169 protein-coding genes, 1 tRNA gene and 1 pseudogene are annotated in these 230,686 nt (G+C 43.1%); 94 read left to right on the top strand and 77 right to left on the bottom strand.

From position 1 onward, the window contains the following. Positions 1-406: 406 nt before the first annotated feature. Positions 407-736, top strand: a complete 330-nt coding sequence (locus tag BMX56_RS13125; RefSeq protein WP_090648089.1) for a hypothetical protein — start codon at positions 407-409, stop codon at positions 734-736. 106 nt (positions 737-842) lie between these two features. Here the strand turns inward: BMX56_RS13125 and BMX56_RS30160 are convergent, their stop codons facing one another. From BMX56_RS30160 to BMX56_RS13145, 5 genes are all read right to left on the bottom strand, one after another. Then, on the bottom strand, positions 843-992 hold the full coding sequence (locus tag BMX56_RS30160) for a hypothetical protein (protein WP_177183799.1): 150 nt from the start codon (positions 990-992) through the stop codon (positions 843-845). Between the two features lie 68 nt (positions 993-1,060). Continuing rightward, a complete protein-coding gene (locus tag BMX56_RS13130) occupies positions 1,061-1,474 on the bottom strand; it encodes a DUF983 domain-containing protein (RefSeq protein WP_090648094.1) in 414 nt (137 codons plus the stop codon). 13 nt (positions 1,475-1,487) lie between these two features. Continuing rightward, positions 1,488-2,363 carry an AraC family transcriptional regulator gene (locus tag BMX56_RS13135; RefSeq protein WP_090648101.1) on the bottom strand — a complete coding sequence of 292 codons (876 nt, stop codon included), beginning with the start codon at positions 2,361-2,363 and terminating at the stop codon, positions 1,488-1,490. Between the two features lie 88 nt (positions 2,364-2,451). After that, positions 2,452-4,215 carry an ATP-binding protein gene (locus BMX56_RS13140; RefSeq protein WP_090648104.1) on the bottom strand — a complete coding sequence of 588 codons (1,764 nt, stop codon included), beginning with the start codon at positions 4,213-4,215 and terminating at the stop codon, positions 2,452-2,454. Positions 4,216-4,600: 385 nt separating this feature from the next. Further along, complete coding sequence (locus BMX56_RS13145; RefSeq protein ID WP_090648108.1) at positions 4,601-6,745, bottom strand: FUSC family membrane protein; 2,145 nt, start codon at positions 6,743-6,745, stop codon at positions 4,601-4,603. Positions 6,746-7,028: 283 nt separating this feature from the next. Here BMX56_RS13145 and BMX56_RS13150 point away from each other — a divergent pair, with 283 nt between their 5' ends. After that, positions 7,029-9,602: a phosphoenolpyruvate carboxylase gene (locus tag BMX56_RS13150; RefSeq protein ID WP_090648111.1), complete on the top strand. Its 2,574-nt coding sequence runs from the start codon at positions 7,029-7,031 to the stop codon at positions 9,600-9,602. Positions 9,603-9,735: 133 nt separating this feature from the next. On the opposite strand, the gene BMX56_RS13155 is transcribed toward BMX56_RS13150, so the two are convergent. The 4 genes from BMX56_RS13155 to BMX56_RS13170 form a co-directional block, all read right to left on the bottom strand. Beyond that, positions 9,736-10,176: a carboxymuconolactone decarboxylase family protein gene (locus BMX56_RS13155; RefSeq protein ID WP_090648116.1), complete on the bottom strand. Its 441-nt coding sequence runs from the start codon at positions 10,174-10,176 to the stop codon at positions 9,736-9,738. A gap of 85 nt (positions 10,177-10,261) precedes the next feature. Next, on the bottom strand, positions 10,262-10,834 hold the full coding sequence (locus BMX56_RS13160) for a Crp/Fnr family transcriptional regulator (protein ID WP_090649461.1): 573 nt from the start codon (positions 10,832-10,834) through the stop codon (positions 10,262-10,264). 306 nt (positions 10,835-11,140) lie between these two features. After that, on the bottom strand, positions 11,141-11,563 hold the full coding sequence (locus tag BMX56_RS13165) for an SRPBCC family protein (RefSeq protein ID WP_090648121.1): 423 nt from the start codon (positions 11,561-11,563) through the stop codon (positions 11,141-11,143). An 18-nt stretch (positions 11,564-11,581) separates the two neighbouring features. Next, complete coding sequence (locus tag BMX56_RS13170; protein ID WP_090648125.1) at positions 11,582-11,905, bottom strand: ArsR/SmtB family transcription factor; 324 nt, start codon at positions 11,903-11,905, stop codon at positions 11,582-11,584. Between the two features lie 1,005 nt (positions 11,906-12,910). Here BMX56_RS13170 and BMX56_RS13175 point away from each other — a divergent pair. The 4 genes from BMX56_RS13175 to BMX56_RS13190 all read left to right on the top strand — a co-directional run bounded on the left by BMX56_RS13175 (position 12,911) and on the right by BMX56_RS13190 (position 29,148). Continuing rightward, positions 12,911-19,846: a cellulose binding domain-containing protein gene (locus tag BMX56_RS13175; RefSeq protein ID WP_090648129.1), complete on the top strand. Its 6,936-nt coding sequence runs from the start codon at positions 12,911-12,913 to the stop codon at positions 19,844-19,846. 248 nt (positions 19,847-20,094) lie between these two features. After that, positions 20,095-24,222: a two-component regulator propeller domain-containing protein gene (locus BMX56_RS13180; protein ID WP_090648133.1), complete on the top strand. Its 4,128-nt coding sequence runs from the start codon at positions 20,095-20,097 to the stop codon at positions 24,220-24,222. A 310-nt stretch (positions 24,223-24,532) separates the two neighbouring features. After that, positions 24,533-27,577, top strand: a complete 3,045-nt coding sequence (locus BMX56_RS13185; RefSeq protein WP_090648137.1) for a SusC/RagA family TonB-linked outer membrane protein — start codon at positions 24,533-24,535, stop codon at positions 27,575-27,577. Between the two features lie 20 nt (positions 27,578-27,597). Next, entirely contained in the window at positions 27,598-29,148 is a 1,551-nt protein-coding gene (locus BMX56_RS13190) for a RagB/SusD family nutrient uptake outer membrane protein (protein WP_090648141.1), read from the top strand. Between the two features lie 357 nt (positions 29,149-29,505). Here the strand turns inward: BMX56_RS13190 and BMX56_RS13195 are convergent, their stop codons facing one another. Continuing rightward, a complete protein-coding gene (locus tag BMX56_RS13195) occupies positions 29,506-29,931 on the bottom strand; it encodes a hypothetical protein (protein ID WP_090648145.1) in 426 nt (141 codons plus the stop codon). Between the two features lie 792 nt (positions 29,932-30,723). Between BMX56_RS13195 and BMX56_RS13200 the strand changes: the two genes are divergently transcribed. The 9 genes from BMX56_RS13200 (at position 30,724) to BMX56_RS13230 (ending at position 42,512) form a co-directional block, all read left to right on the top strand. Next, positions 30,724-34,044, top strand: coding sequence for a SusC/RagA family TonB-linked outer membrane protein (locus tag BMX56_RS13200; RefSeq protein ID WP_090648149.1), 3,321 nt, complete (start codon positions 30,724-30,726; stop codon positions 34,042-34,044). 18 nt (positions 34,045-34,062) lie between these two features. Beyond that, entirely contained in the window at positions 34,063-35,895 is a 1,833-nt protein-coding gene (locus tag BMX56_RS13205) for a RagB/SusD family nutrient uptake outer membrane protein (protein WP_090648153.1), read from the top strand. 235 nt (positions 35,896-36,130) lie between these two features. Beyond that, positions 36,131-36,280 (top strand): hypothetical protein, encoded by a 150-nt coding sequence (locus tag BMX56_RS30165; protein WP_177183800.1) that lies wholly within the window; start codon positions 36,131-36,133, stop codon positions 36,278-36,280. Positions 36,281-36,656: 376 nt separating this feature from the next. Then, complete coding sequence (locus tag BMX56_RS13210; RefSeq protein ID WP_090648160.1) at positions 36,657-37,238, top strand: RNA polymerase sigma factor; 582 nt, start codon at positions 36,657-36,659, stop codon at positions 37,236-37,238. Positions 37,239-37,738: 500 nt separating this feature from the next. Continuing rightward, on the top strand, positions 37,739-39,412 hold the full coding sequence (locus BMX56_RS13215; protein WP_177183801.1) for an RICIN domain-containing protein: 1,674 nt from the start codon (positions 37,739-37,741) through the stop codon (positions 39,410-39,412). A gap of 256 nt (positions 39,413-39,668) precedes the next feature. Further along, positions 39,669-40,700, top strand: coding sequence for a LacI family DNA-binding transcriptional regulator (locus tag BMX56_RS13220; RefSeq protein WP_255369841.1), 1,032 nt, complete (start codon positions 39,669-39,671; stop codon positions 40,698-40,700). A gap of 94 nt (positions 40,701-40,794) precedes the next feature. Next, positions 40,795-40,929 (top strand): hypothetical protein, encoded by a 135-nt coding sequence (locus BMX56_RS30515; protein WP_255369842.1) that lies wholly within the window; start codon positions 40,795-40,797, stop codon positions 40,927-40,929. A 152-nt stretch (positions 40,930-41,081) separates the two neighbouring features. Beyond that, positions 41,082-41,525, top strand: a complete 444-nt coding sequence (locus BMX56_RS13225; RefSeq protein ID WP_090648169.1) for a hypothetical protein — start codon at positions 41,082-41,084, stop codon at positions 41,523-41,525. A 201-nt stretch (positions 41,526-41,726) separates the two neighbouring features. Next, complete coding sequence (locus BMX56_RS13230; RefSeq protein ID WP_090648180.1) at positions 41,727-42,512, top strand: M15 family metallopeptidase; 786 nt, start codon at positions 41,727-41,729, stop codon at positions 42,510-42,512. A gap of 159 nt (positions 42,513-42,671) precedes the next feature. On the opposite strand, the gene BMX56_RS13235 is transcribed toward BMX56_RS13230, so the two are convergent. After that, positions 42,672-43,493 (bottom strand): alpha/beta fold hydrolase, encoded by an 822-nt coding sequence (locus BMX56_RS13235; protein WP_090648185.1) that lies wholly within the window; start codon positions 43,491-43,493, stop codon positions 42,672-42,674. Positions 43,494-43,748: 255 nt separating this feature from the next. Between BMX56_RS13235 and BMX56_RS13240 the strand changes: the two genes are divergently transcribed. Further along, the gene (locus BMX56_RS13240; RefSeq protein ID WP_090648188.1) at positions 43,749-45,092 is read left to right on the top strand and encodes an IPT/TIG domain-containing protein; all 1,344 of its coding nucleotides are present in this window, start codon (positions 43,749-43,751) and stop codon (positions 45,090-45,092) included. A gap of 293 nt (positions 45,093-45,385) precedes the next feature. Here the strand turns inward: BMX56_RS13240 and BMX56_RS13245 are convergent, their stop codons facing one another. The 5 genes from BMX56_RS13245 to BMX56_RS13265 all read right to left on the bottom strand — a co-directional run bounded on the left by BMX56_RS13245 (position 45,386) and on the right by BMX56_RS13265 (position 53,634). After that, positions 45,386-46,915, bottom strand: a complete 1,530-nt coding sequence (locus tag BMX56_RS13245) for a RagB/SusD family nutrient uptake outer membrane protein (protein ID WP_090648199.1) — start codon at positions 46,913-46,915, stop codon at positions 45,386-45,388. 23 nt (positions 46,916-46,938) lie between these two features. After that, positions 46,939-50,217 (bottom strand): SusC/RagA family TonB-linked outer membrane protein, encoded by a 3,279-nt coding sequence (locus BMX56_RS13250; RefSeq protein ID WP_090648209.1) that lies wholly within the window; start codon positions 50,215-50,217, stop codon positions 46,939-46,941. Positions 50,218-50,595: 378 nt separating this feature from the next. Beyond that, positions 50,596-51,471 carry a hypothetical protein gene (locus tag BMX56_RS13255; RefSeq protein ID WP_090648212.1) on the bottom strand — a complete coding sequence of 292 codons (876 nt, stop codon included), beginning with the start codon at positions 51,469-51,471 and terminating at the stop codon, positions 50,596-50,598. An 11-nt stretch (positions 51,472-51,482) separates the two neighbouring features. After that, positions 51,483-52,730, bottom strand: a complete 1,248-nt coding sequence (locus BMX56_RS13260) for a YdcF family protein (protein ID WP_090648218.1) — start codon at positions 52,728-52,730, stop codon at positions 51,483-51,485. A gap of 169 nt (positions 52,731-52,899) precedes the next feature. Then, positions 52,900-53,634, bottom strand: coding sequence for a hypothetical protein (locus BMX56_RS13265; protein ID WP_090648223.1), 735 nt, complete (start codon positions 53,632-53,634; stop codon positions 52,900-52,902). A gap of 306 nt (positions 53,635-53,940) precedes the next feature. On the opposite strand from BMX56_RS13265, the gene BMX56_RS13270 reads away from it, so the two are divergent. Continuing rightward, positions 53,941-54,177 carry an exodeoxyribonuclease X C-terminal domain-containing protein gene (locus BMX56_RS13270; RefSeq protein WP_090648227.1) on the top strand — a complete coding sequence of 79 codons (237 nt, stop codon included), beginning with the start codon at positions 53,941-53,943 and terminating at the stop codon, positions 54,175-54,177. A 138-nt stretch (positions 54,178-54,315) separates the two neighbouring features. Here the strand turns inward: BMX56_RS13270 and BMX56_RS13275 are convergent, their stop codons facing one another. The 5 genes from BMX56_RS13275 to BMX56_RS13295 form a co-directional block, all read right to left on the bottom strand. Then, positions 54,316-56,658 (bottom strand): toll/interleukin-1 receptor domain-containing protein, encoded by a 2,343-nt coding sequence (locus tag BMX56_RS13275; RefSeq protein WP_090648231.1) that lies wholly within the window; start codon positions 56,656-56,658, stop codon positions 54,316-54,318. A 321-nt stretch (positions 56,659-56,979) separates the two neighbouring features. After that, positions 56,980-57,534, bottom strand: a complete 555-nt coding sequence (locus BMX56_RS13280) for a hypothetical protein (protein WP_090648236.1) — start codon at positions 57,532-57,534, stop codon at positions 56,980-56,982. A gap of 880 nt (positions 57,535-58,414) precedes the next feature. Next, on the bottom strand, positions 58,415-58,975 hold the full coding sequence (efp, locus tag BMX56_RS13285; protein ID WP_090648241.1) for an elongation factor P: 561 nt from the start codon (positions 58,973-58,975) through the stop codon (positions 58,415-58,417). 347 nt (positions 58,976-59,322) lie between these two features. Then, the gene (locus tag BMX56_RS13290) at positions 59,323-60,030 is read right to left on the bottom strand and encodes a LytR/AlgR family response regulator transcription factor (RefSeq protein ID WP_090648247.1); all 708 of its coding nucleotides are present in this window, start codon (positions 60,028-60,030) and stop codon (positions 59,323-59,325) included. Next, entirely contained in the window at positions 60,027-61,091 is a 1,065-nt protein-coding gene (locus tag BMX56_RS13295) for a sensor histidine kinase (protein ID WP_090648253.1), read from the bottom strand. Before BMX56_RS13295 ends, BMX56_RS13290 begins: the two co-directional genes overlap by 4 nt. 785 nt (positions 61,092-61,876) lie before the next feature. Between BMX56_RS13295 and BMX56_RS13300 the strand changes: the two genes are divergently transcribed. From BMX56_RS13300 to BMX56_RS13310, 3 genes are all read left to right on the top strand, one after another. After that, positions 61,877-65,137, top strand: a complete 3,261-nt coding sequence (locus BMX56_RS13300; protein WP_090648257.1) for a SusC/RagA family TonB-linked outer membrane protein — start codon at positions 61,877-61,879, stop codon at positions 65,135-65,137. An 11-nt stretch (positions 65,138-65,148) separates the two neighbouring features. Further along, on the top strand, positions 65,149-66,924 hold the full coding sequence (locus tag BMX56_RS13305; RefSeq protein WP_090648261.1) for a RagB/SusD family nutrient uptake outer membrane protein: 1,776 nt from the start codon (positions 65,149-65,151) through the stop codon (positions 66,922-66,924). A gap of 100 nt (positions 66,925-67,024) precedes the next feature. Continuing rightward, the gene (locus BMX56_RS13310; protein WP_090648265.1) at positions 67,025-68,569 is read left to right on the top strand and encodes an FG-GAP repeat domain-containing protein; all 1,545 of its coding nucleotides are present in this window, start codon (positions 67,025-67,027) and stop codon (positions 68,567-68,569) included. 39 nt (positions 68,570-68,608) lie between these two features. On the opposite strand, the gene rpiA is transcribed toward BMX56_RS13310, so the two are convergent. Further along, on the bottom strand, positions 68,609-69,295 hold the full coding sequence (rpiA, locus tag BMX56_RS13315; protein WP_090648268.1) for a ribose 5-phosphate isomerase A: 687 nt from the start codon (positions 69,293-69,295) through the stop codon (positions 68,609-68,611). A gap of 125 nt (positions 69,296-69,420) precedes the next feature. Between rpiA and BMX56_RS13320 the strand changes: the two genes are divergently transcribed. The 5 genes from BMX56_RS13320 to BMX56_RS13340 all read left to right on the top strand — a co-directional run bounded on the left by BMX56_RS13320 (position 69,421) and on the right by BMX56_RS13340 (position 77,927). Further along, positions 69,421-70,029: an RNA polymerase sigma factor gene (locus BMX56_RS13320; RefSeq protein WP_090648271.1), complete on the top strand. Its 609-nt coding sequence runs from the start codon at positions 69,421-69,423 to the stop codon at positions 70,027-70,029. Between the two features lie 46 nt (positions 70,030-70,075). Continuing rightward, entirely contained in the window at positions 70,076-71,020 is a 945-nt protein-coding gene (locus BMX56_RS13325) for a FecR family protein (RefSeq protein ID WP_090648276.1), read from the top strand. Positions 71,021-71,209: 189 nt separating this feature from the next. Further along, positions 71,210-74,488 carry a SusC/RagA family TonB-linked outer membrane protein gene (locus tag BMX56_RS13330; protein WP_177183802.1) on the top strand — a complete coding sequence of 1,093 codons (3,279 nt, stop codon included), beginning with the start codon at positions 71,210-71,212 and terminating at the stop codon, positions 74,486-74,488. A 35-nt stretch (positions 74,489-74,523) separates the two neighbouring features. After that, positions 74,524-76,035, top strand: a complete 1,512-nt coding sequence (locus BMX56_RS13335) for a RagB/SusD family nutrient uptake outer membrane protein (RefSeq protein ID WP_090648285.1) — start codon at positions 74,524-74,526, stop codon at positions 76,033-76,035. Positions 76,036-76,091: 56 nt separating this feature from the next. Continuing rightward, positions 76,092-77,927 carry an alkaline phosphatase gene (locus BMX56_RS13340; RefSeq protein ID WP_090648290.1) on the top strand — a complete coding sequence of 612 codons (1,836 nt, stop codon included), beginning with the start codon at positions 76,092-76,094 and terminating at the stop codon, positions 77,925-77,927. An 81-nt stretch (positions 77,928-78,008) separates the two neighbouring features. Here the strand turns inward: BMX56_RS13340 and BMX56_RS13345 are convergent, their stop codons facing one another. Continuing rightward, positions 78,009-79,502, bottom strand: a complete 1,494-nt coding sequence (locus tag BMX56_RS13345) for a nicotinate-nucleotide adenylyltransferase (RefSeq protein WP_090648293.1) — start codon at positions 79,500-79,502, stop codon at positions 78,009-78,011. Positions 79,503-80,226: 724 nt separating this feature from the next. Here BMX56_RS13345 and BMX56_RS13350 point away from each other — a divergent pair. From BMX56_RS13350 to BMX56_RS13360, 3 genes are read left to right on the top strand one after another with little or no spacing between them, the layout of a single operon-like run. Next, complete coding sequence (locus tag BMX56_RS13350; RefSeq protein ID WP_090648297.1) at positions 80,227-82,758, top strand: T9SS type B sorting domain-containing protein; 2,532 nt, start codon at positions 80,227-80,229, stop codon at positions 82,756-82,758. After that, a complete protein-coding gene (locus tag BMX56_RS13355) occupies positions 82,755-83,741 on the top strand; it encodes a PorP/SprF family type IX secretion system membrane protein (protein WP_255369843.1) in 987 nt (328 codons plus the stop codon). Before BMX56_RS13350 ends, BMX56_RS13355 begins: the two co-directional genes overlap by 4 nt. A gap of 4 nt (positions 83,742-83,745) precedes the next feature. Continuing rightward, positions 83,746-85,509 carry an OmpA family protein gene (locus BMX56_RS13360; protein WP_090648301.1) on the top strand — a complete coding sequence of 588 codons (1,764 nt, stop codon included), beginning with the start codon at positions 83,746-83,748 and terminating at the stop codon, positions 85,507-85,509. A gap of 48 nt (positions 85,510-85,557) precedes the next feature. On the opposite strand, the gene BMX56_RS13365 is transcribed toward BMX56_RS13360, so the two are convergent. Continuing rightward, positions 85,558-86,991 (bottom strand): AAA family ATPase, encoded by a 1,434-nt coding sequence (locus BMX56_RS13365; protein WP_090648305.1) that lies wholly within the window; start codon positions 86,989-86,991, stop codon positions 85,558-85,560. A gap of 618 nt (positions 86,992-87,609) precedes the next feature. Between BMX56_RS13365 and BMX56_RS13370 the strand changes: the two genes are divergently transcribed. From BMX56_RS13370 to BMX56_RS13400, 7 genes are all read left to right on the top strand, one after another. After that, positions 87,610-87,792: a hypothetical protein gene (locus tag BMX56_RS13370; RefSeq protein WP_090648309.1), complete on the top strand. Its 183-nt coding sequence runs from the start codon at positions 87,610-87,612 to the stop codon at positions 87,790-87,792. A gap of 172 nt (positions 87,793-87,964) precedes the next feature. Further along, on the top strand, positions 87,965-89,308 hold the full coding sequence (locus BMX56_RS13375; RefSeq protein WP_218152424.1) for a deoxyguanosinetriphosphate triphosphohydrolase: 1,344 nt from the start codon (positions 87,965-87,967) through the stop codon (positions 89,306-89,308). A gap of 293 nt (positions 89,309-89,601) precedes the next feature. Next, positions 89,602-90,624: a LacI family DNA-binding transcriptional regulator gene (locus BMX56_RS13380; RefSeq protein WP_090648313.1), complete on the top strand. Its 1,023-nt coding sequence runs from the start codon at positions 89,602-89,604 to the stop codon at positions 90,622-90,624. A gap of 61 nt (positions 90,625-90,685) precedes the next feature. Beyond that, entirely contained in the window at positions 90,686-91,198 is a 513-nt protein-coding gene (locus tag BMX56_RS13385; RefSeq protein ID WP_090648322.1) for a hypothetical protein, read from the top strand. 278 nt (positions 91,199-91,476) lie between these two features. After that, positions 91,477-91,887: a cytochrome c maturation protein CcmE domain-containing protein gene (locus BMX56_RS13390; RefSeq protein WP_090648327.1), complete on the top strand. Its 411-nt coding sequence runs from the start codon at positions 91,477-91,479 to the stop codon at positions 91,885-91,887. A gap of 10 nt (positions 91,888-91,897) precedes the next feature. Further along, complete coding sequence (gene ccsA / locus BMX56_RS13395; RefSeq protein ID WP_090648331.1) at positions 91,898-94,360, top strand: cytochrome c biogenesis protein CcsA; 2,463 nt, start codon at positions 91,898-91,900, stop codon at positions 94,358-94,360. A 12-nt stretch (positions 94,361-94,372) separates the two neighbouring features. Next, positions 94,373-95,086, top strand: coding sequence for a phytanoyl-CoA dioxygenase family protein (locus BMX56_RS13400; protein WP_090648337.1), 714 nt, complete (start codon positions 94,373-94,375; stop codon positions 95,084-95,086). On the opposite strand, the gene BMX56_RS29865 is transcribed toward BMX56_RS13400, so the two are convergent. Together BMX56_RS29865 and BMX56_RS13410 are read right to left on the bottom strand one after the other, a co-directional pair. After that, entirely contained in the window at positions 95,031-95,810 is a 780-nt protein-coding gene (locus BMX56_RS29865) for a hypothetical protein (RefSeq protein WP_143065438.1), read from the bottom strand. The two genes, BMX56_RS13400 and BMX56_RS29865, sit on opposite strands and share 56 nt — an antisense overlap. Before the next feature lie 21 nt (positions 95,811-95,831). Beyond that, positions 95,832-96,551, bottom strand: a complete 720-nt coding sequence (locus BMX56_RS13410) for a hypothetical protein (protein ID WP_090648346.1) — start codon at positions 96,549-96,551, stop codon at positions 95,832-95,834. A gap of 349 nt (positions 96,552-96,900) precedes the next feature. On the opposite strand from BMX56_RS13410, the gene BMX56_RS13415 reads away from it, so the two are divergent. Then, positions 96,901-98,427: a family 43 glycosylhydrolase gene (locus tag BMX56_RS13415; protein ID WP_090648350.1), complete on the top strand. Its 1,527-nt coding sequence runs from the start codon at positions 96,901-96,903 to the stop codon at positions 98,425-98,427. A gap of 115 nt (positions 98,428-98,542) precedes the next feature. Here the strand turns inward: BMX56_RS13415 and BMX56_RS13420 are convergent, their stop codons facing one another. Next, positions 98,543-99,469, bottom strand: a complete 927-nt coding sequence (locus BMX56_RS13420) for an alpha/beta fold hydrolase (RefSeq protein WP_090648354.1) — start codon at positions 99,467-99,469, stop codon at positions 98,543-98,545. A gap of 82 nt (positions 99,470-99,551) precedes the next feature. On the opposite strand from BMX56_RS13420, the gene BMX56_RS13425 reads away from it, so the two are divergent. The 6 genes from BMX56_RS13425 to BMX56_RS13450 all read left to right on the top strand — a co-directional run bounded on the left by BMX56_RS13425 (position 99,552) and on the right by BMX56_RS13450 (position 103,148). After that, positions 99,552-100,334, top strand: coding sequence for a Rossmann-like and DUF2520 domain-containing protein (locus BMX56_RS13425; protein WP_090648358.1), 783 nt, complete (start codon positions 99,552-99,554; stop codon positions 100,332-100,334). 19 nt (positions 100,335-100,353) lie between these two features. Beyond that, on the top strand, positions 100,354-100,686 hold the full coding sequence (locus BMX56_RS13430; protein ID WP_090648362.1) for a 2Fe-2S iron-sulfur cluster-binding protein: 333 nt from the start codon (positions 100,354-100,356) through the stop codon (positions 100,684-100,686). 127 nt (positions 100,687-100,813) lie between these two features. Beyond that, positions 100,814-101,056 (top strand): Fe-S cluster assembly protein IscX, encoded by a 243-nt coding sequence (gene iscX / locus BMX56_RS13435; protein WP_090648366.1) that lies wholly within the window; start codon positions 100,814-100,816, stop codon positions 101,054-101,056. Between the two features lie 118 nt (positions 101,057-101,174). Continuing rightward, positions 101,175-101,696, top strand: a complete 522-nt coding sequence (locus BMX56_RS13440; protein WP_090648371.1) for a KdsC family phosphatase — start codon at positions 101,175-101,177, stop codon at positions 101,694-101,696. A 149-nt stretch (positions 101,697-101,845) separates the two neighbouring features. Then, positions 101,846-102,424, top strand: a complete 579-nt coding sequence (locus BMX56_RS13445) for a Maf family protein (protein ID WP_090648375.1) — start codon at positions 101,846-101,848, stop codon at positions 102,422-102,424. A 64-nt stretch (positions 102,425-102,488) separates the two neighbouring features. Beyond that, entirely contained in the window at positions 102,489-103,148 is a 660-nt protein-coding gene (locus tag BMX56_RS13450) for a DUF4136 domain-containing protein (protein ID WP_090648379.1), read from the top strand. A gap of 53 nt (positions 103,149-103,201) precedes the next feature. On the opposite strand, the gene BMX56_RS29870 is transcribed toward BMX56_RS13450, so the two are convergent. From BMX56_RS29870 to lpdA, 10 genes are all read right to left on the bottom strand, one after another. Beyond that, on the bottom strand, positions 103,202-103,414 hold the full coding sequence (locus BMX56_RS29870) for a hypothetical protein (protein ID WP_177183803.1): 213 nt from the start codon (positions 103,412-103,414) through the stop codon (positions 103,202-103,204). Between the two features lie 26 nt (positions 103,415-103,440). Further along, positions 103,441-107,025, bottom strand: coding sequence for a T9SS type A sorting domain-containing protein (locus BMX56_RS13455; RefSeq protein WP_143065440.1), 3,585 nt, complete (start codon positions 107,023-107,025; stop codon positions 103,441-103,443). Positions 107,026-107,382: 357 nt separating this feature from the next. Next, positions 107,383-108,174 (bottom strand): PhzF family phenazine biosynthesis protein, encoded by a 792-nt coding sequence (locus tag BMX56_RS13460; RefSeq protein ID WP_090648390.1) that lies wholly within the window; start codon positions 108,172-108,174, stop codon positions 107,383-107,385. A 209-nt stretch (positions 108,175-108,383) separates the two neighbouring features. Beyond that, entirely contained in the window at positions 108,384-109,829 is a 1,446-nt protein-coding gene (locus tag BMX56_RS13465) for an early set domain-containing protein (RefSeq protein ID WP_090648395.1), read from the bottom strand. Between the two features lies 1 nt (position 109,830). After that, on the bottom strand, positions 109,831-110,811 hold the full coding sequence (locus BMX56_RS13470) for an aspartyl protease family protein (protein WP_090648399.1): 981 nt from the start codon (positions 110,809-110,811) through the stop codon (positions 109,831-109,833). A 57-nt stretch (positions 110,812-110,868) separates the two neighbouring features. Then, on the bottom strand, positions 110,869-111,534 hold the full coding sequence (locus tag BMX56_RS13475) for an ATP-binding cassette domain-containing protein (RefSeq protein ID WP_177183804.1): 666 nt from the start codon (positions 111,532-111,534) through the stop codon (positions 110,869-110,871). A 2-nt stretch (positions 111,535-111,536) separates the two neighbouring features. Next, on the bottom strand, positions 111,537-111,839 hold the full coding sequence (locus BMX56_RS13480; protein ID WP_090648408.1) for a hypothetical protein: 303 nt from the start codon (positions 111,837-111,839) through the stop codon (positions 111,537-111,539). Between the two features lie 206 nt (positions 111,840-112,045). Further along, complete coding sequence (locus tag BMX56_RS13485; RefSeq protein ID WP_090466905.1) at positions 112,046-112,906, bottom strand: sigma-70 family RNA polymerase sigma factor; 861 nt, start codon at positions 112,904-112,906, stop codon at positions 112,046-112,048. 455 nt (positions 112,907-113,361) lie between these two features. Then, positions 113,362-114,207, bottom strand: coding sequence for an MBL fold metallo-hydrolase (locus BMX56_RS13490; RefSeq protein WP_090648411.1), 846 nt, complete (start codon positions 114,205-114,207; stop codon positions 113,362-113,364). Positions 114,208-114,328: 121 nt separating this feature from the next. Next, positions 114,329-115,720 carry a dihydrolipoyl dehydrogenase gene (gene lpdA, locus BMX56_RS13495; RefSeq protein ID WP_090648416.1) on the bottom strand — a complete coding sequence of 464 codons (1,392 nt, stop codon included), beginning with the start codon at positions 115,718-115,720 and terminating at the stop codon, positions 114,329-114,331. Positions 115,721-116,089: 369 nt separating this feature from the next. Here lpdA and BMX56_RS13505 point away from each other — a divergent pair, with 369 nt between their 5' ends. Next, on the top strand, positions 116,090-119,401 hold the full coding sequence (locus tag BMX56_RS13505) for a TonB-dependent receptor (RefSeq protein WP_090648425.1): 3,312 nt from the start codon (positions 116,090-116,092) through the stop codon (positions 119,399-119,401). A gap of 75 nt (positions 119,402-119,476) precedes the next feature. Here the strand turns inward: BMX56_RS13505 and BMX56_RS13510 are convergent, their stop codons facing one another. After that, the gene (locus BMX56_RS13510) at positions 119,477-120,166 is read right to left on the bottom strand and encodes a sterol desaturase family protein (protein WP_090648428.1); all 690 of its coding nucleotides are present in this window, start codon (positions 120,164-120,166) and stop codon (positions 119,477-119,479) included. A gap of 137 nt (positions 120,167-120,303) precedes the next feature. Beyond that, positions 120,304-121,485, bottom strand: coding sequence for an AIR synthase related protein (locus tag BMX56_RS13515; RefSeq protein ID WP_177183805.1), 1,182 nt, complete (start codon positions 121,483-121,485; stop codon positions 120,304-120,306). A 264-nt stretch (positions 121,486-121,749) separates the two neighbouring features. Between BMX56_RS13515 and BMX56_RS13520 the strand changes: the two genes are divergently transcribed. Further along, positions 121,750-123,444: a chloride channel protein gene (locus BMX56_RS13520; RefSeq protein ID WP_177183806.1), complete on the top strand. Its 1,695-nt coding sequence runs from the start codon at positions 121,750-121,752 to the stop codon at positions 123,442-123,444. A gap of 86 nt (positions 123,445-123,530) precedes the next feature. Here the strand turns inward: BMX56_RS13520 and BMX56_RS13525 are convergent, their stop codons facing one another. The 3 genes from BMX56_RS13525 to BMX56_RS13535 form a co-directional block, all read right to left on the bottom strand. Next, positions 123,531-124,688, bottom strand: coding sequence for a M28 family metallopeptidase (locus BMX56_RS13525; protein WP_090648437.1), 1,158 nt, complete (start codon positions 124,686-124,688; stop codon positions 123,531-123,533). A gap of 49 nt (positions 124,689-124,737) precedes the next feature. Beyond that, the gene (locus BMX56_RS13530) at positions 124,738-125,679 is read right to left on the bottom strand and encodes a hydroxypyruvate isomerase family protein (RefSeq protein WP_090648444.1); all 942 of its coding nucleotides are present in this window, start codon (positions 125,677-125,679) and stop codon (positions 124,738-124,740) included. 227 nt (positions 125,680-125,906) lie between these two features. Next, a complete protein-coding gene (locus BMX56_RS13535; protein ID WP_090648449.1) occupies positions 125,907-126,401 on the bottom strand; it encodes a hypothetical protein in 495 nt (164 codons plus the stop codon). Positions 126,402-126,776: 375 nt separating this feature from the next. On the opposite strand from BMX56_RS13535, the gene BMX56_RS13540 reads away from it, so the two are divergent. The 8 genes from BMX56_RS13540 to BMX56_RS13575 all read left to right on the top strand — a co-directional run bounded on the left by BMX56_RS13540 (position 126,777) and on the right by BMX56_RS13575 (position 135,461). Further along, entirely contained in the window at positions 126,777-127,379 is a 603-nt protein-coding gene (locus BMX56_RS13540) for a GIN domain-containing protein (RefSeq protein ID WP_090648454.1), read from the top strand. Between the two features lie 375 nt (positions 127,380-127,754). After that, complete coding sequence (locus BMX56_RS13545; protein WP_090648459.1) at positions 127,755-128,360, top strand: GIN domain-containing protein; 606 nt, start codon at positions 127,755-127,757, stop codon at positions 128,358-128,360. 132 nt (positions 128,361-128,492) lie between these two features. Then, entirely contained in the window at positions 128,493-129,215 is a 723-nt protein-coding gene (locus BMX56_RS13550) for a head GIN domain-containing protein (protein ID WP_090648463.1), read from the top strand. 38 nt (positions 129,216-129,253) lie between these two features. Continuing rightward, positions 129,254-130,231 (top strand): c-type cytochrome, encoded by a 978-nt coding sequence (locus tag BMX56_RS13555; RefSeq protein WP_090648468.1) that lies wholly within the window; start codon positions 129,254-129,256, stop codon positions 130,229-130,231. 266 nt (positions 130,232-130,497) lie between these two features. Then, positions 130,498-131,853: a trigger factor gene (gene tig, locus BMX56_RS13560; RefSeq protein WP_090648472.1), complete on the top strand. Its 1,356-nt coding sequence runs from the start codon at positions 130,498-130,500 to the stop codon at positions 131,851-131,853. A gap of 333 nt (positions 131,854-132,186) precedes the next feature. Further along, entirely contained in the window at positions 132,187-132,915 is a 729-nt protein-coding gene (locus tag BMX56_RS13565; protein WP_090649479.1) for an ATP-dependent Clp protease proteolytic subunit, read from the top strand. Positions 132,916-133,088: 173 nt separating this feature from the next. Next, positions 133,089-134,327, top strand: coding sequence for an ATP-dependent Clp protease ATP-binding subunit ClpX (gene clpX, locus BMX56_RS13570; protein WP_090648477.1), 1,239 nt, complete (start codon positions 133,089-133,091; stop codon positions 134,325-134,327). A gap of 279 nt (positions 134,328-134,606) precedes the next feature. Then, positions 134,607-135,461, top strand: coding sequence for an AMP nucleosidase (locus tag BMX56_RS13575; RefSeq protein WP_090648484.1), 855 nt, complete (start codon positions 134,607-134,609; stop codon positions 135,459-135,461). A gap of 144 nt (positions 135,462-135,605) precedes the next feature. Here BMX56_RS13575 and BMX56_RS30680 read toward each other — a convergent pair whose 3' ends face one another. Next, positions 135,606-137,486: an alpha-2-macroglobulin family protein gene (locus BMX56_RS30680; protein ID WP_369829641.1), complete on the bottom strand. Its 1,881-nt coding sequence runs from the start codon at positions 137,484-137,486 to the stop codon at positions 135,606-135,608. A gap of 132 nt (positions 137,487-137,618) precedes the next feature. After that, positions 137,619-141,464 (bottom strand): annotated as a pseudogene (locus BMX56_RS13580) (carboxypeptidase-like regulatory domain-containing protein); the annotation flags it as partial. A 239-nt stretch (positions 141,465-141,703) separates the two neighbouring features. Between BMX56_RS13580 and BMX56_RS13585 the strand changes: the two are divergent. Beyond that, positions 141,704-143,065 carry a pyridoxal-phosphate dependent enzyme gene (locus BMX56_RS13585; RefSeq protein ID WP_090648493.1) on the top strand — a complete coding sequence of 454 codons (1,362 nt, stop codon included), beginning with the start codon at positions 141,704-141,706 and terminating at the stop codon, positions 143,063-143,065. Between the two features lie 118 nt (positions 143,066-143,183). On the opposite strand, the gene BMX56_RS13590 is transcribed toward BMX56_RS13585, so the two are convergent. Continuing rightward, a complete protein-coding gene (locus BMX56_RS13590; protein WP_090649482.1) occupies positions 143,184-143,849 on the bottom strand; it encodes a peptidylprolyl isomerase in 666 nt (221 codons plus the stop codon). A gap of 274 nt (positions 143,850-144,123) precedes the next feature. Here BMX56_RS13590 and BMX56_RS13595 point away from each other — a divergent pair, with 274 nt between their 5' ends. The 3 genes from BMX56_RS13595 (at position 144,124) to BMX56_RS13605 (ending at position 146,326) form a co-directional block, all read left to right on the top strand. Further along, positions 144,124-144,993 (top strand): alpha/beta hydrolase, encoded by an 870-nt coding sequence (locus tag BMX56_RS13595; RefSeq protein ID WP_090648497.1) that lies wholly within the window; start codon positions 144,124-144,126, stop codon positions 144,991-144,993. 330 nt (positions 144,994-145,323) lie between these two features. After that, positions 145,324-145,872: a flavodoxin domain-containing protein gene (locus BMX56_RS13600; RefSeq protein ID WP_090648501.1), complete on the top strand. Its 549-nt coding sequence runs from the start codon at positions 145,324-145,326 to the stop codon at positions 145,870-145,872. 1 nt (position 145,873) lies between these two features. Further along, positions 145,874-146,326 carry a pyridoxamine 5'-phosphate oxidase family protein gene (locus BMX56_RS13605; protein ID WP_090648506.1) on the top strand — a complete coding sequence of 151 codons (453 nt, stop codon included), beginning with the start codon at positions 145,874-145,876 and terminating at the stop codon, positions 146,324-146,326. A gap of 223 nt (positions 146,327-146,549) precedes the next feature. On the opposite strand, the gene xth is transcribed toward BMX56_RS13605, so the two are convergent. Both xth and BMX56_RS30170 read right to left on the bottom strand, forming a co-directional pair. Then, positions 146,550-147,326, bottom strand: a complete 777-nt coding sequence (gene xth / locus BMX56_RS13610; protein WP_090648511.1) for an exodeoxyribonuclease III — start codon at positions 147,324-147,326, stop codon at positions 146,550-146,552. A gap of 89 nt (positions 147,327-147,415) precedes the next feature. Beyond that, positions 147,416-147,592, bottom strand: a complete 177-nt coding sequence (locus BMX56_RS30170) for a hypothetical protein (protein ID WP_177183807.1) — start codon at positions 147,590-147,592, stop codon at positions 147,416-147,418. Positions 147,593-147,788: 196 nt separating this feature from the next. On the opposite strand from BMX56_RS30170, the gene truA reads away from it, so the two are divergent. After that, positions 147,789-148,592, top strand: a complete 804-nt coding sequence (gene truA / locus BMX56_RS13615) for a tRNA pseudouridine(38-40) synthase TruA (protein WP_090648516.1) — start codon at positions 147,789-147,791, stop codon at positions 148,590-148,592. 83 nt (positions 148,593-148,675) lie between these two features. Here the strand turns inward: truA and BMX56_RS13620 are convergent, their stop codons facing one another. Together BMX56_RS13620 and frr are read right to left on the bottom strand one after the other, a co-directional pair. Continuing rightward, entirely contained in the window at positions 148,676-150,433 is a 1,758-nt protein-coding gene (locus tag BMX56_RS13620) for an ABC transporter ATP-binding protein (RefSeq protein ID WP_090649484.1), read from the bottom strand. A 73-nt stretch (positions 150,434-150,506) separates the two neighbouring features. Further along, positions 150,507-151,070, bottom strand: a complete 564-nt coding sequence (frr, locus tag BMX56_RS13625) for a ribosome recycling factor (protein ID WP_090649487.1) — start codon at positions 151,068-151,070, stop codon at positions 150,507-150,509. Between the two features lie 195 nt (positions 151,071-151,265). Here frr and BMX56_RS13630 point away from each other — a divergent pair, with 195 nt between their 5' ends. Beyond that, complete coding sequence (locus tag BMX56_RS13630) at positions 151,266-151,625, top strand: hypothetical protein (protein WP_090648520.1); 360 nt, start codon at positions 151,266-151,268, stop codon at positions 151,623-151,625. A 289-nt stretch (positions 151,626-151,914) separates the two neighbouring features. Here the strand turns inward: BMX56_RS13630 and BMX56_RS13635 are convergent, their stop codons facing one another. The 4 genes from BMX56_RS13635 to BMX56_RS13650 all read right to left on the bottom strand — a co-directional run bounded on the left by BMX56_RS13635 (position 151,915) and on the right by BMX56_RS13650 (position 155,325). Continuing rightward, a complete protein-coding gene (locus tag BMX56_RS13635; protein WP_090648525.1) occupies positions 151,915-152,748 on the bottom strand; it encodes a sterol desaturase family protein in 834 nt (277 codons plus the stop codon). Positions 152,749-152,785: 37 nt separating this feature from the next. Continuing rightward, a complete protein-coding gene (cdaA, locus tag BMX56_RS13640) occupies positions 152,786-153,574 on the bottom strand; it encodes a diadenylate cyclase CdaA (RefSeq protein WP_090648530.1) in 789 nt (262 codons plus the stop codon). Between the two features lie 216 nt (positions 153,575-153,790). After that, entirely contained in the window at positions 153,791-154,279 is a 489-nt protein-coding gene (locus BMX56_RS13645; protein ID WP_090648536.1) for a group II truncated hemoglobin, read from the bottom strand. A 74-nt stretch (positions 154,280-154,353) separates the two neighbouring features. After that, on the bottom strand, positions 154,354-155,325 hold the full coding sequence (locus tag BMX56_RS13650) for a polyprenyl synthetase family protein (protein WP_090648540.1): 972 nt from the start codon (positions 155,323-155,325) through the stop codon (positions 154,354-154,356). Between the two features lie 266 nt (positions 155,326-155,591). Here BMX56_RS13650 and BMX56_RS13655 point away from each other — a divergent pair. Beyond that, positions 155,592-155,679, top strand: a tRNA-Ser gene (locus BMX56_RS13655). An 839-nt stretch (positions 155,680-156,518) separates the two neighbouring features. Here BMX56_RS13655 and BMX56_RS13660 read toward each other — a convergent pair. The 7 genes from BMX56_RS13660 to BMX56_RS13690 form a co-directional block, all read right to left on the bottom strand. Next, positions 156,519-157,409, bottom strand: coding sequence for a helix-turn-helix domain-containing protein (locus BMX56_RS13660; protein WP_090648545.1), 891 nt, complete (start codon positions 157,407-157,409; stop codon positions 156,519-156,521). A 20-nt stretch (positions 157,410-157,429) separates the two neighbouring features. Continuing rightward, positions 157,430-157,972 carry a DUF1569 domain-containing protein gene (locus tag BMX56_RS13665; protein ID WP_090648548.1) on the bottom strand — a complete coding sequence of 181 codons (543 nt, stop codon included), beginning with the start codon at positions 157,970-157,972 and terminating at the stop codon, positions 157,430-157,432. A 4-nt stretch (positions 157,973-157,976) separates the two neighbouring features. Further along, positions 157,977-158,813: an oxidoreductase gene (locus tag BMX56_RS13670; RefSeq protein ID WP_090648551.1), complete on the bottom strand. Its 837-nt coding sequence runs from the start codon at positions 158,811-158,813 to the stop codon at positions 157,977-157,979. Positions 158,814-158,834: 21 nt separating this feature from the next. Continuing rightward, positions 158,835-159,713, bottom strand: coding sequence for an NmrA family NAD(P)-binding protein (locus BMX56_RS13675; RefSeq protein ID WP_090648554.1), 879 nt, complete (start codon positions 159,711-159,713; stop codon positions 158,835-158,837). Positions 159,714-159,788: 75 nt separating this feature from the next. Beyond that, the gene (locus BMX56_RS13680) at positions 159,789-160,310 is read right to left on the bottom strand and encodes a DUF420 domain-containing protein (RefSeq protein ID WP_090648559.1); all 522 of its coding nucleotides are present in this window, start codon (positions 160,308-160,310) and stop codon (positions 159,789-159,791) included. Further along, the gene (locus BMX56_RS13685; protein WP_090648563.1) at positions 160,310-160,939 is read right to left on the bottom strand and encodes an HD domain-containing protein; all 630 of its coding nucleotides are present in this window, start codon (positions 160,937-160,939) and stop codon (positions 160,310-160,312) included. The genes BMX56_RS13680 and BMX56_RS13685 overlap by 1 nt, the downstream gene beginning before the upstream one ends. Next, positions 160,936-161,532 (bottom strand): carbonic anhydrase, encoded by a 597-nt coding sequence (locus BMX56_RS13690; protein WP_090648568.1) that lies wholly within the window; start codon positions 161,530-161,532, stop codon positions 160,936-160,938. The genes BMX56_RS13685 and BMX56_RS13690 overlap by 4 nt, the downstream gene beginning before the upstream one ends. A 123-nt stretch (positions 161,533-161,655) precedes the next feature. Here BMX56_RS13690 and BMX56_RS13695 point away from each other — a divergent pair, with 123 nt between their 5' ends. From BMX56_RS13695 to BMX56_RS13750, 12 genes are all read left to right on the top strand, one after another. Then, positions 161,656-162,264: a TetR/AcrR family transcriptional regulator gene (locus tag BMX56_RS13695; protein WP_090648573.1), complete on the top strand. Its 609-nt coding sequence runs from the start codon at positions 161,656-161,658 to the stop codon at positions 162,262-162,264. 592 nt (positions 162,265-162,856) lie between these two features. Next, entirely contained in the window at positions 162,857-163,294 is a 438-nt protein-coding gene (locus BMX56_RS13700; RefSeq protein ID WP_090649491.1) for an Arm DNA-binding domain-containing protein, read from the top strand. Positions 163,295-163,305: 11 nt separating this feature from the next. Beyond that, the gene (locus BMX56_RS13705) at positions 163,306-163,689 is read left to right on the top strand and encodes a hypothetical protein (RefSeq protein ID WP_090648577.1); all 384 of its coding nucleotides are present in this window, start codon (positions 163,306-163,308) and stop codon (positions 163,687-163,689) included. Further along, complete coding sequence (locus BMX56_RS13710) at positions 163,689-164,135, top strand: AAA family ATPase (RefSeq protein ID WP_090648581.1); 447 nt, start codon at positions 163,689-163,691, stop codon at positions 164,133-164,135. Before BMX56_RS13705 ends, BMX56_RS13710 begins: the two co-directional genes overlap by 1 nt. A gap of 24 nt (positions 164,136-164,159) precedes the next feature. Further along, complete coding sequence (locus BMX56_RS13715) at positions 164,160-164,423, top strand: hypothetical protein (protein ID WP_090648585.1); 264 nt, start codon at positions 164,160-164,162, stop codon at positions 164,421-164,423. 583 nt (positions 164,424-165,006) lie between these two features. Beyond that, a complete protein-coding gene (locus BMX56_RS13720) occupies positions 165,007-165,588 on the top strand; it encodes an RNA polymerase sigma-70 factor (RefSeq protein ID WP_090648590.1) in 582 nt (193 codons plus the stop codon). A gap of 75 nt (positions 165,589-165,663) precedes the next feature. Continuing rightward, positions 165,664-166,683 (top strand): FecR family protein, encoded by a 1,020-nt coding sequence (locus BMX56_RS13725; RefSeq protein ID WP_090648595.1) that lies wholly within the window; start codon positions 165,664-165,666, stop codon positions 166,681-166,683. Between the two features lie 267 nt (positions 166,684-166,950). Next, positions 166,951-170,379, top strand: coding sequence for a TonB-dependent receptor (locus BMX56_RS13730; protein WP_090648600.1), 3,429 nt, complete (start codon positions 166,951-166,953; stop codon positions 170,377-170,379). 11 nt (positions 170,380-170,390) lie between these two features. Beyond that, positions 170,391-171,938, top strand: a complete 1,548-nt coding sequence (locus BMX56_RS13735) for a RagB/SusD family nutrient uptake outer membrane protein (protein ID WP_090648605.1) — start codon at positions 170,391-170,393, stop codon at positions 171,936-171,938. Positions 171,939-171,957: 19 nt separating this feature from the next. After that, positions 171,958-172,800, top strand: coding sequence for a PKD domain-containing protein (locus BMX56_RS13740; RefSeq protein ID WP_090648608.1), 843 nt, complete (start codon positions 171,958-171,960; stop codon positions 172,798-172,800). A gap of 58 nt (positions 172,801-172,858) precedes the next feature. Beyond that, positions 172,859-173,707, top strand: a complete 849-nt coding sequence (locus tag BMX56_RS13745) for a glycoside hydrolase family 16 protein (RefSeq protein ID WP_090648611.1) — start codon at positions 172,859-172,861, stop codon at positions 173,705-173,707. A 131-nt stretch (positions 173,708-173,838) separates the two neighbouring features. Continuing rightward, positions 173,839-175,299: a glycoside hydrolase family 30 protein gene (locus BMX56_RS13750; RefSeq protein WP_090648615.1), complete on the top strand. Its 1,461-nt coding sequence runs from the start codon at positions 173,839-173,841 to the stop codon at positions 175,297-175,299. 432 nt (positions 175,300-175,731) lie between these two features. Here the strand turns inward: BMX56_RS13750 and BMX56_RS13755 are convergent, their stop codons facing one another. Beyond that, positions 175,732-179,313, bottom strand: a complete 3,582-nt coding sequence (locus BMX56_RS13755; protein ID WP_090648619.1) for a VCBS repeat-containing protein — start codon at positions 179,311-179,313, stop codon at positions 175,732-175,734. Between the two features lie 667 nt (positions 179,314-179,980). On the opposite strand from BMX56_RS13755, the gene BMX56_RS13760 reads away from it, so the two are divergent. Both BMX56_RS13760 and BMX56_RS13765 read left to right on the top strand, forming a co-directional pair. Then, the gene (locus BMX56_RS13760; RefSeq protein WP_090648624.1) at positions 179,981-183,145 is read left to right on the top strand and encodes a SusC/RagA family TonB-linked outer membrane protein; all 3,165 of its coding nucleotides are present in this window, start codon (positions 179,981-179,983) and stop codon (positions 183,143-183,145) included. Between the two features lie 11 nt (positions 183,146-183,156). Next, positions 183,157-184,998, top strand: a complete 1,842-nt coding sequence (locus BMX56_RS13765; RefSeq protein ID WP_090648629.1) for a RagB/SusD family nutrient uptake outer membrane protein — start codon at positions 183,157-183,159, stop codon at positions 184,996-184,998. 553 nt (positions 184,999-185,551) lie between these two features. Here BMX56_RS13765 and BMX56_RS13770 read toward each other — a convergent pair. Then, positions 185,552-186,334: an NUDIX hydrolase gene (locus BMX56_RS13770; RefSeq protein ID WP_090648634.1), complete on the bottom strand. Its 783-nt coding sequence runs from the start codon at positions 186,332-186,334 to the stop codon at positions 185,552-185,554. Between the two features lie 99 nt (positions 186,335-186,433). Here BMX56_RS13770 and BMX56_RS13775 point away from each other — a divergent pair, with 99 nt between their 5' ends. The 4 genes from BMX56_RS13775 (at position 186,434) to BMX56_RS30175 (ending at position 190,120) form a co-directional block, all read left to right on the top strand. Next, positions 186,434-187,429 carry a sugar phosphate isomerase/epimerase family protein gene (locus BMX56_RS13775; RefSeq protein ID WP_090648637.1) on the top strand — a complete coding sequence of 332 codons (996 nt, stop codon included), beginning with the start codon at positions 186,434-186,436 and terminating at the stop codon, positions 187,427-187,429. Positions 187,430-187,542: 113 nt separating this feature from the next. After that, complete coding sequence (locus BMX56_RS13780) at positions 187,543-189,300, top strand: GMC family oxidoreductase (protein WP_090648642.1); 1,758 nt, start codon at positions 187,543-187,545, stop codon at positions 189,298-189,300. 2 nt (positions 189,301-189,302) lie between these two features. After that, on the top strand, positions 189,303-189,914 hold the full coding sequence (locus BMX56_RS13785) for a gluconate 2-dehydrogenase subunit 3 family protein (protein ID WP_090648647.1): 612 nt from the start codon (positions 189,303-189,305) through the stop codon (positions 189,912-189,914). A 65-nt stretch (positions 189,915-189,979) separates the two neighbouring features. Continuing rightward, positions 189,980-190,120 carry a hypothetical protein gene (locus BMX56_RS30175; RefSeq protein WP_177183808.1) on the top strand — a complete coding sequence of 47 codons (141 nt, stop codon included), beginning with the start codon at positions 189,980-189,982 and terminating at the stop codon, positions 190,118-190,120. 54 nt (positions 190,121-190,174) lie between these two features. Here the strand turns inward: BMX56_RS30175 and BMX56_RS13790 are convergent, their stop codons facing one another. After that, positions 190,175-191,071, bottom strand: coding sequence for a helix-turn-helix domain-containing protein (locus BMX56_RS13790; protein WP_090648651.1), 897 nt, complete (start codon positions 191,069-191,071; stop codon positions 190,175-190,177). A gap of 168 nt (positions 191,072-191,239) precedes the next feature. Between BMX56_RS13790 and BMX56_RS13795 the strand changes: the two genes are divergently transcribed. The 6 genes from BMX56_RS13795 (at position 191,240) to BMX56_RS13820 (ending at position 194,526) form a co-directional block, all read left to right on the top strand. Beyond that, on the top strand, positions 191,240-191,989 hold the full coding sequence (locus tag BMX56_RS13795) for a glucose 1-dehydrogenase (RefSeq protein ID WP_218152415.1): 750 nt from the start codon (positions 191,240-191,242) through the stop codon (positions 191,987-191,989). Between the two features lie 23 nt (positions 191,990-192,012). Continuing rightward, positions 192,013-192,489, top strand: a complete 477-nt coding sequence (locus tag BMX56_RS13800; protein WP_090648660.1) for a (R)-mandelonitrile lyase — start codon at positions 192,013-192,015, stop codon at positions 192,487-192,489. 10 nt (positions 192,490-192,499) lie between these two features. Continuing rightward, the gene (locus BMX56_RS13805) at positions 192,500-193,225 is read left to right on the top strand and encodes a carboxymuconolactone decarboxylase family protein (RefSeq protein WP_090649494.1); all 726 of its coding nucleotides are present in this window, start codon (positions 192,500-192,502) and stop codon (positions 193,223-193,225) included. 11 nt (positions 193,226-193,236) lie between these two features. Further along, a complete protein-coding gene (locus BMX56_RS13810; RefSeq protein WP_177183809.1) occupies positions 193,237-193,650 on the top strand; it encodes a putative quinol monooxygenase in 414 nt (137 codons plus the stop codon). Between the two features lie 6 nt (positions 193,651-193,656). Beyond that, the gene (locus tag BMX56_RS13815; RefSeq protein WP_090648669.1) at positions 193,657-194,049 is read left to right on the top strand and encodes a DUF2255 family protein; all 393 of its coding nucleotides are present in this window, start codon (positions 193,657-193,659) and stop codon (positions 194,047-194,049) included. Between the two features lie 72 nt (positions 194,050-194,121). Further along, positions 194,122-194,526: a cupin domain-containing protein gene (locus tag BMX56_RS13820; RefSeq protein ID WP_090648672.1), complete on the top strand. Its 405-nt coding sequence runs from the start codon at positions 194,122-194,124 to the stop codon at positions 194,524-194,526. A gap of 775 nt (positions 194,527-195,301) precedes the next feature. On the opposite strand, the gene BMX56_RS13830 is transcribed toward BMX56_RS13820, so the two are convergent. From BMX56_RS13830 to BMX56_RS13855, 6 genes are all read right to left on the bottom strand, one after another. After that, positions 195,302-197,254 carry a PI-PLC domain-containing protein gene (locus BMX56_RS13830; RefSeq protein WP_143065441.1) on the bottom strand — a complete coding sequence of 651 codons (1,953 nt, stop codon included), beginning with the start codon at positions 197,252-197,254 and terminating at the stop codon, positions 195,302-195,304. 139 nt (positions 197,255-197,393) lie between these two features. Next, on the bottom strand, positions 197,394-198,863 hold the full coding sequence (locus tag BMX56_RS13835; RefSeq protein WP_143065442.1) for a hypothetical protein: 1,470 nt from the start codon (positions 198,861-198,863) through the stop codon (positions 197,394-197,396). Between the two features lie 622 nt (positions 198,864-199,485). Next, on the bottom strand, positions 199,486-200,607 hold the full coding sequence (locus BMX56_RS13840; protein WP_090649499.1) for a glycoside hydrolase family 76 protein: 1,122 nt from the start codon (positions 200,605-200,607) through the stop codon (positions 199,486-199,488). A gap of 99 nt (positions 200,608-200,706) precedes the next feature. After that, a complete protein-coding gene (locus tag BMX56_RS13845; RefSeq protein ID WP_177183810.1) occupies positions 200,707-202,509 on the bottom strand; it encodes a RagB/SusD family nutrient uptake outer membrane protein in 1,803 nt (600 codons plus the stop codon). A 19-nt stretch (positions 202,510-202,528) separates the two neighbouring features. Then, a complete protein-coding gene (locus tag BMX56_RS13850; protein ID WP_218152416.1) occupies positions 202,529-205,867 on the bottom strand; it encodes a TonB-dependent receptor in 3,339 nt (1,112 codons plus the stop codon). A gap of 237 nt (positions 205,868-206,104) precedes the next feature. Further along, on the bottom strand, positions 206,105-207,283 hold the full coding sequence (locus BMX56_RS13855; RefSeq protein ID WP_090648691.1) for a FecR family protein: 1,179 nt from the start codon (positions 207,281-207,283) through the stop codon (positions 206,105-206,107). A 222-nt stretch (positions 207,284-207,505) separates the two neighbouring features. Here BMX56_RS13855 and BMX56_RS13860 point away from each other — a divergent pair, with 222 nt between their 5' ends. Next, on the top strand, positions 207,506-207,724 hold the full coding sequence (locus BMX56_RS13860; protein ID WP_090648696.1) for a hypothetical protein: 219 nt from the start codon (positions 207,506-207,508) through the stop codon (positions 207,722-207,724). Between the two features lie 24 nt (positions 207,725-207,748). On the opposite strand, the gene BMX56_RS13865 is transcribed toward BMX56_RS13860, so the two are convergent. Together BMX56_RS13865 and BMX56_RS13870 are read right to left on the bottom strand one after the other, a co-directional pair. Continuing rightward, entirely contained in the window at positions 207,749-208,333 is a 585-nt protein-coding gene (locus BMX56_RS13865; protein ID WP_090648701.1) for an RNA polymerase sigma factor, read from the bottom strand. Between the two features lie 386 nt (positions 208,334-208,719). Further along, entirely contained in the window at positions 208,720-210,894 is a 2,175-nt protein-coding gene (locus tag BMX56_RS13870; RefSeq protein ID WP_090648705.1) for a glutamine synthetase III family protein, read from the bottom strand. A 623-nt stretch (positions 210,895-211,517) separates the two neighbouring features. On the opposite strand from BMX56_RS13870, the gene BMX56_RS13875 reads away from it, so the two are divergent. From BMX56_RS13875 to BMX56_RS13885, 3 genes are all read left to right on the top strand, one after another. Next, entirely contained in the window at positions 211,518-213,140 is a 1,623-nt protein-coding gene (locus BMX56_RS13875; protein WP_090648709.1) for an ammonium transporter, read from the top strand. Between the two features lie 190 nt (positions 213,141-213,330). Then, the gene (locus BMX56_RS13880) at positions 213,331-214,398 is read left to right on the top strand and encodes a porin (RefSeq protein ID WP_090648712.1); all 1,068 of its coding nucleotides are present in this window, start codon (positions 213,331-213,333) and stop codon (positions 214,396-214,398) included. Between the two features lie 222 nt (positions 214,399-214,620). Beyond that, entirely contained in the window at positions 214,621-215,214 is a 594-nt protein-coding gene (locus tag BMX56_RS13885; RefSeq protein ID WP_090648716.1) for a DUF4468 domain-containing protein, read from the top strand. 517 nt (positions 215,215-215,731) lie between these two features. On the opposite strand, the gene BMX56_RS13890 is transcribed toward BMX56_RS13885, so the two are convergent. After that, positions 215,732-217,039, bottom strand: a complete 1,308-nt coding sequence (locus BMX56_RS13890; RefSeq protein WP_090648721.1) for an ammonium transporter — start codon at positions 217,037-217,039, stop codon at positions 215,732-215,734. A gap of 372 nt (positions 217,040-217,411) precedes the next feature. Beyond that, on the bottom strand, positions 217,412-217,768 hold the full coding sequence (locus tag BMX56_RS13895) for a hypothetical protein (RefSeq protein WP_090648727.1): 357 nt from the start codon (positions 217,766-217,768) through the stop codon (positions 217,412-217,414). A gap of 296 nt (positions 217,769-218,064) precedes the next feature. Here BMX56_RS13895 and BMX56_RS13900 point away from each other — a divergent pair, with 296 nt between their 5' ends. From BMX56_RS13900 to BMX56_RS13910, 3 genes are all read left to right on the top strand, one after another. Continuing rightward, positions 218,065-218,931 (top strand): energy transducer TonB, encoded by an 867-nt coding sequence (locus tag BMX56_RS13900; RefSeq protein WP_090648732.1) that lies wholly within the window; start codon positions 218,065-218,067, stop codon positions 218,929-218,931. A gap of 205 nt (positions 218,932-219,136) precedes the next feature. Continuing rightward, positions 219,137-219,967 (top strand): energy transducer TonB, encoded by an 831-nt coding sequence (locus BMX56_RS13905; RefSeq protein WP_090648735.1) that lies wholly within the window; start codon positions 219,137-219,139, stop codon positions 219,965-219,967. Between the two features lie 284 nt (positions 219,968-220,251). Then, a complete protein-coding gene (locus BMX56_RS13910; RefSeq protein WP_090648739.1) occupies positions 220,252-221,076 on the top strand; it encodes an energy transducer TonB in 825 nt (274 codons plus the stop codon). A 151-nt stretch (positions 221,077-221,227) separates the two neighbouring features. Here BMX56_RS13910 and BMX56_RS13915 read toward each other — a convergent pair whose 3' ends face one another. After that, on the bottom strand, positions 221,228-222,028 hold the full coding sequence (locus BMX56_RS13915) for a GNAT family N-acetyltransferase (RefSeq protein WP_090648744.1): 801 nt from the start codon (positions 222,026-222,028) through the stop codon (positions 221,228-221,230). Between the two features lie 21 nt (positions 222,029-222,049). Next, positions 222,050-222,505 (bottom strand): GNAT family N-acetyltransferase, encoded by a 456-nt coding sequence (locus BMX56_RS13920; RefSeq protein WP_090648749.1) that lies wholly within the window; start codon positions 222,503-222,505, stop codon positions 222,050-222,052. Between the two features lie 170 nt (positions 222,506-222,675). On the opposite strand from BMX56_RS13920, the gene BMX56_RS13925 reads away from it, so the two are divergent. The 4 genes from BMX56_RS13925 (at position 222,676) to BMX56_RS13940 (ending at position 228,302) form a co-directional block, all read left to right on the top strand. After that, positions 222,676-223,203, top strand: coding sequence for a hypothetical protein (locus tag BMX56_RS13925; RefSeq protein WP_090648753.1), 528 nt, complete (start codon positions 222,676-222,678; stop codon positions 223,201-223,203). Between the two features lie 110 nt (positions 223,204-223,313). Then, positions 223,314-223,505 carry a cold-shock protein gene (locus BMX56_RS13930; RefSeq protein WP_090648758.1) on the top strand — a complete coding sequence of 64 codons (192 nt, stop codon included), beginning with the start codon at positions 223,314-223,316 and terminating at the stop codon, positions 223,503-223,505. Between the two features lie 212 nt (positions 223,506-223,717). After that, positions 223,718-225,532, top strand: coding sequence for an AsmA family protein (locus BMX56_RS13935; RefSeq protein WP_090648763.1), 1,815 nt, complete (start codon positions 223,718-223,720; stop codon positions 225,530-225,532). Positions 225,533-225,587: 55 nt separating this feature from the next. After that, positions 225,588-228,302 (top strand): DUF5686 and carboxypeptidase-like regulatory domain-containing protein, encoded by a 2,715-nt coding sequence (locus tag BMX56_RS13940; RefSeq protein WP_090648768.1) that lies wholly within the window; start codon positions 225,588-225,590, stop codon positions 228,300-228,302. A 357-nt stretch (positions 228,303-228,659) separates the two neighbouring features. On the opposite strand, the gene BMX56_RS13945 is transcribed toward BMX56_RS13940, so the two are convergent. Beyond that, positions 228,660-229,214, bottom strand: a complete 555-nt coding sequence (locus BMX56_RS13945) for a hypothetical protein (protein WP_090648773.1) — start codon at positions 229,212-229,214, stop codon at positions 228,660-228,662. Positions 229,215-229,287: 73 nt separating this feature from the next. Further along, a complete protein-coding gene (locus tag BMX56_RS13950; RefSeq protein WP_255369844.1) occupies positions 229,288-230,352 on the bottom strand; it encodes an alpha/beta hydrolase in 1,065 nt (354 codons plus the stop codon). Between the last annotated feature and the right edge of the window lie 334 nt (positions 230,353-230,686).

The following is a 230,686-nucleotide window of genomic DNA, read 5'->3' on the forward strand; positions in this document are numbered from 1 at the left end:
GTTGTGAGTTGTGAGTTGTGAGTTGTGAGTTGTGAGTTGTGAGTTGTGAGTTGTGAGTTGTGAGTTGTGAGTTGTGAGTTGTGAGTTGTGAGTTGGATTATGTTAAATAGTTAAAACAATCTTCGTCAAAGCAGCTTTCCATAATGACTAATGACTAATGACTAATGACTAATGACTAATGACTAATAACTAATGACTAATGATTGTAATATGTATGTTACAAAGAATTCAAAATTTGCTGGGTTTAGCTATAAAAAATATTGATAAATCCCATTTATCTTGAAAATTGCGTAAAACTACGTATGCATTTTCAGTGAAAACACCGTGTGTTTTTTAAATGTCAAGCCGTATCTTTGATGTAACATTTATTTAATACCTAAGTCCCGAATTTAATCTGCCTATCGCTATGAAACTTTTTTACCATTTTTTATTCTTCGTGATAGCATCACTCGTACTATTGGCATGTGCCAGTGTTTTTGCATCCGATCCTCAGGTTCAATCGCAAACAGATGAATTTACATCGCCGGAGCCCGACGATGACAGCCCTGTGCATGATTCAACAATAGCTGCCGACCAAACCGGCCTGTTTGTGCTTACAGGCTTAAAGGATAACACACAGTCATATCTTTTTTACGCGGTTAATGGCAAACAAAAACAGGTCTATAAAAAGTACTCATACCTGGACAATTTTCAAGTAGTATTCAATCAATTTAGCCTGCCCCAAAAATTCAAATAGTTCGATTCAGTTAATTTTTTAGTTTAATTTAGTTAGGGAAACAGTTGCAAGCAGCCGGTATAGCAATGTACCGGCTGTCTTGTTTTTGCAAGTTGCCGGGCAGCTCTTAGTATTTAAAATGCCCAAATGTAAAAAATATGCTTAACACGGGAATGGCGAGTAAAAAGTAGGCTTTGGCTAATTGCACATTATCGGCATTGCCAGTTATAAATACTTTGTACATGTCGGTTTTTATGGTTTCTATTCTTGCTTTCATAACTCAAAAAATTAAAGTCGCGGTAAATGTGGACTGTTGTAATTTTGACAGAAAGCGCTACGCAGGGTTTAATGATGTACAAAATTATCCTTGCTCATTTCGGGATGGTAATGTAACCCCGGAGTAAGCCAGTGGAGCAGTATCACCCTTGAATACCTGAAATTAAACGGCGATAATACTACAGCCACACTTAATATAATGGCACAATACAGCCAGGGGTTACTGCTGCCGGTTAAAACACTAATGGCCACGGCAAGGGTAACCATTTCGGCAACGTTTAGGGCATAGCTCACAAACATAGCCACATAAAAATACCCGGGTTCCCGTTCATAAACAAGGCCGCAGTGCGTGCAGGTTTTGTTCATCACCTGACCCTTAAAGCCATACATACCGTTGGCAAACAAGTCGCCACGGCGGCAACGGGGGCATTTTGCATGTACTATGGCGGGCCAGGCTGCTAATTTATATTGGGTAGTTTCCATAATGTTATCCAGTTTAAGATGTTAATATTTGTTTGCGAAATTCTTCGGGGGTAACGCCTTCTGTTTTTTTGAAAAATTTAGTAAAGTAGGAATTGTCGCTAAAATTCAACCTGAATGAAATGTCGCTTATGCTCAACTGCGGATTGGTAAGCAAGCGCTTAGCCTCCAGCAAAGTGCGGTTGCGGATCAGTTCGCCGGCCGATAAACCCAATAAGTCCTTACAAACGGCATTAAGGTGGTTTGGGGTGATGTACAGCAGTTCGGCATAATCTTTTGGCAGCTTAATATCGGCGTAATGCTGTTCAATTAATTTTTGATAATTTTTAAGCAATGTTTGGTTGTAGGTTAGTTTACCGGCAGTAACCGGGTTATTATTAAGCCTGTTTACAAGGATAAAAATTTGTAACATCAGCAAACGCACCATATCGCTGCCAGATGGTGCAGGGCTGCTTATTTCATTGATGATGCGCTCAAACAGTTCTTTTACAGTGGCAAAGCTATTGGCGGGTAAATTAACAACGGCATCGTTTAAATTGCCGTTAAAAAACGAAAAACCATCCAGGTATCCCGGTTGTAATAAAAACGACTGGATAAAAGCTTCCGAAAAATTAATGATATAACCATCTGTAAACCCCTCAAAATGCCAGGAGTGCACCTGCCCCGGAACCATGAAATATATTTGGCCTGGCTTTACGTCAAAGCGTTCAAAATCGATGCTGTGCGTACCTGCACCATGGGTAAATAGTACCAGGTGATAAAACGAGTGCCTATGCGGAAAAAACAGACTTTTATGACTATCAAGATACGGCGCAAACCGGCTTACCAGCAGATCGTCCTGCCGAACGTCGGACAGGGAACAAATATCATAAATAGGAATGCTTTGTATCATAATTCAAAGCTACACACAATACCACCGCTTTAATGGTACTGTACATAGTTTGAATGGTACTATTTACTGATTTTTTTATTTTGATCTATTAAGCTTTAGTCCATTTCTGAATCACATTCTCCAACCGCTCAAAGGTAAAAGGCTTGCTTACAAAATCTTTCATGCCAGCCATGGTACATTCATTTTCATCCTCGCTTAAAACATTGGCCGTCATGGCAATGATAGGCGGCGCATGTTTGCCCTGCTTTTTTATAATGGTACGTGTAGCCTGTAACCCGTCCATTTCAGGCATCTGTACATCCATAAATATGAGATCGTAATGCTGCTTGTCGCTCATCAGGATTGCTTCCCGGCCATTTTCGGCAATATCTATACTATAACCAACCTTTTTGAAAATTTTGCTTGCAATCAGCTGGTTCATTTTATTGTCTTCGGCCAGGAGAATTTTTAGCGGGCGGTATTGGAATACTTCTTTGTTATCTGTTTTTACGTCGGCCGGTAATTCGCCATTGGCAACCCTTAAAGGCAAATTAAAAATAAATAACGACCCTTCGGCCTCCTTGCTGATGGCCCATATTTTGCCACCCATCAGTTCGACCAGTTTTTTACAGATGGACAGACCAAGGCCGGTGCCGCCATATTTGCGCAACGCCGTTGTATTTACCTGGGTAAATGGCTTAAATAATTGCGTTAATGATTCCTGGCTGATGCCAATGCCATCATCCTTTACGCGGAAGCTGAGGTCTTGTACCCCATCTTTTATTTGGGATCCTTTTACGGTTACCGTAACGGCGCCTTCATCGGTAAATTTAATGGCATTGCCTATCAGGTTTACCAAAATTTGTTGCAGGCGGCCTTCGTCAACCTTAACAAATTGCGATACATTATCATCTACATGGTAGCTCAGGTTGATGGGTTTGCGCAGGTTGGTAATGCCGGGCTGGCTGATATCGATAATAGTTTTAACGCAATGCCTGATGTTGGTAGTAACCGGGGTAATGGTTAGCTTATCGGCCTCTATTTTGGAGATATCTAAAATATCGCTGATGATATTGATGAGGATGTGACCGCTTGATTGCAGGGTTTGCAATAGCTCATGCTGCTCTGGTGTAAGCGCCGATCGTGATAGTAATTGCGAAGCACCGATTATGCCGTTTAATGGCGTCCGTATTTCATGGCTCATATTGGCCAAAAAGTTTGATTTGGCAAAGGTGGCGGCTTCGGCTTCTTCTTTTGACAACCTGAGTTCAATTTGCGATTGTTGCAGTTGCTCGCTTTTTTTAATTAAATCCCGTTTATCGCTTTCGTGGCTTTTTTTAATAAAGCCTATTAATAGACCAACTACTATTATATTAATAACGGCAGATGCTATCAAGTCAAATTCGGCAGATGCTTTGTTGGCGGCACCTGTTACCCATTCGGGATGTATTTTTTCTAACTGATAACAGGTAACAAATACAACACACAACAAAGCGATGAAGATATAGTGGTAACGTTGTTTTATTAATAACGTTATCAATACAATTAAAAAGATGCCTATCTGGGTGGTTGATCCGCTGATACCCCCGTTGTAAAACCAACCGGGGAATATAGCGACAATACCAAAGCCAATAAAAATATAGACTTTTTTTTCACTATAGTGTACAAAACGGCTTTGATAATATGCAAATGCAGAAAAGATTAGTAAAAAAAGATTAGCCAATATCAGCCCCCAGCTAAATCCCAAAAAAACATTAATAATAATGGATATGACGTTATCAAGACAAATGAATAAGGCTATGGCATTAAAAAGTTTATTCTCGAGCGATAAAGCTGGATCGCCATAACCAATAATTTGTTTCAGCTTTTCCATTTAAAATAAATAATTAATTATAAGGAATTTATACGTGATAAAGTGTCAAAAAGATAGGTTAAATAAGCGATTTTTTTTGAATAAAAAATAATTAGTAGTGAGTAGTGAGTAGTGAGTAGTGAGGTAAATTTGACCAACAAGGTAGGCAATTCTGGAAATTCTTTAATTCGGTTAATTCAGATTCAGACAAATTTGCGTTAGGATCGGCGCGGATACCGGCCAATGGCGTAACGTAGGATTAGTATCAAGTAATGAGTATCAAGTATCAAGGCTGGAGTTGTGAGTTTACGCTGTTAAATTGGACATTACGGGTAGCTGCTTGTGAGGACACAAGCAGTGGAAAAAAGCAAAAAAAATCTTGATACCTGATACTAACTACTTGATACTATTTTAAAATGCTATCCGTCACCTTCGCAATATCGTAGCTTATTTTATTGATAAAACCCAGTTGCTCTTTTAGTAGGTTTTCGTCGGCAGTAAGTTCGGGTTTGTCAATTTCGGTGGTCGGCGCGGTTTTACCTATGTTAAAATCGATGCTTTGGCCATGCAGTTTTTTGTTGCTTTCGTTAAGTACTGATATGTTTTTTTTGAGCAACCGCAGTGCCTCGGGGTGCGGTCGTTGCGCATTTTTTACCAGGCCCGCTTGTATAACGGCTATGTACGATGATAAAATATGGTTAAGTACCACAAATTTGTGCACCTCTTTTACGTTACGCTGCTTGCTTTTGGGCTCGGATGTCATGCGCTCAAAAGTAGCCGATAAGTTGGCCGATTTTACATAGATATCCTTACGGGCCAGCTTGAAAGCGGTAGTTCCTATGGTTTTGCCCGATAAACTTTCGGCAATGGTAATCAGGTATTTAATATTGGCCGCTACCACATCCCGCAGGGTTTCTTCAATTACCTCAAATTCCCAGGTTGGAAAAATGAGGTAACTGGCAATAAATGCGATAGATGAGCCTATCACGGTATCCAGGATTCGTTCCTGGGCAACATTTAAAAGGCCTACGCCTAAAAACTTAAACAAAATAAGCACATAAGGCGTCATGAAAATAACGCTGACTACATAGTTTAGCCGCTGAAAGCTGTATGCGCCTATCATGAATATGGTAAGCAATATAAACTGAACGGTGCTATCGGGTATAAAGTTCAAGATGAGTATGCCAATTGCGCCGCCGCCGATAGTGCCTATCAGCCTTTGGTAATTGCGCTGTTTGGATAGGCTGAAACCCGGTTTTAATATTACAATGATAGTTAGTAATACCCAATAACTATGGTGGCCCTGTGCTATGGTTTTGGCTGTTATAAAGCCAACCAAACAAACCAGCGATACCCGCAACGCGTGTTTAAAAACGCCCGACCCGAATGTGAAATTATCAAAGAAAATATGTGGTGCATAATCCTGGTGGGTTACAAACTGGGAGTACTCTACTTCACCCTTTATTTCTGTGGATTTTAATAAGGTTTTTGAATTATAGTAGTTGTAAATGTTGTTAATACTTTCGGTAAGGTTACGCAGGTTGATGAGCACCTTTTTTAACACCAATGTGCTTGTTTCCTGCTGATCTTTACCTATGGCGTCTATTTTTAATTTTAGCTTTTCAAGCTCCAGGTTAAAATCCATCACATGGCGGTGGCGGGTGTTTGATAATACAATATAGGCCACATCGTCAAGTTCGTCGGCCATGTGGTGAATAATGCGTGCTATCTCGTTCAATACGCCGGTATCCTTAAACTTTTCGCGCATCTGGTAATAGTCATAGTGCGTGGCCATAATCTGCTCAAACATATCTACCAGGTCAACAAATGTTAAAACCAGGATCCGGCTTGATGGGGTCGATTCCCTTACCACCAGGCGGCTTTTAAATAACAATTCGCGCACGGCATCCTGGTGCTGGCTTACCTGTATCTGTTGGCTTACCAACTTGCGGTAATTTTCGTCAATATCGCTTTCAGGATTGTAAAATTCGGCTTTAATGCGCAGGAATTTGGCAATATCGGCCACATTTTCGCCAAGGGTTTGCTGTGCAGCCCGGTAAGGCCGGATGCCGAAGAAGATGAGGCTAAATAACATGTACCATACTCCCCCTGCCAGTATTTGCAGGCAGTACAGCAATACATCTGACGGGGCCAGGGCCTTATCCATCATAAATATCATGATGAGCAAGCTGCATGTACCAACAGACGCAGCCCTGTTGCCATAAACCGTAAACATGCTGAACAGGAAAGAGAATAAAGTAATTTCGAGCCCCAGGGTGTAAATATTAAGGCGTGCAAAACCCGTGGTAACTGCTACAATGAGCAGGCACAAATTGCCAATTGCCATGGCATTGCGCTTGTGGGTTGCCGGGCCGGGGGTATCAATAACACAAATGCATAACGCCCCTAATGATAGGGTAAGCCCAAGATCAAATTTGTCAAACTCCAATAACAAAAGCGAGGGCAGCAGGATGCCAGCCGAGATCCGTAAACCATCAGAAAAATACTGACTGTAAAAGAAACTGTTGATTTCGCGGGTGTTAAATTTCATTATTTTTTGTCCGTTTTTACCGGCAATAAAGCTACGATGAATACTTTTATGATTGGTTTTTTGTTGAAACTGATATTATGTTTTCATTTACGCTTTTTTTGCACCCAAAATGCACTGTAAATTTACAATAATTAAATATTTTGACATGGTTTTAGTAAATATGGCATTAATATTAGTTTTTTGTTAGTAATTATCTATTTTTTGCCAAAAATGAATTAAATTCACCGCCGGTATTGTGGCTCGCCCTTTACCCATCAATTTTAACCTTCAATTTATTTGTGCTATGTCGTTAAATTCAAAACTCAGTCAAAGGGAAACAACTTTTAACAGCGAAGTTGTAACCCGTTTTGAGTTGTATAACAGTTTGTTCCAAACCCTGCCGTTTTACCAGGTAAAGGATACCGGAATTTTACTGCCCTTTTTTAGCTCGCATTGCGAAAAGGGCGCCGCCATGAACGCATCGCCTACAGAAATTATCGAAAGTTTTTTTAAAAAATATGTACCGGATATTGACCATCGCGAGCAAATTAACCGCATGTTCCGTTTTATACAATATATCGAACGGCAGGTGGTTTTGTTTGACGCCATTGAAGATTCATCATTTAATAAAATAGGCAAATTTGATGATACCGGTACACTGCAAAGCCTTTTACAACAAGCGGCCATAAGCGATGAAACGCGCAAAAGCATAAGCGAGAAACTTAAAGATTTTTCGTTAAGGCTGGTACTTACCGCCCACCCAACCCAATTTTATCCGGGTACTGTACTGGGTATTATGACAGACCTTATTGAGGCCGTAAAAGTTAACGATATCCCCACTATTGATGTGTTGCTGCAGCAGTTGGGCAAAACACCATTCTTTAATAAAACATCGCCAACGCCGGTTGATGAAGCCATAAGCCTTACCTGGTTTTTAGAAAACATATTTTATTATGCCGTATCGGGCATCCAATCAAAACTGGAAGAAGAATTTGAGATTGACCCAACCAACCAATTGCTGGAGATGGGCTTTTGGCCGGGCGGCGACAGGGATGGCAACCCCAACGTAACTACCGAAAGCACAAAAGAAGTAGCCAGGTATTTAAGGCAGCGCCTGTTCAGGTGTTACTACCGCGATTACCGGGTGCTTAAACGCCGCATAACTTTCCGTGGGGTTGAAAAACCGATGGCCAAGCTGGAAAAACTGATTTACAGGAATGCCAATGAACACCAGGCCGACCCAAAAGACCTGCAGGGCGAGCTGTTAGATTTGCTGCAAACCATTAAGCACACCCTGGTAACCGACCACGGCGGGCTGTTTTTAGATGTTGTAGAAAACCTGATTCAAAAGATACGCTTGTTTGGCTGCTATTTTGCTACCATCGATATCAGGCAGGATAGCCGTGTGCTGCGCAATGTATTTGATTTTGTAACCTCGCAAGCCGATACCGGCGTTGTTGAAGGCTACACCGATTTGGACGAAAAAGAAAAGCTGAAAAAGCTGCCCTTTAAGGAGGTTGACTATCACCGTGCCGAAGATGCCGATGCCATGACCTGCGATACGCTGGACACCATCAGGCTCATAAAACAAATTCAGCATAGCAACGGGGAGAAGGCCTGCCAGCGTTTTATTATCAGTAACTGCCAGCGTGCATCTGATATTTTGCAGCTGATTGATTTGTTTTTATGGAGTGGATGGAAAAAAGATAGCCTGAAAGTTGACTTTATGCCGCTGTTTGAAACCGTGAACGATCTTGCTAATGCAGGCGAGATCATGGAGCAACTGTACACCCACCCATATTACGCTGAACATTTAAAATTACGGGGCAACAGGCAAACCATTATGCTCGGCTTCTCTGACGGGACTAAAGACGGCGGTTATTTAATGGCCAACTGGAGTATATATAAAGCGAAGGTTGAAATGACGGCCATTGCCCGTAAATATGGCATCAGCCTGGCATTTTTTGATGGCAGGGGAGGCCCGCCTGCACGTGGCGGCGGTAAAACACATCGTTTTTATGCCTCAATGGGCAACGACATTGCAAATGAGCACATTCAGCTTACCATACAGGGCCAAACAGTAAGCTCGCAATACGGCTCTGTTGAAACGGCAAGGTTTAATATGGAGCAACTGCTTAACGCCGGTATTATTTCTGCCTTGCATCCCGATCGTAAAGATTTGTTGGGTACCAGGCACAAAACATTGATATCGGAAATGGCCGACGAAAGCTACTCGCTTTTTATGGCGCTACGCGCACACCCGTTATTTTTAGAGTACCTTGAAAAATTCAGTCCGCTTAAATTACTGTCAAAAATCAATATCAGCAGCAGGCCAACCAAACGCGGCGGCGGCGGGCCTATGAAATTGGAAGATTTACGCGCCATTAGCTTTGTAACCTCCTGGAGCCAGCTTAAACAAAGTATCCCCGGTTTTTATGGGGTAGGTACTTCATTAAAAAAGATGAAAGATGATGGCAACTGGCACGAGGTGCAGGAGTTGTACAAAACATCGGGTTTCTTTAAAACCATGCTTGATAACTGTATGATGTCGATGTCGAAATCCGATTTCAGGGTTACGGCTTACCTGGAAAAAGACAAAAAATTTGGCGAATTCTGGAAAATGCTGAAGGAAGAGTTTGTGCTTACCCGCACCATGTTACTGGAGCTAACCGGCAGCACCGTACTAATGGAAGAATACCCGGTTGAACGTAAATCAATTGCCATCCGCGAAAAAATTGTATTGCCGTTGGTTATTATGCAGCATTACGCCTTGCAGTGCTTAAACAACTGCAAGGATGAAGAGCTGATAGAAATTTATCGCAAGCTGGTGATTAGGACGGTTTACGGTATAGTGAACGCGGGGAGGAATTTGGCGTAAGCCCCGGCCCCCTCTAAATCTCCCCCGGTAGGGGAGACTTGAAAACAAAACGGCGAGACTTCTTAAGGAAGTCCCGCCGTTTTGTTTTGTCTTAAGCCGCCTGCTAATAAAAGTCTCCCCTACCGGGGGAGATTTAGAGGGGGCTCGGCTCCATCCCTGTTGAAATAGCAAACCTGTTCCATGCGTTAATGGCGATGATAGCCAGGATTACCTGTGCTATATACGCTTCATCCAAAACCTTTGCGGCAGCTTCATAAGTGGCATCAGATACGTGGTGCTGTATCAGGGTTACCTCTTCGGTTAAGGCAAGGATGGCCCGCTCTTCTTCGGTAAAAAATGGTGTTTCGCGCCAGGCGTTCAGGGCGTAAATACGTTGCTCGGTTTCGCCGGCTTTGCGCGCGTCTTTGGTGTGCATATCTATACAAAACGCACAGCCATTGATTTGCGACGACCGGATCTTAATCAGTTCGCGGTGGGTTTTGCTTACAACGCCTTTGGCAACATATTGATCAAGGTTTAATAATATTTTGTAGGCTTCCGGGTCGGTTTTACCGATACTTACTCTTGTTTTCATTTTGTGTTGTATTGTTTTAATACCCCAAAGGTGGCGACAAATCAGGCCTCAAAAAATGAATCAAGATTAAGAAAATGAGGGATAGCTAAACTTTTTTCGCCCTTATTTTACTCATAAACTGTGGGGTAAAGCCCAGGTACGATGCCAGCATATATTGAGGCACGCGCTGCATAAATGCCGGGAAAAGGCTGCTGAAATGGCGGTAACGTTCTTCGTCGCTCATGCCATAAATATATTTAATGCGGGTTTGGGTTGCGCTAAAGGCGCGTTGGTATACTATCCTGAAATAGCGTTCCAGTTTGGGCACTGCCTCAAAAAGCTCCTCCTGTTTATTTTTGCTGATGCTGATGACTTCGGTATGCTCAACCGCCTGGATGTAGCAGGAAGATGCACGGCCGCTTTCCAGGCTGTCAAAATCAGTCATCCACCAGTTTTCAATGGCAAACAGTGTGGTTTGCTCATTTAGTTTTTTGTTGATGAAATACAGGCGAAGACAACCCTTACTTACAAAAAAAAGTTCTTTGCAAACAAGCTCCGGTTGCAGCAGGAATATTTTTTTCTTAACCGTTTTTACAGTTACTGCCGCATTGATCAACTGTTCCTCGTCCGCGGTAAGTTGAACGAACTTTTTAATATGGCTTGTAAGAGTAGATTGCACATACAATAATACAAGTATTGAGTGGGCTGTGCAAAAAGGGTTATTCCCCTTGGACGTGTCACGTTGTAAAATTCCGTAGGCCGCAAAGGGGGGGATGTCATTCGAAAAAAGACTGTCATTCTGAGGCACGAAGGATCTACTTACGAACTTTTCTATCGGTCATGCACGGCTGACAGATCCTTCGTTCCTCAGGATGGCAGTGGAGCGAGGCAGTACCTTTCCAAATATCCCTTTAGCGCCTTATCAAACATGTTACCCCAATCCTACAAAAGTCTTTCTTTTCAAGATTCTTCAATCCGGTTTTAATTATTTTTCCAGGTACTCTTTCAACGATGTGCCAGTAATATGTGTCCATCCGGCCACAAAGTTTTCGCGTTTGAATGACGGCAAACCCGGGAAAGTTTCCAGGCCTCCATGCGTAAGTTTAAGGCGGGTTCCGTCGCCATCGGGGAACAACTCCCATGTTACTTCCGAATAGCCCTCATAGCCGTCATACGTCCAGCTGTGGGTAAGCCTGCTGCCGTCAACCACCTCGGTAACTTTGCACTTGTGTAAAAACTCTGTGGTGCCGTCGCTGCCGGTAAATTCAAATTCAAAGCCTACTACGGGTTTAAAATCGGCCAGCTTAAAATACCATTCCGCCATTTTATTAACATCGGTAATAGCCGCCCAAACTTTGCTGATGGGAGCTTTGTAAATGCGCTCAATTACAAAAGGTTCTGTGTTCATAGCTTTTCAATTTTTTGTTTATATAGATGGTGTGTTTTGTTCGTTGGTTAAAAACGCGTCAAGGGCATCCAGTTTATTGGTCCAAAAACGGCGGTACTGTTCGGCCCAGTCGGTAACTTCTTTCAATTGCTTCAGGTCGGCCCTGCAATAGCGTTCGCGGCCTTGCTGCTTAATCACCAGTAAGCCGCATTCGGTCAATATTTTAATGTGTTTGGATACCGCGGGGCGACTCATGTCAAAGTTATCGGCCACGGCATTCAGGTTCATGCTTTGGTGGGCAATCAGGTTGATGATCTCGCGGCGGGTAGGATCGGCAATGGCTTTAAAAACGTCTCGGTGCATATGTTTAAAAATGACTATATGAAACCATTTGGTTACAAATATATATGAAACCAAATGGTTACGCAAAATTTGTTTTCATTTTTAGTTTGGGGTGGAAGTCTTTTGTCTTGGCAACGCTCGGAGCATTTGTTGAGGTTTTGTTTGAGTTTTTTAAGCCTTATAAACCCTAAATATGTTTATAATGTTTTGATATTTCTAATCAAGCAACTATCCATGTGTCATCGCACGGTGGCTACGACTCACCCCGGCTACGCTGCGCTGGCCGACCCTCTCTCCGGCTGCGCCGCAAAGAGGGTTTGGGAAATGTAAATTTAGGTAAATAGCACATTATTAAATAGTTAACTTTAAAACCCTCTTTCCGGCGAAGCCGAAGAGAGGGTGGTCGGGCGTAGCCTCGACCGGGTGAGTCGTAGCCAGCGTTCAGCGAATGTTTATGTAAATTTCAATACATGATGGTGGGTATCAAGCAATGAGGTTTTTTTTTTAAGAAGATTCGTGGTAAGCCGTGTTTTATCGCTTCGCGAACCACCGTTCGATAACCAAGGCATCTACGTTGTCATTAAAATCCGCATTACATTTATAACCTGGTTTGTAAATAATTTATATCCGGGGTGAGTATATATATCTTTTACGGTTGTCTGTACTTACAGCTGCCGATAGGGGAGATACTTCAGGGTGAATAACATTTTATTGCAATTGCTTTAAATACATTTTGCCACCTGTATCTGGCCATTATGCAGCTGTTAAAAGATTTGTAAAACACTGACATTTGCTTTGTTGATGCCTGTTGATTTGATGTAGGGCAGCCAATGTCTGTACGATATAATAACCAATTAATTAATTTTTTAAGCGGGTTTTAATTTCCGGTATGCTTATCTGAACCATAGGCCCCTGTTTTATTTCAGCGGTAACCTACCTGGCAGACGGCCGATTATACTGCTAATTGAAGTTTGCTGCCCATGCCTGTTATGCCTTTTTTACTGAAGCCTATTTAAAACCTATATTATGAAAGTACAACTACCAAAACTGTTTAAGCTAATTTTTTTGTGGGTGCTGCCGGTTATCATTGCCGCGCCAAAGCAGGCATGCGGGCAAACCTTTGTCCATCCCGGCATCCCCTTTACCAATTACGATTTGGCACAACTAAAAGCAAATATTGCTGTGGAGCCCTGGAAAACTGCTTATACTGCGTTTGCCGCGGATGCCAAATCGCAGTTAACATATGGCATGCAGGGGCCATTCGCCATTGTAGGCAGGGCGCCTGATATTAATAATACACCGTTCAAGAACGACATGCAGGCTGTTTTTAACCTGACATTTATGTATGTATTTACTGGCAACACGGCCTACGCGCAAAAAGCCACCGATATACTGAATGCCTGGGCGGTAACAAACACCAAGTGGACGGGCGACGAAACTTTCCTTGACCTGGGTGATTACGCCGAACGGTATGTTACTGCCGCGGATATCCTTAAATCTACCTACCCTGGATGGACGGCTGCAAACACCACAAATGTTAATAATTACTTTAACAACGTGCTTTGGCCGCAGGTGGATGTACCAAACCCGGTAAGGGGCGCAAACCAGGGCGCTATTCAGCTTAAGGCGGCGCTGGCCATAGCTGTTTTTTTGGACGATGCCACAAAATGGAACCAGGCTATAGCCGACCTGCGTAAAGATGCAGCCGGGGGATTATCCAACAGCCTGAGTAATGGCGAGGTAGGAGACAGCGGAAGGGACGAAGGGCACTGGGCAGGCCAGCTACAAGCCCTTGCGTGGAATGCGGAAGTAGCCTGGAAGCAGGGGATAGATTTATTTGGCGAATTGGATAACCGTTTGCTTACTGCAAGCGAACTATATTCGCAATACCAGGCAGAAACTACCGACATTCCTTACATTAAGTTTGGGGGCGCATACGCGTTTTGGGGAGGTGGCTTTGGTGGCCCCAGGGGTGCCAGGCGCAAAATGAATTTTTATAATATTATCCGGGGTGCCTATACTTTACGCAAAGGCCTGCCGGCACCCTATACCCTGAAACTCGATAGCCTGATAGGAGAAGGGGTTGAATCATTTTTGTTTCTTAAAACGGCCGATAATTCTACAGCAACAATACCCGCTCCAATTACCCACCCTACTTTTGCGGGCGTTGCAGGCCTTGCTGATATTGATGTAGGCAACGTGGGGTTGGCCGGAAGCGCAGGCAATAGCAACGGCACATGGACCATAAAAGGCGCCGGGGCCGATATACCGGTGCCACCGCTTACGGCTCCGGATGCTTTCCATTTTGCATTTAAACAAATAACCGGCGATGCAGCTATCATTACGCGGGTAACTGCCATAGATAATACCAGCCCCGATGCAAAGGCTGGGGTCATGTTCCGCGAGTCGCTTGCCGAAAATGCCAAATATGTGGGGTTGTTCATCAAAAAATCGGGCGAGGCGGATGCCTCCTGGCGTGGTGCCACGGCCTGGAATAAAACCAATGTATCATGGAATAATCCGCCGGCCGGCTACCAGAACCATGGCATTGCAGGTGCGCCTTACTGGCTGAAATTGGAACGGTTGGGCACCAGAATTTATGCATACCATGCAGAAGACGGTATAAACTGGACCTGTATCTCCACTGTAGAAACACCAATATCGGCCACAGCCTACGTTGGGTTATGTGTTACTTCGCACAACGCGTCAGCGTTAAACTCGTCCACCTTTACGGATGTTGGCATTACCAATACCATTCCTGCCGGGGCGCCGGTGATAACCAGTGCAAACGCAGATACAGCTACTGTAAATTTGCCCTATTCATTTACCATACTTACATCGCCTTCATCAACCTCATTCCAGGCCGATGGATTGCCGCCCGGGGTGTCAGTCAATCCGACAACAGGGGTTATTTCCGGTTCGCCAACTACGCCTGGTAAATATGTGGTAACGATGAAAGCAGCTAACGCTAACGGCACCGGATCCGATTTGCTGATAATTACCGTCAGGAACAACGTTGCACCCGCGGCGCCGGCATCGCTTGCACTTATTAAACAAAATGACAACAGCGTTAGCCTTTCATGGGTTGCATCGCCAAATACTACCAGCTATACCGTTAAGCGTTCGCTAACTTCGGGCGGGCCGTATTCTGTAATCGTATCAAATGTAGTATCAACTGCTTATACAGATGCCAATCCCTACCCGGGGCCTAACTATTATGTGGTTACTGCCAGCGCAGGTGCGTTGGAAAGTTCAAATTCTAACGAGGCGGGTATCCTGTTGCCTCCTTCCCTGGTTACGTCGTTAAGTGCCGCCAATCTTGATTCAAAAGTCAGCCTTAGCTGGCATACGGCCACCGGCGCGGCTACTTACACCATAAAACGTGCGGCAATCAGTGGCGGGCCGTATACAATAATAGCAAGCGGAGTGACAGATACTACTTATACAGATCAAAATTTAAGCAACGGCGGATACTATTATTATGTGGTTGCCTCGAAGGGATCGAGCCTCGAAAGTGGCAACTCGGCCGAGGTGCTTGGTGTGCCGGGAGCATCATCAAACAACTGGAGCGCAACAGCAGCCGACGCCAACTGGACAAACCCTGCCAACTGGGAAAGCACTACGGCGCCTGTTTCTCCAGCGCTTTTAACTTTTAATAATTCTTCAGTAACTGCGTTAAACAACGATATTAACGGCCTGGAAATACCCAGGCTGATATTTAACAGCAATGCGGCGGCATATACCTTTACCGGTAACGGTGTAACTGTGGGGAACGATATTTATAACTATTCGGCCAATGGGCAGGTTATTAATTTACCGGTGGTTATAACAAGGCCGGTTTCTGTTACCACTAATGCAGGAGCTTTAACCCTGGGCGGGGTGATAAGCGGCAGCGGCGGAATTGTAAAAAGCGGATCGGGCACGGTTGTGCTCAAAGGGCTAAACACCTATTCGGGAAATACCATTGTAAATGGCGGGGGATCCGGCGGGTGGCCGCCAAACTTTGCATTGCAGCTTGGAGGTACAGGAACTGGTACAATAGGAGCTCCGCTATCGGGAGCCGCCGGAACGGGTAAGATTATCCTGAACGGTGGGGCACTGATGAATAATGGCTTCGGCACTATCTTCAACGATGTAATTGTTAAAGATTCGGTAAAAAGTTATATGTATATTGATGGGGGAGGCCTTGCGCTTGCGGGCAGGCTGCTGGGTAAGGGAACCCTTGAACACGATGGTAATAACACTCAGGGTTTGCAATTAAACGGAGATAACACCGGTTTTGAAGGAACTTTCATTTCGATAAACAGAAGCTCCAACTCACGCATCCGTTTCAATACGCCTACATCCGGCAGCGCGAAAGCCAGCTGGGTGTTAAACAGCGGTTTTACCGACGCCCATGGGTTTACCTTTACCGGTGTACTGCAGTTTGGTGCATTATCAGGAAACGGGCAAATGAGGAGGGACAACGGCAGCCCTGTTATCAGTATTGGCGCATTAAACAAAAACACAACCTTCGGCGGCATTATATCCGGCGCAATTGCCATTATTAAAGAGGGAACGGGCACTTTGCGCTTTACCGGCACTAATAATTATACCGGTGGTACAACTGTAAATGCGGGCGCCTTTCTTATCGATAGCGTTGGGCAGGTAACCAGCCCGGTATTGGTAAATGCCGGTACCATTGGTGGTATAGGCACTTGCGCCGCGGCGCTCACCGTAGGTTCGGGCAGCGGTGCAGGATCGTTTTTGTCGCCGGGTAGTAACGCCATTGGCACAATGACGGTGACAGGACTATTAACCATGAATGCTGATGCTACCCTGAAAGCCGAAATTAAAGTAGCAAAAGATAGTGCCGACCAGGTAAAAGCGGGCTCTGTTACGCTGAACGCTCCTTTATTATCCATTCAAAGCCTGTCGGCTGATTCAGTTCCCAGGGGGGCTATTTTTACTATTATAAACAATACCGGTACTGCTGCGGTATCCGGAACTTTTAAAAATCTGCCTGAATTGTCGATGGTCAACATTAATGGTACCAATTTTCGCATCAGTTACAAGGGCGGTACCGGCAATGATGTAATTTTAAGGGATAACCGAACAACACCACCGCTACTAACCAGCGCCGATTCGGCTAAGGCCATTGTAGGGTCTGCCTTCAGTTACCAGGTTACAGCAATAAATTCGCCCAAAAGCTTTAATGCAACCGGCTTGCCTCCCGGTTTAGCTATAAATACCGCTACAGGAATTATTTCAGGAACGCCGGTACAGGTTGGCACTTTCCCGGTATCGGTAAGTGCCTCTAATGATACTTTAACCGCTACCGCTATTATCACTTTTGTTATTAAAAGCAATGTTGTCGACGGGCTTAATGTGGCAAGCGGCGATAAAAAAACAATCCTTGAATGGGATGCCCTGAATGGTGCGGCTTATAATGTAAAACGTTCGGCCAGCCAGGCAGGACCATTTACGATATTAGCTAATGTAGCAACAAACAGGTTTGCAGATACTACTGTGGTTAACGGTACCACTTATTATTACGTAGTTTCGGCCGTTATCAATAATGCCGATAACCCTAACAGCGCCGTAGCCGTTGCTACCCCAAATATTGGCCAGGTACATTATTACAGGTTTAATGAAGCCGGCGGAACCCAAATACTCGATTCCTGGAGCGCTGTGCATGGCAGTATGGCAACTGCGGCAGTAAGACAGGCCGGTTATATTGATCAGTCGCTTTATTTAAATGGCACGTCAACCGCCTACGCTACACTGCCTGCAGGGTTTGTAAACACCCTGAACAACTTTACTATAGCGGCATGGGTAAAAATGGATGCCCTTTCAAACTGGATGCGGGTATTTGACTTTGGCTCAAGCACCACTAATTATATGTTTTTAACCGTGCAAACAGGCGTTACCGGTGGCAAATCAATTGTAGGGTACGGTATAAAAAACGGCACGCCGGCCGAATTGAACCTGAGGTATAACTATACTTTCCCGTTAAATACCTGGACACACCTTGCCATTACGCAATCCGGCAACACGCTTAACATGTTCATTAACGGCGCGCTTGTGGCAACCAGTACCACCATCACCATCAAACCCGCCGACCTGGGCAATACTACCCAGAACTATCTGGGCAAATCGCAGTTTAACGACCCGATGTTTAAAGGGGCCATTGACGATTTCAGGATTTACGGCCGCGCATTAAGCACAGCCGAAATAGCCGGTTTAACCGGAAAAGACCAGGCTATTACCTTTGCCGCAATACCTGCCAAATTTGTTGGCGATGCGGATTTTGACCCTGCCGCCACGGCTTCTTCCGGTCTGCCGGTTTCGTATGCCAGTTCTGATACTTCGGTAGTTTCGGTAGTTAACGGAAAGTTACATATCATTAAGGCCGATACAGTCAGCATAACGGCTTCGCAGGCTGGTTTTGATCTTTTTCGTCCGGCGGTACCGGTTTCCCAAACGTTAATCGTCAGTAAAAAAACGCAGCAAATCACTTTTAATCCAATCAGTGTTAAGCGCCTTGGCGATGCTGATTTTACCATAACAGCATCCTCCACCTCTTCGCTTCCGGTTACTTTTATCAGCTCAAATCCTGGGGTGGCTGCTGTTAACAATGGGCTTGTACACCTTGTGGGGCCTGGTACTGTTACCATTACCGCCGTGCAGCAGGGCAATTTTCAGTATGATTCGGCCGCGGTAAGTCAGCAGTTTAGGATATTGCCTGTTCAATTAAAAGTATTGTATAAAGATGGCGACAACGGGCAACTAACAAATAACACTATCAAGCCTTATTTGATGATAGCCAGCACAGATAGCATTGGGGTAGCTTACAGCGAGCTGACCGCCCGCTACTGGATAACCGCCGAAAATTACGCGGGAATAAATTTCTACGTGGATTACGCGCAAATGGGCAACAGCAAAATTAAAGGCAGGTACGTTCCGCTTACCCAGCCAAGGAATAACGCTTTTGGGTATATTGAATATTCGTTTGATAACGGTACGGCTATGCTTGCACCGCAAACCAATACCGGGGAAATCCAAACGCGGGTGGCCAATTCAGATTGGTCGTTATTTGATGAAAGTAATGATTATTCATATCAGCCGGGCACAGCTTATGCCGAGAATAGCAAGTTTACCCTGTACCGAAACAATGTTTTAATTTGGGGTACCGAACCTTCGCTTATTCAGCCTTCAACAGCCGTTACCGCTTTTACACAAAGCATAGCAGCAGGCAGCAGCACCATAAGTACTTACCTGAGGATTGATAATACCGGCAATACGGCCTTAAGCTACAAGGATATAAAGGTCCGCTATTTCTTTACAAAGGATTCTAACGCCGGCCTTAACTATTTTATAGATTATGCTAAACTGGGCACCACAAAGATCAGCGGACAGTTTTATGGCCTCAGCCCGTCCTATAGCACCGCCGATTCGGAATTGGAACTGAAGATAGACTCGACGGCGGGGCAGTTGTACCCGCTCACCAGTTCGGGAAATATCCAGTACCGGATAGCAAAGGCAGATTGGTCGGCGCTTAACCAGGCTAATGATTACTCGTACCAAACAGGCGCAATGAGCGCCAACAACCACGTTTGCGTTTACTATAAAGGCAGCCTGATATATGGAACCGAGCCGGGCAGTTACCAGCCGACATCATTTGCCCTGAGTTTGGGCGGGAATAATGCTATGGAATTCCAAAAGCCGGTTACGGAGAATCCCGGTTTTGTGACGTATCCAAATCCGGTAGTAAACGGACATTTCACCGTACGTACAACGCCAATTATTCCGGATGGTGATGTGCAGCTTACCATCACCGATTTTTATGGTAAGGTGGTATACAGAAAATCTGCAACAAAATCCGGGAACCTATTGCCGGTACAATTGAATACAAACATACCTTCAGGTAATTATATCTTGCAACTAAATAACCAGTATGCCGTAAAAATCATTATCAACTGATTTTGATAATGACTACTGGCGATTTATGCGGTGTTACATGAAAATAAGGTATTAACCCGGATGGGGTGCATGTTTGCGCCCCATTTTTGCTTTAAGACAGATAACGGGCAGGTAAAATAAGTGTTAAAAAAACAATCATTTATTAGAGGTAAAAATTTTAATAATTGCTAAATTAGTACACCATTAATAAATCGCCTTAAACAGGTAAATTCTGTCGCTAAAAATAGCACCATAGCCTGCAGCATTTTATGAAGAAATTGCTTTTTATAACCGCGTTTTTACTGTTAAAGTATAATGCAGATTCGGCCCCGCTTCCCATGTCGTACCTGGGGATTGAGCAGGGCCTGTCAAACAATACCGTAACCACCATTTTTAAAGATAAATTTGGGTTTATGTGGTTTGGTACCCTCGACGGCCTTAACAGGTTTGACGGCTATACCTTTAAAAAATTCAGGAACAAAATAAATGACCCGGCAAGTTTGCCGGAAAACACCATCACCGCCCTGGAGCAGGACCAGCTGGACCAGATTTGGGTTGGCACCCGCCTGGGTATCGGTATCCTGGATAGTAAAACGCTTCGTTTTTCGCGGATAACCTACAAATCCGGCCCGGCGGGCACTTTGGCACCCATGCCGGTTGATAAAGTGATTAACGTGTTGAAAAAGGATTTGTCGGGCAATATGATGATCGGGGCCACAGATGCCGGTTTAATGATCTATTATGAAAATGCGGCTTTTGCTGTTGAGGTACCCTTGTTAAATGCCGAAAAAAAACAGCAATGGAAATACACTGTAACCGCGCTTGCAATCCTTAACGACCACAGTATTTGGCTGGTTGTTGATAATATTGGTTTATGCAGGTTTTTACCCGGCAAAAATATCGTGGCGCCGGTTAGCGGCCCGCTTCCGCTGGCTAACCGCATGAAGCAAGGCCCTGATGGTAACCTTTGGATAAGCACAAACGGGGGTATGTTTTCTTTTAATACTGCAACCAGCCAGCTTAAGCACCAGGTTTTTGGTAACAAGGCGCTTGATAATATCAAAGTATTTGATTTTTACTTTGATAAATCTAAAAGCCTATGGCTGGCAACTGATGGTTTGGGTGTGGGCACTGTAAACGTATTTGGCGGGGGCCAGTGCACCCTTATCCAGCAGCAGGATGCCGGCACGCTTTCAAGTAACTCGGTTTATTCCCTTTACGAGGATAACCAAAGCCGTAAATGGATTGGCACGTTAAGGGGAGGGATTAGTGTTATCGACCCAAAGAAAAACCAGTTCATAACCGTTGTTCATCAGCCTTATAATAAAAACAGCCTGGTATCTAATTTTACATTTTCGTTTGGTGAGGATGCAGGCCATAACATCTGGATTGGCACAGATGGTTCGGGTATTAGTGTATGGAACAGGGGTAAAAATACATTCACTACCTTCCAGCACGATGATAATAATCCGAGATCGCTAAGCAGTAACCGGGTTTCATCAATTATTAAAGATAAACAAAACCAGGTATGGGTAGCCACATTTGGGGGCGGGGTTGATATTTATGATCCGGGCGCTCATTTGTTTAAAAACGTACCGTTTCAAAAAAGTGCGAACAGCAGGAAATCCGTTTGGAAAATTTACCAGGATGCCGGCGACAAAATTTGGGCTACGCTTTTAAGGGGCGAAAAAGGAGGGGTTGAGCGCGAAAGGCTTTTTTATTTTGATAAGGCAGCCGGAGAATTTGTTTCGGCAGGTTTTGATGTTAAAGACGACGTGCTGTCGATGACCGATGACGGTGAGGGCAATTTGTGGCTGGGCAGTTTTAAAAACCTGGTGCGGGTTAATAAACAAACCGGACAGTCGGTGGTAATACAGTCAAATATTGCAGTACGCAGTTTGCTTGTTGCCCATGGCACCTTATTTATTGGTACCCACGGCAAAGGTTTAATGACATATGAACTGGCTACCGGGAAAATAGCCTTTTATAATGAAAACAACGGGCTGCCCAACAACACGATATTAAACATCGAAAACGATGCAAAGGGAAATATATGGATGAGCACCTTCAACGGCTTATCAAAATTAAAGCTCGCGACAAAAAAATTCGAAAATTACTTTGGGTCAGACGGGCTGCAATCCAGCCAGTTTTATTTTAATGCATCCGGAAAATTGGCGTCGGGCGAGTTGCTTTTTGGCGGGATAAAAGGGTTTAATATTTTTCACCCGGATAGCATCAGGCGTTTTTACAACTTTCCGGATTTGCTGATAACGCAGGTTAATATTGAAAATGAAAACGTTAACGCCAATAATGCCTATATAAAAAACGCGGTTAATATTTACGATATCGATAAAATACAGTTACCGTATGATAAAGCCGTACTTTCTATGGAGTATGTGGCCCTGGAGTATTCGCTTCCCGAAAAAATACAGTATGCCTATTACCTGCAAGGCTGGGATAAAAGTTGGAACTACGTTAATAACGCGCGGGTTTTAAATTATTCAAGATTAAGCGAAGGCAATTACACCCTGCATATTAAAGCCACCAACGGCTATGGGGTATGGAATACAAAAGAAAAAATAGTATCCATTACCGTACTGCCGCCATGGTTCAGGAGCTGGTGGGCTTATTTGCTTTATATGGGTATGATATCTGCATCGGTTTACGGGTACATTTATTACCACAAAAAGGAAAACCAGCTGCACTATGAAGTTAAACTGGCCAACCTGAAGGTAGAACAGGAAAAGGAGCTTAATGAAAAGAAGATAGCTTTTTTTACCAATATTTCGCACGAATTCCGCACCCCGCTCACACTTATTGCCAACCCGATAAAGGAATTACTACAAAATAACGGCAAAAACATCGACCTGATAGACCTGAGTTCGGTATACCGGAATGCCAGGAGACTACTGGGCCTTGTGGACAGGTTGCTGCTTTTCCGGTCGACAGATAATGAACTAACCGAATTGAAAAAAGAATGGGTAAGCCTGTCGGACATTGCCCGCGAAGTATTCTCTTGCTTTAATAACCAGGCTAAGGCAAAACATATTGATTATCAATTGCATATAGACCAGGAGATACTGGCCTGCATTGACAGGGAAAAAATTGAGATTGTGTTATTTAACTTACTTTCCAACGCCCTGAAATTCACGCCCGATCATGGTAACGTGGCCATGTATATCCGGGAGGTAAATGATAAGGTTGAAATAGAGGTACGTGACAGCGGGCACGGAATTTCTGCAGAAACAGGCGACCGCCTTTTTGAAAAGTTTTACCGCGAGGAAGCAACGGACAGGGCCAACCAAAGCGGATTTGGTATCGGTTTATTCCTTGCCAAAAAATATGTTGATATTCATAACGGCCATTTATCATACACCAGCACGCCGGGGGATGGAACAGTTTTCAAAATTGAGTTGCCAGGGGCAGATGCGATAACAAAACCCCTCGAGGTGACTAAACCGGTTTTTCATTCATCGGCGTTTGAGATCCTGAACGAAGCCATCATAGATCATGAACCCGGACTGCTAAAAGAGCCGGAAAAACCCGATCATGTAAGCGAATTGATGGAAAGCATTGTAAAGGACAAGCCATCGGTACTGATTATTGATGATGACGGCGATATCCGCCAGTACCTTCGCAAGCTGCTTAAAGATTCCTACAACGTTTATGAAGCAAAAGATACTGTTGAGGGACTTGAGATTGTAATGCAGGCAGATCCTGACATCATTGTTTGTGATGTGGTAATCAAGGAATTCAGCGGGATTGAGTTTTGTTCAAAATTAAAAGATTCACCCTCGTTTAGCCATATCCCTGTAATCCTTTTAACCGGCAGCTCTTCGCCCGAAATAAAGTTAAAGGGGGTTGAATGCGGTGCTGATGATTATATCACCAAGCCCTTTGAAAACGACCTGCTGATAGCCCGTATTAAAAGTATTTTAAAAGGCAGGAATACACTTAAGCAGTTTTTCCTGAACGAAGTGACGCTGAAGAGTAACAACCTGAAAATTCCGGAGGAATACAGCTATTTTTTAACAAAGTGTATTTCTTTGATCGAAAAGCATTTGGATGATGAAAACTTTTCGGTGTCTGTGTTCACCAGGGAAATGGGAATGAGCAGGTCTAATTTGTTCCGGAAGGTAAAGGCGATATCTGGTTTAAATATTTCCGAATTTATCAGGCATATTAAGCTCAGGAAAGCTGCCGAACTGATGATCCAAAGCGATTTGCAGATTAAAGAGGTGGCCTACAAAATTGGTTTCCAGGATGTAAGGTATTTCAGGGAACAATTTTGCAAGCTTTTTGAAATGAATCCGTCAGATTTTATCCGCAAATACCGGAAAACCTTTGTTAAAAGTTACAACCTGGGCGCCGGAATGGCGCCCGAAAACACCAGGTAGGCTGGCAGGCGGCCCAATGTACAAAGCGCCTGTATTTCAATCTAACCCGGTTTAGGAACTGCTTCCTGGCCGGGTTTTTATTTAAAATGTTTTTTGCCGCGCCCGGTAAAACGGCGACAATCCCGCCAATTGCTTTAATTGGCGTTTTATAGCCCTTTTTGAGCTTAAATATGCAAATCTACCGCCGTTGTTTGGCCGTTTAGCCGCCTCCAAAAGAGCGGTTTTCAATCGAGATTAGCACTCGAAATCCTGTCAGCACCCAATTTGGCCGGACCGAAATCCAATTATTTAAACTTTTAAATCCAAAATTATGAGAGATTTTACTTTCCGTATCCGATGGCTGCTAACCATCATTTTTTTGTGTTTTTTTACCGCGCTTGCCAGCGCCCAGGACAAGCCGGTTTCTGGTAAAGTTGTCGACGCCGGGAACGGGACCCCACTGGTTGGCGTATCGGTAATGGTTACAGGCACAGCAAACGGTGTTGCTACCGATGCCGATGGCAAATTTACTATCAGCGTACCCCAAAAGGCAATTTTAAGGTTCCAGAGCATGGGTTATGCCGCCGTTAATATGGCGGCTGATTTTAGCGGCCCTATGGTGGTTAAAATGGCATCGGCCGGTAAAACCCTTGATGAAGTGGTTGTGGTAGGGTACGGCGTTCAGCGTAAATCAGACCTTACAGGCTCGGTAACCAGCATTAAGGCGGCTGATATTACCAAAATTGGCGGTAGCAATGCTGCCGAAGCTTTACAAGGCAAGGCGCCGGGCGTACAAATACTAAACCAGGGCGGCCCGGGCACGGCCCCATCTGTATTTATCAGGGGCTTAGGTACCAACGGCGATGCAAGCCCGCTTTATGTTGTTGATGGTATGATGGTGGCCAACATTACTTTCCTGGCCCCGGGCGATATAGAATCAATGGAAATATTAAAGGACGCCTCGTCTACCGCCATCTACGGCTCGCGCGGCGCAAACGGTGTTATCCTGGTTACTACCAAAAAAGGCAAAACAGGTAAACCGGTCATTAACTTTACTACCTCTCATGGCTTCCAGTTTCTGACACGTAAATACGATGTTGCCAACGGTAAAGAGTACGCGCAACTGGTAAACCTGTTTAAAACCAATGCCGGCGCATCCCCGGTTTATAATAACCTGGATACCATTGGTGCCGGTACCGATTGGATTAAAGAGGTAACCCAAAAAGGAATGGTGAGCGATTATGGCCTTTCGGTAGGCGGCGGTAACGAAAATGTAAATTATAATATCAGCGCCAGCTACCACAAAGAAGAAGGTGTTTTAAAATACACCGATTATAACCGCCTTACCCTGCGGGCCGATAACGGGTATAAATTAAGCAACAGGTTATCTATAGGGCACAACCTTTCACTGGCCAGCAGCAACTATAATGGCGATGGTGTTTCAAACACCGGTCGCGGAATAAACTCTATTTCCCGCATCTCGCCGTTGTTACCGGTTTATAACCCCGATGGGTCTTTTTCAAAAGGCCAGGATATTGATATTGTAAACCCCTTTGCCGAGTTGTATTATCATAAAGATAACAAAGTACATCCCCTGCAATTTGTAGGCAACGGTTATCTGAACTACAATTTGCTTGATGGCCTGGTATTTCGCAGCAGTTACGGGGTAGATTATACACAAAACAAAATAAACAAGTATACGCCATCTTACAATTTGGGGGCAAATCAAGCAAACCAAACCACTATCGAAAACGGGTATACTACCGTGTCATCGTGGTTATGGGAAAATACCCTTACTTATAACAAACAAATTGGCAAACACCATATTAATTTATTGGGTGGCTACACAGCGCAAAATACCAACTACGGCGGTGTTGACGTAACCGCCAGCGGACCGCTGACCACAACCGACCCCAATTACCGCTACATACAGGTGTATCCAACCACCAGCATCAATTCATTAGGCGCATTGCCTTCAAGCGAATCAATCCTGTCCTATCTTTTCAGGGCAAATTATAGCTACATGGACCGTTACCTGCTAACGGCTTCATTCAGGAGTGATGGTTCTTCAAAATTTGCTGATGGCAACAGGTGGGGATATTTCCCTTCGGTAGCATTGGGCTGGCGGGTATCCCAGGAAAAATTCATGGAAAACGTAACCTGGATCAGCAATCTTAAACTCCGCGGCAGTTGGGGGCAAACAGGAAGCAATAAAATTGCCAACTATCAAACCTATAGCACACTTAACCAGGAAACAACCTACGATGGCGTTTTTAACGGGGTATTTTATCCAATGGCAACCATAATTGCCGCTGCCAACCGCGATATTACCTGGGAAGTTTCACAACAATCCGATCTTGGTTTGGAGTTTACCACGCTTAACGACCGCCTGCGGATTGAAGCCGATTACTACAGGCGCGATACCAAAAACCTGCTCCTGGTGTTACCCATCCCCGGCGGCTCTACAGGAACAAGCGCTGCTTACTCAAATGCCGGAACAGTACGCAACAGCGGCTTTGAGTTCCAGGCAAGCTGGAACGACAGGGTTGGCCAGTTTAAATATGGTGTAACAGTTACCGGAAGCGCCAACAAAAATAAAATTCTTGATTTTAAAGGGTTAACATCCTACGCTTCAGATTTTATGGTGCCATCTACCCACATATCTAAACAGGGCTTTCCAATTGGCGATTTTTACGGATATAAATCGGCAGGGATAGTTCAAAGCCAGGCGCAAATTGATCAGTTAAATGCCGATGCGACTACCAAAAGTGGTGTCGCCGGCAAACAATACTGGTCGGGCCTTAAACCGGGCGACTTGCTATTTAAAGATATCAATGGCGATGGCTTTATTGATGGCAACGACAAAACAGATATCGGCTCGCCCTATGCAAAATTTGTTGGCGGTATTTCAATAACAGCTGCCTACAAAGGGTTTGATATCGCCATAGATATGATGGGTAGCTTTGGCGGGAAGATTTATAACGATTCGCGTAACCAGTTTGTAAGCTCGGGCCTTTCTAACCTTAATGTAGAGTGGCTTGACTCCTGGACCCCGACACATACCAATACCAGCATTCCCCGTTATGCCGTAAATACTTCAACAACACAATCGTCTGATTTCAACATTTTCGATGGTACTTACATTAAAGCGCGGTACATGGAATTAGGGTATACGTTTGGTAAAGCGGTAGTAAGCAAGCTGGGCATTTCAAGCCTGCGGATATACGTTAATGCAACCAATCCTTTTTATATCACAAAATACAAAGGGTTTTCGCCCGAGGTATCCAACGCTTACGGAGTATCAACCATCGGCGACGACTTCCGCACGTATCCTGTTTCGGGAACTGCAAGGCTGGGTATAAACTTAAATTTTTAAAAGCTTTCAGAATTTGAATTATGAAAAATATAGTAAAGATATTAATGCTGCTCAACCTGCTGGCTTTATGGTCGTGCAAAAAAAGCTTTCTTGATAAGCAGCCTTTAGGAGTGCTTTCCAGCGCTACCTTCTCTTCAGATACAACTACGCTTGGGTTGGCTGTTAACCGGCTGTACGGCTCAATTGCCTGGCGCGAATTCAGGATAGGCCAGCACCAGTATTCAACCAAAGAGATGTGCGGTGATGATTTTATAGTAGGCACCAACGCCGATTTTAGCGTATTCCAGAATTATAGTTTTTTAGCCGATAACTATATGATTGAAAGGTATTGGGGCAGGGCGTATGAAAATATTCACTATTGTAATGTGGTTATTGACCGTACGCCTACATTTGCCGCCCGCTATTCGGCCGAGTTGTATGAGGCGCAGGCTAAATATTTCCGCGCGTATTACAATTTTGATTTAACCAATGTTTTTGGCGATGCCCCTTTACGTGATCACGACCCGGTAACCCCTGCGGAGTACAACATTCCAAAAAGCTCGCATGCCGATATTATTAAACTGGTGATATCCGATTTAAAATATGCCATAGCTCATTTGCCCACCCGTTCACAATGGGGAACTGCCAACCTGGGCCGTGTTACCAAAGGTACGGCGCAAGGTTTATTGGCCAAAGTGTACCTGTATGATCAGGACTACGCCAATGCCAAAACTTATGCAGAGATGGTTATAAACGGCGGCGAATACAGCCTGTATAACGATTACCGGAATTTATTCAGCCCCGACCACTTGTACTCATCTGAAAACATGATGCCGGGCGGCCTGATTTATAACGCGTCGTTGCCTGCGGGCCGTCAGTATGCACCTTACCTGCAATACCAGGGTTTGCCTTCGTTGGGTGCAAATGGTGCTATATATCCATCGCCAAACCTGGCCAGCAATTACGAAAGCGGCGATCCGCGTTTTGCCGCCACGTTTTTTACCCGGACGGATATTATCCCCGGCTACAATAACAACCAGCCTGTGGTTTTCCCGTCAAATACCGATTACGCTAATAAAAAAGTAATATGGCCTTTTGCCTATTGGAATGCCGGAAACTTTAATTTTCAAAGTGTTAATCCGATGTACCTGCGCTATGCCGATATTATTTTAATAGATGCAGAAGCAAGCAACGAATTGGGTAACACTGCCGATGCGCTGAAATATTTAGAAATGATAAGGTACCGGGCCCGCGGTAATAAAACCTTTGCCGCATCGATAGCTGCCGGCGATAACGGCGGCGCCGGGATACTGCCTCAAATTATAACAACCGATAAAACAGCCCTGCGTTTAGCAATCTGGCATGAACGGCGTATTGAGCTGGCGCTGGAATTTAACAGGTGGTATGATTTGGTACGTTACAATAAAGTAGCCGCCGCAAACGGAAGCAGCGGAACGGGTTACACCGAAAACCTGCTGAAGAACGTTTATGGAAGAACAAACTTTAACTACACCAAGTTTAGCCATTTCCCAATACCGCAAACTTTTATAACCTCATCAAACGGTGTGCTTACCCAGAATAGCGCATGGTAAAAGTTAGGATGTAAAACATTAATATCCAATAAAAAAGCGGGGCCGCCAATAAAGGTAACCCCGCTTTTTTTATTACTGGGTGTATTAACTCAGCATGACGTGTTTCGGTATTATCCAAACATTGGCTTTGAACGCTGACTAAGACTCACCCGGCCGACGCTGCGCTGGGCCACCCTCTCTCCGGTTGAAGCCGCAAAGAGGGTTGAAGCTCTATTCTTTTGCCCCTCTATGCGGCTTCAGCCGGAGAGAGGGGCGACGGGCGAAGCCTCGTCGGGGTGAGTCGTCTCCGCCATACGATAAACGCCATTTTGCCGGGAAATTACATCTAAAGAATTGCTTTAAAACAATTCCCCGGTATTAACTATGGCCGGTAATAATGCACTGGCCAGATCCGCTGCTGGGCAAATGAAAATAATAATTTACCCCGCCGATATTCATCGTGTAGGTTTGATTAGGTAGCAATGTATATGCGCTGCCAATCCATAAAATATATGAACTTGTATGAGGGTCGACACTTTGTGTGTTGCCTTTAAATGTAAACGGTACAGGCCCAAGAAATGGGTTGTCAACCAGCGACCAGTTGAGTGAAACCCAGGGGTTGCTGGAATCATAACCGATAGTCCAGGTATAGCCTGTCGGAAAAGTTGCGTAGGGTTTTTTAAAGGCAACTTTCGCTTTGTGCGGTTTATGTGCTTTAGGCACAACGGTACTGGCATGCAACGATGTTGCAAGCGATAAACAAAATACTGCTGCAACAGCAGTAAGGCTGAAGAATTTTTTCATATGGTTATTTTTTTAAATTTTAGCTAAAATAAATGATGCTGCTGTTGTTGCACCTCTTAGCCAAAAATGGCGCAAACGATTGTTTTATAGAAAGTTATTAACAATTTGTCTGTCAGCGGTAGTCTACCGCCGACGCGCCGGATTTTAATTGTGCGCCTGTCGGTCTGAACCTGTAGAAGATGTGCGCGGAGAGGCCTTTGCCCGCTATGGTTCCGCTACCCATTACATGTTGTGTTTTCGAAGTGCGCGGCCTGTCACCCTGACTTGGGAAATTTTGCGGATTCTGAAGGTGGGAATGATATTCAAAAATAAAAGACTGTCATGCTGAGGTACGAAGCAGCTATTCGCGAACTTTTCCATCGGTCATGCATAGCTGATAGATCCTTCGTGCCTCAGGATGACAGGGGAATTGAACATGTGATGGGTAGCCTGTTGAAGACCCGCGGGTGAGGCCTCTGCCTGCTATGTTCAACAAGCTCACGATGACAGCCATTTTATGTCGTCAATCCCCGTTTCAGAACTTCCCCAATTTTCCTTTGCCCACGTGATGTGCCCGGATCCAAATGATACTGTTAGCTTTTTTTACTCGTGGCCACCCCATCCTTAACGCTCCCCGGCATTGCGATAAAATTTATACTATAATCAAAAAAATGGCGGCAAAATGAGTATCCAACCGGTATTTCAATGTCTTTACTATACTAATTAATAGCCGGGCAATAAAAATAAACCAATGGATTAAATGGCCTAAAGCCAGCATTAAATCAAAATTATGAACAATAAAACCAACACTTTATGAATGTTTTTTACCAAACAAAACACCATGTACTACGGCTGTTTGCTGTACTCGTGTTAATTGCCTGCTGGGCGACAGCATCGGCCCAAAACAAGGCCGTTACCGGTAAAATTATCGACGCCGGCACCGGCGAAGCCGTCATAGGCGCAACCGTACTGGCCGTAGGTACATCAAATGGGGTAGCCGCCGATTTGAACGGAACTTTTAAAATTGTAGTGCCCGCTAATGCATCGCTGCAGTTCAAGAGCATTGGCTATACATCAGTTACCGTGGCAGCCGATTTTGATAAGCCAATGATCATTAAACTGGAGCCATCAAACAAAGGCCTGGAAGAGGTGGTTGTGGTAGGGTACGGCCAACAAAAACGTGCTACCGTTTCCGGAGCCGTTGCAACCGTATCCTCAAAGGTTTTCCAGGACAGGGGGCCTATAAACAACCCGCTTGAATCATTGCAGGGCCAGGTTCCGGGTGTTGTGGTTACCCGCACGTCTGCCCAGCCGGGCCGGGAAAACTGGAACTTCCAGATCCGCGGGGCCACATCAACCAACACGCAGGATCCGCTTATTGTGCTGGATGGTGTAGCGCTGGTTAACAATGCCGAACTGAACTCCATCAACCCGAATGATATTGATAATATATCTTTCCTGAAAGATGCCGCCGCATCTATTTACGGTGCACGCGCGGCTTTTGGCGTAGTGCTTATCACCACCAAAAAAGCAAAGGCCGGCAAAATGGATGTTCAATATCTTTCTACCATATCGCAAAAGCGACTTGGCCTTCAGCCTATTTTGATCAATAACCGGCAGTGGGGCCAAAGTTTAAAAGAGGCCTTAACTAACGATAACTATGGCGTGGCCCCTACCAACTATCTTTGGTACCAACTGGCCGACCTGGCCACCCATCCGCCTGATTCCCTGTACATCGATATTACCAAATTACCAGGCTACGCCGGATCAGCCAATGGTGTTTTATATAACGGCACGCCGCTGCCATCGTTTGGCGATGTTAAGGACTTTACCTTTTTTGATACCAACATGCAAAAAATGTTATGGGGAAATGCCACATCAACCCAGCAGGACCTGAGCTTTTCGGGTTCAGGCGATCGTGGCGGCTACCGCGTATCTTTGGGCTACCTTAACGATGGAAGCCAGTTAAAATGGGGATTAAACGGAAACCAGCGTTATAACCTGCGTTTAAACCATAGCTATAAGTTTAGCGACAGGGTAAACCTGGAAACCAACATATCCCTTGAAAGGAATAATATACAGCAGCCCACACTATATAGCTACGGGGGCTACAGCGCACTAAGCAACTACGGCCAGCCTGGCTTGCCTGCGTTTACTTCAAAAGGGCAGCCCTATGCCTGGGGAACGGTTTACAGCGCCCCTGCATTGCTTAAATATGGTGGCGATAACAAAGAGTCGAACAGCAGGGCCCTGTTAAATTCAACTTTTACTTACAATTTTGCAAAACACCTTACATTTACCGCGGTAACCGGCTATCATGTATGGTACCAGGACAGCAGGATACAGCAAAAGCAGGTACAGTTTTACAACTATGCCGGTAACCTGTTGATACAAACCAACCCTATAGCAGGCGGCAGCGGCGGCAACAGTACATTTTATAACCGCAGCAATATCACCGAGCCTTATTATAACCTTGCAGGCAGGGTATCGTACGATAACGTGTTTAACAAGGTTCATGCAGTAGGGGTAATGCTCGGAAGCTCCTATGAGCGCGATGAGTATAATTATTTTACCACGCGTACTTACAACCTGGGCAGCGATGATATCCCGTCGTTAGGAACCGGTGTTACCAGCGGTACTGCCGGCTTTGTAACCAATGGCGAAACCCAGAATCATTATGCCCTGGGATCGTATTTTGGCCGTGCAACATATACCTACAACAGCAAATATAACCTGGAGGTACAGGGCCGTTATGACGGCTCATCAAAATTTATCGCTGATAAAAGGTGGAAGATATTTGGTTCGGTACTGGGTTCATGGCTTATATCCGAAGAGTCGTTTGTTAAAAACCTGAACATCTTCACTACCCTTAAACTGCGGGTAAGTTACGGAACCACCGGCAGCCAGAGCGGCATAGGTTTGTATGATTACTTACAGTCGCTTAATGTAAACAGTGGCGGCGCATTACTCGGCAATAACCTGGCTACCTCTGTAACCACCACAGGAAACCTGGTTTCCCTTAACAGGACCTGGGAAACCGTTGTTAAAAAGAACCTGGCATTGGATTTCGGCATTTTAAACGACCACCTTTCGGGCTCTTTTGACATCTACAGAAATGAAAACAATAATATGCTGCTTGGCCAGCTATACCCGGGTGTACTTGGAGCCGGCGCACCGGCGCAAAACATAGGAACCTTACATACCTGGGGTTATGAGGGCAGCCTTACCTGGCGGTCAAACATTGGTAAATTAACCTACTCGGTTAGCGGTACAATTACTGATAATCAAAATAAGCTGGTGCATTATGGCGGGGCAAATGTTATTGGCCCGGGATATAACTACACAGTAGAAGGGTATCCCCTTGGATCGTACTTCGGCCTAAAATATGGAGGCAAGCTTCAAACCCAGGCCGAAGTTGATGCTTATAACGCCCAATACGCGCCTGCCGGAAGCACTAATAACGTTGGCCTTCCCATACCATCGGCGCTTGCCAATCCGGCCGGCCAGATGAGTGGCCTGCGCCCCGGCGATAATAAGTTTGTAGATGTTAACGGCGATGGTAAATTGAGTATAGGCGGCACTACAGCCGATAAGGGCGACCTTGTTTACCTGGGATCGGATAACCCGAGGTACAGTTACGGGCTTAACCTTGGCTTGCAGTGGAATGGTTTTGATTTTTACTCCATTTTCCAGGGAGTTGGCAAACGGGCTGTATTGCGTACCGGGTCAACAGCAAATTTCAGCGTGCCTTTCCTGTCTATTTTCCAGGGTCAAACAACGTCATATTTGGGCAATGTATGGTCTCCCGAAAATCCGGACGCTTATTATCCAAACCTGCATTCGGCACAAAACAACGGTATCAACAACTATAATTATCAGCCATCAACCTGGCGTGTGCAAAACGGCGCTTATGTACGGCTTAAAAACGTGGTGCTTGGCTACACCATACCTAAAAGCCTGCTTGCACACACACATGCCATAAAAGGGCTCCGGATTTATTTTTCGGGCAGCGACCTGTGGGAAAAAACCTATATACATGACGGCTGGGACCCTGAAGTTACCCGGACAGTGGCCGGTAACGAAAGGTACCCCTTTTACCGTTACATCACCCTTGGCGTAAACGTGACTTTTTAATTTAAAAAACGATATCAAATGAAGACGAAATATATCAAGTTCATGTCGGTTATAGGGGTTGCCTTTGGCTTTACTATAATGTCATGTAATAAAACGCTCAACTTAAAGCCGCTTGACCAATTATCAGATGCGGCCTACTTTAAATCACCAACAGATTATAAAACTTTTGCCAACCAGTATTACGGTTATCTTAAAAACTTTACCACCATTAATGGCTTGTCTGACAACCCACATTCCGACGGACGATCGGACCTGTTTGGCGGCGGTGGCGTGTACGGCTCGGGAACCAACATTGTACCGGTTACCGAAGCAAATTTTGGAAATGCCGGAAACTGGAACGTAGACTATGGCCGGATAAGGGCTACCAATTACCTGCTGGATAAGGCCGCATCATACCCAAGGCCAGCCGAAATAGCCCAATATGTGGCTGAAGCAAAATTCTTCCGCGCCTATATCTATTTTGATCTTTTGCAGCAATATGGTGGTGTGCCACTGATTACCAAACCGCTTGACCTTACCTCGCCAGAGTTGTTTGGCGCCAGGGCCACCCGCGATCAGATAGCCGATTTGATTATAGCCGACCTGCAGGCCGCCATACCCGACCTACCGGTTTCGCTACCGGCCAACTCGGCAAATTTTGGCCGTGTAACCCAGATGGCAGCCCAGGCATTTTTAAGTCGCGTTGCACTTTATGAAGGTACTTGGCAAAAATTCAGGTCGGGCGATGCGGCACGGTATAATGCCTTGCTTGATAAATCTATAGCAGCAAGCACCGCCGTTATGGCCAGTAACCAGTATGCATTGTTTGGCACTGCAGCTTCAAACGCGCTTGGCGGCAACAGCACCATACTGGGCGACTCCTGCCTGAAATATTTATTTATACTTGAAAACATCAAATCAAACCCGGCCGGTATAACCAAAACCGCTAACCATGAATACATACTTTCGACCAGGTACGATGACGTGCTGAAGCCGATTAACGTATTTGTGAGCCGTAGCAGTACGGCAACCGGTGTGGGGCAAAAATTTGTAAATATGTTTTTGTGTAACGATGGCCTGCCGGTTGAAAAATCGCCGCAATTTGGCGGCTTTCAAACCTATTTATCAGAATTCCAGAACCGCGATAACCGTTTAAAATACACCATTAAAATTACTTACCAGTACTACTGGTACAGCATAAATGGTCGCGTTAACTGGACCGGAGATGCGGCCGACAGGGCAAATTCGCTGGGGCCGGCAAAACCTTACGGCTATGGCAATCAAAAATGGATATCAGAAAGACAATTGGTAGATGGTCAGGAATCGGAAGATTACCCGGTAATCCGCTACGCCGAAGTATTGCTTAACTATGCCGAAGCGGTATATGAGCGAAACGGAATGATTTCTGATGCTGACCTCAACAAATCTGTAAACCTTGTCCGCCTGCGCTGCAACTCCACCAACGGCATGCCGGGGCTTAGCAACGCCCTGGTAAATGCCAATAACCTGGATATGCGTACCGAAATAAGAAGAGAGCGTACGATAGAACTTTATGACGAAGATTTTAGGTTTGACGATATTAAGCGCTGGCACAGCGGCACAACGGACCTGGTAACCAACATAGGCGGTACCGCTTATGACAATGCTGCAGGTTTTGTAAGCCCATGGCCGGTATCATATAAATACACAGGCACCCAGGCACAATTAGGCCCTGATGCTGTAAAACCAGTACCCACAAACGCCAAAGACGCCAATGGCAACCTGATCATCGATCAAACGGCCAGGTTATTTGCCGAAAAAAATTATTTATACCCCCTTCCATCCCAACAAATTACGTTAAACCCCCAACTAACCCAAAATCCGGGTTGGTAACTGAGTTGCGGGGGCCCTGCCCCCGCAATTTTTTTTTAATGACAGGTGATGCAGGTTTACTGTGATTATATAAAACCGGTTAATTAATTTAATGGATGATACTATTTATTAAACAGAATATCAGGATATTAGCGTAAGTTTTGTACAGGCCGATATTAAAAACAAACACCATAGAATAATAAAGGTTAAACCCGGTTTCCGGGTAAGCTATTTAGGGGCCTAAAAATATTTTAAGATGGAGAAAAAGAAATCTGACGAATTTGAACCAGCTTTCCATATCAGGAAACCCGAGGTTAGCCAGCTCCGGATTAAGCGGCACTGGGAGTCAATTTTACCCTTGCTTAAACAAAAAAAAGATCCGCCTGCACCAAAAGGGAAGCCCTGAGCTGCTCCTGATTTTATATGCCATCCGCTGCCCCATAGTCTGCGCCTCTCCATGCCCTTCCCCAATAGTTTGATGCTTTGCCAATTATCATAACAAGGCCGCTGATTGCCTTGTGCGCTAAGTTAAGGCTGAATTGTACCCCTGATATCAAAAAAATGCTTCTAAACCGGTTTTTTAGGCTTTTTTGGCTGGTTTACGTATGTCGATTGGTTATTTTATAGCCTTTCTATCGCCCAAAATCCACTCATATTAGCTACTGTAAACCAATTATCCGACAATCGAAAAATGCCCGGGCCTATTTTTTTTTCAGCCTGATTTTATATGGCCGTTTTCCGGGAGTTGCAGGAACTAATATCAATTATAACCAAGCATTTTTATGAACAAGAATGACCAGTTAGCAATACGTTGGGAAAAAACCCGGCAAGGGGATGTCAGTGAATTCGGGGCTATTCACCATGAGTTGTACCCGCTGCTTTATCATTACCTGCTGAAAATTACCCGCGACGAAATTGTATCAGAAGACCTGCTGCAGGAACTGTTTATAAAAATGTGGGAACGTAAGGAAAGGCTTGGCCCCATACATAATGTGAAGGTGTACTTTTTTAAGGCGGCGCGATCTCTCGCACTCAATTATTTTAAGCGTCAAAAGAACCATTTACCAATAACCGACGATCAGCGCGAAATTGATCTTGCTTTTTCCCAGGAAGAAATTTGGGTGAACAGCGAAAATGACCTTGAATTTAACAGGCTGCTCGCCCTTGCCCTGAATGCTTTGCCCAAAAGGCAAAAAGAAATGGTGTTTTTAAAATATTTTGACGGCTGGACCTACGAACAGATAGCCGAAGTAACCGGTATAAATTACCAATCGGTAGTAAACCACATACACCGGGCTATGCAGCAGCTGCGCAATAACCTGGTGTATGATAAGCGGGTACAATCCTGTCGTGTAGCAGTTTAAACGCTGCCGTTAGGTGCGATAACTGCAAGTTCCTGTCCCCACGGGGTCTCTTTGAAAAAGGACCTAGCGGTTGTACAAAGCCGGTCATAATCCTGAAGCCACGTTGATGTAAGATGATCGGGTACCTCAGGGCCCTCTACCGAGAAATCCTGAGGGGACGGTGAAGGCGAGGGGAACGCTTATTCTTTTGCTTTTTCGTTTCCGCAGGATACCATACATGTACCAGGAACTCATTTATCCGCAGCGCTGCGATTTTCATTTTATCCCCCTTTAAACTTAACTATTGATTAATCTGCAACCTCTTTTTGGTTAATCATCCCCCTTCCGCAGAAGTTTATATAACAGAGATTTGTAATCAGTTACTAACCATCTGCCATTATAAACCGAAGCCTGCCCTGTTTGCAGGAAGTATTTAATTGTGCAACAACACAGTTAAGCTGTGCTATGGCAGCTGGTGCTTACATGCAATTAATTAAACCAATAATACTTAACCATTTATTATGAGATCAAAATTGCTATTACTGTTTTGTTTTTTTTGCCTGCTTCCTTTCTGGAGCTGCAGGAAATCAGCAAATCCTGCCGCAACTATTGCAGACAGTGTTAAAACCGGGAAATCGTCAAAATTAAAGGTAGCTGCCATCAGCCCTTTTGTTCATCCGGGCCTGCTGCACACCGAGGCCGATTTTATCCGCATGCAAACCATGGTGTCGGCGGGTACCGAACCCTGGCTTTCGGGCTGGAACAAGCTTACCGCAAACTCGCACTCCTCATCAACTTATGTGATGAAAGGGCCGGTAGATACAGTATACAGGGGGTCCGGCTCGCCCGAAAATTATTCTAAACTATACAATGATGTAGCGGCAGCGTATCAAAATGCCCTGCGTTGGAAAATTAACGGCGATGTGGCCTGCGGCAATAATGCCGTGGCTATTATGAATGCCTGGTCATCTACGCTCAAGGCCATATCGGGCAGTGCCGATAGGTGGCTGGCCGCGGGTATTTATGGCTATGAGTTTGCCAACGCCGCTGAAATTATGCGCTCATACAGCGGGTGGGCGGCGGCCGATTTTACCCGGTTTCAAACCATGATGCTTACGGTGTTTTACCCCATGAACCACGATTTCCTGGTGAGGCATAACGGTGCATGCATTACCAATTACTGGGCAAACTGGGACCTTTGCAGCATGGCCTCCATCTTGTCTATCGGCATCCTGTGCGATGATGCCGCCAAGTACAATGAGGCCGTTACTTATTTTAAAACCGGTGCAGGCAATGGCGCTATTGATCATGCAGTACCTTTCTTATACACAGGCGGCCTTGGCCAGGGCCAGGAAAGTGGCCGCGACCAGGGCCACCAGTGCCTTGATATTGCCCTGCTTGGCCCGTTTTGCCAAATGGCCTTTAACCAGGGCGATGACCTGTTTGGTTACGAAAGCAACAAGACACTGGCGGTAAGCGAATATACAGCCAGCTATAACCTGGGCAATACCGTGCCGTTTACAACCTACAACTGGGGCAGTGGCACTACCTGCGCGGCAAATTCGCAAACGGTAATTTCCGAGTCGGGGAGGGGCAATATCCGGCCGTCGTGGGAGTTGATTTATAACCATTTTGCCAATGTAGCCGGGGTTACGGCCACCTATAGTGCCCAGTATGCCACCAACATGAGGCCCGAAGGCGGGGGCGGCGATTATGGCAGCACAAGCGGCGGCTACGATCAGCTGGGGTTTGGCACCCTTACTTTTACAACAACCACACAGCCCATCGCCAATGGTACCTATCACCTCCTGAACCGGGCAAGCGGCAAATACCTGGATAACCTGGGCGCCACCACCAATGCTGCAAATGTAGGGCAGTGGGCCAGCAGCACTTCCGGTAATCAAAAATGGGCGCTATCCTATAGCGGCGGATATTACAAGCTTACCTGCGTATCCAGCAGTAAATGTTTGGATAGCAATGCCAATACTGCCGATGGCTCAAATGTTACCCAATGGTCAAGCGGTACGTCGCCAAACCAGCAATGGGTAATTGTACCGGTAGGGTCATACTACAAAGTTGTAAACCGTACCAACGGCAAATGCCTTGATACCGGCGGCGGTACCGCCAATGGCTCCATTATGCAGTTTTGGGGCAGCAACAGCAGTCTTAACCAGCAGTGGTCTATTGTGCCGTGAGTGGTGAGTGGTGAGTAGTGAGTGGTGAGAAGTGAGTGGATGAGTGGTGAGTGGTGGGTGAATGAGTGTCTGAAGTTCTGAGTCTCAAGTTCTAAGTCTGAAGCAGGGTTTGCCCTTTTTTTAACTTAGGGCTTCTGGCTTAGGACTTCAGACTTTAAGCATTATTTATTGAGTATTAAAACCGTGGTTGGTTGTCATTGCATCAGGTAGTTTAACTTTTAAACCGATTAACCATTGTAACCTGCTATTAAACCTGATGAAAAAATTAGTTATAAAAGATATTGCCGAACAATTGCAGGTGTCAAAATCAACCATTTCATTTGTTTTGAACGGTAAAGCCCGGCAGCACGGCATTAGTATTAAGCTGGAAAATAAAATATTAAAGTATGTTGAAAAGGTAGGCTACCAGCCAAGCCGCATTGCCGTGGGGCTTAGTACCGGCAAAAGCAAAACAATCGGGATGCTTGTTGAGGATATTTCGGACCCGTTTTTTTCTTCAATCGCCCGCGTTGTTGAACGGTCGGCCCTCTCGTCGGGTTACCGGGTTATTTATGGCAGTACCGAAAACGATACCGTACAGGCTATCGACCTGTTGCAGGCTTTTCGTAACCATAACGTAGATGGCTATATTATTGCGCCGCCGCCCGGGATAGAAAATTACATCCAGGAACTGATAACCGATGGCTTTCCCGTTGTTGTATTTGACCGCGACCTGCCCGGCCTTAACTGCGATAAGGTGCTGATTGATAATTTCGACGGCGCTTTGCAGGCTGTAGAACACCTGGTGGCCCGGCAGTTTAAAAATATTGCCATGGTTACCCTGTTATCAAGGCAAAACCAGATGGAAGAGCGCACCAACGGCTATTTAAAGGCGATAGATGATGCGGGACTGGCTAAAAAGATTAAACAAATTCCCTACGACCTGGAAAAGCCAAAATGTGTCGAGGTTATCAGGAAGTTTTTAGCGGGCCAAAAAACTATCGATGCGGTTTTTTTTTCCACCAACTACCTTGCCCTGAGTGGCATAGAAGCCATCAGGCAGCTTGGGCTGCGGGTTGCCGAAGATATAGGCATTGTTGTTTTTGATGATAACACCAATTTCGAATTATTCAGCCCGTCCATTTCGGCTGTTGCCCAGCCTGTGAAACAAATAGGGGAGCAGGTAACCCAAATAATGCTTAACCGCCTGCAAGCAAACACCCCGGCCGGTTTTGAGCGGGTGGTTTTAAAAACCACATTAATAGCCAGGGAATCGACGGTGAATGAGGTGCCGGCACTCGTTAAATAGCATTGGCAGGAGAAAATGCCCGTCGTTACCAAATCCCTTACCGCGTTAACAGGCATTTTTTTTGACTTTTGACTTTTGAATTTTAACTTAAACCATGGCGTACGCCGCCGATAGAAGCGGCGCCAGGCTTTTTGTTCATACTGCACAGGCCTTATTCACATTGACCGGTATCCACGCCAATCCTTTACGCGAACTGCCGGGTATACAAAAAACTCCCGGATGCAATTAAACATCCGGGAGTTTTGTCCTCCCGATAGGCAGCGGCAAAAAAGTAGTTATAAACTGCAGGCATAGCCGCCGGGGATTTGCTTTTTTTCCTGATTTCTGTTAGCTTTAACCTAAGCTTAAACCTACTGCCTGAACTATCGTAAAAAAAGTATCATGAAAAAAATTTTAATGAGCGCGGTTGCCTTAACGGTTTTCTCGCTGTCGATCATCTTATTTCAAATAAGTTGTAAAAAAGATGTCCTTGCCGATGTAACGCCAGGTTCGTCGTCTATCAAGGGACTGTGGATTGGCACTTATACCACTGATACACATCCCGACCTTGGCGAGCAATATTTCAGCTTGATTATTAAGCCTGACGGCACCATGATTGCCGATACCAAGGGCGAGGCACAGCAACATTTAGCCCCCGGTACCTGGACATTAAAAGGCGACACCCTGACCTGTACGTTTACATGTGTTTATGGAATTGCCTCCAATATCGGGATAACCGAAACTGCCATTGCCGTTTGGGATAAAACCACCAAATTACACGGCATATGGAAAAATTCTCCTACCCCTATCGGATCAGGAATTATTACCTTGACTAAGGTTGACTAAGGGTAGATGCGAGATTCTTTGATCCTGGCTAAAAATGGCGTAGGCCCGCAACGAAGTTAATTCTTTGTCCGGTAGTCCGTCTTAAACTACGTAAAACTACCTACGTAAATACCGTATTTTAACGGGCATAACCGGTGAAAATATTATTGATATTTATTAAAACATTTAATACATATCATCATAACCTTAAACCAGATTAACATGCCCGCATTACCTCTTATCAAACTGAACAGCAAAGGCCAGGCTGTAGAAAACTGGCAGGATTTTTTAATTGGCCAGGATTTATTAGATGAACCTTCTGACGGGGATTTCGGCCCTTTAACTTTAGCTGCTACCATCGCGTTTCAAAAAATGGCAGGCCTGCAGCCTGATGGCGTGGTTGGTAATAAAACCTACGGCGCAGCCATGCAGATGGGTTTTAACGGCGTACAGGACGATAGGACAGGCAAGGAAGGCGCCAACTGGCCGCCAAAACCCGATTTTAAGCCATTAGTAAGCAATGCCGAGCGCCAGGCTGTTTTTGGTGAGTTTAAATTTGTGGCCGATCCGCAACCGGGCGACAAAGAACATATCAGGGTAACGGATAACTGGGCAAAGGATAATATTATTATGGTGCCGGTGCCGCAATTAAAAAACATTAGCGGCGGTTCGCATATCCAGTTTCATCAACTGGGGGCCAAACAGCTCATGAAACTCTGGGCAGATTGGGAACGGGCAGGTTTGCTCCACCTGATCCTTATTTGGGACGGATCATATAACCCAAGGTTCGTTAGGGGTAGCACCAAAACTTTAAGTAACCATGCATTTGGGTCGGCGTTTGATATCAATGCAAAATGGAACGCCTTCGGTTCGCAACCTGCATTAGTGGGCCAAAAAGGATGCGTGAGGGAGTTGGTAACCATAGCCAATGACAACGGTTTTTATTGGGGAGGACATTTTACCAGACCAGACGGAATGCATTTTGAAGTGGCCCGTATCCTGCCGTAATTGCTCTTTAGCCTTTTTAAGGCAGTATTTAACCTAAACCACTGCCTTTAGTACATGCCTTGTGCCGGCTCATTTTTGCTGCACAAACCCTGGCTCAAGGGAAGGCATAAAAAAGCTGTCGCTTACCGGCGACAGCTTTTTTGCTTAGCAAAAATGTACTTAAGCTTCAATAAAAGCCAAAAGGTCTTTATTAATGGTGTCGGCTTCTGTGGCCGGCATACCGTGAGGGAAACCCGGATATGAAATCAACGTGCCGTTTTTTAATAGTTTAGCTGCCTTTGCACCCGAAATAGGGAAGGGGACAATCTGGTCGTCTTCGCCATGCAACACCAAAACAGGGATGTCTACGCTTTTAAGGTCTTCGGTAAAATCTGTTTCTGAGAAAGCTTTGATGCCGTCGTGCTGTGCTTTTACGCCGCCCATCATGCCCTGGCGCCACCAGTTGTCTTGTATGCCCGGTTTTATATTGGCGCCTTCGCGGTTATAGCCATAAAATGGTACGGTAAAATCTTTAAAGTATTGGGCGCGGTTAAAAGCTGTGCCCTGGCGTATCTCATCAAATATTGCCATCGGAACACCGTCGGGGTTGCTGTCAGTTTGAACCATCAGTGGCGTAACCGCGCTGATGAGTACTACTTTGGCCACACGGCCTTTGCCCAGGTTGGCTGCATAATGGATAGCTTCGCCGCCACCTGTTGAATGGCCTATGTGTACGGCATCTTTTAAATCAAGGGCCTCGGTAAGTGCGGCCACATCGGCTGCATAGGTGTCCATATCGTGTCCGCCGGCAACCTGGGTAGATCTGCCGTGACCGCGGCGGTCGTGGGCAATCACCCGGTAGCCTTTTTTAAGGAAAAACATCATCTGCGCATCCCAGTCATCGCCAGATAGTGGCCAGCCATGATGAAATACCAGTGGTTTTCCTGTACCCCAGTCTTTGTAATAAATTTCGGTTCCGTCTTTTGTGGTGATAGTGCTCATGTTTTCAATTTTTAAGTGATGTATTTGTTTTGTGATACAAATGTGCAGCTTTTTGGGTTTAGCTGCACTTGATATAGATTAAGAAATGAAAATTTGTGTGCGAAATTCATCCTGTATTTAGCGTAAGGCTTGAGTGCCGGAAATGTGCGATGGCAGACTTATGAGGGGAAATTTGTATCTGAGTATCTAAGGTTCGTTTCATTTCTATGACATTGTGATTAAATAAGCTAAATTTATTGCTTTAAATATATAATTATGGCCTTATCCAAAAGTCGGTGTTATTGGTTGAAAGGAACATGTGTTTTAAACCTATTCGTTTTTTTACTCGGCATATGTTGTTTATTCGGCTATTTATCCTGCAAAAAAAACACTGCCGATTCCTCTTCTCCAGATAAAAAACCAGTAATACCATCAATACTTGCTATAACCAGCCTAAGTAATAGTTCAGGGCCGTTCAACGCCGTTGTGACCATAAGAGGCACCGGATTCGGCAAAGACACAACGCAGAATAAGGTTACTTTTAACGGTAAGCCCGGAAAAATATTAAAAGTAACCGACACAGCCATTACCGTAAAAGTACCCAAGGGCGCAGGCACAGGAGTGGTGGCTGTAGTGTTAAAAAATTCAAAGGCAACAGGGCCGGTATTTACTTATCAATATACAATAACTAATGTATACACTTTTGTAGGGAATAGCAGCGACGTATCGGTTGACGGGACAGGAACAAATGCTTCATTCCATGGCTTTAGAAGTATCACAGCCGACAAGCTCGGGAATATTTACATAAGCGATCCATCAGACCATATCATCCGCAAAATCACCGCAAATGCGGTGGTAACTACTTTAGCAGGCAGTGGTAAAGCTGGATTTGCTAATGGAAAAGGACGACTGGCTTCGTTTAGTACGCCCTCTGGTATCGTAGCCGACAGTATAGGCAATGTGTTTGTTAATGACTTGGGTAATCGCCTGATCAGGAAAATCGCCCCGGACGGCACCGTAACAACCCTTGCTGGCAGCATTACTAATCCTGTTGTCGATGGAAAGGGGCCGGCGGCCGGGTTTTCAGGACAATTAAATGCAATCACCATTGATCAATACAATAACTTGTATGTGCTGGACGACAATAACTTCCGTAAAATAACCTCGGAGGGCGTGGTTACCACCTTACCGCCAAAGTTTCCGGGAAACGCAGTAACCGGTCTTGCTATTGATAAAAACGGAGTGTTTTACATGAGCGCTGGCCATACTATCATTAAAATTTTGCCTTCGGGCCCGGTAAGCCTTTTTGCAGGTACCGACCTGCAAGGTGCGCGAAACGGCCCGGGCCTGCAGGCTGCATTTTATTTTCCAACAGGTATCGCCTTTGACAAAGCAGGCAATCTCATGGTAGCAGATACAGACAACTGGATGATCCGGATGATAAGCCCTTCGGCCTATGTGACCACTTTAACCGGCAGACCGAACAGTGGCTACCCAACCGTAGACGGCCCGGCAGATGTTGCAACCTTTTATGCACCGTTTACAATAGCTTTCGATGCATCTGGTAACCTCTTTATTGCTGACCAGGATCACAGAATAAAGAAGGCTGTGTTTGAATAACTAAAACAAAGTATACAGGGTATCTGAATCGCAAGGAACATATTACAGAGCTGGTAAAAAAGGCATAGCTTTACCGAAAGGTTTTAGGCTTAATGACACTCATCATGTTTTTCTGAAGAACGTCACAAGTCCGCCGTCACTCACCTCTACTACGCAGGGCGTGCGCCGAGGGTGATTAGCCTGTCATCTTATTCATTTCCATTTTGCTACATGTTAAAGAGCCATGGTATTAAATTAAGAAGAACAGAAAAACAAAAAAGGAGAGGCTTACCTACCCCTCCTTTTCATTTTTATTAATAACCCGGATTTTGGTACATCTTAACGGGGTTAAGTTTGTACTCATCAAACGGAATAGGATAATAACGGTCTTTTGTACTAAAGTTGGCTACCTGGGCCAAACCAAAGTCGGTTTGTTTTTTGGCTTTAAAGTAAGCCACCAACTCATCTGTAGTAAATGTACGCAGCAAATCAAACCAGCGGTGGTGCTCAAAGGCCAGCTCAACACGGCGCTCATGTAAAATAGCCAGCTTAAGTGTTGGGTATCTTGAAGCATAATCGCTATTGGTCATTGATACAGCATAGGTTGGCATGCCTGCGCGGGTACGTACCTGGTCTAAGAATCCGGTTGCAGTTGCTGCATCACCAAGATAGTTGTTTACTTCGGCAAGCGACAGGATTACATCGGCATAGCGCATCAAAATCCAGTCGTTACCACCATAGCCATTAACACCGGCAGCGTTACTAACATCCCTGAATTTGGTAACAAACCAATCTTTAACAATAGGGTCGTTAGCGTATTTAACAGAAAAGGTCATTCGTGGATCGTTAGTTTCGTACTCATTTATCAAATCGTGGGTGACATTATAGCCCGCGCCAGATGATGGTTTTTGCGAGTTGATAGTTTCGCCTTTCGCCTGGAAATTGGCAGCTATTGCTGAACTGTAGTTAAGATCACCCTGGATGTTCACAATCTGGAAGATCAGCTCCGGGCAGGTTGTTTTCTTGCTTACATCAAAAACATCGGTGTAAGGAATGCTGTTTAGCGCGCCAAAATTACGCATGTTGTAAGCAGCCATTAAGGCTGTTTTGGCGTTGTTTAAATTAGTGGTTCGGTTAGCCTGATCTAAAGTAGTAGCCATGGTAAGGTATGCCTGGCCCATCAGGAAATTAGCCGCTGCTTTTGATGCCCTGCCGGTTGATGCCTGCAAATTTGGAAGCGGGCTGTTAACAACGTCTGTTAAATCGGCTATTATTTGCTGGTAAACCGCATCCTGCTTTACCCTGAAAGTTGAGGCGGCCACATCGGCGGCAGATGATAGTTGTTTGGTTACCAAAGGTACATCACCCCAAAGGCGCACCAGTTCAAAATAAGTAAATGCACGCAAGAATTTGGCCTCGGCAGCATACTTCAACTTTAAGTTATTATCCGGAAAGCTAACCTGGTCGATGTGCGATAACACCACATTGGCACGGCTAACAGTGGTATACAGTGATACCCAGTGGGCTTTTAAATAAGTATTGCTTGGCAATATAGAAAAGTTATTGAACTGGAACGGCTCGCCCGCGTTTGACTGGTTATCGTTAGTGCCGGTATCATCCGAACGCTGATCTGTCCACAAATCACTTCCCTCGCCAACATTGTTACCGCTGCGCATTGATTGATAAATGCCGTTTACAGCCAGCAACACGTCGTTTGGTGTTTTGTAGCTTGCGTCAACGGTTACCGCGTTGGGGTCGCTTTCATTTAAAAAGTCTTTTTTACAAGACGGGCTTATGGCCACAACCGCAGCAAGGCAGGCGATGGCTAAAAATTTCTTATTCATTTTTATATCTCTTAAAAAATTTATCAAAAAGTAACGTTTACACCTAAGTTGTATGACCTAACCAGCGGATAGGTACCATAATCGATACCAGGCGCAAGGTTGGCAGGCTGCGTGTTGTTTGATGCGGCACCAGAGTAGTTATAATCTACATCGGGGTTATAGCCTTTATATTTGGTTATAGTAAACGCGTTAACTACGCTTGCAAAAACACGTGCCTTGGTAAGGCCCAAAGTGTTTTGCAAAAAGCTCGGCAGGGTATAACCTAATGTTAAGTTGGTACAACGCAGGTACGAGCCGCTTTGCAGGTAAAAGGTTGATAAACGGGTACTGTTACTTTGCGTACCGGCACGCGAAGCGCGGTAAAAAGAGCCATCGCCCGGGTTTTGTGCATTCCTGTACCTGTCGGCTACGTTGGCGTATTGATTGCCCGATCCCTCGCCGTTATACAGGTAATAGTCCTGTCCATCCAGGATCTGGTTTCCGTATGATCCGTTGAAGGCAGCGCTTAAATCAAAATGTTTATAAGTACTGTTTAAGGCAAAACCGTAAGTAAATTTGGCATATGGCGAACCGATAATACCTTTATCGGCATCGTTTACAATCCCATCATGATTGGTATCAACAAACCAGAGGTCGCCTATTTTAGCAGGGTTGGTTTGTGAGGCAGACGGTGCGGTTTTACCTAAATTATCGGCAGTAATTATACCACCAACTTTAAAGCCATAAAACATCCCAATTGGCTGCCCTTGTGTAGTGATGCTGGTAAGGTATGATCGCTCGGCACCGTTTATGATCAGGGTGTTGTTTGATGGTAGTTTAACAACTTTATTCCGGTTTAATGAAATATTACCGCTTGCACCAAAAGTGAAATCCTTATTGTTAATGATCTTTCCGTCTACCTGGAAATCAAAACCGCTGTTACGGATTTTGGAATCGCGCAGGTTGGTTAGTATCGTTGTACTGCCCGATATTGCCGAAATTGGCTGGTTATACAACAGGTTGTATGAATAACTCAGGTAATAGTTGGCAATAATTGAAAGGCGACCTTTGAACAGGGAGATATCGGTACCAAAGTTATATTGCGAGGTAGTTTCCCAACTTAAGGTATTATCTTTAATCCCACCCGGATAGGTTGCTGTTACAGCGCTGTTACCATCAAGCACGGTGCCAGTGGGTGTTGCCAATGTTTGTTGTATGGCGTAGTTAGGGATATTGAAGTTACCGCTTTTGCCCCAGCTTGCGCGGATTTTAACAGTTGATTGATCGCCAAGGAAGTTATGGTAAAAATCTTCGTCGGACAAATTCCAGCCGGCAGCAACCGATGGGAAGTAGCCATACTTATTGGCCGGCCCAAAACGTGATGAACCATCGGCACGGAACGATGCGGTTAAAAAGTATTTACCCGCGTAGTTATAGTTAGCGCGCCCAAGGTATGACAACAGCGTATATTCACTCTTATAAGCAGAGTTTAAAGCAAAGTTAGCTGCCAGGGCACCCCTGTTTGATATTTCGGGAATTGCATCATTTTGGAAGCCGTTTGCTTTTACGCTGATATAATCGGCAGAGGTAATTTGCGCGGTGTAACCAGCCAGGGCGTCAAAATGGTGCTTGCCAATTTGCTTGTTGTAATTTAAGGTAAACTCGGCAAGCCTGTCAACAGTTACCAGGTTTGAAGCCTGCGCATTAGCGGCCAAAATTGATTGTTGTGATCCCGGAGGGAAAGCACCACTGCTTAACGTGGTTGGATAATAATAATCATACTTCTCGGTATAGGTTTCGGTACCCAGGTTTGTTTTAAAATCAAGATCTTTCGTTATATGGTACGTAGCGGCCGCGTTGTAATGGCCACGGTAGCCTTTCCTGTTAATTTTAATACGCTCGGCGAGTGCCACCGGGTTTTCAATGCCCTGGTAACCATACTGGGTTGAACCGGCGGCTTCGGCATTGGTGGCTAATGAACCATCGGCATTATAGGCGGGCAGGTAAGGCATGTAAATAAGCGCGCCAAGAATTGGGCTGTGGTCAAAACGACCTTCCTGTGTTTCCTGGTTGGTATTTTGGGTGTAAGCTACATTGGCCGCAATGTGGATGCGCTTGCTTACATCGCCATCAATATTTGCGCGGAAGTTATAGCGCTGCTGGCCGGTACTTTGAATAATACCCGGCTGGTTTTGGTATGAACCACTCACATAGTAACGGATATCACTTGATGCGCCCGAAAACGACAGCGTATGCTTTTGCATAAAAGTATTGCGGTACAACTCATCCTGCCAATCGGTATTTACGGTTTGCTTAATAGGGGTTTGCGTAGCGAAATTATATAAGCCATCGGGGATACTTACGCTGCCGGTGTTACCTACATTGGTTACACGGGTTGCGTTCGGGTCAGAATACATGGCATCATTCCAGGTATGGCCGGTGTTTACCCAAAGATCATGGTAGGCGTTGTTACGGCCATCTATTACCAGAAGTGCAGCCTGGTCGGCATTCAGCAGTTTTACTTTGTGGGCCAGCTGGTCAATCCCGGTTTGCACATCGTATTCAAAACGGCCTTTGCCCTGTTTACCTTTTTTTGTAGTGATTAATACCACGCCGCCAGATGCGCGCGAACCGTAAATAGCGGCCGATGCAGCATCTTTTAATACGTCGATACTTTCCACGTCTTCCGGGTTAATGTAGATGTCATTTGATGGGTAACCGTCGATAACGTACAAAGGATCAGAACTGGCATTGAACGAGCCGATACCCCTAACCCTGATTTTTGGGCTGGTATATGGCGCACCGCCTGTTTGCGATACCTGCACCCCCGATACCTTGCCAACAAGCGCCTGCCCCAGTGAAGGAGAAGAAAGATTTAAATCGCTTGATTTTACGCTGGCAACCGAACCGGTAACATCGCTTTTACGGATAGTTTGGTAACCAATGGCTACAACCTCGTTAAGCATGTTGGCCTGTGGCACCAGTTTAATATTTATATTGGCCTGGTCGCCAACGGTTATTTCCTTTGGCAGGTACCCAATAAATTTAAAAACAAGCACAGCACCTGGTTCTGCTGATATACTATATTTTCCGCTCACATCTGTTGATGTACCTTTATTGGTGTTTTTGATCATTACTGATACGCCAGGCAGGGGTTGGTTGGTTTCGTCGGTTACGGTACCAGATACTTGAATAGCCTGGTTAGCGGCAATTTTAATAAGGGTTGCAGCGTTTGAGTTAAACGCGGTTGCCATGATCATGAGGCAGGTAAAAGGTTTTAGCAAAAACCTTCCAAAAAGATCACGGATAATCTTTTTATTCATATTTTTAAAAGTTGATTGTTAGGAAATGACAGTAAAGCTTTCGACCGCTTTTTTAGTTTTTTGACAATTATTCCGGGAGCCGTGTGAATGTTAGCGCATTCACCGGTTTCTATGTTTTATCGCCGGCTATCGATGTTAAGTTTAAATTAATGTTACATAGGCATTTAAATTAAAATACATGGCAGATTTTAATATTATCACAATAATCATTGCCTTGTGATAATATAATATTAATTATAGATTATTAATATTGCAGTAATGGCAACAAAATTAAACCAGCTATCTTAACACCGGGCTACTTAAACGTTAAGTTTGTATTAATAAAAAAGGCAACCGGGTGTACGCCGGCGCCTGTAAGCTGGTACATTTCGCCGGTTTTTACCAGGTTGTTTTAGTGAAATTTACATTGCCTTTTCGTGATGATGTTACCGCAATTCCCCTTTCATCGTTGCCAATAAATGAAAATCCTTCCAGCTCATCGGCCCGGTTAATATAATCAACCTGGCTAAGTACTACCTGCTTACCGGCTTCTATAGATTTTTTGAGGTCGACGTAGGTAAAACGCCATTGCCGTCCCTCAATTTTATTTTGGATAAGCACTAGCACGCCTTTATCGGCTATCCAGTGCAGGTTTTGCACCCAGGGCTTGCACGTAAATTTTTTGTAAAGCACACCCGCCTCTTTTGTGTTTGTTGCTTTTGCCAACTTCTGCGGATCATATAATCTTACCTCGTTTCCATGGTCGCCATAATCGGCGGTGGCCACATACCACTTATTATTATATTTAACATACTCGGGGCGGGTGCCTTGTATACAGGCGTCATCATCAATGGTATTGAGCAGGCTGGCATCAAGCGTACCGGTGCTCAACAGTGCTTTCCAATCAACACAATAAATAACGGCTCGCCATTTGGTGCCTTCGGCGTTAAGGCGGATGGAGTTACCAATAAAAGTAGGGCCGGTAGCATTATAGGCTATCCCGGTAGGGTGGTTAATTACATCCTGTCCGTTTTTGGTAAGCTTTACTTCTTTATGCTGATAAACCAGGCTATCGCCCTCCATTGTAAACTCGCGGATCATGCCTATCTCGCGGTCACCGTATAAAAATATGCGGCCGTTTTGGTACGATATCCCCTGACAAGCGCCCAAAGAATCGATAGTGATTGAGCGTTGGAGCTGATGATCAATATTGCCGGTTGTCAGGCTCCCGATACCTAATATTACAGCGACTATGGTTAAAGTAATTTTTTGCATATGTTGAATGTTTATCGTGGGTCAAGTGGCTCGTCGGGATCGATTTGTTTGGCATCTTCAACCGGGTAGTATTCAACCTCGGTTTCCGAGTTACGTTTGGCCAGTTTGTAAGGCACGTAGTTCAGTTCCTTTTGACAGCGGGCATCCATCGTCATAATAAAATCGGTTTGCGATTTATCTGTTACCACAATACCGGGCTTATTGGCCGGGATGCCGTATTTATAGATAAGCCTGGCGCTGTTACGCATGTTGGTAGTAGTATGGCGCGCATGCGGCTCAATGATGATGGCATTTTCGGGGATGCGCAAGGTTTTCACCAGGTAAACCTTCATCTCCTGGGCTTCGTTGTATTTGGTTTTGTAGGGATGCACTTTGCCGCCGGATACGATGATGAACGGCGCTTTACCCAATTTATATTGCTGAACAGCCAACCTACACCGCAGCATGCCTTCGCCGCTTAAAGGCGATGTTAAATTGTCGGGCCCTGCACCGGGTACCAGGATGTTTGAGTACGGATAAGCAGACCATTTAATACTTTTTATCCTGTTGACTGCAGCCTTATTCGCCCCAAATTCCATAGGCTCGTAGTTGGCAGGATCCTGCCGCTCATTTATCTGCAGATAAAGCAGCGCAGCCTGCATCGATGGCTCAAAAAACAAACGCGTATTTTTAACATCGCCAATTAAGGTAGCAGTAACATCATACATCAACGTATGATAAGCCTTTGCATGAACATTGTAACTGATAGAATCTATTTGCGGATAGTTAGGTTTTTTGCCTTCGGCGTATACCGCGATGGTATAATTAACACTGCCGGCATCCTGTTCCCAGGCCTTCTGCAAGAGCTCGACATTGGGCAGTTTTTTATATAAATTATACGCGCCGGATGGAATCAGCTTTGTTTTTACCAACTTGTCCAAAGCGTTGCCTGGTTTATAAAGCGCGGTAAGGCGCCCGGTAACTAACCGAATCTCATCGTCTGTAAGTTTCACAGCAGCGGTTAAGCACGATGCATCGCCGCAATCGGTAAGAGAGGTATTAAGCCTGCTCAGTTTTTGTTGCGCCAGCTGCGCCAGTTGGGCATCGTTTTTAAGTAATAAACTTACCTGGTTATCCTGCTCAAAAAGGGAAAGCAAGTAGTAGTTTTTAACCTCCACGTAGTCGGTTGATGCTCTTTTAATACCGGCTGTCAAAGGTGCCTGGGCATAATTGCTTAACCAGCTAAGGCACAACAGCGATAATACTATAATTTTTTTCATAGGCGCTTTTTTTACAAAGCGTAAAGAAAACCCTCCTAATTAAACTTAAGATTAACTCCAGGTAACAATCTCATAGATAGTTTGGGTGCTGGGAGCAAGTAAAGTATTACGAATGTAAATAGTTGGCCAGGTTTGGAGTGGTCGCGTTGTGATTTGCTTTCAGTGTCTGCTACACCCTCACAAACCACTTCCCGTTAAACTTATAAACAACCCGCTTGCTGCCAACCTTCCCATCACCTGATACCACAGGCATCGAAATGGTGCCCGAGGCTTTATCATAATCTATGCTGAATTTCTGCTCGCCGTTCAACTCGTCGACCTTACCGCATATCAACACGTTTTCAAGCGTTTTGCCTGTTTGTACCAGTTTGATGTTATCGTTAACCCCGCCGTTCTCTATTGTCATAAACCGGAGGCTGTACTCGGTAAGCAGGCCGCCAAATGCTACGCGTTGGGCTATGTAGTAGGTTTTGTCGCCTGCAGCCAGGGTGTTAATTTTGTAAATGGTATAATCGGGTACTAAATCGTGCGGAGGCTTCACGTGCCTGGCCAGCACCTTGCCGTTAACCCTGTACTGGTACACATTGTTAAACCAGGGCATCGACCGCCTCCTGTTCCTGTCGTACGAGTAAATGCGCAGGTTGCCATCGTCCGAGGTTGAGATATATACCGCGCTCGTTTCGCTCAAATTTTTAAACGGGTAACCGATAGTTTTGGGCAGCTGCCGGGTATATTTCATCAACAGCCTTTCAAAAAGTTCCATCCTGGCTTCCTTTTGATCATCGGTGTACCGCTCCGGAACATTTTCGTAAACATCGGCCAGTTGCTTATCTATGGCCGTCAAACTCTGGCCAAAACAACGTGTTAATGTGAGCAGGAGCAGTAAGGTTAGGGGTAGTTTCATGGGTTTATTGGTGATTTATAAACGTATTTGTTGAGGAAATATTTTGGGGTAGTAATTGGCGAGGGGGGGGAGTAAAAAATTAATAGTTGCGTCTTCTATTAACGGCAATGTCGTGCTTGCGTGCCTATAGGATGGTGGTACTTGATTCTTGATCTGATCTAAAAAAATCACAGGTCGGCAATCGCTCAATTCCATTTATTAAGACTGTGCCAGGGCGGCAAGAGGGGAAGATTTTATATTAAATTTTCTATCTTGCAATCACAAAAGTCGAATCATATGATTTACATTTACCGGCTAACATCGATCTTGAAATTTGGTAAACATAAAGGTAAAACTATCAAGGACGTAGCAGAGGGAGATGTATTTTATATTGATTGGAATTTACGAGAGAATGATTCATTCACTATTGATTACGAGGTTGAAAAATATATCGAGGAATTGAAAGGAGTCGGAAAATCACCAGGACTATCTGTTTATGGTAAAATGCGCATTGATGATAAATTTAATTCTATGGACGCTGATGAATCTGGATTAATTGTTTAGCTAAACGGAATGATAAACATGAGTTATCAAGCTTTAAAGCAAAAGGAGGTAGCCAGATGGAGGTATAAACCTTGTTTTGAAAGAATCTCTGCACTCATTCCTAACCCCATAAGGCTTGCGACAAATGGGTTGCAACACCTAATATTCGTCGTCTTCATCAAAACTGATTCTTTTTCCATAGGTCTTATGTAGTGCCTCAATAGCGTTTTGCATATCCATTTTTCTATAGATCTCTCTTAAAGACCGAAAAGCATAGTTTTTATGTTTTTCGATTTGTAACGACATTGTCAATAATTTTATCGCTTTGTCAAGTTTATGGTTTACATAAAATTCATATTCGCCTGACATAGTGCGATAGATGTCATTTGCTTTTTTATTGAAACTTTTGTTGACAGTATCTAGAAGCATATTCAATTCCTCTACATCAGCCGCAGTTAATTTATATTTCTTAACCAAACACGTAAAATATGCTTGGGCATGTAAGATATTAGTTCGGAATCGATAAAAATTTTCCTCTGCTAGATTTAAAGCTTTGATATATTCACCTTGATTCAAATATACATTTACTAGTTCCCTTTTAGTTTTTGAGTGGTCTTTATCAATTTCTAAAACTTTTAAATAACAATCCTCTGCTTCATCCATTTTATTACCGTTTCTATAGTAAAAGCCTAATAAAAAGAAATAACTTTTGTGGGACCCATTTTCATTCTTGAAATAGTTTATTTCATTGAAAAAATTCTCGTTTTGTCTTCGAGAACAAGCTAAACAAAACCAATACCGGGCTTCTCTGATGATTTGATCGTCGAAATGCGATGAGTTTTCGAGTAATTGAGTAGCCAATTTGATAGCAGTATCATATTTGCTATTTGTATACTCTCTTACAATAGATTTTATGACAAATGATGGTAAAAAATATTTAGGAGGTATAGTTTTACCATTGTGAATCATATTTTGTAACGTGAATAGAAATTCGGAATAGTCATTTTGAATTTGGGAATCTAAATTTTTTGATAATGACTCAACTACAAGTTGTTTAAGTTTATCATTATATTCGTTTTTTAACGTTAATCTTGAGCGACTTATATAGTCAGCTATAGCGTTGTTTAATTTTATATATTCAAAACCTGAAAACATGAAATTAAAGACAGATAAATCAAAAAGTTTTTGAATGGAAGCATTTACTGCCTCTTCATCTCCTAAGATTTTACAAACATACTCAATATGAATAATTTCAAACTTTGATAAGACGACCAATACTTGTTGAGTAAATTCATCGTTTTTGAAGAATTCGAATATGGAAAGCGCCATCAAATCAGAATATTCAACAATATCCTCTATATGTTTTTTTGCTTCAAGTAAATTTGTATGAGCAATTAGTTGAGCGGTATATATGATTTGGGCTGGTAGGCCCTTTAAATGTTCCAAAAAAAATGTTTTGTCAACAGAAGTTATTTCAATTTTTAGAGCATTTAAATATTGAAGAAATAATGTAGTTGTGTCCGACGTTGATAGTTCTGGAACTCGAAAAACTTCAACATTTCCTAATTTCATCACTTTGAATCCATCAGGTTTATATTTGGATATCAAACAAAAACAAATCTGATTTGAAAATTCTTTAAAGCTTATTAATTTTTCAAACCAGCCCACGAACTTGTTATTAGGAAGAATGATGCTTCCTTCGTCTACTATGAATAAAACCTCATTGTTTTGTGTAAAAAGTTCCACTATGCTTTTTGCTATCAGGATTTTGTTATCTAAGGTTTCTTCTGCAAGATTTTTTTTATATATACTCTGTTGTGGATTAATCAAATTAAGTTTATAAATAAAATCTTCAATGCTTTCTTTTGAATCGAAGGGAATTATTTCTGGTTCGTATAATTTATTTACGATGTTGGTTTTAATTAAGGCATTTTTTAAAAAGGTTCGCCTACCCATACCTTCAAAGAAGTTATAGGCAATTATGCAGGTAGGTTTTTTGTTATCAATATTTATTATCTTTTTTTCAAATTCAGCGGAAAGATCGTATCGACCAACGAATAGGTCGCTTAACTCGTGGATTGTGCTATTCTTTTTATATTCAACCTCCCTTAATATTTGTTTGATTTTTCGTAGTATCAAAACTTCGTTATCAAGTTTTTGTAAATTATAAGGTTTCCTGATCCATTTAGGAATACGTAAATCTTGGTATGTTATATTTTTATCAATTATTATTGGGTACACACGTTCAATGATGCCCTTATCAATATTTTTTTTTGCCGTAGAGATTTCATCTTTTACCCACTTAGATTCTAATGCTTTTTCAGATATAAATAGTACGAAAATATCAGTTGTATCTAATGCACGAATAATTTCCTCTAATGTTTGTTTGCCAATCTCAAATGTAAAACGATCATAATGACAATTGTTTTTTCCTAATTGAGTAGCAATTTTTTCTATTAAAGGTTTGTCACTGGAACTGTGCGAAAGAAAAGCCTTGGCCATAATTGTTTAGTGTTTTTTAAAGTTATTTATATTTATCGGTATGGCAATAAATAATACATCCGTATTTTAAAATGATCATTAATTTGAGCATATAGATTTCTGCTATGTCATCCTAATTATTGGTTCCGTTCCCGTCCTCGCTGGGTCTGTCGTAGAGGCCTCAGCGGTCGTACAAAGCCGGTTGCAATCCCAAAGCCGCGTTTATGCGAGGGCACAGTGTTAAGGATTAGTTTAAAAGTTTCGCCCATCGCTCCATCCCATCGCTCATCTCCATTATAAAGCAATTATAACTACCTTAATATTAACGATAACCGCTACCGTTTAATTGGGGCTTTGAGAATACTTTATCTTCCACGTTGTACCATCTGTAAACGATACCTCTGTAGGCCAGGCAATCTTTATTTTTTTCGCGTCTCTACTAAGTACGCTCCAGGTACCATCGTCAGAATGTCCGGGCTTTAATGCATCGTCGGTAAAGCCTCCTCCAAAACCCGCGGCATATGAATTCCCAAGATCAGCAGGTTCATTAAAGGCATTGACGCCGTACCAGTTAAACTTAATTGCAGCAATTGTTTTACCAGATACATTCTTGTATTTGAGATATACATTTCGATACGATGAATACTCCTCTTTAACGATTTTTGCGCTTAATACTTTAACAGGTGCTTTATAGAGGCCAATGGTATCAAGCAAAGCTTTAGCCATTGTAGCATCAACCATCTTTTTCACGTGTTCATCGGAACTTTCGCCATATTTAGCTTTTGAAAAGCTATCTAATTCCATCTTCTTTTGAAGTTCTGTTTTGGGTGTTGCTTGCTCACAAGAAGTAAGTATGAATAGCAGTGCAATAGTTGAAATTAATGCGGAAAGTTTCATGTTGTGATTGATTTGGTCATAATAGGCTAAAGTTATACAACAATGCCGAAATTACAACTGAAATACAAGTGGAAGACGTAAGGTTAATTAAGCCGATAAATCCATGCGGAATAAGAATAGTTCCCGTCCCCGAGGGGCTCTCGTAGAGGACCCGGCGGTTGTACAAAGCCGGTTGTAGCCCCAAAGCCACGTTTATGGAGGATGTTCGGGTAATTAGTTTAAAAGTTTATCGGTTTCATCAAATTCGTATCTGTCCAAAAGTCGCGATAATCTGTTATCTTCACAAAATCATGCGGTTTTTTTAAAGTAATAGAATAAGAATAGCCGGTGCCTGAATGTTGCCGGTAGCTAAATCGATTTTTAGCTTCTCCTAATTTATCCCGATGTTGTGTAAGTCGGGTCAGCGTTAAGGACTGAATCCACAAAATCATGCGGTTTTTTAAAGTAGTAGAATGAGAATAGCCAGTGCCTGAATGTCGCCGGTAGCTAAATCGATTTTTAGCTGCTCCTATAATTTACCACGATGTTGTGTTATAACCGTTTTCGCGTTAAGGACTGCAATGGATACCGGCCGCGGGAGAGGGCCTGAGTGTCGGACGCGCTTAATGCCTTGTGCGCGTATGAATGGAAGGCCTGGCCCCAACTTCTACCGGTTGGGGAAACGCCCGTAGTTTTTTTGTATGATTTTTTGCAAAATACTAAGTAAAAAATTGATCTTTTTACCTGTTTTTGTGCAGTAATTTGATGTTTTTACCATCATTCCCGCATAGGAGAATGAAAAAACAAAAGTGTTCGGGGAAGAGATTTGTAGTTGATTTTTTCGCTCCCCGAACACCCAACCAGGCTCGCTCAAAAGCGAACACCTGTACAAGCCGTTTTATTATTTTACACGCTCGATATATTCGCCGGTGCGGGTATCAACTTTTACTTTATCGCCCTGGTTGATGAACAATGGTACTTTTATTTCCACACCATTTTCGGTAGTGGCCGCTTTTAATGCACCTGATGAAGTATCGCCTTTAACGGCCGGCTCGGAGTAGGTAATTTCCAGCTCAACAAAGTTGGGCGCCTGGGCCATAATAGGTTCTTCGCTCTCGATAGAAACGATAACATTCATCCCCTCCTTTAAAAACCTTGCCGATGGGCCAAATAACGATTTGGGGATGCTTAGCTGATCGTAAGTGGTATTATCCATAATTACCATGTAATCACCTTCCTCGTAAAGGTATTGGTAATCATTGGTTTCTACACGGCAAATTTCAACCTGTTCGTCGGTTGCTAAACGGGCCTCTACAATTTTTCCGGTTTTTATGTTACGAAATTTATCTAAGTAGAAAGCTCCGCCTTTACCCGGTGTACGATGCAGTACTTCGGTAACCGTTACCAATTCGCCGTTGTAGCGTAAAATGTTTCCTACTTTAATTTCAGATGCCTTTGCCATGAAAATATAATTATAAAATTTGTGCGCAAAGATATACGCTTTTTTGGGTTTCGCTGTTTCTTAATTTTTGCATAGGTAATTGCGATATATAAAATACCCAATCGCGCCCTTATTACACAATAATAGTAGAAGTATTTCCACAAGCTGTTGCGTAAATAAAATTAAAGTGCTGTTTTATTTATTTTAATCAACATGTAACTTTTGGTACTGTAATTGAGTATAAATTAATATCCTTCTCAAAGGATTGTTTTTCATAGGTAGATGTAGGGCCGATCAAAAAACTGCGAGAGTTTTTCGGCCCTTTTTTATGAAACAAGGTTTTTGAAAAGATATCGGCCGAATTGTTATTAACTATTTGATTGTATCAACGCCGTTACCGCTGCCCGGTAAGCTTCGCCTATAGGAATCTCTTTTTCGTTAATAATAACCGCCGTTTTATTGATAGCTTCAATTTTTTGCGCATTAATAAAAAAAGATTTGTGAATGCGCATAAAATGCGATGGCCATTTTTGTTCTACATTTTTGAAGCTGAGCCGCACAATGGCCGGCTTTTTATGGCCTGTAAAGTATATTTTAACATAATCGCGTAAACCTTCCAGGTATAGCACTTCGTCAAAAGTAATTTTAACAACGGTGTACCCTGCATTTATATAAGTGTAGTTTAAGGCAGGCGGGTTCAGAGCGTATTTTAACGCCTTAAGTTCGGCAAGCTCTTTTGCTTTGTTACAGGCCTGCATAAACCTATCCATGGGTACCGGTTTGGTAAGGTAATCAACCACATTTAACGCAAAACCATCTAAAGCATATTGCTTGTAGGCCGATACAATGATAACCAACGGTTTTTTAATTAGGCTGTTTATAAACTGAAGCCCCGTCATCCCGGGCATCTGGATATCTACAAATATTAAATCGATGTCGTTTTCCTGCATGGCTTTATTGGCCGAAAATCCATCGTCGCAGGCGGCTTGCAGGTTTAAAAACGGAATTTTGCTTATGTTATCGGCAAGTAAACTTAAGGCAAGCGGCTCATCATCAATTGCAATACAATTTATCATGCATCTAATTTTAGTATCAGGTTAACTTCAAAGCAATTGTTTTCGCTTTTGATGCTTAACTGATGTTTGTTTTCATACAACAGGTTTATTCTGCGGCTCACGTTGGCTATGCCTATGCCCGACGATTCGTCTTTCGGCGCGGTATTTAAAGCATTATATTTGTTGATAACCGTAAAATTTAAAAATCGTTCATCGGTAACTAACTCAATGATAATACGCGGGTCATCAATGGAACCAACCCCATGCTTAAAGGCATTTTCAACAAACGGGATTAACAGCATCGGTTCAATCAGCTGGTTTTTATTCAGGATGGTAAATGAAGTCTCTACCTTAACTTTTTTGCCAAACCGCTGCTTTTGCAAATCAATATAATGGTTAAGGTATTCTTCTTCAACCTTAATGTTCACTTTCTCTTCATCGGTATGGTAAAGCATGTATTTCATTAATCCCGAAAGTTTCATTACCGTAGGCTCCAGCTCGGTGCTATTTAACCTTACCAGCGATACGATGTTGTTAAGTACATTAAATATAAAGTGGGGGCTTATTTGCGACCGTAAGAAAGACAACTCGGTTTTTAATTTCTCTTTATCCTTTTCGCGCAGCTTTTCCTGATAGTCAAGCAAGCCGTTTATGGTAGTGTAGGCCAGGCTTGCCGCCATGGTGAGTAAAAACGCGGGCAGCCGCAGCCAGCTGGTGCGCAGCAGCCCATAAGGCAGGTCTATCTCCAGCCAGTTATAAATATGATGGTATACAAACAGGTAAATGGCATAAATTGAAAGTACAGCCAGCACATAGTAAGGGTATTTACCCTTCATGAACAAATGAGGGATAAGAATTAAGCTGTTGAAATAAAAAGCGGCTATCCAATAAATATAACCCACATAATCAAGCTTAATAAACCCGCTCATTTCTTTGCCTGTAAACGTGCGGGAAGGCAATACGTTGATTGAATGCATGATGTATGGTAAAGCCATCAGAACAAGCCAAACGCATACATGCGCCCAAATCCTGAATTTTTTATTGTACAAATTCAAACCTATTATATTGTTTTTATCATGCATGGCTAAAGTACATTTATAAAAGGTTTAATAAAATTATATACATAAATGCAGTATTATTTTTACAATACAAATAGTAACAAATAGGAAACAATCGATTGTTGATGTTTAAACATGTGATTGCCTTGTTGGTACATACTAATTCATTATGAAATATTCACACAATTGCTATTGGTGTTAAAATTATCCAGATTTTATACCTGAAACTGGTTTTAAATGGTTTTTTGGCGGTTTTTTAAACTCTTGCTAATATATAACATCCCCGCAAGTTCTGGCATCCCTGCGCTCTTAAAAGCAAAAATATTTTTGTCGCATTATTTACCTGTTTGGTCTTACAATAGGTATGTTTTGTCGCTTTATTAAAATCTATAATTCTATTATTTTATTATTTGTGAACAATTATAATAAACCGGAGCATTTACCTGGGGCGCGCAAATCGTGTGGCCTCTTTTACATAAGTAAACATTTTTAACAGGCGCCTTTTGTGCTCCTGATGATCGGGATAAGGAATTAGCGATACACGTGTATTGACGAACTGATTTTACGGTTTTGCGCAGCTAAAACTGTAAATCAACAAGGTTGATAATATCGGTATCTGAAGAGCTTAAATGATTTAGTAAACGTGTCATTTGAGAATTAGTTGATCAATATCACTTGAGAAATGATATTGGATTTGCGTTCCGGGGTGAGATCCGGAACGCATTATTTAACAGCTGATTAATAGGTGATTACGCGTTTTGTTTGCAATCAATAAATAACCAAATATATATCAATTAAATCTCAAATTCATGTTTAAAAGTTTACTCCTAAAAGGGAGATTCCTGGGTGTGCTGTTATGCTGCCTGGTATCTTCGGTGGTAGTTACTGCCCAAACAAAGTACAAGGGAAAGGTTATCGCCAGCGATGACAAATTACCTATTATTGGCGCCTCGGTACGGGTAAAAGGAGCCGCGACAGGTGCCATTACCGACGTTAATGGCGATTTTACCCTCTCGTTAAGTCCGGGCAACACATTGGTCATATCCTATATAGGCTATGTTACCAAAGAAATTACCGTTGGTACCGATGTTAATTTAAACATCACCCTAATTGCCGGTAACAATACCCTAAACGAGGTGGTAGTAACAGGTTACGGCAGCCAGCGAAAAAAAGACCTGGTAGGTGCGGTAGCCGTAGTTGATGTAGCCGCCGCCAACAGGCAGCCAACATCATCGGTAGAAAACCAGTTGCAGGGCCAGGCAGCGGGTGTTACCGTTATTGCATCGGGGCAACCGGGCGAAAACCCTTCAGTAAAAATTCGCGGTGCCAATACGTTTGGCAACAACCAGCCGCTATATGTTGTTGATGGTGTACCCACTACAAACGTAAGCGACATTAACCCCAATGATGTGGCCAGCATGCAGGTATTAAAAGATGCAAGTTCGGCATCAATATACGGTGCACGTGCGGCTAATGGTGTAATTGTTATTACCACTAAAAAAGGTAACGGTAAGGTAAGCGTATCATATGATGCTTATTACGGTACCCAGGTACCTAAAGGCGGCAATGTGTTTAACCTGTTAAATCCGCAGGAAATGACCAGCCTGAGAACGCTGGCCATACAAAATACCGCTGCTTTAAAAGGAATACCGGTTGATTTAAGCAGCAACCTTTATGGCCCCAATGGCAATGTATTGCCCGATTATATTAGCGCGGGCAGTACAGGCCCTTATGGCGTTCATGACGGCGACCCAGCTGTTGATCCATCAAAGTATAACGTTAATCCCTTTTATACCTCTGGCGATCCATCGGGCTTTTACCGTATTACAAAGGCCAACAAAGCAGGCACCGACTGGTATCATGAAATATTTAAATCGGCCCCCATACAAAGCCATAACCTGGCTTTAAGCGGCAGTTCAGACCTGGCCACTTACTTGTTCTCCATGAACTATTACAACCAGAAGGGCACCCTGATAGATACTTATGATAAGCGTTATACCGTAAGGGCAAATACCAGCTTTAATGTATCTAAACACATCAGGGTAGGCGAAAACTTATCATACTCGGTAACAGAAAATCCCTTGATCAATGAAAATGACGAGGGTTCTGGTATTGGTATGGCTTTTCGCGAGCAGCCTATAATTCCTGTATATGATATTGCAGGTAACTATGCCGGCTCAAATACAGCAAACTTAGGTAACGCCCGTAACCCGGTGGCTATACAGCAACGTACCGGCAATAATTATGGAGCTTATAACCGGCTGTTTGGTAATGCCTTTGCCGAGGTTGATTTCCTGAAATACTTTACCTTACGCACCCAGTTTGGTGGCGAGTATTATTCTGATTATAACCACAGCTTTACTTACCCGGAATACGAGAACTCTGAAAACAACACCACCAACTCATACTCGGAGAACTCATTTAACGGCTACAACTACACCTGGACAAATACTTTAACCTATCACCAAACCATTCGTAAACACGATATTAAATTACTGGTAGGTACAGAGAATTACAAAAACAGGTACGAAACCTTAGGCGCCACCAATACCGGTTACTTTACCTTTGATAAAAATTATACCACTATAACAACAGGTACCGGTACGCCAACTGCTTATAGTACAATACAAAGAGATAAGCTACAATCGCTGATTGCGCGTTTAGATTATACTTTTAATGATGAGTTCCTGTTAAATGCAACGCTCCGTCGTGATGGTTCATCAAGGTTTTTAACCTACCAATATGGCTGGTTCCCGGCAGTAAGTGCAGGCTGGCGTATATCGCAGGAGAGTTTCCTGAAAAAGGCAGCATGGATAAGCGATTTGAAGATCCGCGGTGGATACGGTGTAATGGGTAACCAGATCAATGTGGACCCATCCAACGCATTTACCACATTTGGCGCAATTAAAACCAATTCATATTATGATATTGCCGGTACATCAACCAGTACAGTTGCCGGTTTTACCCAAACCAGGATAGGTAACCCCGATGCTAAATGGGAGCTTGATAAAAACTTAAATATTGGTTTTGATGGTTCGTTTTTTAACCAGAAATGGGATATATCTGCCGATTATTACAAAAAGATCATAACCGGCTTGCTATTCAATCCAAACCTGCCAGGTACTGCGGGCTCTGCAACAGCGCCATACAGCAACGTTGGAGCTATGAATAATACGGGTTTGGATATTGCCATTGGCACGCATCAAACCCTGGGTCATGATCTGAAAATGAACGCTTCATTAACGTTTACTACTTATCATAATGTTATTAAGGCCGTTACGGTAGGTCAGCCTTACTTCGACCAAAACTCAGGCCGTTTTAATGGCAGCTCCATTATACGTAACCAGGTAGGTGGCCCTGTGGGCGGTTTCTTCGGTTACAAAACTGATGGTTTCTGGAATTCGCAGGCCGAAATTGATGCAGCCAATACAAAAGCAGGGGGTACTTATCAAACCGATGCCGCTGTTGGCCGCTTTAAATATGCCGATGTAAACGGCGATGGTAAAGTAGATGCCAGTGACCGTACATTGCTTGGAAATCCTAACCCTAAATTTACCGGCGGTTTAAATCTCGATTTTACCTATAAAAACTTCGATCTGAATATGTTCTGGTATGGCTCGTACGGCAACAAGATTTGGAATGATGTAAGATGGTGGACAGATTTTTACGCCAATTTTGCGGGTGCAAAAAGCAAAACAGCTTTGTATGATTCATGGACGCCTACCCATATGAATGCCAAAGCACCTATCCAGGAAATTGATGGCTCTTTTAGTACCAATACTGTACCCAACTCTTATTATGTAGAAAACGGCTCATATCTGCGTTTAAAAAACCTGCAGATAGGTTACAAGTTTGCACCTAACCTGATCAAATCAATTGGTTTAAGCAGCGCACGTATTTACTTATCAGGAGCTAATTTAATTACCATAACCAAGTACTCCGGCGTTGATCCCGAGATTGTGGGTGGCGGTACAACCAGTAACACCAACAGCAGTACCAACTTTGGTGTTGATAGGGGTAACTACTCGCCAAGCCGTACTTATTTATTAGGTGTACAAGTTAAATTTTAATTAAAGATTTTATGAAAAATATCATACGTTTATCAGTTTGTACTTTAGTTATAGCTGGTATAGTTCAAAGTTCATGCAAAAAGTCGTCTCTTGACCAGCCTGCATTGGGTGCGTTAAGTACGGCGCAAATAACAACGGCGGCAGGTGTAGATGGCCTTTTGATTGGCGCATATTCGGCGCTCGATGGCCAAAAAGGCGGCAACGTTGCTTTTGGTGGCGGTAATCCCTGGGAAGCATCACCCGATAACTGGATATATGGCAGCGTGGCCGGTGGTGATGCTCACAAAGGCAGTTCCGGTATCGATCAGCCTGCTATCAACTCTATAGCAACATTTACGGTTGATGCCAGTAACGGTTTTTTAAATACAAAATGGATCGCCGATTATGAAGGTGTAACAAGGGCAAACAACGTGTTAAAAGCGGTAGCAGCGGTTACAAGCATATCTGCTGCCGATAAAGCAAATATTATTGGGCAGGCCAGGTTTTTACGCGGTCATTATTATTTCGACTTGAAAAAGATGTTTGGCAACGTGCCTTATATCGACGAAACCACAACCAATTTTGTGCAGCCCAATACCACAGATATATGGCCAAAAATAGTTGCCGATTTTGCATTTGCCTACGCAAACTTACCGGCAACGCAAACACAGGTTGGCAGGGTGAACAAATGGGCAGCAGGTGCTTACCTGGCTAAAACCTATCTGTACCAAAAAGACTATACTAATGCCGATAAAACATTTACCGAAGTTATTACCGGCGGAACAAACTCGGCAGGTGTTGCTTATGGTTTAACAGATAATTACGAGGATAACTTTAACGCGGCAACCAAAAACAATAAGGAAACCGTTTTCGCAATTCAGCAGGCAGCAAATGACGGTACAGGGACTATCAGTGAAGCTAATAACGGCGATATGCTGAACTACCCGTACAACAGCCCTTTTGGATGCTGCGGATTTTTTCAGCCTACTGAAGATCTGGCTAACTCTTTCCGTACCGATGCTACCGGCTTACCTTATTTAGATGACTACAACAGCCACGCTGTAGTTAACGACCAGGGCATTGCATCAACTGCTGCTTTTACACTTGATGCCGGCAACCTTGACCCACGTTTAGACTGGACAGTTGGCCGCCGTGGTATTCCGTATCTTGACTGGGGTAATCACCCTGGTCAAAACTGGATTCGCGAACAAAGCTCGGCTGGTCCGTACTCGCCTAAAAAGAATGTTTATTACCAGGCTACGAAGGGTACTTTAGGCGATAGCCATACCTGGGCGCCGGGTAATGCAAACCAGGTTAATATTATCCGCTTTGCCGATGTATTGTTAATGGCGGCCGAAGCCAAAGCACAATTGGGCACCGGCGATTTGGGTTTATCATACGTAAACCTGGTACGTGCAAGGGCAGCTAAACCGGCAAGCATAGTGTACACTTATAAAGATGCAGCCAACCCAATGGGCGGCTATACTACCACACCGGCTGCAAAGTATGTAGTAAGCCAGTACCCTGCCGGTTATTTCTCGGGCAAAGCAGTGGCATTAAAAGCTATTTATTTTGAACGGAAGCTGGAGTTAGGTATGGAAGGCCATCGGTTTTTTGATATCGTTCGCTGGGGTACAGCCCAGCAGTCATTGGCAACTTATTTTGGCTACGATGGCAAAAACATAACCGATGTTACCGGCGCGCATTTTACAGTGGGTAAAAATGAGGTTTATCCAATTCCGCAGGCACAAATCGACCTGGAATCAACCGGATCATCATCTGCGTTGAAACAAAACCCAGGTTATTAATATTGTTTATTTTTGATAAAACAAAAAGAGGTGGCATTAGCTGCCTCTTTTTGTATGTAAAAATACAGGCACTTTCATCAACAAAATTTAGCAGCCGGTTATGAGGTTTAGCAAACATTACATTTTAACATCAACCTTATTTTTATTTACAGCAGTTGTTTGCCTGGTATCTTTTAATTGTAACAGCCCCCAACCGCATGTGGTTGCAACAGATGGAAAAAGTTTGTCGGCTACCTATTGTAAAAACTGCCATCAATATCCCGAACCACGGCTGCTTGACCAGGAAACCTGGACAAAACATGTACTGCCCGCAATGGCCCCCCGTTTGGGCATAAAAGTTTATGCCGATGATCAATACGTAAACGACCTGTCGGCAAAATCGGCGGTATCCTATGACGATTGGTTAAAAATTGTTGATTACTATACCAAAGCATCACCAAAGAAATTGATGCCCGCAAGGGTTCCTGTTACCCCGTTAAAAGATTGGGCCAATTTCAGTTTAATAAAGCCTGCCCACGATGTGCCTTTGGCAACAACTACCATGGTGGCATTTGATACTGCGGGGCAGCGTATTTATACCAGCGACAGGATGAATAGCAGTATTTTCCAGTGGTCAAACCAGCTGAAGCTATTATCAACCGTTAAATACCCTTCGCCCGCGGTTGATGTGCAATTTGGTAAAGATGATAAAGGCGGCGGGCAAAGCGTTTTTACTTTCATCGGTTCGATGGATGCCGTTGATATAGCCAATGGTTTTGTAAAACAAGTGGATTTAAAATCCATAAACTATCAAAAAGAAATTCAGATTGCCGATAAATTGCCAAGGCCAATACAATCCGTACCGGCCGATATTAATAAAGACGGTTTGCAGGATTGGGTGGTATGCGGATTTGGCCATAATTTGGGGGGCTTGTACTGGTATAAGCAATTGGCCGGCAACCAGTTTGAAAAACACACCATCAGCAACATGCCCGGTGCCGAGCACGCCGTTATTGGCGATTTTAACCACGATGGCTGGCCTGATATAGCTTGCTTATTTGCCCAAGCCGATGAAGGCGTTTGGCTGTTTTTGAATGACCACAAAGGAGGTTTTACAAGCAGGAATATGTTGAGGTTTCCCCCTATGTACGGCTCAAGCAGTTTTCAGCTGGTTGATTTTGATAACGACGGGCAGTTGGATGTTTTATACACCAGTGGCGATAATAGCGATTATTCAAAAATATTGAAACCCTTCCACGGCGTTTACATATTCCTTAACCAAGGCAATTTTAAATTTAAGCAAGCTTATTTTTATCCCGTAAACGGAGCCACCAAAGCCATAGCTGCCGATTTTAATGGTGATGGCAAGCTGGATATAGCGCTGATTGCCTTTTTCTCAGACCTGAAGAAGAACCCCGGCGAAGGTTTTACCTATTTTGAGCAGGACAGCCCCTTGCATTTTATACCCCACAACCTGCCTATATATAATCGGGGGCGCTGGATTTGTATGGATGTTAAAGATTACAACGGCGATGGCAGTCCGGATATTATTTTAGGCAATTTTTCGATGGGTTTTATTAATGATGCAACTGTAAACCCAAGTTGGGATATTCACACACCGTTTATTGTATTAAAAAACAATAATAAATTTTTAAACAGACATTAGTACAACTTGTCTGCTGTTCTTATATGAAATGATTGATTCTTAAACAGCTTCAATCACCCTAATCCCATCCTCACCGGCAATAATGGCTTTAGTGGCCATCTTATAAAACAAAGAATGTTCAACAATACCCGGTATCATTTTTACCTTGATGTTTAACTCATCCAGCGGTAAAAGCTCCGCGAAAAATACATCAACCAGCATGTTACCGTTATCTGATACCACCGCGCCATCCTTCTGGCTGCTAATACGCTGATTAGTTTTGGCACCCGGAAAATCTGCGGCGAGTCGTTTTAATACGATTTGCAACGCGGCGGGCAAAACTTCGATAACCAGGGGGTAGGTGGTATCCAGCTTATCTGTATATTTTCCCGCATCGCCAATCAGGATAAATTCATCGGCCATTGATGCCAGGATCTTTTCGGTAGTGTGGATGCCCCCGCCGCTTTTAAGGGCGTTCAGTTGTTTATCAAACTGGTCGCACCCATCAAAATAAATATCAAGGCGGTTTAACAGCGCAGGCGCCATTACCCTTAAACCGTTTTGGGCAAGCATAGCTGTAGTGTTAAAAGATGACGATGTGAAGGTAACCGATGCCGTAAGTTCATCATCAGCGGCAGTCAGGGTAACCAGGTGGGCAATGGTACTGCCCGCTCCTAAACCTATGGTTTGGTGAGGTTTAATGAATTTTACGGCTGCTTTTGCCGCCTCAAGTTTTAAATCGTTCATAAGTGTAAGCTAAACAGAGATTTTGAATTAAAAAAAATATATTTGGATCGCTTTCCAAAGCTTTAATATATCCTTAAATTTAAATTAATATCATTGGCGTTACTTTACCCCTATAAAAAAGGCTTGTGAAACAGTATTCGGATGCTCAACTTTTATTGGAACTGCAAAGCGGGAATGATTGTGCATTTCAGGAAATTTATGAGCGTTACGCCGATAAACTGATAGCCTTTGCTCTTAAAAAAACGCAGAATGAAGACGAGGCGATGGATATGGTGCAGGAACTCTTCCTATCGGTATGGAAAAACCGCTACACCATACAGGTAAACGGCCCGCTGGAGGCTTACCTGATTGTATCGGTAAATTACATGGCCTACAAGTGGTTCAAAAAGCAAAGTAAACAACCACAATCATTAAATGATTTTATGGAGTTGCCGGATATGGCCGAGGACAGTACCGCCCAAAAATTATCATTTGCCGAACTAAGCTTTTTAATAAACCGCGAAATTGCCGATATGCCCGAAAAAATGCGCCAGGTTTACCTGTGCAGCCGCGAGCAGGATATGAACGGGCAGCAAATAGCTGCAGAATTAGGCATATCGCACCAAACCGTGCGTAACCAGATTAGCAGTGCCCTGGGCCGGTTAAAAAAAGCAGTTCATCATTATTATAACGTCATCCCGCCCGATAAGCTCAGCGAATTTTTGCTGCTGATAATTTTTTTACGGTTGTTATAGTACATAGCCCCTCCTGCAGTCACTTGGTAAGTATAAAGGCTTATAAGTGAAAGAAAAGGAAATAAAAAAACTACTTGATAAATTTAACGAAGGCAAATGCACCGACGAAGAGTTAGCGTATTTGCAAATGCTGATGCAGGATTTAAACCGCCGGCAGGATGCGCCGCTTCCTGTGGGGCGTTTAAAGCAGGCCCTTTGGGATAAAATACAAGCGCAAACCGTTAACCAGCCCCGCATAACCCGTTTAAACACCGCCTGGTTAAAAGTAGCCGCCGTTGTCTTAATTGCCCTGTTTGCCGGTATTTTGGGCTACCGCATGTTTACGGGCCCTAAACCTGCAGAGGTAATTGCCTACCAGGTGATCACCGCGCCTAAAGGTCAAATGAAAAAAGTATTGCTGCCCGATAATACCCTTGTGCAACTAAACGCGGGCAGCGCCATCAGGTGCCCGGTTAAATTCGGCGCTGCTGTAAGGGAGGTAACTTTGCTAAACGGCGAAGCCTTTTTTGATGTAAAGCACGATGCCACAAAACCTTTCCTGGTTCACACGGCGGGTGTTACCACACAGGTGTTGGGTACCTCATTTAATGTTAAGTTTTACCGCGAGCTGCCAACCATACAAGTGTTTGTAAACAGCGGTAAGGTTGAAGTGCATGACAGGCAGCATACCTTAGGGATGTATACACCGCAGCAGCAGGTAACCTACAACAAACAAAACCAAAATTTTTCAAGACAAACCATTATTGGCGACCACGCCCTAAGCTGGATGCATGACGACCTGATTTTAGATAACGTTGAGTTTAAAGAGGTGACCGTTTACCTGCAAAACAGGTACAACGTCAATTTTAAATACGCGGGTAAAAGGTTGAGCAGGCAGCATTATTCGGTTAGGTTTTCAAATAAGTTAACCATTAACCAGGTGCTTGATATTTTGCAGTTTATTGATGGCCGTAAATACCGGCTTAACGGGGATGTAGTAACTATTAAATAATAGATATAAAAGAAAACCAATGCCTGCTACTAACAAGCACTGGCTTATTAAGTGTAACTGCCCAGACTAAACCCAGACAGGCGGTTACTAATCACTTTTAAAAACAAATGTATGGAAAAATCTTTATCCCAGATTTCAAGAAAGTTAATGACCGCAATTTTATTGCTCTTAACAATTTTCGCAACGTTGATGCCGGGACAATCCCTGGCCGAGCGTAAAGCATCATTGATTGACCAGCCGGTAACTGTAAAGTTTGCCGATGAGACGATGGATGCATCGCTCGAAAAATTAAAAAAGGCCATGAACAACGTGGCCTTCAATTACAAATTAGATGATGTGGCGGCAGTTAAAGTAAAAGCGAGCACTTTTATAGGCAAGCCTCTAAAAGATGTATTAAATGCTTTAACCAGCAACACCCAATTGGAGTACCGCGAGAAATATAATACTATTATTATTTCGCGTAAAAAAGTGGTAAAAGTGCCGGCAAAAGTAGTGATAACCGGTACCGTGAGCGACAAAGACGGTCCTCTTGCAGGTGTTGCCATCCGCAGTAAAACATCGCAGGCCGGCACCTCAACAGATGTTAACGGTACTTTTAAAATATCGGTTGAGCAGGGCGAGGTACTGGTTTTTTCTTTTATCGGCTACAAAACCCAGGAGGTAGTTGCAGATCATTCACCGCTTGATGTTATTTTAAGTGCAGATATAACCGGCTTATCGGCGGTAGTGGTGGTAGGTTATGGTACGCAAAAAAAATCGGATGTAACCGGTGCTATAGGCTCATTAAAAGTATCAAATGTCAAAGATCGTTCGGTAGGTTCGGTTACCGAAATGCTGCAGGGGCAAATAGCCGGTGTTACCGTTTTAAATGAAGGTGGCGACCCAACATCCGGGCCTAGCATCAGGTTACGTGGACGAAGTTCAGTAAATAGCGAAGGTCCTTTGACCGTAGTTGATGGTACCATTTATAACGGTGGACCTATTGATCCTAATGATATCGAATCTATCGATGTTTTGAAAGATTCATATGCCGCTATTTATGGTGCCCAGGCAGCGGGCGGTGTAATTTTAATAACTACCAAACGCGGTAAACAAGGCAAAACCAATCTGGATATTTCGGTAAAAGGAGGCGAACAAAATGCACTTAAAATATTGCAGGCTTTAAATGCTGCCGAGTATGCCGACGCTATAAATACGGCATATGACAATGCTGGTAAAACGCGTCTGCCGGCTTTTGATGCCACTGTAAACCCCGATTCGCGCATTACCCGCACAAACTGGACTGATGCATTGTTCAGGACCGGCCATGTACAGGATTATAGCCTTAATATCAGTGGAGGTAACGAAAAATCAACATTCTTTGTGTCCGGAGGGTATCGTAAAAACGATGCAATTCTTTTAAACACTAATTCACTGCGCTACAATTTCAGGGTAAATTCTGATCACCAGATAAAAGACTGGCTTAAAATGGGCGAAAGCATGTCGTTCTCCTACAATAACGGCCAGGGGGCCAATACAACAAGCGCTTATACAGGTGCTATATTATCAGCCATATTTTATCCGCCCAACGCCTCAATTTATAATGCCGATGGCAGCTTTGGCGGTGTGCCTGCTGCTTATGCAGGTTCATATGGTGATGTTATAAATCCGGTTGCTTACTTAAAACGCCTGGATAACAGCGATGCGGTTACCAGCTTTACCATAAACCCGTACATAGAAGTAAGCATAATTAAAGGGTTAAAATTCCGCTCGAACCTGGCAGTTACCAAAAACATGGAGACTATCAAAAACTTCAGCACCAGGATACTGGAGCCGGGAAAAAAGTTTTTTGATAACTTCCTTTTCCAGGAACAAAATAATTCAAGGACGATACTTGCCGAGCAAACCTTAAACTTTGACAGGACATTTGGCCGTGATCACCACGTAACTGCTTTGGCAGGTTATACTTACCAGGATGATACGCAGGATTTTTTTAGTGTAAATACTGATAATTATTTGAGCGAAGATCCGGCATACCGGTACATTATAAATGGGACATTGAATCCAACAGGTGTTCCTTTGCAGGGCAATAAAAACGAAACGGCCCTCATCTCTTATTTAGGTAGGGTAGGGTACGATTATAAAGGAAAATACTTTGTGAACGGCATCATAAGGCGTGATGCTACTTCGAAGTTGAGCAGTAAAAACCGTACAGAAACGTACCCTGGAATATCTGCAGGATGGTTGATTAGTAAGGAATCATTTTTTCCGGCCGATGGTTTAGTGTCATTTGCAAAATTGCGGGCAAGTTATGGCCAGTCAGGTAATCTTGCTGGTTTGCCTTACTTTCCTACGTCGGTATCCTTAACCAAAACTGCGGGCTATTTGGGCAGCCCTGCCGCGGCAATAACAGGATCAGCAATTGATGGCCTGGCCAACCTTGACCTCAAATGGGAAAAAGCAACCCAAACAGATATCGGTTTCGATTTAGGTTTGTTAAACGGCCAGCTAAATGTTACCGGCGATGTATTTGTGAAAAAAAACACTCAATTTTTATTTCAACCACCGGTAGCGGCCGTTTTTGGTGTATCTAACCCGCCATTTGTAAACGGCGGCGAAATTCAGAATAAAGGTATCGAGTTATCGGTTAAGTACCAGAACAGTATTGGCCAATTGCATTATAACCTTGCCGCCAACGGATCATATATAAAGAACAAGATCCAGGATATTTTACCAGGCCAGCAAACAATTTTATCAAGTCCAACGGTGAGGGATAACCTGGTTCCGGTTCAATTGCAGCAAGGATACTCGCTGTACTCTTTCTTCGGTTACAAAACCGCGGGTTTATTCCAAACCCAGGATGAGGTAAACAACTATAAAGGTTCGTCGGGCGCACTTATCCAGCCAAATGCAAAACCGGGCGATATTAAATTTCTTGATTTAAATGGCGATGGTAAGCTTAGCGATGCCGATAAAACCTATTTAGGCACGCCGTTTCCTAAATTCAACTACGGCTTTACAGCCAACTTTAACTATGGCAACTTTGACCTGAGCGTGTTTTTACAGGGTATTGCCGGCAATAAAATTTTCAACGCCGTTAAATACACAGGTTTAAACGCGTCAATCCAAAATTATAACCTGCTGGCCGATGCTAAAAACGCCTGGAGCCCTACACATACCAACACCAGCATACCAAGGCTTTCGGCAAGTGATGCCAATGGCAACTTTGGTAACGTATCTGATTTTTATGTCGAAAACGGCTCTTACATGCGCATCAAAAATGTAACACTTGGTTACACCCTGCCAAAAACATTGATGACCAAAATAGGGGTGCGTAGTGCAAGGGTATTTGCCAACGCGCAAAACCTGGCCACATTTACCAAATATTCGGGCCTTGACCCGGAAGTTGGTATCAACCAAAACGGGGTCGATTTAGGTTTGTACCCACAATCGAGGATCATTTTAATAGGTATTAACGTAGGCTTATAACAACAAGGTATTAGAGAATTAAGGAGACAATTAAGATGAAATTTAAAAATATAGTTAAAGGCTTGTTAGGTGTAATGGTAATTATACTTGCGCAAAGCTGTAAAAAAAGCACGTTAGATAATATTAAGCCTACAGGTACGCCAACAAGCACCAACTTTTGGAAAAATGCAAGTGATGCCCAGGCGGCAGCTAATGGTCTTTACGAAAAACAAAGTAACAGCGAGGATTTGTACGGCCGCGGCTTCTTTTGGTTTATAAACGCCAGTGATGATATGGTAGTTGGCCGTACATCTGCCGATAGGGAAAATATCAAAAACTTTGTTTGTACCGGTAACGAAAGCAGTATTTATGCGCCATGGTCGTTACATTTTGTGGTAATGAAAAGGGCAAATGATGTTATAGCTAATGTGCCCGGCATCACTATGGATCAGGCTACCAAAAACTTTATATTGGGGCAGGCCTACTTTGTACACGCGGTTATGCACCTGGAAATTGCCGATTTATATGGTACCGATAAACAGGGAGCTCCCCTTCAAAACCGGGCTAATCCAATCGCGTTTCCTGTACAATTAGCTTCAGTTAAAGATAATTACGCTTACATAGAAGCCGATTTAAAGAAAGCGGCATCGCTGTTACCTTATTTTGATCAGCTTGCTGCCGCTGATAAGGGTAGGGCGCACAAAACAGCCGCATGGGCATACCTGGCCAAAACCTACCTGCACGCTAAGGATTATGCCAATGCCGAAAAATATGCCGATTCAGTTATTCTAAGTGGCAAACATGCTTTGTTAGCAAATTATGCGGATGTATTTAAAATAGCCAATAACTATAGTTCCGAGTACATTTGGTCGGTAGCCAGCAATTTAAACGGGCAAAGCATTTTGCCTGGTGCTATGCTGGAGAATAAAGGCTGGGGTTTATACAATGGTTTTGGCTACTATCAGCCCACAAAAGAATTGGTTGACGAATTTGAAACCGGCGATAAAAGGCTGGCAACAACTATTCTTAAAAACGGTGATACTTTCCAGTATTTTGGCCAAACGTATACTTACCCAATTGGTGGCAAAAGCAACAGCTTAACCGGTTACCAGTTTAATAAATACATGGAGCCGTTTAGCTATGCCGGCGGCATTCACGTAAGCCCTAATGGCGATGAGCCGTCGACAGATTTAAACGTTCCGTTATTACGCTATGCCGAAATTTTGCTCATTAAAGCCGAGGCTCAAATTATGCAGGGTAAAAACGGCGATGCAGCTTTAAACCTGGTACGTGTAAGGGCTGGGCTGGCACCAAAATCGGGTGCTACCATGGCTGATTTAAAACACGAACGCCGTGTAGAACTGGCAGGAGAGTGGAGCGACCGCAACTTTGACCTGGTGCGTTGGGGCGATGCACAGGCTACTTACGCCAAACCATTGCATGGAGCTAATGGATCTGTAGTGTGGAAAGCGCGTAATTTTGACCCGGCAAGGGATAATGTATGGCCTATACCGCCAAAAGATATCCAGATAAGCCAGGGACAGCTAAAACAAAATGCAGGCTGGTAAATAAATTTATACCTTTAAAACCGGGCAACGCCCGGTTTTTTACATTGAACTAAAAAATGAAAAACAGTACTACAATTATCTTGCTTACTGCTTTGCTGCTGAGTATAAACTTGCGCGCTAACGCACAAATTAAAGAGTATACCGTGGCCGATGCACACTCCCACAATGATTACAAAAACAACATTCCATTTTATCGGGCTTATGAAAAAGGTTTTGGGTCAATTGAGGCCGATGTTTATGCGGTAAACGGCCAACTGATGGTGGCGCATGATAAAAAGGAGATCAGCGCCAAACGCTCGTTGAAAATCCTCTATATCGATCCGCTAATCGAGAAACTTAACCGCGATCCGCAAAGACACCTGCGGCTGCTTATCGAAATAAAAGAAGATTACAAAGCCATATTACCCTTGGTAATCAGCGAACTTAAACCGTTAGAAAAATATTTTGCCTATGATGGGCATCCCGGCAGGTTATCTATCGTGATGACAGGGGCGGTTCCTCCGGCAGCTGTAATGCCAAACTACCCGGATTGGATATCTTTTGATGTTGATCATTTAAATGGGTTTACGCCCGCTCAATGGAAAAAAATTGGATTGGTGAGTTTCCCGCTAAGCAAATATGTGCATTGGAATGGTAAAGGCGTATTTAATGCCGATGAAATTAAAAGAATAAAAGGTGGCATCGACAGCGTTCATCATGCCGGCAAAAAAGTACGTTTTTACGAAACTCCCGATACCAAAAGCAGCTGGCTGGCTATGTTGCGCTTGGGCGTTGATGTTATAGGAACCGATGACATAGAAGGGCTCGGCAATTTTTTAAACAGGAAAGAGAAATCTGAATACATTGCTCCAGAAACTTACGTTATTTATCACCCAACTTATAAATCAGATGGTGAGGTAAAAAAGGTTAAAAATATCATTTTATGTATAGGCGATGGCATGGGCTTATCGCAACTATACGCCACTTATAGTGCCAACAGGGGGCAGCTTAATATATTCCAGATGCTTAACATGGGCTTTTCGGTTACTTACTCGGCCGATGCCTACATCACTGATTCAGCTGCCGGCGCAACAGCTTTTGCGTCGGGACAAAAAACAAATGATAGGGCAGTGGGGGTTGATCCGGAAGGCAAGCCCTTAAAATCGTTGGCCGATTACAGTGCCGAAGCAGGAAAAAAAACGGCCGACATTGTGGTATGCGAACTTACCGATGCAACACCCGCAGCCTTTTACGCTCATAATGCCGAAAGGAGTAATGCCACCGATATTGCCGGTCAAATAGTATCATCGCCGGTTGATATATTTTTAGGGTCGGCTTATAAAGATTTTACCCAGCCGGTAAATGGACAAACGCACATCGATAAAATGAAACAACGCGGGTATACCATTATCCGCACTTTTGATGATTTTATAAATACACCTGCAACAAAGATCCTGGCATTAATGGACGATAGTGTAACCAGGCCCAAAATGGATGGCCGGGGAAACTATTTGCCGCTGGCATTAAAAAAAGTAACCCAAACTTTTAAAAATGCGCCAAACGGATTTTTTATGATGATTGAAGGATCGCAGATTGATCACGGTGGCCACAACAATAATCTTAAACAGGTAATTACCGAGAACAGCGATTTTGACCGGATGGTTGGCGATGCCCTGCGCTTTGCCGACGAAGATGGCGAAACACTGGTTATTGTTACTGCCGATCATGAAACGGGCGGGTTAACGCTGTTGGATGGCAATATCGGCAAAGGATACGTTTGGGGCGATTTTAGTACTAACGACCATACCGGGACACCTGTACCCTTATTTGCTTACGGCCCGCACTCGCTTGATTTTAGGGGCGTTTTTAACAACACAGAAATTTTTAATAAGCTGAAGGCATTGCTGAAATAGGGGATTGGTTACAAGAAAAAAGCCGCTGCATATGTTGTTATGCGGTGGCTTTTTTTATGGTTTAAAATTATTTTGCAAATGTTAAACAGTAGCTGTTTGCGTCTGGGTATCACTTTCATTAGTTTCCGCAACAACGTTAACCGGCGGTACTTCACAATTGAAGCCAAATAAGCACCGGTTTTTTATCATGGCGGCTACCTCGTTAGGTACATATTCTTCCCATCCTGCAGAGCCTTGTTTTATGAGCTGGAGCACGTTGTCGGTATCAACATGCAGGTTACCTTCGTTATAGTGCCTGATATCTTCAATCTTGTTGTTGGCAATCAGGTAGCGGTACAAATCGATAAGATGTGGCGGCGGGTAAAATTTAAGGCAGTTCCAGATTACGCCATCGCGCAAGGTGGGGTATATGAACAGTTTTACCTTACGGCTAAATAGCGTAGCAAATGATTCAAGGATACCGCCGGGAAGATCTTTGTAATGTTCTTCCGAAAAGATGTACTCCAAATTAGGGAAGCCCAGCACCATCCCTATTTTTAACCTGGTGATTTTTGAAAGGTAAGCCACCAGTTTATAATACTCATGAAAATTACTGATCATAACCGTTTGCCCAAGCGAGCACAGGATATCTACACGGTCCAGAAAGTCTTTTTCATCAATATCGGCATTCAGGTCGGCGTTTCGCTCTTTTAAAGCCTGCAGGGTAAGTTCGGTAACTACTACCACTTTGGTGTTATCAACATCGGGTTCCTGTAAAAATTGCTTAACGCCATTATTCAGCATATCCAAATGCACGTTAATAATCGGTCGGAAACGGCCGCGGATCACCACAATGTGTTTTTTATAAAGCGCTTCGGTAGGCTGCATGTTTTTGCCATCGGGCCCAAATACGGCAGCGTCAGAAAAACCATATTTTACAAGGTGCAGGCTCATCAGTCTGTTGTCTACCTTGGTAAAATCGGGCCCTTCAAAGCGGATCATGTCAATTTGAATCCTGTCTCTCGATAGGTTATCCATTAGCGACAACAAAAATACCGGCGGAATTTCGTTGTAGTAAAAGCAGGCATACATCAGGTTTACCCCCAAAATGCCTACGGCCTGCTGCTGCAGGTTAGTATCGTTATCCAGCAGTTTTACGTGAATAACTACATCATTAAACGCGCCGTTTGGCTGTAGCTGAAAGCGTACCCCCATCCAGCCGTGGCCGTCGTTGGTTTTATTGTAATTTAAAGCTGAAACGGTATCGGAGAAGGCAAAAAACGTTGTGGAATCGCCACGTTGTACGGCCAAACGTTCAATTAGCAGCCCGTACTCATGGTCAAGCATTGATATTAAGCGGGCTTCGCTTACATAGCGCCTTGATTGTTGTACGCCATAAATGGCATCGGAGAAAACCATATCATAAGCCGACATGGTTTTGGCTATAGTGCCCGATGATGCGCCGGCCTTAAAAAAGTTGGCTGCAACATCCTGTCCTGCACCAATTTCGGCGAATGAACCGTATATTTTAGGATCAAGGTTAATGGCAAGTGCCTTTTGTTTGGTCCCTATATCCTTGTTGTGAATGGCATTCATACCCTTAGTTAATTATAGTTTATTGTTGCCAATATGATGATCTGAAAAGACGCCTTAAAAATACGGTTTTTTAATTTACTTAAGATCATGTATTAGTAAAAAGGCAAGGAAACCGCATTTGTTTTTTGATTTAGATAGTAAGCGTGGCGTAAGGTTTAATAAATTGTTAACAAATGCTAAATTCGCTCATTTGAAGATCATGATATTATTCCCGATGCTTTTTTCGTATTTTATGTTACATAAACGCATCCATCTGTTTTATTTTGGTTAGATACGGCGCCTGTCGAAAGATTGTCCGAAACAAGCGGCTTAAGGAAAAATTATTTTACATGGGCTGTTGGCAGGTCCCCGAAAAAGATTGAAAAAGTGGTTCATTTCAGGAAGAAATGATTTTTGAAAAGGATTTATCCCTTTGTGTTGATAAACTGTGTGTACCGCTTCGGGGCGAGACAGGGTGAAACGCCCTGAAACACCCTGGTACGCCCTGAAACACCCTGGTACGGGGTGGTACACCTGGCAAATACTAATCCGGCAACTACTTTACTGGTTGGGCCTGTTTTAAAGCTAACCGGGCATATCCAAGCAATATCCCCAGTTTACCGTAAGTACCTGGAAATTTGATGGAGGCATTAATGGCCCGGGTTATTGTTTTATTGCCCGGTGTAAATTTTTCACACTTATTTCGCCTGCTTTTTATAACTTACAGCTTTGTAAATAAACCTCGATGCTTAATAAAGCAGTAACTTTTTGTGGCAAACCTTATTCATACCTTAAGCTAATCATAAAAGGCTTTTTTAGTGCTGTAATTTTATTTTTATTGCCGGTTGCAGGCTTATATGCCGAGGGCAGTAAAGAACTTACCGCCAATGGCGGATACCGTGCTTACCTGTTTTCGAGTACTGTAATTACCAATACATCCTTCCCGTTCCCCACTTTAGGTACTGTTAAGGTTTACGTTAAAGCCGGCGAAAGTATTTACGTAGGCTCAAGCGCCCAGGGGATTGCCGGCGGTACCATTAACCTTCGGGCGCCCGACGGTAACAATTATACCAGCGGTACAAATGCCAATACCGGTAATATTCATAGCCGCGCCCAGGAAGTTGCAGGCCCGTTGCCTAATGCAGGTGGATTTACGCCGTTTATTAAAACAGTAGGTGCAGGCCAGGATGGGGTTTGGGAAATTGATTTTGTGGCCGAAAACCCCGGAACGGTATTAAACGGTAATCCGCCTACCATTCCGGCCAATGCCAACTGGACACAGCCGCAAGCCGAATATATTACCGCCTTTGATGTATCGGTACGCAATGCTTCAAATTCAGGCTTTATAAATGGCAGGGTGTATACGCAGGTATTTTCGGGAATACTGGGTACGTTTAATGTGGGCTTTAACGCCATATTCCACATCCTGACAAAAGACGGATATCAATACATATTAAACAACAATGGCCAGGCCGGTAATGGCTTTACCTTTTTTGTAAACAACAAGGGCTTTAGGGGCGCGGATGGAAAGGCATCGTACAAAAGTATCGACGGGCTTAGCGCCAGCGTTAACGTTCAGGACCCACGCGTGGCCGATACTCAAACCGATATAACCCAAAAAATATTTTTTAATATTCCGGCTACCGATATGCCGGCTGTAGTCAATACGCCGGGCGCGGCAACAACCTGGCTTTTAAATACTCCGGTAGTACCGGCAATAACTAACGTTACTTTCACAGGCGCCGAAGGAACTATTGGTAAAGCAGGAACCAATCCGCTGGGCGGCAATTTTAATTTTAATATAACGGGCAACGGTAATTATGTAATAGGGATTGATATAAACCAAAACGGTTTGTACACCGACGCTATCGACCGTAAATTAACCGGCCAGGCGACCACAGGAGGTAACCAGGTTTATTGGGATGGGCTTGATGGCCTTGGTGCCAAAGTAGCCGGTAACAGCACTTTATCACTACAGGTTGATATCACCATAGCCACCACCGCGGGCGAAGTCCATTTTCCGTTTTTTGATGTGGAGCGCAATGTTAACGGCCTTTTACTTATGCGTACAAACGGCACTTTTGCACCCGATGATTCCTTGTATTGGGACGACACACCTATCAGTATTGTAGGCACACCATCAAACCCTGTAAAAAACCTCACGGGGTTAAGCAGTGCTATAAACGGGCACAAATGGGGCACTACTACCAGTATATCCACCAATGATGCCGATTTTGGCAACAATAAATCTATCGATACCTGGAGTTATATAAAAAGTAAACCGGTAACTACTTCGCTAAGCTTTGTAATGCAGGAAGCCGATCTTTCTGTTGAAAGTATAACGGCTGCGGCGGCTTGTTCAGGCCAGCCGGTTATATATAAAGTGGTGGTAAAAAATAACGGCCCCGACGATGTTAAGGGAGGCGGTTTCAGCTTTAGTTTTCCTAATGATATCAGCGGGGTGGTAGTAACAAGTGCTGCTACAACCGGCAGTTCGGCAACCTCAGGTGGTACTGTTGCAGCAAATGCCTACCATGCTAACCTCGATATAGCAAATGGGGCTGTGCGCACTTTTACCATTACAGGGAATGTAGCGCTGACAACAAACGGTAACCTTACGGTTGAGGCTGCTGTGTTAAGGCCGGCGGATGTAACAGACCCGGATGCCACCAATCCGGATGCTGCTGTACCTGCCGATCCAAATAACGAATGTGATGCTTCCCCATCCGGTGTAGGTTGTAATAATGCTAAAATCAACACGGTAAACATTGCGCCGGGCCCAAATGCAGGTGCCGATCAAACCGTATTTGAGTATGCTCCGGCCACTATGGCGTCAACCGGTGCCGGTGTATTTACCCAGGTTGCCGGAGATCCGCTGCCGGCAATTATTACAGTACCGGCAAGTAATACAACTACCATAACCGGGTTGGATAAAGTTGGCTTATATCATTTTGTATTTACCAACATTAATGGTTGTGCCGATACGGTGGTGTTGAAAGTGATCCCGGCCGATTTGCAAATCCCCAATGTAATAACACCCAACAATGACGGCAAAAACGATGCTTTTAAAATTGTTGGGTTAGAGAGCTATCCCGGTTCGCAGCTCAGGGTGTTTAACCGATGGGGCAACGAGGTTTACCGTTCTGATAATTACAAAAACGATTGGAGCGGCAGCGGCCTTGCCGAGGCTACCTATTTTTATGTATTGAACCGGAAGGAGCATACAGGCGAATTTACCCCGGTTAAGGGCTGGGTGTTTTTAAAATTGAGTAAATGATGCGGGGCTTTAAACTATATATCCTGGTAGCCGGCCTGGTTTTACTCACCGTAAAATTGCAGGCCCAGCAAAGCATACAATTTAGCCAGTATATGTTCAATGGCCTGGCGGTAAACCCGGCCTATGCAGGCTATAAGCAGGACTGGACACTTAACTTAAGCAGCCGTATCCAATGGGTGGGTATTAATGATGCGCCTAAAACAGGCACGGTATCTGTTGATGGCCTAACCAACAGCACCAACCAGAATATGGGCTTAGGGTTGATAGCTACTTTTGACAAGCTTGGGCCCGAGGGTACATCATCGGTATATGTAAACTATGCCTACAGGCTAAGGCTTGATGAGGATGATACCAAACGGCTGAGTTTTGGCCTCGGCTTTGGCGCCATACAGTATCGCCTGGATGGCACTAAATTTAACGCTACTGATGACGGGGATACTAACATACCCGCCGGAACGCAAAGCAATGTTACGCCCGATTTTCGTTTCGGGGTTTATTATTACTCGCCAACGGTATATGTTGGCGCATCAGTGTTTAACTTGCTTTCGGGTTTGGGCAACACTATCGATCATTTGCAGCAGTATAAGCAGGCCCGTACAGTTTACTTAACCGGCGGAGCAATGGTGCCGCTAAATGAAACCATGGATATTAAACCCTCGCTGTTGATAAAAGAGGATTTTAAAGGTCCAACCAACCTGGACGTGAGTAATTATATAGTATTTAACAAAACCATTTGGGTAGGTGCATCATACCGGACCGGTATAAACCTGTGGAAAAAAAGCAACCTGCAAAGCGGCCTTGATAAAACAGACGCCGTGGCGTCTATGGTGCAATTTTATGTGAGCGAAAACTTCAGGATTGGCTATTCATATGATTTTACTACAAGCAGGCTGGCAAGTTCGCAAAGTGGGTCGCATGAATTGTCGTTGAGTATAAGTTTTCCGGGCAAAAGCCCAAGAGTGGTTAGCCCGAGATATTTTTAGGCAGATGAAAAAGTTAATATTGATTGGTTTATTGATGACTTTGCTGGCAAAGATTACTTTGGCGCAGGAACAATTGTCGGTACAACAACGGGCCGACAAACTTTTCGATCAGTATGAATATTTCAAAAGCCTTAAATTTTACCTGAAACTGGTTGGCCACAAGCCGAATGTTAAGCTGGTTGAGCGTATTGCCACCTGTTACCGCTACATTAACCAGTACCAGGATGCCGAAGATTGGTATGCCAAAGCCCTGAATGATCCCAAAGCCGCCAAACTCGATCATTATTTTTATGCCGAAGTATTGTTTCGCAACCAAAAGTTTGACCAGGCCAGGCAACAGTACCAACTGTATTTTACCGATGATGCAGGCGCGTTAGCCCTAAAACTGGCCGATGTGGATTCGGCAATGGTGTGGATGAAGCAACCATCGCAATTTAAGGTTAATAACGTTGGCGGCGTAAACACCCCATCATCTGATTGGGGGGCGGCCTACGGTGGCCAGACAACTATTATATTCACATCCGACCGCGAAACCGAAGATGGCAAAAAAGATAACCGCACCGGCAACGGCTGGTTTAAGCTATACACCTACGATTTAAATACTAAAGAAACAAAACAACTGTTTTTAGATCCCGGTACCAGCAACGAGTTTAAAGATGCTTACCATGTAGGACCTATGGTGTTAAACAACAAAGGAGATACTGCCTATATTACCCTGACTACCGAAGTTGCTGCTAAAAACTTACCCATAGACCAACGTAGCGGCAAAAATAACATCCGGTTTTATACCCGCCGGCTGCAATTGGTTACCGCCGTAAAAAAAGATGGCGGGTGGGTTATTTCGGGTAGTTTTCCGTATAATAACGTGCAGCAGTATTCTGTAGGTAACGCAGCATTATCAAAAGATGGCAGGCTGATCTATTTCAGTTCGGATATGCAGGGCGGGCAGGGCAAAACAGATATCTGGTATTGCGAAAAACAAAGTGACGGAAGCTGGGGTAAACCGGTAAATTGTGGTAAAACCATCAATTCCAAGGAGGAAGAAAGCTTTCCGTTTGTAGATGAAAACGGTGTGTTATACTATGCTTCCAAAGGGATGCCTGGTATGGGAGGGTACGAAATTTATGTTGCCCATGGCCAAAAAAGTAACTGGGATACCCCAAAAAACCTTAAGTATCCTATAAACTCCACCAGTGACGATTTTAACCTGATAACACGCGATGGCCAAAGCGGCTACCTGTCGTCCAATCGCGATAACGGCCAGGGCAGCGATGATATTTATGCTTTTACCCGCATAAAAGATTCCATTTTTGTAAAACCAATAAGTGGTAGTCCGCAAACAATTATTGCAACCGGAAAACCAGCATCCCCAGATTCATCCAACCCTCTTTCGGGGGCATCCCGTCCCGATTTCAATATTAGGCCTATTTATTATGATCTTGATAAATCATTCATACGACCAGATGCAGCCATAGAACTGGATAGGCTGGCTGGTATTTTAAAGCAATATCCGGCGTTAAAAATAGCATTGGCATCCTATTGCGATTCAAGGGCATCGTATTTATACAACCTTGCGCTATCGCAGCGCAGGGCCAAAGCTGCTGTAACTTACCTGGTAAAAAAAGGCATTGTCCCAACCCGCATGGTAGCCAAAGGCTATAGCAAAAGTAACCCCGTAAATCAATGTGCCGATAAGGTTAAATGTTCAGAAGCTGACCATCAGCTAAACAGGAGAACAGAAATTAAAGTAGTTTCGGGCAGCAATTGATTATGATAACGGCGAAAGTGTGTTAACGACATTGAAGAGGTACCTAACCTATTTGAACAGGTCTTGTAATACAACATCATTTTGTACAAGCCCTGTTTTATAGTTATTGTCCTGGGTGCCAAAGGTTGTTACCATTACAATAAACAATGTTTTTGAAGTTTTTGTTTTGCTTTTAAACACCTCGCATTTTTGCACCAGTTCGGCCGCGTACGCTTTATCTATAGTAAAAGCGGTGGTCGAAAATTTTATTTCACAAATGCTGATGCAAAAATCCTGGCGATCAAATAGAAGATCTATTTGCGCCCCGGGCTGGTTTTTGCCGGGGACATGTCTCCATGCCGATTCTTCTGTATAAACCCCGGCTATGCCCAGCGCGGCTTTAATTTCGTGGGTATGTTTTAGGCATACGCTTTCAAAGGCTGTGCCGCTCCAGCTTCTCCATGAGGGCGAGGCCGATAATTTGATCCAGGTGCCTGGACCTGTAGCGCGGCTATTTTCAATAAATTTAAGATAAAACCGGGAGTACTCGTCAGATAGCTTGTAAATACTGTCCCGGGTATTTTTTTCAAAGGGCAGGTAGGCAGATATAAAGCCCGATTCGGTCAGTTCCTGTAGCAGCAAAGTAGTAGTACCCCCTGTTGATAGGCGACAAGCGGCGATAATTTCCTTACGCGTTAAACCTGCCGGCTTGGCGGCAAGGGCCTTTACAATGGCTATATGTTTATCGGCCTCTGAAAATAGCGATTGATATAGGTTATTAAATTCACCTTGCAACACGCCATCTTTGGTAAAGCAAATACGGTCGATGTTTTGGGCGGCGCTTTGGCCAGGTGCAATTTCTTTGAGGTATTGAGGGATGCCCCCCAACGCCATATATAGCTGCGTAATCTGGTACCGATCTAAATTTACGTTGTTGTTGTTCAGGTAATCACTTGTTTCGGCCAGTGTAAAAGGAAGCAGGCGAATTTTTTTAGTGATCCTGTTATGCAATCCACCTTTGTTATTTACCACTTTTTGTATCATCCATGATGCCGCCGAACCGCAGATGGTTACAATAAGGTTATTTTGCTTTGCCGCCCACGAATTCCAAAAAAACTCAAACGCAGACAAAAAACCCGATTTGGCCGAGCTTAGCCAGGGGAATTCATCCAGGAAAATAACACATTTGTTTTTTTTTAATAGCGGTTCCGCATAGTTTTTAAGCACTAGAAATGCCTCTGTCCAATTAAGCGGAATAGCGAGCTGAGCGGATAATTTTAAAAGCGGAGCTATCGTATTTCTGAAATTTGTGAGTTGCTCTTTTAATGGCGCGTTATTCACCCCCGAAAATTCGAAGATCAGTTGCTTTTGAAATGTTTTGCGGATGAGGTATGTTTTACCCACACGTCTGCGGCCGTACATGGCAATTAATTCAGCCTCGTCAGATTTTAAGGTTTGCTCCAACAACTGTTTTTCTGTTACCCTGCCGATAATTTCCTTCATATGATTTGCCTCGTTTAGCTAAAGAGTTATTATCAAGTGATTTATATAGTTGTGGCTGATTATAGTTAACGATAATCGGCCACAACCATACAAATATACATAGTTGTGGCTGATTATGGAAATATTTAATCAGCCACAACTGATTAAATTTATGTATTTATGGCTGATTATGGTAATATATAATCAGCCATAAATGTGTTTTAAAAGTGAGTTATGGCTGTATATGATGCGTTGTGTTCTGTTTAATTATCTGGTATTTAGTATTTTATATTGATTTATTTATAGGGCGATAATTCTTTACTTACGTAACGCCGATCTGTATTGTGGCAGCGGATTTTAATCTGTAAAAAAAAAGAACCATTAAAATGGTATTGGCTCGGTACATGTTTTGGCCATGTCCCTATTATAAGTAAAGCGCTATCTGCTATAGTTCACTTTGTTTTTCATTTTGATATTGCTACCCTTTCAAAATGATAGGTTTTTTAAATGCCCAATTGCATCGGCGCTATCAAATTAATCGGTTTAAAATGGTTTTAGCTGCTTTTAAGCATTGCAGGCGGTTTTTGGCATGTGTATAGTATACAGGCTGTAATTGATAATACATAAAAAAATTAAATCATGACATCATTTTATATCGTACTGGAAGTAATAGCATTTATTGCAGTAATTGTAATACCAGTGGCCGGCCCAAAAGCAAAGAAAAATTTACCTGTTGCAACTACCAGCAACCTGGCGGTTAACAACCAGGGGTTCCTGGAACCAATTCCTGCAAACCAACAAGATCATCATCCGGTGCATTAATTTTAAAAACCATTTTAATTAAAAATAAAAGCCTTTCATTTTGACAGGCTTTTTTTATGCAGGTATGCAGCTTTACTTATTACCATAAAATGTTTATCTCTTTTCTGTTTATGGAATTTATAGGATAATATTGCCGGTGAATACTAAACAAGATTTGTATTCGCCGCTTATGATGAATTGGGAAACTTTACTATCGGCCAAGCGCTGGGGATACGAGGATAAATATATTGCAAGCCAGGTTGATGCCCGGTCGGAGTTTCAGCGGGATTATGATCGTATAATATTTTCGTCGCCCTTCAGGAGGCTGCAAAATAAAACCCAGGTATTCCCTTTGCCGGGGAGTATTTTTGTGCATAACAGGCTTACGCACAGTTTAGAGGTAGCCAGTGTTGGCAAATCATTAGGCCGCATCTTTTATAACAAGCTTAAGGAAGAAGACCCCGGGATTGATACCCGCCTGCCACTGATGAGTGATATCGACACCATCATTTCGGCGGCATGCCTTGCGCATGACCTGGGTAACCCGGCATTCGGCCATTCGGGCGAAGCCGCTATTTCACATTATTTTATTGAGGGTGATGGCGCCGGCTATCAAAAAAGTATACCCGCTGAGCAATGGGCCGATTTGATTAATTTTGAAGGTAATGCCAATGCTTTGCGCATACTTACCCATTCTTATTCGGGCAAGGGGAACGGAAGTTTTGCGCTTACTTATGCAACTATAGCGGCTATTGCCAAATACCCCTGTGCTTCCATTATAGGCGGAAATAAAGCGAATATCCACACTAAAAAATACGGGTTCTTCCAATCGGAACAAGCGGGATTTAAGAAAATAGCCGACGAACTGGGACTAAACAAAGTGCAGGACAATCCGCCAATTTACAAGCGCCATCCGCTGGTTTACCTGGTAGAGGCAGCCGACGATATCTGCTATAATATTATCGACATTGAAGATGCTCATCGCCTCAAGATATTATCTTATGATGAAATTGAAGCCCTGTTGCTGCCCCTGTGCAATGATCCTAAAATGAAGGCGCGGCTGGATGATATTGACGATGATGACGCCAAGGTTGGTTACCTGCGTGCCCGCTCAATAAACACACTGATACAGCAATGCTCCAAACTGTTTTACAATCAGCAACAAACTATCCTTGCCGGAGATTTTAATACATCGCTGATAGATATGATAGATGAACCCTATCGCACTATCATGAAAAACATCGAAACCTTGTCGGTAAAAAAGATATACAATTACTCGTCGGTTGTGCAGATAGAAGTTGCCGGTTATAAAGTTATGGGCGGCATCCTGGAAGAATTTATCCCGGCGTACCTGCAAAACACATCCAAGTATCATAAAAAACTGGTAGAGCTTATCCCTAAGCAGTTTTTAACCAAAAACCAGGACGATTACTCCAAAATTCAAACCGTACTCGATTTTGTTTCGGGGATGACAGATTTGTATGCGGTGGAGTTGTTCAGGAAGATCAAGGGGATTTCGTTCCCTACGTTGAGTTAGAAACCCGAAAATGATATTCTATATATTAACGTACTAAACCCCAATTTTGGTAATAATTAAATCAGATAAATGGCTTAATAACGGCTAATTATTACAATATCAGCGTAATAACAAAATTGATAATAGCCAAAACGGAAAAATACCCGGACAAGATTTATCCTGGTTTGAAACTTCATCAAATTATAATCGTTAGTTAATCGATTTATTGCCAAGGCCAACCGGTTAAATTTTTAGTGTTATAAATACAATTAATTATATTGCCCTATATTTGAAATAATAAATAATATAAACGGGTGAGAAAAAAATTATCGATTGTTGATATCGCAAATGCTTTAAACGTATCAAAAACTACCATATCATTTATTTTAAACGGCCACGCACAGGATAAACGGATAAGTGCCGAAGTAATTGAAAAGGTGATGAAATATGTAGCCGAAGTAGGGTACAAGCCAAGTTCGCTGGCCAAAAGTTTACGTACTGGAAAATCAAATACCATAGGGCTCATGGTAGAAGATATTTCGAACCCTTTTTTTGCCAGTATAGCACGTTTAATTGAAGACCGGGCCTACAAAAACGGATATAAAATTATTTATTGCAGTACCGATAATGATACCAATAAAACGCGCGACCTCATTAGCATGTTTCGCGATAGGCATGTGGATGGTTACATTATGGCCCCACCGGAAGGAATTGAAGAAGATATTGAATCGCTTAAAAATGATGGCATGCCCGTGGTTTTGTTTGACAGGCATTTACCAAAGGTTAAAACAGACTATGTGGAGATAGATAATCTTTTCAGTGCTTATAATGCTACCCGGCATTTGGCCGAACAAGGATTTGTAAATATTGCTTTTGTTACTTTTTTATCTCCCCAAACACAGATGGTTGACCGGGTAAAAGGCTACCATGAAGCCATTAAAAATAGTAAACTTAATGGAATTGTTGAGGAGGTAGTGTTTAGCCAGGATGATGAATTGATTATGCAGGCGCTGCGCGATTTTTTAAAAAAACACACCAGTGTAGATGCCATACTTTTTGGTAATAACCACATAGCTACCTGCGGCTTAAAGGTAATGAGGGAATTTGGTTTAAAATTGCCTGGCGATATTGCCGTGGCCTCTTTTGATGATCATGATGTTTTTAAACTTCATACACCGCCGGTTACGGCCATAGCCCAGCCTGTTGAGGATATTGCCGATAACGTGATTACTGTTTTGTTAGCGAAACTGAACGGTGGCTCATCGGCCGCTAAACCGCAATCAATTATTTTGAAAACCGATTTGAAGATCAGGGATTCGTCAAAAAAAAGCAGTTGATTTTTTTGCATGAGGCGTTGTACAAGCAACTTCAAAGCGAAGTAAAGCAATAAAATGTACCGTGAATAAACGTGAACAAAGAATATCCGAGCGAAAGAGACAACAACGTGTTTCCCGAATAAAAGGCTGGTGGTTACTGTTACTTTACGGAGTTGGTATTTACGCTTTTTTTAAAAGCTTTAGTTTATATCGCGATACCTTTATTGGATACCAGCTGCCGCTTGGCGGAGGGTTGATATTTGGCCTGGTGGTATCCTTTATTTTTAACAAAGACTACCGCTACTACTTCGCCCTGGTTATACCGCTGATTGGCATCTTTACCACAATAGTCCTATCGGTCAATAGCTTCTTTGCCGATAAAAAGAATGTGATGCTGAAGGAGATAATTATAGAAAAACATCACCAATACCGGCGCAATAGCCCCTATGCTATCATAAAATTTCGTGACTTTGAACGCAATATATTAGCCTCAACAGATGCCGAAGTAGATAGCGTGTCATATGGAGTGCTCACGGTAAACAAGGGTTTGTTTGGTTATTACGTGATAAGAGATAAAAAGTTGGTACAAGAGTAAGCGGCTATTCTGTCTCTATCGCGCGATCTGTGTCCTCACAGATCGCAATTCTTTATGCAATACGTCCGTGTGCGACAAACCGATGGCTTATCGGGAAGATGCCCGTGAGGACACAGTCATCGGAGGAGGAGGTTAGCCGTCCCCAAGTCTTGGCTCCTGATTCTTAACTCTTGATTCTTTTTAAGAACGATTCTAAATAACACAAACAGCCCTTAATAAACATTATTAGCTGTAGGTTTTGTATTTTTGCAAAACGATTTTTATTTTATAAACCGCAGATGAAAAAAAGTTCAATTTTTGGTCTTGTTGTTATAGCTATAGCTATAGCGGTTATCATAAGTGTATACGCTAACACAAGCACATATGGTTCTTTTGGCGATGCTGAAAAAACCAACAGCGAGCTGCATATTGTTGGCCACCTTAATAAAGCAAAAGAGTTATATTTTGATGCCACTAAGGATGCCAACTACTTTTCTTTTTACGCGAAGGACAATAACGGCGAGGAGTGCAAGGTAATATTGAAAGGCCCCAAGCCTGAGGATTTTGAGCGCAGCGAGCAATTGGTGCTTACCGGTAAAATGGTTGGCAGCGAGTTCCACGCATCAAGTATCCTGATGAAATGCCCATCCAAATACACGCAGGATAAGTTAGAAACCAAAGAAGTTAAGGCCACGTCGGCCAGCATATAAACCCATTTTAATGGATATTCAATTTAAAGGTGAACACCTTTTACCGGGCCAGATAGGCCAGTTCTTTATCGTCCTTTCGTTCGGTGCCGCGCTTTTATCGTTTATCAGTTATTATTTTGCCACTACCGACGATGCCGGCAAGCAAAACAGCCTTTGGCAAAAACTGGGCCGCGCGGGCTTCCTGGTAAACTTAGCTTCTATCATCGGTATAGGCGTATGCCTGTTTACACTCATTTATAAGCATTATTTCGAATATCATTACGCCTGGGCTTATACCTCGCGCTCGTTGCCTATTTACTATATCCTTTCGGCCTTTTGGAACGGACAGGAGGGAGGCTTCTTGCTTTGGTTATTCTGGCAGGCTGTTTTAGGTACCTTCCTTATCTTCCGCTCCAAATCATGGGAGCGCCCGGTGATGACGGTTGTGGCCATGTCGCAGGTGGTACTGGCAGCTATGGTTTTAGGCGTCGAAGTTTTTGGTCAGCGGATAGGCAGTTCGCCGTTTTTGCTATTAAGGCAATCAATGGAAGCACCCATCTTCTCCAACCCCAATTACCTGGAGTTTATTAAAGACGGGCAGGGCATGGTGCCATCGCTTCAAAATTACTGGATGATTATTCACCCGCCAACTTTATTTCTGGGCTTTGCATCAATGGTAGTGCCATTTGCTTACGCTGTAGCGGGGCTTTGGCAAAAAAAATATAAGGAGTGGGTAGCCCCTGCAATTCCTTACGCCCTGTTTGCCTGTATGATATTGGGCACCGGTGTGGTTATGGGATCTTTCTGGGCGTATGAATCGCTTAACTTTGGCGGCTTCTGGGCCTGGGATCCGGTTGAGAATGCTTCTATCTTCCCCTGGATTGTACTTGTAGCAGGCCTGCACGTATTAATCGTCTTTAAAAACACCGGCCATTCGTATTTTACAGCAACTTTTTTGGTGCTGTTAAGCAATGTGCTTACCTGGTACTCATCATTTCTGAACAGGAGTGGTATCCTGGGCGATACATCAGTACACTCCTTTACCGACCTGGGGATGTTTTGGCAATTGGTAATCAGTATTTTTATATTCCTGGGGATAACTATATGGTTACTGGTATCCCGCTGGAAAGAGCTTCCTATCACAAAAAAAGACGAAGATACTTACAGCCGCGAATTTTGGATGTTTGTAGGCGCCGTATTCATGGGCCTCTCATGCTTCCATTTGCTGGTGGTTACTTCGGTGCCGGTTTGGAATGCCATTTTCCATACCAAAATGGCGCCGCCATCTGATATTATTAAGCATTACAATGTTATCCAGTCGTCGTTTGTATTTGTTATCGTTTTAGTAACCGGCTTCAGCCAGTTTTTAAAATACAAAAAAACAGATGTTACCAAATTCTTTGTAATAACCGCTTCATACCTGCTTATTGCTGCCGCGCTTACGGCGCTTATTGCTTATACATCGGGTGTGTACAAACTCAATTTTGTGTTTGTGCTGGCTATGTGGGGCTCGGTTTATTCGGTATTGGTTAACGGCAAAGTTTTGGCCTATGCTTTTAAGGGCAAGTTTAAACTGGCCGGTTCGGCAGTGGCGCATATTGGTTTTGGTTTGCTGATGATAGGTGCGCTTATTTCGGCCGGTACCAGCAAAGTAATATCTATAAACAACACAGGCGAGGCTTATAACGCCGAATTTGCTAAAGAAGAAAACCCGCGCGAAAACGTAACCGTTTACCGAAACCAGCCAACAAAACTGGGCGATTATACCGTTACCTACATCGGCGACTCGATATCATCTCCAAACCACTGGTTTAAAATCAACTACAAAAAGATGGATGCCAGCGGTAAAATTACCGAGGAGTTTACATTGAAACCTAAGGTACAGGTAAGCAAGGGCACCATGTCGGCTTCGCCGGATACACGCCATTACCTGTTTAGCGATATCTACACACATATTACCCTAACTAACGCTATAACACCTACCGAAGCAGGTACCGAAAGCGCTGAGGCTGCCCACGATGCCGATAACGACGATAAAAATTACGATGCTCCGGTAAGCCACGAAGTAAAAACCGGCGACACCATCAGGTACCGCGATGGATATATTGTATTAACTGGTTTAAACAAGGAGGCTAAAGTTCAAAACATCCCGCTTAGCGATAGTGATGTAGCTATTGGCGCGCACCTTGAAATTGTATCCAACGGTAATAAATACAGCGCTACCCCGGTTTACATGATCAAGAATGGCAACGTATTTGATTTCGCCCGCAAGGTTGATGACGCCGGTTTAAAACTGCGTTTCAGCAAGGTAATACCCGAGCATAAAACTGTAGAGATTGTGGTTTATCAGCAGCCCGAAAGCAAAAAGAAATTCGTGGTAATGAAGGCCATTCAGTTCCCTTTTATCAATTTCTTTTGGGCGGGTACTATCATTATGGTGATTGGTTTCTTTATGTCGATATTGCGCCGTAAAAGCGAATTAAAAACGGTTTAAACCCGGCCGGCTGTGGTAATAACACAACAGGACAATATTTTAAACGATGGTTTTGCCATTGTAAATGATATTTACACCCGGGCAGAGGTTAACAGCATTATAACTGCGATTGAAGCGGTCGACCAATCAAACCCCGCCTTCCGTAAAACCGACGATCTGTTTGCCATCAGGCAATTTTTAAAGGAACTGCCGCAGGTGGTTCCTTTAATTTTTAACCCAGAGCTAAAGGAACTCATCCGGGTGTTGTTTGGCGATGGGTACTTTGTTACGAAATCCATTTACTTTGATAAACCCGAACTAAGCAACTGGTTTGTAGCCTGGCACCAGGATTTAATCATTGTGGTTGATAAGAGGACCGATCCTCCGGGCTACGGCCCCTGGACGGTAAAACAAAACCAGTTTGGCGTACAGCCGCCCTTAACTATTCTGCAAAATAACTTCACCATCCGCATTCATCTCGACGATACCAACGGCGAAAACGGTGCGCTAAAGGTCGTGCCCGGATCGCATCAAAAAGGCCTGTATCGCCCCGAAACCATCAACTGGGACCTGGAAACTGAAACCACCTGCAATGTAAATGCCGGCGGCGTAATGATTATGCGACCCTTACTACTCCATGCGTCAAACCGTACGATCAATAATAAAAGAAGACGAGTAGTACATATCGAGTTTAGCCGCGCTGAGCTGGATGGTGGATTGAACTGGGCGGAGCGGCTTTCAGTTTAAAGGATTGATCGTCGTTCCACGTCATGCCTTTTTTAATGCCAAATCTGATGTTCAAGCTTTTAAAGTATCTTCTTAGGAGTTCATATTTTTGAGTACACTCGGCACCTACATCTAATTTGTCCGACTTTGAGGAATAGTGTTGGCAGGCAAAGCAAATTTCAAGGTAATCATAAATTCCACCCTTTTTATTAATAAATACAAACGCGTTGCGTGGTTCATAACACGATGCCCCTCCGGTTATGTTATTGCCGGTGTGCTTGAAGTTTGTATTGAAAATGATGTTAGTTAGTTCGCTGATTTGTGGATTGCTCAGGGTTTTGCATTCCAATATAGTTGACAGGTCAAGCGTATCCGCCCTGATTTTAAAGCCACCACGCAGCAATATATTTTTTGGCGACATGAAGCCAGGTGCTAAACTGTCATTTTTTTGGGGCGATGGTACCTCTAATGAATGATAAGAAATAGCTAATATCTTGGCCGCTTTTGAGAAGGGGTATTTTTGCAATCGTTTTTTTACACTATATCGGTTTGTGAATGTGCAGTCGCTATACCAGGGTTTAAACATCCGCCTGGCTTCTTCGGGCGATTTTGGCGGTAATGGATACGCCGGTTTTTTTAATGAGGTTGCGCTATGTTTGGTGGTATCGATGCCCAACATGTTGTTAGCCGCGGAACAGTGTAAGGTAGTAAGGATCGACAGCAGCACTATCAACTTCAATTTCATGACGATTAGGTTTTGTTGCGATTAATCTAATGGTACTTTGTTATCCGCTCCATATCTTACTCCTGCTTTAATAAAAAACCGGGCAAGCATATCGAATTTTTGAGCACAGTTTGCCCCTATACTTAAATTTTTTGAAGTGGATTCATAATTGTTACAGTGGAAACAAATGTCAAGATGGTCAAATATTTTCCCGTTTTTATCAAAAAATAAAATCGAATTTCTTGGATCAAAACACGCTGCAAAACCAGTAACTGTGTAGTTTTTCATACCGGCAAAGTCATAGTTGAAAACGATATTGGTAAGTTCTTCAACCTGTTTACGGTTTAAAACTTTTGTTTCTATCAGTGTCGAGTAATCCAATTTTTTATTCTTGATAACTAAGCCTAAGTAATGCTTGTCCTGCTTGTGAGTTGTTGGTATAGGAGCAGTGAAAGGCGAATCGATTTTAATATCCTGATTTGGTTGTCCGCCACCGTAATATGATACCAACATTATTTTAATTGCCGCCGAGTACGGGTATTTCTTTAGCCTGTTAGCTACAGTATACTGGTTGGTAAAAATGCAATTATCAAAGCCCGGCCGATAACCTTTAATCGTTTCCCTGGTTATCGTTATGCGTTTTTTAGCCATTCTTCTTGCTTGTGCAATAGTATAGCTGGTATCTTTTTTTAAAGGAGGAGTGTTTGCATAACAACTAAAACTCAGCAATACAAAAAGGCACAGTAGTAATTTAGGTTTCATTGGCTCAAGTTAGTTAAAAGCGGAAACTTTTTAGAGTTAGTAAAAATGATACGATTTAACTAACTATTGATACGTTGATATTCAATAGTTTCCCTGTAAATAAAGTTATTTGCTTGCTTATTAAGCAAACCATCAAGCGCGCTTATAAACACCAATTTATAAACAATAACTATTGCTTAACATCTTATTGAGTTAACCCGAATTTGTTCTACAATACGGATACCGGTCGTTTTCGCTTCTTTATAAAATGAGGGCGGGATGGTTTGGTGTGCCGGTAAAACGACGGTTTGGGTGCCTGACGTTATGATGCGAAGCTGTATTGCATGAATGCTAACCAATAACCTATAATATGAAAAACAAGTTTCTGATCCTATCGGCCATCGCGTCGATGTTATTATTTAACAGTTGCCAAAAAACAAAAGCCAACTTAAAAAGAGCAGCGGCTGCCGATTCAAGTCAATCGTCGAAATCCAAAACCAACAGTTTGTCGGCCATTTTTACCAATGCGCTGCCCTCCATCGATAACGGCAGCTATTATGATCCATGGGTGATACGCGTTGGCAGCTATTACTATTACTGCGGATCGGACGGCGGCCGGCTTTGGATAGCCAAATCATCGGCACTGCAAAGCATACTGCAGCAAACCAAAACGTATATTTTTACACCACCGGCGGGTACCAGCTATTCGAGCGATTTATGGGCACCCGAGCTGCATTTCCTGGGTGGGCGCTGGTATGTATACTTTGCCGCCGATGATGGTAATAATAACAACCACCGCATGCATGTGCTGGAGGGGGGCGCCGATGCCAATGATCCCCTGAACGGTGGGTACAACTACAAAGCCAAACTGGCTGCCACTACCGATAATTGGGCAATTGACGGCTCTCCGTTTGTGTATAACGGGGTAACTTATTTTATATGGTCGGGCTGGGAGGGTACCACCAATGTGTCGCAATACCTGTATATAGCTACCATGAGCAATCCTTATACCATCAACAGCCAAAGGATCGAGATCTCGCGGCCCGATTATGCCTGGGAAAAGGTGGGCACGCCAACCGTGAACGAAGGCCCCGAAACACTGGTGAGCGGCACAACGGTCAGCGTTATCTATTCGGCAAGCGGCAGCTGGACTAACGATTATTGCCTTGGCCGCCTTACCTGTACCAACGGCAACTTAATGTCAAAAGCATCGTGGACAAAGCAGTCAACCCCGGCATTAGCCAAATTTGGCAATGTATTTGGTCCGGGGCACGCGTCGTTTGTAAAATCGCCCGATAATATCCAGTGGTGGATTGTGTACCATGCCGCTAATGCCGATGGCTCGGGCTGGGACAGAAGGATTATGACCCAGCAATTTGCCTGGGATGGCGATGTACCCTTTTTTGGGTACCCTATTGAAAAAGGTATCCCAATTCCTGCGCCCGCTATTGGTACCAGCTATAGCATGCCCATAGCCAATGGCACCTATCGCATTAAATCAAAAGTTACCGGGCAATGCCTGGACGTGCCGGGCGGCTCGACTACACCCGGCACACAGTTACAGGAGTGGACAGATAACGGCAACATAGCGCAAAAATGGGTGTTTACCAGTTTAGGTAATGGTTATTATAAAATCAAATCGGCTGCAAGTAATTTGTGTTTGGATGATGCCGGCAACTCGTTAAGCGCGGGTAATATTTTGATTGAATGGAACGATGTGGGCGGCAATGCGCAGGAATGGCGGGTTCAGGATATGGGCAGCGGCTATTTCAAGATAATCAGCCGCCGCAGCTTATTGGCGTTAAATGTGCCCAACAGCAACACGACCCCTGGTACCAAACTGGAGCAATGGTACGAAAATCAGTACGATGCCGAGTTGTGGAGCATAGTGCCTTAACGGTTATACTTCAATCATATGATATTAAAAGACCGGTTTTCGATATTGAAGCCGGTTTTTTAATGTTAAACTCACTCTATCGCGGGCTTTGCAACGCCAAACCAATTAACAATCACTATCCCTGTTTTAAAAACGAAACAATTTTTGGGTTTACCAAATCGGGTTTTTCTAAAAAAGGCAAATGCGCGGCATCGGTAACCGGGAAAAAGCTCACTTTCAAAATGTTGCGTATGGTGTCGCTGTAGCCGAAAGGTACGGTTTTATCGTCTTTGCCCCATATAAGTAAAACCGGTTTATTGGCGCCATTAAGGCAAACGTAACTTTGGCGGCCTTGGTTTTCATAATCATAAAGCGTTGAAATCAGCGCATTCCGGAAACCTTTGTACTGCATTTGCGGCAGGTATAATTTTTTCCACCCGGGGTGCTGTTTAGGATATTTAAAATCGGTAACCTGCCCGGCCGCCCGCTCGTCGGAGTTTACAGCTTCGTTATACATGGCTAAATATTTAGGCGCTTTTGGCCTCTGCTGTTCGTATACCGGGTCAATAAGTATAACTTTGTTCACTATATCAGGATGCTGGCAGGTAAAGTCGGTTACAATTTTGCCGCCGAATGATACGCCTGCAAGGTTTACTTTGCCGGCCTGTAACTTTAGCTGGCTTATCAGTTCCAGCAGTTGATTGGTATATAGTTCTTTATTGTAAGTAACGTCGGGCCTGTCAGAATAGCCCCGGCCATAGGTATCATATCGTAATACTTTATAGCCTTTATTAATAAGATATTCATAAGTTCCGTCCCATATATAATATGGTACGCTAAAGCCGTGTACAAGCACAATAACTTCGCCATTTTCGGGACCTTTTAATTCATAATGGGTAACGCCCTGGCTTAATTTGATAAAACTGCCGGCAATGTTTTTACGGTCGGCATCGGTTAATATTTTTTTCTCTTTATTATTATATTTATAAAAACCATATAGTATTAAAGTAGCCGCACCGACCAGAAATATTATAATTATTATGCTTGCTTTGAGTATTTTCATGAGGTATTAGGATGATGATTACTAAAATACACAAATATTTAATCGGTAGTTAACCGATTTTTACATTAAATGTAAAATTTATATGCGCTTAACATTTATCGGATCGGGCAACGTAGCAACCCACATGGCTGCGGCATTTAAAAATGCCGGGCATCGTATAGTGCAGGTTTACAGTCCTAACATGCACAATGCGGCCCTGTTGGCTTACCATGTTGGGGCTGCAGCCATAAACCAGCTTACTGAGATCAGTTCCGAAACTGATATTTTTATTATTTCGATAAAGGATGATGCTATTGCCAAAATTGCCGAAGCATTAGCCGTACATCAAAAATTAATTGTACATACATCAGGCTCAACCAGCCTTGATGTTTTATTAAAATACACTAATAAGGCAGGGGTGCTTTATCCCCTGCAAACATTTAGCAAAATCCGCGAAGTTAATTTTTTAACTGTGCCCTTGTGTATCGAAGCCGCAAATGATAGCATATATGCTGATATTAAGGAACTTGCAGCCACCGTTAGTAATAGTATTTATAGCATTAACTCGGCCGGACGCAAAATATTGCACCTGGCAGCTGTATTTGCCTGTAATTTTCCTAATTATTTATACGGTGTGGCCCAACAACTGCTTGCAGGCCATGAAATGGACTTTAATTTGCTGAGACCCTTGATATTAGAAACAGCCCAAAAGGTACAACAGCAACTCCCGGCACCTGTACAAACCGGCCCCGCGGTACGTAACGATCAAACCACCATGGCCGCCCACCTTCAAATGCTTGAGGGGCAGCCGCATTTGCAGGCAATGTATACATTATTAAGTCAGGGTATTATCAAAAACAACAATGGTGGGCATGAGGATAAGTAATTTTGTTACTTTTGCCTAAATGAACATTTTTAAAGTAAAGATAAATTTCGAGGAAAAAGGGCACGACACCGTTGAGCTGCCAATAGCCGAGGGAGAATCTGTTTTGGACGTATGCCTGGAGAACGGCATTGAACTACAGCACAATTGTGGCGGCGTTTGCGGATGCAGCACCTGCCATGTTTACGTAAACAAAGGGATGGATAACATCCAGGAAATATCAGATAAGGAAGAAGATTTTATCGACAGGGCTGTAAACCCGCGTATAACATCGCGCCTGGGCTGTCAGTGTGTGATCATTGATGGTGATATAGAAGTTACCATACCGGATCAATCGGCATTTATGGGGCATTGATGACCTTTAAAGTTTGTGAAGCTTTACGTGGGACGTTTTACGTTGTACGTGAAGAAGCCATGCAGATAATTATTAAACCAAATAAAAAACGTATCACGTAAAACGTATTACGTACAACCTATAAAAGATGAGCGATAATAAATTTGCCTTACCCATTCACTGGAACGATTACGAAGATATTGCCATGGAGCTTTACGAAAAATTTGGCGATGATTTTGGCGAATCAAAAATATACCGCATCCGCTTTACTGAGTTGCTGGAGTGGGTTTTAAGCCTGCCTAACTTTGCCGGTAAACGCGAAGAATCAAACGAAGGTCACCTGGAGCAAATTCAATCGGCCTGGGTATATGAATGGCGGGATAATCAATAGAGTGGTGAGTTGTGAGTAAAGAGTGGTGAGTGGTTATATGTTTTTATCAGTAATCAGTTTACAATTCAACAATCAATCTAATCGGTGTAATCACCTAAAATCAGTGTAATCATAATAGATGGAATCGTTCCTGAATAAATTAAAAGATATAACCACGTTTATTTTTGATGTGGATGGTGTGCTTACCGATGGATCTGTTTTTGTGACGGATAGCGGCGAGCAAAGCCGTGCCTTTAATATTAAAGACGGTTATGCTTTACAGCTTGCCGTAAAATGTGGATATAATGTTTGCGCCATATCGGGCAGCCGTTCAAAAAGCGCTATTTACCGTTTAAATAGCCTGGGTATCAATGATGTTTATATGGGCACGCATACCAAATCGCAGCGGTTTAAAATTTACCTGGAAGAAAAAGCCATTATTGCTACCAATGTACTGTACATGGGCGATGATATTCCCGACCTGGAAGTAATGAAGCTTGCTGGCCTGCCTGTTTGCCCTGCTGATGCTGTTGAAGAGATAAAAGCTTTAAGCGCCTACGTTTCGCCATACGGTGGCGGCAAAGGCTGTGCCCGTGATATTATTGAAAAAGTGCTTAAAGTACAAGACCGGTGGATGAGCGAAGAGGCGTATAGCTGGTAGGTTTTTAGTTCATGGATCATAGTTTATGGTTCATGGCTGTTTCAAACTGTCTTGAATTTTTAGTTCATGGATCATGGTTGATGGTTCATGGCAGCTTTAATCCTTAAGTGGTAATTTTACTATGAACCATCAACTATGAACCATTAATCATGAACAACAACCCCATTCCAAAAATCATTCTTGCATCCAAATCGCCGCGCAGGCAGGAGCTTTTACGTTTGATGGATATGGAGTTTGAGGTGGTATTGAAGGATGTGGATGAATCGTACCCAGAAGGTTTAACACCGCCGGAGGTAGCCGTTTACATAGCCCGTAAAAAAGCCGAAGCTTTTGACCAAACCGTGCGGGATGAGGTGGTACTTACTGCCGATACCATTGTTTGTGTTGATGGATTGATATTAGGCAAGCCCGAAACTCCGGCACATGCTGTGGAGATGCTGCAAATGTTATCAGGCAAAGTGCACCAGGTGATTACCGGGGTTTGCCTGCTGTATAAGCACCAATACAATGTTTTTTTTGATGTATCCGAAGTGTTTTTTCGTAAGCTTACTTTGGATGAGATAAGTAGTTATGTTACCCGATATAACCCATTGGATAAGGCCGGTTCATATGGTATCCAGGAACGGATAGGCCTTATCGGCATCGAAAAACTAAGCGGATCTTACACCAATGTGGTTGGTTTACCTACCGAGAAACTGTATGCCCAGTTAGCTGATTTAAATAAATAATATTTAAATTAAACCTTTCGTTTCTGCATTGTCTAACGGTAAATATATAAGGGAGCATTTTGTCATGAAAACAATTATTAATACAGGGCTGGTACTGTTGCTGGTATCTGCCTTGTCTGCTTGCAGCAGTTACAATTATTACACCGCAGCAAAAAACAAAACTAATCTTACATCTTATCGCACCTTTGCCTGGTTGCCGCCAGATGCGCAGCCAAACAAGGCAGGTGGCGTAGTGAAAAAGGAAATTGCCGACGAGAAGGTTAAAGAAGCTACCATCGAGTCATTAACAGCCAAAGGGCTAAAATTACAGGAAACTGATCCGGATTTATTGGTAAGTTATTCAACCGTAACAGGTAGGGGCGTAAAAAATGAATTTTACCCCGCTTATTATGGTACGCTTTACTCTGGATGGGGTTGGGGTGGTTTTGGTTGGGGATACCGTCCGTTTTATGGGTACGGTGGCTTCGGCTATGGCTGGGGATATCCTTACTATGGTGGCGGCGGCGTTGTAGCCCGTGTGCCTTACAAAGAGGGGACCCTGATTATTGATATTATTGACCGCAACACCAGGCAGCTGGTATGGCGTGGTTTTGGTGTTGGCGAATTACACAACCCAAAAACAACATTGAAAGAATTACCAAAGGTGGTTAACGGGATATTACAACAACTTAACCTTAATTACACAGGCCATACACCGGTTGTTTTAGATACTAAAAAAGCTTAACACAAAATTTATTTCCCCTGCAAGCAATAAATTTAAAGATCCCTTCGGACCCATCAGGCCCGGAGGGATTTTTGTTTACGGTGCAAATGGATAACGGTAAATAGCCCGGCTGCTGCAACCAGCATAATTACCCAGGTATCCAACGGGCAGGCCGTATCAAATGGGTCAGCGTCATTACATGGTAAATCGCCCTGGGCATTGCTAACAAAGGGCATCATCCATAATAAGAATAGTGCGGTTAACACTTTAGCGTTTAATCTGTACACACAAATCTTCATCTGTTTTAATTATATTATTTTTTTATAAATTTTGCTTTCCCCAATGAACTGCCGCCATTATCCTTTAATTCAACTATATAAATGCCAGGTTTAAATTGCGAAACGTTTTGGCTAAAGGCGTTGCTATCAGCTGTTTTTTGCATTACTAATGAACCTGTTGCATCATAGATATTTAACTTATAGCCAGGAGACGTAGCATCCGATTTTCCGCTGGTAACATTAACGTTCAACGTTTCGGCTATAGGGTTGGGATAAACGCTAAACATATTGGCACCGCCGCTTTTATCGTAGTAAATACTAACAAGGCCCGAGTATGTGATGTTGCCAAACAGATCTACCTGTTTTAGGCGGTAAATATTATTGCCTGTATTTGGTGTTTTATCGGTGTACTTATAAATTGTGCCACCATTGCTTTGTATTTGATATAAAGAGGTATAATCGGTGCCATTTGCCTGTTGTTTTTCGAGTGTATAAAAATAATTATCTCCCTCGTTGTAAGCACGCCAGGTAACCAGCACTCCATCTGTCGCCTTTTGGGCCGTAAAACTTGCCAATTGATACCTGGCAGCCGGCAATTGCCGGATAGTTAGTTCAAACCGATTGGCGCCAAAAGAGTTGGTGTCACTTTTTAAGATATTGAAAGCGTAAGATTTATAACGCCCAATGTCTAATGAATCTTTTTTAAAGTGGTCAAGCAGGGTTATTTTGTAATTATTGGTATCAATGTTACGGATTCCTTCAATTTTTAAATTATATAAGCCATCTGTTTTACCATTGGCATAAAGTTTAATATTAATGCCTTTTTTATAATCGGGGAAGTGCTTTACAGCGGTATGCATTCCATCGGATGACAGGCTTGACAATAATACACTTGAACTGCTTACATCAAGGTCTAAGGCATCTAAATTTTCGTCAAATTTATCTTGCCAGTCGTTTCTAAAATACACGCCGCAGTAATCATATGCCAGGCTATCTTTTTCAATTTTTACATATAAACCGGTAAGTGGGTTGCCCTGCGCATCTAATTCTTTAGTAGAAGTAGTTTGGAGCGAAGATGTCATGCCGGCACTTTTAAAAGATTTACCGGTGCCATCCATTGTTAATGTTTGTGCTTTTGGTGCCGACATAAGAAGGTTGCTGCCCGTAAGCTGTTGGGTGGCAACTTTATCAGTTTCTTTAAATGTTAACGAGTTGCCCCCGCTTGTTGTACGTACCAGGAAACCCTCGCCGCTTAAGGCGTAACCAATACCGGGCGCCGATGTGCCGTTGGCTGTGTAGGCATAATAAGCCTGGCCGGGGCTATTGGTTTTATTTAGCAAATAAGCAGTACTTATGTTTGAGTTATGGCCCAGCACGGTGGCTATATTGATAGTGCTAGGGTAAGGATTGCCAACCATGTTATAACCGGCACCGCCAGTGAGCGTAGTTAGCGAATAGGATAGTTTACCCGTAGTTGAATTTGATGAGCCGTTTTTGGGGGTATACCATAGTGCTACGGTAACATCGCCCTGGTTTACATATCCTACATTGGTAATATAACAATCCAATGGGTTGCCTGTAGTGCCATCGGTACGGCTATTGGGGCCAACATAATAAAGTAGATAGCCATTGCCCACTGGCATGCTTACCGCCCCCACACCGTTTAAGGTAACTGTGCTGGCGCCGATAGACGTAACCCCCACGTGTTTGCCCGAACTGAAACTGGTATTACTTACAGCCTTTGTTTCGTCATAAAAATAAATAATGGAGTTGCCATTGGGATTAATATAGCTAAACCCTGTTCCTCCCGACGGACCTGCTGTAAATGCGCCGGGATAGCTTGTATTGGCTGTTAAACTGCTATATACGGTATAACTGTTTTTTAACGTATTTAAAGTGATGTAATTTGTATAAGTAGTGCTGGTAGAGTAAGCGTTTGTAATATTGGTAGGCGAAGAAAAAATTCTGTACCCCCGGTTGGTCGAAAGGTTTCCGCCGCTTACAAAACGTTGAATGTTATAGGTGCCTGCAATTGCCACGGTACCTGAGTTGTAGCCGGTAGATGATATCTGATCAAAGGCGGCGGAGCCTAAAGCATCAGACATTAAGGTGAAAAACGAATAAGCATTGTTGGTATTGGTTACAACAGGCTGATAACCTGACGAAAGATCGATGATGGAAGTTGAACCAAGGTTGAAATAGGCAGATTGTGATGAACTGCCGGTGTTGGTAATAAAACAAGCCTGCGCGCTTAATGTAATTGTACACGAAGAGCCCGAGGTGCCGGCATTGAAAACACCGGTATTGGTAAGTCCGGATTGGTAAGTGCCCAGGTTGATATATGACGTGGAATCGGCCGTAAAGGTGCCACTATTTGTCATCGACATGGTATTGGTGGTTCCGTTGAAAGTTGCCCCCCTGGCAACTACTACAGCGCTTGAACCGGTGTTTTGAAAACTGGAACCATATCCCGACAGGTTGTAAGTAGATCCGTGATCATAATAATTGGCTGTGTTAAGAATATATGCGCTGCTTGTTGATACATTGAATACACACCCGGTTTGTGTGGTGAATGTACCCGAGTTTTTGATATAATTACCGTTGTTAAAATTAAACGTACAGGCAGTTGCTTTAAAAGTTGCCGAATTATCAGTATACGCGCTTGCTCCGGACAAGTTTATTGTGCTGCTGCTTGCCGTGAATACCCCCGAACCGGAGTTTTGTAAGTATTCGGAGCTATTACCGAACGTAAGAGTGCATGAGGAGGATATAGTAAAAACATTTGTGTTTTTGAAATATCCGCCGGTACCGCCCGATGTGAAGTTGATACTGCCGCCGGTACTGGTAAAGGAACCGGAATTATTGATAAAGTTATTTGTGCCTTGCAGTGTAAAGGTAGTACTTGCCGCTGTTACGGTGCCCGAATTGGTAAACGAGCAACTGTTATTAAACGTGACCGTTGCGCTTGAATTAAATTTCAAAATTGCGCTGTTGGTTAATGTTGCAAATTGACTAAAAGTAGTAGATCCGCTGATAGATGCAGTACCCGAACCCGAAAGGGTGAGCGTTGTAGTGCTAAAAGAACCAACCGTTAAGCCCCCTGTCATGGTAAGGGTATAGCCCGAGCCTATATTTATTATTGAGGCATAGCTGTTAGTTATAGTAGACGCACCCGTGATGGTTACGTTTACGTTATCGGTAAGTGTGCCTGTAAACCCAACATTAAAAGTAGCACCTTTTAAAGTGGCAGAGCCCGTAATTGTAACTGGCCCGTTGATGTTAATAGAACCAGACACGGTTAAATTATTATTTATCGTTAGCGTTACGGTAGCACTGTTTGATAAATATAAATTGGCGCAGGTAATTGCAGTATTAACATTAGGTTGCTGGGAGCCGGAGAAAACGTTAATACCTAATATGGAAACACCGATATAGGCATCGTCACTTGTGGAAGGTGAACCTGAAGTGAGACCAAGAGTTGTGAGATTGTACCAATTGCCAGAATTGTTCCAGCTGGTGTTTCCGCCGCTACCTGTCCAATAGTATGAGGCAGCTGTTGCCGGTTTACTAAATAGTACCAAAAACAATAGTGAAACTCCTAAAAGTATGCGTGTTTTCAAATAATTTAATTAAAGGACGTTAGGGGAATTTAATCGCATAAAACTATCAAAAAATTCAATAATTGCACTATTTAAATAAAAAATCGATAAAAAAAGGTCATTTTTTTAAAATGTTCCCAAAAAAAGTTGCCGTGAGGTTGATGGTGTTTTCATCTAAGGAAAAGAATGTTTCCTTGTGCAAAAAGTGACATTGGAAATAGTATCCTATAAGAAAGGAAAATCGCCTTGGTTACTAAATTAATCTATAAGTTAATTATTGAAATTGTTGAAAATTAATGAGTTTGGTTTCCAAATCAAGGATAAAACAGATTGAAAAATATAGAAAATGGAAGCGGTATCCTTATGTCTGCCTTAAATTTAATGGTAAATGGAAATTTCGCCTCTTAAATAAGTAACCGCATTACCGCTCATTAACACGCGGTCGCCTTTAAGTTCGCACCAAAGTTCGCCGCGGCGGGTCGAGATCTGGTAGGCGTGCAATTTGTTTTTACCTAATTTTTTTGCCCAGTAAGGGATCAGGTTGCAATGTGCCGATCCGGTAACCGGATCCTCGGCAATACCTGCACCGGGGGCGAAAAAGCGCGATACAAAATCGCTGTTATCGCCGGGCGCTGTAACTATCACGCCCACAGTATCCATTTTAGACAGGGCAAAAAAATCGGGCGTAATGTCTTTAATATCCTGTTCGTTTTCATAAACAAGAAAGTAATCCCTTGAGCGGAAAAAGGCCAGCGGCTGTTTTTCACTTAAAGCTTCGGCCAATCCGTACGGCGGTTCTATGGGGATGGGTGGCCTCGACGGAAAATCCATAGTATACTTGTCGCCATCGCGTTTAATATGTAAAGTACCCGCTTTTATGGTCTCAAAGTGTATTTCGTCGCCCCCGAAGCCCAGCTCGGTAAATAATATATGAGCGGCTGCCAGGGTGGCATGGCCGCAAAGGTCAATCTCATATTCGGGGGTAAACCAACGCAGCTTGTAGCCACCGACGGTTTTTACAAAAAAAGCGGTTTCGGCCAAGTTGTTTTCAATTGCTATCTTTTGCATGGTAGCATCGGGCAGCCATTCGGCAAGCGGGCAAATAGCTGCCGGGTTGCCGCCAAATAATTTATCAGTAAAGGCATCAGCCTGGTATATAGGAATAGTCATAACAAACGTTCTGGTAAGCTAATATAGTGATGAGAATTCAAGAATAAGAATCAAGGCGTAAGAATCAGAGTCAAGAGTTAAGAATCAAGAAAAAGTACTGCTAATAAACTTACGAAGCATAGCCTTTTTGTACTCGTATAGTTCGCAAGGTCCAACTATACTTTTTTCTTAAGTCTTGACTCCTGATTCTTGATTGTTAACTCTTTTCCTCACTCCACCCATAAAACAGAATTTCCTGTATTGTATTCGTTTTGCTCGTATAATTTATTGGCGGGATCAAGAATCCAGTTGCCGTCAATCAAAAACTTGTACCGGTACTTACCGGGTTTAAGGTACAGGCTTATTACCCACTCGTCGGCATTATGGGCCATGGTGAATCCTGAAGGATCCCAATCGTTAAAATTACCTGCCAGGTGCACGCTTCTGGCGTTGGCGTGCCCCTTGAGCCAGAACGTATAATTAGGTTTAACGGCAATAAAGGAATTGTTTACGCCGCCCTCAATAGCGTAAAGGCGGTTTTTAGGGTCAGTTATCCAGTTTCCGTCAACAATAAATTTGTAGCCGTAGTTACCCGCCGGAATCATTAAAGGTATGGCCCAGCCGGTAGCCGTTTTCCGGAGGCTTATTTCATTGGGTTTCCAGTTATTAAAGCTTCCGGCAATATAAACGGCTTTAGCTTCTTTATACCCATCAAGTTTAAAGCTAACCGCCTCGCCCTGGTTTAACACCGAATTAATGTGCCCTTCGTTATCTTTCACTTTCACCGGGTTTGCAGGGTCGGCGTACCATTGGCCATCAACCCAAAAGCGATAGGTATGAGTGCCATCGCGCAGGTAAAGTTTGGTTTCCCAGCCACCGTTCTTTTTTTGCAGCGGGATATTATCGGTATTCCAGTTATTAAAACTACCCGCTACGCTAACGTTATGAGCACTTGTAAAGCCATTAAGTCTGAAGGTGTTGTTAACGCGGTAGTAAACCGAGTTTACATCATTAAAACCATCCGGGCGTTGACGCAGGTTGCTTTTGTCGCGTTGCCAGCGGCCGTTTATAATGTATTTGTATTCATACCAACCCGGCGCCAGTTTTACATCACTTACCCAGCCGCTATCCGTTTTTGTCATTACGCCCTTTAGGGTACTCCAGTTGTTAAAATTACCAGATAATAAAACGCGTTTTGCGTTTAAATAGCCGGGCAAATAAAAGCGGGTGAAACCCGATGGTAATTCAAATACGGTAACCTGTATAAACTTGTTTACACCGTATAGTTCATCGGCAGGGTAGCCCGGTAAACCTGCAGGAGCATCAATATTACCGTCGAGGTTGGTGGTTATCTGGTATGGTGGGTTTTGTGGGTTCAGGTTTAAATCGGTAAGCGATCTGTCAAACCTAACCATGTTTTTATCGCGTCTGCCAATGTTCCAGCCGTCTTTGGCCAATGACGAGAAATCGCCCTTTAAAATGGCAGCGCCATTTGGCTTTTTTATACCGGCAATTTTTAAAATACTATCCAGTTGTGTTTTTGACGAACGCAAATCGAGCAGCATAATCAAATGATCTTTACCTAACACAAGGGAATTGCGCGTTTGCGCCCTTGCCGCAATAGAGAAGCAGGTAAACAACAAAAAAATAATTAAAACCGATCTGCACTTTTTCATACTACTGGTTAGTGTAAATGTACATTTCAAATTCTTTTTTCACAAAGTTGATGCTAAAGATACCCCGGATAAAAAAATCAAAACCGAGTATCCCATCAACAGTGTGCCCGTAGGCTTTGCCCATTTTATCAAGATTGGTTAACAGCACGCGGTTTTTCACAAACCGCCGGCCGCCAACCGTTAGGGTATCAAACCTTGCATAAATTACCTCGAATGATGAGCCGCCAATGCCGGTAGTTTTTGTGCGGTTAAGCACCTGCATGCCGGGCAGCATCTTGCGCACCCTGTCATAATCCATCAGGTTTGTTTCGGCGCCGGTATCAAATGCAAACCACAATGGTGTGTTATTGGCAACACCTTTTATAAATATTACATCGTTGGTGTTATTAAACGAGGTAAACATCCACGGTTCGTGAAATACTTTTTCATTTACAGGTATTTCACCGTCGTCATTCAGTTTGTGGATGTACAAGGTATTCCTGAACAAATCAACAGTAATGGCAAACTTTTTAAACAGCCGAGTGCCCAATAGACCGAGTATTTTAACGTTCCTGCCATTTTCAATAGCCGAAAGATCGGTTACATCGGCTGTAAGGCGGGGGTAATGCAAGTCGAGTATGCTGAAATTCCGCACTTCGGTCGTAAAAGCGCCAGGCGCGTTGCCATTTAAACCCGCCGATTCCTGGTCGGCTATAACGGGCATGTACCTGAAATAGGTAGCGTTTAAAACAAGGTAAGGCGCGCCGGTATCCAGCACAAAATTACCCGCGACAGAGTCTATCTGGGCTTCTACCAGGATGAGGTTGCCAGCCCGTTTTATGGGTACTATAAGTGTATTAAAATCGCCCGATGGGTCAGGGTCTGGTCCGCGTTTGGCGTTTTTGAAGCTGATGCCATTGATAGCGGTATTTGTGCTGCACCCGCCTTTTTGCCAGCAAGCAACAAATAACAAAACTATCAAATATACGTAAGGCCGGGGCATCGTGGTTGTTTAGGTAATAGACAGCGCCGGTTGCTTATATGTTACATGGGGTGGTGTTTAATTAATATGGCTCACATAACCATAAGTAACCAATTCATCCTTATTGCGGATTGGCCTTGTGTAGCCATCGGTAATCAGGATGGTCCTATCGCTTACATCCAGGATATTGTAATATTGATGATCGGTTACTATGATGCCTTTTATTTTAGCGCATTTCCTGATAATTTCCTTAAAAGCCTCGTCCTGTATGGGCGATATGTGGGTGAAAGGCTCATCAAGCAAAATAAAGTCGGCCTTGCTGTAAATAACCATTAATGTTTCCAGTTGCCGCAGTTCTCCGCCCGATAAGTCGGCTATGGTTTTTTCGGCGTATTTTTCATAGATGGGATGAGTGGAAAAATCGACCCAAAAGCGCTCGTCGATAATGGCTGCCGCCAGCTTTTTTATTTTAATGCCTTTGGGCAGGTAGTTATGCTGGGGCAGGTAGGCCACGCGCATATTTTTGTAGCCCTTTTTAATGTACTCGCCGCTAATGCTTAGGTGTTTGTATGCAGGAGTGAGGGTGCCGAATATGATCCTCAATAGAGACGACTTACCGCACCCGTTACGGCCCAGGATGCCCACTACTTCGCCTTGTTTGCACTCCAGGTAAACATCTTGTAGTATTTTGCGTCCGCCGAACTCCAGTTGTACGCTATCGGTTTTTAAGATGAGTGGCTCCAAATTTAACGGATGGTTGAAAGGAATAAAAGGATAATGAAAGCCGTAAAATCGCAGGCGAATACTGATAAGTAGAGCAAGTTGATGTTGTAGCCGGCATTGCGAAAATAGAAATAGGTTTGCACGGCATTAAAATTCAGATACCGTACGCCAAGAATGGCGGCGTAACTAACCAGTTTACATAGCACAACAAAAGGTATATTCAATTGGTGCGACATGAGGTAGTATATACAAGCCAGCGAAGCCAGTATGCACCATACCATTAACGGCTTATAAAAGTACCATCCTATTTTTATTGATTTTATCATTGAGCTAACTATGACAGGTTAGCTATGTAACGGCAATTTAGGCGTTAAATTTTAGGGAGATGAAAATGTTACAGGTCTGTAATTATGGGGTGCGATTGCGGAGGGGGGCATTTGGTCCGTCTCTCTTAAAAAAAAGCCAGGATTTGAGTAATTTGCTCAATCCTGGCCTTTTTATATCTTGATTCTTATCTTTTGACTCTGTGCAATTAACCCAAGTACGATTTCAAAATTTTGCTCCTTGAAGTATGGCGCAAACGCTGCAGGGCTTTATCCTTTATCTGGCGAACACGTTCGCGGGTTAGGTTAAATTTTTCGCCAATTTCCTCTAACGAAAGCGGGTGATTGGTACCCAAACCAAAGAACAGCACAATGATTTCGCGCTCACGTTCTGTAAGCGTTGAAAGGGAACGTTTGATCTCTTCGGACAACGACTCGTTGATCAGGATCGAATCGGTATTGGGTTCCTGGTTTTCAAGTACATCTAATAAGGTATTCTCTTCGCCCTGTACAAACGGGGCATCCATAGATACATGGCGGCCCGAATTGCTTAAGGTGTCGGAAATTTTATCAACGGTGGTTTCCAAAATATCGGCAAGTTCTTCGGGCGATGGCTCACGCTCGTACTCCTGCTCCAGTTTGGAGAATGCTTTACTTATTTTACTTAACGAGCCTACCTGGTTTAATGGCAAACGTACAATGCGCGATTGCTCGGCAATGGCTTGCAAAATGGATTGACGGATCCACCATACGGCGTAAGAGATGAATTTGAAACCCTTGGTTTCATCAAAACGTTTGGCAGCTTTAATTAAACCAAGGTTGCCTTCGTTAATTAAATCGCCCAGTGTAAGGCCTTGGTTTTGGTATTGCTTGGCAACAGATACAACAAAGCGCAGGTTGGTTTTGGTTAAACGCTCCAATGCCGCCTGGTCGCCCTCACGGATTTTTTGGGCTAATATTACTTCTTCTTCGGCTGTTATCAGATCAACTTTACCAATCTCGTGCAGATACTTGTCAAGCGATTGCGACTCGCGATTGGTTATGGATTGCGTTATTTTGAGTTGTCTCATCTATTTATAAACCTCTCTGTACTTTTTATTTACTACAGAACGACCAAAGTTATAAAATTGTTGTAAAAGATTACAATTGTACAGTGTATTTTCAAAAAAAATAAGCTATAGGTATTTTTTTTAAAATGTTGATTATCAGAATATTAAAATTTTAGTATCGACGGATTATGCAATTTTTGCATAAAAATACCGGAAAGGGGCAAGCGGTATGGTTTTTGTGGTGTTCGTAAAACACTATCTAAATTTAACGGGAAAAGATTAGTATCAAGTAGCGGTTATCAAGTATCAAGATTTTTTGATTGTTTAGCTTGAATTGACTGCAAGTACAATACATAATAGTATCAAGTATCAAGATTTTTTGATTGTTTAGCTTGAATTTCCGGCAAATGCAATATTGAAAAAACGCATAATTTTAAGCCTGACAGGCGTAGCTGTCTTGATACTTACACTTGATACTATACCTTCAATTCACTTAACTTAAACGTATCCTTCACCCTGATGCCTTTTTCTGTTTGTTGCAGGGTGCAGCATTCATTTACCGGATCGTGTTCAAAATAAAGTACATAATCATGCTCCAGGGCCTCTGTAAGGAATAGCTTTTTCTCTTTAAGGGTAGTGAGCGGAAACATGTCATAAGCCATTACATAGGGCAGCGGAAGGTGACCTACTGATGGCAGCAGGTCGGCCATGTAGAGGACTTTTTTACCCTTGTAGTTAATAAGCGGCAGCATCATGGCTTCGGTATGGCCGGAAACAAAACGGATGTCAAAATCTTTGGTAAAGTTGATTCCGTCCCGGGTATCTACAAATTGCAGCTGGCCGCTTTCCTGTATGGGAAGTATATTCTCCTTTAAAAAGGACGCCTTTTCACGGTCGTTTGGGTTTGTAGCCCAATCCCAATGCTTGGGGTTGCTCCAGTACCTGGCGTTCCTGAAGGCAGGCAATAACTTTTCGCCATCGCGAATAACAGCTCCGCCTACATGGTCAAAATGCAGGTGGGTTAAAAATACATCGGTAATATCATCGCGATGAAAACCAAGTGCAGCAAGCGAACCATCCAGCGTGGCATCACCATGTAAATAGTAATGGCTTAAAAACTTTTGGTCCTGCTTATCGCCAATGCCGGTGTCTATCAATATTAAACGGCCTTCATCTTCAACCAGCAAACAACGCATGGCCCAGGTGCACAGGTTATTGCTGTCGGCAGGGTTGGTTTTGTTCCAGATGGTTTTTGGTACCACCCCGAACATGGCTCCGCCATCTAATTTAAAAAAGCCGGTATCGATAGTGTGTAGTTTCATTGTTGGTCAATAGTCGATGGTCCATGGACCATGGTTGAAAAATAATAGCCACAAAAAAAAGCCGATAGCTCGAAGTTAAAAAAATAACTATGGACTATCGGCTATCGTCTATGGACTTGTTTTACAAGTGTATTACTTCATCATAAGCAGCGGCGGCAGCTTCCATTACAGCTTCGCTCATGGTTGGGTGTGGGTGAACCGATTTGATGATCTCGTGACCGGTAGCTTCCAGCTTGCGGGCGGTAACTACTTCGGCAATCATTTCGGTAACGTTGTAGCCCAGCATGTGCGCGCCCAGGAATTCGCCGTATTTGGCATCAAATATTAATTTTACAAAGCCATCTTTAGCGCCGGCGGCACTTGCCTTGCCCGATGCCGAGAAGGGGAATTTACCCACTTTAATTTCGTAACCAGCTTCCTTAGCTGCCTTTTCGGTATAACCTACGGATGCAACTTCGGGCGAGCAATAGGTACAGCCGGGGATGTTATTATAATCTAAAGGATGCGGGTTTTGGCCCGCAATTTTTTCAACGCAGATAATACCTTCGGCAGATGCTACGTGGGCAAGAGCCTGGCCTTTTACAATATCGCCGATGGCGTATACACCATCAATGTTTGTTTTATAATAATCATCAACCAAAACTTTACCGCGTTCGGTTTTTACCCCAACTTCTTCCAGGCCTATGCCTTCAATGTTGGTAGAGATGCCTACTGCAGATAAAACTATTTCGGCTTCAATAACTTCCATGCCTGTAGCGGTTTTCACGTTCACCTTGCAAAGTTCGCCCGTGCTGTCAACCGATTCCACGTTGGCGCCGGTAAGAATGTTGATGCCTTGTTTTTTAAGGATACGCTGTAAATTTCTTGAAATTTCTTCGTCCTCAAGCGGTACAATATTATCTAAATACTCAACAACGGTAACTTTGGTGCCAATAGAGTTATAAAAATAAGCAAACTCGATACCGATAGCGCCCGAACCTACTACAACCATCGACTTTGGTTGTTTTGGTAATATCATGGCCTGGCGGTAACCTATAACTTTAACACCATCCTGTTTTATATTTGGCAACTCGCGGCTGCGGCCACCGGTTGCAAGAATGATGCTTGTGGCGGTAATTTGTTTAGTGCTGCCATCATTTAATTTTACTTCAACAACGCCCTTTGATTTTAATTTACCAAAACCGTTAATTACTTCGATCTTGTTTTTTTTCATTAAAAACTGAACGCCTTTGCTCATACCATCAGCTACGCCGCGGCTGCGTTTTATAACAGCACCGAAATCAACTTCGCCTGTGCCGTTTATTTTGATACCATAGTCCTGCGAGTGGTTAAGGTATTCAAAAACCTGGGCGCTTTTTAATAAGGCTTTGGTTGGGATACAGCCCCAGTTAAGGCAAATGCCACCTAATGACTCTTTTTCGATAATGGCAGTTTTTAAACCGAGCTGAGAAGCGCGGATAGCTGCTACGTAGCCACCCGGGCCCGACCCTATAACAATTAAATCGTAGTCCATATTTTTATTGATATACTTTGATAACTAAATTTTTGTTTTGAACGGATTTATAGCCGGATGTGTGATGAACGCAGGGGGCTACATTTTAAAGGCGCAAAGCTAAGTAAAAAGGGGCGAAATGAGAAAAGTGTACATTTCATCGCCACGACAAAAAAAATATTTTTACCGGCGTATGGAAGTACAAGATTAAGTAACAAGATAATTACAAATATTACATTAAATCTACCTGTTTACTATGCATTTTATATGATTTTATGACATAATGTTGAAAAATACTCAACGATTGTTAACATAAACTTAACATTGGCAATCAGGGGATTAGTTATCTTTGTCCACAATTAACTCAAAGTATAATTAAAAAAGCAATTTATGAGGAAGCATTTACTTCTTTTATTATTATTAACCGGTTTTACATTCCTTATAAACAGGAATGCGGCTGCCCAGGGTGTTACCACCGCAAGCATTAACGGTATCGTTACCGATGCAAAAGGTGCTATCCCGGGTGCAACTGTAACCATTACACACGTGCCAACCGGTACGGTGTATGCAACTGTTAGCCGTTCGGATGGCCGGTTTAACATCCCCAACTTAAGGGTTGGCGGTCCGTACACCTTTAAAGTAAGCTTTATTGGTTACAAAACTTTTCAGCAGGATAACATTACCTTGTCTATCGGCCAGGATCAAAAGCTTTCTGCAGCGCTTGAGGATAATACAGCTACTTTAGGCGAAGTAAAAGTAACAGCTTCGGGAAGTAAAGTAATTAACTCTTCACGTACCGGCGCCCGCGAAACTATTAGCCGCCAGCAAATTGAAAGCCTGCCTACCATTAATCGTTCATTATCTGATTTTACCAAACTTACACCATCTGCAAACGGTTTAAGTTTTGGCGGCCGTAGCAGCGGTTACAACAACATCACTGTTGATGGTGCGTTGTTTAACAACTCATTCGGTTTATCAGGTACTTTGGGTGGCCAAACAAGTTCACAGCCTATTTCATTAGATGCGATTGACCAAATTCAGGTTGATATTGCTCCTTATGACGTTCGCCAGGGTAACTTTACAGGTGCAGGTGTTAACACTGTAGTAAAATCGGGTACAAACGAGTTTAAAGGTACTGTTTATGATTACATCCGCAGCACCGGTCTTACCGGTTACCATGCAGGCGTAACCGACATTGTTAAAACCCCTTTTAACTATCACCAGGATGGTTTAAGCATTGGGGGCCCAATCATCAAAAATAAATTGTTCTTCTTTTTATCAGGTGAGCAGGAAAGAATCAGCGCACCGGCTACCGCATACGTAGCTGCTGCCCCGGGCGTAAGTGGTGCAACTGTATCACAGGCTGATGCTGCAACGTTAAACTCTATCTCTGATTACCTGAAATCAAAATATAGCTATGATCCGGGTGCTTACCAGGGCTACAGTTATACCACCCACAGCGATAAAATAACTGTTAAACTGGATTGGAACATCAATAAAAATAACACTTTAAGTGCTAAATATTTTTATTTGAAATCGTACAAAGATCAGCCTGCAAGTAACTCAGGTATTGTTGGTATCAGCAATACAACCCGCGCTGCCGGTGTTACTACATTGCCTTTTTACGGATCAGGTTACCGTATCAACAACAACTTTAACATCGGTATTATCGAGTTAGATACCCGTATCAGCAATTCATTCTCAAACAGGTTAACTGCCGGCTACTCTGCACTGCGCGATTACCGTGCATCATTAGGCGGCGCTAAGATACCTTTGGTTGATATTGGTAACGGTGTTTATGATCCATCTACAGGTAAAGAAACTACCGCGTCGGCTGTTACAACCAGCTTTGGTTATGAGTTATTTACAGCAAATAACTTATTAAGCACAAACATACTTCAGTTTTCTGATGATTTAACTTACTATGCAGGTAAACACGAGTTTACCGTGGGTATTACAGGCCAGGCACAACGTTATACTAACGGTTTTGCTCCAAATTACAATGGCTTATATACTTATAACTCGGCTTACGATTTTCTGAATGGCTTACCGGCTACTCAGTATTCAACCCGTAACTCGGCATTGCCGGATGGTTCGTTTCCTTATGCCAAAATCAACGCTTCTATATATAGCGCTTACATACAGGATAAATGGCACGTTACCGATAACTTAAGGGTGACTTACGGCTTACGTGCTGATTATGACGTATTCCCAACAACCTTACAGCAAAATGCTAATGTACCTCCTTTAACATTCCAGGGCGGTATGCATGTTGATCCATCGGTATTGCCTAAAAATAGGGTGCAATTATCACCACGTTTAGGTTTTAACTATGATGTATTTGGCAATGGTACTACACAACTACGTGGCGGAACAGGTTTATTTGCCGGTACTGTTCCATTCGTATGGATATCTAACCAGGCATCAAACAATGGTGTATTATTTGGTTCATACTCTGTAACCAAAGCCGCCACTCCAACTGATCCACGTTTGATTTTCAACCCTAATGTGGATGCTTACCGCGCTCAGGCAGGTGCTGCAAATACATCTTACGAGTTGGATATTGCCGATCCTAAATTGAAATATCCTAAAATCTGGAGGTCGAACTTAGCTATCGATCAAAGATTGCCAGGTGGTATCATTGCTACATTAGAAGGTTCATATACCAAAGATGTTAATGCTATTTACCACCAAAACCTGGTACTATCTGATGGCTATTCAACATTAGCCGGTGCTGAAGGTCAAATCCGTTACGATTCAAAAAACACAACTCCTGCCGCTGCTGCTGCAACTGCTGCAAACCCATCTATCACCGGTTTGTATTACATGACCAATACGAGCAAAGGCTATTCATACTTTGTTACTGCCCAGTTACAAAAAAGCTTCAGCAACGGATTATATGCTAACGTAGCTTACACTCACACTGGTTCAAAAGATGTTAACGATGGTGGTTCAACCGCATCAACTATCTGGAGCACCCGTTACGTGGCAGGTAACCCTAATGCCGATAACCTTTCAAATAGCTCATATGTACAGCCAAACAGGGTAATCGCTTCATTCTCATACAAACATGAGTACTTTAAACACGCTGCAACAACCATCGGTTTAATATTTGAAGCTGCTAACAATGGTGCTGTATCATACATTACCTCGGGCGATCCTAACGGTGATGGTGCTACCAACGATTTAATGTTCATCCCTAAAAACAAAGGTGACATTATCCTGGTACCAAATGACGCAAAAGATTTACGTACAGCAGATCAGCTTTGGAGCCAGTTAAACAACTTCATTAACCAGGATCCATACCTGAGCAAACACAGGGGTGAATATGCTCAAAGAAACGGCGCTATATTGCCAACCTTCAAAAGAGCCGATTTACACATTGCTCAGGACTTCTTTGTAACTGCAGGTAAAGTGAAAAACACGATTGAAATATCTTTAGATATTATCAACATTGGTAACTTACTTAACCGTAACTGGGGTGTTTATCAAAACTCATTTACAGGTTTCAGCAATGGTTCATCAGCTGTTACTAAATATATTGGTACCGTTACCAATACAGATGGTTCAAAACAAGCTACGTATTCATTCCCGTATCTTGATGCAAATAACTTAGTGCCATTGCAATCATCATACAAAGCCGATATCAGCCAGGCTTCACGCTGGCAGGCCCAGTTAGGTTTACGTTATATATTTAACTAAATACACCTAACTATAAAACATAAAACCCGGCCAGTTTGGTCGGGTTTTATGTTTTATAGCGTTTTAAACTATTGTTTACCCTTTATAAGTTTTAAACAACTTATCCCATATGGTGGTGTAAAACCCATAATTATAATGGATATTTAAATGATGGTTATGATGAAATGATGATGTGCCGAGGTATCGGAAAGGGATAGCTTTCCTGATAGCCGCGGGGATAGGCTCGATTCCTAAATGCCCCATAATGCCAAAAAATACATTTACCGTAAGGTAGACCAAAATCGCATAAAAATTAAAATTAAACATGGCGATTATGATAAGCCATAATGACCCAAAGCCAACAGTTTCTATAGGGTGCAATACAAAAAGATCAATTGGGATCGGATCGGCGTAATGATGATGGAAACGGTGGATAGCTTTGTAAATAATCGAATGATGGATACCGTAATGGAAACTAAACATGGCCAGATCCATCAGCATAAATAAAGCCACGAAATCAACCAGGATAAACCAATTGATTGCAAAGTTCATCGCAATATAACCATGCTGCCAAAGCCAAAAACCGGCATAGGTTATGGCTGTATTAATTAAATTGGTAAGCAGACAAATCAATACCTCGTTGCGTGATGCTGCTTTTACCGACTTGCGGTTAAGTTTGAGTACAAGGTAACCAAAGGCCAGAGCCATTGCGGTAACCAGCAGGTTTTCGGCCAAAAATATGCCCAATAAGCTAAATGGTGGCTGTGCCGATAGGAACCTGAGCATAAGGAGAGATTTAGGGAGCGCGGTGCGGGCTACCCGGTTCGCGATTTTGGTAATTTATTGTGTATGATCATCGTGTTTACACGTGCAACAGCCCGTTCTAAGTCACCCGATCCCCGCAACCCGATCCTCGGGCCCGTTTACTCGTACTCAAACACCCCGAACTCCGAAGTTACGGTCACCTTTTTAGTTTCAGCCTTTTCTACCCGGCCAATAACCTGTGCGTCAACGCCAAAACCTTTGGAGATGGCTATCAAATCATCAGCTACTTCTGCAGGCACATAAAGCTCCATCCGGTGGCCCATGTTAAATACCTTGTACATTTCCTGCCAGCTGGTTTTTGATTCCTGCTGAATGAGTTTAAATAATGGAGGAACAGGGAAAAGGTTGTCTTTGATAATATGCAGCTCATCAATAAAGTGCAGCACTTTGGTTTGCGCACCGCCACTACAATGTACCATGCCGTTAATCTCACTTCGGTATTTATCAAGTATGGCTTTTATAATAGGTGCATAGGTGCGTGTGGCACTTAATACCAGTTTGCCTGCGGTAATGGTTTGGCCGTTGCCGATATCAACCAGGTCGGTAAGATTTTTACTACCGCTGAAGATGAGGTCATAGGGGATGGCCGGGTCATAACTTTCGGGATATTTATCGGCGATGGTTTTGTTAAATACATCATGACGGGCAGATGTAAGCCCGTTTGAGCCCATACCTCCGTTGTATTCTTTTTCGTAAGTGGCCTGGCCATATGATGCCAAACCCACAATAATATCGCCCGGTTGGATGCGGTGGTTTGAGATAACATCGGTACGCGGCATACGGCAGGTAACGGTAGAATCTACAATGATAGTGCGCACCAGGTCGCCTACATCGGCAGTTTCGCCACCGGTTGAGTAAATGCCTATACCGGCATCGCGCAGTTCGCTTAAAATTTCTTCGGTGCCGTTTATAATGGCGGCAATAACTTCGCCGGGTATCAGGTTTTTATTGCGGCCTATGGTAGATGATAGCAGAATGTTATCTGTAGCGCCAACGCAAAGTAAATCATCAAGGTTCATGATAATTGCATCCTGTGCAATGCCGCGCCATACTGATATGTCGCCGGTCTCTTTCCAGTAAGTATACGCTAATGACGATTTTGTGCCCGCACCGTCAGCATGCATAATATTGCAATACGCGTCGTCGTTGGTTAATATATCGGGGACTATTTTGCAGAATGCTTTTGGAAATATGCCCTTATCAATGTTTTTAATGGCATTATGTACATCATCTTTAGAGGCAGATACACCCCTTTGATCATATCTTTGCGAAGAAATCATGGGCAAATATACGCACGAATTACGCGAATTTTATACACCAATTGCACGAATTGAATTGAACAGACACGAATTAATAAAGTCCGGATTTTATAAGTAGAATGAATTTTAACGAATGATTATCAAATTTTATAACTTGCAGTGTGTGGTGGAATTGGTGTTAATTCGACCTAATTGGTGAAATTCGTGTTAAAAACAATCTCCTATAAAATAAACCGCTGGCGCCTGAGGCGTAATAGCCAACGGAACTTTTTAATTTATTGTAGTGTGTTTGTCGGCTTTTTTGGCGGCCTTGCTGCCATTGTCTTAAAATTCCTGGTGCATTTTATAGAGGATGTAAGCCGTAATATTTCATCGCACCTTTATTATCACATAGCCTACGTTTTTTTGCCCGCGCTTGGCATCTTTTTAGCGGTAACCTGGCAGCATCTGGGCAATCGCGATAAAATTCAAAAGGGGATAGGTAGCATCCTGGCCAATATCAAAAAGAACCGGTCGAACATCAGGCTCAATAATATTTACTCACATATTGTAACCAGTTCGTTAACGGTAGGTTTTGGCGGCTCGGCGGGGTTAGAGGCGCCTATTGTAGCTACAGGCGCTGCCATAGGCTCAAACGTGGGCAAGTTTTTTAAGCTTACGCCTTATGAAAAAACAGTACTGCTGGCCGCCGGCGCATCGGCAGGTATCGCGGCGGTATTTAACAGCCCCATTGCGGGGGTGCTGTTTTCGTTAGAGATATTGATAGGCGAAATTACCATCCCCACCTTTATCCCTTTGCTTATTGCATCTGCAACGGGGGTTGTAGTGTCCAAGTTATTATACTCGGGGCAGTTATTCCACCTGGTTACCGAGGGTTGGGTAGTTACGGCTATTCCTTTTTACATTCTGCTGGGCCTGTTTAGCGGCTGGATGGCCATATATATTAATAAAGTAGGGGGTAAGCTGGAGGGCGGTATTCTTAAAAAACAAAACAGGTATGTGCGCGCACTTTTAGGCGGTTTGTTCCTGGGCCTTATTATTTTGGTGTTTCCGCAATTATTCGGCGAAGGTTACCATTACCTGCAGGCTATTTTAAATGGCAATATTGATGCGCTTAAAGACGAATCATTATTTGCGGGCTGGCTGTCAAACCAGTGGTTTATGCTCGTTTTTATCATCGCGCTGGTTTTTATGAAGATAATTGCCAGCGGTATAACCCTTGGCTCGGGCGGCAACGGGGGCTCGTTTGCGCCCACCATGTTTACCGGTGCATTTTTAGGGCTAACAATAGCTTATGGGGTAAATCTTACCGGGCTGATACATTTAAACACCGTTAATTTTATAGCAGTGGGCATGGCCGGCGCGTTAAGCGGCGTAATGCATGCCCCACTCACCGCCATATTTTTGATTGCCGAAATTACCGGGGGGTATGTATTATTTATTCCGCTGATGATTGTATCATCTATATCCTACATCATATCGCGCGTTTCCTCGCCTCACAATATTTACTGGCAACACCTCATTCACGAAAAAGATATCCACCCGGGCCAGGATTACAGCATGCTGAACGCGATATCACTTGATAGTATCATCAATAGGAAATATACCGCGGTTGACAAGCAAACTACCGTTAACGATTTTTATAAGATACTTGCGGTAACGGATGCCAATATATTCCCGGTACTTAAAGAGGACGGAAGATTGGAAGGAGTAGTATTGGTTGACGATATACGCCGCCGCCTGTTTAACCAGGAGATAGCAGACGAAACCATTGCCGATATTATGACGGTACCACCAACAATAATTGATTACGAACAACCCGTCAGCAGCGTGATGGAAACTTTTGATGCCATTGATGTATGGCAGCTGCCGGTAGCAAAGGATGGCTTATTCATTGGCTTTATATCCAAATCGGCCCTGCTAAGTAAATATCGGGAGGTTATTATTGCACAGCATAAGGCGAGTGATTTGTTTATCTGAAATATACCGGGATGTAAAATAATTGTTACCGGCAAAATGAGCGCGATAAAGGAAATAGCACCGACAAAACATTTTTTTTCGGGGTATTAGGGCCTGGCGTTTTGCATTAAGGAACTGTTGAACTTAACAATAAGTGCAAACAGCTCTTTGTATTTATTTAAGGGTAGCGTGGCGCTGATATCAAATACGTCATGATAAGCTTTTATGCCGCCCATGGTGTAAATAAAAAATGCCGGTACCCCTTTCTCGGTAAATAAATAATGATCGCTATTGGCAGCTTTGCCACGTTTGGCTACTTTAACAAAATAGTGGTTATCGTTATTTATCTGCTGCATGGCGGCAAATTCCTGCGGATAAACGGTGGCGTTTACCACGGTGATCCCTTCAATGCCGGTACCGTTCAAATCAAGGTTAATCAAAAAACGGATCTTCTTTAAATCTATCAGAGGGTTTTCGGTAAAATATTTTGAGCCCAGCAAGCCAGCCTCCTCACCCGAAAAAGCAATAAAGGCCATGGTATAGGGCTGTGGGTTTGCCGCGTAATATTTGGCCAGGCTTAGCATCTGCGTTAGGCCGCTGGCATTATCATTGGCTCCGGGGAAGTATGTATTGCTGCCCATGCCGCCTAAATGGTCGTAATGGGCGGTAATCACTATCATCGAATCGGGCTTAACCGTTCCCTTTACTATTCCACAAACATTGACTGTTTTAAAATCGGGGATGAGTTTGTTTTCTATAGCTACAGTTAACGAAGAGGGTGCCTGTTTCAGCGCCTTTTTATCAACCTGTATCACTGTAAAATCCAACGCCTTGCCTTCAACCGACCAGGTAAGCTTATCCTCTAAAGATACAATGACACGGTTTTGTTTATCAACAAAATGAGTGCTATCGGTTTGTTCCAGCCTGCCTGTGCCTGTTACGCCACGGCTATCGGGGCTCACAATAAACTCTTTGCCGGGGATAAGCTCAACCCCGTTGATGGCCACATCCATTTTACCGGGGAAAATATTAACCGGGTAACTAAACTCCTGCAGGTAATTTTTGCCCGCCATTGGTTTTACCCCATAGCTTTTAAACTGTGCCGATATAAATGCCGCAGCCTTATGCACGCCATCATGGGTATAACCACGGCCCCAAAAATAGGGAGAAGTAAGGGTATCTACCAGTTTACGGGCAAACACGCTGTCCTGTGCAAATGTGGTGCCCGATATAAAAAGCAACAGCAGGGTAAGTTTAAATTTCATTTATAACGATGCAGGTAAATGTTATTGTGGCAGCAAATTATAGGAAATGCTACATAAAACTGTCAGCCTCCCTGTAAGCTTTTATCAAAGCCAGTTCCCCATCTTTTCCCTGCCCGGCGGTACCGTGTTCCATGCCTAAAACGCCGCGATAGCCCTTGTTATAAATGTGTTTGAATATATTTTTATAATTTACCTCGCCGGTGCCAGGTTCTTTGCGGCCGGGGTTATCGCCAATTTGGTAGTAGCCTATTTCGTCGTAAACCAAATCAAGGGTAGGGATAATGTTGCCCTGGTTGCGCTGTACGTGGTACATATCATACAATATTTTGCACGACGGGCTGCCCACGGCCTTGCAAATGGCGTAAGCCTGGTCGGGTGTACGCAGGAAAAGATCGGGGTTATCGCTTAACGGCTCAAGCACCATGATAACGCCGTGGGGCTCTAAAATGGCGGTGCCTTTTTTAATAGCTTCTATCACATTGCCGGTTTGTATTCCAATGGGCAGGTTGCGCACAAAATCGCCGGGTACAACAGTTACCAGTTTGCTGTTGATGCGTTTGGCTATTTCTACCGCCTGTTTGCACGATGCAATAAATTTCTCTACCTGGTCGGCCTTGCCGGATGCCAGCATGTTGCTATCATTGCCCAAACCTGGCTGAACAAATACGCCCATAGTCATGCCCAGTTTAGCCAGCGTATCGCCTATTTTTTTCTGCTCATCCTCGGTACGGTGGCTCATGCCATTATCTTCGATGGAGCGAAAGCCTTTATCGTATGCAAATTTTATCTGCTCAACAAAATTATCGCCGGCATGGTTTTTAAACATCCCATCGTGAATGCCATAATTAAGATTGAAAGGCTTATCGGCGGCGGTTGTTGCCACACCAGCCGGATCGGCACAGCCGGTAAGTGTAGCCGCATTTAATACACCGGTACTTAATAATGATGCGCCCGCAAGCATCGAGCTTTGCACAAAGTTTCTGCGTTTCATAGGCCTGAATTGGTTTGAGCAGGCAAGATAGTTTTATTGAAGGCAAAATTCAACAATAAAAAATCAAAAGTGGATGTATAGGCAATCAGGAAGACCAGCAGTTAAAAAAACGGATACGTTTTACAAATTTTATGAAAAAGATGTAAGTTGTAATCGACTAACATGATAAAAAATAAAAGAGGCTGCCCCGGGATAGGACAGCCTCTTTTATTTTTTTAGGCCTGTATTTATTTACCTGTTAAGGCAACGTTGAATTTGCCATCGGTGATAGCTTTAACTTTACCAGAACCTGCGGTAACATTACCTTTAAATGTACCCTGTATGTTAGTCGAGCTGATAGATGTTACAGTTACGGTTACTATTTTGGCGCTAATGCTATCGTCGTTTAAATAGTCGTCGGTATCGTTGGGCGCATATAAAAGTAAAGGCCTGTCGCTTACTGCTGCAGCTGTCGAGGTATACGTTTTACCTGCCGTGATGGTACCATTAAGCGTTATCGAAATAACCGCTTTATTTGATGCTGTACCTTGAACGTTGGTGAATTTTTCGCCGCCTACGGTACCGGTTATTGCAAACGCGTTGTTAAAAGTTGTGGCGGTTCCGTCGATGCTGGCAGTAATTGTTGTTGATATTACGGTATTGTCTTTATCCTTTGAGCAGGAGTTTAACGTAATTACGCCAATGGCAAGTGTTAATAAAAAAATGCTCTTGATCTTTTTCATTTGTTGCAGGTTTAAGTTTAATTTTTAATATTTAATAACTCCGGCGAAGATATTTAATAATAATGGAAATAAATTACATTTTAAGTTAAATATTTATGGTGCTACTTGTTAGATAATAAATTATCCATTTTTCAAAATCTCTACGCCCTTCCCCCGGGTTTTTCCATCCATTGTTTGCCGCCTGGCTAACCAAGCATTAGTAAAAGCAAAAAAAATATCCCCAATTCACCGGCTTTAATCCGTTGTTTACCGACGAAAACCGGGCCTACATCTAATTGGCCAAAAACAGCTGTAACGTATGGAAAATGGGGGCGTCTTATTGGTGTATTCAAAATAATAAAAATACAATTACTTGACAATCAAAATATTAATATCATGAAAACTACATTATTCACCATCGCTGCTTCATTGCTTTTAGTAGCTGGTTTATCAAATTCAACCTTTGCATCTAAAAAAAATACCCAAACTGTTGCCACCGTATTAACCGATGTAAGCAACATCAACAAAATCGAAGTTCGCGGTAACGTTGAACTTTATGTATCGGCCGGCGCAACTAACCAAGTGAAAGTTTACAACAAGTACTACGCCGAGAGCGCCCTGGTACAAAGCTCAAAAGGCGTATTGCGTATTACATCATACAGCAACGAAAAATTAGTGGTTTGGGTAACGGCAAATGACCTGGCGGCTATCAGCGCTTATGACAATGCCGAAGTAAAATCATTCGGCAACCTGTCTGCCATCGAATTGGAAGTTAGCCTGCATAACAACGCTACCGCTAATTTGAAACTGGATGTTTATACCGCTACCGTAAACACAAGCGATAAATCAAAAATTGAATTATCGGGCACTGCCGAAGTTTATACTTTAAACCACAATACCCAATCAAGCGTAAACAATAACAAATTTATTGCCCAGGCCTACACCGATAAAGTAACCAACAGCCCCGCCAAACAAAACAACGACTTAGCGGGTATCTAATCTCTAAATGTTCTTTCGCAAAAGTCTTTCATATACTACTACAGGAAGCTATCACTAATATGTGGTAGCTTCTTTTGTTTTGAGGGGGACTAAGAATAGTATCGGGTATCAAGTCGCAAGTATCAAGACAGCTGCAAGCCCAGGTGATCCGAAAATCAAAAAATCTTGATACTTGATACTTGCGACTTGATACTATCCTTGATACTCTAAAAATATTTCCTCCATTCACCGATGATTTTACCACGTTCGCCGATGAAAACCGGGTGTACATCTAAATGAGCCAAAACGGCTGTAACGTTTTAAAAATGGCGGCGTCTTATTGGTGTATTTAAAAATAACACAATACAATTACTTGACAATCAAAATATTAATATCATGAAAACTACATTATTCACCATCGCCGCTTCATTAGTTTTAGTAGCTGGTTTATCAAACTCAACTTTTGCATCTACAAAAAATACTCAAACTGTTGCTACCGTATTAACCGATGTAAGCAACATCAACAAAATCGAAGTTCGCGGTAATGTTGAGCTTTATGTATCTGCCGGCACTGCCGATCAGGTTAAGGTTTACAACAAATATTACGCATCAGGCGCATTGGTACAAAGCTCAAAAGGTGTACTGCGCATTGCATCATACAGCAACGAAAAATTAGTGGTTTGGGTTACCGCAAATGACCTGCGCGCCATCAGCGCTTATGATAACGCCGAAGTAAAATCATTTGGCAAACTATCTGCCATTGATCTGGATGTTAACCTGAGCAACAACGCTACTGCTAAATTAGATTTGGATACCTATAACACCAATGTAAACGTAAGCAACAATGCTAAAATTGAACTTGCAGGTACTACAGAAGTTTATAGCCTTAACCATAACCTGCAATCAAGCGTTAATAACAACAACTTTACAGCCACTACTTACACCGATAAATTAACCGGGATCACATCTGCCAAAAACGAAAACGAGTTAGCCGGTTTGTAATTATATAAGCATCAGTAACTTTTGCAAAAGTCCATCATATATTCTGAAAAGCTATCATTTAAAATATGGTAGCTTTTTTTAATTTTGATGTAACATCTCTGTCCAAACCAACGTCAAAAAAATCAAAACGCTATGAAAAAATTTAACCTGAATATCGCAGCTTTAGTTGCCATTGTTGTATCTGTAAGTATATTTTCATCATGCCGCTTTCATTGCGTGCGTGGTTCTGGTAACATGACCACCGAAAACCGCCAGGCCGAAGAGTTTACCAAGGTAGATATTGCAGGCGCTTTTAAAGTGATTTTAAAACAGGATAGTTCGCTAAAAATCAGCATCACGGGCGATGATAACCTACTTAAATACGTATCAACTTCTGTTGAAAACGGCGAGTTACGTATCAAATCAAAAAAATCTTTTTGCGACGATCATATTGAGATTACCGTTGGTGTGCATAACCTGAAAGAAATAGGCGCATCCGGCGCGGTTGAAGTATCATCAGACGGAAAAATAAATGCCGGCGATTTTAAATTCGATTTATCCGGCGCTACGAAGGTAAACCTTGATCTGAATGCCGGCAACGTAAAAACCGAGGGCAGCGGTATGAGCGAATTAAACCTGAAAGGCCAGGCGGCATCGCATAACGTAGAATCAAGCGGCGCCACCAAGATTAACGGCTTTGAATTTGTGGTTGGCGATTATGAAATTAATACTTCGGGTGTAAGCAACTGCAAAATCAATGTATTAAAAACGTTGAAGGTGCACTCCAGCGGCGCTTCCGAAATTGAGTATAAAGGTTCGCCCGCAACCGTAAATAACGATAAATCGGGCGCATCAAGCATAAAAAAAGTTGATTGATGCCAAGTTCAAATTAAAACAACCACCGCCATCTTATCATGAAAAAGTTTTTAAAGTATACAGCTTACATTGTAATAGCTGTAGTTTTAATTGTTATTGCAGGCGTATCATACATTACGCTTGCGCTGCCCAATGTGGGCAAACCCGAAGACATTAAAGTAGAAGCCACGCCGCAACGCATTGAGCGTGGCAAATACCTGGCAAACCATGTAACCCTGTGTATGGATTGCCACTCTACCCGCGACTGGACAAAATTTGCCGGCCCCATGCTGGAGGGTACCGAAGGCAAGGGAGGCGAAAAGTTTACGGCGGCCGACGGTTTTCCCGGCAATGTAGAAGTGCCCAATATTACGCCATATAATTTGGGCGGATGGACAGATGGCGAACTGTTTCGGGCTATCACCACGGGTGTAAAAAAAGACGGTTCGGCTATATTCCCGCTGATGCCCTGGCCATATTATTCCAAAATGGATCGTGAGGATCTTTACAGTATCATAGCTTATATCCGCTCGCTTAAGCCCATAAAAGCAGATTATCCCAAAAGTACACTCGATTTCCCCTTGAATATTTTGGTACATACCATGCCACAAAAGGCAAGTTTAGGCACGCGCCCAAATGAAAGGGATACCCTTAAATATGGCGAATACCTGGTTACCTCGGCTGCCTGTATGGAATGCCACAGCCAGGTAGATAAAGGTAAAATAATACCGGGTTTGGAATATGCCGGCGGGCGCGAATTTGTAATACCGGGTTATGGCGCCGTAAAATCGTCAAATATTACAGCCGATAAGGAAACAGGCCTGGGCAGCTGGACAAAAGAGCAATTTGTAAACCGATTTAAGGCTTATGCCGATAGTGCCAAAGGCCCCATGGGTGTTAACCAACACGAATACCAATCTATTATGCCCTGGTACAAATACGCCGGCTTAAAAACAAGCGACCTGGAAGCTATTTACGCGTATGTTAAAACCATTAAACCGGTTAAAAACCAGTTTGTGAAGTTTGTAGCCAAGTAAGGGGGATTTAAGCGAAGCAAAGTTGCGCAACAGATTCAGGCCGAAACGACTCGCCACGTACGGGTTTTTGTGCGGTGGTATACTGATGTTGTAGTTTGGGTAAATAAAATAGCACAAATAAAGAATTGTTTTTGAGGATCAAAAGCTTTGCGGGCAGGAGTTTTAATTAAAAATAAATTCATACTTTTGCGCCTCGAAATTTGTATAGTCCGCAAGTTATTTTCGGTCTACATTTCAATGGATCAATTAAAATACCCGGTAAAAAGATGAATATTACACAGGAAAAAGTAGATGCCCTGAATGCAGTTGTTAAGATCAATATCGATCCTGCCGATTATCAGCCACGTGTTGATAAAGCGATAAAAGAAAATGCAAAAAAAGCAAAATTACCAGGTTTTCGCCCGGGTATGGTGCCAGCATCACATATAAAAAGAATGTACGGTAAAAGTATTTTGGTTGATGAGATCAATAACCTGTTACAAGATACCTTAACCAAATATATTGAAGAACAGGACCTGCGCGTATTAGGCCAGCCTTTGCCAAAAACTGATAACGAAAAAGAATACAACTGGGATTTTGCCGACAATTTTGAGTTCAATTATGAATTGGGTTTAGCGCCTGAATTTAATATTGATTTTTCATCAACAGATAAAGTTACCCAATACGTAATTAAAGTTGACGACGAAACATTGGCTTCACGTATCAAAAATATTCGCCGCAGCTATGGCAAAATGACAAATCCTGACGTATCGGCAGACGATGACGTTCTTTACAGCGAATTAGTCCAGCTTTCTCCGGATGGTAGTGTTTTTGAGGGTGGAATAAGCAATACAGCATCTGTGCGTTTAGACCAAATTAAAGACGAAGCCATTAAAGCTTCATTAATTGGTTTAAAAAAGGGCGATGTATTGACGTTTGATATTCAAAAAGCTTATGATAACGACGCAGCCAAGGTTGCCGGTTTATTAAAGATAGAAGAAGACGAAGCGGCCGATTTAAAATCGAACTTCCAGCTAACTGTTAAAAACGTTAACCGTTTGGAAGAAGGCGATTTAAATCAGGAGTTCTTTGACAAATTATTTGGTGAAGGTGTAGTAACAACCGAGGCAGAATTTACAGCTAAAATTACCGAAGAACTTGAAACAATGATGGTGCAGGATAGCGAACGCAAATTGCAGGACGATATCTACAAAGCCGCTATTGCTAAAGTTGACTTTAATTTACCTGACGATTTCCTGAAACGCTGGCTGAAAGCTACCAACGAAAAACTAACTACAGAAGAGTTGGAAGGCGGTTATAATGATTTTGCTCAAAACCTTAAATGGACTTTGATTGAAAACAAAATAATTACCGATAACAAAATCGAAATTAAATACGATGAAGTTTTCGCGCTTGCAAAAGTAAGGTTAGATCAGCAGTTCAGAATGTACAGCCCACAGGCTATCCCTGAAGATCAATTAGCCCAGTACACTGTACAATACCTGCAAAACAAAGAGAATGCTAACAAAATATTCGAAGAAGTAAAAGCATTAAAGGTGTTTGATTATATTAAAAGTGTGATCACTTTAGATAAACAAGACATCCTGTTTACTGATTTTAATAAATTGGTTTCTGAGAAATAAGCCCCCTCTAAATCTCCCCCCAAGGGGAGACTTTAAGAAGATATAATCACCAAAAGCAACTCAAAAGGTTGCTTTTGGTGTATAGATAGAGTTGGAAGCTAGAAAGTCCGGAAGTCAGTAAAGTCTGGAAGTTATTGACTTGTCGGCCTGCTACAAAACAGCATACTTTCTTAACTTTCGGACTTTGCTGACTTTCGGACTTCCCGACTCCATTCACCACACAAATAATTTTTACTTTATACAAACTATCTTCCTAAAATTGTATTCAACTAAAAACTATATTTATCCGCAGGTAAAATGCCTGTATCTAAAAATAAAACATACACAAACACCATGAGTAATAATATCGATAAAAACGAATTCAGAAAATACGCTGTTAAACACCACCGTATCAACAGCCTCTTTGTAGATAAATATCTTGGAAATTTTGATAGCCGCCGGATGCCGCAAGGCATTGCTACCACGGTACCAACCGGCATGACGCCTTATATCATCGAGGAACGCCAGCTTAACGTTGCGCAAATGGACGTGTTCTCGCGTTTGATGATGGACCGTATTATTTTCCTTGGCGACGCGATTTATGAAAATATTGCAAACATTATCCAGGCTCAATTGCTATTCCTGCAATCGGCTGATGCTAAACGCGATATCCAGATTTATATCAATTCACCTGGTGGCTCGGTATATGCCGGTTTAGGTATTTATGATACCATGCAGTTCATTTCAAATGATGTAGCAACTATTTGTACAGGTATGGCCGCTTCAATGGGCGCTGTATTATTAGTAGCTGGTACCGAAGGAAAAAGGGCTGCATTGCCACATGCAAGGGTAATGATTCACCAGCCATCGGGCGGCGCGCAGGGTCAGCAATCAGATATTGAGATCACTTACCATGAGATCACTAAACTGAAAAAAGAATTGTACCAGATAATTGCCGATCATAGCGGCGCCTCATTCGAGAAAGTTTGGGATGCATCAGACCGTGATTACTGGATGATTGCCGAAGAAGCCAAAGAATTTGGCATGGTAGATGAAATTTTAAGAGGAAATAAAGGGAAATAAGCCTGAAGACGGAAAGTCCGAAAGTCGGGAAAGTCCGGAAGTATTTAGTCGGGAAGTCCGAAAGTCTGAAAGTGAGTTTTTGCTTTCGGACTTCCCGACTTTTCCGACTTTCGGACTGCTCCTCTTTGTTTTCTCGCTCCAATTAACTAATTTTGATTAAGTAAACGAATCAGATGAATAAAAGCAGTAAGGAAATCAGGTGCTCATTTTGCGGCGCCGGTAAACAGGATTCCCTGATGTTGATTGCAGGGCTCGACGCTCATATCTGTGATAAGTGCGTTAACCAGGCTAATGAAATATTAGCTGAGGAGTTAAAGGTACGTAAAGTAAAGTCGTCGCCACTGGCGCCTGCCTTGCTTAAACCGTACGAAATCAAAACTCACCTGGATCAATATGTTATTGGCCAGGATGATGCCAAAAAGATACTATCAGTAGCCGTATATAACCATTACAAACGCCTTAACCAGCGTATTGATAAAGATGAGGTTGAGATTGAAAAATCAAACATTATTATGGTTGGCGAAACAGGTACAGGTAAAACATTGCTTGCCAAAACCATGGCGAAAATATTAAACGTTCCGTTTTGTATTTGCGATGCAACCGTGCTAACCGAAGCTGGTTACGTAGGCGAAGATGTGGAAAGCATCCTGACCCGTTTATTGCAGGCTGCCGATTATGATGTAACCCTTGCCGAAAAAGGCATTGTATACATTGATGAGGTAGATAAAATTGCCCGCAAGAGCGATAACGCTTCCATAACCCGCGATGTATCCGGCGAAGGTGTGCAACAGGCCCTGTTGAAGATACTGGAAGGTACAATGGTTAACGTACCGCCCCAGGGTGGCCGTAAGCACCCCGATCAAAAAATGATCACGGTGAATACCAGCAACATCCTGTTTATATGTGGTGGCGCATTTGACGGTATTGATCGGAAGATCGCCAACCGCCTGCGTACCCAAACAGTTGGTTATAAATTAAAGCGCGATGATGGCGAGATAGATATGAAAAATCTGTACAAGTACATCACCCCGCAGGATTTAAAATCATTTGGCTTGATACCCGAGCTAATTGGCCGTTTGCCTATATTAACCTACCTGAACCCGCTCGACAGAGCTGCTTTGCGCAATATTTTAACCGAACCTAAAAATTCGTTGTTAAAACAATATAAAAAGCTGTTTGAATACGAAGGGGTAAAACTGGACTTTGAAGACGAAGTGCTGGAATTTATTGTTGATAAGGCAATGGAATTTAAGTTGGGGGCAAGGGGACTGCGCTCAATTTGTGAAGCGATTATGATAGATGCGATGTTTGAGTTCCCATCAAAAAAAGATGTGAAACGCCTGCATATCACGCTGGATTACGCCCACGAGAAATTTGAAAAATCGGATCTGAAAAAATTAAAAGTAGCTTAACCTCCCGGTAAAATCTCGAAGCTATCTTTATTAAAATAATACAGACCCTGGTGAAACGCCGGGGTTTGTTGTATTTGGCAGTTTGCAGTGGGCAGTTCTCAGTGGGCAGTTCACGGTTGGCAGTTTGCAGTAGGCATAGTTTTATATGTAACCGCAAACTGATAACTGTAAACTGCGATCTGCAAACTGGCAACTGCCCACCGCCAACTGCAAACTGATAACCTACTAAGGCAGCCCCAACAGGCTGCCATTGCTGGTTAAAACAAAAAATTATTTAATATGAACGAAGAATTAAATGCAAAAAAGAACCCTACCTATGCACCGGTAGTGAAAGAAGTGCAATCGCCTGTAAAATCGGGACTGAAGACGAAAGAGGCCATTGTGGCCAACTGGCTGCCACGCTATACCGGCCGCCCGCTGGAGGCTTTTGGTGATTATATTATCCTAACCAATTTCTCAAAATACATTCAACTATTTAGCCAGTGGAATGATGACGCACCGATAATGGGCCTCGAGAAACCCATGCAAAGCGTTACTGCCAATGGCATTACCATTATTAACTTTGGTATGGGCAGCTCTGTTGCGGCAACTGTAATGGATTTGCTTACCGCCATACACCCTAAAGCCGTTATACTTTTGGGCAAATGCGGCGGCTTAAAAAAGAAGAATGCCGTAGGCGACCTAATATTACCGATAGCAGCCATCAGGGGCGAAGGTACATCAAACGATTATTTGCCGCCCGAAGTGCCTGCATTGCCATCATTTGCCTTGCAGAAAGCCATATCAACTACCATTCGTGATTTTAGCCGCGATTATTGGACAGGTACCTGCTACACTACAAACCGCCGCGTTTGGGAGCACGATAAAGTATTTAAAAAATACCTGAAAGATTTACGCGCTATGGCTGTAGATATGGAAACCGCTACCATTTTTACCACCGGCTTTGCCAACAAGATACCTACTGGAGCACTGCTGCTGGTATCAGACCAACCAATGATCCCCGAAGGTGTAAAAACAGCCGAAAGTGATTCTGTTGTAAGTGAGCAGTATGTTGAAACCCATTTGAAAATTGGTATTGAATCGTTAAAGCAGTTGATCAATAATGGGTTAACAGTTAAGCATTTGAAGTTTTAGTTGGTTCATTAGTTCACTTGTTCATTAGTTCATTGGTCTTGTCCTGCGGTTGGTGCGTTACAATTGTTTAGGTGTCGAAAGACTTACGAAGTTTTTAAAACTTCGTAAGTCTGGTGCTCACCTATTTCCCTGTTCAACAATGACCTAATGATTCAATGACCCAATGACTACCTGTTTCATCCCTTCCCTGCCATAAAACACCGGGAAATACATCATCTCGGCTTTAGCCGGGTTTAACGTGTATTTTCCATCATAACGAGGGATCAGGTTTACGGTGAAAGTATATTTGCCCTGCTTAAGCTTGCGGCAAAATATGCTCACCTTTTCTTTAAAGTATTCCCTGTGAACTTCATTGTTACCCCATGGCTGGTCCTTACTTTCATAGGAGCATCCTGCCGGAATAGGAATCTCGATCATTACAAAATCGGCATCGCCTTTGGCGGTTACTTCGGCTTTTAGTTGTACAACTTCGCCGCCTTTCAGGCTGGTCAATTTCTTTTCCTGGCGCTCAAACCAAGTATCTACAGTAAACTCTTTATTTACCTTTTGGGGACTGCTGTTCCAGAATTTTTGCGAGCCGGTGATATAAACCGGTAAGCTGCCGGTTTTGCTAACGCTCATATCCTGCGGATTGAACGTGGCCGAGTAGGGGAATGCCGTAATTGTTTGCGTGCTTGCTCCTTTTATAGTGATGGCCGAAGGTTTTACCTGCTTATCAGTAACTAAAAGATCGGAAAGGATGGTTTCCAGTATCAATGCCGATTCGTAGGTATTGCGCCATTCGCCGTGGCTGCGCTGCTCTAAAAAATACCCTTGTATCCTGCGTAACAATTCGGGGTGTTTACCTTCGGTTTTAATGATATGATAAGCTAATACACTTAGCTGGATGGAATTATCGAAGAAACGGTAGCTGTCATCGCCCCAGTAAATATTGCCAAATAAAGTGCGGTGCTCATGGGCATACAAACTATCCAGCTTAACAGCTAAGCCCGATTCCTGCTTCACCAGCATCAGCCTGAATTTATCATAACCAGATAAAGAGTAGCCGGTTTTTTGTTTCAAAGCTTTGTTTTCTTTTTCAACTAAATCAATGTATTTAGCATAATCAACCTTGGCTTCAAGCTTGCGTAAAAGCTCCAGGCAGGTGAGTTTATCGGCGCCACGGTAGCTTTCCAGTTGATAAACCAGGTAGTCTGTCAGTTTTTGTTTATCCAGCTGGATGGTGTAACCCTCTTTCTGCGCATCCAGCAGTGCCTCTACAGCATGCAGGCTAATCCAAAGCTCCTCGTCGGTATCTTTCCACCAGCCCCAGGTGCCGTTGGTTTTACGGTTTTCCTGTAGCTTTTTAATGGCCTCCTGTATGTTTTTACCATATTTAAATTCTTCGCCCAGGAATTTTTTGATCCGGCGTTCGGCCAGCAGGCCTTTTAATTTTGAGGCCAGTTGTTCGTTACATAAATATTTGTATTCCCTTAATTTACGCGATTCCTCTGCCAGTGTTGGTAGCACGGAAGCCTCGGCCCGGAAAGTAACGGGCCCCATTGCCGGGTTGAATTTCAGGTTTACGGTAGTATCGCTGTTCAGTGCTTCAAATATGCCTTTGGTTTCTTCAACGCCTTGTTTTATAACAGGCACTTTGCGGCGTTCCCCGTCAAAATAACCGTTATCGCGTTTTATGGTGTATTCAAAACTGAGGCTGTCGGTAGGCGAAGCAATAATACCAAGGGTGTCTATTTTTGAGTTTTTAACTTCAAGCTCATCCTGTTTAAGCTGTTTGCCATTGTATGTGAATGTACGGGTAAGCTTAACATTGGTAGAATTATAGTTCATTACTTTGCCAATCAGGCTCATCTCATCACCTGCAACCGCAAACTGCGGGGCAATGAAATTGGCGCTTAGCGGCTTGAATGCCTTGATGCTGTTTTCGGCAAAACCGGTTTGCTGCTTATCAGAAATACCAATAATAAATGTACGCCAGTTGGTAATATCATCCGGGAATGTTGCTGTAAAACTGGCTTTGCCCAATTCATTGGTGGTAAGTTTTGGTTGCCAGTACGCATAATCAGAAAAGTTATTGCGCAGCGAAAGTTCGCTGCCGGGCTGGCTGGCGTCATTTGCTTTATTTACAGGCGCACCTGGCTTTGGTTTAGTCCTGATTACAATTACACCGTTGGCGGCTCGGGCGCCGTAAATGCCGGTAGCTGCAGCATCTTTCAATATGCTTATTTCACCAATACTTTCTTTGTCCATACCATCCATACTCTCTACAATTTCACCATCAAGTACAATTAATGGTTTGGCCGATGGCAGGGTTGACATTCCCCGTATCATGATATTAACGCCGCCACCGGGTGCGCCATCAGTTACCATCAGGCCAGCGGCCTGGCCTTGCTGGGCAGAAAAGGTAGTTACTGATGTGGTCATGTTTTTTTTTAACACCGTGCCATAACCAACCACCACCACTTCGTTAAGCGCATTGCTTGATGCTTTCAGGCTTATTTTTACGGTAGTTCCCGGTTGAATGCCGATCTCTTTTTGTTCGTAACCAATAAAGCTAACCACTAATTTACCATTCGCTGGTACCCTAAGCCTAAAGTGGCCGCTAATATCAGTTACGGCACCTGTTGCAGTTCCTTTTACCCTTACACTAACGCCTGGTATGGGCAATTTATCTTCAAGGCTGGTAACTATGCCCATCATTACGTTACTAAAATTATCGGTGTTTAAATATTTTTCATTAAAGGCTTCTTTTATTTTTAAAGCATCATTTTCAATAGCATGATCCTTATAATCGTTTCTGGCGGTCCTGTTGTTAATGATATTACTGATTTTGATGCTTACCGAATCTTTAGGGTGAATTGGCAAAATGTCAAATTTGTAATAGTTGGTGCCATAGGCTTTTATGTTTATATTTTCTTTTATATCATAAACATCGCCTTTTAGCAAAAACATAATGCGGTAGTTTCCAGCCGCTAAATTGTATATATTGGTGGTAATACCAGGGTAAATCTGTATATAATCCGGGTCGTCATATTTGTATACGATCACATTTTTTATCAGTAACCCGTGGTGTTTAGGCTGGTTAACCTCAAAAATAAGTTTACCACCAATACCATTTGGCAAGTCGTTATTAAACAGCAGTTGTGTATTGCTGCGCAGGTCGAGGTATTGCTGCCAGATGTCTGTCGCTTCGTTTTTACTTAACACGAACTGGCTGTAATCCGGCTCGCCTAAATAAGACGATAAGACAGGGTTGAACGGATAAGCCGTGGGGATGCTTTTTTGTTTAAGCAAGCCCGGCTCGAACAAGTAGCTATAGTTTGGTTCGGTTTCAAACAGGCGGTCTTTTTCTCCGGTTACGGCAAGCGTCGCAAAGTTATTGGCTAATGGCCCGGCAATAATGCTGTTGCTGTAACCGCTTTGTGGGTTTAGCATAAACAGCCTGTCGTTTTGTTGTAAAAGGGCCATTTTAACGCCAAAATTGTTGATCACCGTAACCAGGTATTTATTGATCAGGTCCGATTCATAACTGCTCAGCGTATCAGATACCGGGGTCGAATTTGCCTTGGCTGCATTTACGCTGATAATGAGTTTTTTTGATCGTTCCACCATTATACTATCAACCCAAATGTTTTGATGGCTGGTCCTGAAACGCAGCATGTGCCTGCCCGGCGTTACTGCAAAGCTATAACGTTTCAGTTGCTGGGTTTGATCAAAGTAAACCGGCCTGCCATCGATATAAAGGATATGTACCGGCAAAATATCGCCATCTTTAACCACAAAGGGGGCCACCTGTGTAACTGTATCTGCAATGTTTTCTTCTACCCGGTAAATTTTACCCGGGTGAGTAAACTGGAAGTAGGTAATGCTGTCCAACCCAATTTCACGGCCCCAGCGGTTCCAGTTTAGTTTTAATGCGCCTTCGCCATCTGTTTTCAGAATATTAAAAGGCTTTTTAGGCTTACGGTAGGGATACATTTTACCCATGTATGGTACAAAGGGTACTTTATAATCGGTGAATTTACTGGTCATGGCCCATGCCGTTAAATCGGCATTGGCAACGGGTTTTCCTGCATTATCGGTAACCACAATATCCGTTTTAACCCGCTGGCCCGGATATACCGATACCGGCTGTTTCACGTTAATAGTAAGTAGTTTATCGCGGTAAACGATATCGGCAGCCTGGGTTTTACTTTCGCCGGCCCAAACATAATGAAACAGGAAATTTACATTGTTTTTGCCGCTGTAAGCCTTTGCATAGGTAAGATTATCGGCCTGTCCGCCATCTATCAGTTTTTGCCCCGCGAAAACGGAATACCAGAAATGCAGATGGCGCTCATTTTCAACTTTAACAAACAGCGAATCGGCGGTGCGGTAACTCGATGTGGAAAATCCGCTTTCGCTATCCTTCAAATCAAAATCGCTGTATGCGCTATCGGCCTCAATATTATAACTGTAGGCATTGGGGTTGACGATGGTTTTAGATGGCAGCATTACCTTTACTTTAGATATAGTATCGTTTTGGGCATCCAGGGCGCTGATGATGGCGGTAGCTTGCGTTTCTTTACCGTTATCAAGATACGTAGCTATTAAAGTATCCCCGTTTAATTTCGATTCTATGTGATATCTGTTAAATGTATAGCTCATCTCATTTGCATCAGATTGGCTTTCATTGCTGCTGTTTAAAAAATCGGAATTGATCTCGTAGCTGATATCAGCTTTTGGGAAAATAGAATCGGGGATCATCAATTTGGTTTCTCCAACCGGGTCGAGGGGCATTTTGTGCGTCCATAAAGTATCGGGTACAAAAAGTTGCTCCGGTTGAAACCGGTTGGTGCCCCGCGAAAGCAATGTTATGGTAACCCGCCCATCGGCAACAGGTAAATTATTTTCGTCAACGGCCTTTAGGTAAAGTGCCGGCGGGTTGCCTGGCGAATGCGCTGTTTTATCAACCCTGGTACTGAATTTAATTGATTTTAATTCGTATTCCTCGTATTTAAAATCGCCCGTTAAATAAACTTTTCTTTTCGCCAAAAAGGCCCTTTCGTCATCGCCGTCGTATTTGTCCAGATCATATTTAAGGCTCGATGGATCTTCCAGCGAAATGGTATAATCCTCATCAAGTGAAAGTTTCAGGCTATCATTTAAAACAAAGCTGTATTCATAGGCTCCATTACGGTAGCCGTTAACCTTGCCAATAACTTTACCGTCGTTGTCATTTCGTTCCTTTAACCGCACCAGTAATTGGGGGACATTTATCGCTTGTTTTGATTTTCGCCCTAATATATAGGCCTTGAATTTTACGGTATCGTTTGGCTTATATATGGCTTTGTTGAATACTATGAAGCCCATGTGGCTATAGGCCGACGATTGCGGATAATTGTAATGCTTTTTGAATAACCTTTTCACTGCGTACCAGTTTCGCTTAAGCCAGTTGTTTTGCCTGCCGTAGCGACGATATTGGTAAGGTTTCTCCTGCTTAACAGAAAAATAGTTGCTAACCCCGGCGTAATCAACCTTTAATACGGTGTCTTTTTTTGATTGATTGGCTACATATAAGCCGTTTTGGGCATCATAGGCTACCATTTTATTATTAAACGTTACAACGGCGTTATTAATAGGGCTGCCTTGTTTATCGGTTAAAATAAAACGCAGGTCATAATTATTACGCATCACCTTTAAATAAGCCGAGCGGTTTTCAATCAGTTTATACCACAATTTGTTTTTTTGTACATACACCTTTAAATAATTACCTGCCGGGAGATTGTTTTTCCAGCTATCGTCGGTTTTAAAGGAGTCAACCGGATTATGCAGTATGTTTTCGTCGGGCTGCCGGCTGGGGTACTTGTAAAACCGGAGTACATCGTCAGGCCCAATTTTATAGATATAGGTGTAAAAACTGCTTTGCCTGCTTGGGGTAAGCAGTTTTTGCCCTAATACATGTCCCACAATAAAGCACGGAACAATGGTTAGCAATAAAATCTTTTTATAAAGTGATAACATAATGGGTTAAGTTAATTGTTTAATGACGGTCTTAAGCTCAAAGTTGGATGTGTCGGGTCATGAATTTTAGGTATGAAGCGCGTAACGGACTTTTTAAAACTCAAAACTCAGAACTCACCACTCATTACTCCCACATGATGCACATCTATTTACTTTTCCATAAAGAAAGTTCAGTTTATAAAAACTATTTTTGAGCCGTAATCCCGCTTAGTACACCGGATTAGTAGATTTTTAATTTTATGTGGTATAACAATATATTAGAAACCATTGGCCACACGCCGCTGGTTAAGTTAAATAAGGTAACCAAAGACATCCCGGCAACGGTTTTGGCCAAAATAGAAACAACCAACCCCGGCAACTCCATTAAGGACCGTATGGCCCTTAAAATGATTGAGGATGCCGAAAAAAGCGGTAAACTAAAGCCCGGCGGTACCATTATTGAAGGTACATCGGGCAATACCGGCATGGGCCTGGCTATTGCGGCGGTGATAAAAGGCTACAAGTGCATTTTTACCAGTACCGATAAACAATCAAAAGAAAAATTTGATGCCCTGCGCGCCTTTGGTGCTGAGGTAATTGTTTGCCCAACCAATGTTGAGCCGGAAGATCCGCGGTCGTATTACTCGGTATCATCGCGTTTGGAGCGCGAGGTGCCTAATTCCTGGAAGCCCAACCAGTACGATAACCTGAGCAACTCGCAGGCGCACTATGAGCAAACCGGCCCCGAAATTTGGGAGCAAACCGAAGGTAAAATTACACACCTTGTAGTAGGGGTGGGCACCGGCGGCACCATTTCGGGTACAGCCCGCTATTTGAAAGAGAAGAACCCAAACATCCAGGTTTTAGGCATTGATACCTACGGCTCGGTATTTAAAAAATACAAGGAAACCGGTATTATGGATAAAAACGAGATTTACCCGTACATCACCGAAGGCATTGGTGAAGACTTTTTACCGCAAAACGTTGATTTTAGCCTGATAGACCACTTTGAAAAAGTAACCGATAAAGACGCAGCCCTCATGACCCGCGAAATTGCCCGTAAAGAAGGCATCTTCGCCGGTAACTCTACAGGATCGGCAGTGGCTGGTACACTGCAAATGAAAGACAGGTTTAAAGAGGGCGATGTGGTAGTGATCATCTTCCCCGATCATGGTACCCGCTACCTGGGCAAAATGTACAACGACGACTGGCTGCGCGATCGCGGTTTCCTGAAAGACGGCAAACTTACCGCCCGCGACATCATCGGCAAAAAAGATGTACAGGAAATTATCACCATCGACTGTGAAAAATCGGTGCTGGAAGCTATCAACACCATTAAATCGCTCAATATCTCGCAAATCCCGGTTACGCAAAAAGGCATGGTAATAGGTAAGATAACCGAAAGCGATATCCTGAATTCGCTGTTAGAGAACCCATCCATCAAATCGCAGCCGGTTAAAAATATTACCACCGCGCCGTTCCCGTTTGTTGATCTGAATACCTCTATCGACCGCATCTCGGGCATGATCAATAAGGAAAACATTGCCGTACTGGTTGAAAGCGAAGACGGTAAGATTGAGATTATTACGCAGTATGATATTATAAATGCAATATCAGCTTAGATAGCATAGTATCAAGTAGTAATATTTTTAGAAGGTGTTATGCTTGGGCATGGCACCTTTTTTAGTTTATATTTTCTCGGGACCTCCGCTAACATTTCGTTATTTCGGTTCGATACCCCTATTTTAAAGCCTTTGCAACCTCCTGTGTGGTAAGCACAGTCAGTTTCATCCAAACGGGTATGGCAGGGTTGCCGTTCTTGTCAACAGTTACGGCGGTTAGCTGGTTTATCAATTCAATGCCTTTTACTATTTCGCCAAAAACGGTATAGTGTCCATCAAGAAAAGGCGTTCCGCCAATGGTGCGGTAAGTGTTGCGCCGGGCTTCGGTAAAGTGGGTGTTGTACTTTTTTTCGATGGCATCCAGCTCGTCGTTGGTCCAGGTGCGGCCATCTACCATGTAAAATTGGGTGGTGTAGGATGATTCGGTTTTGTTGGCATCCCGGCCCATGGCCACCACTCCCCGGCGATGGTACAGGTCGGCCGCAAATTCCGGTGCTATCCATTTCATTTCGGGTTTTAAGGTGCGCCCTTTATCATATAACGAATCCGGGTCGCCGCCCTGTATCACAAAACCTTTCAGTATCCGGTTAAAGGTGGTGGCATCAAAATAATGGCTTTTAACCAGTTTAATAAAATTATCGCGGTGCATCGGTGTTTGGTTGTACAGTTTTACAATACACCATCCCTGTGGCGTTTCTATTTTTACATACGTGTTTTTTGGCTGGGCAAATGCACTCAGGCAGAAGCATAACAAAGCGGCAAACAGGATTAGCGATTTTTTCAAGTTGGTAAAGTTTACAGAAACCAATAAGTACGGTTTCCTGCTTACTAATTTAACTAAAAAACTGCGCTTCGTTGGCAATTTATTTTGATGCCTTATACTATAAAATGATCCAGTCTTTCAATAGCGCCTGAGCGGCGGTATGGTGTTAAATGTAAATGGTATTTGGTTATATTTACGCATCGGGCAAAGGGGCCGTTAAGCCCATATAACCGGGAACAGGTGGGAGAGGGCTTGTTTCAAATTATCAAAAAATCAGCCTTTAACTGGTTCAGCTATGAAAAAATATGTGTTGTTTTCTATTGTGATTGTCTGCGTAATGTTTGGCTGTTTTAACAGTTTTGCTGCCGGCGTAGATACGCTGGATATACAAAGCCAGGTTATGCAAAAAAACATTAAAGCTGCTGTGGTGCTGCCCCAGTCATACAAAACCACGCAACAAAACTACCCGGTGATTTACCTGCTGCATGGCGGCCAGGGCAATTACCGCGACTGGCTGTCAAAAACCGACGATAAGCTGCTGCTGCACAAACTTGCCGACCAGTATAATTTTATCATAGTTACTCCCGATGCCGGGCTGATGAGCTATTATTTTGATAGTCCCCTGGATAAAAGCAGCCAGTACGAAACCTTTATAACCAAAGAACTGGTAGAAAAAATAGACGGCACCTACCGCACTATAAAAGACAGGAAGGGGAGGGGCATCGCCGGCCTGTCTATGGGGGGCCACGGCGCCATGTACCTATCGGCACGCCACCCCGAATTATACTGCGCCGCCGGCAGCATGAGCGGCGTAATGAACATTAATACTGCCACCTGGAACGTTCCGGCAGAATTTGCCCAATTGCGCAATAAAAATTTCGAACATTTGCTTGGCCCGCCAAAAGATGCCGCCAACCCATACCGCGAATACTCTGCCGTGGGCCTGGCCGATAAAATGAAAACCAACGATGTAAAGCTGATTTTTGATTGCGGGTTTGACGACATCATGATTAAACCCAACCGCGAACTACACCAACTGCTATTAGCCAACGGAACACCCCACGAATATACCGAACGCCCCGGCAAACACGAATGGCCCTACTGGAGCAACGCCGTATCCTATCAGTTCCTTTTCTTTCAAAAAGTAATGAGTAGTATCAGGTAGTTGGTATCAAGTAATAAGATTTTTTGAGCGGGGAGTACCGGTTGGTAGTGTTCTTCGGGGTAAGGGGCATTACTATATGATTTTGTGACCTGATGACTGGCTTGCACAGTCGCGATTGCCGTGCTGCGCTCGCAATAACATAGGTTTATGACTGAATATGTTACCGCAGCTGTCTTGATACTTGATACTTGCGACTTGATACTTTTTCATGCAGCTATTTTGATACCTGATACTAAAAGAGATGACGTCCATCAGCTATTCCGGTGACACTGGTCATTTTCTGCAAAGATAGGCTTACCTAAATTGCCGAAATAAAAACCAGGGGAAGCCATGAATGGAATTATTATATATCAGGGTAAATACGGGGCAACAGCGCAGTATGCGCAATGGCTGGCCGGTGCGCTGCACATGCCATTTTTGAAAGCAGTCGAGGTTACGCCCACTATACTTGCCTGTTATGACCTGGTGATTTTGGGCAGCTCGGTTTACGTTGGTAAATTAACCATTGGTAAATGGCTGAAACGGAACCCTGACTTACTGGCAGGGAAGAAGCTGTTTTTATTTATTGTGTGCGGTACATCGGCCGAAGATAAGGAAGAGCAGCAAAAGTTGCTGGACAACAACCTGGACCCTGGGTTCAGGAAAACAACAGGAGTATTCTTTTTGCCGGGGCGGTGCATTGTTTCCAAGCTATCGTGGATAGACCGCCTTGTTTTAAAAATGGGCGCCATGCTGCAAAAAGATCCCCGAAAGAAAGCTGTTATGAGCCATGGGTTTGACCATATGGATCAAAAGAGTTTGCAAGGCCTGATTGCAGCAGTAGGTAAAGAATGTAATGCAGAAATGGTAATGGGCGCCGGCTTAACAGATAAATACTGAAATGTTAGGAACACTAAATGATGGGCAGATTGAAGCTCTGCTTAAAAGGCAAATTACCGGCCGCATTGCCTGTACAGAGGCCGGCGTACCCTATATTGTGCCGGTGAATTATGTTTACGATGGAAAACAGGTTATTGGGCACAGCACAATGGGTAAAAAGATGGAGATGATGCGCAAGAACCCGCGGGTATGTTTCCAGGTAGATGAGATTAAAACCATTTTTAACTGGCAAAGCGTGATTGCCTGGGGACGGTTTGAAGAGATTACCGATATTACAGAAAAGGAGCAGGCCATGATGGCTATTACCCACCGCTTGATGCCTTTTGCCGAAAAAGCGGCACATCATCCTTCCCACGGTTTAGCAGAAAAAGAAGAGGATATCGGCACCAAACTCGACCTCATTTTATACAAAATTGTGCTGGTTAATAAAACCGGCCGGTTTGAACGAAGTTGACGCGGGATCGCCTTGCCAGGAATTTTTAGGGGGCATGGCTGCATTGTGCTTATAACTACGTGTTTGTAAGTTGATGGTTGTTAGTGTTGTTTTAAATTTAATTTATGTCATTGCTTCGTTCCCCGCAATGGCAGGTTTATGGCCGGATATATTACCGTAGCTTTCTTGATACCTGATAGTTGCAACTTGATACTTTTTCATGCAGCTATCTTGCTACTTGATACTATTCTCCAATTTCAATCCATACCGGGCAATGGTCGCTGGTTTTTTCCCAGCCGCGTACATTACGGTCTACGCCGGCGGATTGCAGGCGGTCGGCAACATGTGGGCTCAGCAGGAAATGGTCGATACGCAGTCCCGCATTACGGCCATAGGCGTCGCGGAAATAATCGAAAAAGGTATAGATTACCTCGGTGGGGTATAGTTTACGGATGGCGTCCGTCCAGCCCTGGTCGACCAGGTTTTTGAAGGCCAGGCGCACTTCGGGGCGAAAGAGGGCATCATCCAGCCAGCGCTCAGGTTTGTAAACATCCAGTTCGGTAGGCATTACGTTATAGTCGCCCGTAATTATGGCGGGCACACCATGCGCCAGCAGGCCCGATGCGTGACTGGTGAGGCGTTCGAACCAGCGCAGCTTATAATCCAGTTTGGGGCCGGGGGCGGGGTTGCCGTTGGGCAGGTACAGGCAGCCAATAACGATGCCGTTTATAAAGGCTTCAATGTAACGGCTGTGCTCGTCGTCCGGATCGCCGGGCAGGCCCTTGCGTAGCTCTTTAATTTCGTAGTTGTTACGGGCCAGGATGGCTACGCCGTTCCAGCTTTTTTGGCCATGCCATATGGCGTTGTAGCCGGCACCGGTAATGGCCTCCAACGGGAATTTATCCTGGGGGGCCTTTAGTTCCTGCAGGCAAACCACATCGGGCGCGGTTTCGGCAAGCCAGCGCAGCAGCACCGGCAGGCGGCCATTTACACCGTTAACATTATAGGTGGCAATTTTCATGTGGTAAAAATTGGATTTTTTTGTAAAAAAGTTAGCGAAAATTAAACCATAATTAGTTAAAAGCTGAAATTATTTGTATAAAACTGCGGCTATGAGAATAATCCGTGCGTGATCTCTTCAATCTCCGAATCGCCGTGGAAAAAGATGGTTAAGCCACGCGCGCCATCGGTGATGCTCAGGATGTCCTCGCGTTTAATATTGTTTTCGTTTATAAAAAGCGCCAACCGGGCCGGGGTACTAAAAGAGTCGGTTTTTACAATGATCATGGTAGTATTTTTTATATTAAGATTGCGTTCCCGATGGTTTGTTACAGGAGGTTAGGGGGATAGAAAGTTTGGGTAGCGGGCCTTGAGATGTATTTTGATTTATTTTTTTGGTGGAACGCTGCCAGTGTTTTCAACTACCGGATACTTTGACCAAATTACGAAACCGCAACCCCGCGATAATAATTAACTTTGCTGCGTGACGACTAAACAACGCTACTTTATTGAATTGGCTTATGATGGCACCGCCTATCATGGGTGGCAGGTGCAACAAAATGCCCACAGCGTTCAGGAAGCGCTAAACAAAGCGCTAAGCACCATTCTGCGCCAACCCATCGAAACAACAGGTTGCGGGCGCACGGATACTGGCGTACACGCCAAGGAGTTTTTTGCTCATTTTGATGTGGTTGAAGAGGTTGTCGATAGTCCATTGTCCATAGACCATGGTTATGAGACCGAAAAGAGCCATGGACTATTGACCATAGACTATGGACTTAAAATCCGCAGCCTCAATTCAATCCTGCCTGCTGATATCGCGATTAAAAACATCATCGCTGTGAGTCCCGATGCGCATGCCCGGTTCGATGCAACGTTGCGGTCGTACCAGTACCACGTCCATTTTAATAAAGACCCGTTTTTAAGGGGATATTCCTGGCAGCTGCGCGATGTGCCGGATCTGGAATTGATGAACAAGGCTGCGGCTATGATGATGGACTATATTGATTTTAGCTGTTTCAGTAAATCAAATACCCAGGTAAAAACCAATAACTGCAAAATAAGCCGTGCCGAATGGGTGCAAACAGAACAGGGCATGGTATTCCATATTTCGGCCGATAGATTTTTGCGCAACATGGTACGCGCCATAGTAGGTACACTGATGATGGTTGGCCGTAAAGAAATACCACCCGAAGCCGTAAAGCAAATTATTGAAAGCAAAAACCGCTCAAATGCGGGTATGAGCGTACCGGCCTGCGGGTTATATTTAACAGAAGTGAAATATTAGCCACTAAAACCCTGAACGATATCTATAGCCTTGATAAGCGACTGCCTGACAGCAATGGTTTAAAAATCGCTTGCAAATAACCCTTACTCCACTTCCGCGGTAATCTTTTCTCCTATTTGTTGCCTCCACATGGCATAATATAGGCCCTTTTGGCTTATCAAATCGAGGTGACGGCCGGATTCAATGATGCGGCCTTTTTCTAACACATAAATACAATCGGCATGCATAATTGTGGATAAACGGTGGGCTATTAATATGGTGATATGATTTTCGTTTTCAGATACGTTACGTATGGTTTCGGTGATCTCCTCTTCGGTGATAGAATCCAGGGATGACGTTGCTTCATCAAATACCAGGATGTCGGGCTTGCGTAACAGCGCACGGGCTATCGAGAGGCGTTGTTTCTCGCCGCCCGATACTTTTACGCCACCCTCGCCAATAACGGTGCTCAGGCCTTTATCGGCCCTTGCAAGCAGGGTTTGGCAGGCGGCACGTTGCAATACGTTCATACATTCTTCGTCTGTAGCATCCGGGCGAACAAACAGCAGGTTCTCGCGGATGGTACCTGAAAATAGTTGGGTATCCTGGGTTACAAAGCCAATTTTTTCGCGCAGCTGATCAAGATCAATCTCTTTGCTTAAAATGTTGTTGTATAAAACATCACCCTCCAAAGGCTGGTACAAACCAACCAACAGCTTTACCAGCGTAGTTTTACCCGAGCCTGATGGGCCAACAAAAGCAATGGTTTCGCCGGTATTGGTTTCAAAACTAATGTGGTTAAGCGCGTTGCGGTTGGCGGTTAAATGTTTAAAAGTAACATTGCTGAAGGTTAGCGTGTTAACTTTCTCTACCATTACCGGTTTTTCGGGCTTTTTATCAATAGGCGTACTTAAAATGCCTTTGAAATTACCTAAGGAAACCTCTGCTTCGCGCCATGACAGGATTACGTTGCCCAACTCCTGTAATGGGTTAAACAAAAAGAAGGAGTAAAACAAAAAGCTAAAATATTGGCCCGGCGATAATGAACCCTTAAATATCAGCATCAATAGCACAACCACCATTACGCTCCGCACAAAATTTACGGTGGTACCCTGTACAAAGCTCATGCTGCGTACGTATTTAACTTTTTTTAGCTCCAGGTCGAGGATTTTGTAGGTAGTGCTATTAAGCCTTTCTATTTCCTGTTTGGCCAAACCAAGGCTTTTTACCAATTCAATGTTCCTTAATGATTCGGTGGTGGAACCGGCGAGTGCCGTGGTTTCAGATACTATCTTCTTTTGAATCGTCTTTATCTTGCGACTCATGGCCATGCTCACAAAAGTGATGATGGGTATAGCTGCAAAATATACTAATGTTACCTGGTAATTTACACTTACCGAATATACAATTACAAACACCATCCCTATAAGAGATACAAATAATATACCAATGAACGAGGTGATAAATTTTTCGCAATCTAACCGGACTTTTTGTAAAATACCGAGGGTTTCGCCGCTGCGCTGATCTTCAAAAACCTGGTAAGGCAGCTCTAACGAATGTTTCAGGCCATCGGCGTACATTGCTGCACCAACCTTTTGGGTAATAATATTGGTAAAATAATCCTGGAAATTTTTTGCTATACGCGATACCATAGCTACGCCAATAGCAGCACCAACCAGCGTTAATACCTGGCGCAGGTACTCATCGTAATGAAGGGTGCCGCGTTTTTCAATAACGCGGTCTACAATTCGTCCTGTTATCCAGGGATCAAGGAGCGAAAAGCCTATATTCATGGCAGCCAGAAACAGCGCCATCACCACTATCCAGCGGTGCTTTTTCAGGTAAGAAATTAGTATATTCATGTTTCGGCGGTAAAAATAAAAAAAGGGAATGGCTAAGTAGCTCATTCCCTTTTAATTTGACATAAGGTTAATATTAAACCGTCATGATATCTTTTTCCTTGGCATCAGAAAGCTGATCTACTTTGATGATATAAGCATCGGTCAACTTTTGAATTTCGGCTTCACCTACTTTTATTTCATCTTCAGACACGCCTTCCGATTTCAATTTTTTGATCTTCTCATTGGCATCTTTACGGATGTTGCGGATAGCGATTTTACCGGTTTCGGCTTCGCCTTTTGCTTTTTTAACCAAATCGCGGCGGCGCTCTTCTGTTAACGGCGGTACGTTAATACGGATGATGATACCATCGTTTTGCGGGTTAACGCCAAGGTTAGCCGCTATAATTGCTTTTTCTATAGGGGCAAGCAACGATTTTTCCCAGGGTTGTATAATAATTGTGCGGGCATCAGGGGTGTTTACGCTACCCACCTGGCTTAAAGGGGTTGCAGTACCGTAATAATCAACCGTAACATCATCCAGCATTGATGGGCTTGCTTTACCGGCACGTATTTTATTTAATTCGTTATCGGCATGCTCAATGGCCCTTTCCATGGATGCCTTTGCATCAGTAACTTGTTTTTTAATGAGTTCGCTCATCGGTTTAAATTTTTCACAAAAATAATAAAATCTACCATTTAACAGCAGGCCATCTGTTTTATCATTTGGTGCCCGCCATGGTTTGCCAACTAACGTAATTTTTGCAGGTATGTTTTTAGCTATAAATGTTAAATAACTTTTTTTAACATTTATAATGCCCATTTGTATTTATCTTAGTGTAAACCTATTACAGCTATGAAAAAAATACTGTTAATTATCATTTTGGCCACATGTGTAAGTCAGTTAAAAGCGCAGATATCACTTAATCCTTTTTTTAGCAATAAAATTACCTGGAGTCCCACTTTAAAGCCAAAAACAGCTACTAACTTTTTTGCAACAAAACCTGTATCACCGCAGTTAAAAGGTCTTTTATCGGGCAGCGCACTGCAAATGCCTGATACCCAACCTATGCGCTATTTGATGCCGGTTGTTAAAGTATCAAGTACCGATAGGATGCCCGTAATAAAAACCGATGAGCCAGGGATGCATTATACCATGCTGATAAAAGGATATGGATCGCCAAAGTTGGATAGTTTGGCAAAATCAATGCCGTAATATTGTTGTAAAAGGTTTTTATGAGGTAAAAAACAACGTTACGCGGGTTGCAAAATTTACGAAATGCCAGGGATTAACGTTATCCAGGGTTGTCCAATTTTTCTGGCATCCTTGAGGTACGAACGACCTATCAACTGTGCATAACCGATAGAAAAGTTCGCGAATAGATCCTTCGTACCTCAGGATGACGGTTTTTTATTTTATATATCATTCCCCTTCAGAATTTCGCAAATTTTACCACTCAGGATGGCAGGCCTTCGCGCCTTGAAATTAAAGTATGCAAGGAAAACTACCTCGCCTGTTCTTCAGCCATCAACACACCCTTGTTAGCTTCGTCCACAACAGCCGCTCCCCGTTTTTTAACCACTTCATTAAAACTTTTCTCGTAATCAGGGTGATTAGTGCCCATTAGCCTGTCCCAGATGTTAAAATACAGCCCGTAGTTGCATTTAACCAAGCGGTGATGCATGTTATGGTGGGTTGATGTATTATGCCATTTAAATAGCTTATGGCTGGCAAAACCTTTCGGAAAAAGCTCGAAACCCAGGTGACCGGTTACATTGAGCAATAAGGAATATAAGGAGAACAAAGTTAACGCTGTACCATGGTACGGGATGGTGAAAGCTATCAGGGGCACAATGCCTACTTCGATACCAGCCTCCAGCGGGTGGAAAGCATACGCTGCAAATGGCGTTGGGTTAGTAGATAGGTGATGGGTTTTATGTATCGCTTTAAATAAAGGCTTCCAGTGCATAGCACGGTGTGACCAATAAAAATAGGTATCGTGCATCAATATCATCAGCACAATACTAAAAAGGTAATAGCCCCATCCTTTATCGCTGATATTGGGATAAATACGGGTTAAGCCAGCTTTACTGGCATAGATAACACTCATGATAACCAGGCCGAAGATAATAATAGTGATAAAGGAGTTCACCAACTCGCGGATTACGTGCTTATTTTCGGGATATCGCTGCTGTATTTTGGCGCGCCAGATGGTTTTATTCTTCCACACATAAAATACCAGGTAAAATGAGCCTGCAAATAACAGGTACCGCACAGCCAACCGGAGTAAAACGTTGGATATGGCGATCAAATCATCTATGCTGAAGCTTTTAAACATCTCTCATTAAACGTTTAAAAATGACAATTTATATAGCTTAAAAATCCTTATTCAGCAGTTTTTCCAGCTCTGCGAAGCTGATATTCATTTTAACGCGGCCCTGCTTGGCATAAGAGATCTCGCCGGTTTCTTCGGATATAATGATGGCAGTAGCTTCGTTGGCTTCGGTTACACCAATACCGGCACGGTGTCGCAGGCCAAATTGAGCGGGCAGGTCTGTTTTTTCAGTCAGTGGTAAAATACAGCTGGCCGATTTAATTTTATTTTCAGCAATTACTACAGCCCCGTCATGCAGCGGGCTCGTTTTTTGAAAAATACTTTCCAGCAGGCGTTTGGAGATCCGGGCTTCTACAACCTCGCAACTATTTTGGTAAAACTGCTCATCATAATATTTGGCAAATACAATGAGGGCGCCTGTGCGGGTCTGCTTCATGCTTTTGCAGGCATCAATAATAGGCTTAATACGGGCGTAGTTGTTTTTCTCCACTTCCTTTTTGCCAAAAAAATACTGCCACCAGGCCTTATTGCGTTGCAAGGAAGCATTTTTGCCCACCAATAGTAAAAATTTCCTGATCTCCTGCTGAAATACGATGATTACGATAATAATACCCACATCCACTACCTTTTTCAGGATGCCCGCCAGCAAGGGCATTTTTGTTTCGGGCACAATGAAATACAACAGATATATAAATGCAAGCCCAATAAAAATGTTTGCTGCTATGGTTCCCCGAAGGAGGTTATAAAGCTGGTAAATAATGGTTGCCAGCAACAGGATATCCAGTATGGCAAACGGCGTAATTTTAAGGCTGCTTAAAAAGGATTGCATTTACGAAGTTAACAAGTTTCGGCAAGTTAAAAAGTGCTGATGAAACATTGGCGTGCCGCAAATAAATTAGTGTGCCGTAGGTAAGTTACTAAGTTAAGAAAGTTAGAAGGGTTTGAATATCCAACACCGAATATCCAATGCCTAATAACGAACAGAAACTTCGGTGTCGGACATTCGAAATTCATTGTTCGATATTATTTACACATCTGTTGTTGCTTACTTAATAACATCGCCTGGTATATACGGCCCACCCGGCACACCCCATCCCCAGGCTGGCATCGGCGCGTTGGCAGCCTCGGTTGCTTCGCTTTCTTTTGAGTTGATAACCGCAATGCGCGTACCCCACTCCAGGTAAGCCAAAAATGCCGATCGGAATTCGGGATCGTCCGGCAGTTGTAATTCGTCGGCAGTTTCCAGCAGTAGTTCCATCCAGCGTTTGCGGTGCGCCTCGGTCAGGTATTTTTGCAAGTGCTTGCTTATCATGATAAAATGGCTGCCCTCCTCCTCGCTGTAAGTTTTAGGGCCGCCCAAAACTTCGGCAACAAAATGGGCCACATGCATACGGTGTTGAGCCGACATGTGTTTAAATACAGGCTCCAGTAATTCGTCGGCCAAAACCTTGTCATAAAATTTATCAAACAGAGTTACAAAAGCCTGCATACCGCCGGCCCATTCAAAAAGCGAAGGGATTTTATTAGCTGCCATATTATTTAAGCCGTTATATTCAAAAATAAAGATAGCAGCGAATAATTTAATATGTGGAATTAAATCAGGAATCTTTACTTATTCCGCTCGGTAGTAAAGCGCACCAATTGCTCCAAGGCGGTATGCGAATCGCTTGGCGGGAAAGTATTCAGTATTTCAAAAGCCTCGTCCTGGTATTTTTTCATTTGAGTTTCGGCATATTGCAAACCGCCGGTCTCGTTCACAAATTTTATGATCTGGGCAATCTTGGCAGGGTCGTCGTTATGGTTTTTAACAAGGTTAATGATCCGTTTCTTTTCAGACGGCGTAGTATTGGCCAGCGAATAAATAAGGGGTAATGTAACTTTTTTCTCCTTGATATCGATACCCAAGGGTTTACCCACATCATCGGTACCAAAATCAAACATATCGTCCTTAATCTGGAAGGCAATGCCTATTTTCTCGCCAAAAAGGCGCATTTTTTCAACCACCTCATCACTTGCGCCGGCAGATGACGCCCCACAGGCACAACAGGAAGCAATAAGGGAAGCTGTTTTCTGACGGATAACTTCGTAATAAACCGGTTCGCCAATGTCCATGCGTCGTACTTTTTCTATCTGCATCAACTCGCCCTCGCTCATTTGCTTAACGGCATCTGATACGATACGCAGCAATTGAAAATCATTATTTTCAATAGAAAGCAACAGGCCTTTAGATAGCAGGTAATCGCCTACTAAAACAGCTATTTTATTTTTCCATAAAGCGTTGATAGAGAAAAATCCCCGGCGCTGGTAAGAGTTATCAACCACATCATCATGCACCAGCGAAGCGGTATGTAAAAGTTCGACCAAAGCCGCGCCCCTGTGTGTAGATTCGTTGATGCCGCCACATATTTTGGCAGCAAAAAAAACGAACATAGGCCTTATCTGCTTGCCTTTACGTTTAACAATATAATGGGTAATGCGATCCAGTAACGGCACCGAGCTTTGCATAGAAGACTTGAACTTCTCTTCGAACGCATCAATATCGGCAGCGATAGGTCTCTTAATCTCGTTGATGCTCAGCATTTAAACTAAACAAGCTTTTATGGTGTAAAACTGCCTTGTGGCAATATGAGGCAAACATAAGCTAAAATTATTTATCTGCATTAATGCAGAATATTTTTTACTCAAATTAAACCATCTGATCAGTAAACAGTCAATACAACTGATTGCCATATTTATATAAGTCGAGTTAAAGTTTTGTGTGAGCGGGTTGCCTTTAAAAAGGTGCCCGCTTTTTTATTAGCGGCAAATGCAATAATATTTTACCTTTGCAATCCATTTAGCAATACGGAGAGGTGTCTGAGTGGTCGAAAGAGCACGCCTGGAAAGTGTGTATACTTCAAAAGGGTATCGAGGGTTCGAATCCCTCCCTCTCCGCCGAAAGTAAAAATAGTTTATAACTGATTGAAAATAAATTATTTACATGTGAAAATTAAAAGAAAGAGGGATTCGAACCTTGGACCTTTTAAAATTGAAAAACCCTCTAATTTCGCTAATTAGGGGGTTTTTGTTTTTTTAGCCCTTCTGAAAATCAAAAGATCTTCACAACTGCATTGCGTCATTCGTAGCGTCTTTTTTATTTCAAAAAAGACGCTTTAAAGGTTTAAATAATTGCAAATGAATTACTTAAGTTAAAATTGGAAATGCTTTTCGTTAAAAACAAATTAGTATTGATAATCAGTCAGTTATCATTTTAAATGTCAGAAACCATTTCAACTAAATCATTAGCATTGACCCGTATAACAGCATGTTTACAATATGGACATCTTGTTTTGCAAAGGTCTTAGCTTTAAATTTGTTAATGGTTTAAAATCATATTTATGATAGAAAAAAACATCGGTTATTTTTTCTTCTTGAAACAAACCAAAAACAAAGGTGATGATGTCAGATTTATCTACTTAAAGACCTTATCATATCCTATAAATTGCTGTAAAAGTTAGGGCGCCCATCATCATTATAGCTGCCGGCTCTGTCATAATCATTTACTTTTACTGGCGTATGTGCGATATGGATCTTGACACCTCGGCGAATGAGATGATCATTGATGGGCAGATGTATATTACAAGAAAAATCAGGTAATTTTCGGTACTTGAAGCTGGCTTAGGAAGGCAAATTTGCCAATTCCGATGAATAAAAGTTTCAAAGCACAAGAAAAAAACAAAGCCGATGACCCGGAGATTCCGGTGGATTAAGTATGGGCACGGATGTTCACTGCATTAATTTACCAACCGCTTTTTAAAATCTTTAGGGGTCGTACCAACTTCTTTTTTGAACAGCCGGGCAAAGTACGACATATTTTCAAACCCGAGAGAATAAGCAATTTCAGAGACATGGTCGCCGGATTCCCGCAACCGGCTCTTGGCGATCGAGATCAGTGCGATATGGATCAGTTCCTGAGCCGTTTTCCCGGTCTCCAGCTTTAGCGCGTTGCTGAGGTAACGGGGAGACATATTCAATTCAGCGGCAAGGGTGGACACGGAGGGCAGCCCTTCTTTCATCAACTTGTCCTGGCTGACGAGATCGTCCAGCAGCCTTTGGAATGCGGTCACCGTTTTACCGCTAAGTTCCCGGGGGTTGATGAACTGCCGTTTATAAAAACGCTCGGCGTATTTCAATAACGAGTCGATATTGACCAGGATAATATTCCGGCTGAACTCGTCCTGGTTATTATCGTATTCGGTGTCGATGGATTCAAACAGGCGCATGATAATCTTTTCTTCTTTAGGCGCCAGGTGCAAAGCCTCGGCTGCTTCATAGTCAAAAAAGGCATACCGTCCGATCTCACGTTGCAGGGCGCTGCCCAGTAAAAAGTCTTCATGAAACAGCAGGATGTAGCCGCCTTCTTCCAGCTCCAGGTTATGGATCTCGATGACCTGCCGGGGTTTCCAGAACACCATAGAACCTTTTTCGTGATCGAATCGCGTGCGTCCGTACAGCCAGTGCCCGTCCTTGATGTGTTTCAGGCCGATCATGTAGCAATCGCAGGTGAACTCCCGGAAGTTTAGCACCAGCCCAGGTGTGATCCTGATCAGGCTGAGCATGGGATGCTCCGGTTCGGGCAGGCCATTGTCGCGGTGCATCTCGCTTAAAGAACGGTAGTGTTTCATCAGGTCTAATTTAAAAAAGATCAGGCACTAAATTGTCTTAAATGATAGTCGATATGGATCAGGGCCAGTTTACCCCATTGTTTGCGGGTTAGCCTGCCGAACAGGGGATGCGGACCCCAGGATTCGGTCGGCGTGGCCCAGGCCTTATCCAGTATCTCCAGCAATAGTTTTTGCTCTTGCTCAAAATCATATTGAGCTTCGCGAGGTATGATGAAATTCAGCGGCATGCGCAATCCCCGCGGCTGCTCCGGGAAGAAATCGACCAGCAGCCATTTGAATACCGTACGGCTCAATCCGTAACTCTCGTCCCAAAGATCGAAATCACCCAGCGCACCACCCAGCGACAGGTTGAGATGGTGCAGCATCTGCGCTGCAACCATCGTGCCCCAGACCCGTTTGGAACCCGGTGTCAGGCTTTGCACCCGCCGCCGGAATTCCGCCTGTTTTTCCGGTTCGTAAAACAATAGCCCATCTACCTGTGGCCTGATCAGGGCTTTGGTGAAATATTTAAGAATGGCGATAAAGGAATACCAGAGTTCCTTATTGATGAGCCTGCGTTTCATGACCTTAGATCTCTGTAGGCTTGAATTTGCCGGCCCAGGCCTCAATTTCCTGGCTAACCTTGTCACGGTTAGTCCGGTAGGTTTGCAGGGAGTCTTGTCCCACCGGTAAATGAAGGGGTGGATTTTCGGTGTTCGCAAGTTCCAGAATCACCTGCGCAAGTTTGGCTGGGTCGCCGGGTTGGTTGCCGTGCAGCGCTTCCGGAACGGCTTTCATCTGGCCTACTACGGTAGCCTGGTAGTCTGCTATCGATTCCTTCGTCAGAGAATAGCTTTGCGAATTCAGGAACTGTGCGCGGAACAAGCCTGGGGCAAGGGCAGTAACCTTAATATTGAATGGGGCGAGTTCCAGGGCCAAGCCTTCGGATAAGCCTTCAACGGCGTATTTGGTCGAGCCATACAGGGCCCAGCCTGCTAAAGCACCGTAACCAAAGAGCGAAGAAATATTAATAATGTGTCCAGCCTTTCTTTCCCGCATACCGGGCAGTACTGCGCGGACAAGGTTCAGCACGCCGAACACATTAGTGTCATACTGCCGCCTCACTTCCTCAGCCGAAGCTTCTTCAATGGCACCAACAATGCCGAAACCGGCATTATTGACCAGGACATCGATCTGTCCGAACTTCGCCAGGCCTTCGCCGACCCCTCGTTGTACTTCAGCCTCGTTGGTAACATCAAGGTTGACGACCAGCAGGTCTGCCGGGTTTCCTAAAGCTGCCTGCAAGCCGGCGGCATCATTCCTGACGGTAGCGATCACCTTGTCGCCCGCTGAGAGAACAGTTTTTACGATTTCCAGGCCGAAGCCTTTGCCGGCACCTGTAACCAGCCAAATTTTCTGTTTCATGGTTATTGATTTTTAAATGATTTAATTAAATACAGCTTTATTTTTACTAAAAAACGCAGCCAGTGTTTCCGGCTGCTGGCCGGTGATCGTTTCGATCAGGTCGTTCGTCCCGGCGAAAATGCCGTTCACACAATCTTCCGCGACGTGGGTCACATGCTGGATGAAATGCTCGCTGACCGGTCTTTTGGCATTACGTTCAAAGAATTCGGCGATGGTTACGGGTTGGTACCGGATCGTTCTGCCGAGTTCGGTGGATATGACTGCAGCCATTTCTGCCACGCTGTATTCCTGCGGGCCGTAAAGCTTAAGGATTTGCCCGGCATAGGCGTTGATATTCGTCGCTGCTTTGGCGACCACGCGTCCCAAGTCGGCGGAATCCACCGGTGCCCAGCGTCCGTCCCCGAAAGGCAGGGCGAGCTCGTTATTGTCCCTGATCAGGTCGCGGATATACAGGAACCAATCGTCGAAAAAGGTGGGCCTTAAGTGTACGGTGGGGATGCCGGTAGCGTTGAGCAATTGTTCGCCTACCCAATGATCCTGGGCAGCGTTGCTTTTGGCTTCCCTTCTGGCCGAGATCTGCGACATATTAACAATCCCTTTCAGGCCGTTCTCTTTAGCTGCGATAGCGAAATAAGCGGTGGCCTGCAATACGCCGGGCACCAGCACAGGGTAACACAGGTAGGCGGTGTCGATACCCTGCATGGCGGCCGAGATGTCATCCAAGTTTAACAGGTCACCTGCGACCACCTCAACACCTTTGGCGGCCAGTTGTGCCGAACGTTCATCCAACCGGTGGACGAGCGCCCGCACCGGATAGCCCATTTTTAACAGCTCATCGATAGCGGCCCCGCTGCTTTTGCCGGTCGCGCCGGTGATGAGTACTTTGATCTGATCTTTCATTTGTTTTGAATTGAATACTCAAAGGTAGCCCTGGCTTAGCCGGGGCTGCTAACCCGGAACCGCCAATTACTGACACTAATTGACGTAATAAGGTGCGATCATCAGGTAGACGATCACACCTGTGAGACTGACGTAAAGCCAGACAGGCATCGTCCAGCGGGCCAGTTTCCGGTGCCGGTCGACTTGGTTTTTGAGGGCCAGTGCCATGGTGTACATCGCCAGCGGTACGATAATAATGGCCAGCAGGATGTGCGTGGTCAGGATTAAGTAATATACATGCCGCAGGATGCTGGCACCACCGTATTTGGTGGATGGCGTAGTAAAATGATAGGCCAGGTAACTGACGAGGAACAGGCTGGTTGCAGCAAAAGCGACGCCAATGAAACGACGGTGCCAGTCGCGGCGCTTACGCCGTATAGAAAGTAGTGCAACCAGTAAGGCCGCAAAGGTCAACCCGTTAAGAACGGCGTTGACCTTTGGCAGCAAGCTCACGTTTATGCCGGCGGGCATGGTCGCTTTGGGTAAGAAAACGGAGAGGGCGATCAACCCATTGATGGCCAGGGCGAGTGCCCAAATGTATCGTTGCTCTTTTTTCATCAGTCGGCAAATGGGGCGCTACCTAAAAAATCTTCCGGTTTCGGGATATTCAGCGCGTGTGAGCGGTGGTGCTCAATACAGCTGCAAAGATGAAACCGGTGCGGGTAAGGCTTCTTGCTGTCCAGTTCCGCGGTAAAGATCTCTAAGAAACCCTTCTTAAAACCGAGGCGTGGGTAGTGGTGAAGTACCTCTGCAACATTGTTAGGATCAAGTGCCAGGTCCGGCGGTAAGGCCGTAAGATCGTACAGGATACCCTGTTGCATCACCCGGGTCGGCTCATCCTTAAACAGGTTCAGGTCGCCCACGTGAAGGGCTATATTATGCCACACCTGCCAAGCCCGATCCTCCTGCACTCCTTGATCCAAAAGAAATTTTCTGGCCGCGTGCGCACCTTCCACTTCGAAGCGGTGTGGCCCCTTTCCTGCCTCGGTAAAACCCAGGTCATGCAGCACGGCGGATACAAACATGAGCTCATGATCAACTTTAACACCCCTCTTCCGGGCGAACAGCTCTCCGAAAAAATAGCAGCGCATCACGTGGTTGAAGAGTACGTCGCTTGAATACTCACGTGCATATTGCTCCGCTTGGCGTGCGATGGTTGAGTCAGGCGCTTTGATACCTGCGATCATGATGCCGACCTTTCGCTGGCAGGTACACGTACCACTTCGGTCAGCTCACCCGAATTGATCTCATAAAAGAAACCATAGAGATTGAGGTGTTTGGGTACAAGCGGGCTATGATCGAGCAGATCTACGTCATGTTTGATGGTCTTCTCATAATCTTCAATAGCCATGTCCTCGTGGTCCCACAGTCCGGAAATATCCGTATGGTGATGCGTGTGGAATTTTTCGATCAGCAGTTCCGGTGTATAAGAGGTCATGCCACAGAAAGAGTGGTGAACAATGACCACATTCTGATAATGGAACAGATAGTCCATCGTGGCGATGGATTGCAACGATTGCAATGCGCGGCCCCCTCCATTCGATAAAGCGAATAAGGTTCGTGTATGGCCGATTCGCACACCATTCTCATCCGTGATGTTCTCGCCTGGGTAAACCTCATCGCCCAGGTGATCGGCTACGGCTTTAGGGATCTCTGCTGCTCTGGGATCAAAACAATAGATCACAAGTGTTTTCATTGGGATGGCTTTATCAAAACCATCAAAAGTGTTTTGGTCGAACCCGGGCAAGTTCCTGAATTCGAATTGGCTGAAATTTGTCATGTCTTTAAATTTTATGGATCAAATGTATACAGGTCTGTCTACTTTAACAATAAAAAGTATACAAATCTGTCTACTTTGACAATTGCCTGATATTTCAAGCAGTTAAAAGCCTTAATTTTGGATATGGCAGATACAATGAGCCCGTTCCGTGACCTGCGTTCAGAAAAGATCGACACTTTGAAACCTCGCGAACGTATTTTGAAGACCGCGATCAGGCTATTTAATGAGCATGACGTGCATACGATAGGTATTGACCGCATCATCGCGGAAAGTTTTGTGTCTAAAAGGACTTTCTACAGCTACTTCCCTTCAAAATCTGATCTCATCGGTGCTTACCTTGACTTTTGGGATGCGTTCCGTTTCAATATCCTGGAAAAACGAGTAGCGGCTGCGGGCGACGATCCTAAAGCCCAGTTGCTGGCGGCCTTTGATGCGGTGAATGACTGGATCGCCGACCGGGATTTTAATGGTTGTGTGTTTACGAGGGGCTTGAGCGATTTCAGCACGGTGGAGGAGAAACAGCTTCGGGCGAAGGTGGATCAGCACCTTAAAAAAGCAGCGATATTTATACAGCAACGTTTAGATCAATTGGTTGAACCGGCTCAGGCTAAAATGTTGCTGCCTCAATTGCTCAGTCTCATCCTGGGGGCAATGGTCGTTGCACAGGCGACGGGTAATAAAGATGCAGCGCTGTTAAATAAATCTTTGGTTAGCCAAATACTAAAGCGCTGATCAGCCCATTGTTAATGTTGCCGCTCTTTTATAAAAGATTGCAGACATGATAAGCATTCATTTGATGTTATTAATGAGTTGTAAATACATTAGTCGGGCAGATTAACGCAGATTTACGTTAATGGTCATGGCGTTCAGATATCCAAGTATTTACACGAGTTGCAGAATGCAGATGTCATTATCACGTTTTCTGGTAAGCTTGTTTTTAATAAATTATTCTTAATTTCGGGTAACAATTAGAGTTATTTGCCCATTGCGTGATTCGTTGCGTTTGAAAAAATGACAATTTTAACATATTGATAATGAGTGAGTTGTATAGAATTATTCTGAACCCTCCCTCTCCGCTGATTTTGATATCAAATTATTTAAAAGCCTGTAAATCATATAATTGCAGGCTTTTGTTTTTATATCAATACTCAAAATATCCATCGGATCGCATATAAACAGTGCGTAATAAGGTGAGTAAATTTTGAGATATTTAAACTCACCGAATTGGCCATATCTTTTTGACTATCAAGATGTTCGTTTATTAAATATCTTGATTATGATTAGCTGCAAGCTTAGTTTTGTTTCACTTTTAATGTTATTTCACATGAAAACTAATTTCAGCTTGCTCTTCTATTTGAAGAAACCAAAAAACTACACAGACGGCCCCGTACCGATCTATCTTCGGATTACCGTTGCCGGTAAACGGTCTGAAACTACCACAGCACGAAGTTGTGATCCTTTGCAATGGAATAGCAAAGCAGGGCGGTTAAAAGGAACCAAGGAAGCTTCCAGAACCTTTAACGCTTATCTTGACCAGTTGCTACTTGTTTATTTCGGCTTGGTTATCACAGCCGCAATTTCTTTCGGATTTGCATTGGCTTTAAAAATACAGATCAATGCGTTGGTAGAGTTACTACAAGAACAACCAGGCAACATAAGTAAACCAACGCCTGTCCAATCTCAATCCAATAATATGAGGTTTCCCCATGGGGCAATTCAGCACAAAAAACCGCGTCAGCATCACGCTATTGTTAAACAATAATTTGTAAAATCATGTATAAAACACTAACTCTGAAGGAGTTCGTTAGTCAGGTTACATTTAATATTGTTTACTACGAACAACAAAAAGCAACCGCTGTTCTTATTCCTGTGAGCCACTGGCACCCAGCAAAGGCGGCGGAACTACAAATTCTAATGGAGCAACTAACTTACATACCAGTTTTTGAATGTTCTTTAAAAGAGCTGGAAGAACGGTTGCGCCCTGAAATCCAAAACGTAGAAGCCGAAAGCACTCATTTGGGTCTTTATAACCTTTACGAACCTGATGGTAATCAAGAGTATAACAATCACGTTATACGTGAATATGCCGATCATCGAGAGTTGGTTAAAGTAAATACCACCACAGGTGACAGCCAGATCGTCAGCAGGAGATTTTAATGGAACAGCCGGAACTATTTGTTTTTGCCGGGCCAAATGGCGCCGGTAAAAGCACGCTGTCATCCTCTATGGTACCACCTGGTACTCCTATTTTTGATGGCGATAAAGAATTTATACTGCTTAAAAAGCAATTTCCAGGTTTAGACAGCGGTAATTTATATGACGCAGTTAACGGGCACGTGTTTTCCAACTTGAAAGAAACCATGCAAGCCAAAAATGCAACCTGTGCTTTCGAGACTAACTTTCGAACAGAAGATATCATGAAATCAGTCAATGAATTTAAGCTTAAGGGCTACAGTACCAGATTATTTTTCTTTGGGTTGGATGAAATTGCTATGTCTTTTGAGCGTGTACGTTTAAGAGTAGCTAAAGGAGGACACAATGTATCAGCAGATAACATCAAAGCAAATTACAAGCAGTCTTTAGTTAACCTGCAAAAACATTAGCGTGCTTTTGACCAGATTATCTTAATGAAAGCCGCATCTAAGGAAAAAGGGCAAAGTCTTTCAGTATATCTGAAATATTCGGATGGTAATCTTGTCGAACAGGCCCTTAATTTACCGCAATGGGTTGACCGTATCGCTCAAGAAATGGGAACCAGCGCCTTTCTGGTAATAGAAAATGGGCTTTTAAACCCACCTCGCTGCCAGTGGACGAATAAAGCGCTGAACAAGCCGATATGGGTCGCATTCAGCCGCCCGTCCATGCTCATGCGTTTGAGCGGCTTACTGTAACCGGCAAGTTCACTGACGGCGATCTTATTAGTACTCATTGCATACCTCCTTCCAAATGACTAAGACGGACGAGTCGATTTTCCGAATAAAAAGCCGGCCGGGTAAATAAGAATGCCTCTATTAAGTTGATTCTTTTTGTCACACAGATAAAGGGTGATTATTAGGAATATTATTAGTAATAGGCGATTATCAGACTATTATATGAGTTGTAAACGATCGTTATCACTATAAGGTCTTTGGCGATGTAATTACTGAAGTAAAAAATCGTTACAGAGAAACATTCAGCGATTTAATTATGGAGCACCTTTATCCTGTACAGCGAACAAAAACGGGCGACTATTCCAGCTATGCATAATCACCGCACAAACCATTGTGTAGCTACGAAAATGCAAAGGAATTTTTCTTTCAGCTTTTCAGCAGAAATATTACGTCAAATTTAAAGGCAGCTTTTAAAGGGTTTAATGTCATAGGATAACATATATTTTAAGATAAAACTAAACCTTTGGTATTGATTGTTTTTTTTGGGAGATTTGTAAAAGGTTAATTAATAAATAATATATAATTAATCTTCTGCAAAATACGCATGACCAATTTTACTAAGTTTGATGAGGAGCAATTGATTAGTCTGATGCAACAAGATTCTCTTGGCGCATTTGAGGAGATTTATCAACGTTACTGGAAAGCGTTATATGCCGAAGCGTACAAACGTTTAAAGGATAAGGATGCTTCGGAAGAAATTGTGCAGGAATTGTTTACGGCTTTCTGGCATAAACGGCATTCGTTAAATATCCATCAAACCATAGGGGGATACCTTTATAAAAGCGTTGGCTACCGCGTAATTGATCATTTCCGCAAAGAACTTACACGGCAAACACACCAGGAATCTTTTAAACTTAACTACACCGAGGCCGATCACTCTACCGAACAAGCTATCATGCTTAAAGATCTGCAGTTGAATATAAGCCATGTGGTAAACCAGTTACCGGATAAATGTAGGTCTGTTTATGAGTTGAGCAGGATTAGCCATAAAACCAACAAAGAAATTGCCTCTGAGCTTGGCATATCAGAAAAAACTGTCGAAAACCACCTGACAAAAGCCCTCAACAAACTTCGCCTTAGTCTTAATAACTACCTCCTTTTGCTGATATTTCTCCTGATAAAATAATTTTTTTATCAATGCATAGGGGATGCGCTCTTTTCAAACGTCAAGTATTTATAAACCGCTAATATTTTAGTTTTCATGAAACCACTTATACCCGTAGAATTACTGGAAAAGTATTTGAATGGTAATTGCACAGAAGAAGAGATTGCATTGGTCAAACAATGGTATCATTCTTTTGAGGATGACTATGATTATATCTCGGGCATAAGCAAAGCCGATGAAAAGGAAATAGAAGACCGGATATTTAACCGGATTACCGAAAATATTGAAGTTGATGATAAGCCGGTTGTTCGGTACCTGGGCATATTAAAATGGTCTGCCGCAGCGGCCATTGGTGCAATTTTACTGGGGGCTTTTTATTTTGTAAATAACAAAAAAGGGGCCTCCTCGCAGGTTGCACAAGTTGCCCCCCAGCAGGTAGAGCAGGTTGATATCACCAACAATTCAAATCAAATTTACAAAGCAGTATTACCCGATAGCAGCACAATTTGGTTAAGTCCGGGAGGTAACGTAAGATACCCTAAAACATTTGCAAAAAATGCGCGGATCATATCAATGTACGGCGAAGGCTTTTTTGAGATAACTAAAAACCCCCTGCGGCCTTTTATCATCAACGGACGGTCGATAATTACCAAGGTTTGGGGCACCAGTTTTTTAATACGCGATAATTATCGCAGTAACACTGCCGATGTATCGGTTATAACCGGCAAGGTATCGGTAAGTATTAAAAATAATGACCAGGATAACAACGTGAACACTAATTTAGAAAAACACGAGCTGATGCTTTATCCCAATCAAAAAGCAGTTTACCTGGTAGATAAACATTTATTGAAACCCGCAGGCATAGTAAATCAGCCGGCATTAAAAATATGGAGCCAGGTTAATCTTTCATTTGATAACAAACCCCTGCGCGAAATTATCCCGGTGCTTAATGCTACTTATGGAGTACATATAAAGGTAGCTAATGACAGGTTGAACCATTATATGTTGAATGCCGATTTTGCTGGCTTTAACCTGCCAGATGTGCTGGCGGCCCTAAAAAAATCCATCAATGTAAATTACCAGATAAAGGACAACAACACTATTGAACTTAATTAAACCAATTAATTACTAACCCCAATTAACCTGATAAGCCTATGCGAAGTAAGATACCCACTTAAAAAAACACCTCAGTTCCTGAGGTTGCAAATTCACCCGTAAAATAAAAAAACTTAGAAGTGTTGCGACCACTCCTAAGCTTGAAAAGCCCAATACTGATGCACCATAAAATGGCGTAGCGGGCATTTAATTGTCTCATTTTTAACAAAGAAACATTACAAATATATGAAATTTCGTTTGCGAAAGCCTATTCCCTGGTCTAAAATCATGAAGATTACATTTAGTCAAATATTGATAGCAGTTTTACTAAGCACTATAGCTTATTCAAGCCCGTTAAGGGCGCAAAGCGTACTTGACAAAACGGTTAGCCTGTCGTTTAAACAGGTTACCGTACAAGAGGTTTTAAACTACCTGCAAAAAGACAGCGACATTAAATTTATCTACAGTAAAAACTCTATAAATCTGTCGCAAAAAGTTACTTTGAATTTTGAGAAAAAAAGTTTAAAAAGTGTTCTTGACCAGCTGCTAAAAAGCAACGGTATTGACTACGAGGTTTTAAAAGACAGAATAGTGCTGGGAAAACCTGCCGATATTAAAGCAGCCGAAGGCGCCGCAAGCACTGCCGACAAATCCGCTGAGTTTAACCAGGAGATAGCCGGTATCGCGGTATCTGGTAAAGTGGTTGATGAAAAAGGTTTGCCGTTGCCTGGTGCAAGCGTACGTGAAAAAGGGACACAGAACGGTGTACAAACCGATGTAAATGGCAACTTTAAGTTGAACGTTAGCAGCGAAAACGCGGTTTTGGTTGTCGATTTTATCAGCTATCGCTCCACAGAAGTTAATGTTGGTAAACAAACCTTTATCACCATAACCCTCATTGAAGATATAAAAGGATTAAACGAAGTAGTGGTTGTAGGTTATGGCACACAAAAAAAGAGTGTAACCACCGGTGCAATATCCGGCGTTACCGCCAAAGAGTTTGAAGACCTGCCGGTTACACGAGTAGAGCAAATATTACAGGGCCGCACCTCTGGTTTAACCATTGCCGCAAACAATGGCCAGCCGGGCGAGGGTGCAACCGTACGTGTAAGGGGTATCACATCGTTTAACAATAATGACCCGCTTTGGGTGGTTGACGGTGTTGTGGTTGATAATGGCGGCATTGGCTACCTTAACCAATCGGATATTGAGTCAATTGAAGTGTTAAAAGATGCCGCGTCACAGGCAATTTACGGTACGCGTGCAGCTGCCGGCGTAATTTTGGTAACCACCAAAAAAGGCCGCGAAGGTAAGCCACAGATAAATTATTCTGGTTATTATGGCACATCTAAACCAGCACGCACAATTGATTTACTAAATGCCCAGCAATATGCCACCTTACGCAACGAAGCAAGCGTTGCAGGTGGTGGAGCCATTGTATATCCCAATCCGGCATCATTAGGTGTTGGCACCGACTGGCAATCTGTTATTTTCAATAACAGCGCTAAACGCCAAAATCACGAGCTAAGCGTTAGTGGCGGCAACGATAAATCTACCTACTACACCTCCTTTGGTTATTTACAGCAAGATGGTATTGTTGCCACAGATATATCAAAATACAAACGCGTCAACTTTAGGGTTAATCAAACTTACAAGCCTGCAAAATGGATAAACTTTGGCGAAAACCTTGGCTATACTTACAACAAATCAATAGGCCTGGGTAATACCAACAGCGAATTTGGCGGCCCTATCAGTTCGGCTTTAAACCTCGACCCTATTACCGTTCCGGTTGTAACCGACCAGGCGGCTGCTTCGGCCCCGGTATACGCCAATAACCCTGTGCGCAGAAATGCTTTGGGCTATCCTTACGGTATATCAAATATAGTAGGCCAGGAAATTACCAACCCGCTTGCATATATATCAACCAGGTTAGGTAACTATAGCTGGGCGCATAACATTGTAGGCAATATATACGGCGAATTAGAACCTGTAAAAGGTTTAAAGCTACGTTCTACAGTAGGCACCAAGATAGCTTTTTATGGCAACGAATCGTTTAACCCGGTAGCATACCTCAACTCATCTACCGTAACGTCGCAAAACAGCTACAACCGCGAAAGCAACAGGTTATTTAACTGGAATATTGAGAACACTGCATCGTACAACCGCACTTTAGGTAAACATAGCGCCACTGTACTTATTGGCCAGGGAGCTTATTCAGAAAATAACCGCTATACAGACGGGGTAACCTATTACAACCTGCCGGTTGATAACTTCAAGGATGCATCTTTAAATTACAGCATACCCGCCGCTAACAGAATTGGTTACGGCAGCGAAGGGCAGGCACACACTATCAGTTCGTTATTTGCGCGTGCCAACTACAATTATGACGAGCGCTATATCATAGAAGGCGTTATCCGCCGCGATGGTTCATCAAGGTTTGGCGCAAACTATAAATATGGTACTTTCCCTTCATTCTCTTTGGGTTGGGTACCTTCAAAAGAAGCTTTTTGGCCTAAAAACGAAACTGTTAACTTCTTAAAATTCCGTGGTGGCTACGGCGTGGTTGGTAGCGATGCCATTGCAGATAATGCCTTCCTATCTACTATTGGCGGCGGCCGTAACTATAGCTTTGGTACCGGTGATACCTACATAAGCGGTTACAGCCCCAATGCGCCATCAAACCCTAACCTTCGCTGGGAAGAAACAGCGCAAACCAACGTGGGTTTTGATGCGGTGTTATTTAACGACTTTAACCTAACCTTTGAATGGTTTAAAAAGAAAACCAGTGGTATTTTACAGTACCCGCCAATCCCGTTATATGTGGGCGCTATCTCAAACCCAGCTGCTAACATCGGCGATATGGAGAACAAAGGTCTTGAGTTAGAATTGGGCTACCGCAAAAAAATAGGCGAATTTAACTTAAACGTTAATGCCAACGTAACGCACATCACCAACAAAGTTACCTATTTAGGCAACGGCCAAAAATTCCTTGATGGCGCAGGCTTCCAGGGAGTTGAGGGCGGCATTACACGTACCACCGTTGGCCAGGCTTACAATTCTTTTTACGGATACCAAAACATGGGTATTTTTCAAACGCAGGCAGAGGTTGACAGCTATGTATCGGCCAGCGGCCATAAAATACAACCAAATGCCAAACCCGGCGATTTTAAATGGGCCGACCTTGATGGAAACGGAACTATTAATGACCAGGACCGTACCTACATTGGCAACCCTACACCATCGTGGATATATGGTTTAACCTTTAATGCATCGTACAAAAACTTCGATATCGTTGTGTTTGGACAAGGCCAGGCAGGCAACATGATTTTCCAGGGCTTACACCGCTTAGATATTGGTAACTCCAACTTTACCACCAAACGTTTAGAAAGATGGGTTGGCCCGGGCACATCAAACACCGAGCCCCGTGTAGTTGACGGCGACCCTAACCATAACACCACCTATAACTCTAAATACTACCTTGAAAAAGGCGATTACTTCCGTATCAAAAACCTGCAGCTGGGATACAGCCTTCCTAAAAACCTGATTAGCAAAATTGGTTTGCGTAGGGCAAGGATATATGTAACCGGCGAGAACCTGTTCACCTTTACCAAATACTCTGGTTACGATCCCGAGATTGGCGGCGGCAGCTACAGCATCGATCGTGGTTTTTATATGCAGGCAAAATCGTATATGCTGGGTGTAAGTGTTGGATTTTAATAATTAATGAAATGAAGAAGAGTATAAAATATTTATCATTTTTTCTGGCGGCATCATTCGCGGTAACCGCCTGTAAAAAAAGTTTCCTGGATGTAAAGCCTAAAGGCACCAATCTGGAATCGAGCTATTACCGTAACCAAACCGAGGCATATAATGGGCTTACAGCCGTTTACGATGTTGTTGGATGGCAAGGCGGCGGTTTTGTAACCAAAGAAGGTGCCGTGGATGCCGGTTCTGACGACCATTATGCAGGTGGTGGTAACGCTACCGATATTAACGATTTGCAGGTATTTTCAAACTACACGCTATCCCCATCGGTGGGCCCGTCATACGAGTTATGGAAAGCCGGTTTTTCGGGAGTATTCCGTGCAAACGTGCTGATCCAGAAATTGCCAAACGTTCCGATGGACGAGGGTTTGAAGAGCAGGTACAAATCTGAAGCTACCGCATTGCGCGCTTATTTCTATTTCGACCTGGTAAGGCTTTTTAAATATGTGCCGTTATTAACCGAGTCGATACCGGCTGACCAGATCTACAATGTAGAGCAAGCTACCCCTGCAGCGGTGTATAAGCAAATTGAAACCGATTTAAAAGCAGCAATAGCCGATGGAAATATCCCCGACAAAATAGACATAACCACAGATGGCGGCCGCCTTACAAAAGGCGCCATACATGCCTTATTAGGTAAGGTTTACCTTTATGAGCAAAAATGGACAGAAGCAGCAGCAGAGTTTGCCGAAGTAAATGGCACAACACCTGGCCAGGAAAATACAAAATATGGTTACAAACTGCTTGCAAACTTCGCCGACCTGTGGAAAACACAAAATAAATTTAACAGCGAGTCGATACTCGAGGTTGGTCACTCATCAAAATCAGGAGGCGATTGGTCATGTATTGCATGTACCGAGGGTAACGTTTTAAATATTATTGTTGGCCCAAGAGACTATAAGGCACTTAAAGCCGGAGCACCGGATTATATTTCCGGATATAGCTTTTTGCCTATCACCAAAAACTTATTCGATGCCATACACTTTGATCCTCGTAACAAAGCAACTGTTGCAAATTTAGACAGTTTAAAAGCAAACGGCATTGCCGACTACACGCCTGGATATATGAACACCGGCTATTTCCTGGGCAAATTTGCAGGGCATGTTGCCGATAAAACTACCGGCGGCGGTGCTCCTGAACTAAATTATCCACAAAATTTATACGAAATACGTTTAGCCGATACCTACCTGATGGAGGCCGAAGCGCTTATTCGTGGCGCAGGCAACACAGCACGTGCAACGGCGTTAATGACCGCCGTGCACACCCGGGCTTATAACGACGGCGTAACGCACGGGCTGGCTGCTACCTTTGAAAATTTAAAAAGAGAACGCCGCCTTGAACTTGCCGGTGAAGGGCACCGCTGGTTTGACCTGGTACGCTGGGGCGATGCTGCAACAGTATTGGGTTCAAGAGGCTTTACTGCCGGTAAAAATGAAATTTTACCTATCCCGCTTAATGATTTAAACAACACCAAGCTTAAGCAAGGTAAAGAGTGGGGTGGTACGTTATAATTAACTTATTGAAACAATTATGAAATTAAACATTATTAAAGCCTGTGCCCTGGGGGTACTTGCTATTGGAATGTATGAAGGCTGCAGGCCAGAAAAATATGATGGTAATGGCTTAACCTCTACAGAACTTAAAGCTTCATTCACCGTAACGCCGGTAGCCAGTAAAGCAAACTATTATGTATTAAGTGCCGATACCAAAGGCGTATTAGGTGTAAAATGGGATTTGGGCGATGGCGCCGCAATAGGCAAGCCAACCGACACAGTGTTTTTTCCGGATGCCGGCAAGTACACAGTTACCCTTACTGCAATAGGTAAAGGCGGCGAAACAAAAACCGCTTCTCAGGATATTACCGTAGCCGCATCTGATCCTTCTGCCGGTAACCTGGTGCTGGGATCGAATATGGCTGCAAGCGATGATGCTTTCTGGAACCATATAACCATATCAAACGGTGTTACCTTTGCTATAGATAACGGCAAAATGGTTGCAAAAGGCGGTGGTTTTGGCCATGCCGGTATTTGGCAGGCAATAGATGTTGTTGCCGGGCGTAAATATCAAATAGATATGAACGTTGATGGCAGCGGCGCATCCGACACCTGGTTTGAAGTTTACTTTGGCACAAAACAACCAGTTAACGGTTCAGATTACAGCGATGGTGGTGCGCGCCTGGCTATAAACACCTGGACGGGTTGTGGTAAAACACCATTTAACGGGAAACTGTCTGCCATACAATGCGCCGGGAGCGGTAATGTTGTTACGGCTGCCGCAACAGGTAAAATGTATTTACTTATTAAAAGCGGGGGTAATAACCTTGGCTTAACCGGTATCGAGTTTACCAAAGTAACGCTGCGCGGGGTTCAATAATTTATAACAGAACAAGGCTGCCTTGACTAAGCAGCCTTGTTCTTACTCTTATCAAAATATGAAAAAGCTAATATTTGCTATATATCCGTTGCTCGTTTTAGCTGCGCCATCGTGCTCAAAAAAGAGCGGTTCTACCATGGAGCCCTTTAAACAAATAGAACAGCCTGTTAAAACATACGGCTTTGAAAGTGCCGTTGCGTGGTCTGATGAGTTTGATACCAACGGCGCACCCGACCCTGCAAAATGGACCTACGATGTTGGCGGAAGCGGCTGGGGTAATAACGAACTGGAGTATTATACAAACACCACCAACAATGCGGTTATTAAAGATGGCGTACTTACAATTACCGCCAAAAAAGAAAGCCTGAACGGGATGAATTATACCTCATCAAGGATGGTTTCAAAAAATGGCAGCGATGTGCTTTACGGCCGCATAGAGGTAAAAGCCAAGCTGCCTGCCGGCAGGGGAACCTGGCCTGCAGTTTGGATGTTGCCAAACGATTATGCTTACGGCGCCTGGCCAAACTCCGGCGAAATAGATATTATGGAACATGTGGGCTACGATCCGAACAAAGTTCATTTTAGTGTACACAACCAGCTATATAACGGCGGCAATGCAAAAACAAGTACCTTAGAAATACCTACCGCTTTTACTGATTATCATTTGTACCGTGCCGATTGGACTCCCACATCTATAAAAGGTTATTACGATGATCAGCTGGTATTTACTTATACCAATGATGGCAAAGGATCTGCAGGCTGGCCTTTTGATAAACCTTTCCACGTATTACTAAACCTTGCCATTGGCGGCAACTGGGGCGGTGTACAAGGGGTCGACGATAGTATTTTCCCCGTTTCAATGCAGGTAGATTACGTGCGTTTTTACAAACTGACTACAACAAACTAATGTCGTGTCAACGATAAATTGACGGATCGTCTTAAGTCTTGAGTCTTGAGTCTTGAGTCGAAACAAAAAAATTAAACTTTGGGCTTAAGACTCAAGACTTTGGACTTAAGACTTAACAGTATTCTAAAAATATGAAAAAATATTCGCGATACCTGCTTGGTATATTAGCCGTTGGTTTGGCTGCAACTCAATATAGCTGCAGCAAATCATCAACTGGCGGCAATGATACGCCTACCACACCAACCAAGCCGGTTGAGCCGGTAACCCCTGTTACAACCGATGTAAACATGTGGCTTACCACGGCAGATCAGACTGTTTTGTTTAAGCAGCAAAATATCTCGCTGGTGTTTAATACCAACACCAGTACCAACCCTACCATTAATGTGGATGATACAAAAGTGTACCAGCCTATTGATGGATTTGGTTTTGCACTTACCGGGGGCAGTGCTTCGCTTATCAACTCGTTAAGCGAGGCCAATAAAACAGCGCTGTTAAATGAACTGTTTAAAACCGACGGAACTAATATAGGTATAAGCTATTTGCGCATAACCCTTGGCGCATCTGACCTGAGCGCGGCACCTTTTAGTTATGATGATGTAAGCGGAGACATAGCCCTTACAAATTTTAGCCTTGATAAAGAAAAGGTGGATCTTTTGCCGATCCTTAAAAGGATATTAGCTATAAACCCCGATATAAAAATACTTTCGTGCCCCTGGAGTGCCCCCGCATGGATGAAAGATAACAACAGCTTTTATGGCGGTAGCTTAAAATCCGAATATTTTGATACCTATGCCAAATACTTTGTAAAATACATTCAGGCTATGAAGGCCGAGGGGATAACCATTGATGCCATTACCCCGCAAAACGAGCCGCTTAACGCCTATAATAACCCCAGCATGTTAATGGTGTCGGCTGATGAGGGTAAGTTTGTAAAAAACAATTTAGGGCCTGCATTTAAAGCTGCCGGAATTGCAACCAAAATAATAGTTTATGACCACAATGCCGATCACCCGGAGTATGCTACCGATATTTTTGCAGATAAAGCAGCAGCCGATTTTGTAGATGGTGCGGCATTTCATCTTTATGGCGGATTCATCAATGCACTTGGAACCGTACATGACCAATACCCTGCAAAAAACATTTACTTTACAGAGCAGGCAACCTTTGCCGGCGGTAACTTTGGCGCCGATTTAGCCTACCATGTAAGCAATCTGATCATTGGTGCTACCCGCAACTGGAGCCGTAATGTTATCGAGTGGAACCTGGCCTCAGACCCTAACCAAAACCCGCATACCGTAGGCGGCTGCACTTCATGTTTAGGTGCAATTACCGTTGGTACCAGCGTATCCCGCAACGTATCCTACTATATTATTGCACATGCCTCAAAATTTGTAAGGCCCGGCGCAGTAAGGATAGCATCTGATTTAATAAGCAATGTACTAACCGTAGCTTTCAAAAACACCGATGGTACCAAAGTACTTGTCGCTTTAAATGCCGGAACAGTTGACCAGTCTTTTAATATCAGGTATAATTCAAAAATGATTAACACATCGTTAAAAGCTGGGGCTGTGGCTACCTATATTTGGCAGTAACCAATTGACTAACAGTCGAATGCCATTGTCTTTTGATACAGACCCCTTATCGTTGTCCCTGGCGCTGTTCATTGGGCCTGTTGGTTGCTAACCCGGTTTGGGGGGATTTACGCGGGACAGAAAATCTTTAAGTATTTCATATTCAGATCCATAGATGTTACTTGCGCGCAGAAAATTGGGATTAATAAAGTCAGACAATATTTGTATTGACGGCATTAAGATAAAAGTCAATCTTATTATCATCGATACAAGTAAGGCCAACAGGCTTTAACGGATTTTTCGATGGCTTTTTGCCGACATGATCACTTGGACAGGTACCAGTCTGCTGAACGAGTAGGTCTCTTCGGTATGCTCACCAGGAAACATGGCTTTGAGCAATCTCGGGATGATCTGTTTGCCTGCTACCTGTAGTTGCTGATAATAGGTCGTAGGTTAAAAAATCGTTTTCCTTGTGTTGCCTCTGTTATCGGAAATAATTACAGATTTAATATTTTTATCAATGCTCAAAAACCTTGCGGATTGTGATAAAAGGGAAAAGCCATCGTAAAATTCCAGCTTTCTTTTTTTACCATTTCTTAATGATATTTCGGCACTTATATCATTGGGCTGCAATGATATATTGTTAGTGTGTTTTTTAAGCTCAAATACTTTGAGAGGGCCGCGGTTTTGGCCGGCAGCCAGCAGGTACTTACCATTTTTACCCCTCAGTTTTATTAACGCCTTGCCATTACCCGGAATAAAAATACCACTTTCAAGAATCGTTTGCGGAATAAAACTGCCTTTACCATCTCCTTTTAATATCAATCCGTTTAATGCATCGTAACGGCCAACGGTTACATCGGCTCCGTAATCATTGGTATTAATTACCACATCCAGGTTACCATCGCCATCAAAATCATCTACCGTCATTCCATTTAAAGCAGATAGCTGAGCCTGGAAAGGTAAGGAGACTAAGGTGAATTTACCATGGCCATCATTTCTGCAATAACAGGAATTAAAATTATTTGCTTTTAATATGAGTGCGTTTTTTAATTGCTCTTTCGACAACAGTTGATCCATTGTAGCGGTAGCGTACGATTTATAATTCTGGAACTTTGAACGCATTCCTATCATTTGTTTTACAATCTCATCTCTTGTTTGTGCCGGAAATTCTTTTTTTTCAGGGTCTTCCTGGCTCGCAGGAAGGAATAAAGAAGGGAAGGCATCGTAACTCCCGTTGTTATCGAAATCTTTGGCGTAAATTGATACCGGATATTGCTGGCTTGCCTTATAAAAAGAATTTTGCCCAAGATTTCCTATTATATAATCAATGTCTCCATCGTTATCGAAATCGCCCGCGGCTATGCTGTTCCACCAACCAATTTGATTTGACAGGTCTGTTTTTGAGGTTATGTTTTTGAATGTGCCTTTGTCATTTTTTAAAATTGTAACCGGCATCCATTCTCCCGCCAAAATCAGATCAGGCCATCCGTCATTGTCAAAATCAGTAACTATTGCATCGCATACCAAACCGATATTACTTAAATCCTTTGCAACCTGGCTGGTAACATCGGTGAATTTTATTTTACCACCCTTGGAATCATTCCGGTAGATGTAACTGGATACCGGTTTAGGGTAGTTCCATGGTTCAACCCTCCCGGTAATTAAAAGATCAAGGTCTCCGTCTTTATCATAATCAATTGTCCTCACACAGGATTTGCTTGTGAAATTCTGCGGCAATGCCAATGAATCGGTTAAAAAATTACCTTTTCCATCATTAACGTAAAAAACATCCTGGTAAGCTGCTGAGTTAGGCTTGTTTTCATAACCACCACGGGCTATAAACATGTCAAGGTCGCCATCGCCATCAGCGTCAAACAGGGTTACATCCATATCCTGCACTTGCATCGTATTATTTTCGGGCTGCTGTGGCAGCGCTTTCTTTATAAAAGCACCATTGGCCTGTTGGATTAAGATAGTGGTCCCAAAGTCAGAATTTCCACTTACAATAATATCATCCAACCCATCCCCATTCAAGTCTCCGGCAGCTAACGCCGGGCCATATTCGGAAAACTTATGCGGCAGTAATTTTTGAATGGTAAAATCAACAAAATCCTTTTGAGAATGCTCATAGTGGATGTTCAAAGAATCAGTTACATCTTTGAAAAGGGTGTTTGTGGCAATAACAGGATGGCTCCATGAATAATTAGCTGTTGCATTTGCTTTTGAAATACTTATCGTTTGATTAGTGTGTACTTTTCGTAAAACCTGCTTTTTTCCATTTGGCCATTTTACAACCATAGAATCAATAACGGAAACGTTACCCAGGCCAAAATGAGGATTGGACTGTATAGAAGATAAATAGCCGCGATACGGTGTTTCTTCATAAGCCTGTTGCTTACCACCATAATATACTTCTATCCATGTTCCCAGGCCATTCCTATTCAATGAATCGCCTATAAGTTTAACATCCAGGTAGTGTTTATTGGCAGTTTTAGAATCCATTGTTGTATTCTTGTAAACCGAAGCCTCATCATTGATATTGTTAACAATGATCTCCAGGTCTCCGTCATTATCTAAATCAACATAAGCAGCCCCGTTTGAAAAAGTAACGGCAGTTAACCCCCAGTTTTTAGAAACATCGTCAAAGGTTAAATTGCCGTTATTATGAAAAGCGTAATTGTGCAGCTTCACCTGTGGTATTTGCTTCAATGTATAAGATAGCGGCACTACCGGCGAAGCATCTTTTCTGAAAACTATAAAATCATGATCTGTTACATCTTTCGGAAACCCGTTGGTAACAACAACATCGCGAAAGCTGTCATTATCAAAATCTGCCACTAATGGACTCCAGCTCCAATCGGTTGCCGACATACCTGAAAAGTAGCCAACATCGCTAAAAATCGGATCTCCAATCAGGTTATTTGAATTTACCCTTGGTCCCTGGTTAACTTGTATGGTATTCCTTACATATTGGTATTGGTATTTAAAAAAATCATTGAGTTGAAATGACTGGTAGCTACCTGGATTCAGCATCATTTTTTTACGATAATTATCTTCAGGGTTCATATCCAGTTCTACTACATCAGATAGGCCATCGTTATTAATATCTATCACATCCTGTCCCATTCCATTTGCAGAAGTATGTTTAAAATAGGTTGCGGCTTTTTCTGTAAAAGTTCCATCGTGATTATTTATGTAAAGGAGGTCGTTTGAGATAAAATCATTGGTCACAAAAATATCTTTCCATCCATCTTTATTAATGTCTGTAATAGTTACGCCATGGCCGTAACCTTCAATGGTAAGCCCCGCCTGTTTAGTAACATTTGTAAATACCGGATGCTTAAGGCTCACATCCCAGTCATTTCTATATAACCGTCCGGTACTTGGAAAAGAGCCGTCTGTAATTTTAGGCCTAAAAACTGACGGATTTACGTTCAGCGGAATTTGGTTTACCACCAGGTACATATCCAAATCGCCATCGTTATCATAATCAAAAAAAGTGGCCATGGTTGAATGCGTAGTATCATCTAATCCATATTCTGCAGCCATTTCTTTAAAAAAAGGCAATCCGTTTTTATCCGGGCCCTGGTTAATGTAAAGAAGGTTTTTTCTCTTTTCCGCGTTTTTATCCATAGATGCGCAAACGTACATATCCATCCGCCCATCATTGTTAATATCAATAACAGCTACGCCCTTGCACCATTTACCGTTACCGCTTACCCCCGCACTTTTTGTAATATCTTCAAATTGAAGGTTTCCTTTGTTTAAGTATAATTTATTAGACACCATGTTTCCGGTAAAATAAATGTCTTGTAAACCATCATTATTAAAATCGCCCACACCAATCCCCCCTCCGTTGTACATATTTGTTGCATCAATAGGATTTATAGAGTCGCTTTCAATTATCTTATTATTGAAATTAATGCCGGAATGCTCCGAAGGAATTAATTGAAAAAGTTTAGGTTTTTGTTCGCAGGAGAAAAAAAACAAAGAGGCAGCAGTAAAAAAAAGGATGCGGGAAATAAATTTCATATACGTATCATTTTAAATAAAGTATCGAAAAAAACATCAGCGCTATTTTTACCACTTTAAAGTGTTCTGCTGGTTCGTCAGAGTTGTAAACCGCCCAAATGTTTTTTGTATTTGATATAAGAGTTGATTGTTTTTTGGTTTAAAAAAAAAGCTGAGATTCAGCGTGCTATAAATATTCTATGTCTCCGGTACATACCCAATCCCTGCAAAAAAAAATTTGTCAGTTACAAATATTTTTTTAAAATTTGACAATAATGTGTGTACATAATTACATATAAACAAAATTACGTTTATATTTGAATAAAACTAATTTAGTTTTCAAAAAACTGAAGTTCAGTACATTATTAAACCTGAGATATTTTTATTGAAAAAAACATGCACTTAATACTGTGCATAAGAGAGACTTTTTCATTTTATATTATGTATATACATAATAACATTTAAATGATAATACATATATGCTTTCAATAAACTATGTAATTCTATTTTTTATCAACAAATAAACCTAATCAATCTGGCCGGCCAGCCACAAACTAAAGACATGGAAAAAATAAACAGCCCTTAGAAAAGGACCAGGCTTTTACATAAAAGGTTTCAGCTGTAGTGCCTGCAACACCGGAATTATGAAACACAAAATTTAATTTTTATCAACCATTAATTGCCAATTATGAAATATAAATTACTACCCTATAGTAGGTATATAACTAAATTCACTATTTGTGGGTTAGGTTTAACATCTTTTTTTTGCTCAGTTGTATGGGCAAATACTCCTCCTCCCCGGGTAGATAACAGGGGAAAGGCCTTTGATATCAGTGAGGCGCATATTCAAAACATACGCATTACCGGAAAAATAACGGATGAAAATGGAATGGGGATTCCAGGTGCCGGTATTCTGGAAAAAGGCACTACGAATGCTACCGCTACAGATCGTGATGGAAATTACACCATTAAAGTAAAAGATGAAAACAGCATTCTGGTAGCTTCTTATATTGGGTATTTAAACAAGGAAATAAAAGTAGGGTCTTCAACTGTCATTAACATAAAGCTGGAAGTAAATTTAAAAAAGCTTGATGAGGTAGTTGTTGTTGGGTATGGAACTCAAAAAAAATCGGAACTTACGAATGCTGTTGTACAAACCACAGGTAAACAGCTCGAAAAATCCAACGGCCTGTCGCTATCTAACTCCTTATCGGGCAGATTGGCCGGATTATATGTAAATCAAACAAGTGCGGTTCCGGGTTTTGATGATGCACAAATTTTAGTAAGGGGTTATAATACTTATCGGAATAGTTCTGCATTAATAGTTATTGATGGGGTGGCGAATGCAGATCCCGATGGGCTTAACCGCTTGGATCCGCATGATATAGCATCTGTTTCGGTATTGAAAGATGCATCTGCAGCCATATATGGTGCGCAGTCGGCAGGTGGCGTTATACTGGTAACCACAAAGCGGGGTAAAACGGGAAAACCATCTTTTGATTTTAGCACTAACTTCTCAAACCAATCCCCAACAATGAAAGTAAAGTCTGCCAATGCACTTGAATATATGAAAGTTCTTAATGACAGGAGGACATTGGAAGGCACGCCTCCTGATTTTCCTGACGCATTGGTTCAAGCCTTTACCGATGGAACAAGAAGGGGAGAAAATTGGTGGGATGCATTGATTGGCCCGCCCGCTAAGCAAAACAGGCAATCGCTTACTATGCGGGGAGGTACCGAAAAAATAAAATATTTTACTTCAATCGGTACGGCCTCACAAGGGGCAATTCTTCGCGGCGATGATAAATCAAAACTTCATCAATATAATATCAGGAATAACCTGGACGTATCGGTAACAGACAATTTCGAAGTGGGGCTCGATCTTTCATTAAGAGAGAAAAACACCCAAACTCCCCAGGGCGGTCCGGGTGGAGAACTTGGCTATGTTGCAAATACCAGTCCATTACAAGAGGCCTACGTGGACGGGGATTATCGGTACCCGGCAATCGGTTGGTCGCAATCAAATCCGGCGGCAAGAATATTAAGCCCGGGCTACCGAAAGTACCAGGCAGATGTTTACAGCGGGACACTTAGGTTCAAATACAACCTGCCTTATGTAAAAGGATTGTCGTTGGATGGTTTTGCGTTTATAAATAAAACCGTGAACTATAATAAAGCTTTTAATTATACCTGGTTTTATTACGAGAAAAACTCCGCCGGACAAATAGTAAAGATACCATCCAGATCAATTGAAGATATTGGATTAAGAGAGGATTTTGCTCAAAGTTTAAGAACTACTGAAAACGTAAAGCTTTCTTATAATACCACCATAAATAACGACCACAAAATTAGCGCATTTGTTTCCTACGAGCAAATGGAATATAAGGATAACAATTTCTATGCACAGCGCCTTGGATTTGATTCTCCGCTGATTGATCAGCTTTTCGCCGGTAGCACCAACCCTGCAAACGGCAGTAATAGTGGCAGCGCTACTGAATCCGCCAAGCAAAATTATTTTGGACGCGTTTCCTATGCCTACAAAAATAAATACCTTCTCGGATTTAGTGCCCGGTATGATGGCTCTCCTATCTTCCCTGAAAATACCCGCTTTGGATTTTTCCCGCAAGCTTCCGCGGCATGGGTAATCAGCGAAGAATCCTTTATGCCAAAGGATTTATTCAGCAATTTGAAAGTAAGGGCATCATGGGGCCAGTTAGGAAATGACAGGGTAAATCCATTCCAGTATATCGGTGCGTTTGGTTACGGTTCAGGTTGGGTCATAAACGGAAATGATGTACGGGGTATTACCGCTACGTCAACACCTAACCCTAATATAACCTGGGAAGTGAGTGAAAAAACGGATTTGGGGCTGGAAGCAGGTTTTTTTCAGAACAGCTTAACGTTTGAGGTCGATATCTTTAAAAGTGCAACCTCCCATATTCTGGGTCAAAGGCAAGCGTCGATACCAGGATACACAGGATTGGTACTGCCGGATGAGAACATTGGTAAAATGGAAAGTCATGGAGTTGAATTTCAAGCAGGATACAGGCGAAATATCGGGGAAGTGAACTTTAATGTAAGCGGAAATGTGTCATTTAATGCGAACAAAGTGGTTTATTTCGACGAAACACCCCAGGCCGAACCCTATCAGAAAGCAGAAGGACATCCTATAGGCTCTATTTTGGTATACAAGGCTATCGGTATTTACAGAACCGCAGCAGATCTGACTGGAAATACAAGCTATCCGGGCGCAACATTAGGCGGACTGATTTTTGCAGATTTAAACCATGACGGTAAAATTGATGCAAACGACCAGTATAGGTACGACGCGGGTTCCATTCCTGCTGATCCTACCACTGGTCAAGGCAGGGTAGCTGTTCCTAAAATGCAATTTGGATTAAACATCGGGTTAGATTACAAAAACTTTGACTTGAGCATATTATTACAAGGACAAAGCGGTGCCAAATGGCGTTTAAGCAACGGATTTAATTCTGGTGCAGGAGGTAACGGGCTTGAATACGTGGCTACTAACAGTTATTCATTATCAAATACAAATTCAGTACTTCCAAGGATTGGTCCGGTGGGCACAGAAGGGGCGGATGCTGATTTTTATTACCATTCTTCAACCTGGTTGCGTTTAAAGTCGCTTGAAATGGGGTATACCCTTCCAAAGAGTTTAGTTTCCAAGCTTAAAATTTCCGCATTAAGATTTTACGTGTCGGGCAATAACTTATTTATGTTGGTTAACAATCTAAAAAAATATGGCGCTGGCGATCCGGAATTCTTATATGGAAATGGAGGAGGTTATCCAAATATGAAAATTTTAAATGCTGGACTTAATCTTACTTTCTAAATAAAAAACATATGAAATATTTAATATTTAATAAAAAAATAGCTGCGAGGGGCTTTGTCATATTGATAATATTCTTCATCGCCACTGTAGTCTCATGTAAAAAAGTATTGGATAAGAAGCCATTAGATTCAATATCTGAAGATGCCGTTTTTAGCGACGCCACCTTCCTTCAAAATTATGTTTATAATGTATATAATGGCATAAAACCCCCTTGGAGCCCGGGCAGCGGCGGTTATGAAACGCTGACGGACGTGGCAGTAGACCAGCCCGAAACACATGACAGGTCCGCCGGTATTCGCCAATATTTACAAGGGCTTCTTTCTGCAGATAACGTTACCGATCTGACCAATATTTGGGATGAGGAATACAGCTATATCAGGAAAGCTAATATCTTCTTCGAAAAAACGGCAAATTCTCCTGTTTCTCCGGATAAACTTAATCCAATGAAAGGCGAAGTGCATTGTTTGCGGGCGTGGATGTATTTTGAACTTTTACGCACCTATGGCGGAGTGCCGATAATTACCAGCAGTTTTGCATTAGACGATAAGAGTTTTGATAAACCCAGAAATACCTATGATGAATGTTCGAAATTTGTATTAGATGAATGCGACCAGGCTATTACTTTATTGGAGGGCGTTACACCCGCTCCCGGCAAAATTACCAAAGTAGTTGCTATAGCTTTAAAAGCCAGGATGCTGTTGTACATGGCAAGTCCGTTACACAATCCGTCAAACGATAGGGCAAAATGGCAGGCAGCTGAAGTGGCTACCAAAGCTGTAATTGATGCCGGATTTACGTTACATCCTACGCTGGAAGACCTGTTTATAAAACCATTAAAAACGGATGAAATCATTTTTGGTAAATCTTTTACTCCTGCAAGCAGAATACCCGACTGGGGGTATAATTACGATTATTGGCCTTGTGGTTTTGATGCCAGGCAACGGCTTGAACCAACGCAGACCTTTATTAATATGTTTCAAATGGCAAATGGAAAATATCCTTATCAGGACGATGGCATAACCGTAAATCCTGCTTCCGGGTACGACCCACAAAATCCTAATGCCAACAGAGACCCACGTTATTACGTTGATATTATTTACCCCGGTTGTACGCCGGTAACCATCAGTGATGGTGCGAAAAGTACCAAAAGGACTTATGAATATTGGGAAGATGCAAATCCTAACCCTGACAATGCAGGCCCATATCTCAATCCCAATAAGAAAGATCCTGTTAACGGACAAAGTCTTTTTGATTTTGGCCGGGATTCTAAAACATACTGGGTAAAAGGATTAACACCGTTTCACTGGAGAGTTGAAACAGGATATACTTTTAAAAAGCTAACTGATTTTAACGGACCGCGAGCCAGTTATGATTATGACTACGCTCAAACGGTTGCCTATATGAGGATCGCGGAGTTTTACCTGAATTATGCTGAAATTCAGATAGCATTGGGTAACGAAGATATAGCACGGCAGTATATTAATAAGGTAAGGAAAAGACCAGCGGTTAATATGCCGGATATAACGAGTTCTGGTGCCGATTTGGTTAAAGAGTATAGAAACGAAAGAGCTATAGAATTACTCCTGGAAGATTCGCGTTTCTTTGATCTTATGCGTTGGAAAGCAGCGCCCGGACACGTAGACATTCCAATCCGGGGTCTGAGTAAGGTAACGATGGACTGGACAGGTGCCAAACCAGGCGATTTATTAGGAAAGCTATCATTTACTTTTGGCGTGATTCCTGAAGCAGAGGTAAGAACACCATGGAAAGGGGATTACTATTATCTGTTCCCTATTCCCAACGTCGAAATTAAAAAAAGCAACAACGCTTTAAAACAAAATCCTGGTTATTAGGCGACTAATGGAGAAACAAATCCCTTTGATCCCTTTTCGCCGATTTGAAAGTTTCTAATAACAGATTGGTTATCAGTATCAAATTGATCAAATCAGACTTGGCGAAGAGGGGTAAATACAGCGTGGTTTATCCACAGAAAGTATCTTAGCTAAAAACAAGTAAACCACTAATGATTTAATTGTTAGTGGTTTACTTATTGTAGTAGGGGCTACTGTACAAATTTCGAACTGTTTCTTGCATGATTTGCGTTTGATCGTGAATTTATAAATTGCGTTCTAGAATTGCGGAGATAAAAGGCCCCTGTTAAAATATCCACAGGAAATCTTAAGGATTATTAAAGAAATTTATAAAGAGAAACCGTGGGTTGGATAAACCACACATGTTTGCCCCCCTGTCGATCGATTTTTTAATGACCATCTTTAGTACTTATCTTCAGGCTTTTAGTGGAAGAAAGTAAACTCGCGAAGAGAAGTCAACGAAATTGGTTTTTCCAGAAGATTGACTATATCAAAAGTATATTGTATCAAGCCATAGGATTTTTTCCGCAATTCTTCATACAAGTGTAACGCCGGCCTTCAGTGCTTCGGTATATTTGTCTTTATTGAATTTATAAAGAAATGGCGCTCTGTGAGGGCCTATGTTTCTCTTTTCATTTAATTTAGTGATAAGTTCCAGAAAAAGCAGCTTTTGAGGAAAGTTCCTTATATGAAGCTCTCTGCCGAGAATGGTTTCATAAACGGCATGTATTTCAGTCAACGCAAATTTTTCAGGCAGCAATTTTTCCACAATAGGATGATAATACAATTGAGACCGCAGCGTTTGCAATGCATCCCTGACCATTTGGTCATGATCAAACATAAGCGGAGGAATTTTATCAATATCATACCACTCACATGAAGTGGACATAAACCCCGGACGGGGCTCCACTAAAGAAAAATCTGTAATTGCATAATAGCCGATGGAAATTGTCTGGTCCTTTAGCCAGCTTGATTTTATTTTCTTAAAAGGCCGTTTTTTTGAGAACTGATCTAAGTCAAATTCGTCCCATTTAATGCGCCCCGGGTCACCGAACGTTTTGTATTGCTGCAAGTACAGCCCCGTGATAGATGTCTTTTCTTCGACAATTCTGTTAGCAGCTTCATCTAATGTTTCGGTGCGTTTAATATATCCTCCGGGCAGGCAATTGCCATCCATTCCCTCTATATCAGATAGCAAAATTTTTAACCGGTGATCATGATAGCCGAAAATCACGCAATCAATAGATACATTTGGAATATATGTCTTATATCCATTCTCAACAAAATCTTTAAGCGCTGTTTCTTCCCAGTTTTCCATATCCGCAAAGGTAAATATTAATTTCTATTTGCTAAATTTTGGAAAATAGAAATTAATATTTACTATTGTCTAGATTTTAGTAAATAGAAAATTTGAATTATGAAAACATCAAGAAGAGAATTTTTAAAGACTACATCGATGGGGCTCGCCGCCATGGGAATGGCCTCGGCATTACCATCCTTTCTCACAGCGGGAGAAATAAAAAAGGAGATGCCCTTTAAGCTGGCTTTATCGCAGTTTTCTCTGGCAAGTCAGTATTGGTCGAAAAAAATAGATCCCCTTGATTTTGCACAGAAATCCGCTTCCTCATTTGGCATAACAGGTTTGGATTATTGTGCGATTTTTTTTCAGGACAAAGCAAAAGACTTAAATTACCTGAACGAACTAAAAAAGCGTTCGGCGGATAATGGCTGCTACAATCTCCGCATTATGGTTGACGGCGAAGGGGTTTTAGGAAGCTTAGACAAAGAAGTAAGAAAGAAAGCAGTGGAAAGCCACTATAAATGGATTGATGCAGCTGCAACAATTGGCTGCCCGATGATACGTGTTAATGCCGAAGGCAACGGGGACCCGGCTGAAGTAAAAAAGGCCGCCATCGAAAGCCTGAACGGCCTGATTGATTATGGAAGGAAATCCAATATAGATGTGATCGTTGAAAATCACGTCGGTTTGACCTGTAACGGAGGCTGGCTTGCAGACTTAATGAAGGAGATAAATAATCCGCATTGCGGCACACTTGCGGACTTTGGAAATTTCTGTATAAAAAGAACAATGCCAGCAACAAATGACCTTTCAGGATGGATGAACACAAAATGCATCGATGAGTATGATCGCTATAAAGGCATCGGCGAGCTGATGCCTTTTGCGAAAGGCGTTCATGCGAAGACGCATTTGTTCGATGCAAACGGAAATGATACTGAAACCGATTTTGCGAGGATGTTCAAGATCATAACCGATTCCGGTTTCAATGGCTGGGTCAGCATTGAATATGAGGGCGGTTTATATAATATGTACCAGAAAGGCAATAAATATTTAGGAGATGATGCCGGCGTACTTGCCACCAAACGGCTGATTGAGAAAGTTGTAAACAAATAGCATATTAAAAAAATGATGTCAATGACCACGACAATTCCGACAAAGCCACAGGCAGGCCAGCGGATAACAATGCGGGGTTGTTACTGATAAACACCAAATAATTTTCAGACATTATGGGAGAGATCGAAATAAAGAAATCAGGAGAGGTACACGACGTTGTGGTGATTGGCTCGGGCGCAGGAGGTGGTATGATGGCTTATGTTTTAGCAAATGCCGGGTTAAAAGTGCTGATGCTGGAAGCAGGGCCATTTTTCGACCCGAGGAAAGATTCAATGCAGCTAAAATGGCCATATGAGTCCCTTAGAAGGGGCGGCAATGCAACGCGCGCTCTGGGTGATTTCGACGCTGCCTATGGCGGGTGGGAAATTGAAGGTGAGCCGTATACTCAGGTTGGCGACACGAAATTCGATTGGTTTCGTGCAAAAATGCTGGGGGGCAGGACAAATCACTGGGGGCGTATTTCGCTGCGTATGGGGCCAAAAGATTTCAAATGCCGTGATGCCTATGGCGTTGGCGATAACTGGCCAATCACTTATGAAGAGATCAAACCTTATTATGATAAAATTGACCGTTTGATTGGTGTGTATGGAACGAATGAGGGGCTGGAAAATGATCCTGACGGAATCTTTCTTCCTGCACCTGCGCCGCGACTGAACGAATTGTTCGTAAAGAAGGCTCTGAAAAGTTCCGGTATTAATGTTATCCCCGGCCGGGGTTCGGTATTAACCGCGCCGCTTCCCGGCAATAAAGATCGTGGTCAATGTTTTTATTGCGGTCAATGCGGCAGGTCATGTAAAGTGTATGGTGATTTTTCTGCATCATCCTGTTTAGTAATTCCTGCAATAAATACGGGGAATCTTAATGTTATTACAAATGCAGTAGTCAGAGAGATCATAACCGATAAAAACGGTTTGGCAACCGGTGTATCTTATGTGAGTAAAGGTGATATGCAGGAATATCAGGTGAATGCCAAAACAGTCGTTCTTGCTGCCGGCACTTGCGAAAGTGCGCGCATCTTACTCAATTCAAAATCGGCACAGCATCCGAATGGTTTAAGCAACAGCAGCAATGTAGTTGGAAGATATTTGCATGATTCAACACAAACCGGCGGATTAATCATGCTTCCCCAATTAATGAACAGGCCAAAATTTAACGAAGATGGAGTTGGCAGTCTGCACTTGTACGCGCCCTGGTGGGCAGATAAACAAAAACTTGATTTTCCCCGGGGTTATCATCTTGAGATTTTTGGCGGTCTGATGATGCCGGGCTACGGCGGGTATTTCGGTTTTGAGGGTTCCTTTGTCCCGATGATGAATGGTTATGTACCCGATGCGGCAGGTAAGATAAAACCCGGCGGTGGTTTTGGCAAATCCTTAAAAGATGACTACAGAAGTTTTTACGGAACGCTTGCGGGCTTTGGCTGCCATGGCGTAGACGTAGCTAAAGAAACGAATTACTGTGAAATTGATCCCGGTGTAGTAGACAAGTTTGGCATACCTGTTTTACGATTCAATTATAAATGGGGCACTGATGAAATTAAACAGGCAAAACATATGCATGAAACAATGAGTTCCGTGTTCAAACAAATGGACGGAATTCCCCTGGTCGGCGCTGCAAATGAGGCCAACAACTGGGGGCTTGCAAATCCTGGCAAGGGCATTCATGAGGTGGGTGCCGTAAGAATGGGTGAAGATCCAAAAAGATCTGCTGTAAACGGATATGGCCAGTCACATGATTGCAAAAACTTATTTGTAACAGATGGTTCAATATTCACACAGCAATCAGAAAAAAACCCTACCTGGACGATCCTTGCCCTTGCAATGCGTTCAGCCGAATTTATTCTTGATCAGAAGAAGAAACAAAACATTTAAATATGAACAGACGAGAAAGCTTAAAAGTCATGAGCATTGCAGCGGCGTCCACTACATTACTGAACGCATGTAAACCTGCGATGAAGCCGGACACCCAAATTGCGCCCGATACAACCGGACGGCAATCATTTGAGGCGGAGCGGGATAAAAGACTGCAAAAAGAAATTTTTTTTGATGCCCATGAAATGGCCACCATCACCGTATTGGTAGATATTATAATTCCACGGGACGAGAGAAGCGGGAGTGCAACTGATGCGAAAGTTCCGGAGTTTATCGAATTTATTGCAAAAGATGAACCGGAGCATCAGTTGCCATTGCGCGGCGGATTAAAATGGCTCGACCTGAAATGCCTTAACAAATACGGCTGTGGATTTAAAGCGTGTTCCCATGGACAGCAAACAGAAATGGTAACAGCCATCGCTTTTCCCTCAACAGCCACTTCTGAGATGCAGCCCGGTGTAGCGTTCTTCAATAAATTAAGGGATTTAACGGCAATTGGTTTTTTTACCAGCAAAATGGGCATTGATGACCTGGGATATAAGGGGAACTCCCCAAATCAATGGAAAGGTGTGCCGCACGAAGTGCTTGTGCGGTATGGCTTAGAAAATGTGTAGTTTAAAATGTCGCATCCCCATCCAGGGCCAAATTAAAACCGAACAAAAGATCAAAAATTTCAATTATGAAACTTAGAAAAATCGCTTTATTAATCTCTGCGCTTGCTCCACTGCTTGGCAGCGCTCAAACGAGGCCCACTAATCAACGACTTTCGGATACTGCAGGCTTTGAACCTGAAAATTTATTGGTTCAAATCCGCGATTAAACGCAAATCAGAAAGGAAATGGTTCGATATATGTATGTCTTTGAAGATCGTGTCTCAGTTAAGTGACCTGTACTCATTCGGAGTAAAACCAGTACTCTTTTTGAATGCCCTTGTGAAATGATGCGGATACTTAAAACCCAAATCATAAGCTATTTCACTTATTGACCTGCTGGTGTCTAAAATGCGATCTTTAGCCATATCCATTACCTTCAGATGTATATATTCCATTGCCGTTTTACCAGTTTCCTTCTTAACCATATCGCCGAAATAATTAGGCGATAAATGCAATTGGTCGGCACAATAACTAACTGCAGGTAAACCTATGGTTTGTGGTTTATCCGAATGGAAATAGTTTTTTAACAGGCTCTCAAATTTTTCAATATTACTGCGATTGATATCACCACGGGTAATGAATTGCCGCTCGTAGAAACGCACACAGTAATTGAGAAACAATTCAATATTAGCGGCAATAATGGTTTTACTATGATTGTCCATTCTTTGTTCAAGCTCATATTTAATCTTCTCAAAGCAATCCAGCACGATCTTTCTTTCCTTCTCTGACAGGTGCAACGCCTCGCGCGATTGATAGGAAAAGAAAGTATAGTCGTCAATATGTTTACCCAAATGCGTACCATGTATCAGGTCAGGGTGAAAAAGCAAGGCATAACCCTGCGGTTGGTAGTCTTTGTTGATGTTGACATTAATGATCTGACCGGGTGCGACAAATACTAAAGTTCTGTCCTGGTAATCATAGGTACCCCGTCCATATTTAATATCCCCACATTGCACATCTTTCAGGTATACAGCATAAAACCCAAAGTTCATTTTTGAGGCATAAATCTCGGGAGCCGTACCCGTAAAATCGATTATGCTCACCAATGGATGTAGGCTTTCCTGGTGGTAAAATTTATCATGTTCACTTACAGTATCTATCCTTAGTATATTTTCCATCACTTCTTAATTTTGAACTGACTCAAATTTAAAAGTATTTCCCGCCGGATTCTATTCTTATGGCCGAACCTGTAAAAATGGTAGGTAAACCTGTATTGTGTGTTAGCATTATTTCTTCCAAGCACCTGACCTTTGTATTACAAAAATAAAACAACGATCATGAAAATAATGGAAGGTAGAGTAGCATTGGTTACGGGTGCAGCATCAGGTTTAGGATTGGCAACCGCAAAGGCATTTGCAGAAGCCGGGGCAGCTGTAGCAATGGCTGATTGGAATGAAGAAGCAGTTAAGGCAGCGGCGGAAAAGCTGGCAACAGATGGACACAAAACCCTCACTATAAAATGTGATGTATCTGATGACAAACAGGTAGAAGAAATGGTGAATAAGACGGTTGCCGAATTTGGACGATTGGATTACGCGTATAACAATGCTGGCGTACAAAACGAACTTGCAGAAGCAGCAGATCAAACCAGGGAAGACTTTGACAAAGTTACCAGTATTAATTATCGGGGTGTTTGGATCTGTATGAAATATGAATTGCAGCAAATGCGCAGGCAAGGCAGCGGTGCGATAGTAAACTGCTCTTCAATTGGTGGCATCCGGGCGGGTGCGCAGCGCGGTGTTTATCATGGCGCTAAGCATGGCGTGATCGGATTAACTGTAAGCGCTGCTGTTGAATATGCCGGACGCGGTATCCGAATCAACAGCGTTAGTCCAGGGCTTTTTCAAACTGCAATGTCGGATCAGATGATTGCCAATGGCCAGAAAGACGCATTGGATGGCATGCTGGCAATGGTACCAGCCGGGCGTTTAGGTCGCCCTGAAGAAATTGCCAGTGCTGTGCTGTTCCTATGCAGTGATGCCGCGAGTATGGTGGTCGGTCACAACCTGGTTGTAGATGGCGGTATTACTCTATAATAAATACGATTAATCACATTCTTATGAAAAGAATAGTCATCATAGCTATTGTTTCCATTTTTCTGTTTCATCTGGACAGCCGGGCACAAAATACTCCTTCAGGGCCTATTATTTTCTCAAAATCCACTAAGGCAACCGCCAACTTCACGGGCACAGTATGGGTAAAAACGCTGGTATCCCTTGATAGTACCTTTCATTGCGTTGTAGGTACAGTAACATTTGAGCCGGGTGCCCGCAGCTATTGGCATACGCATAATGCCGGGCAGATATTGCTGGTGACTGATGGTACAGGATATACACAGCAAAAGGGTAAGCCGATAAGAGTCGTTCATAAAGGCGATACTATCATTTGCCCGCCAAACGTGGAGCACTGGCATGGTGCTGCGCCAGGCAGTTCAATGACGCATATTTCAATCATTCCGAACGCTGATAGAGGCGTAGTTAACTGGTTAAGGCCGGTGACCGATCAGGAATACAATGGCCAAAAAGTTAATAATTAAAACTAAACCGATGAAACGCTTATTGTTAATCACACTGATATTTATTTTTACCTGTTTTCACACAGGCGTAAAAGCACAAAACAAAATGCAACGCAATCAAAAATTAGATATTAAACAGCAAAGCATAGTCTACATATCGGCATTGACCGCTACCGGCGATATCGAACAACTGAAAACTCGGCTTAATAAGGGACTGGATAATGACCTAACTATTAATGAGATCAAAGAAATACTGGTACAACTTTACGCTTATTGCGGCTTCCCGCGAAGTTTGAATGGCATTAACACGTTTATGGCCGTTATGGAAGAGCGTAAAGCTAAAGGCATAACCGATGCGGAAGGTAAGGCCGCATCGCCGGCCAACGATCCCGATAAATATCAAACCGGGAAAAAGACCCTGCAAACACTGACTGGACGTGAAGAAAAAAATCTCACAGGTGCCAATGCATTCGCCCCGGCGATCGATACTTTCCTAAAAGAACATTTATTCGCGGATATATTCAACCGGGATGTTCTGACTTTCAAAGAGCGGGAACTTATAACTGTATCGGCTTTGGCTGCTATGAACGGTGTCGCCTCACAATTACAGGCGCACATTTTTATCGGTATGAACACAGGGCTCACTGAACCACAGTTGTCAGAGGCTTTTCGGATCATCGATCAAATCGTGGGTATAAGCCAGGGTGATAATGCAAGGTCAACACTGGAAAAAGTAATAGCAGCAAAAAAACAATAATCTTATCGGATATGAAAGCAAGGCATTTATTTCAAACATTATTTTTCTCCATTATTATGGTTACAATATTCTCGAACGAAGTCTTCGGACAGCAGGATCATAGGAAAATCCGGATTGCGAAAATAGAAATATACCCTGCTTTCCTTGAGGAGTACAAAGCGGCACTTGCTGAGCACGCTAAAGCGGCCGTGCAGGTTGAACGCGGCGTATTGGCTTTGCAGGCGGTTTACGATAAGGCGTATCCCACACAGGTGACGGTATTTGAAGTTTATGCCAGTGATAGCGCTTACCAGGCACATTTAAAAACGCCGCATTTTCTGAAATATAAAACCGGGACACAAAAAATGGTAAAATCATTGGAACTGGTCGAAGTAGAGCCTATCGCGTTGGAAATTAAACCGGAATTGATTAGGGACAAAAAGTAATAAATCATGAGTACATCAAATAAAAAATTTACTTCCAACGAATTAAATCATATCGACAAAGCCAACGATTTGAAAATTTCGCCTTTCCGGGAAGACGACGTAACATATGGTACACCTACATGGATCTGGGAAGTGGTAGTAGAAGGCGATTTATATGTACGTGCGTATAACGGAGCCTCATCGCGCTGGTACCAGTCGGCCATAAAACAAAGAGCCGGACGGATTCATGCTGCGGGTATGATAAAAGAAGTAGCGTTTGAGCCCATTGAAGGAAATGATATCAACGCGCAAATTGACAAGGCTTACAAAAAAAAATACAGTAATAGCCCGTACACGGCGCATATGATCGGCAGCCGCGCAAAATCCGCAACAGTGAAGATCACACTGAAAGATGTCTAAATAAATCGTTACGTTATCGATAGGGCCACAATGTAAAATTCTCAAAATTTCAAACTAAAAAACCTTTATAAAATGCAAGAGCAACAAGACACAGCACCAGAAGGATTCGGCCCGGTTGCTGCCCAATACTTCACAGGCACTGCCTGGTTAAAAATGCGGGTAGTGCCCGATGAAATTACCAATTGCGGTATTGGCGAGGTAATCTTCGAACCTGGTTGCAGAAATAACTGGCATACGCATCCCAGTAACCAGATCCTGATCGTTACACAAGGCGTGGGTTATTACCAGGAAGAAGGTTCACCTATTCGTGAAATCAAAGTTGGCGATGTTGTTAACGTATTGCCCGGCATCAAGCACTGGCATGGAGCAACACCAAATGGCAGATTTACACATTATGCAGTAAGTATTAACACTGAAAAAGGAATAGTAGATTGGCTGGAACCTGTAACTGACGAACAATATTTCAGTTTTAAATAAACCCGGGATACCATATATTCATGTTAAGATAGTAGGTAAAACCGAAGAAGAAAAGCAAAACTGGCTGAGTCCATTGCCCCTGCGGTGATAGATTCAATTGGTGTAAATGAAGCTAATAGTACAGTCTGTATTGAAGAATTGAAAAAGTTGATCGGGTTACGTTTACAAACTCGGCATCTCGCTCACTGGGATTTGTTATATAAAAAGCTGAGATATGATCCTCTGAACTGATTTTAAATATTCAATTGGAGGTTTGGTTCATGTATGTTGATGATAAAGCTTTAATCATTGATGAAATGGTTCGGGAAACAATGGCTGAAGACGGCATGTTGGTACACTTTTAGCACCGTAGTGAAAGATGATTAGGATTAATGTGAGTTCGGCGAAAGACAATACTATGTTTTGATATGCACTAATTATCCCTTTTTGAAGCAGAGCACAGCCCGCATAAAGTGTTACCATGATCAAATAGACCAACAGGATCCAGATGATCAATGCCAGGTCAAGGCTTGCAAACACCTCTTTGTGATTTTTGACATATCCCAGGTATTCTACGGTGATACCTTCAGGGCAATTTGATATTCGCGGCCTTTGCGTTGATCTCGTCTGCAAGGGTACCTTTCGGCCTTCCAGCAACGTTGGCATTAACTGTATCGATCCTAAGCGGTCGATTCTTTGCAATACGCTTTCGCCTAAACCTTCATTTACTACCGCAAACTCAAAGCGAAGGTTTCGCCGTTGCTGTTTGTAAATATCAGGTTGCGCCGTCGGATAATTATTGCCTGTTGTATATAGACTGCGAGTTTAACAGCATGCAGTAATCCGTTATCCAATTACCCGACACATCTACATATAATATATTCGGATGGTTACGCGTATCGATCATGCCCTTGCTTATCCAGTTATTTACATTGTCGGTCAATACCTGATTACCGGTAAGGGCGAGCTCAATAATACTTTTATTATTTTTTACCGTATTTAATAATAGTTTAGCTCCATCTAATAGTGGATTGGATTTCGGCGACTGAAAATCATTGCAGATGAAAGCGGCCTCCTGTCCGGCCTCTGTCAGTTGCCAATCGAGGCGAATGAGGTCGTTGTTGTAAAGTGAATCTTTTAAAGCAATAAGGAAGGATTGCTGTGCGGCGAGCAGGTTGCCAAGATTGTTGCTTGCTGCATAGGCTCTCTTATAATTGATGAGTGCAGCACTTTGGCGGGTGAGGGTATTAAGGAGGATGCTTTTCTCAGGGAAAGTATAATTTTCAAAGGTTACCAACACTTTTCCGGACAACGCGTTAAGAGTGATGTCCTTCAGGCTCTTGCCGTTTCCGTCGAACAAAAGGTCCTTACCCAGCCAATGCACAATAGAATCGGCCTGCTGTGCGATGGGTATATGTTTGTCGCAGAAATGGCAGAAACTCAGAATAACAAATTCCCGGTTATTCTCTTTCAGAAACCGTTTGACCGATTGTAAAGCACTGGACAGTTGTTCACCATAACCGCCTGCAATGGCATCTTCCATACAGTCTGCTGGCGCATGTTTGGTATATAATTTACCCTGAAATATATCTAATCTAAGATCAAACATGCGGATCCCTGACCGGAGCTGTCCATTGATATCATGTTGCTGTGTAAGTGTATTGCATTCGTTTATAATGCCTATATCTTTGCCACCGGCAGCCTTAAGGACTGACATTCCAGCATCATGCGATCCGGGAATAACAATATCTTTTAAAGTATAGCTACCCTTTTGCGGTAAAAGGAAATCGCTTATCCAATGGGCCGGATTATAAAGGCTAAAAGAACCCAGCAGGAATTGTTTGCCTTGTTCACTGGCACCGATATGGAAATTCCCATTTTCATCCCTGTCTACCACAGGGGCCTCGGTCGTATTTTCTAAATACGGCAGTTGCGCGTGTTCATCATGCAATGCCCCGCGATTGATAATGCCATAACACCATTTATTTTCTTTATCACTTCGTCTCCATAACAACAATTGACTGTCAGGATCATTTAAGGGGATAACGTCAGCTACCTGGGATACGTCCGTAGAGATGATGGTGCCGGATGGCTTTCCTGTGGCCTGGTCATTCATGTTTAAACTGGCATAAAGCAGGTTTTTATGTTTTTGCACTTTCCAGAAAACTTTGAGGGTTTCTGTCCCTGCTGATATTGCAGAACAGTATTCTATATGCCTGGAATCAGGGATATCAAAACTTTTATCTAAAAGAAGTGCTTTGTCCGTACCTTCGTGAACCACCAGAATACTGGCATTTTTCCTACCGGCATCGGTTACTGACAGGATGATCCGGCCATCGGTTCCGGTGGCGGATAATATTTTCAAAGACCGGGAATTAGGTAAAACAGCAGGCTTCCCGGTTTGACCGCCGGATAGTATCGCATAGCAGATATCGCCCTTTTCGTCATTCCATAAAAGATACAGCTTTTTTGCTGTATGACAAAATACGGGCCGACCGGTTGCCCCACCCATCACAACAGATGGCTGCATGGTTCCGGTAGCAAGATCATACCAGGCGATATGAATCTCCCCGGAAGTGCCTGCTTCTTGCCACGTAAAGCAGACTTTTTGATCCAGCCTTGCTATCCTGACAGGATTATTACCTGCTACCGGATCAATTTTTAACGGCGCAGTGAAATAAATTCCCTGCGCCATACAATAAGTAAAAGGCAATAGAAGCAAATAGGTACATAAAAATTGTTTAATCATGATATGCCAAAATTTTATTTAGAATGTAAAAACTTTTTCTGCCGGGGAGTAGGCGAATAATATATGCCAGCTATTATTCGCCTGAAAAAATATCAGGACCGTGTTTATGCCTCAATCCGCATCAAAAAAGTAAGTTTTTTTATAGATTAAAAATATAACCCAACAGCAAGCCCGCTGAAAAATATTTAGCCGTAGTTGTACGTATATTACCTTGCAACTGGTTATCTTCATTGGGCGTATCAAAGTTCAGGGGCTGTACAAAGCTGTTTGTTGCACCGTATGACAGTAATAAACCTGCATGCAGGTTTCCTTTCCTGCGTCTTACATTGAACCCAAATTGACCGTGATAGGTATTCCAGTTAGTAATATTGGGATGGTGCCCGTTAAACTCGCTATTAACAGTGACGCCATTATCGTCATAGTTAAAGTCTGTTCTTAGTGACGCATAGCCTACCAGAACCGGCGTTAATTCACGCTTTATGCCAATACTAAAATTGGTAACAGATTTCCGCTGCTCGTTGAATTGCATCAATTCATTAGTCAAACTATTATTTGCCTCGGTACTGGGCCGAACGAAGGTCGTATTTTGAGGACTGACAATATTGTATCGCCCTACTTTGGCAAAATATTCTCCTGTTACAAAGATCTCGCCTTGCCCGAAATCCAATCCATAACCCAGTGCGATGCTGAACGGATCCTTGTACAGCACCGGCAACCCGGTTTGCCGGCCGTTGCCAAGGACATTTAATAAGAGTGCTGTGCCTGGTACCGGGTGCAGATCATTTATAATCAGGTCATTGGTAATGGTAGCATTCCCTTTTATATTAACGCGGGGTGTACTAATCAGTAAGCCCAGGTGATGCGGTCCGTTTTCATAAGAAGTACCAAACTTAAACTGTAGCCCTACGTTCCAATAGCTGATCTGGTAACTACTCTCCACATTCGTCATGGGCAATAGGTTTTGCGTATCAGTACTATTGATCAGAGCCCGGGAACTGTATTGTTCCAAATAATCCTGGCTTCTTAATTGCGCCTCAGCTATAATACCAATAGCCCAATTATCATTGAGTTTTATTCCTAAGCTACCGCTTCCCAGGGTATTGCTTACATTATTATGGGCAGTATATTGCCCAACAAAATCTTCATCACCGGGGCTGTAAGAATCATCAAGCACATTCATTTTTTTGTCTTGTCGCTGGGTAACCTTATAATTGCTTACCGGGTCATGTACCAATGAATAACCGAGGGTAATGGTCTTTTTGCCTTTTAAAAAAATATTGCCGGACACCATTACGGGGATGATCTGCAGTCCGGACGATTTTAAATTTTCCCCTGCACCCACGCCATCCCTGATATTGTATGAGTTCAGCTGGTATAAGCTGGTGGAAATACTCACAGAATTCTTGGGATGGAGCGCTGTCAGCGCCGGATTGTAATAATACAATCCACTGTCCCTGTCATTAACAATTGTAGCTCCAGGGGTCAGCAGCCCCCCTGGGCCGAAACTTGAATGCCAGTAATTAGCATCCTGAGCAAATAGCCTCGCATGAGGAAAGGCAGTCAAAAAACAAATAAGGCTGCAAAAGAAGATAGGGTTAAAACGTATCATAGGCATTGATTTTGCAATTCTCAGTACAGGTATCCATGTAACATTTTTTATCTTCGATGGATTATTAAAATCAATTTTAAAAAAAAATACCGGGATTAACTTAAAGTTACAAAATATTAAAAAAAAGTATAATAATATAGTGCGACTATAATATTACGGTGCAACTGAACAATGTGAAGCTATTGACCAACAGATTCCGAACCCGCAATTCAATCAATCTGAAACACTTTGGCCAGGTTTATTGATTGATTCTCAATACATATTCTCTGATCTATATTATACAACTAAACGAACCTCCGGCATGGAATAGGGTGATCAAGCCTCCCGGAATATCCAACAGTAATAGTTGAGCCGCCGTGCTTAATATCGGTCATGCAAATTAAATATCTGATAGTGAGCAACGTTACTATTCATTCTTTCTGTTTTTATAGGCCTCCGGAATGATTGATAAAATATCCTCCAAGTGTAGCAACAAAGGTACTTGATCCCCGCAAGACGAAATGTTGTAAACATTTCTCTTTGAATGCCAACAGAGCTCCGACCGTAACGTTTTGGCGGCGATATGCTACAAAAAAGCCCGCCGTTTTTCAACGGCAGACCTATCATAGGTACAGGTAGGGTGTTATTTTGTTGTGGGCGGGCAAAGTTGCATAAAGGTTACTATGCTGCTGGCTTCGTATGATTGTATGTCGCCGGTAGGGCAGGCTACTGCGTAATTACGGTAGGTGAGGTTGCGGGTAGCGTCGCGGTTTTTCCAGCCGGTATTTACGTTGTTTTGGATCCAGCTTAAATACTGGTTTTGGCCTGCCTCGGTTATCAGCTGCATTACGTACTGAGCAAATATAGCTTTGAGCACGCCCTGCTCGTTAAAGTCGCCTTCGGCGGGTAGTATACCGTTGGTACACAGGTTGTTTTTTACATAGTCGGTATACAGTTTGGCGTCGCTCAGGTAGGTGGCATCATTGCTTTGCTTGTATAATGCCAGCGCAGCGCCTATGGCTGTCCCGGAGTTATAGGTATAATCCTGGCCGCCGGCGGGGTTGTTACCAATCTTGTTATCGTTTACTTTACCCGATGCATCAACCATGTTGGTTTTGCTCCAGGCGTATATGGATTTGGCTTTGTCAAGGTAACTGGCGTCACCGGTAATGGTATATAGGCGCATGGCCGCAATTACAGTGGGGAAGTTGATACAGGAGTTTTTACCGCTGTGCTTAAAATCCCAAAACATGCCGCCATCCACAGGGTCGTATGAACCCGCCCAAACATGATCAAACCCTTCTTTGGCTTTTTGCAGGTAGGTGGCGTTGCCGGTAATCTGGTTGGCACGTGCCAGGGCCATTACCCACCACATCATATCGTCGTAAATAAACCATACCGCCTGGTTGCTCCAGTTGTAACCATCATAATGGTTATAGTTGCCCTGGTAAATATCGCCAATCATGGTTAGCTGCGTTGAGGCTTTGGTACGCAGGTAAACATTCATGGCCATATCCCAATAAATGGCCTGTGTCCATATAGCGGCCACGCCATCCTTTTTGGTAGTGCCGTAATACAGCTTGTTAGCCGAATCATAAAACGCGCTGTTAAAGGTGTTATAGGCCAGGTCGGCATCGCCTGCCGTAAAGTCCTGGTCAACTGGTTTTACTACGGCTGTTTTGGCGGGTGTGGAATCTTTTTCCTTGCTGCAGCTAACTAAGCCGGTGAAGATACTTAATGCTAAAAAACAGGTTAACTTTTTCATAGTGATGTTTTTAAATGGAACATTGCCCAAAGGCAGCATGGGGACTTGTTTAAAAGCAGCAACGGGTTTTCCGCTGCTGCTATTGTTATCCGGCCTGTATTACCAGCCCGGGTTTTGTACTAATTTTTTATCTGTATCCACATCCTGCTGCGGAATAGGGAAAAAGTAATGCCGTTTGCTAAAAACACGGGTTTCAAACGCAACCACCTTCAAAAAGTCGGGCAGGTCGGCATTGATATTGAGGCCGTAAATCGGCCCGTTATCGGTTTGCTCGGCAATTTTCCAGCGGCGTACGTCAAAAAAACGCACGTTTTCAAAGGCTAGCTCAACGCGGCGCTCTTTGCGGATGGCGGTACGCATAGCCGATTGATCGGCTGGTATAGGCAAATCAGCCGATCCGTAAACCGGTACGCCGGCCCTGTCGCGGATGAGGTTCAGGTATTTAAGAATATCAGGATCGCCGGGCGCTGCCTCGTTTAAGGCCTCTACATAATCCATATAAATATTGGCTAAGCGTAGCAACATGAGTGTGCGGCCACCCACATTCCAGTTGCCCAAGCCCTGCATTTTACGCACGATATAGCCGGTTGGCGAGTAATCGTTACCACCGGTTGCTTTGCCCGAGTTGCCATGATTGTATAACTGGGTGGTTATAAGCCCTGTGTTGGTATCCAGCCAGGTGCTGCCGTTATAGGTAATATCCACATAAAAACGCGGCTCGCGGTTTACCCATTGATTGTAAATACCCGCTTTGGTGTACTTGGTATCGGTAGTTGAGTTGCCGGTACTTACATAGCCCGAGCCGGCATCGGTAATGCTTTTGCCATTAGCCATAAAAAAGGCGTCAACAATGTTTTGGGTAGCGCCCAAACCACCAGAACCACGAACTTCTGAAGCGTAGCCGTTGTGATAAGGTGTCATTTCATATTGACGTGAGTTTAGCGAGTTATTGGCCCTGGCCAGGATAACCTCTTTGTTCCAGTCGGTTAACCAGATGTCACGGCATGACAGGTAAGGGTCATAATTGCCATTTGCATCGTTTTTGCGGAATAAGTCATACACGGTAGGTACCAGTTGAGTAATGAAATCTTTGTAAGCATCTGAAGCTGTTTTCCACTTGGCTGCATCATAAGATTGGCTGATGAGTTGCTTGCCATCGGCGTTTTTCATAGCTGATTCATCGGTGTTGCCATTGTATAGCGGGCTTGCATCCATCAACAAAGTTTGCGCCCTGAAAGCCAATGCAATCCCTTTTGTGATACGGCCGTAATTGCTGTCATTTGACGGCACAGCGGGCAACTGATCGGCGGCGGCCTTTAACTCGGTTGATACATAGTTTGTACACTCATCAAATGAACTGCGGGGCAATTGCACATCGCTAAAAGCCGCATCTGGCGGTATCACCTCGTCTCCCAGTAATACTACCGGCCCGTAAAGGCGCATCAGGTAGTAGTAAAACATTCCGCGCAGGGCCTGTGCTTCTGCTTTGTATTGGGTTTTAAGGGCTGGCGCCATATCCTGCACTTTATCAACATTGGCTATAAAAAACGTAGCCGAACGGATGCCCTTGTAAAAGTTTGTCCAGTATGATGATACAAAACCGCTGTTGGCGTCCCAGTTACCAATATTTACATCATTTGATGAAACAAAGCCCCAGTCGTAGTCGGCTTCATCAGATGCGCCTGTCCATAAACCGGCGTTGCGCGATCCGCCGGGAAAGCGCTGTCCAAATTCGTCGGGAATGTTGCTATATACATTGGCCAGGAATTTTTCGGCACTGGCGCGGCTGTTAAAGGTTTCATCTAATGATAACCTGTCGTTTGGTACCTGGTCTAAATACTTTTTACATGAAGTAGTAGCCGTTAATACCAATATTGCTGCAAATAAAAATATCTTTTTCATAATGATGAATTGCTATTGGTTAAAATTTCAGGTTAAGGCCTAATGAAATGGTTTTAACACTTGGATACTTGGCGCCGTCGGCACGTCCGTTCTGATCGGTGTTAAGCTCCGGGTCCCATAATTTAAATTTGCTGAAGGTGAGCAGGTTGTAACCTATAAGGTATAACCTGGCGCCTTTTACATGAAATTTATTAAATAAGCCCGCAGGCAGGTTATAACCCAGTTCGGCGGTTTTTAACCGGATAAAGCTTACATCCTTAACCCACCACGAACTGGCTTGTGAGTTGTTGAAGTTTTCGCTGTCGCCATAAGCCAAACGGGGATAAAATACATTCTGACTTGGGTTTTGTGGTGTCCAGCGGTCAACAGCGTTGTTATAAACGTTGGTTTCGCCGCCATCGCCATTAAAAGGGATAATTCCGGCACCGCCCAGCATGATATCGGCATTAGCAATACCCTGGAAAAACGCACCTACGTAAAAGCCTTTATACTCCACATTTACGCCAAAACCATAAACAGTTGATGGTACATCGCCGTTACCAATTTTTGTTTGGTCATAGGCATTTATCAAGCCATCGCCATTTAAATCCTTGTATTTAATATCGCCTGGCAATACTTTTGATTTATCGCCCGGTACGGCGCTGGCATCAATTTCGGCCTGATCTTTAAATAAGCCAACTGCCTGGTAGCCGTATCGCGCCAGGATAGGTTGGCCACGATGATCGAGCCATGGATACGTTTGGGTTGGCCTGTCATCCTCAATCACTACAGCCTTGTTATAGGTAAATGTACCGCGCAGGCCTACGTTCACTTTGCCAAAATGGGCATTGTAGTCAAGTGTAGCATCAATACCTTTATTATCTACTACACCAAGGTTTCCCTCGGGCTGACTAACCAGACCTACAAAGCCTGGTACCGATTGCCTTTGCAGAAATATGCCGGTGCGGTGTTCCTTAAAAAGATCGACAATTAATGACAGGTTATCATGCAATGTTCTTACTTCCATGCCCAGATCCTGCTTGTGCGATTTTGCCCAGCTTACGCTTACACCATAATCGGTTACGTTAATGCCGTTTGAGTTTTCAAAACCTTTGCCGAAAGTGTATCCGCCGTTGTTTACATCGGTTAATTCGGATACTATGGTCAGGTAGCCAAACCTGCGGCCGGCACCTAAATCATCGCTGCCCACAAAGCCGTCAGAATAACGAAACTTCAGGAATGTAAGTGCATCCTTAACAGGGGCGAAAAACTTTTCGTTAGATACAACCCAACCTGCGCCAAACGACGGGAAAAATCCGTAGCGCCTTTTGGGGTCGAAGTTTTCGGAGCCATTATAGCCAAAATTGGCTTCAAAAAAGTACCGCTCGTCAAAAGAGTAAGTTCCACGGCCGGCTAAACTCAGGTAACGGTGCGGTATTGATGATGTAAAATCACCTGCAAATGCATCTACACCATCTTGGGCGTTTCCTAATGCGAGGCCGGTAATGTGGTGTTTGCCAAAGCTACGGTCGTAATTAATGGCGGCCTCGGTATATGATTGCCTTCGGCCCCCGTTGTTGCGGTTATAACTAAGATAGTTACCGCTACCAGTATAAGTGCGCACCAGGTTAAGTGAGCCATCGGCATTATAGGGATTGTTGCTATCTGGAAAAAAAGTATCTTCCCGCTTAGATCTGTTGATGCTATGATCGCTGTAATTATCAAATGAAAACATAGCGGTAGCACTCAACCCTTTTGTTAAAAACTTTAAATCCTGGGTAATGCGCAGGTTAGTTTGTATGGTGTTATTAAAGTCGGTGTTATATCCGCGGCGGGTTAAATCGGCATAGGGATTTCGGAACCCGCCATTTGCAGATTTGCCCGGAATAAAGCCACCCGGGTAGGAGATAGGGTACTCGACCGGCGGAACCGAAAGCGCGTTAACAAAAATATCCTGCGTTGAAAGCGCAGGGCCGTTTGATTGGGCTGCGTATCCCTGAACACCAAGATCGAGTTTGGTGGTACTGCTTATTTTAAGGTTTAGGTTGGTTGTAAAATTATAGCGCGTATAGGTAACATCCGAGTTATATTGCGCAAGCTGGTCTGTTTTAAGAAAGCCGCCTTCGTTGTAATAACCAACAGAAACATAGTATTGTGCATTATCAACACCACCGCTGGCATTAAAGTTGGCGCGGCGGTTGTGGCCCAGCTTGTTAAAAGTTGCATCAAGCCAATCAACATTTGGGTACAGTAACGGATCGGTGTTGTTAGCAGTTTTGTCAATATAATCCTGGGTATATTTAGGTGCCTGGCCCCGGGTGGTTAATGCTTCATTTACCAGGTTCATGTAGGTTACGCCATCGGCCAATTTGGGGCGGCGTGTAAATGTGGTTACCCCTTCGTTATAATCTAAATAAATCTGGGCCTTACCAACCTTGCCGCGCTTGGTTTGTACCAGTACTACGCCATTAGCGCCGCGCACGCCGTATACTGCCGTGCTCGATGCATCTTTTAATATCGTGAACGACGAAATATCCTGCGGGTCGATGTTGTTAATGCTGCGTTCCACACCATCAACCAATACCAGTGGATTTGATGAGCCGCCCCCGAAAGTGGCTATACCACGAATCCAGATGTCGGCCACATCTTTGCCTGGTTCGCCCGAGCGTTGTACGCCAACAACACCCGAAATTCTGCCTGCCAGGGCCGAAGTGATGTTTGATGTTGGCAGTTTTAATTCCTCGATATTTACTGTTGATTGAGCGCCGATAAGACTTACCTTTTTTTGCACGCCATAACCAACTACGGCAACTTCATTCAAAATATTACCGGCCTCTTTCATTTTAACGTTGATAGTAGTTTGGGCGCCAACAGGGATTTCGGCGTTTTCGAAGCCCACGAAGGTGAAAATTAATATCGAAGCGGAAGAGGGGACAGATATGGTGTACTTGCCATTAACATCTGTTGATGTTGCCGAATAGGTGCCTTTTATGGTAACTGTAACACCGGGTAATGCCACGCCCTTATCATCGGTAACTAACCCGGTTACCAAAAGTGCCTGGCTTTCTTTTGCACTTTCTTCCTGGGTTTTTCTTTTAACTACAATGGTATTGCCATCAATAACATAGGTTAAACGTTTACCGGCAAGGCAAACAGAAAGTGCATCCTGGATGGAGGCGTTGCGCAGGTTTACGCTGACAGAAGGCGACTGCTGAATGATTTCTGCATCGCACAGAATGTTAAACTTGGTTTGCTTTTGTATTTCGCGAAACACTTCCTCGAGCGAAACATTTTTTTGCGACAGGCTTATTCGCTGGCCATAGCTTTTTGCGCTAACCTGCAATAAAAATCCTATCATTATAACTAAAGTTAGCTTCATTATTAGCAATATCTTAGTATAGATGCCGCTTGGTTTACGGCATAAATAATGAGGAAAAAAATTCATAATTTTGAATAGTTTGGGTTTATAACTGAATATGGTTTGTCAAGATTTATATAAGGGTAACCCGGGCTATTGCCAACAGGCATTTAATTGTCCAGGAGTGTTGCAACCACTTCTGGATTTTTTTGCACTGTAATAAAATAGCGGGTTTTAATCCCTGGCAGGCGTGTATAACTATTTCATCACCGTGATCCTCCTTCCTTCAATTGTAAAGTGAGCAACTCCTGTTAATTCAATCACTTTTAGCACTTCAGATACATTATCAAATTTTGATACCGTACCCCATATTGCTTTTTTTGGAGCGTTGTCCTGGTAAACAATATCAACATTGTACCACCTGGATACTTTTCTTAAAATACTCTGGATATCCTCGCTGGCAAACATAAAATTGCCGTTTTTCCATGCTATGGCCTCATCAACATCCGCTTTGGCTACGCGAAAATTGCCAGCTTGTTTATTAAAGCTTCCTTGCTGCCCGGGTTCCAGCATTACCTGCCCGCTGTTACTGGTTAGCTTAACCGAGCCTTCCAATAGTGTGGTTTTCTGGGCATCTTCATCGTCATAGGCATTCACGTTAAAATGGGTGCCTAATACTTCAACCTGCACCTTGCTGGTCATCACTTTAAATGGCATCGCTTTGTTTTTGGCAACTTCAAAGTAGGCTTCGCCGGTTAGCTCCACATCGCGTTCGGTACCTGTAAATGCTGTAGGGAATTTTAATGACGAGGCGGCGTTTAGCCAAACCGCTGTTCCGTCGGGAAGGATAACCTGGTATTCGCCACCCCTTGGAGTGGATACTGTATTGTACTGAACAGGGGCATTGCCTGCATCTGCTGCCTTGTAGGAAAGCAAACCGTTGTTTATTTTATTGATGGTGGTTTGGCCTTGTTTGGTTATCAGACCGTTTTTGGCCTGGTTCAGAATAATTGTTTGGCCGTTGGCCAGGGTGAGTACGGCCTTGTTGCTGCCCGGTGCTACATCATTTTTAAACCTTTCCTTGCGCGAAGCCAATTGGAAGTTATGCTGTTTTGGCTTATATAAAAACAACCCCGCCGTAAGTAATAAAATAGCCGCCGCCGCAACCGAGATCCACGTTTTAAACGGATATGATTTGGGTTGTTGTTCCCGGCTGATATTGGCCTCCAGCTTTTGCCACACATTATTGCTGATTACCGGATCGATAGGCCGGGGTTCATTTATTTCTTTATTGAAACTGGTTTGCAAATTTTTAAGCAATAAGCGGCCTGCCTCATCTTTTTTGAGGTGATTGAACAGTTCTTCTGCTTCGGCAGCAGTACATTCATTCAATAAATACTTATTCAGCAGGAGCTGATAGTTCTTTTTAGGATTCATAATCGTTTGTATATATCCTAAAGGCTGATGGTCGGGGGGGTATAGACAAAAATATTTTTTTTGCAATTCCCATGCGATGGTGCAACCTTTTGCTAAATGTATGCGTCACATAATATCATGTGTATTATTATGTAATTTGGTATATAATAATACGCTTATAGAGCTGTTTTATACAGTTACATACTACTGCCGAATGAAAAATAATTAATAGTCCTGAATTATATGGAAGATCATATTTGGATGCTTGTTACCAAAAAAATGGCAAATGAGGCTACTGGGGAGGAGTTAGGTGAATTAGAAAGTTTGCTTAAGCAAAATCCAATTGCTTATAATTCATTGAAATTGCTTTTTGATTGGTGGGATAATGAGGATGAGCCGGCCGAAGACAATACCCATTTGCAGTTTAAGAAGATATTAGAACGTATAAGTTATAAAAAGTAAAAAATGCAGTACAATTACCACCTGCTACTTGTTCATCAATTCGATAATTAACAAACTGAATACGATATCTGCATTTTGCCTGAAATATTTTTTAATACTTTTCATTGCGGCCATCATATGCTCTTTAACGGTATGTTTACTGATGCCCAGTATTTGTGCGGCTTCATCGTAAGTCTTACCTTCCTGGCGGCAAAGGTTAAATACTTTTTTGCATTGCGGCGGCAGCTGTTCAACTGCGCCGCCAAGTAGCCCGGCATATTCGTTCCATTGCAAATCGGCTTCGCTTTCTATGGCCTGTTCTTCAATAATGCTTATTACTTTGGCCCTTAGCTCTGTTTCTGCCGCAATTTTTTTAATCAGTTTAAATACCTGGTTCCGGGTTATTTTGTACAGGTAACCGGCTATACCATATTCGGGCTTTAGCTGTTCCCGAATTTCCCATAGTTTCAAAAAAACATCGTGGATTACATCTTCGGCCAGCTCGGGCATTTTCAAAAACCTTAAGGCGTAATAATACAATTGGCTATGGTACTTGTCATATATTTGCTTATAAGCATCTACATCGCCGCCCATAAGGCGCTCGCAAAGCACAATGTCATTAACAGTCATTTAAATAGGCAATTGGATGATGGTAATACAATTATCGCTCAAAAAAATTGGTTTATGCAAAAAACTTTTCTGAAAAGGTGTTTAGCTACATCCGCATGCGTGTTGATGGAAGGCCCGCCGGCATGGGGTACAGCACTGCAGTGGCAACCCGACAACGCAGCATCTTTTTGAAGCCGATGAGGGTTTAGGTGAAATTCATCGCACGCCTATATAAATTTAAAACGAGGCTGTATCATAAATCAAAATGACCGTCTGAGAATCGCCTGTACGAAAAAGATACCCGAATAAATCACACAAAAAAGAGGCTGGTCATGATTTATGATACAGCCTCATTTTAAAAAGGAGAATTCGTGAAATTCGAATAAATCCGAGAGATTCGTGTGTTACTATTTAAGAAACAACAGCTCCCTAAACTTAGGCAATGGCCACATGCCATCGTCTACCAGCTGCTCCAGCTTATCAACCCGGTAGCGGATAGGGGCAAAAAATGATTTCACCTTCTCATCATAGTCAATGGCGCGCTGGCGAATGTCTTCTACCGCGTTTGCTGTTTTACGTGCATCAACCATTTGGTCAACATTGGTTTTAATGAAGTTTACGTGTTCGGCAATTTTTGTGATTATATCAAGCTGGGCCTCATAGGTTGATGCCGGAAGACCTAAATCTTTTAAGCCTTTTACATTGTTTATCAGTTTGGTTTGATAAGCTATTGCAGCAGGGATAATAACATTTTGCACTAGTTCGCCCATTACGCGGGCTTCTATCTGTAACTTTTTATAAAAGCTATCTAAAAGTATTTCATGACGGGCGTGTGCCTCACGGGGAGTAAAAACACCGGTTTCGGCAAACAGGATCTCAGCCTTTTCGGCCAAAAATGCGTCCAGCGCTTTTGGCGTGGTTTTAATATTGGCCAAACCGCGCCTTTCGGCTTCTTTTTCCCACTCCTCGCTGTACCCATTGCCTTCAAAACGGATGTTTTTTGATTCTTTGATGTATTTTTTAATAACGATCAAGAGTGCAAGATCTTTCTTTTCACCCTTTTTAATCAGTTTATCTACATCGTATTTGAATTTCCTGAGCTGCTCGGCCACAATCAGATTAAGGATTGTCATCGGGCTGGCCGAATTGGCCGATGAGCCTACTGCCCTTAATTCAAATTTATTACCGGTAAATGCAAAAGGCGAAGTACGGTTACGGTCGGTATTATCGGGCAGTATCTGCGGAATTTTCGGAATGCCCTGCCATAACAGGTTATCCTCTTTTATTTTTTTGCTGATGCGCGAAGTTTCTATCTCATCCAACACATCGTTTAGCTGGCTGCCCAGGAAAATAGATATAATAGCCGGAGGGGCCTCATTCGCACCCAGGCGATGGTCATTGTTAACTGACGCTATGGATGCCCTTAACAAGTCGGCATGTTCATGAACTGCTTTGATTGTATTTACAAAAAAGGCAAGGAACATCAGGTTGTTTTTAGGCGTTTTGCCCGGTGACAACAGGTTTTTTCCCGTATTGGTTATCAACGACCAGTTATTGTGCTTGCCAGATCCGTTTATGCCGGCGTATGGTTTTTCATGCAGTAATACTTTAAAGTTATGACGGCGGGCCACACGGTCCATCAAATCCATCAGCAGTTGGTTATGGTCAATGGCCAGGTTTATTTCCTCATATATAGGGGCGCATTCAAATTGCGATGGCGCAACCTCATTGTGACGCGTTTTTAATGGTATACCTAACAATAAGGCCTCGGCCTCCATATCCTGCATGTAAGCGTACACCCGCTCCGGTATCGAGCCAAAGTAATGATCTTCTAACTGCTGGTTTTTGGCAGATATATGGCCAAAAAGCGTGCGACCTGTTAAATAAAGGTCGGGACGTGCATTAAATAAGGCAATATCAACTAAAAAGTATTCCTGCTCCAATCCTAACGACGCATTTACCTTCTCGATACCTTTGTCAAAGTAATGGCAAACGTCAACCGCCGCTTTATCAAGCACACTTAATGCCTTTAATAAAGGTACCTTATAATCCAATGCCTCGCCGGTATAGGAAACAAATACAGTAGGTATACATAAGGTACGCGCCATTAAAAAGGCGGGTGAGGACGGGTCCCATGCGGTATAACCGCGGGCTTCAAAGGTATTACGGATGCCACCGCTCGGGAAGCTGGAAGCATCAGGCTCCTGTTGCGATAAAGCATCACCGCTAAAGCGCTCAATAGCGCCGCCATCGGCTGTCGATTCAAAAAAAGCATCGTGCTTTTCGGCAGTTGTGCCGGTAAGCGGCTGAAACCAGTGTGTATAGTGGGTAGCCCCTTTGCCCAAAGCCCATGATTTCATGGCCGAGGCTATTTGTTCGGCCAGGTCGCGGGGGATGGCTTCACCTTTTTCTATGGAATTAACGATACCCTGGTACGCTTCAGTAGAAAGGTATTCCTTCATTTTCTTTTTATCGAAAACATTGGCGCCAAAATAATCTGAAATTTTGGCGGCAGGCGGTTTAACTTCGGGGATGGTCCTGTTCAGAACGTCCTGAAGCGCTTTAAATCGAATGTTAGGCATTTTTATATATAGGTTTATATACGGTTTTAAATAAAGACAAATTCAAAAATAGAACTATCCTTTAAAATATTCATCAAAATTTAATGAAATAAAATGATTTGAGCTGATATCCGGCCATATAAATGCAAAGTCTTTTGAAAGTTAAATAGATATTTTGGAAGCAGATGGAGTTAAAATTTGCTTTTTACGCTATTTTTTTTAATTTTTTTTACAAAAACAGATGTTTTTTGGCGTTTTATGCTGTGAAATGACTTTTTTGTATTTGTAAATCTATTTTATCGGTATTTATGGCTTTTTGTAATTTGAAATTCGTTAAAAATTAACCCGTTTTTGGGTTTTGAATTGAGGTTTTGATAATTTATATAATTTTTATCATGTTTTTTTTGTTAAAAATTTGTTATTGTTAAAATAACTACCTAATTTCATGAAATAATTTACATAAACCCTATAAATATTATATTTTTTATAAAAAAGTGTAGTGTTTATTGGTCAAAACCTAAAGAGTGCTTTTTTAAGGTTGTTTTTTGAAGAATTAATGCTGTGCAATCAAACTATTTAATATAATACAACAATCAAACTAAAATTAAACTATTAAAAAACAATCAAACTAAATTAAAAGACAAATGAAAGTAAGTTCTACAAAATTAAACCTCCTAAGTTCAGTCCGACAGCTGACACGTGAGAAATGGGCGCTGGGAGCTACCATTTTTACAGGAAAAATGATTGGCCTATTGCTGGTTTTTGCCGCAATGATGGTTTTACCTGGTGTACTTGGCACGTCTGCGCATGCTGCCGAAACCTACACCGCTCATGAAACATCGTTAATTAATACAGTTAACACTGTTTGGACACTGGTTGCTGCCTTTTTAGTATTTGGTATGCAAGCGGGTTTTGTTATGCTCGAAGCAGGCTTTGCCCGCAAACGCGAAACCGTGAACGTTTTAATGGAGTGTATTTTTGATACTTGCCTTTGTGGTTTGTTATTTTACGCTGTAGGTTATGCGTTTATGTTTGGTAATGGTAATGGCTTTATTGGCTGGGGCGGCTTAGGTGCTGATGGCAAAACCATCACCAACTGGTTTTTCCTGCAAAATACACCCGAAACTTATGGTTCAACAGGTATCCCTGTTTTGGCACACTGGATATTCCAGTACGCTTTTGCTGATACTTGCTCAACTATTGTATCTGGTGCAATGATTGGTCGTACCAGCTTCCGTGGCGATATCCTTTACAGTATAGGTATTACAGGTTTTATTTACCCAATTATAGGTCACTGGGCCTGGGGACCAGATGGTTTCTTAGCATTGATGGGTACTTCTGGTATTTTCCAATCAATAAGCGCTCAGCCTTTCCGCGATTTTGCCGGTTCAACAGTGGTACACACTATTGGCGGTGTGGCTTCACTGGCAGGTGCAATGGTATTAGGCCCACGGTTGGGCAGGATATTTGCCCGCGATGATAAAGAAAAAGGCGGATTACCTCCGGGTCACAACTTATTGGTAGCTGCAGTGGGTGGTTTTATCCTGTGGTTTGGCTGGTATGGTTTTAACCCAGGTTCAACTTTATCTGCAATGGATATGCAAGGTATCGGCCGTGTTGCTGCCAATACTACACTTGCTGCCTGCGCCGGTGGTTTTGCTGCAATGTTATTTGCATTGTGGTTTGGCCCAACCAAAGGCAAGTTTGACTTAGCTTTCACTATTAATGGTTTCTTAGGTGGCTTGGTTGCTATTACCTGCCCTTGTTACTGGGTTAGCCCGCTGGGTTCAATCCTTTTAGGTGCAGTTGCCGGTATGGTAATATTTGGTGGCGTTTACCTTATTGAGTGGTTCCGTATCGACGATCCGGTTGGTGCAGTATCTGTACACGGCTTATGCGGTATCTGGGGCACTTTATCATTGGGTTTATTTGCATCTGGTCAATACGGTTTTACAGGCCCAACTGGCCCTGATAACACTGCGCCGGTAGCAGGTTTATTTTATGGCGGAGGTTTTGGTGTGTTAAAAGCGCAATTTATCGGTAGTTTAACTATCACGCTTGCCGTATTTGTTGTAACTTTTGTAATGATGTTTATCATCAACAAATTGCCTAACCCATGGAAATTACGTATCGAAGAAGAAGGTGAAACAGGTGCCGGCGGTATCGATGTTTTCGATCACGGTATCGAAGTTTACCCTGCTCAGGATGATGAGATCAGCTTAAGCGGCCTTTTTGATAAAGGTGTAACATCTCCATCTGCAGTATAAATAAAATTCTTTAATGCCTTGTGCGGTTGGTTGGTAAAAAATACCGACAACCTTTTACAGCTAACCGCACAGGTATTTTATCAATCTTATAAAATTTAACCGCTTTTACTAAAGGCTATTGTTGTGCATTAGCTTAATGGGAGAGCTTTATTTCAACCCAAATCAAATTCAAATCAATTAAATCGTTATCATGAAAAAAACACTTTTACTTTTATCAGCTCTTGTTGCCGGTTCCTTCGTTGTTAAAGCGCAGGATACCGTTAAAACCACTGCAGATGCCCCTTTGGTTATCTATGGGTCGGTAGATACCTACTTCAAAAAAGATTTTGCTAATAAGCCAAACATTCAAACCTCTTTCGGATCTGATAATAATTCAGTATCAATTGGTATGATCGATCTGGGTTTAAAGAAAAAGGTAGGCAAAGCATCGTTTGTTGGCGAAATGTCATTTGGCCCGCGTGGCCAGGAGCAGTCAATTCCTGATGCTATTTATGGGTCGCTGCCGGCTGGTACTTCAAGCTACCACATTCAAAACTTATACGTTTCTTATGATGTAACCGATAAGTTTAACTTAACAGCAGGTTACATGGCTACATTTGTTGGTTACGAGGTAATTAGCCCGGTAGGTAACTTTAACTATTCAACTTCTTATTTATTCAGTGCAGGCCCGTTCCAAAATGCAGGCTTTAAAGCAACTTATGCTTTCTCTGATAAAGTAAGTTTGATGGCTGGTATTTTTAATGACAACTGGAATACTTACAAATCAAATTCGGCTACACCAGAAGTATCAACCTTTGGCTCGCAGTTGTTTTTGGCACCTGTTAAAGGATGGACAGCTTACATTAACTTTGCAAGCGGCAAATACTCTGGTACTATATTGGATTTAACCACCGCCTACCAGATAACCGATGCGTTTAAATTAGGTTTAAATGCTGCCCGTAAAACAGGTATGGGTGCTTATAACTACTTTGGTTATGCCCTATATCCTCAGTTGGCTGTTTCAAAAGCAGTTACTTTTGGTTTAAGGGAGGAGTATTTCAAAGCTAAAGCAACAAATGGTGGTGCTGATATTGGCATTACTCCTGGCAACTCGGTGTTTGCTTCAACCTTAACTTGCAGCATCAAATCAGGTCCTTTAACTTTCATCCCTGAGTTTAGGTTAGATCATACAAAAACCGGTGATGTTTTCTGGAAGAGTGACGGCACTCCTTCAAAATCAGCTGGTCAGTTTTTGTTAGCCGCTGTATACGCGTTCTAATTTAAATTAAAACATTATTTTACAAAAAGCCTCCTGATATAACCGGGAGGCTTTTTATCTTTATACCGGTGGAGAGTCGAGAGTTAAGAATTAAGAATTAAGAAAAGGACTTCAAAGTTGAATAGATTGAAGCCCTTGCCTTGGTTTGCTGATCTCTAATAATAAAGCTGGTATGCTTTTTATCTTGACTCTTAACTCTTGACTCTTTTTTACTCTTTTTAAATGAAAAACATTTTTATTGCTCTCATTTGTATCCTTTCCGCAAAGAACGTTATTGCGCAAAAAGACACGCTGGCCTTTGATGAACGTAATAAATACATTTACTATCAAACGGTTGATCAACAAGGTTTAAGCAAGGATACCTTGTATGGCCGAGGATTGTATTTTATGCACAAGGCTTATCCTAAGGGTAAACTAAGAATTACCAAAACCGATGAAGGCCAGGGTGTATTAAGTGGGGAAGGTAGCTTCGTGGTGTCGAAACGGTCGTTATTATCGGGCAGCCCTGGCGGCGAAATAAGCTATTCATTAAGGATAGAAGTTAAAGATTCAAAATACCGTTATTGGTTTACCGATTTTAAGTTTACCCCTTATAAGCGCGACAGGTATGGCATGGAGGTTTTGGATCCTGGCATTACATTTCCAATGGAGGAGGCAAAAAGTAAGCTGGAGAAAAGAGACGTAGCCGTTTATTTGGATAAGATACTCAATTATAGCCGGCAAAACGGTGCGGTTTTAAAATCGTATATGCTAAAAACAGCGCCGGCGAAAAAAACAATCCAGGAATTGAAAAAGATATCAACCAAGGATTGGTAGTTCGTTGTGTTAGTTCATTGGTTCACTGGTTCATTGGTGTCGCTTTATTACTTATCTGCTGGTTCATTGTGTTAGTCCAATGGTTCAAACCGCGGTAGCGATTCTGTTTTAAATAGTTGATTTTTAGCTATTGTTACCAACTGACTGTTTTATTTTTTTTTGATAAAATAGCTCTTACGCACCTTCCTCTTTATTAACATACTTTGAAGTTAACATGCTTTGAAGTGGATTGGTGAAATTCGATCCAATTCGTGAAATTCGTGTGAATCAATTCGTGTGAATCAAAAAAGCCGCCCCTCAAAATTTAGGGCGGCTTTAGTTTTTAGTTAGCCTTGGCGAGACAATAGTAAAAACGTTAATTCTTTTTTGTTAATTGATATTATGTTTGATTGTTGGTTGTTTAATTTCCTTTTTTTTATACGATAATTCGTGAACACCTCCTTTCGTATAAGAACTTAAAAGCTTATTAGCGAAATTCGACCGAATTCGTGAAATTAGTGTAAATCAAATCGCGTAATTACAATTCTTCATCGTGCTGGCTAATATCCAAACCTGCTAATTCCTCTTCAGGTGTAACACGTAATGTACTTATCATGTCGGTTATTTTTAACAGTAATAATGAGCCAAAGAAAGCAAAGGCCGATACGCCAACTAAAGTTACCAGGTGAAGGAAAAACAAATGGGTTTCGCCATAAAATAAGCCATTACCTGTAGTGTTGGCGCTATTTACATTTTGATGCGCAAATACACCGGTTAGCAGCATACCAACCATGCCGCCTACGCCATGGCAGGGGAATACATCGAGTGTGTCGTCAATGCTGGTTTTGCTTCTCCAGATAACTACAAGGTTACTTACTACAGCTGCAACAATACCAATTATTAATGAGTGGGGAATGGTTACAAAGCCAGCTGCAGGCGTAATAGCAACCAGGCCAACTACGGCACCAATACAGGCACCCAGTACACCCGGCTTTTTGCCGCGCAGGATATCAAAAAACATCCAGGCCATTGCTGCTGCAGCAGATGCTGTTGTTGTTGTAGCCAAAGCGGTAGCTGCAAGCGTACCCGAACCTAAAGCAGAGCCGGCGTTAAAGCCAAACCAGCCAAACCATAATAAACCTGTACCCAATAATACGTAGCTGATGCGGGCAGGATTATGCGATGTTTCGTTACGGCCTTTTAAATATAATGCCGACGCAAGGGCTGCCCAGCCGGCGCTCATGTGTACAACAGTGCCTCCGGCAAAATCAAGTACGCCTTTGCCAAACAAGAAACCGTCAGGGTGCCAGGTAGAGTGGGCCAAAGGCGCATATATAAATACCATGAACAGGCAAAGGAAAATAACGTATGAGTTAAAGCGGATACGCTCGGCAAATGCGCCGGTAATAAGGGCCGGGGTAATAACCGCGAATTTTAACTGGAACATAGCAAACAATACCAACGGAATGGTGGGTGCAAGTTTCCAGGTAGCGTTGCCCAATGTGCCCTTCATCATAAAAAAGGTACGCGGATCGCCAATGAAACCGCCAATGGTATCGCCAAATGCAAGGCTAAAACCAAAAATAACCCAGATAACGGTGATAACGCCCATACAAACAAAGCTTTGCAGCATGGTTGATAGTACGTTTTTTTTGCTTACCATACCGCCATAAAAAAAGGCAAGTCCGGGTGTCATGATCAATACAAGGGCTGTACTAACCAATAGCCAGGCAGTATCGCCGGTATCAATTTTGCTGTCTTTAACTGTTGTTAATGTAACCGAAGGAAATATAAGGGCAAGTACTATAATAAGTAGCAGTATGCCAAATGGTATGAATTTTTTCATGCTTAGGGTTTTAGGGAATAGTTAATAAAAAGCTGATAGCTTCATGTCTAAAGCAAAAAGCCAGGTTTTCAAAAAGCCCGGTTTATAAAATATTGATGGTGACTACAATAACTAACTTTATTGCAATGACAACCAATTGCTAACGCCTGGCCCTTATGTGAGCATGCATAACGCTGTATAAACGAGGTTGGTTAATACTTTTAGTTTAATGACGGGTGAAGAAACTGCCCGGTACCCAATCAAAATACCGGGCAGTTCAACAACTGTACCTGCAGGCACCCAATCAAAATGCTTGTAAGTATTTAAACTAAGTTTTAAAAAACAATAAACACGGTTGTGTAATCAGCACAGCCGCATGAAATTGTTTAACTATTACCAAAAAGCGTGGAACGGAAAAAGAATGAGTTTGCGGAACCGCGATAGCTCGCTTGTACCCCTGCCGCAAATAAAATTGAGATACTTTACGTGTATGGTGTAAAAATTGGGGCTTGTGTAAAGGAATGGCAGCGAATGCGAACCCCGATGCTGCTGGAGATTTATAATTTGTACCGGTACGTTGTTAAGGCTGTAATCATAGCTGTAAGGACTATGATGGTTGGTTGTGGCCGATACGGAGGTTTTTTTATCGTCTTTATGGCTGGCATGATACAATCCTCCCCTTGCCGAGGCTGAAAACCCGGAAAACAAAAGGAAAATTACCGCAGTAAACCGATAAAGGCTGTTGAACATGTCTAAAAGTAGTAAAAAAATAAAATAATTGCATTTTTTTTACAAGTTTTTTAACTTTTTGTGCATTTATGTGAAAAATATGTATAGATATTGTTTTTTTAATTCACTGAATACAGGAAAAGGCGCGTGATAATGTGGCCTTTGCAAGAAATAATCGCCGAAAATAAAATTTTACAAGTTTTTTATTAAGCGGTAGGTTTTGATCGGATTTGTTTAATTTATAGATGTATTATTGAGGTTTTGTAAAATATAACGTCTTTGAAATCGTTATTTATATATAAATAATTCTTTGAAAGATGCAATCGGCCAAATTTAGTTTGTACAAAGCCGAGTGGCTCGACTTTGTATTTGATCATCGTAACAAAGTGTACGGTGCCTACGAATTAAGGCAGCATTATGGGCGTACTTTGGCAAAAGCACTGGCCATTACTTTGGCCGGTGTGGCTGTTTTTGTCGTGCTAAGCCTGATTTTCAAACCAAAATCGCCCGATAATTTAAAAATAACCCTTGTTGATTTAACCCCGCAGCTTGTAAAACCTGCTGCGCCATTGAAACCAGCCGAACCGGTAAAGCCGGCTGAACCACCAAAACCGGTAGCGCCGGTTAAAGCAACGCAAAAGGTATCAACCACCAGGTTTGTTACCCCGGTGGTTGTGAGTACCGAACCAACTGTTGAGCCGCCGGTAATTAGTAAAATTCAAGGTGCTATTGGTAATGCTGATGTTAAGGTTGCAGGTGGCGAAAATGTTGAAAACGTACTTGATGTAGCTGATAAGTCGGGCGCCAGGGATGGCGCCGGTACAAAGCCGGTGGTTGTTCCTGTAGTGGACAATACCATACATGATTTTAACGCTCTTGAGGCTATGCCCGAACCTGCCGGCGGCGCAGTAGCATGGAGCAGCTTTTTGCAGAAAAACCTGCGATTTCCTGTTGTGGCGCAGGAACAAGGTGTATCCGGGCGGGTGATCATGAGTTTTGTTATCGAAAAAGATGGTCGCTTATCAAACATAACAGTTGAGCGTGGCGTAGGGTTTGGGCTTGATGAAGAGGCGTTGCGGGTACTTAAACTGGCTAAGCCCTGGAAACCGGGCATGCAGAACGGCCAGCCGGTGCGTGTTAAATATGTAATACCAATTAAGTTTCAATTGGCCGACAGTAATTAAAGTGGGCCCCCGGGGTTGCCAGACCCCGTTTTATGACGGGCAGGAGTGGGCGATGAGCCCCGCACAACGCGGGGCCAATCGCTATCCCAATACGAAGGTTTTTGTCGTCTCGCGGAATTTTATTTGGTAAATATCGATTAAATCAAAATAAAATATACTATTTGTTTCGATTTGTCGTTATTTTTAGAATGAAATTCTTTAAACTATGTCAGCAACAAAATTTAATTTGTACAATGCCGAGTGGCTCGACCTTGTATTTGATCACCGTAACAAAACCTACGGTGCTTACGAACTGCGGCAGCATTATAGCCGTACCATGGGTAAAGCCATGGCGTTAACCTTTGCCGCCATTACAGTTTGGGTGGTGGCAAGTGTGGCATTAAGGCATAAAGTTGATACAATAGTGGTTCATGAGTATCCAATGCCGCTGCCTTTGCCACCGCCAACAACGGAAAAAGAGCACAAAATTTTGCCCCCAAAATCGGAGGATCTGCCTCAACCCAAAACACTTTCAAAAACACTGCGCTTTCCGCCGCCTGTTGTGGTGCCGGCCGAGCAAACGGTCGACCCGCATACCGTCGCCGATCTTCAAAAGTCAACCATAGCCAGTACCGATCATAGTGGTGAAGATGTACCCGAAAATATTTTGGAGACGTCTGGCGCAAAAGGGGGCGCTGGTACGGCTAACCCTATTACCGAGGATGAAAAGGTAAGGCCTTTTACTGAGGTAGAAGTATTACCACAGCCCGATGGCGGAATGGCCGGTTGGGCCAGGTTTTTACAAAACAACCTGCGGTACCCGGCTTTGGCGCGCGAAAACAATATATCGGGCAAAGTTTACATCAGCTTTATTGTTGAAAAAGATGGCCAGTTATCAAATATAACGGTAAGTCGCGGCCTGGGTTACGGTTTAGATGAGGAGTCGGTGCGCGTGTTAAAACTGGCCAAACCATGGAAGCCTGGCATCCAGAATGGACACCCGGTTCGCGTAGCTTACAGCATTCCGTTTGCTTTTCAGCTGGCAGAGGAGAATTAGTGATGGGTTGGGATGTAAGGTTCGGGTTGCGTGTAGCGAGGACAAGCTAAAAGGTTCGGGTTGCGTGTAGCGAGGTTCGGGCAGAATAGCAGCCAGGCAAATTAATCGATGCGCCTTACCCGAACCTCGTAACACGCAACCCGAACCTCACAAATCGTAACCCGCAACCCATAAGAAAATGAAATTTTGATGAAATTTATTTTTTGACAATATGATATTTTTTCATGTTTTGTAAAATATAATAAATGCATATTCGTTATAATAGAAATTTAATTCTTTAAAATATGCCTATCGCAAAATTTGATTTGTACAATGCCGAGTGGCTCGACCTTGTATTTGACCATCGTAACAAAGAATACGGAGCTTATGAATTAAGACAACATTACGGCCGAACCATGAGTAAGGCAATGGGCCTGGCTTTTGCAGGCATTGCGGTTATTGTAATATCGGCCTTTGTTTTTAAAGGTAAACCGGTAGAAATAGTTAAAATGACACCGGTTGATTTGACAAGCGTGATGGTTCAGCCCCCGGTAGCACCGCCAAAAAAGGCCGAGCCACCAAAATCTACCGAACCACCTAAGCCTGTTGAGCCTGTAAAAACACTTGCCAGCCCGCCTCCGGTTGTGGTGCCTACTGATCCCATCGTTCAACCGCATACCACTGCGGAACTACAGGCAAGCACCATTGGAGCTACAGATAGCAAAGGAGCTGATAAACCAGGCAATGCCATGGATGTTAATACAAATAAGGGTACAACAGGTACCGGCCCCGCAGTTGATAATGCCATACATGATATGGATGGCAACCTTGAAGCAATGCCCGAACCGGTAGGTGGTGCAGCGGCGTGGAGTAAATTCTTGCAAAAGAATTTGAGGTTTCCGGCGGTAGCGCAGGAGCAGGGTGTATCTGGCAGAGTGTTGATGAGTTTTGTGATAGAAAAAGATGGCTCGCTGTCAAATATAAAGGTTGAACGTGGGGCCGGTTACGGGTTTGATGAAGAAGCCGCCCGGGTACTAAAGCTGGCGAAGGCCTGGAAACCCGGCATGCAAAACGGCCAGCCCGTGCGGGTTAAATATGTAATACCAATGAATTTTCAATTAGCCGAATAGTGAGTGGTGAGTAGTGAGTGGTGAGTCGTGAATGTTGAACAGTGAGTTGAGTGAATGAATGGTGAGTTGAGTGAATGGTGAGTAATGAGTGAGCAGTGTGTGTAGAATGGTGATTGTGTTTGGCCTCCGGAGCTTGTCCGGGGGCTTTTTTTTAGCCAATATTGCCCGCTATCCGGTTGTAAATGCTGGAAAATATTACATTCCGGGCTTTGCCCAGGCGCATTCTTTTGGCGGTGCGTATTTCTTTATACCCCTTTTCATACAAAAAGTTTACAGCATTGCTGTTATTTTTAGGGAATGCAATTTTATCATTGGTGCGTAAATGTAGTTTCATCAGCTCAATACCTGCGCACGCGGTGTTGGCAATTATCAAACCCTCGCCAAGGCCTGGCAAATAGTAGCCTTCAACGGTATCATCGTTACAGTATATTAATCCTGTTTTAACATGTTCCCGGAGTAATGGTTCCCTGTTTTCCTGCGAGTTTGTTTGGTCGATAGCCAGAATTTGCTGCAGGAATTTTTCCTGGTATGGTTTAATGTTTAGTGTGGGTAATCCTGGTAGTTGTATCTGTATATCTTTAAAGAACAGGTATTCTGTTTCGGTGATAAAACCGGCTTTTTCATAAACAGGCGCACCCATCGCGGTAGCAATTAAATTGATGGTTTGGCAACGATGTTGGTGGGCAATATCAACCAGGTTTTGTGTAATGTAAAAGCCAATACCTTTGCTTCTGTGTTCGGGGTGTACAATGATGTGGCCCAGCCATGCTACATCGGCGTGTATGATGGCCGCGCCGATGCCGGCTATGGCGTCATTAATAACTACTTTAATCGGAAAGCAGAAAGGCGAGTCAACATAAAAGTAAAAATTAGGCACAATATCGGGCCAGTCGGCTGGTTGTAACTGATTAAGCAGGCCGATGTCTGGTTGAGTAAATATTGAGGTTTCCATACAGGGGAAGAATATTAGTAACTACAACACCTTCCGGAAGCAGATGCTATCCGGCAAATCAACATATGGCCCATATTGAGGAATGGGTAAGTAGCCTGATTTTGGATACAAACTCAACGCCTCCACTTGCTTTTTGCCGGTTTCAAGCACGGTGTATTTGTAGCCTAAGCTATGCGCCCAGGTTTCCAGTTCATTTAAAATCAATTTGCTTATACCATTGCCGCGTGCGTTGGGGTGTACAAACATCCGTTTTACTTCCACCGCGTCAGCATCGTATAATTTAAAGCAGCCGCACCCGGCAGGTTGATTATTAAGATAAGCTACCACCACGGTATCATTTTTTTCGATCACGTTGTGCTGATCGTAAATGTCCATCATGTCGCCATTTCGGTTGCGCAAATCAGCATCAAGTTGGGTTACCAGCGTGCGGAAATCGGGATTGTTGCTGGTGGTGCGGGTGATACGGAGGGTGTTCATGTTGTAAAAATAACAGAAGATACAGAAAAGTTGGGTTTGAGGTAAGATAATTTTAAGGAATGGAATTTTATCAGCTTTGAATTGCGGAAACCACGCATTTTAATAAAGTAATAAATGCGTTAATCAAACCTTTTTGATAATACATTGTCGTACTTACAAATTAACTTTATATGAAAAAAATAATTTTCGCCGTAATGGCACTGTTAAGCTTTTTTAGCTTTAAGGCAGCCGATGCCCAGGTAAGTGTAAGTCTTGGTATCAACATCGGAAGTCAGCCAGCATGGGGGCCCGTTGGTTACGATTATGCCCGTTACTATTATATGCCCGATATTGATGTATATTACTCCGTGCCAACACATCAGTATGTTTACTACCAAAACAATGCCTGGATAAAGGCAAGTGTACTACCCGGCAGATACGGTAATTTTGATCCTTATCAAAGCTACAAAGTTGTAATAAACGAAAGGGACCCGTGGTTAAGGAACAACGTTTACCGTACAAAGTACGCCACTTACAAGGGCCGTCATGACCAGGTTATTATCCGCGATAGCCGTGACGAAAAATATCGTGACCATTGGGATAATGGAAAGCACAAGGGTTGGGACAAGCAAAAATATAAGAAGCAAAAGAATGAAGGGGGCGATGATGACCATGGTAATGGACACGGCAAGGGGCATGGCCATAAAGACAAAGATTAATTGCCTGTTTTTTAATAAAGCTTATTTTTTACCAAAAATTAAACTATTTTACCAATAGTAAAAATGTCAATTATTTAGTGTATGTTTGCAACTTATTAATATACAATATAATGCAACAAGGAACAGTAAAATTTTTTAATGACGAAAAAGGTTTCGGATTTATTACCCCGGCAAATGGCGGAAGCGAAATTTTCGTACACTCATCTGGTTTAATTGACAACATTCGCGAGAATAACTCAGTTAGCTATGACGTAGAAGAAGGTCGTAAAGGCCCAAATGCAGTAAATGTTAAAATAGTTTAATACTCTATATAATCATTTGTAAAGCCCGTTCCTGCAAAGGAGCGGGCTTTTTTGTGGGCTTTGGTCGTAAGGTTGTTTTCTATCGCTTACGTAAATCAAATTTGACTTTTGAATTTTAACTTTTGAATTTATAAAATCAATTTCTCCATTCTCTTGTTAAACAAGCAGTAAAAGCCGCCGTTGTGGTTGCTGAATGCAAAAACAAATGAATTATGACGGCTTGGGTTTTTAAAAATAGGTGGCGAAAAACAGCGGCAATAGGTGTGGCCATATTGACCGTTATCCTGATCGCGGTGGTGCTTTTTTTAAATAGTTTTTTAAGCGGAACCCTCTCGGCGAAATTTAAAGAGGCTGTGCTTAAAGGCACCGACAGCCTGTACCGGGTAAATTTTAGCAAACTTGATCTGAACGTATTTAATGGCAGCGCCGTATTGCACGATATCACCTTTACCCCCGATACTGCTATATCCCACAGGCTGCAACAGTCTGGCAATGCCCCCGGCCATTTACTGGAACTAAAAGTAAAGCGGCTGGAAGTTTCTGGTGCGCATCCCTTAGATATATGGTTGCATAAAAAGATAGAAGTAGCATTGATCGACCTCCACAATCCTGAAATATACATCAGCAAAAACGACGATAAGCATCAGCCCAAAAAGCCTGCAGACAAGCGCACCCTTTATCAAAAGATTTCTGCAAGTTTTAATCTAATCCATGTAGGCGATATCCGCCTGGACGGTATCAGCTTTACCTACCGGGATAAATCGGGCCCCAGGCCATCCGTCCATGTATTAAAAGAAGTGGATATACACGCTACCAGCCTCCTTATTGATTCCACAACGCAGGCAGATACCAGCCGAACGCTTTACTGCCGCGATATTGTTGCCCGTCTTAAGCATTATACGGGTAAATCGGCAAACGGGCTGTATACCTATAAAATAAATTCAATGAAGCTGTCCACCAAAACCTCGCGGCTTGATATTGCCGGGGTAGATGTACAGCCGCTTGCCCTGAGTGAATACCTGGCCAAAAGCCGAACCGACCGTTTTGGCCTGCACCTGGATGCCATTATACTGCACCATTTTAACTACCGGAACTATAGCCGGGGCAAAAGTTTGGATGTAGCCAGGATGGTGCTGAACAGGGGCGAATTCAGCATATTCAGTAACCCCAACGGGCCGCTTAAAACCACCGATAGGTTAGTCACTTTTCCTAACTGGGCCATTCGCCGGTTAAAAATGGGGCTGCAGATTGACACCCTTGATATTAAAAACCTTGATGTAAATTACAGTGAATTCAAAAAAAACAAATCGCACAAAACCGGTACCGTAAAGTTTAACGCTGTAACAGGCAGGTTTCTTAACCTTACCAATAAAACAGCCCTGCTGCAAAAACAGCCCCTGGCTACAGTAAACCTCAGCACATTGTTTATGGGCAAGGGCAGGCTAAACCTAAGCTTTGGCTTTAACCTGGCCGATGCCGGCTACAGTTATAGCTACAAAGGCCACTTGGGAGGTGTGAACCTGGCCGATGTTAATACCGCTGTAATGCCGCTTGGGTTGGTGCGCTTTACATCCGGCAGGGTAACCGGTCTTGACTTTAATATCCACGGCAATCAGCATTTATCTACGGGCAAGGTTACACTTTTATATAACAACCTAAAGGTTGATGTATTGAAACCCGACGACCAAAAAGGTTATGCCACAAAAGACATCAAATCGCTATTGGTAAACACACTGATCCTTAAAAGCGATAACCCCGATAACGGCAAAACTATACCCCGCGTGGCCGATGTCGCTTTTATTCGGCCCAAAAACTTTCCTTACTTTAAAACCATTTGGCTTACCCTGCTCGGCGGTCTTAAAGGCTGCGCCGGCATAGGAAAGGCCGACGAAAAGGCAAAAAATAAGCCGCTTACCCAAAACGAACAAAAAGAAAAGGCCGAAGCGCTGAAAAAGGCACAGGAAAAAAAGGATAAAGAAGACCAAAAATTTAAAGAGAAGCTGAAGGGTAAAGAAAAATCAAGTTGATAAACGTCAGAGCGTAGTGTTTTGGCCTGATGGAGCAGCGCATATTTTAATAATTATGTGGAAACATAAATACTTCAAACCTGTTCTTAACGTTAAATTGTTTAATTTGCTATTTACTTTTTTGCTACTAACTTTTTGTAACCCCGCCATTAAGCTAATTTTGCTGCCACAGCGCATAGGCCATTTTTTTGGGAGCCTGGTTACCGGTAAGCCAATTAAAGGTGGCTTGATTTTTTTTCTTTTATTTTCGTTACACGCGGCTGCACAGCAAACAGATACCGCGAAAGTAAGCCGTACTACTACAGTAAGTGGCCGCATTGTGGATGATGCTTCGGGTTTGCCACTGGCTTACATCAGCATTGTTTTTAATGGCAGTAGTTTTGGTACCACCTCCAATCAACAGGGTAATTTTCTGCTAAAGGCGCCGGGCGCTTTTACCCTGGTTACGTTTTCGTACGTGGGTTATCAGTCGGTTACCAGGGCTGTAAAGCCGGGACAGGCCACCAATTTGCAAATACGGATGCACAGCCGCCAAACCGAGCTAAAGGAGGTGGCCATTAAATCGGGTAGAAAGCAGCGTTACCGCAATAAGGACAATCCCGCGGTCGAACTCATTCAGCAGGTGATAGACCATAAGGATCAAAACCGGATGGAAAGCTCCGATTACCTACAGTACGACCAGTACGAGCGCATCGGCATGTCTCTTTTTCACCTGTCGCCAAAGCTTATCAATGGCAAGTTTTTTGGCAAGTATAAGTTCATGATTGATACTACACTGCAAATAAACGGGCAAAAGGAAACTTCCCTGCCGGTTTATTTTAGCGAGAAGCTGTTTCAAAACTATTACCGTAAAAGCCCGCCCAAATCCATCAGGGTTTTAACTGCCCAAAAAGAAGTTAATATTATAAAATTTACTGATACTGTTGGGCTGGCTATTTACTTTAACCGCCTGTACGGCAATAATATTGATATTTACGAAAATAATATATTTATAATTGCCAACCAGTTCCTAAGCCCTATTGCCAACCATTCGCCGCAGTATTACAAATTTTTTATTACCGACACCATACAAGCCGAAAAAGGCAAACTTATCGAGCTCAGCTTTACGCCACGTAACAAAGGCGATCTTCTTTTTGAAGGCCGTATCCTGATCACGATGGATGGCCGTTACGCCGTAGAATCATGCGAACTGAATGTTAACAAGCAAATTAATATCAACTTTATGCGCAGCCTCAAAATCAATCTTGATTTTGAACCGCACGCCGATGGACGCTATTACCTTAAAAAGAGTGATGTGGTGGCCGACTTTGGCATCCTGAAAAATAAAGGCACCGCCGTATATGGCCGGCGTACCGTGAGTTATGATAACTACAAGCTAAATCAGCCGCAGACAGCGTTGTTTTATGAAGGTAAAAGCGAGCAAACGGCGGCAAATTCAAACAAGCCCGATACCGCTTACTGGGCGCAGCACCGCACCGATAGCCTTACCGCCCAGCAAGCGCACCTGTATGCAAATATCAACCGGCTGGAGGGCATGCCATCTTTTAAAAAACTAACCTGGATAGCAGGAACCCTTACCAGCGGGTTTGCAGCTGTGGGGCCTACTCAGCTGGGGCCAATAGGATCTTTTTTTGCTTATGATAACCAGGAGGGTGCCCGTTTCCAGGTGGGCGGGCGCACAACGCCGCAACTCAGCAGGTTCATTTTCCTGGAAGGCTATACAGCTTACGGCATAAAAGATGAAAAAGCCAAATACAATTTGGTAACCTATTTTTCTTTAAATAAAACAGCACCATACGTTTACCCTAACGACTATTTTAAAATAAGCTACCGGTATGATGTCGACCTGCCAGGGCAAAGCTTTGCCGTAAGTAGTCAACAGGCCGCGCTTACATCGTTTCATACTGGTACCACCAATTACTGGCTGTATAACCGCATTTTTACGGTGGCCTATGTTAAGGATTTCGAAAATCATTTCTCGTACAACCTGGCCTTCCGCAACTGGAACCAGCGACCTGCCGGAACGTTGCTGTTTCAATCAAACAACGATAATAGCCTTATCAACAGCCTCACAACCAGCGAAGTTGCCCTTGGCCTGCGGTATGCGCCCCACGAGCAAATAATACAAGGCCCGCGTGAACGCCATACCATTTATAGCAAATACCCTATTTTTAACTTACAAATTAACCATGGCTTTGCGGACCTGCTCAACGGGGCTTATGATTACAATAACATATCGGCAAATATTTATAAGCGCTTTTACCTTTCGCAATTAGGTTACACAGATGTTACGCTGCTGGGAGCCCTCATTACCGGTAAAGTGCCGTTTCCTTTGCTCAATATTCCATCGGCCAATCAGTCGTTAAGGTACAATCCCGATGGTTATAACAACATGAATTACCTGGAATTTGTGACCGACCATTACGCCGGTATTAATATAACCCATGCCTTCAACGGCTTTTTCCTGAATAAGATACCTTTGATAGAACACCTTAAATGGCGCGAATTTATTTCGTTTAAAGCCATATACGGCGGTTTACGTAATGAAAACAATCCGCTGTACTCTGCCAACCTGTATAACCTGCCCCCGGCACTGGGCAACGCCAACGGCACCTACCCCCTGGGTAGCACTCCTTACGTCGAGGCCGGTGTTGGTATAGGCAATATATTTAAATTGCTGCGGGTTGACGTTATCAAACGCTTCAACTACCTCGACCATCCCGGCGTAAACCAGTACGGCATTAAGTTTAGTATTAACCCGGATTTTTAGGGGGGGGCTGTAGTAGCCGGTGCAAAGGCAGTGGGAGCCGCCATTTTCTTTGCATTAACTTTCGGGCGTCCCGAATAAGGTTGAACAATTGTACTGAAAAGATATTCGCCAATTACGCTAAATAAAAAACAAGGTGACCTTTTTGAACCAACCTGTTTTTTATCATTTTATGGATGCTTCTTTCTTTGTTAAATTGTCTGGAAGAGGGAGTTTGCATAAAAAAACTCTTTGGCTTTTGCAACCCTATCCCAAAAGAGAAGTCCAAATAATATCGAAACACTGAATTTCGAATGTCCAGCACCGAAAATTGCTTTCAGTGTTCGATATTAAAAGCATGCGCATTTCATAACGCCCGTGTTACTTTAAACTCACACCAACCGCTGCCCTTGTTTCGTCATAAAACAAATTCAATGTTTTTGGTTTAGTGCCAGTTGGCAAACGGTAAGTTATCTCGTTTGATTCTTTTGTAGATTCGGCCTCGGCAGAAACATAACCTCCGGATGTTTGCGATATGGAGGTATTATTATCAAGCACCAACCGAAAATCCGACGGTGAAACACCAACGCTGCTACTGCCAATTTTATTTTTATTGGTAATCGTAATCTTAAATGTCATTTCAATTCCTTCCGATTTGCCGTCGGGGTCGCTTAGGTCTGTTGCGGTTACCGGGCTTATTTTTATGCTTACTTCTTTTTGTTTGCCAAGTAGGGCGCTATCGGGCGTAAATGATATGGTGTACGTTTTGGGGGTGTTACCGGCCGGCGCATCGGCATGGGCCACAGTCTCTTTCGGGGTATCTTGTTTAACTGCACTATCAGTTTTGCCATTAGCTTCACCGGTGCCGTTTTTTGGCTTACAGGCAAATACAAGCAGTGAAACAGAGAGCATGGCGAATAACGATTTTGTTTTCATAGTGATTTTATTGTAGTTGATAATATATTGATTTTAGTTTTTTTGAGGGTATGGTGTTTTTGGTGTTTGTCTGCTAATTACAGTTAATGCTTCTTGGGTTGGTTGGGCTTCCGCAAGAGAACTCATATTTACTTTGGCTGTATTTGGGGCTGGGGTTATCGGTAACCTCAAGCGGGACCATAAATTGATCATTATATCCCGGCATGGTTACCTGTTCGGCTGAGCCATTGCCCAACGCCACGTTTTTGCCGGCAGTGCTGCCGTTAAAACTGTAATCAATCAGCGCATCCAGTAGCCTGTATACCCCATAGTAATCATAAGCATCATACGCGTTTCTTGAATTGGGCAGCGTGTGGTACGTGGTATAATTGTAACCGGCAACTGTAGATGGTTTCAGGTAATAGAAATCCTTTTCACTATTGGCTATATTGATGTTTTTAAAAATATCGATGGCCAGCCGGTGGTCGTTAATCACATCTTCATCATAAACCTGGCTTATCATTTTAGTATTGGCCGGAAAGCTTTGCAATTGGGCCTGGGTAATCTGGTAGCTGTACCAGGGCGCCATCGTAAACAGGAAACGCCCGTTTTGTCCCCAACCGTTTTGGGTAAAAGCTTTATAGCCCAGGCCTATGGAGGCTCCGCCGCCGAAGGAATGCCCCATAAAGCCCACTTTTTTGGTATCTATAATATTAGGGTAATCTGCCGCTGCTTTGGTAAAGCCAGCCCACAGGGTATAGTAACGATGATCGATGCTGATATCGTTTGTTGCATACGGAACAAACACTACTACATAGCCTTTTTTGGCAATGAATTCAAACAGGCCGCGGTTGTATTCCTTATTTTCGCCGCCATAGGGATGCGAGTAAAATATGGTTGGCCTGGGCGTGCTGATACCGGCCGGGTAAAAGATGGTTACACTGGTGCCCGCGTATTCGGGATTGGCGAAACTGATTTCGGCAACCTGGTAGGAGCCATCAGCGCCGTATCCTGATGCCGGCCGGGAAATAGGCCCCTGCAGGTCGTCATCTGGCGGCGGGGTCTTGGTAGTGTTACCGCTTTTTGAACACGCCGGCAATATCACAAGCAGCAGCATGGTTTTAAATAAAATGTTTTTCATTTTTTGGATCGCTTTCATCGGCTGGTTGTTAAATGTTAAACCTTTTTTCAGATGCATAGCCTTAAAACAAGGCCTGAGTTTTACAAATAGCGCTAAACTTCCGAAAAAGGGATGCGAACCGGCGGTATGTGGGGTTCCTGTTCCATTTTCCAGGCTTATTAAGCTTTATACCTGTTTATATGATGCAAAGATGTTTTTTTAGGGGTAGAGGCAAAGTGTAAAAAGGGCGAAGCTGTAAAAAGCGGGGGTGAAATTCACGCAAAATAAAAACGACGCGCCGGGAATTCAGGGAAATCACTTTTAAAAGTTGACCCTGAAGAAATGTAACTCTTAAGGAGCAAAAAAAGGGTTC

This window comes from Mucilaginibacter sp. OK283 (assembly GCF_900110415.1).
GTDB lineage: Bacteria > Bacteroidota > Bacteroidia > Sphingobacteriales > Sphingobacteriaceae > Mucilaginibacter.

Bases quoted from the DNA above. Each gene is read 5' to 3' on its own strand.
- BMX56_RS13125 (WP_090648089.1), top strand. From the start codon at position 407: ATGAAACTTTTTTACCATTTTTTATTCTTCGTGATAGCATCACTCGTA.
- BMX56_RS30160 (WP_177183799.1), bottom strand. From the start codon at position 992: ATGAAAGCAAGAATAGAAACCATAAAAACCGACATGTACAAAGTATTT.
- BMX56_RS13130 (WP_090648094.1), bottom strand. From the start codon at position 1,474: ATGGAAACTACCCAATATAAATTAGCAGCCTGGCCCGCCATAGTACAT.
- BMX56_RS13135 (WP_090648101.1), bottom strand. From the start codon at position 2,363: ATGATACAAAGCATTCCTATTTATGATATTTGTTCCCTGTCCGACGTT.
- BMX56_RS13140 (WP_090648104.1), bottom strand. From the start codon at position 4,215: ATGGAAAAGCTGAAACAAATTATTGGTTATGGCGATCCAGCTTTATCG.
- BMX56_RS13145 (WP_090648108.1), bottom strand. From the start codon at position 6,745: ATGAAATTTAACACCCGCGAAATCAACAGTTTCTTTTACAGTCAGTAT.
- BMX56_RS13150 (WP_090648111.1), top strand. From the start codon at position 7,029: ATGTCGTTAAATTCAAAACTCAGTCAAAGGGAAACAACTTTTAACAGC.
- BMX56_RS13155 (WP_090648116.1), bottom strand. From the start codon at position 10,176: ATGAAAACAAGAGTAAGTATCGGTAAAACCGACCCGGAAGCCTACAAA.
- BMX56_RS13165 (WP_090648121.1), bottom strand. From the start codon at position 11,563: ATGAACACAGAACCTTTTGTAATTGAGCGCATTTACAAAGCTCCCATC.
- BMX56_RS13170 (WP_090648125.1), bottom strand. From the start codon at position 11,905: ATGCACCGAGACGTTTTTAAAGCCATTGCCGATCCTACCCGCCGCGAG.
- BMX56_RS13175 (WP_090648129.1), top strand. From the start codon at position 12,911: ATGAAAGTACAACTACCAAAACTGTTTAAGCTAATTTTTTTGTGGGTG.
- BMX56_RS13180 (WP_090648133.1), top strand. From the start codon at position 20,095: ATGAAGAAATTGCTTTTTATAACCGCGTTTTTACTGTTAAAGTATAAT.
- BMX56_RS13185 (WP_090648137.1), top strand. From the start codon at position 24,533: ATGAGAGATTTTACTTTCCGTATCCGATGGCTGCTAACCATCATTTTT.
- BMX56_RS13190 (WP_090648141.1), top strand. From the start codon at position 27,598: ATGAAAAATATAGTAAAGATATTAATGCTGCTCAACCTGCTGGCTTTA.
- BMX56_RS13195 (WP_090648145.1), bottom strand. From the start codon at position 29,931: ATGAAAAAATTCTTCAGCCTTACTGCTGTTGCAGCAGTATTTTGTTTA.
- BMX56_RS13200 (WP_090648149.1), top strand. From the start codon at position 30,724: ATGAATGTTTTTTACCAAACAAAACACCATGTACTACGGCTGTTTGCT.
- BMX56_RS13205 (WP_090648153.1), top strand. From the start codon at position 34,063: ATGAAGACGAAATATATCAAGTTCATGTCGGTTATAGGGGTTGCCTTT.
- BMX56_RS30165 (WP_177183800.1), top strand. From the start codon at position 36,131: ATGGAGAAAAAGAAATCTGACGAATTTGAACCAGCTTTCCATATCAGG.
- BMX56_RS13210 (WP_090648160.1), top strand. From the start codon at position 36,657: ATGAACAAGAATGACCAGTTAGCAATACGTTGGGAAAAAACCCGGCAA.
- BMX56_RS13215 (WP_177183801.1), top strand. From the start codon at position 37,739: ATGAGATCAAAATTGCTATTACTGTTTTGTTTTTTTTGCCTGCTTCCT.
- BMX56_RS13220 (WP_255369841.1), top strand. From the start codon at position 39,669: ATGAAAAAATTAGTTATAAAAGATATTGCCGAACAATTGCAGGTGTCA.
- BMX56_RS30515 (WP_255369842.1), top strand. From the start codon at position 40,795: ATGGCGTACGCCGCCGATAGAAGCGGCGCCAGGCTTTTTGTTCATACT.
- BMX56_RS13225 (WP_090648169.1), top strand. From the start codon at position 41,082: ATGAAAAAAATTTTAATGAGCGCGGTTGCCTTAACGGTTTTCTCGCTG.
- BMX56_RS13230 (WP_090648180.1), top strand. From the start codon at position 41,727: ATGCCCGCATTACCTCTTATCAAACTGAACAGCAAAGGCCAGGCTGTA.
- BMX56_RS13235 (WP_090648185.1), bottom strand. From the start codon at position 43,493: ATGAGCACTATCACCACAAAAGACGGAACCGAAATTTATTACAAAGAC.
- BMX56_RS13240 (WP_090648188.1), top strand. From the start codon at position 43,749: ATGGCCTTATCCAAAAGTCGGTGTTATTGGTTGAAAGGAACATGTGTT.
- BMX56_RS13245 (WP_090648199.1), bottom strand. From the start codon at position 46,915: ATGAATAAGAAATTTTTAGCCATCGCCTGCCTTGCTGCGGTTGTGGCC.
- BMX56_RS13250 (WP_090648209.1), bottom strand. From the start codon at position 50,217: ATGAATAAAAAGATTATCCGTGATCTTTTTGGAAGGTTTTTGCTAAAA.
- BMX56_RS13255 (WP_090648212.1), bottom strand. From the start codon at position 51,471: ATGCAAAAAATTACTTTAACCATAGTCGCTGTAATATTAGGTATCGGG.
- BMX56_RS13260 (WP_090648218.1), bottom strand. From the start codon at position 52,730: ATGAAAAAAATTATAGTATTATCGCTGTTGTGCCTTAGCTGGTTAAGC.
- BMX56_RS13265 (WP_090648223.1), bottom strand. From the start codon at position 53,634: ATGAAACTACCCCTAACCTTACTGCTCCTGCTCACATTAACACGTTGT.
- BMX56_RS13275 (WP_090648231.1), bottom strand. From the start codon at position 56,658: ATGGCCAAGGCTTTTCTTTCGCACAGTTCCAGTGACAAACCTTTAATA.
- BMX56_RS13280 (WP_090648236.1), bottom strand. From the start codon at position 57,534: ATGAAACTTTCCGCATTAATTTCAACTATTGCACTGCTATTCATACTT.
- efp (WP_090648241.1), bottom strand. From the start codon at position 58,975: ATGGCAAAGGCATCTGAAATTAAAGTAGGAAACATTTTACGCTACAAC.
- BMX56_RS13290 (WP_090648247.1), bottom strand. From the start codon at position 60,030: ATGATAAATTGTATTGCAATTGATGATGAGCCGCTTGCCTTAAGTTTA.
- BMX56_RS13295 (WP_090648253.1), bottom strand. From the start codon at position 61,091: ATGCATGATAAAAACAATATAATAGGTTTGAATTTGTACAATAAAAAA.
- BMX56_RS13300 (WP_090648257.1), top strand. From the start codon at position 61,877: ATGTTTAAAAGTTTACTCCTAAAAGGGAGATTCCTGGGTGTGCTGTTA.
- BMX56_RS13305 (WP_090648261.1), top strand. From the start codon at position 65,149: ATGAAAAATATCATACGTTTATCAGTTTGTACTTTAGTTATAGCTGGT.
- BMX56_RS13310 (WP_090648265.1), top strand. From the start codon at position 67,025: ATGAGGTTTAGCAAACATTACATTTTAACATCAACCTTATTTTTATTT.
- rpiA (WP_090648268.1), bottom strand. From the start codon at position 69,295: ATGAACGATTTAAAACTTGAGGCGGCAAAAGCAGCCGTAAAATTCATT.
- BMX56_RS13330 (WP_177183802.1), top strand. From the start codon at position 71,210: ATGCCGGGACAATCCCTGGCCGAGCGTAAAGCATCATTGATTGACCAG.
- BMX56_RS13335 (WP_090648285.1), top strand. From the start codon at position 74,524: ATGAAATTTAAAAATATAGTTAAAGGCTTGTTAGGTGTAATGGTAATT.
- BMX56_RS13340 (WP_090648290.1), top strand. From the start codon at position 76,092: ATGAAAAACAGTACTACAATTATCTTGCTTACTGCTTTGCTGCTGAGT.
- BMX56_RS13345 (WP_090648293.1), bottom strand. From the start codon at position 79,502: ATGAATGCCATTCACAACAAGGATATAGGGACCAAACAAAAGGCACTT.
- BMX56_RS13350 (WP_090648297.1), top strand. From the start codon at position 80,227: ATGCTTAATAAAGCAGTAACTTTTTGTGGCAAACCTTATTCATACCTT.
- BMX56_RS13355 (WP_255369843.1), top strand. From the start codon at position 82,755: ATGATGCGGGGCTTTAAACTATATATCCTGGTAGCCGGCCTGGTTTTA.
- BMX56_RS13360 (WP_090648301.1), top strand. From the start codon at position 83,746: ATGAAAAAGTTAATATTGATTGGTTTATTGATGACTTTGCTGGCAAAG.
- BMX56_RS13365 (WP_090648305.1), bottom strand. From the start codon at position 86,991: ATGAAGGAAATTATCGGCAGGGTAACAGAAAAACAGTTGTTGGAGCAA.
- BMX56_RS13370 (WP_090648309.1), top strand. From the start codon at position 87,610: ATGACATCATTTTATATCGTACTGGAAGTAATAGCATTTATTGCAGTA.
- BMX56_RS13375 (WP_218152424.1), top strand. From the start codon at position 87,965: ATGAATTGGGAAACTTTACTATCGGCCAAGCGCTGGGGATACGAGGAT.
- BMX56_RS13390 (WP_090648327.1), top strand. From the start codon at position 91,477: ATGAAAAAAAGTTCAATTTTTGGTCTTGTTGTTATAGCTATAGCTATA.
- ccsA (WP_090648331.1), top strand. From the start codon at position 91,898: ATGGATATTCAATTTAAAGGTGAACACCTTTTACCGGGCCAGATAGGC.
- BMX56_RS29865 (WP_143065438.1), bottom strand. From the start codon at position 95,810: ATGAAATTGAAGTTGATAGTGCTGCTGTCGATCCTTACTACCTTACAC.
- BMX56_RS13410 (WP_090648346.1), bottom strand. From the start codon at position 96,551: ATGAAACCTAAATTACTACTGTGCCTTTTTGTATTGCTGAGTTTTAGT.
- BMX56_RS13415 (WP_090648350.1), top strand. From the start codon at position 96,901: ATGAAAAACAAGTTTCTGATCCTATCGGCCATCGCGTCGATGTTATTA.
- BMX56_RS13420 (WP_090648354.1), bottom strand. From the start codon at position 99,469: ATGAAAATACTCAAAGCAAGCATAATAATTATAATATTTCTGGTCGGT.
- BMX56_RS13425 (WP_090648358.1), top strand. From the start codon at position 99,552: ATGCGCTTAACATTTATCGGATCGGGCAACGTAGCAACCCACATGGCT.
- BMX56_RS13430 (WP_090648362.1), top strand. From the start codon at position 100,354: ATGAACATTTTTAAAGTAAAGATAAATTTCGAGGAAAAAGGGCACGAC.
- iscX (WP_090648366.1), top strand. From the start codon at position 100,814: ATGAGCGATAATAAATTTGCCTTACCCATTCACTGGAACGATTACGAA.
- BMX56_RS13440 (WP_090648371.1), top strand. From the start codon at position 101,175: ATGGAATCGTTCCTGAATAAATTAAAAGATATAACCACGTTTATTTTT.
- BMX56_RS13445 (WP_090648375.1), top strand. From the start codon at position 101,846: ATGAACAACAACCCCATTCCAAAAATCATTCTTGCATCCAAATCGCCG.
- BMX56_RS13450 (WP_090648379.1), top strand. From the start codon at position 102,489: ATGAAAACAATTATTAATACAGGGCTGGTACTGTTGCTGGTATCTGCC.
- BMX56_RS13460 (WP_090648390.1), bottom strand. From the start codon at position 108,174: ATGACTATTCCTATATACCAGGCTGATGCCTTTACTGATAAATTATTT.
- BMX56_RS13465 (WP_090648395.1), bottom strand. From the start codon at position 109,829: ATGAAAAAGTGCAGATCGGTTTTAATTATTTTTTTGTTGTTTACCTGC.
- BMX56_RS13470 (WP_090648399.1), bottom strand. From the start codon at position 110,811: ATGCCCCGGCCTTACGTATATTTGATAGTTTTGTTATTTGTTGCTTGC.
- BMX56_RS13480 (WP_090648408.1), bottom strand. From the start codon at position 111,839: ATGATAAAATCAATAAAAATAGGATGGTACTTTTATAAGCCGTTAATG.
- BMX56_RS13485 (WP_090466905.1), bottom strand. From the start codon at position 112,906: ATGAGACAACTCAAAATAACGCAATCCATAACCAATCGCGAGTCGCAA.
- BMX56_RS13490 (WP_090648411.1), bottom strand. From the start codon at position 114,207: ATGAAACTACACACTATCGATACCGGCTTTTTTAAATTAGATGGCGGA.
- lpdA (WP_090648416.1), bottom strand. From the start codon at position 115,720: ATGGACTACGATTTAATTGTTATAGGGTCGGGCCCGGGTGGCTACGTA.
- BMX56_RS13505 (WP_090648425.1), top strand. From the start codon at position 116,090: ATGAGGAAGCATTTACTTCTTTTATTATTATTAACCGGTTTTACATTC.
- BMX56_RS13510 (WP_090648428.1), bottom strand. From the start codon at position 120,166: ATGCTCAGGTTCCTATCGGCACAGCCACCATTTAGCTTATTGGGCATA.
- BMX56_RS13515 (WP_177183805.1), bottom strand. From the start codon at position 121,485: ATGATTTCTTCGCAAAGATATGATCAAAGGGGTGTATCTGCCTCTAAA.
- BMX56_RS13525 (WP_090648437.1), bottom strand. From the start codon at position 124,688: ATGAAATTTAAACTTACCCTGCTGTTGCTTTTTATATCGGGCACCACA.
- BMX56_RS13530 (WP_090648444.1), bottom strand. From the start codon at position 125,679: ATGAAACGCAGAAACTTTGTGCAAAGCTCGATGCTTGCGGGCGCATCA.
- BMX56_RS13535 (WP_090648449.1), bottom strand. From the start codon at position 126,401: ATGAAAAAGATCAAGAGCATTTTTTTATTAACACTTGCCATTGGCGTA.
- BMX56_RS13540 (WP_090648454.1), top strand. From the start codon at position 126,777: ATGAAAACTACATTATTCACCATCGCTGCTTCATTGCTTTTAGTAGCT.
- BMX56_RS13545 (WP_090648459.1), top strand. From the start codon at position 127,755: ATGAAAACTACATTATTCACCATCGCCGCTTCATTAGTTTTAGTAGCT.
- BMX56_RS13550 (WP_090648463.1), top strand. From the start codon at position 128,493: ATGAAAAAATTTAACCTGAATATCGCAGCTTTAGTTGCCATTGTTGTA.
- BMX56_RS13555 (WP_090648468.1), top strand. From the start codon at position 129,254: ATGAAAAAGTTTTTAAAGTATACAGCTTACATTGTAATAGCTGTAGTT.
- tig (WP_090648472.1), top strand. From the start codon at position 130,498: ATGAATATTACACAGGAAAAAGTAGATGCCCTGAATGCAGTTGTTAAG.
- BMX56_RS13565 (WP_090649479.1), top strand. From the start codon at position 132,187: ATGAGTAATAATATCGATAAAAACGAATTCAGAAAATACGCTGTTAAA.
- clpX (WP_090648477.1), top strand. From the start codon at position 133,089: ATGAATAAAAGCAGTAAGGAAATCAGGTGCTCATTTTGCGGCGCCGGT.
- BMX56_RS13575 (WP_090648484.1), top strand. From the start codon at position 134,607: ATGAACGAAGAATTAAATGCAAAAAAGAACCCTACCTATGCACCGGTA.
- BMX56_RS13585 (WP_090648493.1), top strand. From the start codon at position 141,704: ATGTGGTATAACAATATATTAGAAACCATTGGCCACACGCCGCTGGTT.
- BMX56_RS13595 (WP_090648497.1), top strand. From the start codon at position 144,124: ATGAAAAAATATGTGTTGTTTTCTATTGTGATTGTCTGCGTAATGTTT.
- BMX56_RS13600 (WP_090648501.1), top strand. From the start codon at position 145,324: ATGAATGGAATTATTATATATCAGGGTAAATACGGGGCAACAGCGCAG.
- BMX56_RS13605 (WP_090648506.1), top strand. From the start codon at position 145,874: ATGTTAGGAACACTAAATGATGGGCAGATTGAAGCTCTGCTTAAAAGG.
- xth (WP_090648511.1), bottom strand. From the start codon at position 147,326: ATGAAAATTGCCACCTATAATGTTAACGGTGTAAATGGCCGCCTGCCG.
- BMX56_RS30170 (WP_177183807.1), bottom strand. From the start codon at position 147,592: ATGATCATTGTAAAAACCGACTCTTTTAGTACCCCGGCCCGGTTGGCG.
- BMX56_RS13620 (WP_090649484.1), bottom strand. From the start codon at position 150,433: ATGAATATACTAATTTCTTACCTGAAAAAGCACCGCTGGATAGTGGTG.
- frr (WP_090649487.1), bottom strand. From the start codon at position 151,070: ATGAGCGAACTCATTAAAAAACAAGTTACTGATGCAAAGGCATCCATG.
- BMX56_RS13630 (WP_090648520.1), top strand. From the start codon at position 151,266: ATGAAAAAAATACTGTTAATTATCATTTTGGCCACATGTGTAAGTCAG.
- BMX56_RS13635 (WP_090648525.1), bottom strand. From the start codon at position 152,748: ATGTTTAAAAGCTTCAGCATAGATGATTTGATCGCCATATCCAACGTT.
- cdaA (WP_090648530.1), bottom strand. From the start codon at position 153,574: ATGCAATCCTTTTTAAGCAGCCTTAAAATTACGCCGTTTGCCATACTG.
- BMX56_RS13645 (WP_090648536.1), bottom strand. From the start codon at position 154,279: ATGGCAGCTAATAAAATCCCTTCGCTTTTTGAATGGGCCGGCGGTATG.
- BMX56_RS13650 (WP_090648540.1), bottom strand. From the start codon at position 155,325: ATGCTGAGCATCAACGAGATTAAGAGACCTATCGCTGCCGATATTGAT.
- BMX56_RS13660 (WP_090648545.1), bottom strand. From the start codon at position 157,409: ATGAAACACTACCGTTCTTTAAGCGAGATGCACCGCGACAATGGCCTG.
- BMX56_RS13665 (WP_090648548.1), bottom strand. From the start codon at position 157,972: ATGAAACGCAGGCTCATCAATAAGGAACTCTGGTATTCCTTTATCGCC.
- BMX56_RS13670 (WP_090648551.1), bottom strand. From the start codon at position 158,813: ATGAAACAGAAAATTTGGCTGGTTACAGGTGCCGGCAAAGGCTTCGGC.
- BMX56_RS13675 (WP_090648554.1), bottom strand. From the start codon at position 159,713: ATGAAAGATCAGATCAAAGTACTCATCACCGGCGCGACCGGCAAAAGC.
- BMX56_RS13680 (WP_090648559.1), bottom strand. From the start codon at position 160,310: ATGAAAAAAGAGCAACGATACATTTGGGCACTCGCCCTGGCCATCAAT.
- BMX56_RS13685 (WP_090648563.1), bottom strand. From the start codon at position 160,939: ATGATCGCAGGTATCAAAGCGCCTGACTCAACCATCGCACGCCAAGCG.
- BMX56_RS13690 (WP_090648568.1), bottom strand. From the start codon at position 161,532: ATGACAAATTTCAGCCAATTCGAATTCAGGAACTTGCCCGGGTTCGAC.
- BMX56_RS13695 (WP_090648573.1), top strand. From the start codon at position 161,656: ATGGCAGATACAATGAGCCCGTTCCGTGACCTGCGTTCAGAAAAGATC.
- BMX56_RS13700 (WP_090649491.1), top strand. From the start codon at position 162,857: ATGAAAACTAATTTCAGCTTGCTCTTCTATTTGAAGAAACCAAAAAAC.
- BMX56_RS13705 (WP_090648577.1), top strand. From the start codon at position 163,306: ATGTATAAAACACTAACTCTGAAGGAGTTCGTTAGTCAGGTTACATTT.
- BMX56_RS13710 (WP_090648581.1), top strand. From the start codon at position 163,689: ATGGAACAGCCGGAACTATTTGTTTTTGCCGGGCCAAATGGCGCCGGT.
- BMX56_RS13715 (WP_090648585.1), top strand. From the start codon at position 164,160: ATGAAAGCCGCATCTAAGGAAAAAGGGCAAAGTCTTTCAGTATATCTG.
- BMX56_RS13720 (WP_090648590.1), top strand. From the start codon at position 165,007: ATGACCAATTTTACTAAGTTTGATGAGGAGCAATTGATTAGTCTGATG.
- BMX56_RS13725 (WP_090648595.1), top strand. From the start codon at position 165,664: ATGAAACCACTTATACCCGTAGAATTACTGGAAAAGTATTTGAATGGT.
- BMX56_RS13730 (WP_090648600.1), top strand. From the start codon at position 166,951: ATGAAGATTACATTTAGTCAAATATTGATAGCAGTTTTACTAAGCACT.
- BMX56_RS13735 (WP_090648605.1), top strand. From the start codon at position 170,391: ATGAAGAAGAGTATAAAATATTTATCATTTTTTCTGGCGGCATCATTC.
- BMX56_RS13740 (WP_090648608.1), top strand. From the start codon at position 171,958: ATGAAATTAAACATTATTAAAGCCTGTGCCCTGGGGGTACTTGCTATT.
- BMX56_RS13745 (WP_090648611.1), top strand. From the start codon at position 172,859: ATGAAAAAGCTAATATTTGCTATATATCCGTTGCTCGTTTTAGCTGCG.
- BMX56_RS13750 (WP_090648615.1), top strand. From the start codon at position 173,839: ATGAAAAAATATTCGCGATACCTGCTTGGTATATTAGCCGTTGGTTTG.
- BMX56_RS13755 (WP_090648619.1), bottom strand. From the start codon at position 179,313: ATGAAATTTATTTCCCGCATCCTTTTTTTTACTGCTGCCTCTTTGTTT.
- BMX56_RS13760 (WP_090648624.1), top strand. From the start codon at position 179,981: ATGAAATATAAATTACTACCCTATAGTAGGTATATAACTAAATTCACT.
- BMX56_RS13765 (WP_090648629.1), top strand. From the start codon at position 183,157: ATGAAATATTTAATATTTAATAAAAAAATAGCTGCGAGGGGCTTTGTC.
- BMX56_RS13770 (WP_090648634.1), bottom strand. From the start codon at position 186,334: ATGGAAAACTGGGAAGAAACAGCGCTTAAAGATTTTGTTGAGAATGGA.
- BMX56_RS13775 (WP_090648637.1), top strand. From the start codon at position 186,434: ATGAAAACATCAAGAAGAGAATTTTTAAAGACTACATCGATGGGGCTC.
- BMX56_RS13780 (WP_090648642.1), top strand. From the start codon at position 187,543: ATGGGAGAGATCGAAATAAAGAAATCAGGAGAGGTACACGACGTTGTG.
- BMX56_RS13785 (WP_090648647.1), top strand. From the start codon at position 189,303: ATGAACAGACGAGAAAGCTTAAAAGTCATGAGCATTGCAGCGGCGTCC.
- BMX56_RS30175 (WP_177183808.1), top strand. From the start codon at position 189,980: ATGAAACTTAGAAAAATCGCTTTATTAATCTCTGCGCTTGCTCCACTG.
- BMX56_RS13790 (WP_090648651.1), bottom strand. From the start codon at position 191,071: ATGGAAAATATACTAAGGATAGATACTGTAAGTGAACATGATAAATTT.
- BMX56_RS13795 (WP_218152415.1), top strand. From the start codon at position 191,240: ATGGAAGGTAGAGTAGCATTGGTTACGGGTGCAGCATCAGGTTTAGGA.
- BMX56_RS13800 (WP_090648660.1), top strand. From the start codon at position 192,013: ATGAAAAGAATAGTCATCATAGCTATTGTTTCCATTTTTCTGTTTCAT.
- BMX56_RS13805 (WP_090649494.1), top strand. From the start codon at position 192,500: ATGAAACGCTTATTGTTAATCACACTGATATTTATTTTTACCTGTTTT.
- BMX56_RS13810 (WP_177183809.1), top strand. From the start codon at position 193,237: ATGAAAGCAAGGCATTTATTTCAAACATTATTTTTCTCCATTATTATG.
- BMX56_RS13815 (WP_090648669.1), top strand. From the start codon at position 193,657: ATGAGTACATCAAATAAAAAATTTACTTCCAACGAATTAAATCATATC.
- BMX56_RS13820 (WP_090648672.1), top strand. From the start codon at position 194,122: ATGCAAGAGCAACAAGACACAGCACCAGAAGGATTCGGCCCGGTTGCT.
- BMX56_RS13830 (WP_143065441.1), bottom strand. From the start codon at position 197,254: ATGATTAAACAATTTTTATGTACCTATTTGCTTCTATTGCCTTTTACT.
- BMX56_RS13835 (WP_143065442.1), bottom strand. From the start codon at position 198,863: ATGATACGTTTTAACCCTATCTTCTTTTGCAGCCTTATTTGTTTTTTG.
- BMX56_RS13840 (WP_090649499.1), bottom strand. From the start codon at position 200,607: ATGAAAAAGTTAACCTGTTTTTTAGCATTAAGTATCTTCACCGGCTTA.
- BMX56_RS13845 (WP_177183810.1), bottom strand. From the start codon at position 202,509: ATGAAAAAGATATTTTTATTTGCAGCAATATTGGTATTAACGGCTACT.
- BMX56_RS13850 (WP_218152416.1), bottom strand. From the start codon at position 205,867: ATGAAGCTAACTTTAGTTATAATGATAGGATTTTTATTGCAGGTTAGC.
- BMX56_RS13855 (WP_090648691.1), bottom strand. From the start codon at position 207,283: ATGAATCCTAAAAAGAACTATCAGCTCCTGCTGAATAAGTATTTATTG.
- BMX56_RS13860 (WP_090648696.1), top strand. From the start codon at position 207,506: ATGGAAGATCATATTTGGATGCTTGTTACCAAAAAAATGGCAAATGAG.
- BMX56_RS13865 (WP_090648701.1), bottom strand. From the start codon at position 208,333: ATGACTGTTAATGACATTGTGCTTTGCGAGCGCCTTATGGGCGGCGAT.
- BMX56_RS13870 (WP_090648705.1), bottom strand. From the start codon at position 210,894: ATGCCTAACATTCGATTTAAAGCGCTTCAGGACGTTCTGAACAGGACC.
- BMX56_RS13875 (WP_090648709.1), top strand. From the start codon at position 211,518: ATGAAAGTAAGTTCTACAAAATTAAACCTCCTAAGTTCAGTCCGACAG.
- BMX56_RS13880 (WP_090648712.1), top strand. From the start codon at position 213,331: ATGAAAAAAACACTTTTACTTTTATCAGCTCTTGTTGCCGGTTCCTTC.
- BMX56_RS13885 (WP_090648716.1), top strand. From the start codon at position 214,621: ATGAAAAACATTTTTATTGCTCTCATTTGTATCCTTTCCGCAAAGAAC.
- BMX56_RS13890 (WP_090648721.1), bottom strand. From the start codon at position 217,039: ATGAAAAAATTCATACCATTTGGCATACTGCTACTTATTATAGTACTT.
- BMX56_RS13895 (WP_090648727.1), bottom strand. From the start codon at position 217,768: ATGTTCAACAGCCTTTATCGGTTTACTGCGGTAATTTTCCTTTTGTTT.
- BMX56_RS13900 (WP_090648732.1), top strand. From the start codon at position 218,065: ATGCAATCGGCCAAATTTAGTTTGTACAAAGCCGAGTGGCTCGACTTT.
- BMX56_RS13905 (WP_090648735.1), top strand. From the start codon at position 219,137: ATGTCAGCAACAAAATTTAATTTGTACAATGCCGAGTGGCTCGACCTT.
- BMX56_RS13910 (WP_090648739.1), top strand. From the start codon at position 220,252: ATGCCTATCGCAAAATTTGATTTGTACAATGCCGAGTGGCTCGACCTT.
- BMX56_RS13915 (WP_090648744.1), bottom strand. From the start codon at position 222,028: ATGGAAACCTCAATATTTACTCAACCAGACATCGGCCTGCTTAATCAG.
- BMX56_RS13920 (WP_090648749.1), bottom strand. From the start codon at position 222,505: ATGAACACCCTCCGTATCACCCGCACCACCAGCAACAATCCCGATTTC.
- BMX56_RS13925 (WP_090648753.1), top strand. From the start codon at position 222,676: ATGAAAAAAATAATTTTCGCCGTAATGGCACTGTTAAGCTTTTTTAGC.
- BMX56_RS13930 (WP_090648758.1), top strand. From the start codon at position 223,314: ATGCAACAAGGAACAGTAAAATTTTTTAATGACGAAAAAGGTTTCGGA.
- BMX56_RS13935 (WP_090648763.1), top strand. From the start codon at position 223,718: ATGACGGCTTGGGTTTTTAAAAATAGGTGGCGAAAAACAGCGGCAATA.
- BMX56_RS13940 (WP_090648768.1), top strand. From the start codon at position 225,588: ATGTGGAAACATAAATACTTCAAACCTGTTCTTAACGTTAAATTGTTT.
- BMX56_RS13945 (WP_090648773.1), bottom strand. From the start codon at position 229,214: ATGAAAACAAAATCGTTATTCGCCATGCTCTCTGTTTCACTGCTTGTA.
- BMX56_RS13950 (WP_255369844.1), bottom strand. From the start codon at position 230,352: ATGAAAGCGATCCAAAAAATGAAAAACATTTTATTTAAAACCATGCTG.